Annotated in this window: 211 protein-coding genes, 2 tRNA genes and 1 pseudogene (1 of these 214 cut by a window edge); 105 read left to right on the top strand and 109 right to left on the bottom strand. The window is 39.0% G+C overall.

Going from position 1 to position 230,686, the window contains the following annotated elements; genetic code table 11:
* Positions 1 to 267, top strand: partial view of a tRNA dihydrouridine synthase DusB gene (gene dusB / locus HME9304_RS07190; RefSeq protein WP_112377938.1) — the 3' end only. The gene continues 726 nt to the left of window position 1, outside the view; the window shows 267 of its 993 coding nt (coding positions 727-993); its start codon lies beyond the left edge, outside the window; its stop codon occupies positions 265 to 267.
* On the opposite strand, the gene HME9304_RS07185 is transcribed toward dusB, so the two are convergent.
* Positions 264 to 1,475: an ABC transporter permease gene (locus tag HME9304_RS07185; RefSeq protein ID WP_112377937.1), complete on the bottom strand. Its 1,212-nt coding sequence runs from the start codon at positions 1,473 to 1,475 to the stop codon at positions 264 to 266. The genes dusB and HME9304_RS07185 overlap by 4 nt on opposite strands.
* 1 nt (position 1,476) lies before the next feature.
* Positions 1,477 to 1,869 carry a 30S ribosome-binding factor RbfA gene (rbfA, locus tag HME9304_RS07180; protein ID WP_112377936.1) on the bottom strand — a complete coding sequence of 131 codons (393 nt, stop codon included), beginning with the start codon at positions 1,867 to 1,869 and terminating at the stop codon, positions 1,477 to 1,479.
* A 117-nt stretch (positions 1,870 to 1,986) separates the two neighbouring features.
* Between rbfA and mce the strand changes: the two genes are divergently transcribed.
* The 3 genes from mce (at position 1,987) to HME9304_RS07165 (ending at position 3,829) form a co-directional block, all read left to right on the top strand.
* Positions 1,987 to 2,403, top strand: coding sequence for a methylmalonyl-CoA epimerase (gene mce / locus HME9304_RS07175; protein WP_112377935.1), 417 nt, complete (start codon positions 1,987 to 1,989; stop codon positions 2,401 to 2,403).
* An 86-nt stretch (positions 2,404 to 2,489) separates the two neighbouring features.
* Positions 2,490 to 2,563, top strand: a tRNA-Ile gene (locus tag HME9304_RS07170).
* Positions 2,564 to 2,731: 168 nt separating this feature from the next.
* Positions 2,732 to 3,829, top strand: coding sequence for an AbiH family protein (locus HME9304_RS07165; RefSeq protein WP_112377934.1), 1,098 nt, complete (start codon positions 2,732 to 2,734; stop codon positions 3,827 to 3,829).
* A 38-nt stretch (positions 3,830 to 3,867) separates the two neighbouring features.
* Here HME9304_RS07165 and HME9304_RS16940 read toward each other — a convergent pair whose 3' ends face one another.
* Positions 3,868 to 4,044 carry a hypothetical protein gene (locus tag HME9304_RS16940; protein ID WP_164674790.1) on the bottom strand — a complete coding sequence of 59 codons (177 nt, stop codon included), beginning with the start codon at positions 4,042 to 4,044 and terminating at the stop codon, positions 3,868 to 3,870.
* A 424-nt stretch (positions 4,045 to 4,468) separates the two neighbouring features.
* Here HME9304_RS16940 and HME9304_RS07160 point away from each other — a divergent pair, with 424 nt between their 5' ends.
* Together HME9304_RS07160 and HME9304_RS16935 are read left to right on the top strand one after the other, a co-directional pair.
* Positions 4,469 to 5,212: an SDR family oxidoreductase gene (locus HME9304_RS07160; protein WP_112377933.1), complete on the top strand. Its 744-nt coding sequence runs from the start codon at positions 4,469 to 4,471 to the stop codon at positions 5,210 to 5,212.
* Positions 5,213 to 5,244: 32 nt separating this feature from the next.
* A complete protein-coding gene (locus HME9304_RS16935; RefSeq protein WP_164674788.1) occupies positions 5,245 to 5,385 on the top strand; it encodes a hypothetical protein in 141 nt (46 codons plus the stop codon).
* A 97-nt stretch (positions 5,386 to 5,482) separates the two neighbouring features.
* Here the strand turns inward: HME9304_RS16935 and HME9304_RS07155 are convergent, their stop codons facing one another.
* A complete protein-coding gene (locus HME9304_RS07155; RefSeq protein WP_239023413.1) occupies positions 5,483 to 6,256 on the bottom strand; it encodes a sulfite exporter TauE/SafE family protein in 774 nt (257 codons plus the stop codon).
* A gap of 58 nt (positions 6,257 to 6,314) precedes the next feature.
* On the opposite strand from HME9304_RS07155, the gene HME9304_RS07150 reads away from it, so the two are divergent.
* Positions 6,315 to 8,099, top strand: a complete 1,785-nt coding sequence (locus HME9304_RS07150) for a sodium:solute symporter family protein (protein ID WP_112377932.1) — start codon at positions 6,315 to 6,317, stop codon at positions 8,097 to 8,099.
* On the opposite strand, the gene HME9304_RS07145 is transcribed toward HME9304_RS07150, so the two are convergent.
* Complete coding sequence (locus tag HME9304_RS07145) at positions 8,100 to 8,690, bottom strand: riboflavin synthase (RefSeq protein ID WP_112377931.1); 591 nt, start codon at positions 8,688 to 8,690, stop codon at positions 8,100 to 8,102.
* Between the two features lie 57 nt (positions 8,691 to 8,747).
* Between HME9304_RS07145 and pdxA the strand changes: the two genes are divergently transcribed.
* The 7 genes from pdxA to HME9304_RS07110 all read left to right on the top strand — a co-directional run bounded on the left by pdxA (position 8,748) and on the right by HME9304_RS07110 (position 15,056).
* Positions 8,748 to 9,800: a 4-hydroxythreonine-4-phosphate dehydrogenase PdxA gene (gene pdxA, locus HME9304_RS07140; RefSeq protein WP_112377930.1), complete on the top strand. Its 1,053-nt coding sequence runs from the start codon at positions 8,748 to 8,750 to the stop codon at positions 9,798 to 9,800.
* A 108-nt stretch (positions 9,801 to 9,908) separates the two neighbouring features.
* Positions 9,909 to 10,442, top strand: a complete 534-nt coding sequence (locus HME9304_RS07135) for a YceD family protein (protein WP_112377929.1) — start codon at positions 9,909 to 9,911, stop codon at positions 10,440 to 10,442.
* Positions 10,443 to 10,449: 7 nt separating this feature from the next.
* Positions 10,450 to 10,650, top strand: a complete 201-nt coding sequence (gene rpmF, locus HME9304_RS07130) for a 50S ribosomal protein L32 (protein ID WP_112377928.1) — start codon at positions 10,450 to 10,452, stop codon at positions 10,648 to 10,650.
* Positions 10,651 to 10,824: 174 nt separating this feature from the next.
* Positions 10,825 to 11,820 (top strand): beta-ketoacyl-ACP synthase III, encoded by a 996-nt coding sequence (locus HME9304_RS07125; RefSeq protein ID WP_112377927.1) that lies wholly within the window; start codon positions 10,825 to 10,827, stop codon positions 11,818 to 11,820.
* Positions 11,821 to 11,848: 28 nt separating this feature from the next.
* Complete coding sequence (gene accB, locus HME9304_RS07120) at positions 11,849 to 12,340, top strand: acetyl-CoA carboxylase biotin carboxyl carrier protein (RefSeq protein WP_112377926.1); 492 nt, start codon at positions 11,849 to 11,851, stop codon at positions 12,338 to 12,340.
* 90 nt (positions 12,341 to 12,430) lie between these two features.
* Positions 12,431 to 13,783: an acetyl-CoA carboxylase biotin carboxylase subunit gene (gene accC / locus HME9304_RS07115; RefSeq protein ID WP_112377925.1), complete on the top strand. Its 1,353-nt coding sequence runs from the start codon at positions 12,431 to 12,433 to the stop codon at positions 13,781 to 13,783.
* Positions 13,784 to 13,937: 154 nt separating this feature from the next.
* Positions 13,938 to 15,056: an NAD(P)/FAD-dependent oxidoreductase gene (locus HME9304_RS07110; protein WP_112377924.1), complete on the top strand. Its 1,119-nt coding sequence runs from the start codon at positions 13,938 to 13,940 to the stop codon at positions 15,054 to 15,056.
* Between the two features lie 115 nt (positions 15,057 to 15,171).
* On the opposite strand, the gene HME9304_RS07105 is transcribed toward HME9304_RS07110, so the two are convergent.
* From HME9304_RS07105 to HME9304_RS07065, 9 genes are all read right to left on the bottom strand, one after another.
* Entirely contained in the window at positions 15,172 to 15,834 is a 663-nt protein-coding gene (locus tag HME9304_RS07105; RefSeq protein WP_112377923.1) for an ABC transporter ATP-binding protein, read from the bottom strand.
* 10 nt (positions 15,835 to 15,844) lie between these two features.
* Positions 15,845 to 18,244, bottom strand: a complete 2,400-nt coding sequence (locus HME9304_RS07100; RefSeq protein WP_112377922.1) for an FtsX-like permease family protein — start codon at positions 18,242 to 18,244, stop codon at positions 15,845 to 15,847.
* 24 nt (positions 18,245 to 18,268) lie between these two features.
* The gene (locus HME9304_RS07095) at positions 18,269 to 20,683 is read right to left on the bottom strand and encodes an FtsX-like permease family protein (protein WP_112377921.1); all 2,415 of its coding nucleotides are present in this window, start codon (positions 20,681 to 20,683) and stop codon (positions 18,269 to 18,271) included.
* A 49-nt stretch (positions 20,684 to 20,732) separates the two neighbouring features.
* A complete protein-coding gene (locus HME9304_RS07090) occupies positions 20,733 to 23,162 on the bottom strand; it encodes an ABC transporter permease (RefSeq protein WP_112377920.1) in 2,430 nt (809 codons plus the stop codon).
* A gap of 23 nt (positions 23,163 to 23,185) precedes the next feature.
* On the bottom strand, positions 23,186 to 25,570 hold the full coding sequence (locus HME9304_RS07085) for an ABC transporter permease (RefSeq protein ID WP_112377919.1): 2,385 nt from the start codon (positions 25,568 to 25,570) through the stop codon (positions 23,186 to 23,188).
* Positions 25,571 to 25,647: 77 nt separating this feature from the next.
* Positions 25,648 to 26,343 carry an ABC transporter ATP-binding protein gene (locus HME9304_RS07080; protein WP_112377918.1) on the bottom strand — a complete coding sequence of 232 codons (696 nt, stop codon included), beginning with the start codon at positions 26,341 to 26,343 and terminating at the stop codon, positions 25,648 to 25,650.
* 76 nt (positions 26,344 to 26,419) lie between these two features.
* Positions 26,420 to 26,983, bottom strand: a complete 564-nt coding sequence (locus HME9304_RS07075; protein ID WP_112377917.1) for a hypothetical protein — start codon at positions 26,981 to 26,983, stop codon at positions 26,420 to 26,422.
* 27 nt (positions 26,984 to 27,010) lie between these two features.
* A complete protein-coding gene (locus HME9304_RS07070) occupies positions 27,011 to 28,261 on the bottom strand; it encodes an efflux RND transporter periplasmic adaptor subunit (protein WP_112377916.1) in 1,251 nt (416 codons plus the stop codon).
* Positions 28,262 to 28,269: 8 nt separating this feature from the next.
* On the bottom strand, positions 28,270 to 29,610 hold the full coding sequence (locus HME9304_RS07065; RefSeq protein WP_112377915.1) for a TolC family protein: 1,341 nt from the start codon (positions 29,608 to 29,610) through the stop codon (positions 28,270 to 28,272).
* A 200-nt stretch (positions 29,611 to 29,810) separates the two neighbouring features.
* Between HME9304_RS07065 and HME9304_RS07060 the strand changes: the two genes are divergently transcribed.
* From HME9304_RS07060 to HME9304_RS07050, 3 genes are read left to right on the top strand one after another with little or no spacing between them, the layout of a single operon-like run.
* A complete protein-coding gene (locus tag HME9304_RS07060) occupies positions 29,811 to 31,175 on the top strand; it encodes a sigma-54-dependent transcriptional regulator (protein WP_112377914.1) in 1,365 nt (454 codons plus the stop codon).
* Positions 31,175 to 32,527 (top strand): sensor histidine kinase, encoded by a 1,353-nt coding sequence (locus HME9304_RS07055; RefSeq protein ID WP_112377913.1) that lies wholly within the window; start codon positions 31,175 to 31,177, stop codon positions 32,525 to 32,527. The genes HME9304_RS07060 and HME9304_RS07055 overlap by 1 nt, the downstream gene beginning before the upstream one ends.
* A gap of 13 nt (positions 32,528 to 32,540) precedes the next feature.
* Positions 32,541 to 32,990, top strand: a complete 450-nt coding sequence (locus tag HME9304_RS07050) for a 3-oxoacyl-ACP synthase (protein WP_164674787.1) — start codon at positions 32,541 to 32,543, stop codon at positions 32,988 to 32,990.
* Between the two features lie 116 nt (positions 32,991 to 33,106).
* Here the strand turns inward: HME9304_RS07050 and arfB are convergent, their stop codons facing one another.
* The 7 genes from arfB to HME9304_RS07015 form a co-directional block, all read right to left on the bottom strand.
* Positions 33,107 to 33,511 (bottom strand): alternative ribosome rescue aminoacyl-tRNA hydrolase ArfB, encoded by a 405-nt coding sequence (gene arfB / locus HME9304_RS07045; protein WP_112377912.1) that lies wholly within the window; start codon positions 33,509 to 33,511, stop codon positions 33,107 to 33,109.
* Positions 33,508 to 34,485: an ABC transporter ATP-binding protein gene (locus tag HME9304_RS07040; RefSeq protein WP_112377911.1), complete on the bottom strand. Its 978-nt coding sequence runs from the start codon at positions 34,483 to 34,485 to the stop codon at positions 33,508 to 33,510. Before HME9304_RS07040 ends, arfB begins: the two co-directional genes overlap by 4 nt.
* A 143-nt stretch (positions 34,486 to 34,628) precedes the next feature.
* Complete coding sequence (locus tag HME9304_RS07035; protein WP_112377910.1) at positions 34,629 to 36,782, bottom strand: prolyl oligopeptidase family serine peptidase; 2,154 nt, start codon at positions 36,780 to 36,782, stop codon at positions 34,629 to 34,631.
* A gap of 76 nt (positions 36,783 to 36,858) precedes the next feature.
* The gene (locus tag HME9304_RS07030) at positions 36,859 to 37,872 is read right to left on the bottom strand and encodes an aspartate-semialdehyde dehydrogenase (RefSeq protein ID WP_112377909.1); all 1,014 of its coding nucleotides are present in this window, start codon (positions 37,870 to 37,872) and stop codon (positions 36,859 to 36,861) included.
* A 181-nt stretch (positions 37,873 to 38,053) separates the two neighbouring features.
* Complete coding sequence (mscL, locus tag HME9304_RS07025; RefSeq protein WP_112377908.1) at positions 38,054 to 38,461, bottom strand: large-conductance mechanosensitive channel protein MscL; 408 nt, start codon at positions 38,459 to 38,461, stop codon at positions 38,054 to 38,056.
* A gap of 74 nt (positions 38,462 to 38,535) precedes the next feature.
* Positions 38,536 to 39,645, bottom strand: a complete 1,110-nt coding sequence (gene alr, locus HME9304_RS07020) for an alanine racemase (RefSeq protein WP_112377907.1) — start codon at positions 39,643 to 39,645, stop codon at positions 38,536 to 38,538.
* Positions 39,638 to 40,282 (bottom strand): thymidine kinase, encoded by a 645-nt coding sequence (locus HME9304_RS07015; RefSeq protein WP_112377906.1) that lies wholly within the window; start codon positions 40,280 to 40,282, stop codon positions 39,638 to 39,640. Before HME9304_RS07015 ends, alr begins: the two co-directional genes overlap by 8 nt.
* A 158-nt stretch (positions 40,283 to 40,440) precedes the next feature.
* On the opposite strand from HME9304_RS07015, the gene HME9304_RS07010 reads away from it, so the two are divergent.
* From HME9304_RS07010 to HME9304_RS06990, 5 genes are all read left to right on the top strand, one after another.
* Positions 40,441 to 41,127, top strand: coding sequence for a hypothetical protein (locus tag HME9304_RS07010; RefSeq protein ID WP_112377905.1), 687 nt, complete (start codon positions 40,441 to 40,443; stop codon positions 41,125 to 41,127).
* 61 nt (positions 41,128 to 41,188) lie between these two features.
* On the top strand, positions 41,189 to 41,545 hold the full coding sequence (locus HME9304_RS07005) for a DoxX family protein (protein ID WP_112377904.1): 357 nt from the start codon (positions 41,189 to 41,191) through the stop codon (positions 41,543 to 41,545).
* A 9-nt stretch (positions 41,546 to 41,554) separates the two neighbouring features.
* A complete protein-coding gene (rsmI, locus tag HME9304_RS07000; RefSeq protein WP_112377903.1) occupies positions 41,555 to 42,226 on the top strand; it encodes a 16S rRNA (cytidine(1402)-2'-O)-methyltransferase in 672 nt (223 codons plus the stop codon).
* Between the two features lie 30 nt (positions 42,227 to 42,256).
* Positions 42,257 to 43,390: a DUF819 family protein gene (locus HME9304_RS06995; protein ID WP_239023412.1), complete on the top strand. Its 1,134-nt coding sequence runs from the start codon at positions 42,257 to 42,259 to the stop codon at positions 43,388 to 43,390.
* Between the two features lie 2 nt (positions 43,391 to 43,392).
* Positions 43,393 to 43,980: a uracil-DNA glycosylase family protein gene (locus tag HME9304_RS06990; RefSeq protein WP_112377902.1), complete on the top strand. Its 588-nt coding sequence runs from the start codon at positions 43,393 to 43,395 to the stop codon at positions 43,978 to 43,980.
* 21 nt (positions 43,981 to 44,001) lie between these two features.
* On the opposite strand, the gene HME9304_RS06985 is transcribed toward HME9304_RS06990, so the two are convergent.
* From HME9304_RS06985 to HME9304_RS06970, 4 genes are all read right to left on the bottom strand, one after another.
* Positions 44,002 to 45,294, bottom strand: coding sequence for a DUF2254 domain-containing protein (locus tag HME9304_RS06985; protein ID WP_112377901.1), 1,293 nt, complete (start codon positions 45,292 to 45,294; stop codon positions 44,002 to 44,004).
* A 116-nt stretch (positions 45,295 to 45,410) separates the two neighbouring features.
* A complete protein-coding gene (locus HME9304_RS06980) occupies positions 45,411 to 45,995 on the bottom strand; it encodes a Crp/Fnr family transcriptional regulator (protein ID WP_112377900.1) in 585 nt (194 codons plus the stop codon).
* Positions 45,996 to 46,076: 81 nt separating this feature from the next.
* On the bottom strand, positions 46,077 to 46,664 hold the full coding sequence (locus tag HME9304_RS06975) for a DinB family protein (protein ID WP_112377899.1): 588 nt from the start codon (positions 46,662 to 46,664) through the stop codon (positions 46,077 to 46,079).
* Positions 46,665 to 46,748: 84 nt separating this feature from the next.
* Positions 46,749 to 47,351 (bottom strand): carboxymuconolactone decarboxylase family protein, encoded by a 603-nt coding sequence (locus tag HME9304_RS06970; RefSeq protein ID WP_112377898.1) that lies wholly within the window; start codon positions 47,349 to 47,351, stop codon positions 46,749 to 46,751.
* A 55-nt stretch (positions 47,352 to 47,406) separates the two neighbouring features.
* Between HME9304_RS06970 and HME9304_RS06965 the strand changes: the two genes are divergently transcribed.
* The 4 genes from HME9304_RS06965 to HME9304_RS06950 all read left to right on the top strand — a co-directional run bounded on the left by HME9304_RS06965 (position 47,407) and on the right by HME9304_RS06950 (position 51,401).
* Positions 47,407 to 47,826, top strand: a complete 420-nt coding sequence (locus HME9304_RS06965) for an OsmC family protein (protein ID WP_112377897.1) — start codon at positions 47,407 to 47,409, stop codon at positions 47,824 to 47,826.
* Positions 47,827 to 48,042: 216 nt separating this feature from the next.
* The gene (locus HME9304_RS06960; RefSeq protein ID WP_112377896.1) at positions 48,043 to 48,399 is read left to right on the top strand and encodes a four helix bundle protein; all 357 of its coding nucleotides are present in this window, start codon (positions 48,043 to 48,045) and stop codon (positions 48,397 to 48,399) included.
* Between the two features lie 49 nt (positions 48,400 to 48,448).
* Entirely contained in the window at positions 48,449 to 50,137 is a 1,689-nt protein-coding gene (gene recJ / locus HME9304_RS06955) for a single-stranded-DNA-specific exonuclease RecJ (RefSeq protein ID WP_112377895.1), read from the top strand.
* A gap of 7 nt (positions 50,138 to 50,144) precedes the next feature.
* On the top strand, positions 50,145 to 51,401 hold the full coding sequence (locus HME9304_RS06950; protein ID WP_112377894.1) for an MFS transporter: 1,257 nt from the start codon (positions 50,145 to 50,147) through the stop codon (positions 51,399 to 51,401).
* Here HME9304_RS06950 and HME9304_RS06945 read toward each other — a convergent pair.
* The 5 genes from HME9304_RS06945 to HME9304_RS06925 all read right to left on the bottom strand — a co-directional run bounded on the left by HME9304_RS06945 (position 51,398) and on the right by HME9304_RS06925 (position 55,530).
* Positions 51,398 to 52,165, bottom strand: coding sequence for a UDP-2,3-diacylglucosamine diphosphatase (locus tag HME9304_RS06945; protein WP_112377893.1), 768 nt, complete (start codon positions 52,163 to 52,165; stop codon positions 51,398 to 51,400). The genes HME9304_RS06950 and HME9304_RS06945 overlap by 4 nt on opposite strands.
* 47 nt (positions 52,166 to 52,212) lie before the next feature.
* The gene (locus HME9304_RS06940; protein WP_112377892.1) at positions 52,213 to 52,641 is read right to left on the bottom strand and encodes a DUF3592 domain-containing protein; all 429 of its coding nucleotides are present in this window, start codon (positions 52,639 to 52,641) and stop codon (positions 52,213 to 52,215) included.
* Positions 52,642 to 52,762: 121 nt separating this feature from the next.
* Positions 52,763 to 53,530 carry an enoyl-CoA hydratase/isomerase family protein gene (locus HME9304_RS06935; protein WP_112377891.1) on the bottom strand — a complete coding sequence of 256 codons (768 nt, stop codon included), beginning with the start codon at positions 53,528 to 53,530 and terminating at the stop codon, positions 52,763 to 52,765.
* 152 nt (positions 53,531 to 53,682) lie between these two features.
* Positions 53,683 to 55,017, bottom strand: coding sequence for an MATE family efflux transporter (locus HME9304_RS06930; protein ID WP_112377890.1), 1,335 nt, complete (start codon positions 55,015 to 55,017; stop codon positions 53,683 to 53,685).
* A 12-nt stretch (positions 55,018 to 55,029) separates the two neighbouring features.
* On the bottom strand, positions 55,030 to 55,530 hold the full coding sequence (locus HME9304_RS06925; RefSeq protein WP_112377889.1) for a GNAT family N-acetyltransferase: 501 nt from the start codon (positions 55,528 to 55,530) through the stop codon (positions 55,030 to 55,032).
* Positions 55,531 to 55,583: 53 nt separating this feature from the next.
* Between HME9304_RS06925 and HME9304_RS06920 the strand changes: the two genes are divergently transcribed.
* Entirely contained in the window at positions 55,584 to 56,381 is a 798-nt protein-coding gene (locus HME9304_RS06920) for a universal stress protein (protein WP_112377888.1), read from the top strand.
* Here the strand turns inward: HME9304_RS06920 and tamL are convergent.
* On the bottom strand, positions 56,378 to 58,648 hold the full coding sequence (gene tamL, locus HME9304_RS06915; RefSeq protein WP_239023411.1) for a translocation and assembly module lipoprotein TamL: 2,271 nt from the start codon (positions 58,646 to 58,648) through the stop codon (positions 56,378 to 56,380). The two genes, HME9304_RS06920 and tamL, sit on opposite strands and share 4 nt — an antisense overlap.
* A gap of 49 nt (positions 58,649 to 58,697) precedes the next feature.
* On the bottom strand, positions 58,698 to 63,653 hold the full coding sequence (locus HME9304_RS06910) for a translocation/assembly module TamB domain-containing protein (RefSeq protein ID WP_123877383.1): 4,956 nt from the start codon (positions 63,651 to 63,653) through the stop codon (positions 58,698 to 58,700).
* 345 nt (positions 63,654 to 63,998) lie between these two features.
* Between HME9304_RS06910 and HME9304_RS06905 the strand changes: the two genes are divergently transcribed.
* Positions 63,999 to 64,072, top strand: a tRNA-Ala gene (locus HME9304_RS06905).
* A gap of 845 nt (positions 64,073 to 64,917) precedes the next feature.
* Here the strand turns inward: HME9304_RS06905 and HME9304_RS06900 are convergent.
* Together HME9304_RS06900 and HME9304_RS06895 are read right to left on the bottom strand one after the other, a co-directional pair.
* On the bottom strand, positions 64,918 to 65,631 hold the full coding sequence (locus HME9304_RS06900; RefSeq protein WP_239023410.1) for a LytR/AlgR family response regulator transcription factor: 714 nt from the start codon (positions 65,629 to 65,631) through the stop codon (positions 64,918 to 64,920).
* Positions 65,624 to 66,703: a sensor histidine kinase gene (locus HME9304_RS06895; RefSeq protein ID WP_112377885.1), complete on the bottom strand. Its 1,080-nt coding sequence runs from the start codon at positions 66,701 to 66,703 to the stop codon at positions 65,624 to 65,626. Before HME9304_RS06895 ends, HME9304_RS06900 begins: the two co-directional genes overlap by 8 nt.
* A gap of 198 nt (positions 66,704 to 66,901) precedes the next feature.
* On the opposite strand from HME9304_RS06895, the gene HME9304_RS06890 reads away from it, so the two are divergent.
* The 7 genes from HME9304_RS06890 (at position 66,902) to HME9304_RS06860 (ending at position 74,350) form a co-directional block, all read left to right on the top strand.
* Entirely contained in the window at positions 66,902 to 67,336 is a 435-nt protein-coding gene (locus HME9304_RS06890; protein ID WP_112377884.1) for a nuclear transport factor 2 family protein, read from the top strand.
* Entirely contained in the window at positions 67,333 to 69,492 is a 2,160-nt protein-coding gene (locus tag HME9304_RS06885; RefSeq protein WP_112377883.1) for a DUF5916 domain-containing protein, read from the top strand. Before HME9304_RS06890 ends, HME9304_RS06885 begins: the two co-directional genes overlap by 4 nt.
* Positions 69,493 to 70,000: 508 nt before the next feature.
* Complete coding sequence (locus HME9304_RS06880) at positions 70,001 to 70,888, top strand: helix-turn-helix domain-containing protein (protein ID WP_112377882.1); 888 nt, start codon at positions 70,001 to 70,003, stop codon at positions 70,886 to 70,888.
* A gap of 91 nt (positions 70,889 to 70,979) precedes the next feature.
* Complete coding sequence (locus tag HME9304_RS06875; RefSeq protein ID WP_112377881.1) at positions 70,980 to 71,774, top strand: TauD/TfdA dioxygenase family protein; 795 nt, start codon at positions 70,980 to 70,982, stop codon at positions 71,772 to 71,774.
* Positions 71,771 to 73,042, top strand: a complete 1,272-nt coding sequence (locus HME9304_RS06870; protein WP_112377880.1) for an NAD(P)/FAD-dependent oxidoreductase — start codon at positions 71,771 to 71,773, stop codon at positions 73,040 to 73,042. Before HME9304_RS06875 ends, HME9304_RS06870 begins: the two co-directional genes overlap by 4 nt.
* 3 nt (positions 73,043 to 73,045) lie before the next feature.
* Complete coding sequence (locus HME9304_RS06865) at positions 73,046 to 73,330, top strand: UBP-type zinc finger domain-containing protein (protein ID WP_112377879.1); 285 nt, start codon at positions 73,046 to 73,048, stop codon at positions 73,328 to 73,330.
* Positions 73,331 to 74,350 (top strand): bestrophin family protein, encoded by a 1,020-nt coding sequence (locus HME9304_RS06860; protein WP_112377878.1) that lies wholly within the window; start codon positions 73,331 to 73,333, stop codon positions 74,348 to 74,350. It begins immediately after the preceding gene.
* Between the two features lie 157 nt (positions 74,351 to 74,507).
* Here the strand turns inward: HME9304_RS06860 and HME9304_RS06855 are convergent, their stop codons facing one another.
* From HME9304_RS06855 to HME9304_RS06840, 5 genes are all read right to left on the bottom strand, one after another.
* Positions 74,508 to 75,419, bottom strand: coding sequence for an NmrA family NAD(P)-binding protein (locus HME9304_RS06855; protein WP_112377877.1), 912 nt, complete (start codon positions 75,417 to 75,419; stop codon positions 74,508 to 74,510).
* Positions 75,419 to 75,814, bottom strand: a complete 396-nt coding sequence (locus HME9304_RS06850) for a hypothetical protein (protein ID WP_112377876.1) — start codon at positions 75,812 to 75,814, stop codon at positions 75,419 to 75,421. The genes HME9304_RS06855 and HME9304_RS06850 overlap by 1 nt, the downstream gene beginning before the upstream one ends.
* A complete protein-coding gene (locus HME9304_RS06845) occupies positions 75,814 to 76,746 on the bottom strand; it encodes a DUF6268 family outer membrane beta-barrel protein (protein ID WP_112377875.1) in 933 nt (310 codons plus the stop codon). The genes HME9304_RS06850 and HME9304_RS06845 overlap by 1 nt, the downstream gene beginning before the upstream one ends.
* A 198-nt stretch (positions 76,747 to 76,944) precedes the next feature.
* Positions 76,945 to 77,178 (bottom strand): hypothetical protein, encoded by a 234-nt coding sequence (locus tag HME9304_RS16830; protein ID WP_123877380.1) that lies wholly within the window; start codon positions 77,176 to 77,178, stop codon positions 76,945 to 76,947.
* Between the two features lie 52 nt (positions 77,179 to 77,230).
* Positions 77,231 to 77,824 (bottom strand): Crp/Fnr family transcriptional regulator, encoded by a 594-nt coding sequence (locus tag HME9304_RS06840; protein WP_164674786.1) that lies wholly within the window; start codon positions 77,822 to 77,824, stop codon positions 77,231 to 77,233.
* 201 nt (positions 77,825 to 78,025) lie between these two features.
* Between HME9304_RS06840 and HME9304_RS06835 the strand changes: the two genes are divergently transcribed.
* From HME9304_RS06835 to HME9304_RS06785, 11 genes are all read left to right on the top strand, one after another.
* Positions 78,026 to 78,646 (top strand): TetR/AcrR family transcriptional regulator, encoded by a 621-nt coding sequence (locus tag HME9304_RS06835; RefSeq protein WP_112377873.1) that lies wholly within the window; start codon positions 78,026 to 78,028, stop codon positions 78,644 to 78,646.
* A gap of 76 nt (positions 78,647 to 78,722) precedes the next feature.
* Positions 78,723 to 80,000, top strand: coding sequence for a TolC family protein (locus HME9304_RS06830; protein WP_112377872.1), 1,278 nt, complete (start codon positions 78,723 to 78,725; stop codon positions 79,998 to 80,000).
* A 10-nt stretch (positions 80,001 to 80,010) separates the two neighbouring features.
* Positions 80,011 to 80,988 (top strand): HlyD family secretion protein, encoded by a 978-nt coding sequence (locus HME9304_RS06825; protein ID WP_206170503.1) that lies wholly within the window; start codon positions 80,011 to 80,013, stop codon positions 80,986 to 80,988.
* Positions 80,988 to 81,917: an ABC transporter ATP-binding protein gene (locus HME9304_RS06820; protein WP_112377871.1), complete on the top strand. Its 930-nt coding sequence runs from the start codon at positions 80,988 to 80,990 to the stop codon at positions 81,915 to 81,917. The genes HME9304_RS06825 and HME9304_RS06820 overlap by 1 nt, the downstream gene beginning before the upstream one ends.
* Positions 81,918 to 81,950: 33 nt before the next feature.
* Positions 81,951 to 82,679, top strand: coding sequence for an ABC transporter ATP-binding protein (locus HME9304_RS06815; RefSeq protein ID WP_112377870.1), 729 nt, complete (start codon positions 81,951 to 81,953; stop codon positions 82,677 to 82,679).
* 11 nt (positions 82,680 to 82,690) lie between these two features.
* Positions 82,691 to 83,680, top strand: a complete 990-nt coding sequence (locus HME9304_RS06810) for a 4Fe-4S dicluster domain-containing protein (RefSeq protein WP_112377869.1) — start codon at positions 82,691 to 82,693, stop codon at positions 83,678 to 83,680.
* On the top strand, positions 83,652 to 84,134 hold the full coding sequence (locus tag HME9304_RS06805) for a DUF2141 domain-containing protein (protein WP_123877377.1): 483 nt from the start codon (positions 83,652 to 83,654) through the stop codon (positions 84,132 to 84,134). The genes HME9304_RS06810 and HME9304_RS06805 overlap by 29 nt, the downstream gene beginning before the upstream one ends.
* A 7-nt stretch (positions 84,135 to 84,141) precedes the next feature.
* On the top strand, positions 84,142 to 85,251 hold the full coding sequence (locus HME9304_RS06800; protein ID WP_112377867.1) for an ABC transporter permease: 1,110 nt from the start codon (positions 84,142 to 84,144) through the stop codon (positions 85,249 to 85,251).
* A 176-nt stretch (positions 85,252 to 85,427) separates the two neighbouring features.
* Complete coding sequence (locus HME9304_RS06795; RefSeq protein WP_239023409.1) at positions 85,428 to 86,480, top strand: ABC transporter permease; 1,053 nt, start codon at positions 85,428 to 85,430, stop codon at positions 86,478 to 86,480.
* Positions 86,402 to 87,328 carry a phospholipase A gene (locus HME9304_RS06790; protein WP_112377865.1) on the top strand — a complete coding sequence of 309 codons (927 nt, stop codon included), beginning with the start codon at positions 86,402 to 86,404 and terminating at the stop codon, positions 87,326 to 87,328. The genes HME9304_RS06795 and HME9304_RS06790 overlap by 79 nt, the downstream gene beginning before the upstream one ends.
* A 59-nt stretch (positions 87,329 to 87,387) precedes the next feature.
* Positions 87,388 to 87,855 carry a hypothetical protein gene (locus tag HME9304_RS06785; RefSeq protein ID WP_112377864.1) on the top strand — a complete coding sequence of 156 codons (468 nt, stop codon included), beginning with the start codon at positions 87,388 to 87,390 and terminating at the stop codon, positions 87,853 to 87,855.
* A 630-nt stretch (positions 87,856 to 88,485) separates the two neighbouring features.
* Here HME9304_RS06785 and HME9304_RS06780 read toward each other — a convergent pair.
* Positions 88,486 to 89,790 carry a hypothetical protein gene (locus tag HME9304_RS06780; protein ID WP_112377863.1) on the bottom strand — a complete coding sequence of 435 codons (1,305 nt, stop codon included), beginning with the start codon at positions 89,788 to 89,790 and terminating at the stop codon, positions 88,486 to 88,488.
* A gap of 238 nt (positions 89,791 to 90,028) precedes the next feature.
* Between HME9304_RS06780 and HME9304_RS06775 the strand changes: the two genes are divergently transcribed.
* Positions 90,029 to 91,147 (top strand): serine hydrolase domain-containing protein, encoded by a 1,119-nt coding sequence (locus tag HME9304_RS06775; protein ID WP_112377862.1) that lies wholly within the window; start codon positions 90,029 to 90,031, stop codon positions 91,145 to 91,147.
* A 23-nt stretch (positions 91,148 to 91,170) separates the two neighbouring features.
* Positions 91,171 to 91,908, top strand: coding sequence for a hypothetical protein (locus tag HME9304_RS06770; RefSeq protein WP_123877374.1), 738 nt, complete (start codon positions 91,171 to 91,173; stop codon positions 91,906 to 91,908).
* A 126-nt stretch (positions 91,909 to 92,034) separates the two neighbouring features.
* Here HME9304_RS06770 and HME9304_RS06765 read toward each other — a convergent pair whose 3' ends face one another.
* The 7 genes from HME9304_RS06765 to HME9304_RS06735 form a co-directional block, all read right to left on the bottom strand.
* Positions 92,035 to 93,300, bottom strand: coding sequence for a TolC family protein (locus tag HME9304_RS06765; protein WP_206170502.1), 1,266 nt, complete (start codon positions 93,298 to 93,300; stop codon positions 92,035 to 92,037).
* A gap of 31 nt (positions 93,301 to 93,331) precedes the next feature.
* A complete protein-coding gene (locus HME9304_RS06760) occupies positions 93,332 to 96,478 on the bottom strand; it encodes an efflux RND transporter permease subunit (RefSeq protein ID WP_112377859.1) in 3,147 nt (1,048 codons plus the stop codon).
* Position 96,479: 1 nt separating this feature from the next.
* Positions 96,480 to 97,595: an efflux RND transporter periplasmic adaptor subunit gene (locus HME9304_RS06755; RefSeq protein WP_112377858.1), complete on the bottom strand. Its 1,116-nt coding sequence runs from the start codon at positions 97,593 to 97,595 to the stop codon at positions 96,480 to 96,482.
* 1 nt (position 97,596) lies between these two features.
* Positions 97,597 to 97,956 (bottom strand): hypothetical protein, encoded by a 360-nt coding sequence (locus tag HME9304_RS06750; protein ID WP_112377857.1) that lies wholly within the window; start codon positions 97,954 to 97,956, stop codon positions 97,597 to 97,599.
* The gene (locus tag HME9304_RS06745) at positions 97,946 to 98,881 is read right to left on the bottom strand and encodes a DUF6268 family outer membrane beta-barrel protein (protein ID WP_112377856.1); all 936 of its coding nucleotides are present in this window, start codon (positions 98,879 to 98,881) and stop codon (positions 97,946 to 97,948) included. The genes HME9304_RS06750 and HME9304_RS06745 overlap by 11 nt, the downstream gene beginning before the upstream one ends.
* Positions 98,882 to 99,042: 161 nt before the next feature.
* Positions 99,043 to 100,302 (bottom strand): BamG family beta-barrel-assembly machinery protein, encoded by a 1,260-nt coding sequence (locus HME9304_RS06740; RefSeq protein ID WP_123877371.1) that lies wholly within the window; start codon positions 100,300 to 100,302, stop codon positions 99,043 to 99,045.
* The gene (locus HME9304_RS06735) at positions 100,289 to 101,626 is read right to left on the bottom strand and encodes a DUF4270 family protein (protein ID WP_112377854.1); all 1,338 of its coding nucleotides are present in this window, start codon (positions 101,624 to 101,626) and stop codon (positions 100,289 to 100,291) included. Before HME9304_RS06735 ends, HME9304_RS06740 begins: the two co-directional genes overlap by 14 nt.
* Positions 101,627 to 101,851: 225 nt before the next feature.
* Between HME9304_RS06735 and HME9304_RS06730 the strand changes: the two genes are divergently transcribed.
* The 10 genes and pseudogenes from HME9304_RS06730 to HME9304_RS17160 all read left to right on the top strand — a co-directional run.
* Positions 101,852 to 102,736 (top strand): DUF6268 family outer membrane beta-barrel protein, encoded by an 885-nt coding sequence (locus HME9304_RS06730; protein ID WP_123877368.1) that lies wholly within the window; start codon positions 101,852 to 101,854, stop codon positions 102,734 to 102,736.
* A gap of 14 nt (positions 102,737 to 102,750) precedes the next feature.
* Positions 102,751 to 103,764 carry a Kelch repeat-containing protein gene (locus HME9304_RS06725; protein ID WP_112377852.1) on the top strand — a complete coding sequence of 338 codons (1,014 nt, stop codon included), beginning with the start codon at positions 102,751 to 102,753 and terminating at the stop codon, positions 103,762 to 103,764.
* A 119-nt stretch (positions 103,765 to 103,883) separates the two neighbouring features.
* On the top strand, positions 103,884 to 104,228 hold the full coding sequence (locus tag HME9304_RS06720) for a DUF4907 domain-containing protein (RefSeq protein WP_112377851.1): 345 nt from the start codon (positions 103,884 to 103,886) through the stop codon (positions 104,226 to 104,228).
* Positions 104,229 to 104,269: 41 nt separating this feature from the next.
* On the top strand, positions 104,270 to 105,298 hold the full coding sequence (locus tag HME9304_RS06715; protein ID WP_164674784.1) for a sensor histidine kinase: 1,029 nt from the start codon (positions 104,270 to 104,272) through the stop codon (positions 105,296 to 105,298).
* On the top strand, positions 105,295 to 106,023 hold the full coding sequence (locus HME9304_RS06710; RefSeq protein WP_112377849.1) for a LytR/AlgR family response regulator transcription factor: 729 nt from the start codon (positions 105,295 to 105,297) through the stop codon (positions 106,021 to 106,023). The genes HME9304_RS06715 and HME9304_RS06710 overlap by 4 nt, the downstream gene beginning before the upstream one ends.
* Before the next feature lie 666 nt (positions 106,024 to 106,689).
* Positions 106,690 to 109,662, top strand: a complete 2,973-nt coding sequence (locus tag HME9304_RS06705) for a response regulator (RefSeq protein WP_112377848.1) — start codon at positions 106,690 to 106,692, stop codon at positions 109,660 to 109,662.
* 172 nt (positions 109,663 to 109,834) lie between these two features.
* The gene (locus HME9304_RS16930) at positions 109,835 to 109,984 is read left to right on the top strand and encodes a hypothetical protein (protein WP_164674782.1); all 150 of its coding nucleotides are present in this window, start codon (positions 109,835 to 109,837) and stop codon (positions 109,982 to 109,984) included.
* 33 nt (positions 109,985 to 110,017) lie between these two features.
* Positions 110,018 to 110,542, top strand: coding sequence for a collagen-like protein (locus HME9304_RS16925; protein WP_112377847.1), 525 nt, complete (start codon positions 110,018 to 110,020; stop codon positions 110,540 to 110,542).
* A 101-nt stretch (positions 110,543 to 110,643) separates the two neighbouring features.
* Positions 110,644 to 111,930, top strand: coding sequence for a kelch repeat domain-containing protein (locus HME9304_RS06695; protein ID WP_112377846.1), 1,287 nt, complete (start codon positions 110,644 to 110,646; stop codon positions 111,928 to 111,930).
* 545 nt (positions 111,931 to 112,475) lie between these two features.
* Positions 112,476 to 112,670, top strand: a pseudogene (locus tag HME9304_RS17160) (DUF5694 domain-containing protein); the annotation flags it as partial.
* Positions 112,671 to 112,717: 47 nt separating this feature from the next.
* Here HME9304_RS17160 and HME9304_RS06685 read toward each other — a convergent pair.
* On the bottom strand, positions 112,718 to 113,161 hold the full coding sequence (locus HME9304_RS06685) for an Lrp/AsnC family transcriptional regulator (protein WP_112377845.1): 444 nt from the start codon (positions 113,159 to 113,161) through the stop codon (positions 112,718 to 112,720).
* A gap of 119 nt (positions 113,162 to 113,280) precedes the next feature.
* Between HME9304_RS06685 and HME9304_RS06680 the strand changes: the two genes are divergently transcribed.
* The 5 genes from HME9304_RS06680 to HME9304_RS06655 all read left to right on the top strand — a co-directional run bounded on the left by HME9304_RS06680 (position 113,281) and on the right by HME9304_RS06655 (position 116,414).
* On the top strand, positions 113,281 to 113,799 hold the full coding sequence (locus HME9304_RS06680; RefSeq protein WP_112377844.1) for a DinB family protein: 519 nt from the start codon (positions 113,281 to 113,283) through the stop codon (positions 113,797 to 113,799).
* Entirely contained in the window at positions 113,800 to 114,090 is a 291-nt protein-coding gene (locus HME9304_RS06675) for a DUF1272 domain-containing protein (RefSeq protein WP_112377843.1), read from the top strand.
* A complete protein-coding gene (locus HME9304_RS06670) occupies positions 114,087 to 114,545 on the top strand; it encodes a hypothetical protein (protein ID WP_112377842.1) in 459 nt (152 codons plus the stop codon). Before HME9304_RS06675 ends, HME9304_RS06670 begins: the two co-directional genes overlap by 4 nt.
* 221 nt (positions 114,546 to 114,766) lie before the next feature.
* On the top strand, positions 114,767 to 115,240 hold the full coding sequence (locus HME9304_RS06660) for a GNAT family N-acetyltransferase (protein ID WP_112377840.1): 474 nt from the start codon (positions 114,767 to 114,769) through the stop codon (positions 115,238 to 115,240).
* 463 nt (positions 115,241 to 115,703) lie between these two features.
* The gene (locus HME9304_RS06655; RefSeq protein WP_112377839.1) at positions 115,704 to 116,414 is read left to right on the top strand and encodes an SDR family oxidoreductase; all 711 of its coding nucleotides are present in this window, start codon (positions 115,704 to 115,706) and stop codon (positions 116,412 to 116,414) included.
* A 7-nt stretch (positions 116,415 to 116,421) separates the two neighbouring features.
* On the opposite strand, the gene HME9304_RS06650 is transcribed toward HME9304_RS06655, so the two are convergent.
* The 4 genes from HME9304_RS06650 to HME9304_RS06635 all read right to left on the bottom strand — a co-directional run bounded on the left by HME9304_RS06650 (position 116,422) and on the right by HME9304_RS06635 (position 125,027).
* Positions 116,422 to 119,148 carry a PD-(D/E)XK nuclease family protein gene (locus HME9304_RS06650; protein WP_112377838.1) on the bottom strand — a complete coding sequence of 909 codons (2,727 nt, stop codon included), beginning with the start codon at positions 119,146 to 119,148 and terminating at the stop codon, positions 116,422 to 116,424.
* 69 nt (positions 119,149 to 119,217) lie between these two features.
* Positions 119,218 to 120,576 (bottom strand): OmpA family protein, encoded by a 1,359-nt coding sequence (locus HME9304_RS06645; RefSeq protein WP_112377837.1) that lies wholly within the window; start codon positions 120,574 to 120,576, stop codon positions 119,218 to 119,220.
* Positions 120,577 to 120,689: 113 nt separating this feature from the next.
* On the bottom strand, positions 120,690 to 121,883 hold the full coding sequence (gene kbl / locus HME9304_RS06640) for a glycine C-acetyltransferase (protein WP_112377836.1): 1,194 nt from the start codon (positions 121,881 to 121,883) through the stop codon (positions 120,690 to 120,692).
* A 12-nt stretch (positions 121,884 to 121,895) separates the two neighbouring features.
* Positions 121,896 to 125,027 (bottom strand): UvrD-helicase domain-containing protein, encoded by a 3,132-nt coding sequence (locus HME9304_RS06635; RefSeq protein WP_239023408.1) that lies wholly within the window; start codon positions 125,025 to 125,027, stop codon positions 121,896 to 121,898.
* Between the two features lie 104 nt (positions 125,028 to 125,131).
* Between HME9304_RS06635 and HME9304_RS06630 the strand changes: the two genes are divergently transcribed.
* Positions 125,132 to 125,740 carry a superoxide dismutase gene (locus HME9304_RS06630; protein WP_112377835.1) on the top strand — a complete coding sequence of 203 codons (609 nt, stop codon included), beginning with the start codon at positions 125,132 to 125,134 and terminating at the stop codon, positions 125,738 to 125,740.
* 668 nt (positions 125,741 to 126,408) lie between these two features.
* Here the strand turns inward: HME9304_RS06630 and HME9304_RS06625 are convergent.
* The 4 genes from HME9304_RS06625 to purN all read right to left on the bottom strand — a co-directional run bounded on the left by HME9304_RS06625 (position 126,409) and on the right by purN (position 130,576).
* Complete coding sequence (locus HME9304_RS06625; RefSeq protein WP_112377834.1) at positions 126,409 to 128,307, bottom strand: amidophosphoribosyltransferase; 1,899 nt, start codon at positions 128,305 to 128,307, stop codon at positions 126,409 to 126,411.
* A gap of 46 nt (positions 128,308 to 128,353) precedes the next feature.
* Positions 128,354 to 129,280, bottom strand: coding sequence for a PfkB family carbohydrate kinase (locus tag HME9304_RS06620; RefSeq protein ID WP_112377833.1), 927 nt, complete (start codon positions 129,278 to 129,280; stop codon positions 128,354 to 128,356).
* A gap of 95 nt (positions 129,281 to 129,375) precedes the next feature.
* On the bottom strand, positions 129,376 to 130,011 hold the full coding sequence (locus HME9304_RS06615; RefSeq protein ID WP_112377832.1) for a ribonuclease H1 domain-containing protein: 636 nt from the start codon (positions 130,009 to 130,011) through the stop codon (positions 129,376 to 129,378).
* Between the two features lies 1 nt (position 130,012).
* On the bottom strand, positions 130,013 to 130,576 hold the full coding sequence (gene purN / locus HME9304_RS06610) for a phosphoribosylglycinamide formyltransferase (RefSeq protein WP_112377831.1): 564 nt from the start codon (positions 130,574 to 130,576) through the stop codon (positions 130,013 to 130,015).
* A gap of 157 nt (positions 130,577 to 130,733) precedes the next feature.
* Here purN and HME9304_RS06605 point away from each other — a divergent pair, with 157 nt between their 5' ends.
* From HME9304_RS06605 to pyk, 5 genes are all read left to right on the top strand, one after another.
* Entirely contained in the window at positions 130,734 to 130,967 is a 234-nt protein-coding gene (locus HME9304_RS06605) for an acyl carrier protein (RefSeq protein ID WP_112377830.1), read from the top strand.
* 100 nt (positions 130,968 to 131,067) lie between these two features.
* The gene (gene fabF, locus HME9304_RS06600) at positions 131,068 to 132,318 is read left to right on the top strand and encodes a beta-ketoacyl-ACP synthase II (RefSeq protein WP_112377829.1); all 1,251 of its coding nucleotides are present in this window, start codon (positions 131,068 to 131,070) and stop codon (positions 132,316 to 132,318) included.
* A 10-nt stretch (positions 132,319 to 132,328) separates the two neighbouring features.
* Positions 132,329 to 133,066 (top strand): ribonuclease III, encoded by a 738-nt coding sequence (gene rnc, locus HME9304_RS06595; protein WP_112379752.1) that lies wholly within the window; start codon positions 132,329 to 132,331, stop codon positions 133,064 to 133,066.
* A gap of 102 nt (positions 133,067 to 133,168) precedes the next feature.
* Positions 133,169 to 133,630 (top strand): IPExxxVDY family protein, encoded by a 462-nt coding sequence (locus HME9304_RS06590; RefSeq protein ID WP_112377828.1) that lies wholly within the window; start codon positions 133,169 to 133,171, stop codon positions 133,628 to 133,630.
* A 2-nt stretch (positions 133,631 to 133,632) separates the two neighbouring features.
* Positions 133,633 to 135,075, top strand: a complete 1,443-nt coding sequence (pyk, locus tag HME9304_RS06585; RefSeq protein WP_112377827.1) for a pyruvate kinase — start codon at positions 133,633 to 133,635, stop codon at positions 135,073 to 135,075.
* Positions 135,076 to 135,091: 16 nt separating this feature from the next.
* On the opposite strand, the gene HME9304_RS06580 is transcribed toward pyk, so the two are convergent.
* On the bottom strand, positions 135,092 to 135,613 hold the full coding sequence (locus HME9304_RS06580) for a PAS domain-containing protein (protein WP_112377826.1): 522 nt from the start codon (positions 135,611 to 135,613) through the stop codon (positions 135,092 to 135,094).
* A gap of 174 nt (positions 135,614 to 135,787) precedes the next feature.
* On the opposite strand from HME9304_RS06580, the gene HME9304_RS06575 reads away from it, so the two are divergent.
* The 4 genes from HME9304_RS06575 (at position 135,788) to HME9304_RS06565 (ending at position 137,898) form a co-directional block, all read left to right on the top strand.
* On the top strand, positions 135,788 to 136,636 hold the full coding sequence (locus tag HME9304_RS06575) for a helix-turn-helix domain-containing protein (protein ID WP_112377825.1): 849 nt from the start codon (positions 135,788 to 135,790) through the stop codon (positions 136,634 to 136,636).
* Positions 136,637 to 136,726: 90 nt separating this feature from the next.
* Positions 136,727 to 136,885: a hypothetical protein gene (locus HME9304_RS16915; RefSeq protein ID WP_164674780.1), complete on the top strand. Its 159-nt coding sequence runs from the start codon at positions 136,727 to 136,729 to the stop codon at positions 136,883 to 136,885.
* 36 nt (positions 136,886 to 136,921) lie between these two features.
* Positions 136,922 to 137,470, top strand: a complete 549-nt coding sequence (locus HME9304_RS06570) for a carboxymuconolactone decarboxylase family protein (protein ID WP_112377824.1) — start codon at positions 136,922 to 136,924, stop codon at positions 137,468 to 137,470.
* A 38-nt stretch (positions 137,471 to 137,508) separates the two neighbouring features.
* Complete coding sequence (locus tag HME9304_RS06565; protein ID WP_112377823.1) at positions 137,509 to 137,898, top strand: cupredoxin domain-containing protein; 390 nt, start codon at positions 137,509 to 137,511, stop codon at positions 137,896 to 137,898.
* 55 nt (positions 137,899 to 137,953) lie between these two features.
* Here the strand turns inward: HME9304_RS06565 and HME9304_RS06560 are convergent, their stop codons facing one another.
* Entirely contained in the window at positions 137,954 to 138,568 is a 615-nt protein-coding gene (locus HME9304_RS06560) for a TetR/AcrR family transcriptional regulator (protein WP_239023407.1), read from the bottom strand.
* A gap of 154 nt (positions 138,569 to 138,722) precedes the next feature.
* Between HME9304_RS06560 and HME9304_RS06555 the strand changes: the two genes are divergently transcribed.
* Entirely contained in the window at positions 138,723 to 139,178 is a 456-nt protein-coding gene (locus HME9304_RS06555; RefSeq protein ID WP_112377822.1) for a COG2426 family protein, read from the top strand.
* 11 nt (positions 139,179 to 139,189) lie between these two features.
* Here HME9304_RS06555 and dinB read toward each other — a convergent pair whose 3' ends face one another.
* Positions 139,190 to 140,296 carry a DNA polymerase IV gene (dinB, locus tag HME9304_RS06550; RefSeq protein ID WP_112377821.1) on the bottom strand — a complete coding sequence of 369 codons (1,107 nt, stop codon included), beginning with the start codon at positions 140,294 to 140,296 and terminating at the stop codon, positions 139,190 to 139,192.
* 27 nt (positions 140,297 to 140,323) lie between these two features.
* On the opposite strand from dinB, the gene HME9304_RS06545 reads away from it, so the two are divergent.
* Positions 140,324 to 140,797 carry a CYTH domain-containing protein gene (locus HME9304_RS06545; protein WP_112377820.1) on the top strand — a complete coding sequence of 158 codons (474 nt, stop codon included), beginning with the start codon at positions 140,324 to 140,326 and terminating at the stop codon, positions 140,795 to 140,797.
* A 133-nt stretch (positions 140,798 to 140,930) separates the two neighbouring features.
* Here the strand turns inward: HME9304_RS06545 and HME9304_RS06540 are convergent, their stop codons facing one another.
* From HME9304_RS06540 to HME9304_RS06470, 15 genes are all read right to left on the bottom strand, one after another.
* The gene (locus tag HME9304_RS06540) at positions 140,931 to 142,586 is read right to left on the bottom strand and encodes a SulP family inorganic anion transporter (RefSeq protein WP_112377819.1); all 1,656 of its coding nucleotides are present in this window, start codon (positions 142,584 to 142,586) and stop codon (positions 140,931 to 140,933) included.
* A gap of 189 nt (positions 142,587 to 142,775) precedes the next feature.
* Positions 142,776 to 143,795, bottom strand: a complete 1,020-nt coding sequence (gene pheS / locus HME9304_RS06535) for a phenylalanine--tRNA ligase subunit alpha (RefSeq protein ID WP_112377818.1) — start codon at positions 143,793 to 143,795, stop codon at positions 142,776 to 142,778.
* Positions 143,788 to 144,498 carry a ceramidase gene (locus tag HME9304_RS06530; RefSeq protein WP_239023406.1) on the bottom strand — a complete coding sequence of 237 codons (711 nt, stop codon included), beginning with the start codon at positions 144,496 to 144,498 and terminating at the stop codon, positions 143,788 to 143,790. Before HME9304_RS06530 ends, pheS begins: the two co-directional genes overlap by 8 nt.
* 20 nt (positions 144,499 to 144,518) lie before the next feature.
* A complete protein-coding gene (locus HME9304_RS06525; protein ID WP_112377817.1) occupies positions 144,519 to 146,372 on the bottom strand; it encodes a SulP family inorganic anion transporter in 1,854 nt (617 codons plus the stop codon).
* A 111-nt stretch (positions 146,373 to 146,483) separates the two neighbouring features.
* Entirely contained in the window at positions 146,484 to 147,110 is a 627-nt protein-coding gene (locus tag HME9304_RS06520; RefSeq protein ID WP_112377816.1) for a carbonic anhydrase family protein, read from the bottom strand.
* Positions 147,094 to 148,701: a SulP family inorganic anion transporter gene (locus tag HME9304_RS06515; protein ID WP_112377815.1), complete on the bottom strand. Its 1,608-nt coding sequence runs from the start codon at positions 148,699 to 148,701 to the stop codon at positions 147,094 to 147,096. Before HME9304_RS06515 ends, HME9304_RS06520 begins: the two co-directional genes overlap by 17 nt.
* Positions 148,702 to 148,748: 47 nt before the next feature.
* The gene (locus HME9304_RS06510) at positions 148,749 to 149,126 is read right to left on the bottom strand and encodes a hypothetical protein (protein WP_112377814.1); all 378 of its coding nucleotides are present in this window, start codon (positions 149,124 to 149,126) and stop codon (positions 148,749 to 148,751) included.
* Positions 149,127 to 149,143: 17 nt separating this feature from the next.
* On the bottom strand, positions 149,144 to 149,908 hold the full coding sequence (locus HME9304_RS06505) for an SH3 domain-containing protein (RefSeq protein ID WP_112377813.1): 765 nt from the start codon (positions 149,906 to 149,908) through the stop codon (positions 149,144 to 149,146).
* On the bottom strand, positions 149,905 to 151,689 hold the full coding sequence (locus tag HME9304_RS06500; protein WP_112377812.1) for a BatD family protein: 1,785 nt from the start codon (positions 151,687 to 151,689) through the stop codon (positions 149,905 to 149,907). The genes HME9304_RS06505 and HME9304_RS06500 overlap by 4 nt, the downstream gene beginning before the upstream one ends.
* A complete protein-coding gene (locus tag HME9304_RS06495; RefSeq protein WP_112377811.1) occupies positions 151,689 to 152,570 on the bottom strand; it encodes a tetratricopeptide repeat protein in 882 nt (293 codons plus the stop codon). The genes HME9304_RS06500 and HME9304_RS06495 overlap by 1 nt, the downstream gene beginning before the upstream one ends.
* Positions 152,563 to 153,609 (bottom strand): VWA domain-containing protein, encoded by a 1,047-nt coding sequence (locus tag HME9304_RS06490; protein ID WP_112377810.1) that lies wholly within the window; start codon positions 153,607 to 153,609, stop codon positions 152,563 to 152,565. The genes HME9304_RS06495 and HME9304_RS06490 overlap by 8 nt, the downstream gene beginning before the upstream one ends.
* 5 nt (positions 153,610 to 153,614) lie before the next feature.
* On the bottom strand, positions 153,615 to 154,613 hold the full coding sequence (locus HME9304_RS06485) for a vWA domain-containing protein (protein ID WP_112377809.1): 999 nt from the start codon (positions 154,611 to 154,613) through the stop codon (positions 153,615 to 153,617).
* Positions 154,614 to 156,287 (bottom strand): BatD family protein, encoded by a 1,674-nt coding sequence (locus HME9304_RS06480; RefSeq protein WP_239023405.1) that lies wholly within the window; start codon positions 156,285 to 156,287, stop codon positions 154,614 to 154,616.
* Complete coding sequence (locus HME9304_RS06475) at positions 156,288 to 157,154, bottom strand: DUF58 domain-containing protein (RefSeq protein ID WP_112377808.1); 867 nt, start codon at positions 157,152 to 157,154, stop codon at positions 156,288 to 156,290. It lies immediately after the preceding gene.
* Positions 157,155 to 157,243: 89 nt separating this feature from the next.
* Positions 157,244 to 158,245 (bottom strand): AAA family ATPase, encoded by a 1,002-nt coding sequence (locus HME9304_RS06470; RefSeq protein WP_112377807.1) that lies wholly within the window; start codon positions 158,243 to 158,245, stop codon positions 157,244 to 157,246.
* 158 nt (positions 158,246 to 158,403) lie between these two features.
* Here HME9304_RS06470 and HME9304_RS06465 point away from each other — a divergent pair, with 158 nt between their 5' ends.
* Together HME9304_RS06465 and HME9304_RS06460 are read left to right on the top strand one after the other, a co-directional pair.
* Complete coding sequence (locus tag HME9304_RS06465) at positions 158,404 to 159,165, top strand: SDR family NAD(P)-dependent oxidoreductase (protein WP_112377806.1); 762 nt, start codon at positions 158,404 to 158,406, stop codon at positions 159,163 to 159,165.
* Positions 159,162 to 160,298: an ATP-binding protein gene (locus HME9304_RS06460; RefSeq protein ID WP_112377805.1), complete on the top strand. Its 1,137-nt coding sequence runs from the start codon at positions 159,162 to 159,164 to the stop codon at positions 160,296 to 160,298. The genes HME9304_RS06465 and HME9304_RS06460 overlap by 4 nt, the downstream gene beginning before the upstream one ends.
* On the opposite strand, the gene HME9304_RS06455 is transcribed toward HME9304_RS06460, so the two are convergent.
* The 4 genes from HME9304_RS06455 to HME9304_RS06440 form a co-directional block, all read right to left on the bottom strand.
* Positions 160,295 to 162,223 carry an alpha-amylase family glycosyl hydrolase gene (locus HME9304_RS06455; RefSeq protein ID WP_112377804.1) on the bottom strand — a complete coding sequence of 643 codons (1,929 nt, stop codon included), beginning with the start codon at positions 162,221 to 162,223 and terminating at the stop codon, positions 160,295 to 160,297. The two genes, HME9304_RS06460 and HME9304_RS06455, sit on opposite strands and share 4 nt — an antisense overlap.
* The gene (locus HME9304_RS06450) at positions 162,224 to 163,168 is read right to left on the bottom strand and encodes a carbohydrate kinase family protein (RefSeq protein WP_112377803.1); all 945 of its coding nucleotides are present in this window, start codon (positions 163,166 to 163,168) and stop codon (positions 162,224 to 162,226) included. It abuts the gene before it with no gap.
* 48 nt (positions 163,169 to 163,216) lie between these two features.
* Positions 163,217 to 163,630 carry a hypothetical protein gene (locus HME9304_RS06445; protein WP_112377802.1) on the bottom strand — a complete coding sequence of 138 codons (414 nt, stop codon included), beginning with the start codon at positions 163,628 to 163,630 and terminating at the stop codon, positions 163,217 to 163,219.
* A 127-nt stretch (positions 163,631 to 163,757) separates the two neighbouring features.
* Positions 163,758 to 167,438, bottom strand: coding sequence for a T9SS type A sorting domain-containing protein (locus HME9304_RS06440; RefSeq protein ID WP_112377801.1), 3,681 nt, complete (start codon positions 167,436 to 167,438; stop codon positions 163,758 to 163,760).
* Between the two features lie 208 nt (positions 167,439 to 167,646).
* Between HME9304_RS06440 and HME9304_RS06435 the strand changes: the two genes are divergently transcribed.
* A complete protein-coding gene (locus tag HME9304_RS06435) occupies positions 167,647 to 168,372 on the top strand; it encodes a metallophosphoesterase family protein (protein ID WP_112377800.1) in 726 nt (241 codons plus the stop codon).
* Between the two features lie 55 nt (positions 168,373 to 168,427).
* On the top strand, positions 168,428 to 169,423 hold the full coding sequence (locus HME9304_RS06430) for an acyl-ACP desaturase (protein WP_112377799.1): 996 nt from the start codon (positions 168,428 to 168,430) through the stop codon (positions 169,421 to 169,423).
* A 20-nt stretch (positions 169,424 to 169,443) separates the two neighbouring features.
* Here the strand turns inward: HME9304_RS06430 and HME9304_RS06425 are convergent, their stop codons facing one another.
* From HME9304_RS06425 to HME9304_RS06400, 6 genes are all read right to left on the bottom strand, one after another.
* Positions 169,444 to 170,007 carry a hypothetical protein gene (locus tag HME9304_RS06425; RefSeq protein WP_112377798.1) on the bottom strand — a complete coding sequence of 188 codons (564 nt, stop codon included), beginning with the start codon at positions 170,005 to 170,007 and terminating at the stop codon, positions 169,444 to 169,446.
* A 461-nt stretch (positions 170,008 to 170,468) separates the two neighbouring features.
* Positions 170,469 to 172,022 carry an L-piperidine-6-carboxylate dehydrogenase gene (amaB, locus tag HME9304_RS06420; protein ID WP_112377797.1) on the bottom strand — a complete coding sequence of 518 codons (1,554 nt, stop codon included), beginning with the start codon at positions 172,020 to 172,022 and terminating at the stop codon, positions 170,469 to 170,471.
* Between the two features lie 74 nt (positions 172,023 to 172,096).
* A complete protein-coding gene (locus HME9304_RS06415) occupies positions 172,097 to 172,468 on the bottom strand; it encodes a DUF1304 domain-containing protein (RefSeq protein WP_112377796.1) in 372 nt (123 codons plus the stop codon).
* A 2-nt stretch (positions 172,469 to 172,470) separates the two neighbouring features.
* Positions 172,471 to 173,010: a 3-hydroxyanthranilate 3,4-dioxygenase gene (locus HME9304_RS06410; RefSeq protein WP_112379748.1), complete on the bottom strand. Its 540-nt coding sequence runs from the start codon at positions 173,008 to 173,010 to the stop codon at positions 172,471 to 172,473.
* Positions 173,011 to 173,127: 117 nt separating this feature from the next.
* Entirely contained in the window at positions 173,128 to 173,640 is a 513-nt protein-coding gene (locus HME9304_RS06405) for a CAP domain-containing protein (protein ID WP_112377795.1), read from the bottom strand.
* 189 nt (positions 173,641 to 173,829) lie between these two features.
* On the bottom strand, positions 173,830 to 174,363 hold the full coding sequence (locus tag HME9304_RS06400; protein ID WP_112377794.1) for a CvpA family protein: 534 nt from the start codon (positions 174,361 to 174,363) through the stop codon (positions 173,830 to 173,832).
* A 61-nt stretch (positions 174,364 to 174,424) separates the two neighbouring features.
* Between HME9304_RS06400 and HME9304_RS06395 the strand changes: the two genes are divergently transcribed.
* The 3 genes from HME9304_RS06395 to HME9304_RS06385 all read left to right on the top strand — a co-directional run bounded on the left by HME9304_RS06395 (position 174,425) and on the right by HME9304_RS06385 (position 176,843).
* Positions 174,425 to 174,781, top strand: a complete 357-nt coding sequence (locus tag HME9304_RS06395) for a hypothetical protein (RefSeq protein ID WP_112377793.1) — start codon at positions 174,425 to 174,427, stop codon at positions 174,779 to 174,781.
* Entirely contained in the window at positions 174,782 to 175,096 is a 315-nt protein-coding gene (locus tag HME9304_RS06390; protein ID WP_112377792.1) for an antibiotic biosynthesis monooxygenase family protein, read from the top strand.
* Positions 175,097 to 175,175: 79 nt separating this feature from the next.
* On the top strand, positions 175,176 to 176,843 hold the full coding sequence (locus HME9304_RS06385) for a glycerol-3-phosphate dehydrogenase/oxidase (RefSeq protein ID WP_112377791.1): 1,668 nt from the start codon (positions 175,176 to 175,178) through the stop codon (positions 176,841 to 176,843).
* Here HME9304_RS06385 and HME9304_RS06380 read toward each other — a convergent pair.
* Positions 176,840 to 178,168 carry a serine aminopeptidase domain-containing protein gene (locus HME9304_RS06380; RefSeq protein WP_112377790.1) on the bottom strand — a complete coding sequence of 443 codons (1,329 nt, stop codon included), beginning with the start codon at positions 178,166 to 178,168 and terminating at the stop codon, positions 176,840 to 176,842. The genes HME9304_RS06385 and HME9304_RS06380 overlap by 4 nt on opposite strands.
* A gap of 121 nt (positions 178,169 to 178,289) precedes the next feature.
* On the opposite strand from HME9304_RS06380, the gene HME9304_RS06375 reads away from it, so the two are divergent.
* Positions 178,290 to 179,042: a LytR/AlgR family response regulator transcription factor gene (locus HME9304_RS06375; protein ID WP_112377789.1), complete on the top strand. Its 753-nt coding sequence runs from the start codon at positions 178,290 to 178,292 to the stop codon at positions 179,040 to 179,042.
* A gap of 2 nt (positions 179,043 to 179,044) precedes the next feature.
* Here the strand turns inward: HME9304_RS06375 and HME9304_RS06370 are convergent, their stop codons facing one another.
* Positions 179,045 to 180,046: an NAD(P)H-dependent glycerol-3-phosphate dehydrogenase gene (locus HME9304_RS06370; RefSeq protein ID WP_112377788.1), complete on the bottom strand. Its 1,002-nt coding sequence runs from the start codon at positions 180,044 to 180,046 to the stop codon at positions 179,045 to 179,047.
* Positions 180,047 to 180,169: 123 nt separating this feature from the next.
* On the opposite strand from HME9304_RS06370, the gene HME9304_RS06365 reads away from it, so the two are divergent.
* Positions 180,170 to 181,090, top strand: coding sequence for a nicotinic acid mononucleotide adenyltransferase (locus HME9304_RS06365; protein WP_112379747.1), 921 nt, complete (start codon positions 180,170 to 180,172; stop codon positions 181,088 to 181,090).
* Between the two features lie 256 nt (positions 181,091 to 181,346).
* Complete coding sequence (locus tag HME9304_RS06360) at positions 181,347 to 182,924, top strand: SulP family inorganic anion transporter (protein ID WP_112377787.1); 1,578 nt, start codon at positions 181,347 to 181,349, stop codon at positions 182,922 to 182,924.
* Positions 182,925 to 182,933: 9 nt separating this feature from the next.
* Here HME9304_RS06360 and HME9304_RS06355 read toward each other — a convergent pair whose 3' ends face one another.
* The 6 genes from HME9304_RS06355 to HME9304_RS06330 all read right to left on the bottom strand — a co-directional run bounded on the left by HME9304_RS06355 (position 182,934) and on the right by HME9304_RS06330 (position 187,293).
* Positions 182,934 to 183,461 (bottom strand): DinB family protein, encoded by a 528-nt coding sequence (locus HME9304_RS06355; protein WP_239023403.1) that lies wholly within the window; start codon positions 183,459 to 183,461, stop codon positions 182,934 to 182,936.
* 69 nt (positions 183,462 to 183,530) lie between these two features.
* On the bottom strand, positions 183,531 to 183,890 hold the full coding sequence (locus HME9304_RS06350) for a YciI family protein (RefSeq protein ID WP_112377785.1): 360 nt from the start codon (positions 183,888 to 183,890) through the stop codon (positions 183,531 to 183,533).
* A gap of 34 nt (positions 183,891 to 183,924) precedes the next feature.
* On the bottom strand, positions 183,925 to 184,638 hold the full coding sequence (locus HME9304_RS06345) for a membrane or secreted protein (protein WP_112377784.1): 714 nt from the start codon (positions 184,636 to 184,638) through the stop codon (positions 183,925 to 183,927).
* A 68-nt stretch (positions 184,639 to 184,706) separates the two neighbouring features.
* On the bottom strand, positions 184,707 to 185,186 hold the full coding sequence (locus tag HME9304_RS06340) for a c-type cytochrome (RefSeq protein ID WP_112377783.1): 480 nt from the start codon (positions 185,184 to 185,186) through the stop codon (positions 184,707 to 184,709).
* A 131-nt stretch (positions 185,187 to 185,317) separates the two neighbouring features.
* Entirely contained in the window at positions 185,318 to 186,277 is a 960-nt protein-coding gene (locus HME9304_RS06335) for a YheT family hydrolase (RefSeq protein WP_112377782.1), read from the bottom strand.
* On the bottom strand, positions 186,277 to 187,293 hold the full coding sequence (locus HME9304_RS06330) for a bestrophin family protein (RefSeq protein ID WP_112377781.1): 1,017 nt from the start codon (positions 187,291 to 187,293) through the stop codon (positions 186,277 to 186,279). Before HME9304_RS06330 ends, HME9304_RS06335 begins: the two co-directional genes overlap by 1 nt.
* Before the next feature lie 138 nt (positions 187,294 to 187,431).
* On the opposite strand from HME9304_RS06330, the gene HME9304_RS06325 reads away from it, so the two are divergent.
* Both HME9304_RS06325 and HME9304_RS06320 read left to right on the top strand, forming a co-directional pair.
* The gene (locus tag HME9304_RS06325; RefSeq protein WP_239023401.1) at positions 187,432 to 187,659 is read left to right on the top strand and encodes a UBP-type zinc finger domain-containing protein; all 228 of its coding nucleotides are present in this window, start codon (positions 187,432 to 187,434) and stop codon (positions 187,657 to 187,659) included.
* A gap of 2 nt (positions 187,660 to 187,661) precedes the next feature.
* Positions 187,662 to 189,317: an FAD-dependent oxidoreductase gene (locus HME9304_RS06320; protein WP_112377779.1), complete on the top strand. Its 1,656-nt coding sequence runs from the start codon at positions 187,662 to 187,664 to the stop codon at positions 189,315 to 189,317.
* Between the two features lie 9 nt (positions 189,318 to 189,326).
* Here HME9304_RS06320 and HME9304_RS06315 read toward each other — a convergent pair whose 3' ends face one another.
* Complete coding sequence (locus HME9304_RS06315) at positions 189,327 to 190,301, bottom strand: NAD(P)H-dependent flavin oxidoreductase (protein WP_112377778.1); 975 nt, start codon at positions 190,299 to 190,301, stop codon at positions 189,327 to 189,329.
* A gap of 117 nt (positions 190,302 to 190,418) precedes the next feature.
* Here HME9304_RS06315 and HME9304_RS06310 point away from each other — a divergent pair, with 117 nt between their 5' ends.
* The gene (locus HME9304_RS06310) at positions 190,419 to 190,892 is read left to right on the top strand and encodes an acyl-CoA thioesterase (RefSeq protein WP_112377777.1); all 474 of its coding nucleotides are present in this window, start codon (positions 190,419 to 190,421) and stop codon (positions 190,890 to 190,892) included.
* Positions 190,893 to 191,058: 166 nt separating this feature from the next.
* Here HME9304_RS06310 and HME9304_RS06305 read toward each other — a convergent pair whose 3' ends face one another.
* From HME9304_RS06305 to HME9304_RS06245, 13 genes are all read right to left on the bottom strand, one after another.
* The gene (locus tag HME9304_RS06305) at positions 191,059 to 191,622 is read right to left on the bottom strand and encodes a hypothetical protein (protein ID WP_112377776.1); all 564 of its coding nucleotides are present in this window, start codon (positions 191,620 to 191,622) and stop codon (positions 191,059 to 191,061) included.
* An 84-nt stretch (positions 191,623 to 191,706) separates the two neighbouring features.
* Positions 191,707 to 191,937 (bottom strand): hypothetical protein, encoded by a 231-nt coding sequence (locus HME9304_RS06300; protein WP_112377775.1) that lies wholly within the window; start codon positions 191,935 to 191,937, stop codon positions 191,707 to 191,709.
* A 1-nt stretch (position 191,938) separates the two neighbouring features.
* Positions 191,939 to 193,609 (bottom strand): hypothetical protein, encoded by a 1,671-nt coding sequence (locus HME9304_RS06295; RefSeq protein WP_123877365.1) that lies wholly within the window; start codon positions 193,607 to 193,609, stop codon positions 191,939 to 191,941.
* Positions 193,610 to 193,792: 183 nt separating this feature from the next.
* Entirely contained in the window at positions 193,793 to 194,248 is a 456-nt protein-coding gene (locus HME9304_RS06290; RefSeq protein WP_112377773.1) for a hypothetical protein, read from the bottom strand.
* Positions 194,249 to 194,256: 8 nt separating this feature from the next.
* Positions 194,257 to 194,499 carry a hypothetical protein gene (locus HME9304_RS06285; RefSeq protein WP_112377772.1) on the bottom strand — a complete coding sequence of 81 codons (243 nt, stop codon included), beginning with the start codon at positions 194,497 to 194,499 and terminating at the stop codon, positions 194,257 to 194,259.
* 42 nt (positions 194,500 to 194,541) lie between these two features.
* On the bottom strand, positions 194,542 to 194,970 hold the full coding sequence (locus tag HME9304_RS06280; RefSeq protein ID WP_112377771.1) for a hypothetical protein: 429 nt from the start codon (positions 194,968 to 194,970) through the stop codon (positions 194,542 to 194,544).
* A gap of 65 nt (positions 194,971 to 195,035) precedes the next feature.
* Positions 195,036 to 195,287 carry a hypothetical protein gene (locus HME9304_RS06275; protein ID WP_112377770.1) on the bottom strand — a complete coding sequence of 84 codons (252 nt, stop codon included), beginning with the start codon at positions 195,285 to 195,287 and terminating at the stop codon, positions 195,036 to 195,038.
* On the bottom strand, positions 195,274 to 198,891 hold the full coding sequence (locus tag HME9304_RS06270) for a deaminase domain-containing protein (protein ID WP_112377769.1): 3,618 nt from the start codon (positions 198,889 to 198,891) through the stop codon (positions 195,274 to 195,276). Before HME9304_RS06270 ends, HME9304_RS06275 begins: the two co-directional genes overlap by 14 nt.
* 153 nt (positions 198,892 to 199,044) lie before the next feature.
* Positions 199,045 to 199,713: an SMI1/KNR4 family protein gene (locus HME9304_RS06265; RefSeq protein WP_112377768.1), complete on the bottom strand. Its 669-nt coding sequence runs from the start codon at positions 199,711 to 199,713 to the stop codon at positions 199,045 to 199,047.
* Between the two features lie 148 nt (positions 199,714 to 199,861).
* On the bottom strand, positions 199,862 to 200,755 hold the full coding sequence (locus HME9304_RS06260; RefSeq protein WP_112377767.1) for a DMT family transporter: 894 nt from the start codon (positions 200,753 to 200,755) through the stop codon (positions 199,862 to 199,864).
* Positions 200,752 to 201,105, bottom strand: coding sequence for an arsenate reductase family protein (locus tag HME9304_RS06255; protein WP_112377766.1), 354 nt, complete (start codon positions 201,103 to 201,105; stop codon positions 200,752 to 200,754). The genes HME9304_RS06260 and HME9304_RS06255 overlap by 4 nt, the downstream gene beginning before the upstream one ends.
* 45 nt (positions 201,106 to 201,150) lie before the next feature.
* Positions 201,151 to 201,843 carry an aspartate/glutamate racemase family protein gene (locus HME9304_RS06250; RefSeq protein ID WP_112379746.1) on the bottom strand — a complete coding sequence of 231 codons (693 nt, stop codon included), beginning with the start codon at positions 201,841 to 201,843 and terminating at the stop codon, positions 201,151 to 201,153.
* A 190-nt stretch (positions 201,844 to 202,033) separates the two neighbouring features.
* Entirely contained in the window at positions 202,034 to 202,336 is a 303-nt protein-coding gene (locus HME9304_RS06245) for an ArsR/SmtB family transcription factor (RefSeq protein WP_112377765.1), read from the bottom strand.
* Between the two features lie 162 nt (positions 202,337 to 202,498).
* Here HME9304_RS06245 and HME9304_RS06240 point away from each other — a divergent pair, with 162 nt between their 5' ends.
* Positions 202,499 to 203,050, top strand: a complete 552-nt coding sequence (locus HME9304_RS06240) for a conjugal transfer protein TraO (protein WP_112377764.1) — start codon at positions 202,499 to 202,501, stop codon at positions 203,048 to 203,050.
* Positions 203,051 to 203,097: 47 nt separating this feature from the next.
* On the opposite strand, the gene HME9304_RS06235 is transcribed toward HME9304_RS06240, so the two are convergent.
* On the bottom strand, positions 203,098 to 203,841 hold the full coding sequence (locus tag HME9304_RS06235) for a DUF3298 and DUF4163 domain-containing protein (protein ID WP_112377763.1): 744 nt from the start codon (positions 203,839 to 203,841) through the stop codon (positions 203,098 to 203,100).
* An 87-nt stretch (positions 203,842 to 203,928) separates the two neighbouring features.
* On the opposite strand from HME9304_RS06235, the gene HME9304_RS06230 reads away from it, so the two are divergent.
* From HME9304_RS06230 to HME9304_RS06195, 8 genes are all read left to right on the top strand, one after another.
* On the top strand, positions 203,929 to 205,083 hold the full coding sequence (locus HME9304_RS06230; protein WP_112379745.1) for a cystathionine gamma-synthase: 1,155 nt from the start codon (positions 203,929 to 203,931) through the stop codon (positions 205,081 to 205,083).
* 132 nt (positions 205,084 to 205,215) lie between these two features.
* The gene (gdhA, locus tag HME9304_RS06225; protein WP_112377762.1) at positions 205,216 to 206,559 is read left to right on the top strand and encodes an NADP-specific glutamate dehydrogenase; all 1,344 of its coding nucleotides are present in this window, start codon (positions 205,216 to 205,218) and stop codon (positions 206,557 to 206,559) included.
* Between the two features lie 232 nt (positions 206,560 to 206,791).
* Complete coding sequence (gene recO, locus HME9304_RS06220; RefSeq protein ID WP_112377761.1) at positions 206,792 to 207,511, top strand: DNA repair protein RecO; 720 nt, start codon at positions 206,792 to 206,794, stop codon at positions 207,509 to 207,511.
* A gap of 1 nt (position 207,512) precedes the next feature.
* Positions 207,513 to 209,927, top strand: a complete 2,415-nt coding sequence (locus HME9304_RS06215) for a TonB-dependent receptor (protein ID WP_112377760.1) — start codon at positions 207,513 to 207,515, stop codon at positions 209,925 to 209,927.
* 206 nt (positions 209,928 to 210,133) lie between these two features.
* Positions 210,134 to 213,592: an isoleucine--tRNA ligase gene (gene ileS / locus HME9304_RS06210; RefSeq protein ID WP_112377759.1), complete on the top strand. Its 3,459-nt coding sequence runs from the start codon at positions 210,134 to 210,136 to the stop codon at positions 213,590 to 213,592.
* Between the two features lie 3 nt (positions 213,593 to 213,595).
* Complete coding sequence (locus HME9304_RS06205) at positions 213,596 to 213,979, top strand: TraR/DksA family transcriptional regulator (RefSeq protein ID WP_112377758.1); 384 nt, start codon at positions 213,596 to 213,598, stop codon at positions 213,977 to 213,979.
* Between the two features lie 22 nt (positions 213,980 to 214,001).
* Complete coding sequence (locus tag HME9304_RS06200) at positions 214,002 to 214,622, top strand: hypothetical protein (protein WP_112377757.1); 621 nt, start codon at positions 214,002 to 214,004, stop codon at positions 214,620 to 214,622.
* A gap of 34 nt (positions 214,623 to 214,656) precedes the next feature.
* Complete coding sequence (locus HME9304_RS06195; protein WP_112377756.1) at positions 214,657 to 215,292, top strand: lipoprotein signal peptidase; 636 nt, start codon at positions 214,657 to 214,659, stop codon at positions 215,290 to 215,292.
* Here HME9304_RS06195 and HME9304_RS06190 read toward each other — a convergent pair.
* Complete coding sequence (locus HME9304_RS06190; RefSeq protein WP_112377755.1) at positions 215,289 to 215,849, bottom strand: 5-formyltetrahydrofolate cyclo-ligase; 561 nt, start codon at positions 215,847 to 215,849, stop codon at positions 215,289 to 215,291. The two genes, HME9304_RS06195 and HME9304_RS06190, sit on opposite strands and share 4 nt — an antisense overlap.
* Positions 215,850 to 216,404: 555 nt before the next feature.
* On the opposite strand from HME9304_RS06190, the gene uvrC reads away from it, so the two are divergent.
* From uvrC to HME9304_RS06150, 8 genes are all read left to right on the top strand, one after another.
* The gene (uvrC, locus tag HME9304_RS06185) at positions 216,405 to 218,195 is read left to right on the top strand and encodes an excinuclease ABC subunit UvrC (RefSeq protein WP_112377754.1); all 1,791 of its coding nucleotides are present in this window, start codon (positions 216,405 to 216,407) and stop codon (positions 218,193 to 218,195) included.
* Between the two features lie 9 nt (positions 218,196 to 218,204).
* A complete protein-coding gene (locus tag HME9304_RS06180; protein ID WP_112377753.1) occupies positions 218,205 to 220,472 on the top strand; it encodes a patatin-like phospholipase family protein in 2,268 nt (755 codons plus the stop codon).
* Positions 220,473 to 220,899: 427 nt separating this feature from the next.
* Positions 220,900 to 221,679 (top strand): DUF3108 domain-containing protein, encoded by a 780-nt coding sequence (locus HME9304_RS06175; protein ID WP_112377752.1) that lies wholly within the window; start codon positions 220,900 to 220,902, stop codon positions 221,677 to 221,679.
* Between the two features lie 6 nt (positions 221,680 to 221,685).
* The gene (locus tag HME9304_RS06170; RefSeq protein WP_112377751.1) at positions 221,686 to 222,654 is read left to right on the top strand and encodes a tryptophan 2,3-dioxygenase family protein; all 969 of its coding nucleotides are present in this window, start codon (positions 221,686 to 221,688) and stop codon (positions 222,652 to 222,654) included.
* Positions 222,655 to 222,656: 2 nt separating this feature from the next.
* Complete coding sequence (locus tag HME9304_RS06165) at positions 222,657 to 223,934, top strand: M23 family metallopeptidase (RefSeq protein WP_112377750.1); 1,278 nt, start codon at positions 222,657 to 222,659, stop codon at positions 223,932 to 223,934.
* A 1-nt stretch (position 223,935) separates the two neighbouring features.
* A complete protein-coding gene (pgi, locus tag HME9304_RS06160) occupies positions 223,936 to 225,573 on the top strand; it encodes a glucose-6-phosphate isomerase (protein WP_112377749.1) in 1,638 nt (545 codons plus the stop codon).
* 167 nt (positions 225,574 to 225,740) lie between these two features.
* Positions 225,741 to 229,010 carry a TonB-dependent receptor gene (locus tag HME9304_RS06155; RefSeq protein ID WP_112377748.1) on the top strand — a complete coding sequence of 1,090 codons (3,270 nt, stop codon included), beginning with the start codon at positions 225,741 to 225,743 and terminating at the stop codon, positions 229,008 to 229,010.
* 96 nt (positions 229,011 to 229,106) lie between these two features.
* Complete coding sequence (locus tag HME9304_RS06150; protein WP_112377747.1) at positions 229,107 to 229,544, top strand: hypothetical protein; 438 nt, start codon at positions 229,107 to 229,109, stop codon at positions 229,542 to 229,544.
* On the opposite strand, the gene HME9304_RS06145 is transcribed toward HME9304_RS06150, so the two are convergent.
* Positions 229,541 to 230,626, bottom strand: a complete 1,086-nt coding sequence (locus tag HME9304_RS06145; protein ID WP_112377746.1) for an endonuclease/exonuclease/phosphatase family protein — start codon at positions 230,624 to 230,626, stop codon at positions 229,541 to 229,543. The two genes, HME9304_RS06150 and HME9304_RS06145, sit on opposite strands and share 4 nt — an antisense overlap.
* Between the last annotated feature and the right edge of the window lie 60 nt (positions 230,627 to 230,686).

Here is a 230,686-nt window from a genome sequence, read left to right as displayed (position 1 = left end):
CATTTTTTTGAAACGGGAACGCACATAGAGCCGCCAACAATGGAGGAGCGTGTAGATGCGGCACGTAGACATTTGCAAATGGCAATTGACTGGAAAGGTGAAAAATTAGGAGTCTTTGAAACCCGAAGGCACTATACCAATTATTTTAAAGGAATTCCACATTTTAAGGAATATCGAATGAAAATGGTCACCAGTGATGAATCTGCAGACGTTTTTGCCGCTTTTGATGAGGTTTTGGAAAAGTTTGCTGATTTTCAGTTTGCCTAAACAGCGGAAATCAATCTTTTTGTAATTCTACTACTTGCAATTTTTGATGATATGAACCCCAACACCACAATGGTTACCAGTACTACAAGAACGTTCATTATATTGTATTCTACAGGGTAAGCCAAGGAAGGCGTAATTTTTAACCAGCCAAATATAAGTTGGCTTGCAATCAAAATAGAACCAATGATCACCCCTATTATACCTCCTAAAGAAGTAACCAAAAGACCTTGGGTAAAATAAATTTTTCGTAATTCCTTTATCGTTGCGCCAAGGCTGAACAAAGTCTTTGAGTTTTGTTGTTTGTCCAAAATCATCATGATAATAGCACCTACCACATTGAACAGTGCAATGATCAGAACCAAAGTAAATATGAGATAGGTCGCCAAGTTCTCCGTGTTGAGCATTTTATAGAGCGTCCTGTTTTGTTCTTGACGATCTAATAATAATATTTTTTCACCTAAAATCTTTTTAATATTTGTTTTGACTTCATCAATGGAAGCAAGATCGTTCAACTTGAAATTGATTCCTGATATTTGAGTACTGTCTTTTTCTAGCAATGCCTGTACCAAGGGAAGTTGTGCAAATACGTATTTCTTGTCCAAATTCTCTTCAACAGCATAAACTCCGCTCACTACAAGAGGAAGCTCATTATAAGGTTTTGGATTAAGACCGGATTGTGAAAGGGAACCCTTACCTGGTTTGGGCACTAATACCGTCATTGGGTTTTGATAATTATCGATAGGCACTCCGAGCAAATTATAAATGCCTATGCCCATAACGCCATTGTACTGTGTTATGCCCCAATTTCCAAAATAAAGGGTGCTGTCCACTCCTGTAACAGAGCGGTAATTACTATCAATTCCCTTTATATAGGCTATACAGCTACGCTCACGAAATGTTAGGTAGGCACGCTCTTCAAGCTCCTTGGAATAATTTACCAGCCCTTCAACACTTTGCAGTTCTTTTTCTTCCTCTGGAGAGATTGAAAAATGTTTGCCGATAACAGGAGATGCTTTTAAATCTGGATCAAAGGTGTTGGTAAAGGAAAGGCTGAACGTTTTTAATCCTGCAAAGGCGGAAAGCACAATGAACAAAGCGGCAGATCCGATAACAATAACCAAAAAAGTGATAAAGTTGATAATATTTACCGCGTTCTGACTGCTTTTGGAACGTAAATAACGCTTGGCAATATAAAAAGGGAAATCCATATCAGGATTTCTTTCGTTTGTCCAGCAAGTCCCTGTTCTCAATTGGATTTTCCTCGCCTTTGAGCGACTTTTCAATATTATCGATATATTCCAGGGAATCATCTAGGTAAAATCCAAGTTCTGGAACACGGCGCAATTGATTGCGCGTTCGTTGCGCGAGCTCATGTTTGATCATATTTTGGTTGGATTTCATTCCTTCCAGCAATTCGTTCGCACCCTTGTTCGGAAAAATACTTACATAAACCTTCGCGATGGATAGATCAGTTGTAACGTAAACCTTGGAAACCGAAATCAAGGTTCCCTGTAGTCCACCATCTGTTGCAGCACGTTGTAAAATATCGGCGATATCTTTTTGAATGATTCCTGCAATTTTCTTCTGCCTTTGTGTTTCCATAATGCAAAAATAAAGGAATTAATGACTATGCTCATGATATAGTACGGCTACAGTCCGTAATTTTGAAAAATTGAATGGATATAGTTAAAAGAAACACGGATTAATATTCTTACTATAATGGAAAAAATAGAACACATAGGTATAGCGGTTAAAAACCTAAATGAGTCCAATATGTTGTTCGCCAAACTTTTTGGAACACCACATTACAAAATGGAGGAGGTCTCTTCCGAGGGTGTACGGACTTCATTTTTCAAATCCGGTCCCAATAAGATAGAGCTATTGGAGGCTACGAACCCAGATAGCCCTATTGCCAAATTCTTGGAAAGAAAAGGAGAGGGCATTCATCACATTGCCTTTGCCGTTAAAGATATTGTCTCGGAAATTGCCAGACTAAAAGAAGAGGGATTTAAAGTGTTGAACGAAACTCCCAAGAAAGGGGCCGACAATAAATTGGTGGCATTTTTACATCCAAAGGGGACCAATGGCGTATTGGTGGAACTTTGCCAAGATGCTTCTTCCAATGCCGCTCTGTAGGGAGGGGAATAATTATAACTTTCTCGGACGCTTGTAACACTTGCATCACCGAAAAATAAATAGTAATATTGCATCCGCAAATTATAGGTCCTATAGCTCAGCTGGTTAGAGCACCTGACTCATAATCAGGGGGTCCATGGTTCGAGCCCATGTGGGACCACAAGAAAATCAAGACTTTACAGTTAAGGCTGTGGAGTCTTTTTTATTTGAAAATTTATTTTAAGCAACCACCAGAAGATTATTAGATTTAACATATAAAGTAAATAAACTAATATTTTTCAATAGAATTCTCTAAGGCAATATTTTTTGTATCATTTTAAACAAGATTATGAAGAGAATAATATTAATAGGCAATGGCTTCGATAGATCATTAGGGTTTCTTACATCCTATTCTAATTTTTTAGATTGGTTGTTTTGGAAAGCACTTTCGGAATTAGAAAAAGTAAAGCCAGACACAAATAAGGGTCTTGTTATATTTAAGAGAGAAAGTAAATTCTTTTGCTTAACCGCAAATTCTTCATTAATCACAAAATTTAGAGAATTTTCTAATACAAATTTTGGCTACATAGGCATTTATAGAAAATTTGTTAACCTTAGAACTACAGGAATAAAATTGGAAATAAGATATAGAGATAATCTAATAGAGCAACTCTATAATAATTATGAGCGTGAAAAATGGGTAGATATAGAACAACTTTATTTCGATTTATTGATTGATACAAAGGATTCTGATATAATCGAATTTAATAAGACATTTAGATTGATAAAAGAATGTTTAGCGGTGTATCTAAATAGTTTGAATACAAATTCTCAAAAATTAAAACATGCATATAATTCATATCGAAAACACTTTTTCACTCCTAGACTGGAATATAATACAAAATTGAGATACTGGGAAGAAACTAATATAAACCCAGGGGGAATATATTTTGTAAATTTTAATTACACGTTTATTCTTAGAGATTTATTAAATCAAGACCCTAGAATGTTTGATGACAAAGATGTTATTAATCATATACATGGTGATTTAAGTAAACCTCGAGACATAGTTTTTGGGTATGGGAATGAAAATTCTGACAAGTATTTCGAAGTTGAGAAAAAAAATAACTCTTTTTTAGAAAACATTAAGTCAAATAATTATTTCGATAACACGCATTATAAAGATTTACTAATAAATTTAGAAAATCAATTTGAGGTTTACATATATGGGCTTTCATGCGGTTTATCGGACCATATACTTCTTAAAACTATCATGGAACACAAAAATTGCTTTCAAATAAGAATCTTTTATAAGAAAGAGATAAATGGTGGTGATAATTTTAGAGAAACACTCATCAATTTGTCAAGAGCGTTTTCAAATAAAAGCTTGATGAGAAGTAGAATTATTTCAAAACAGGAAAATGATTTTATTCCGCAGAAACATTAAGACAATCCGATTAGAATTTACTATTCCAACTATAAAACTTACAACCTCGCCAAATCATTACTAACATCAGCTAAGTATCTTACCAGTGTTTCTTCAACAGTAATTGAAATTTCTTCGGAGTATTCTTGATAAGTGAAGTAGCTCAGCACTAACAAACTGAATAATATAGCACCTATTGTTATTCTGATTTCAAGCGAATTTTCTAAGTATTTCATTTTATTCAAGCTGATTGTCAGGGAGTAAGATATTTAAAAATTGAGATATTAACAAATCCTTAACAAAAATCCTTAAACATAGAAAGTATGGGTAGTGAGGCCAATGGTTTCTGCAAAAATAACCGACTAAAGTTTTTTTATTTATTCTTTTTATAATAGCCGTATCGGATAATAGTTCTTCAGACTTGATTACAGTAATTTTCTCGGGTAATCGACTAGAACGGATTGACTCCCAAAAAATAACAAGGAAAAAGGAATCAAAACTACTCTAATCAAATACTTGGTATAGTCTAGCAATATACTTTTCAAATTATCTTGATGAAGTCAAGAATTTTTTGGATTCTGTCAAGCATACTACTTAAAATTTAGAACCTTTGGTTTAGAAGAGTAGAGGGTTTTCCACTACATATAAAAAATTGTACATATGAAAATTAAAGATAAAGTAATCATTATTACGGGAGCGTCGAGCGGAATAGGAGAAGCGACGGCGGTGAAATTGGCAAAAGAAGGTGGTAAAGTGGTGCTTACTGCAAGACGTGAAGAACGCTTAAATGAATTAAAGGAAAAAATAGAAAATGAAGGTGGAACAGCCATGGTCGTTACAGGTGATGTAACCAATAAGGAAGATCTAGAAGGACTTGCCAAAAAAACACTTGATAAGTTTGGGACAATCGATGCCTTAATCAATAACGCTGGACTGATGCCACTTTCCTATATCAAAAAATTAAAGACCGATGAATGGGAAAAAATGATAGACGTGAACATAAAAGGTGTTTTAAATGGTGTTGCGGCTGTTTTGCCAACAATGATTGAAAATAAAAGCGGCCATATAATCAATATCGCATCCAGTGCAGCGCATAATTATTTTCCTGGCGGTGCGGTATACTGTGCCACAAAATCAGCGGTAAAAATGTTTTCGGAAGGTTTAAGACAAGAATTAGCGCCTAAATTTGGCATCAATGTCACTTCCATAGAACCTGGCGCAGTATCTACCGAACTAATGAACACAATTACTGATGAGGATATTAAAAAACAGTTTGAGGAGATGCAGAAGATGACTTTTTTAGAAGCAGAGGACATCGCAGAAGCTATTTACTATGCTTTGGCACAACCCTCACGGGCCAATATCAATGATGTATTTATTATGCCTACAGAACAACAAAGGTAGAAAAGGAAGTATCAAGAATAAATAATGGATATATGAAAAAGTCATCATTGATAGGGATTGCTTCCGCATTGGTAAAAAGCAGAAAGTTAAAATTGATTTTTGTAGGAGCACAATTTGCATATTTGGGCTATCAGCTGGTACGAAAAAGGAAACAAAAAAAGCTAGATGAATAATCCATATAAAATCCAAAAACTATTTCTGTAACAAAAACGATGGAATTGTTCGTATCCAAATAAGTTAAGCTTTTTGCAGAATAAGCCTAGCTTAAAATTATCTGAATAAAATGGCCACTGCCCCAATGGCCGTTACCAATAATATAAACCGTTTATAGTTTCTATCATTTATTCTTTTTACAATAACAACACCCAGAAAAAGCCCCATAAGTATTGGCGGTAATAGCTTTATGTTGATGAGTAACGTCTCTGGTGAAATTGTTTTCCAGACAAATAGATGAAAAGGAAGTTTAAATAGATTGGTAATTAAAAATAGCCACGCAGCCGTACCTACAAACTCATTTTTAGGTAAGCGCATTGCGAGAAAAAAGATATTGGTAAATGCTCCCGCCAAATTGCCGATCATAGTGCATATTCCTGCCGCAGTTCCAATTGAACCGGAAAAAAACCAATGTGTCGGTACGGAAAGAGATTTTCTCTTATCCCACCAAACCAGCAAACCCAAGCTTATAAAAATTACTACGACCATACCTAATTTAAACTCTCTATCAGGCAAATCTTTGCCAAGCAGCACACCCAATAAAATTCCAAAAAGCATCCACGGTAAAAATTTTAAAATATAGCTCCATTGTGTATGCCGGTTATAATAAAGAACGGCAAAAACATCACCTACTAAAAGCAACGGAATAATTAGGCCAGTGGACTCTTTGGCCCCAAATGCCAAAGCCATTAATGTAACATTGAAAACAGAAAGACCCTTAAGGCCTGCTTTGGATATTCCCACTAGAAATGCCGCAGTAGCGGCTATTGCCCATGTTACAATGGAGGAGTCAAACGTTGAGGCGAGATTCAAGAACAGGTGTTTGGTCAATAATGGGCAAAGGTATTTTAAAAAAAATTATACTTTAGCCGTCACCTAAACCAACTAAATGGATATTCAGACCTTAGATTACTGTATTATTTTTGGCTTCTTTGCACTGGTACTTTTTATTGGTATTTATGTTTCCAAAAAATCTGGTAAGAATACTACGGAATATTTTTTATCGGGACGAAATATGCCCTGGTGGCTATTGGGCTTTTCTATGGTGGCGACAACGTTTTCCACAGATACACCCAACTTGGTAACAGATTTTGTACGAACGGATGGAGTATCGGGAAACTGGGGCTGGTGGGTATTTTTGTTGACAGGTCTTTTAACGGTTTTTGTATATGCCAAACTTTGGCGGAAATCCAACGTGGCTACAGATATGGAATTTTATGATTTGCGCTATGGAGGAAGACCGGCACATTTCTTAAGGGGCTTCCGTTCTTTATATCTGGGCGTTCTATTTAATGTAATGGCAATGGCGGGAGTGACCTTGGCGGCCATTAAGATTGGGCAGGTCATGCTGGGGATTTCACCCTTACAGACCGTATTGATTGCAGGAAGCATAACCATGGCTTTTAGTGCCATTGGCGGTTTTAGGGGAGTTGTCTACACAGACTTCATCCTCTTTTTCGTGGCCATCGCAGGAGCGATAGGGGCGGCCGTTTATTTGGTCAATCTTCCAGAGGTAGGAGGGCTTTCCAATATTTTAAAGAATGATCTGGTGCAAAGTAAAATGTCCATCTTACCGGAATTTTCGGATACAGAGGCATTGATGACCATATTAGTAGTGCCTTTGGCCGTGCAGTGGTGGAGTGCTTGGTATCCTGGAGGAGAACCTGGCGGTGGCGGCTACATAGCCCAACGGATGCTGGCGGCTAAAAATGAAAATCATGCAGTTGGTGCTACGTTTTTCTTTAATATCCTTCATTATGCCTTGCGTCCATGGCCTTGGATTTTAGTTGCATTGGCATCGTTGGTGGTCTTTCCCGATTTGGAGAGTATACAAGTCGCATTTCCAAACATTGAAGAAAGCAAACTGGGCCATGATTTGGCATATTCCGCGATGTTGACCAAACTCCCCTCGGGTTTATTGGGTATAGTGCTGGCATCTTTGGGGGCAGCTTATATGTCAACTATTTCCACGCACTTAAATTGGGGCTCATCCTATGTAGTCAATGATTTTTATAAGCAACAGATCAATAAGAATGCTTCGGAAAAAGAGTTGGTCAATGTAGGGCGCATCACAACAATAATTTTAATGGTTTTAAGTGCCATTTTCGCCTTGGCCTTAACGAACGCCGTAGAATTGTTTGATATTATCATCATGTTTGGAGCAGGTACTGGACTGATTTTCATTTTACGCTGGTTTTGGTGGCGCATCAATGCTTGGAGCGAGATAGTGGCCATGTTTGCCTCTGGGTTTATTTCAATACTGTTCTGGCAGTTTGAGGCTGTTCTGTTTACTGGTGAAGCAGCCTTATTTCCAGATTGGGCAAAATTTCCGCTAGTGGTGCTGATTACTACTGTAATTTGGCTTGCGACTACCTTTTTGACAAAACCGGAAAGCGAAGAGGTGCTTCAAAAATTTTATGAAAAAACGAAACCAGGAGGCCCGGGATGGAGAAAAATTAGGGAATCCGCAAAAATCGACGACGGACAAAAATGGATGGTACCCTCGGGTATTTTGGCCATGCTTCTGGGCTGTGTTTTAGTCTACAGTTGCCTTTTTGCTACGGGCAATTGGATCTATGGCAATTATGAATTGGCGACAGGACTTACGGTCTTAGTTGTAGTATCAGCAATTGCGTTAAGAAAGGTATGGGGCAAGATGAAGGATATATTTTAATCAATTTCGCAACTCCAGCAAACGCGATACATATTTTCCGATTACATCAAATTCAAGGTTTACTATGGTTCCAGCTTTATAGGTATGAAATCCAGTATGTTTAAAGGTGTATGGAATTATAGCTACGCTAAAAGTATCTTTTTTTGAATCTACAACAGTTAAACTTACGCCATCTACCGTAATAGAGCCTTTCTCGATAGTAACATTGTTTAAACTAGAATCATATCGAAAAGTAAAAATCCAACTTCCGTCCATTTTCTCTGCAACAATACATCTTCCCGTTTGGTCGACATGGCCCTGGACAATATGCCCGTCCAATCTTGCACCAAGAATCATGGCACGCTCAAGGTTTACGGCATCCCCAACAACTAGATTCCCCAAACTCGTTTTATTTAACGTTTCTTCGATTGCAGTAACGGTATAGCAGTTTTCATTAACGGCTACAACGGTTAGGCAAACCCCATTATGCGCTACGCTTTGATCAATTTTTAGTTCCGAAGTAATATCAGAAGCTATACTGATATGTAGATTATCACCTTCCTTTTCCAGCTTTTCCACCTTGCCTAAAGTCTCGATAATACCTGTGAACATGAATCTTTTTAATTGAGTAGTTTTGTAGTGTAAAAGTAGTTATATCAGTATTGATTTATGAGCGAAAAGAGAAAAATAAAACTGGGTATATCAATAGGTGATTTTAATGGAATAGGGTGCGAAGTGGCACTAAAGACTTTTGAGGACCCAAGAATGATGGATTTTTGTACCCCTGTATTTTTTGCTTCGAATAAAATGATATCCCAGCAAAAATCAGATTTGGGCATAAATATCAGCTTTAATGGAATACGAAATGCATCACAGGCCATTGATGGTAAAATCAATGTGGTCAATGTCTGGAAAGAAACGCCAAAAGTGGAATTTGGAAAAGTTACGGAAGAATCAGGAAAATATGCAATAAAATCGTTACGTGCAGCTGTATCAGCTCTAAAGAACGATGAAATTAATGTTTTAGTGACTGCACCCATCAATAAAAACAATATTCAGGCAGATGATTTTAAATTCCCTGGGCATACTGATTATTTAGCTCAAGAACTTGACGGAGAAAGCCTAATGTTTATGGTAGCGGACACATTACGTGTTGGTTTACTTACGGACCATATAGCGGTTAAAAGTGTCGCCGAGGCCATAACCCCCAAATTGATAGAGAAAAAAGTGGAAATCATGGAAAAGTCCTTGAAAATGGACTTTAAGATACGTAGGCCCAAGATTGCACTATTGGGAATAAATCCTCATAGTGGAGATAATGGCACCATTGGGGAAGAGGATGAGAAAATCCTAAAACCCACCATACAAAAGTTGTTCGATAATGGTACTTTGGTATACGGACCTTATTCAGCGGACAGTTTTTTTGGTTCCGGCTCCCATAAAAGTTTTGATGCGGTTCTTGCTGCTTATCACGATCAGGGACTTATTCCCTTTAAAACGCTTTCCTTTGGAAAAGGGGTGAACTTTACCGCAGGATTGGTAAAAGTGCGGACATCACCAGACCATGGAACAGCTTATGAAATAGCAGGGGAAGGCAATGCAGATGAAAGTTCATTCAAGGAAGCTGTTTTTACTGCAATTCGGGTTTTCAAAAACAGAGAAGAGCATTTTGAACTAAACAAGAATCCATTGCAAAAACAAAAGGTAAAGCGAGCTGGTTAAACATTACAGGACTTTTTTTTATTTATCCGAATAGAATTGTAAATTATTAAATAAGTAGTATCTTTGCACCCGCCTTTACAGGCTGGTACACAAACCTTAAGTGTAAAAATGATGGAGCTAAAGGAGTTTTTTATTCCTTTTTCGGGATTAAAATTAGGAAAGCACGAGTTTAGGTACAATATTGACAATACGTTCTTTGAATCTTTTGATTACCAAGAATATAATGGTGTTTCCGTGCAGACCGTCGCCATATTGGACAAGATGAACAATATGATGGAACTGGATATTGAAGCAAATGGATCCGTAAATGTTGATTGTGATTTAACGGGAGAACCATTTGACCAACCAATTACATCGCAATTGCATCTAGTCATAAAATTTGGCGAAGAATACAACGATGAGAATGATGAAATTTTAATCATTCCCCACGGAGAATATCAAATTAACATTGCTCAGTACATTTATGAAATGTTGGCATTGGCGGTTCCGCAAAAGCGTATACATCCGGGAGTACTGGATGGTACGTTGAAATCGGATATCTTGGATAAGTTGCAAGAATTACAACCAAAAGAAATCAAAGAAGAATCAGAGGATACAGATCCCAGGTGGGACGATTTAAAAAAGTTACTAACGGACAAATAGGTTTATAATGGCACATCCTAAAAGAAAAATATCAAAGACCAGAAGGGACAAGAGAAGAACCCACTACAAAGCAACCATGCCGACTCTTGCGAAAGATTCTGTAACAGGAGAAATGCATCTGTACCACAGGGCTCACTGGCATGAAGGTAAATTATACTATCGCGGTCAGATTTTGATAGATAAAACAGAAGAGGAAACAGCGGCTTAACCGTAAACCCTTGAAAATATATGCACTCCCGTTTTTAAAAAGAGCGGGAGTTTTTTTATGTAGAAAGGTTAATTTCAAAAACAACTATGGTTTCACCAAAAAGTCATATAAAATGACTATTTTTCAACGTTTTTGGGTCAAATTTTAACTTTTTTGTCAAAAAAAGGCACTGATATGAAAAAACAAACAGCAGCAATTACAGCTGTGGGAGGCTATGTCCCGGATTTCGTTTTATCCAACAAAGTGTTGGAGACCATGGTAGACACCAATGACGAATGGATTACTTCAAGAACTGGAATTAAAGAGCGACGAATACTTAAAAAAGAAAATGCAGGCACCTCTTATTTGGCAATTAAAGCTGCCGAAGATTTGCTGAACAAAAGCGGAGTTGACCCAAAAGAAATAGAATTTGTGCTTGTGGCTACGGCAACCCCAGACATACCTGTTGCTGCTACCGCGGCATTTGTAGCTTCGGAAATTGGTGCGACCAATGCATTTTCCTATGATTTGCAAGCGGCCTGTTCCAGTTTTTTATATGGAATGTCTACAGCGGCCAGTTATATTGAATCGGGGAGATATAAAAAAGTATTGCTTATTGGGGCAGACAAAATGTCGTCAATTATTGACTATACCGATCGTACAACTTGTATCATCTTTGGAGATGGAGCAGGAGCGGTTCTGTTTGAACCAAATGATGAAGGCTTGGGACTACAAGATGAATATTTACGCTCAGACGGTGTTGGGCGGCAATTTTTAAAAATCGATGCAGGAGGGTCCATATTACCTGCATCAGAAGAAACCGTAAAAAACAAGCAGCACTATGTTTACCAAGACGGCAAATCGGTTTTTAAATTTGCAGTATCAAACATGGCCGACGTATCCGCACTGATAATGGATCGTAATGGTCTTAGTAACGAAGATGTACAGTGGTTGGTCCCACATCAAGCCAATAGACGAATCATAGATGCCACCTCTAAGCGAATGGGTCTGGAAGCTGATAAAGTGATGATGAATATTCATAGATATGGCAATACAACTTCAGCAACATTACCGTTATTGTTGTACGATTATGAAAAACAGTTAAAAAAAGGAGACAATCTTGTTTTTGCTGCTTTTGGAGGGGGCTTTACATGGGGATCCATTTATTTAAAATGGGCCTATAATTCTTAAAAAACTAAAACTAACTAAATTATATTCCATGGATATTAAAGAAATTCAAAGTTTAATCAAGTTCGTGGCCAAGTCGGGCGCCAGTGAGGTGAAGTTGGAAATGGAAGACATTAAGATAACCATCCGTACCGGAAGCGAACCTACTGCAACAGAAACTACTGTTTTACAACAAATCCCCGTAGCACAGGCACCATTAGCACCAGCAATGCCCAACACTGCCGCTAGTGAGCCAAATGCACCTACCGCAGAATCTTCTTCGAATGAAAATGAAGATTCAAAATATATTACCATCAAATCTCCCATCATAGGAACTTTTTACAGAAAACCGTCACCGGACAAACCTGTATTTGTTGAGGTGGGCAGCACAATCAATCCCGGGGATGTACTTTGCGTGATTGAGGCCATGAAATTGTTCAATGATATCGAATCGGAGGTTGCTGGTAAAATTGTCAAGGTATTGGTAGACGATTCCTCTCCTGTAGAGTTTGACCAACCACTCTTTTTGGTAGATCCTTCATAACCTTAAGTTTAGAAGTTTTGAGCTTTAAGTTTAGGGCGTATGCCACTGAACTGAAAAGTTACTAAACCATAAACTCTTAAACTAAAAAGTATGTTCAAAAAAATATTGATTGCAAATAGGGGAGAGATAGCACTTCGTATCATACGGACCTGTAAAGAGATGGGCATAAAAACAGTTGCCGTTTATTCTAAAGCTGATGAAGAAAGCCTACACGTTAGATTTGCGGACGAAGCTGTTTGTATAGGACCTGCACCAAGCCATGAGTCCTATTTAAAAATACCAAATATCATAGCCGCGGCAGAAATAACCAATGCCGATGCCATTCACCCAGGTTACGGATTTCTTTCGGAAAACTCCAAATTTTCGAAAATTTGCGCAGAACACGAAATTAAATTTATAGGGGCCTCTGGAGATCAAATCGATAAAATGGGTGACAAGGCAACGGCCAAGGAAACCATGAAAAAAGCAGGTGTACCAACCATTCCTGGATCAGAAGGATTGTTGAAGGATGTTGCCGACGCAAAAAAAATAGCCAAGAAAATGGGCTATCCCGTAATGATAAAAGCTACTGCTGGTGGAGGGGGAAAAGGAATGCGTGCCATATGGTCCGAAGATCAAATAGAAAGTAATTTTGAAAGTGCAGTTCAAGAAGCCACAGCAGCTTTTGGCAATGGTGGTATGTACATGGAAAAACTTATCGAAGAGCCCAGACATATTGAAATTCAAGTAGTTGGAGACCAATATGGAAAGGCCTGTCACCTTTCGGAAAGGGACTGCTCAGTGCAGCGTAGGCACCAGAAACTTACGGAAGAGACACCATCCCCGTTTATGACGGATAAACTCCGTGATGCTATGGGAAAAGCCGCGGTTAAAGCTGCCGAGTTTATACAATATGAAGGGGCCGGTACCGTGGAATTTTTAGTGGACAAACACAGGAATTTCTACTTCATGGAGATGAATACTAGAATTCAGGTAGAACATCCAATTACCGAACAGGTTGTGGATTATGATTTGATACGTGAGCAGATATTGGTCGCAGGAGGCGTACCCATTTCAGGAAAGAACTATTTCCCCAAGTTGCATTCCATCGAATGCCGAATCAATGCGGAAGATCCGTATAACCACTTTAGACCGTCTCCAGGAGTGATCACGACGTTGCATACTCCTGGCGGACATGGGATTCGCTTGGATACACACGTATACAGTGGCTACAGAATCCCTCCAAATTATGATTCCATGATTGCAAAACTGATAACTACGGCCCAAACAAGGGAAGAGGCGATAAATAAAATGCGTAGGGCACTTGATGAATTTGTGATAGAGGGAATTAAAACGACCATACCGTTCCATCGGCAATTAATGGACAATCCTGATTATCTGGCAGGAAATTACACAACTGCCTTTATGGATGATTTTGAGATAGACACCAAATATCAAGATTGATCACAGAATTTCTGGAGACGCTACCTTAGGTTCAGTATTCAGATAATTACTACATCTCAAGAGCTAAGAAACTAGATTATTATTTTTTTGGCTCTTGATCATTGATTTTGATACCTAGATGATTACCAACTTAGGGAAAAGTAATTTTTAAAACATGGATTTTAGCTATTGGGAGCAAAAAACATGGTTTTCCAACGTTGACTTTACAATCATTGGAAGCGGGATTGTTGGTCTCAATTGTGCATTGAACCTTAGAGATAAATATCCTACAAGTAAGATTTTAGTGCTGGAAAAGGGAATGTTGCCAAACGGTGCCAGCACCAAAAATGCTGGTTTCGCTTGCTTTGGAAGTATTTCCGAAATTTTATCGGACTTAAAAACCCATACAGAGCAAGAAGTTGTTGGTTTAGTTCAAAAACGGTGGGATGGCATTCTACTTTTAAGACAAACCTTGGGAGACAAGGCTATAGGGTTTGAAAAGAATGGAGGCCATGAACTTTTTCTGACCATGGATTTTGAACGATATGAGGAGTGCTTGGATAAAATCCAAGAGCTAAACACCTTGCTCAAGCCAATATTTGGACAAAGCCCCTTTGTGAAGAATAACAATCTTTTTCAGTTTGAAAAGATTAAAGAGCACTATATCACGCATCAATTTGAAGGGCAATTGGATACAGGAAAAATGATGTCGGCATTGATACGAAAATGTCAAGAAAAAGAAATAACTATATTGAACGGGATAGAAATTGAAAGCCTAGAAGATTCCGAAAATTTCACCACTTTAAAGACTAATTTTTTTGAATTTAAATCCAAAAAGACGTTTGTTGCAACCAATGGTTTTTCTTCAAAGCTTTTAAAAACCAAAAGAATTAAGCCCGCCAGAGCACAGGTTTTAATTACAAAACCTATTGAAAATCTCAAAATTAAAGGAACTTTTCACTTTGATGAAGGGTATTATTATTTCAGGAATATTGATAATAGAATTCTTTTAGGTGGTGGCCGCAATCTCGATTTTAAGACTGAGACAACCGCTTCTTTTGGAGAAACATCCATTGTTCAAAATAAACTTGAAACATTTCTTAAAGAAGTAATCATACCAAACCAGAATTTTGAAATAGACCAAAGATGGAGCGGAATAATGGGAGTTGGACCACAAAAGACCCCAATCGTTGAACAATTATCCAACAACGTTTATTGCGGCATCCGTCTGGGAGGAATGGGCATTGCTTTGGGTAGCCTTGTTGGCAAAGAACTCGCGGAGCTAGTGGAGTAATCATCCTTGGGACAAATTCACTAATATTAAAATTCGCTGAAAAATTCGTGCCAATATATGTGCAGCGATCCAAACACAATAGTCGACAAGCTATAGCAAATCAAGCCCAGAGAGACTAAATCATTCTTCCGTCCAACAAGTTGATGATACGCGAACCATATTTCGCATTAATTTCTGAATGTGTGACCTGGATAATGGTAACACCTTCATTATTGAGCTGTTTGAACAAATCCATGATCTCTTCTCCTTGTTTGGAATTCAGGTTACCTGTAGGCTCATCGGCCAGAATTAATTTCGGACTTGAAATCAATGCGCGTGCAACCCCTACCAACTGCTGCTGCCCTCCACTTAACTGGGCTGGGAAAAGGTCTTTTTTACCCACAATATTAAATCGGTCCAACATATCGGCAACCATGGCTTTACGCTCGGAGCCTTTAATTTTTTTGTATAATAAAGGCATCTCTAAATTTTCTTTGACCGTTAATTCATCCAATAGATGGTACGACTGAAAAACGAACCCTATATACTCCTTATAAAGTTTGGCACGGTCTTTTTCTTTTAATGTATGTACAGAATCTTCCAAAAAATGATATTCTCCTTCGTCAAAGCCATCCAACATTCCGATGACGTTCAATAATGTGGATTTTCCGGAACCGGAGGGCCCCATAATGGATATGAATTCTCCTTCTTCGATTTTGAGATTGATATCTTTCAATAAAAATATACGTTGGCCACCGGAGTTTACCCACTTAAAAACATTGTTCAATTGTAAAAGCATAGTGTTCAATTTATTCTGTCCGTAAACTTTTTATTGGATTGGATTTAGCGGCTTTTATAGCTTGAAAGCTTACCGTTAAAACTGTTACTGCCATAGCACCCAACATGGCCAATGCGAAAATCCACCATTTTAGGATGACCCTGTACGGGTATTCTTGTAACCAACCATTCATCACATAATACGCAATGGGCACAGCGATAAAGCAAGAAATTATGACCAACTTTAAAAAGTCTTTGGATAACATGTTCCATACATTGAATACCGAAGCTCCCAATACTTTTCTTACCCCAATTTCTTTGGTGCGCTGTTCTGCCACAAAAGAAGTAAGACCGAACAGTCCAAGACAACTAATTAAAATGGCTAGTGCCGTAAAAATTCCTGATAATGTTCCAATCCGCTGTTCCGCAGCGAATTTTTCACTGTATTCTTCATCGATAAAATCATATTGAAATGGAATTGCGGGAAAGTTATCCTTAAATACACGTTCAATTATGGCAATGTTTTGGTTTGCGCTTTGATCGGGATTTAGACGCATATTGTAATAGCTCGATTCATTTTCCCTATCAAATACATACATGCCCTGTTTTACAGGTTCATAGGGTGATTGGGCAATCATATCCTCGACCACTCCAATTATTTTGAGTGGCGGGTCGGGGTTTTCTTCATCACTATCCCGAATAAGTTGTCCAATAGGATTTTCAAAGCCCATATATTTAACGGCGGTCTCATTGATAAGGACGCCGAGGGAATCGGTTGCCATATCCCTATTAAAATCTCTTCCTTGTACAATTTTTAAATTCAAGGATTTAGCGTATTCGGGAGATACTTCGGTCCAAGCCAAATCTTCTTGAAAGCCTTCCGGTTTTCCTTCCCAGTCAAAACCACTTCTGTTAGACCATATTCTTGTTGTGGGACTGCTAGAAGATGACATTTCCACTACTGCACCGGAAGCTATAAACTGCTCGCGCATCAATTGATATTTACCCGTAAAATCCTCGCTGAATGTCGGTACTTGAATCAAGCCTTCTTTATCATAACCGATCGGTCTGTTTTTTGCATGATTGATTTGCTGCATTACGATAACTGTTCCAATAATAAATGCCACAGAAACCGTAAATTGAAGCACGACCAAGATTTTTCTTGGCAACCCGGAATATTTGCCTGCTTTAAAAGTTCCTTTCAAAACATCGACAGGCTTGAACGAAGAAAGATAAAGCGCAGGGTAACTACCGGCCAATAAGGCAGTAAGCAAAATAAATAAAATAGATATTATCCAAAACATAGGATTTCCCCATGGAAATTCAATTTCTTTTCTTGCCAGTTCATTAAATCCATTTAAGGAAAGTAATACAATCAAAACCGAGATAACAAATGCAAAAGCCACTACCAAAAATGATTCACTTAAAAACTGGTTGATCAATTGTCCTCTTTGCGACCCAATTGATTTTCTAATACCAACTTCCTTAGCACGTTTTTCGGACCTAGCGGTACTGAGGTTCATAAAATTGATACAGGCCAAGAGCAATACAAAAACTCCAATAATTCCAAAAAGCCAAACGTATTTTATTCGCCCGCCCACCTGTTTGCCATTCTCAAAATTGTTGCGGAGATGCCAGTCATCCATGGGCAATAAGAAAATCTGTGGATTAAATTCTGCAGTATCCTCATTTGAATTTTTCTTTACATCTATGATGGTATTAGTTACCCTTTCCATTGTAGTATTGTCCGCAATTTTTGCAAAAAGCTGAAAAGAGTTGTTGCCCCAATTATCCAACGAGTTTTCAATCCACTCGTTTGTTGCAACGTAGTGTTTCCATGGCATTATGAACTGTAATTCGTTAAAGGAGCTATTGTAGGGCATATCTTCATAGACAGCGGAAATCATCATATCATGCTCGCTGTTCACCTTAATAACTTTTCCAATGGGATTTTCTGAACCAAAAAGCGCACTTGCCGTAGATGCACTGAGCATAATGGCATTGACTTCTCTAAGCCCATCTTTTTCTCCCTTTATAATTTTGAGTTCCAACAATTCTGGCGCATCAACTTGCATGAAATTGCCAAAGCGTGCAATATTGGTTTCTTTGTATTCCAAATATTGCTGGTTGGTCCAAGAGGACATTACCAATAGCTCAAAGTTATCGTTGTATTTTTCTCTTAAGGTCGGTTCTAATGGGAGTGGAATAGCGGGCCCGGTACCTGTATTGTTATTGAAGGTCTGCGATTGGAAGACTTGAGCGATCTTATGCTTGTTTTTAAAATAGTTGTTATGGCTAAGTTCATCGTTAATCCAGAGACCAATTATGAGTGTAACTGCCATACCCAAGGCCAGACCACCAACATTGATAATAGTGTAACCTTTATTTTTTGTTAGATTTCTCCACGCTATTTTTAAATAGTTTTTAAACATGATTGTATCTTTTTGATGATGATTTTATTCTGTCCGTAAACACTTTACAGGGTTCTGCATAGCCGCCTTTATCGTTCTTGATCCCACTGTCAGAATTGCTATGGCCATTGCCAAAAACCCTGCCGCAACAAAGAACCATATACCTAAATCTATCTTGTATGCATAAATATCAAGGAATTGTCGCAAAAACCACCAAGCAATCGGTGAAGCAATTAAAAATGAAATCAACACTAATATCAAAAACTCTTTGGTTAACAGTACGGCGATTGAAGAGATGCTCGCCCCCAATACTTTGCGTACGCCGATTTCTTTAGTACGTTGGGATACTATTAAAAATGACATTGCAAAAAGTCCGATACAGCTTAGGGCTATTGCGATAATTGAACCACTGGTTATCATGTTTGCCATAGTTTTTTCCTTGTGGAAGGTATTATCGATATTTTCGTCTAAAAATGAGCCTAGAAACTCAGCATTCGGCTCTATTTTTTTCCATGCCTTCTCAACGGCTTCAAATGTATTTGCCATATTTACTGGTGCCACTTTCACAAAAGCATAAGACAGGCTTGAATCTTTATTCAAGAAAAAAGTCAAGGGTTTGATCGATTTTGAAATGTCCTGAAAATTATAATCTTTTACAACACCGATAACCGAATAGCGAAGGCTATCGCTCATGGGGAAATAACCTGTTAACGGGTCGGATTCCCCCATTTCTTTTGCCATACTTTCATTAATCACTACACTTTGTGTATCACCTGAATAGTTTTTATCAAAGCTGCGACCTTGTACGAATTCCAACCCTAAGGTTTCAAAATAATCATAATCAACCGCCAAAGCATGGGTGCTGACCCCCCTACCTTTATAATCAAAACCCCAAATGCTGGTGGACTGGCTTCCGTCTTTTCCCCTGCCCAAATTATTGTCAGAAGCGGTGACTTTCAAAATATCCGGATTGCCCGAAAGTTCGCCCCGTAACAACTGAACGGCTTCATATGGATTTTTTTTACCATCCAATGGAAAAGAAAGTACGTGTTCTTTATCAAATCCCAGATTTTTGTTCCGCATAAATTCTACTTGTCCCCATAATACGAACGTTCCGCTAATAAGTAGAATGGCAATACTGAACTGAAAGATCATCAATACGTTCCGAACACGATTACTGCCCGAAGTTTCCAATTTCCCTTTTAGGGATTGAATGGTACCCAATCTACTTAATAAGAGCGCAGGATACCCACCTACTAATAATGTTATAAAAAACACAAATGCCAAACTTCCTAAAATAACCAAAGGCGATGTCAACATATTTAATGAAATATTTGTTTGGAACATCGTCTTAAAAGTATCGACCAATAACATACTAATAAGAACACCAATAGCCACCGAGACTAAGAAAACGAATAGACTTTCGCTCCAAAACTGAAAGAACAAGTGTTTTTTCTTTGCTCCCAAAGTCTTTCGCATACCAATTTCCCTGAGGCGTTGCGAACTTTTTGCAATACTCATATTGATGAAGTTTACACAAGCAATGAACAAAATGAGAAAGGCCACCCCTAAGATAAGATAGGGAACAATTCTAATAACGTCAGCGTAGCCTTTTTTAAAACTTGTAAAGTGAACGTCCTTAAAAGGTAATAATTTTAATTGCCTGAATAATCCATCCTCATTGGCTACAGCACCATCGCGCTTTAGATTTTCTATGGACTCCTTATAATGTGAGTTCATGAAAGTGTGGGTACTTTGCTCAAACTGTTTTGGCGATACCCCGTTTTGAAGTAGTAGATAAACTTGATGGTAACGGGCGCTCCAAGCTTCTTTATTTTCGGCATAGCCCACATGGTTCTCAAACGGAATAGCAATTTCAAACTCCAAACTGTTCCGAGTGTCGTGATTTCCTACTACGGATGCTACGGTAAAAGGTTCTTCTTTTCCATCGATTAGAATATGAATTGTTCGACCTATTGCTTCGGAACTACCGAAAAGTTTATTCGCAGTACTCTCAGTAACGACCACTAAGGACTTCTCTTCCAATGGATTGTTCTTATTGCCCCTTAAAACAGGAAAGGTAAACATCTCGAAGAAATCGCTGTCGACCCATACCGCATCAAGATTTATTTCCTTTTCACCATAAGTGGTCAAAGCTTCTTGTTCAAGAAAACGTGTAATCTTTTCCACCCCTGGAACTTCTGTTCTTAAAGCATTGGTAAAGGGTGCTGGCTGACTCGTTCCCGCTTCAGTTCCTTTTGGGACTTGCTCCGTCCAATATGTTTGATAAAGTCGATTTCCATTCTCATGAAAGCTGTCGTATGAAAGTTCAAAGAAAGCGGCCATAGCCAGTAAAATTACCACAGCAAAAGCGATAGAAAGTCCGACAACGTTCAATAGTGTGAAGACCTTATCTTTCGCTAAGTTTCTCCAAGCGATTTTTAAATAGTTCTTATACATGATTCTCGTTTTACTTGTGCCAAGATTGTTTCAGCTCAGGTTGATGATTTTACTCGGTCCGTAAACTTTTTACGGGATTGGCTACGGCCGATTTCAATGATTGGAAACCGACCGTTAGAAATGTTATTATAACTGCAAATCCTCCAGCGAGTACAAATACCCACCATTTAATCTCGATACGGTAAGTAAAATCTTCCAGCCAATCTTGCATAAAATAATAAGCAATGGGAGAAGCAATTAAAAAGGCGATGCCTACCAATTTTATAAAGTCTTTGGTCAGTAATTGTACTACTGAATTGATGCTGGCCCCAAGTACTTTCCTAATACCGATTTCTTTTCTTTTTTGTTCGGCTACATAGGATACAAGGCCAAAAAGACCTAAGCAGCTGATCAATATGGCCAGTATGGTAAAGACTACAGAGATTTGGCCCAAGCGCTTTTCTTCGTTATAAAGCTTTTCTACTTCTTTGTCTACAAACACATAATCAAAAGGAACATTTTGTACGGTAGCTTTCCATTGCTTTTCCAAACCTGCCAACAAAACTTCATAATTGTCGCTTTGGGTTTTTAGAAACAACCAATTTGGCGACTCTTCCTTGTATAGAAAAAGTGGTGCGATTTTCTGCTTCAAAGATGCAAAATGATAGTCTTTGACCACACCGATAATCCGCATTTCAGAAGTTTCATCACCAAAACTTTGTACAAGTCTTGAGCTCAAGGCATTTTCTTCCTCAATATTAAAGGCCCTCAATGTGGCTTGGTTTACTATAATTTGATCTATAGTGTCAGCTGGTGTAAAATCCCTTCCTTTTACAAATGGTATGTTCATGGTTTCAAAATAGCCATCGCTGACCCCATTGCGTTTTACAATGGTATTGTTTTCACGATTTCCTCCTGGTAGATATAATCCATTATCGGACAAAACCACTTCTGAAGGGGCATAATTTCCGCTGGATACATGCAACACTCCAGGAATGTTCAGGAAAGCGGATTTTAAGGACTCAAACTTACTGGATGCCGCATCCGTACCAATCCGTAATGCAAGTAGGTTATCTTTCTTAAAACCCAAATCCTTGCTTTGGGCAAACCTAAACTGTTGGGTAATGATGATAACGGCCGCAACTAGACTTATGGAAACAATAAACTGGAACACGACCAGCGCTTTTCTAAATGTTCCGCTACCTGATTGTAATAGGGTCATATTTTTTAAAGCCCTTATAGGTTTAATAGAAGAAAGCACAATTGCAGGATATATTCCAGCAACCAATCCAGTTAATATTCCTATTCCTAATAATAGGGTAATAATTTTCCAGTTGAATACATCTTGATACCCCAAGCTTGCTTGTGTAAGCTCATTTAATAAGGGAAGCAATAAAATTGTGACCGGAATGCTTATCAGCACGGAAAAAAGGGATAGAAGTAATGATTCCCCCAAGAATTGTCGCATTAAACTATTTTTACCGGCACCCACAACTTTGCGAACCCCTATCTCCTTAGCTCTTTTTCCTGCTCTGGCAGTACTTAAATTAATAAAGTTGATGCATGCTACCAGTTGAATGAAAATTGCCAAGGTCAATAAAAAATAGAGGTATTTAATGTTGGAGACCTCATGAATCTGATTTTTTCGCCCCTTGGAATGCAAGTTGATGTCACGAACGTTCTTTAGCAATAATTGTTTATTGGTCATTCCTGCATTGGAGAGGTCTTTTGCTCCCCTTTCATGAATAAAATCTTGCAGTTTGTCCTGTAAATTTTGGCCACTACTATTTTTAGCGATTTTCACATAGCTATAAACAAAGTTATTTGTCGCAAAACTTTCAAAGTTTTGGACAAAGGTTCCCATTCCCGGGGTACTCATGCTTACGATATAATTTGGGTCTAAGTGGGATTTCGCATACGATTCATCAAAAACCCCTTTAACTGTTAACGTTTGAGCATCCTCACCACTTCCCCATAGAACAGCTTTGCCCAAAGCTTTCTGATTACCGAACAATTTATTCGCTAAGTATGAAGAGAGTACTAATGTGTTTGGTTCTTTTAGGGCGGTTTCTTTATTTCCTTCTATGAATTTATAAGTAAAAATTTTGAAAAAAGTAGAATCGGCCATATAAACCCTAGGTTCATAATAAGCATCTTCGCTATCCGCTGCACTTATTAAATTACTGTAGAAAACATCGGTTAATACAACACGTGTAGCTTCTTGAACTTCTGGAAAATCCTCTTTTAGGGCAAAAGCTATAGGTGGTGATGCAGCAGCAGTGTCAAAACTCTCCTTTCCGTCTCTTTCTATAATAGTCTCGACCCTATAGATGGATGCTGCATCCTCATGGTGCTCATCATATCCCAATTGTGAAAAGATATATAACAGGATGGAAAGACAACTGATTGTTCCAATGGTAAGTCCCAATAGATTTATGACCGTTTGCTGTTTATGTTTTGTAAGATTTCTCCAAGCGATTTTAATATAGTTTTTAAACATGGGATTTCGTTTTTTTGATGAATTTATTCTGTTCTTAAGCTTTTTACGGGACTTGAAACGGCTACTTTTAATGTTTGATAGCCTATGGTAATCAACGTGACAACCATTATGGCAACAATAGCGATGGCAAAAAACCACCAATGTATCTCTGTCCTGTACGTATATCCTTGAAGCCATTGTTCCATTAAATACCATGCTATGGGAGTGGCAAGAATACCTGCTACAAGAATAAGTTTGAAGAAATCCACGCTAAACAAGGCCAGGATATTAGTAATATTACTTCCCAATACTTTCCGTATCCCAATTTCCTTGGTTCGCTGCCCCACAAAAAACAGTATGAGCCCATAGAGGCCGAGACAACCAACTAAAATTGCCAATCCGGAAAACGCTTTGGAAAGTGAAAGATAACGTTGTTCCGTTTGGTATTGTTCGGCAACCCTTTCATCCAAAAAGTGATGTTCATAAATATACCCAGGGAAGGCTTGGGACCATTCATGGCCTATTTGTTCTAAAGTTAAATTTGTACTTTGATGATTTATTTTTAGTGCAATCTCTCCGTACCAATCTGTTCTTGGAGCTATAAAAACAGGTTCTATCTGTTCCGTAAAACTGGCATTGTGAAAATTGCGAACGACACCTACTATAGTTCCCTTAACATCGCCTCCATTTGCCTCAAAGGGTTTTCCCAACAATTCTTCAGGAGATGCCAATCCTAGTTTTTCTCCAAATTTTTCGTTGACCAGAACTTCCGTTATTGTATCGGCCCTAAAGAAATTCCTGCCAGCAACCAAAGGGATATCAAACGTATTCAAATAGTTTTCATCCCCAACTTTTACTTGTATTCCAAATTCTTCATTCTCCGATCTATTATTGTATTTTACATTGGTTCCCCAATTACTGTCTGCAGCACCTGGACTCCCCAAGCAGGCAGTAACGTTTTTAACCCCTGGGATTTCCGCCAAACGTTCTTTTAAACTGTTGAGTTTTATGTTTTCCAAATCTGCAGGGATTTCTACCATAACAATGGATTCCTTATCGAACCCCAAATCGGTATTTACGGCATAGTCGATTTGCCTGGAAATAATCAATGTAGCGGCAATAAGGGTAATGGATATGGCAAATTGAGCAACGACCAGAACTTTTCTTGTTTTTGTTCCGCCTGTATCGTTATGGTTCAGTTTTCCCTTTAGTGCAAGTACCGGAACAATACGGGACATTAGTATTCCTGGATAACTTCCTGAGAGAAAGGACACCGTAATCAACACGAGGAGTAAAAAACCTATGAATTTATAATCCAACAAGCTTCTCCATGACAATTCCAATTCAAAAAGTGAATTTAATGAAGGAAGAAAGAGTATCGCCAATCCAATTCCTAAAAGTATAGCAAACAAGCTGATCACGAATGTTTCGGATAAAAACTGCCAGAACAAATGTTGTTTAAAACTCCCGAGCACTTTACGTACCCCTATTTCTTTTGAACGATAAAAAGCTTGTGCTGTGGATATATTGATAAAATTGATACAGGCTATTGTTAATAGGAATAATCCAATAATGGCAAAGACCCATAAAAGTACCGGGTCAAGCCCGCCATAAAGAGGATTAAAATGCATATCTGAAAGCGGTTGTAGTTTGTACGTATGCTTATTTTTGCTTTTTGGCCGATGCATTTTAGGAAGTTCCAATAATACGTTTTCAATACTGGAGATATCCTGATTTGGTTTAAGGAGGGCATAACACTCCAAGTTGCTGGTGATACCGCCCCAACTTTCATTTGCAGCAAACTCAAAGAAATCCACTAGGTTCTCGAAGGAAATGAAAACCTCATTTTCGAGAAAAGTAGTTTCTGGGATATTTTTTAAAATACCTGTTATCTCTATAGTTTTGTCATTTTCCAAAACGAAGGTCTTGCCGATTACATCTACAGTGCCGTAAATTTTGTTTGCCCCGGATTCAGTAATAACAGCTGTATTTGGAGCGGATAGGGAGACGTTGTTATTATTGTTCAGTAAAGGAAAGTTGAAGATTTTAAAGAAGTCCTCTTCTACAAAATAAACATCCTCTTTAAACTTATTGGTTTTGCCATTTTTTTCAACGTCAAGCACCATACCGTATCGGGTCACAATTTTTGCGACTTTTTCGGCATAATCATAATCCTCCCTAAAGGTTTTTGCGAACGCTGGAGGAACGCTTGCGTCATACTCAATTTCATCTGACATCTCCTCGGTGACCATTCTATAAATTCGGTCAGAATTGTCGTGGAAATTGTCAAACGATAAATGATAGCTCAAGAACAGGTAAATTAAGATGCTACTGCCAAAACCAATGGCAAGGCCCAAAATATTTATGGCAGTAAAGACCTTTCTTTTTAAGAGATTTCTCCAAGCAATTCTTATATAGTTCCTAAGCATGATGATTGTTTTTTGATTGGCCCCTTACTCTGTTACCAGTTGGTGGCATATTTGATTGATGAATAAACTCCTCTTTTTTAGATCATAGCACCCATAGGTTTGTTCTGGCTTTCGGTTACTATTTGACCGTCGAATAAATTGATGACTCTATGGGCATAATGTGAATCCCTGTCCGAGTGCGTCACCATAACTATGGTAGTGCCCTCTTGGTTTAGCTCTGTAAGCAGGTTCATAACTTCGATACCGTTTTTGGAATCCAGATTACCCGTAGGCTCATCTGCCAAGATTAATTTTGGATTGGTAACAACTGCCCTTGCAATGGCAACCCTTTGTTGTTGACCCCCGGAAAGTTGTTGTGGAAAATGCTTTTTACGATGGGCAATTTTCATCCGTTCCAACACTTTTGTAACCTTCTCTTTACGTTCGGCTTTGTTCATTTTTAAATAAATAAGCGGTAATTCCACATTTTCAAAAACAGTAAGCTCATCAATGAGATTAAAACTCTGAAAAACAAAACCAAGGTTTCCTTTACGTAATTGGGTACGTTGGCTCTCTCTAAGGCCTCCAACTTCGTGTCCGGCAAACTGATAGCTTCCCTCAGTTGGATTGTCGAGCATTCCTATGATATTTAGGAGCGTGGATTTACCACATCCCGATGGGCCCATGATAGCAACGAATTCTCCTTCAGCGACCTTTAAAGTCACATTGTTCAATGCCAGTGTTTCTACCTCCTCCGTTCTAAAGCTCTTTTTCAGATTTTGTATTTGTATCATTATTTTAGTGTTAGTATTTAAAGTTTTTTGAAAGCCTTTGTATTAAAGACCTGCTATTTTGATTTTAGTTTCAGTTTTATTTACTCTTTGCAAGAGTTTGGCAAAGATTATATGGTCCCAGCTCTATTTCGTAATCTTCATCGTCCTCTATAAATTGAACAGTATTTAAATTGAAATAGACTTTATGAGGAGAGAAATTTTCCGGCAAATAGTCCTTGGTATCAAAACCGAGTTCCAAAGCTTCGTCCTCAACATAATTAATCGAGCGTATGCTCACGTCTTCTGAATAGGCATCAAATCCTTCAGGCAAGTTATACGCAGAATCAAAATCGAGTTGTAATGCATTTTCATCTTCTATATAAACCACTGAATTTAAATCGAAATAAATTTTATATGGGTTAAAATCTTCAGGAAGATAATCCTCGGGATTGAAACCCAAAATAACTACTGGTTCTTCCTCTATGAACTGAATTTCACTTATTTTTAATTCGTGCAAACCATCTCTTGTTTCAACATCTTTTGAATCTTTTGCCGTAATGTTGTGGCTTACTTCTATAAATCTGTCAACACTTTGTTGGTTTTCGGCTACGGCAGTACTGGCAATGAGTACACATCCATAAATCATTAATAACTGTTTCATTTTTGATTGAATTTTTTGATTGATATTTTATTTTAATATGATTCTTTCAGCAGTTCCAAAACTGTCGTAATTGCTGGTAATTACACGTTCTCCTTTTTCCAGCCCTTCAAGTACTTCGTAGTATCTGGAATTTTGTTTTCCAATTCTAATGTTGCGCTTTAAAGCTTCATCCCCATTTGTGCCTACAACAAAAACCCATTGTCCCCCCGTACTTTGGAAAAACCCTCCTTTTGGTAATAGCAATGCATCATTTGATGCACCCAGCTGCAATTTGATATTGTAACTCTGTCCTGCCCGTATCGTTGCTGGTTTCTCATCTGTAAAAACCAAATCAACCTTAAATCTTCCGTTTCTCACTTCCGGATATACTTTTCTTAACCTAAGGCCAAATTCCTTTTCGTTTCGTTCAAGTGTTGCGGACAGGTCTCTTTTAACGCGGTCTATATAATGTTCGTCTATTTCCGCTTCTATCTTAAAATCTGTCAATACATTCACCTGTCCAATTCGCTGTCCTTGAGCAATGCTTTGTCCTATCTCTGCATCAAGAAAACCCAGTTGTCCGTCTGCGGGGGCCCTTACGTTGAGATGATCTAAACGTTCATAGACCATGGATAAGGTTTTGCGCATACGCTGAAGGTCTGCATCCAGTCCTGTTAATGAAGTTTCTCGTAGCTCATCGTCCTGTACGGTTTGTAATTTTACAATATCATGTTGCTTTTTCGATAGTTCATAATTCTCTTTTGCAAGCAGATACACCTCTTTGGATACCAACTCATCATTATAGAGTGCTTCATTCTGCTCATAATTTCTCTTTAAGCGCTGAAGGTCGTACTCCGCAGTGGCCAGAGATCTTTTCCCTTCTACTTGTCTAGAATCAAAAGTCAGTTTTGTGGAGCGTAGGTCATTCTGTTTAAGAGCAAGATTACTTTCACTTGCCAATATCTGTTCGTACAATCCCATGTTCTCCAGCTTAAGGATGATGTCACCTTTTTTGACCATGGTTCCCTCTTCTATCAATTTTTCGGAAACTCTTCCGCCCTCATAAGCATCCATGTAAATAGTTGCGATTGGGGCAACAGATCCGTTTATTGTGATATAATCATCAAACTTACCTTCTGTAACTTGTGCTATGGACAGCCTTTCTTTTTCCGTTCTATAGGTGGATACTGAGTTTGCAAAAAGCAATTTCCACCCCGTAAATAAGACCAATACACCCAATGCTATGTATCCGTAATGTTTTGGTCTTAGTCCTCTCTTTTTTTCTAATTGTATATCCATTACTTTGGTTAATTAAGATTAAAAACGGGTAGGCCGTTATAAAAATCCAAGGTGCTTTTATTAACTTTTAATCGAAGCCCTACTTGTAAATTTTCGTTTTGTGCCACGCCATATAAATTTTTCGCCTGAAAAAGGTCAATGGCATTTATTAAGCCCTTTTCATACCTTTTTTGTGCAATACTGAACGCAAGTTCCTGTGCTTCCATTCTTTTGTTGCTTTGTTCATATTCCGCAATCAAGGCATTGTTGGTCTGAACAAGTTGTTGTAAAAGCTGAAATAATACCTGCTCCTGAATTTCAAGATTGTTCTGGGCTTGTTGGAAGGCAATTTTTTGTTGCTTTACATTTGATCGGTTAGCCCATCCCAAACTCAAGGGAATCCTAAGCTCCGCGCCAACAAACCGTGCAAGATTATCATTAAGTTGATCTCTAAAAGAAATGATTTCATCGTTGTCATCCACATTGGTCTCCGAAAATCTTGTGCCCATGCCCGCGATGAGGGAAATAGAAGGATACAAACCACCTCTTGTTGCCTGTAGCTGTTTTTTTGCTGCTTTTACACGCAAGTTTTGAGCTTTCACCAAAGGCACAAAGCTTCTGGCTACACCGTAGACCGAATCCACCGAAAATCCGTACGTGAGTTCCTCGGATATTGGGTCAAAAGTATCCTGAAGTTCGATACTTTCTTCTTCAGTTAGGTTCATTTCCTGTAGTAACGTGAGTTTAGACAAGGCCAGTAAATTCTGGTTCTGCGTTACCAAAAGCTCATCTCCCAGTAAATTTGATTCTGCTTCGTACAAATCGGCCTTGGCCATGAGCCCCAATTCCACTTGCCTTTTGACCAAATCAAAATTGGATTGCGAAATTCTTAGTTGTTCCTTTGAATTAGCTACCAGGCCTTCATTGAACTTGATATCATAAAAAGCACTCATTACCCTAAAAGCCAATAAGAATTTTTCTTGCAGAACATCCTCTTGTGTTGCTCGGTAAATATACTTGGAGGCTTTAATATTATTTAATTTCTGGAACCCTTGGAATAAATCTATATTGGCGTTTATACTATAGTTGGTGCTGTAAAACTCATTGTTTACAAGAACACCTGTTGTAGGATCTTCTGACAAACCAGTGCTAAACCTATAATCTGAAAAACCAGTTACATTGGGCAACAGGTTACGTATAGATTGTCTATAGCTTTCCTTGCTGGCGTCTTCGTTAAAGGTTGTGTTCTTTACTTGAAGGTTATGGTCAATGGCATAAGCGACACATTCATCCAAGGTCCATGTCTTTTGGCCAAGCCCTGTAAGCGAGACCAAAAGAACTAAAATTGTAATGTGTATTTTGAAAGTCATAATTTGTTACTGTGCCAAACTAGTTACTATTCTTGTGCCAAAGAATCAAGCATTTGATTTTCAAATACATACAGATTATTTATAATTAATCATTAAATGGAAGTGTAAAATTTTTATACAAAAAATGTCCAATATTTTTACACTTAAATTATATTGATGTTTTCAATCAGTAGTTTTGACCAGTTAAGAAACGTGGGTTTATGACAGATGCCAAGATTTTAGTTATTGATGATAATAAAAGTGTGTTGAGCGCACTGGAGATTTTGCTCCAGTTTGAATATAAGAGCGTTCAAACGCTTTTCAACCCAAACCAAATCTCTTCCTTTCAAAATATGGAGGGAATTGATATTGTTTTGTTGGATATGAATTTTTCTGCTGGGGTGAACACGGGCAATGAAGGTCTCTTTTGGTTGGGAGAGATAAAGAAGAAATCTCCGAACACCTCCATAATTATGATGACAGCTTACGGAGCGGTGGATTTAGCCGTAAAAGCCCTAAAATTAGGGGCATCAGACTTTATTTTAAAGCCATGGAACAATGAAAGGCTATTAACTACAGTAAAATCGGCGTTTGAACTAAGGCAGTCTAAACAAGAAATACATCAACTTAAAAAGAAAGAAACTAACTTAAAACAGTTGATAAATGACGACAAGAATTTAATCATTGGCAACTCAAAAGCACTTAACTCAGTCTTGAATTTGGTACGCAAAGTGGCAAAAACCGATGTCAATGTATTGATTACTGGCGAAAATGGAACAGGAAAAGAATTGATAGCCCGTGAAGTACATCGTTTATCTGCCAGAAAAGAAGAGGTTTTTATTGGTGTTGATATGGGTTCTATTGCCGAGAACTTATTCGAAAGTGAATTATTTGGCCATCTAAAGGGCTCCTTTACCGATGCCAAGGAAGATCGTGCCGGTAAGTTCGAGGCCGCCCACCAAGGATCCTTGTTTTTGGATGAAATGGGAAATCTCTCGTTACAAATGCAGGCTAAGTTGTTATCAGCCATCCAAAATAAATCGATAGTAAGGGTTGGATCAAATAAAACTGTCAATGTGGATATCCGATTGATTTGTGCCACAAACTGTAATTTGGAACAAATGGTAGCGGACGGACTTTTTAGGGAAGATTTACTTTATCGAATCAATACAATCCATATTCAAGTACCGCCACTACGGGAACGTGAAGGGGATATATTGATTTTATCCGATTTTTTCTTAAAGAGATTCGCAAATAAATATGATAAGCCAGGCTTACGGATGAATAATTTGGCACAAGAAAAGTTGATGGAATATGCGTGGCCCGGGAATATTAGAGAACTTCAGCATACCATGGAACGCGCCGTAATCCTTTCCGAAGGAAATGTATTGAAACCGACAGATTTTCTATTGCATTCCAAGCCTTCACAGTCTTTTGACAATGACCTTGAAACCTTGGATGAAATGGAGCAAAAAATGATTTCAAAGGCTTTAGAACAACATGAGGGAAATTACAGTGCAGCGGCCGACCAACTTGGGATTTCCCGACAAACACTATACAACAAATTGAAGAAAAGAAATAAATAATGGCCAGTAGAAATTTTTATGTGCAGCTTATCTTCAGGGTAGTCCTCATGGCATTGACAGCGTTGGCCTTTGCTTTTTCGGCGATTGAACTATGGTATTTTTCAATAGTGTTTTCGCTTATATTTCTTGTAGGACAAGTGTATTCGCTAATTACTTTTATTAACAGTACCAATCGAAAAATTGCCTACTTTTTTGATGCCATACGAAATGAGGATTTTACATTACGTTTTCCAGAAAAGGTTTCCATAAAATCGTTCAAGGAGCTCAATCAAAGCTTAAATAGGGTCAATAGCCTCATTCAAGAAATACACCTTGAAATGCAGGTAAGGGAAAAGTATTATCAAGAAATTCTAAAGCAGGCCAGTATAGGAATTATGACCATCAATGAGAAAGGCCATATTCTCTTCGCTAACCCAACCCTTGAAAAATTGCTAAACCATAGTCCGCTCAACCATATTAAGCAAATTGAACAAATAGATGAAAACTTGTATAGCATTTTCAAGAACCTTAAGCCTTTTGAAAGGAAGTTGTTCCAGTTGACCAACGAACGCGAGCAAACGCAGTTGTCCCTTAAATCCACACCATTGACCTTAGATGGTAAATCACTTACACTGGTGGTAGTGCAAGACATTAATGCAGAATTGGATGAAAAAGAGATAGAATCTTGGATACGCCTAATCAGGGTGCTCACGCACGAAATCATGAACTCCATTACTCCGATCACTTCAATTTCAGACTCTATTATAAAATACTATAGTAAAGATGGTGAAATAGCTTCCCTAAAGGATTTGGATGATCATAAAATAAAAAATACGCTAAAAGGATTGGAAGTAATCAAGGAGCAAGGTGGTAACCTCATGGAATTTGTACAATCTTACCGAAGTCTTTTAAGCGTTCCCGAGCCGAACCGAACAATTGTCAAGGGAAAAGAGTTTTTAGGTAAAATAGATGTTTTAATGTCGACAAGACTTGAGGAAGAACAAACAAATTTTACAGTAAGATGTTCTCCAGAAGATTTGGAATTCTTTATTGATGAAAAGCAATTGACCCAAGTATTGATAAATCTCTGCAAAAATGCACTGCAATCCGTAAAAGAAGTTGAAAGCGGGCAAGTACAAATGAAGGCCGGTATTGACAATGATGGAAGAAAATATATTGAAATTATGGACAATGGACCTGGCATTCCACCAGACTTATTGGACGAGATTTTTGTTCCATTTTTCACTACCAAAAATGAAGGAACAGGAATAGGGCTCAGTCTTTCCAAACAGGTCATGCAACTGCACGGGGGAAGCTTAAAGGTTCATTCTGTTCCTTATGGTGAAACCATTTTTAGATTAAATTTTGCATAACGGCCAATCTCCTATGACCATAAAAGACAAACTTTTGCAGTTTTGCTGGGACCATGTAAACGAAAAAATGGAAAACCTCCAAAAAAGAAGTTCAGCCTTGCAAGAATCACTCAACTCCGAAACAAAGAGCAGTGCTGGGGATAAGCATGAAACCGGTAGGGCCATGGTTCAATTGGAACAGGAAAAATTAGGGAGACAACTTTATGACCTTGAAGACATGAAAAGACTTCTTCAAAAAGTTGATATTACAAAAAACCCCCACAAAATTGCACTGGGCAGTTTAGTAAAAACGAGTTCTGCAAATTACTTTATTTCAATTTCGGCTGGAGAATTTAAAACTAACGATACATCTATTTTTTGCGTTTCTCCAAGTTCACCCATTTCCAAAGCTTTATTGGGAAAAGAAACGGATAATGTCTTTATGTTCAATAGTGTGCAAAAAAAAATACTGGATGTATCTTAAATTTGTTCATAATTAATCGATTTCGACTATTTATTAAAACAATAATGCGGTTGGGTCAGCTATTCTTAAGAACAGTAAACAAAAGTTTTGTACCACTATAAAGTTTGGTCAATGGGTTAATCCAAACTGGGTTTTTTTCGATTTACCTTTTTAGAGGCATCTATTTTTTTTGCTTTTAATCGCTTTTCAATGGAAGACTTGGAGGGTTTTGTTGTTTTTCTGTTTTTTGGAATCTCCAAGGCTTTTTTTAATAATTGAAAAAAACGCTTTATAACGATTTCTTTATTTTTATGCTGACTACGGGCCTCATCGCATTGTAGAATCAAAACCTGGTTCTTGGTCAATCGCGTCCCCAGTTTCTTAGAGATGCGTTGTTTCTCTTCCATTGATAATCCCAAAGAAGAATCCAAAGAAAAAGACAGTTCTACCTTTGAAGAGACCTTATTTACATGCTGCCCGCCAGCACCACTACTACGAACAGCCTTAAAATTTAATTCTCTAAGTATTTGTTCCTTTTTCAACCCTGTAGACGTTTATTGATTGTTTTCAAAGATACGTTGAGGAAAATAGCATCCCCAAGATCAAATTTTTTAGGGGTGTTAAAATAAAGAATAGGGCCATCCTCTGTTCTGCCCTCATTCAAATAATGACTTCCTTTAAAGAAAGAGTTTTGCACGGTAACCTTCAGTCCTGAAGTTTTTGAAACCATGAATTCATGGGGGTAAATAAGAATTGATTTTTCAATTTCCGAATAAGTTTTCAATAGTCTGATGGGAAGAATGTTAACCTCTCCGAAAAGTGAAGCTATATAATAATTTGGTGGAGTTTTGTAGAGGGCTTTTGTTTTCTTGTCAGCAACTATTCTGCCCTTTTCCAATATCAATGTTCGTTCGGCAAAGGGTAGAACATCATTGGGATCGTGACTGGCGGTAAGGACTGTAATGCCTTTTTTGCTCAAATAGGGGAACAATTTTTTCCGAAGCGAATTTCTTTTAAAATTATCAATATGTCCAAAAGGTTCGTCCAACAATAGGACTTCGGGTTCTTGTGCCAAAACTCTTGCTAAGGCTACTCGCTGTTGTTGTCCTCCACTTAAATTCTTCACTTTGGTATTGGCGTAGGCTTCTAGCTCGATGAGTTGTAACAATTCTTCAATTCTTTGCTGATGTGTATCTTGCTCAAAAACAGAAAGATACTGTCCAATATTTTCCGCTACGGATATAAAGGGCATCAGGTCAAAATCCTGTGAAAGATATTTCATATAAGGTTCCCCAGGAACCAAATTATAGTTTGGGCCCAGTGCCTGTTTGCCTTCCCAAAATATAGAACCATTTTCTACGTGAAGAAGTCCGTAAATAATCTTTAAAAGCGTGCTTTTGCCAGAACCGCTTTCTCCCATCAACGCCAAGTGAACCCCTTGCTTAACTTTAAAGGAGATATTTTCCAAAATAGTTTCGTCTCCGTAGCCGAAGGAATCGATTTGAACTTTTAGCATAGCATAAAAAGTAACAAAAAGTGCCGAACAACTGCCAGTTTGAGCGCAGTCGAATACTGGAAATCTTCACGATCAATCCATTTTGACTGCGCTTAATGTGACATTCTAGTAATAATACACTTTTCTATAGTTCATAAAGAACCTCAGCCCTTGATTTCTTTTAAAACAGCTTGATTTGGCAGTTTACCAAAACCCATATTAAAAAGGGTAAAACCAAAAATATCGGCATACTGTTCAATCGTTTTGCTTACGGGTGTTCCTGCGCCATGACCTGCATTGGTCTCAATTCGAATCAAAGTGGGATTGTCCCCTGTCTGTTTTTCTTGTAATTCCGCAGCAAATTTAAAACTGTGTGCGGGTACTACACGATCGTCATGATCCCCAGTAGTTACCAATGTAGCTGGATATTCAGTTCCTTCTTTTACATTGTGAACGGGGGAATAGCCCTTGATATAATTGAACATTTCTTCATCATCTTCAGAGGTTCCATAATCGTATGCCCAACCGGCCCCTGCGGTGAAGGTGTGGTAGCGAAGCATATCCAATACGCCTACGGCGGGCAGTGCAACTTGCATAAGATCGGGGCGTTGGGTCATGGTCGCCCCAACAAGAAGGCCGCCGTTAGATCCTCCTCGAATGGCTAGATATTCTTTGGAAGTGTAATTTTTATCAATAAGATATTCCGCGGCAGCGATAAAATCATCAAAGACATTTTGTTTTTGAAGCTTAGTTCCCGCAATATGCCATTTTTTACCATACTCGCCACCACCTCTTAAGTTAGGTACAGCATAAATTCCTCCTTGTTCCATCCAAACGGCATTCACAATACTGAATGATGGGGTAAGACTAATATTGAATCCTCCATAACCATAAAGAATGGTAGGATTCTTACCATTGAGTTCAACACCCTTTTTATGGGTTATGATCATAGGGATTTTTGTACCGTCCTTAGAATTATAAAATACTTGGTTTGATTCGTAATCTTCTGGATTAAAATCAATTTCAGGTTTCCAGTATTGTTTGTATTCACCTGTCTCTACATTATATTTATAAGAAGAGCCGGGAGTATTGTAGTTGGTAAATGAGAAATAAAATTCGTTTTCATCTTTTTTGCCCCCAAAACCGTTGGCACTTCCTACTCCGGGCAATTGTACTTCGCGCACCAATTTGCCATCATAATCGTATTGTAAAACTTTGGAAATGGCATCTACCATATACTCCGTAAAAAAGTAACCTCCGCCGGTTCCTGCCGTTAATACATTTTCAGTTTCCGGTATTAAATCCTTCCAGTTGTCAGATGTTGGGTTGGCAGCATCCGTTACAACGATTTTCTTGTTGGGCGCGTCCCTGTTGGTAACCAAAAACAGTTTGGAACCCTCATTGTCAATCACGTAAGTGTCCGAATCGGTATCGTCCAGAATAATGACCAAATCGCTATCTGGTCGCGTAAGGTCTTTTAAGAACAATTTGTTGCCCGAAGTTGAGGTAGAAGCAGAGATGAACAAATATCCTTCATCTTCTGAGACATAACCTTGAACATAACGGTGTTTTTCTTCTGGCGTTCCACCAAAAATTAATTTATCTTCTGATTGAGGTGTTCCCAGTTCATGATAGTATAGTTTATGCTGGTCTGTTTTGGCAGAAAGTTCGCTCCCTTCAGGTTTGTCATAACTGGAATAGAAGAAACCATCATTTCCTTTCCATGAAACCCCACTAAATTTAATATCCACCAAAGTGTCTTCTACAATCTCCATGTCCTCTGTGTTGATTACAATGCCTTTGCGCCAATCGCTCCCTCCTTCAGAAATCAAATAAGCCGCTTTTGAGCCATCTTTGGTGAATCGCAATCCCATCAAAGATGTGGTGCCATCATCAGAAAAAGTATTGGGGTCAAGAAAAATCGTTTCCTCTTCGCCTTCTTTTTTTCTATAGACTACATATTGGTTTTGTAATCCGTTGTTTTTATAAAAATAGGTGTAGTCCCCTTCTACAAATGGAGATCCTAATTTTTCGTAGTTCCAAAGTTTTTCCAGTCTATTTTTTAAATCCTCTCTGAAAGGGATTTTATCAAGGTAGCCGAACGTAGTGGCGTTTTGCTCTTTTACCCAAGCTTCGGTTTCTGTACTTCGGTCATCTTCCAACCAGCGATAGGAATCTTTGACCTCAGTCCCAAAATAGGTATCAATGGTATCAACTTTTTCGGTAACGGGATAGTTCACAACAATGGGTTCTCTTTTAGTGGTAGTTTCACAGGCGGCGATAACCAGTACGGCCGCGAAAAGACTTAATTTTTGCATTTTTTCCAGATTGATTTTGTTAAAAATAGTGCAAAAACCAGTGATTTCTAGGATATAACAAAAGCTTTAACGTATTTTAAGAAATTGCGGGTTTGTTGTTTTTAATAAGATTGTTTTCCACCAAATATTCTGCAATCTGAACGGCATTGGTAGCGGCTCCTTTTCTGAGATTATCTGAAACGACCCACATATTCAAGGTATTTGGTTGGGTCTCGTCTCTACGGATACGACCTACAAAAACATCATCTTTACCGTGTGCATACATAGGCATGGGATAGGTATTGGTATCTGGATTGTCCTGTACAGTGATACCGGGAGTTTCACTCAGCAACTTTCTTACTTCGCTCAAATCGAAATCATTATGAAATTCAACATTTACGGCTTCTGAATGACCACCAGCGGTTGGAATTCGAACTGCGGTCGCCGAGACTGAAAAAGTACGGTCATCCAATATTTTTTGTGGTTCTCGAGCCAATTTCATCTCTTCTTTGGTATAACCATTTTCCAAAAACACATCACAGTGCGGCAATGCATTTTTTCCAATAGGGTATGGATAGGCCATTTCACCCTGAATGCCAGCTATTTCGTTTTCCAACTGTTGAACTGCTTTTACACCTGTTCCTGAGACAGACTGGTAGGTAGAAACCACCACACGCTTCATTTGGTATTTTTTATGCAGTGGATGCAACGCCAACACCATTTGAATGGTAGAACAATTTGGGTTAGCAATAATTTTATCATCAGCTGTTAATTGATTGGCATTGATTTCTGGGACAACCAATTTTTTAGTTGAATCCATTCGCCAAGCGGATGAATTGTCGATTACTGTAGCACCAGCTTCTGCAAATTTGGGAGCCCACTCCAACGAAGTGTCACCTCCTGCAGAAAAAATAGCAATATCCGGTAGGGCAGCTACGGCATCAGCAAGGCTAATTACCGTATGCTCCTTGTCTTTAAAAATTAGTTTTTTACCAACGGAACGCTCAGAAGCAACCAACAACAAATCCGTAATTGGAAAATTACGCTCAGTCAAAATCTTTAACATTACCTCACCTACCATTCCTGTGGCCCCAACAACTGCTACTTTCATTTAATTTTGTTTGAAGCCTCAAAGGTAATTCTCAATTTTAAACTGACAAGCAAAAACAATCATCAAAATTAAAATACAACAAATTGTTGTAAATAAAACAACCGTCAATCCTTTAGCGAAACGGAATGACGGTCTTTAAAATTAAATTATGATGTAGCGGTAGCCCAATTTTATAGACCTACTATTTTTGTTGCCTCAATAGATCTCTTATATCGGCAAGTAATTCTTCTTGTGTTGGACCAGCTGGAGCTTCGGGAGCAGGCTCCTCTTTTTTCTTCATTCTGTTCACGCCCTTTACAATCATGAACATTACAAACGCTACAATGATGAAATCAATGACATTGGTCAAAAAATCGCCATATAGTACAGCAACTTCGCCCACTTTTTCACCAGCGTCGTTCATTGTTCCTTCTTTTATCACATATTTCAAATCTTTAAAGTCCGCATTGAAAAGAAGACCTATCAACGGAGAAACTATTCCTCCTGTAAATGATGCAACGACCTTGTTAAATGCGGCACCCATAACGAAACCTACGGCGATATCCACCAAGTTTCCTTTCATTGCGAATTCTTTGAATTCTTTCAACATAGTTTTATAGTTTAACTGGTTAATGTGCTACAATTTAATTAAAAAAGGGATTGACGCCAATAGAAACTGTAAAATTACAGGTTCGTAACAACTCTTTTGACTCTTGGTGAAATTGCGGTCAGGATTTCGTATGAAATAGTATTCGCAGAAGCAGCAAAATCTTCTGCCGATTTATTTGGTCCGAAAATCAAGACCTCGTCGCCCTCCTCACAATCAATGCCTGTAACATCTATCATAATCATATCCATGCAAACGTTGCCAATAATAGGAGCTGATTTTCCATTGATGTTAACATGGCCTCTTTTATTTCCATATTGTCGGCCGATACCATCGGCATGGCCAAGAGGCAAGGTTGCAGTTCTCCTATAGTTTTTGGATGTAAAGGCCCTGTTATAACCAACACTTTCGTTCGGCGCTATCTCATGGATTTGTGAAATAATGGTTTTTAAAGAGGCCACTGGCTTAAGTTGTTCTTCAAATATTTTGTCGTTACCATAACCGTATAGTCCAATACCGCTTCGAACCATTTCAAATTGAGCTTCAGGATAATTTAAGATTCCTGATGTATTTAAAATATGCCGGAATGGGGAATACCCTAACTTTTGCTTCAGTTTGTTACTGATGTTATTGAAACCGGCTATCTGCTTTTGACTAAATGCTTTTTCGGAAAGGTCTTCAGAAGCAGCCAGATGTGAGAAAATTGAAGCAACCTTCAACGCTTTTGTATTTTTCAATTTGTCCGCAATAAAATCAATATCGTTTTTCAAAAAACCCAAACGGTTCAACCCCGTATTGAATTTGATATGAACGGGATAATCGGTTTGATTTTTTTCTTCGGCAACTTTTAAAAAACTGTGAAGGATTTTTGGTGAATACAAACTGGGTTCCAAACAGTGCTCAATGGTTTCACTAAAATTTACAGGTTGTGGGTGTAATATTAGAATAGGTGCTGTAATGCCAGCTTCTCTTAACAAAATACCTTCTTTAACATATGCTACAGCAAAATAATCAGTTCCTAAAGCCTGCATTTTTTTTGCAATGACAACCATATCATTACCATAGGCAAAAGCTTTTACGACTGCCAAGAATTTGGTTTGGGCTGCTAATTTGGTTTTTAAAAAGCGGTAGTTATGTTCTAATGCCGCCAAATCGATCAGCAAGGTGGTTTCGCCAATCTTATCCATTGGTCGCTTTATTTTCGCCATCTACTTCCTCTGCATCCACATCCATTTGGCTTACTTTATCCTTGAGCATGGCTTTATAGAATGCCGCTCTGCTCAAAGGTTCGTATTCTTCAGTTTCGCCAAGTAAAACCAATTTATCATCGTCGGATTTTCTAAAACTGTAATTGGCCAGATTGCCTGTTCGAGTGCATACAGCATGCACTTTGGTAACATATTCTGCTGTAGCCATCAATGCTGGCATTGGTCCAAAGGGGTTTCCTTTAAAATCCATATCGAGCCCTGCGACCAGCACACGAATTCCGCGATTGGCCAAATCGTTGCAGACCGTAACGATTTCATCATCAAAAAACTGTGCCTCGTCAATCCCAATTACATCACAATCATCTGCAAGCAACCTAATGTTCGCCGCAGCGGGAACAGGTGTTGACCTGATTTCGTTGGCATCGTGGGAGACAACCATGTCTTCATGATAGCGAGTGTCGACAATAGGTTTAAAAATTTCTACTTTTTGCTTTGCAAACTGGGCGCGCTTTAACCTTCTGATAAGTTCTTCGGTCTTTCCAGAGAACATAGAGCCACAGATAACTTCTATCCAGCCAAATTGTTCTTTAGGATTTACCGTGTTTTCAAGAAACATACCGTATTTTTAAACGAAATTGTGTAGTTTTCTCGTTTGATTAAAAGAAAGCACAAAACTACTAAAAAAATATGCCTTGATTTACGATTAAAATTTAACCTTTTGTTCGTAGTGGCATACAAAAATTGATTTTATTTTTATTGTAAAGATTTATAGCGATGATAAGAAAATTAAGGGAGGAGTTGATAAAATTGTCCACGGACATCATTACAACAAGAGAAGACAAGGATCTGACAAAGCTTTATAACAATGCAAGGGAAATCTATGAAAAATTGGCGGTATTAAAATTCATAGACGAAAAATTGAGCGACGTTGAAGTTGATGTATCGAAAAATGTAATTGCATCACGATTTGAGAAAATGGCAAATGCGGTACTCAATGAAAATATTACCGTACCCGAAAGTAATCCGCACGAAGAGGATATTATCATACCTGGTATGGATACGATCAAGGATATGATTTCTGAAATGCCAGCCGATATTGCGGTGGAACATGTTTTTAAAGAATTTGTGGCACAACCTGAATTCGTAAAGAATGATAGGGAAATACTTTCTCCTTCCAGGGAAACAGATACGCAGACGAAAAATGGACCAAAATCCTTGAATGATAAATACGTCAAGGATCTTCAAATCGGTCTCAACGATAAACTTGCTTTTGTAAAACATCTGTTCAATGGCAATATGGAAGAATATGCCCGTGTTCTTTCACAATTAAATGGTATTGACACGGAAGAACGGTCCATTGCCTTTATTGAAAATATGGTAAAACCGGAATATAAAAATTGGGAAGGCAAGGAAGAATATGAAGCACGTTTTATGGCTTTGGTAGAACGCAGGTTTGCATGATTAATACACATCCCAATTACTTTTTATACTTTTAAGGTTACAACAACCTTAAAGAGCAAGTATGAAACTGAAAAAAATTCTTTTTTGGGTATCAACGGTTCTATTGACGGCCATCATGCTTTTCTCCGTTTATAATTACCTTTTCAACCATGAAATGATACGAGGATTTTTTGAAAATATGGGATATCCAACGTATCTGATTTATCCAATGGCGACAGCCAAAATTCTAGGATTGATTACTATTTGGGGAAATTTTTCCAAATGGCTGAAAGAGTGGGCCTACGCAGGATTTTTCTTTAACTCTTTGCTAGCATTTTTTGCGCATTACATGATAAGCGATGGGGAACACATGGGAGCTGTGCTAGCAATCCTTTTTGTGTTGACATCCTACTTCTCAGGTAAAGAAGTAAGACCGTAACTTTGGTTTATGGGAAAATTATTTTTGGTACCTACTCCAATAGGAAATCTTGATGATATCACCTTTAGGGCAATCAAAACCCTGAAAGAAGTTGATTTAATTCTTGCAGAAGACACGCGAAATAGTGGGAAGCTTTTAAAGCATTATGAAATAACAACACCACTACAAAGCCACCATATGCACAATGAGCACCAACAAATAGATTCGCTCGTAAGAAAATTACTGGGAGGCAGCATTTTTGCATTAATTTCGGATGCAGGAACACCTGCAATCTCAGATCCAGGGTTCTTGTTGACAAGAGCTTGTATTGAAAGCAATATTGAGGTGGAATGCCTTCCGGGCGCCACTGCCTTTGTTCCCGCGCTCGTCAATAGTGGACTTCCAAATGACCGTTTTGTATTTGAAGGATTTTTACCCTTAAAAAAAGGTAGGCAAACAAGATTACAATCATTGGCGGAAGAAACAAAGACGATGGTATTTTATGAATCCCCGCATAAATTAATTAAGACCCTTACGCACTTTGCAGAATATTTTGGACAGGACCGACCAATTTCAGTGTCTCGCGAATTGACCAAGTTATATGAAGAAAACATGAGGGGAACCGTTGCCGAAGTACTGCAATATTTTGAAGAAAAACCTCCAAAAGGGGAATTTGTAATTGTGGTAGGCGGAAATAAATAAAAGCTATATTTAGTTCGCCAATCCAATATTATGACCTTGATTCCGTGGTTGATTACGCTCTTTACAGTAACATTGGTTTACTTTCTCGACCGTTGGGAAAACAAATACATAAAGTCTGTTTTTGATTGGGTGCCGGCAATTCTTTTGGCATATTTGATTCCAGCGGTAACATCATTTTTATTGAACCATGACTTTTCTCAAGCTGGCATACATGAATACAGTAAGAGCTTCTTTATCCCATTGACCATTATTTCGGTCATGGCGAGTCTATCTTTGGGGCAATTGAAGGCCATAGGGTACAAGCCGATTCTTCTTTTTGTCTCTGGGTCAATTTTCATAGCTCTTTTTCCAGTGGTCTTTTTGTTTGGCTTTTCAGAAACGGTTTTGGTATCGGAGACGCTTACGGCCAATGGTTTTTGGAAGGGGATTCCGCCCATTGTTGGCAGTTGGATAGGAGGCAGCACTAGTCAATTGGTATTAAAGGAATTGGTGGAATGTCCTGAATCAATCTTTCTTTCCGTTTTGGTAATGGATAATATTCTTGTGAATATCTGGACAATTCTTATGTTTCAATTTATCAAAAAAAGCAATCGAATAAACACCTTTTTTAAGATCACTGATAAAGAACTGCCGGAGGAAATACGGACAGATACAAAAAAACCAATTTCAAAAGGGTTGACAATACTTATTTTATTGGCAGTTGTCTTTTTGGCAAATTGGATAATTGAAAGTTTTGTAGCGCAGGTTGTTTTGCTTTCTGTTTTTGGGTTGGCTTTGGGAAACTTTGTTCCAAAATGGAATTTTAAATTTTCACTAAAGGCAGGCGGAATCTTAATTTTAGGGGTAATGGCCATTTTGGGATTAAAACTCCGTTTTGAAACCTTGGGCTTCGATATGTCATTTTTTGGTTTTTTAATTATTTGGCTTTTGGGTCATTTTGTTTTTATGATGTTGGTAGCTAAACTTATGAATATACATATGGCCTGGGTTCCCATAGCCAGTATGGCAAATGTTGGCGGAATAGCAACAGCACCTGCGGTAACAGCAGCTTATCAAAAAAAATGGATGCCGCATGCCATTGTCTTGGCTATTTTGAGCATGGCTACGGGGACTTTTTGGGGAATGCTCACTATATACCTCTTAAAAACAATTGTAACCACCTAGCTATGCAGGAACTTTTAACCAATATTAGAAAATGTGAAGTCTGCAAAGAACACCTTCCCTTAGGACCTAGACCCATAGTTTCTTTTTCTGCAAAGTCTAAAATTGTTCTATTGAGCCAAGCTCCAGGTCGATTGGCGCACGTTCACCATAAACCTTGGGACGACCCAAGTGGAAGAGCCCTTCGGGATTGGCTTGGTGTCGATGAAAAGGAATTTTATGATGAAGATAATTTCGCCATTCTTCCTATGGGCTTCTGCTATCCAGGAAAGGGAAAAACAGGGGATTTGCCACCGCGAAAAGAATGTGCGCCGCTTTGGCATAATTTAGTTTGGTCACAGTTGAAAGAAGTGCAGATTATACTTTTAATTGGAAAGTATGCCCAAGATGCTTACTTAAAAAAAAGCTCAAAGAAGAATCTAACTGAAAACGTGGCAAACCATCAAGAATTTTTGCCCAATTATTTTCCTTTACCACATCCTTCACCAGTAAATCGGTTTTGGCGCTCAAAAAATCCTTGGTTCGAGATTGAGGTTTTACCCAAATTGAAAGAACAGATTTCAAAAATACTGGTTACTGGCCAAGATGTTTAGGAAACATTCAGCAATCGAGTTTTAGGCAAGCTCTTCATCCAAAAGAGAAAGCAATCTTTTTCTATCGAGTCTATTTTCAATGCTTTTTTTAACGTCCATTTTAAGAGCTTTCAATTCTGAGACTATCGCACCTGAATTTTCCGAAGAAACCCCAGTACCGTTTTTTGCAAATTTTAGGGCCCCGATCAGTTCAAGAACAACCGCATTATCGTGCTTGCTGTACAAACGTATCGGTTGGATCAAAATTCGCATAAGCTCCTTTGCGGGAATATTGTTTTGTAAAAGAGTACAATGCCCACTGGCAATGAGTTCAGAGGTGTGCGGGGGAAGTTGCATTAATTTAGCCAGTAAAATACCAAGTTTGTTTATGGCATCTATTGCTGTTCCGGGATCGTTTATTCCAGGAGACATAGCTTTGACCGCAATTTCCATCAATTCAATCAATCCACCAATTGCATTATTTCCTGCATGTCTATTGGAAGATATATGAATACAGAGCATCAGGTTTTCCAATTCTTCATCTGAGGTTGGGTTCTTTAACTTTAAAATGGTCATTCCCTCCCAAATATGTTGATTGACATAAGGAACAATAGTAATCTGATTGTTTTGTTTTTTGATTGATTCTTCCATCAAATCGATATCAAAACCACGAAAATAACCTGAACGTTCGCTTTTTATTTCCGAAGAACCCTCCACATTTATATATTTCAACCCAGTTTTATTTCCTTTAAATTCTGCGTGTTCCAACTGCAATATTGTTTCACTCCTTTTAAATATGCGATCTATGATATTGTGAATTTGTATGGCTTTTGAAATATGATGAATGAAATACACAAAAAGAACGATACAAACCACACCAAAAATGGCCGAGAACATAGTGGAAAGCCCAAGTGAATTGGAATCTACCCCATAAGCCCCTAAAGAAATAAGAATAATGATACAATACAAGAGCGTACCGATATATACGCCCAAAATCATCTGGTTTTTCTTATTGGAAACCAGTCCTGGTAGAAGCCTAGGCGAGAAATTTGATGAGGCTTGACCCAAAACCACCATGACCATTGAAAAGCTAAAAACGGTCAAGGAAATAATCCCCCCTATAAAAGTTGACAATATTAATCGTGCAGTCTCATAATCTTGAATAAATAGAAAAGGAACCTCTTCCTTTATGGAAATTACAACATCCCAGTTTTCAATGGATAGACAAAAAATGGCAAAAAAGAAAAAGCAGGCACTTATTAGAATAGGGTAGAAAGCAATGCTCTTAAGAGCATTTTTGTATATATTTTTTAAAAGCTTAAGAATGATTTTCATACTGGACAAAATACAAATATGACTACAAAGTAGGGGTTTTTTAACGCACTCACGTACTTTAATCTATGTCAATATTAACCTAGTTCAACAATAGCTGTCCAAGAAGTTCCATTAAATTAGTAATTTATTGAAGCGCGAAGTCTGCTAAATGTTTCTGGTTTCATATTTAAATAAGAGGCCAAATATTTTTGGGGAATTACTTTCAATTCTTCTGGACAACGTTGCATGAAAGCGACATAACGCTGCTCGGCGGATAGGGTCAAAAGTTCCACTTCCCGATGTAAACGCCCAAATAATATATTTTGAAAAAACAAACGCCCCCAGATGTTGAAGTCGGGAATCTTTTCAAATAACCCCTGATAATCGGTCAATGTGATACCAAGCAATTTTGAAGGTTTTAGCGCTTCCAAAAAAGTAGAGGACTGTTGCTTGGAAATAAAAGAATCAAAAACTCCGGAAGGGCTTCCAGAATAGGAAAATCCCAAAACAACTTTCTCTCCTTTTTCATTTAGAATATAGATGGCCTGCACCCCTTCGAGCACAAAATAAAAGTAGCGTTCGGTATTGCCCGCCTCGGTAATTAAATCATATTGGTCAAATGTCTTGCAAGACCAAAGTGACCTAAAATAATTTTCTTGTTCTTGCGTAAACGTAACAGCTGAAAAAAAACACTTTAAGCGAAGAAAAGTTTCATCATTCATGGACTCAGACTATAGGGTATCTAAAAATAGCTAATATCGACTATAGTCAATGAAAACTGAAAGTAGAAAAATGAAAACGTATTACGCCAGAATTTCATCGATCTGTACCATGTGCCGCTCCAAATGACAGAGCAAAAATTCAAAAGCTTCGGGAAGATAGAATTTTACAATGGGACCAATTGCCGATGTAATCTTGATTTTGGTCACATCTTTGTTCCTGCTTTTTAAGATAGATTGCTTAAAATGGTTGTGCAGGTCAAAAAATTCATCGAATACCTCATCTATTTTTTCTTCCGTCAATTCAGTCTTATCCAATAAAGGCTCAAAACGTTTCATCGTTTTCATTTTCATTTTTCTGACTCCATTTTTAGGTCGTTGTCCTTCAAAAACAAACTTTTGCCAACGCCTTGCCTTAAACCCTTCAGATTCTTTTTCAATATCTGCCGACTTCGCCAGGGCATCATTTATTTTCTCAACATACTTGCCATAGGCAATATTAAGGTGTGCAATAACTTCAACAATGTTCCAGGCTTGTGGGTTAGGGGGTGTTTTTAGCGTAGTTAAATCTAAGGTTTGATGCTTTTTTACAGTGTTTAGAATATGATTTAATCGCTGAATTTGATTTTCCGATGTGAGCACCAATGCTGCCATATGTTTGTTTTTTGGCAAAGTTCACGGTTAGCATTGCAACAAAACTTGATGTAGATCAAGAAATCGAAAAATCTAAAAGCGAAGCGGTCTAACGTCTATAATCTAATAGCTACTCCCATCATGTTTCCCTTCTTCCCAACCATGTTTTCCCAAATACTGTACTCCACTTTCTATGGCACCTTCCTCGATAGAGGTACCCATAGAATCGTTCCAGCGGTTTAAATAACCAAACAAGGAAATTACACCGAGCATCTCCACAATTTCACCTTCGTTCCAATATTCGTAGAGTCTTGCTTTGATTTCTGTATCCACAGCATTTGGAACTTGGGAGGCGGCGAGGGAAAAATCCAAAGCTGCACGTTCAGCTTCAGAGAAAGCAGGGTGGGTTCGGTACTCCCAAATGTTGTCCAACTGTTCCTGCTCTGCGCCATAGCGCTCTGCAGCCCTAATGGCATGTGCTTGGCAATAACGACATCCCGTGGCATTGCTGCTTACCCATGCAATCATGCGCTTTAACGCTGAGGTAACCCTACCTTCATTGGCCATGACTGCCTTATTGAGATTGATAAATCCCTTAGAAATAGCGGGCCTGTGTTGCATCGTTAAGATGGAGTTAGGACAAAAGCCCAACGTCTCATTAAAGAATTCGGCCAATTTTTTAGTCTCTAAATCATGTTTGGGATCAAGCGGGTTTACCAATGCCATAGATGTATGTATTAATTGTATTTTTGGAAGCTACAAGAAACAAAAATTTGACATCATGACAAATCATATCACTACCAAATGGCTGGGGGAAATGGCCTTCGAAAGTAATAATCCTTCGGGCCAAACATTGAGAATCGACGCAAGCCCAGAAGACGGGGGAAAGGGTGATGGCTATCGTCCAAAGGCACTGATGCTATCTTCTTTGGCCGGTTGCTCGGGTTTGGATGTTGCCTCGCTCATTAAAAAAATGAAATTGGAAGTGGACGGGTTTCATATTGAAACTATCGCCAACTTAACTGATGAGCACCCTAAGTATTATGATACCGTAACTATAGAATACCACTTTCACGGTGCAAATCTGAATCAAGAGAAATTACAAAAAGCTATTGACCTATCCGTAGAAAAATATTGTGGTGTTATGGAAATGTTCAGACAGTTCGCGGAGTTGGAGATTAAGACGGTTTTTCATGGATAAACACAAATACAAACTCAAAGTTCAAATACAAGTTTTAAGTTCAAGCTCAAATTTCAAGTACAATTTCAAAGCGCAAGTTTAGAAACTATGCAGATTCATAAATATTTATAAGCTTTGTAACTATTCAAATATATTTTTCAAGCTCAAACCCAAGCTGAAAACCTAAATACAAGTTCAAGTTCAAGCTCAAACCCAAGCTTGTTTTTCGTAGAACATATGAAAAATAGAAAGTTTGACCTAGAAGATAGATTAGTATCGTTTGCGGCAGATATAGCCCTTTTTTGTAAAGAATTACCCAATGATTTTATGGGTCAATACTATGGAAACCAATTGTTAAGGTCTGGTGGTAGCTCAGCACTTAATTTTGGTGAGGCGCAAGGAACAAACTCGGATAGAGACTATATTTATAAGCTTTCACTAGCACTAAAAGAACTAAAAGAGTCGAGGGTAAACCTAAGAATTATGAGTAAAATTCATTATGGCTCCGAGGAAGTACGGATAAAATTACTCGACGAGATAGAACAATTAATTAAGATTTTTGCAACCATCATTAAAAACAAAAGTAAATTTTGAACTTTAGCCTTGAGTTTGAACTTAAAACTTGCACTTGAACTTTAGAACCATGCGCTGGACCATAAAGCCCAAACCTGCTCAAAAAAACATTGACCAACTTTCCAAAGATTTGAAGGTTGATGGATTGGTGGCACAATTGTTACTACAAAGAGGAATAACTACCTACGATGAAGCGAAATCATTCTTTCGCCCACAACTTTCCCATCTGCACGACCCATTTTTGATGAAGGATATGGATAAAGCGGTAGCACGGATTGAATCGGCCATGGCTAACAATGAAAACATTTTGGTTTATGGAGATTATGATGTGGACGGGACAACATCAGTCGCATTGCTATCATCCTATCTTTTGGAACAATACCCCAATGTTGCTACCTATATACCTGACCGTTATACAGAAGGGTACGGGGTATCGATACAAGGAATCAATTTTGCCTCGGACAATGATTTTACGTTGATTATTGCTTTGGACTGTGGTGTAAAAGCTATTGAACAAGTTGCATATGCAAAAGAAAATGGAATCGATTTTATTATCTGTGACCACCATAGGCCAGGGAAAATGCTTCCTGATGCGGTCGCAATTCTCGACCCTAAACGAGAAGATTGCCAGTATCCCTATAAAGAAATCTGTGGCTGTGGCGTAGGGTTTAAATTGATACAAGCGCTCACTTTAAAACATGGGGGAGATATTGATGAACTTATTCCATATTTGGATTTAGTGGCAACCGCAATTGGAGCGGATATTGTGCCGATAACAGGGGAAAATCGGGTTCTGGCCTACTATGGACTGCACGTGATCAATTCTAATCCAAGGATTGGGTTTAAGGCAATCATTAATCAAATAAAGAAAAAATCGCTTACCATTACGGATGTTGTTTTTATTATAGCACCAAGAATAAATGCAGCAGGAAGAATGGAGCATGGCCAACATGCCGTGAACTTATTGGTGGAAACTGATTTTAACAGTGCTGAAAAATTTGCGGCTGCCATTGAGCAGTTCAATTTGGATAGAAGGAATCTTGATCAACAAATTACAGAGGAGGCCTTAGTGCAAATCCAAGAAAACGAAGAGGAAAACCGATTTACATCTGTAGTCTATGATGAAAATTGGCATAAAGGCGTTATAGGCATTGTAGCTTCCCGACTTACGGAAACGTACTATAGGCCCACTTTGGTCTTTACAAAAAGTGGAGAAAAGCTGGCTGCTTCGGCGCGTTCCGTAAAAGGTTTTGATGTATACAATGCCTTGGAGGGCTGTTCCAATTGTTTGGAACAATTTGGAGGGCACAAATACGCTGCGGGACTGACACTTCTCGAAAACCAATACGAAACATTTAAAGCACAATTTGAAAAAGTAGTTTCCGAAAGTATAGACCCCAGCTTATTGGAACCTGACCTGGCAATCGATGCCAAAATTGAATTGCATCAAATTGATGATAAATTATTGCGTATTATAAACCAATTTGCTCCTTTTGGCCCAGGAAATATGACTCCTGTTTTTATGGCGGAAAAGCTTCAGGATACGGGATATGGAAAAGGGGTAGGTGAAGACGAAAAGCATATAAAATTATCGGTTTTTCAAAAAGGGGCACCTGCTTTTGGAGCAATTGGCTTTAACTTAGGCGACAGGCTGGATAGGATCAAAAACAAAAACTCGTTCGATGCTGTTTTTTCCTTGGATGAAAATGAGTGGAACGGAAAGACCAGTATTCAGCTAAAACTTAGAGATATTCGGTAAAGTAAGTATGGACCCCTACGCAGCATTACGTTACAAGGAATTCAATATTTTTTTAGGTGTGCGTTTTGCCATGGTGTTTGCGTGGTCCATGCAATTTATTGTCATTGAGTGGCAGGTGTATTCCTTGACCAAAGATCCACTGTCCTTGGGTATCATAGGATTAATGGAAGTGATTCCTGCAGTAGGGATGGCACTCTTTGCGGGCCATATCGTAGATCAGAAAGAAAAACGAAACCTACTGATAAAGTGTATTCTTGGATTTTCGGTCATTAGCTTAGGGCTCTTTTTTTTGAGCGATCCATCTTTGGAAACAAGCTTCTCTCCAACAAATATTCTGTACGCTATTTATTTCTTGGTTTTTCTGGGAGGATTGGTAAGGGCGTTTTTAGGGCCTACCATTTTTTCGTTGATAGCACTTATTGTTCCAAAGAAAATTTATCCCAATGCTGCTACTTGGAGTAGTTCTACTTGGCAAATGGCATCTGTCTTGGGTCCAGCTTTGGCGGGATTTAGCATTAGCTGGATTGGTGTTCACTGGTCCATGTGTGTAATTTTTGCCTTTTCTTTAATGGCCTTGTTGCTGCTCTTCAAGATTTCCCGAAAACCGATTCTAAATCCAAAAATTGGAGAGCCTGTTTTTCAGAGTTTGAAGGACGGATTAAAATTCGTCTTTAATAGTAAAGCTATTTTTGGCGCTTTGACCTTGGATATGATTGCGGTTCTCTTTGGAGGTGCCGTGGCGCTTTTGCCCATTTATGCACAGGATATTCTCCATGTAGGTTCTGAAGGTTTCGGTATCTTGAGGGCCGCACCTGCAGTAGGCGCATCCATTACCATGTTGGGCTCAACCCGATTTCCATTACACAAATACGCAGGAAAGAAACTGCTTTTGGCCGTCTTCGCTTTCGGTGTTTGTATTATCGTCTTTGGGATATCCACATCCTTCTGGCTTTCCGTTGTGGCTTTATTTTTAAGTGGTGCCGTAGACGGGGTTTCCATGATTATTCGCCAAACCATTCTACAATTAAAAACGCCAGACCATATGCGCGGCAGGGTAGCCTCTGTAAACTCCATTTTTGTAGGTTCATCAAATGAACTGGGCGCTTTTGAAAGCGGATTGGCCGCAAAACTTCTGGGAACAGTATCGGCAGTAGTTTTTGGAGGTTGCATGACCCTTTTGACCGTGACCACCACAGCATTGGTTTCCCCAACATTTAGAAGGTTGGATTTATCCAAGGATGTTGAAGAACATGAGAAAGACTAGTCTTCCAATTTTTCAAGCGATAATTTTTCCCCATCAAAAACAGCGTAGGTAAAATAGGAAATCCAATCGCCAAGATTGGTATACTTTGATTTTTCATTGAGTTGAATTTCCAGGGGAAGGTGGCGGTGCCCGAAAATAAAGTGATCATAATGTTGGCTTTCCAGTTTTCGTTTGGAATATAGAATCAACCATTCTTTGTCTTCACCAAGAAAAGTAGCATCTGCCTCACCTGAGATGATTCGGTTGTTTACAGATAGATGTTGTGCCAAACGAACTCCCAAATCAGGATGCAACCATCTAAAAAACCACTTGGCAACAGGATTGGTAAACACTTTTTTCATACATTTAAAGCCCTTGTCGTAAGGTCCCAAACCATCACCATGACCAACAAAAAAAGAAGTATTATTAATTAGATACTGTTGTGGTTTATGGTAAACGGGTATATTCAGTTCCTCTTCAAAATAACCATCCATCCACAAATCATGATTCCCAACAAAATAATTGATTTCAATACCAGAATCCGTGAGTTCGGCCAGCTTCCCCAATGTTCGGGTAAATCCTTTGGGAACAACGGTTTTGTATTCAAACCAAAAATCGAACAAATCCCCCATTAAAAAGATTACGGCAGCATCGTGCTTAATGGAATCCAACCAAGCCACAAATTTCTTTTCACGAGGTAGGCTTTCTTTTGAAGTGGGCGCACCCAAATGATTGTCACTTGCAAAATAAATTTTTTTGTCTTTTGGTAAAATGATGTTTTTCATGAGTGTTTAAAGATAATCATTAACCGTTACGCATTTGTGTGATGAACCTACCTTAGGGTGTACAACAAATAGCAAGAACCAATGATCAATAGTGGCGCAGCTACCATTAACAAAATAACACTTGTTCTGTAAAGTCCCCAAAATGAGATGGTCTTAACAGTTGAACTATCAGTTTTGTCATAAATGATCTTTACCTTTTCACCGCGTTTGTACGCTGGTGGATTGGAGCTTATTGGACTTTTGTAGAACATTAACTTATTTTTTCTGTCCTTGAATTCAAAGATTGGGGTATACGTATTACCATCACTGCCATGTTTTGTCAACACATCTGAAACTATGGCGGTGGTCTTTATCCCATCCAATATTAAATTTTGGGTTTTTTGATATTGCTGTATCGAAAAATAGAGCAACACCAACCCTAAACCAAAAAACATACTGTATATTATTAACCACATGCTATATTTGTTTGTGGCCATATTCGGCTATCTTTTAAATTTTTTTCTATTTCGAAATCGAGTCACCAAATAAATAACGATTGCCGTGAACGCGACCAATGGCAATATAACATCACTATTTAAGAAAGAAAGAATATCCATACTATTTCTTAAACTTCGCCAATGCTTTTTTAGTATTTGGGGAGAGTGCCAATTTTCCCGAAGCTTCCGCTCTTTCAAGTAGCAAATCGTCCCAATGTTCTGTGCCTTCCCAGAGAATCTGCTTCATTTTCACCAAAGCTTCTGGATTATAGGAAGCCAGTTTTTGTGTATGGAAATCCAACTCTTTGTCCATTTCTGCAATAGAATCATAGACTTTGGAAAACAATCCTTTTTCTTTGGCCCAATATGCATTTTTCCATTCAGTTGGATATAATGAAAGTTCTGCCAAGCCAGATTTGCCCAGCTTTCGTTCTACTGCGGGAGCGATGACCAATGGCGCAATTCCTATGGAAATTTCAGAAAGCTTAATAGATGCCGCTTCTGTGGCGAATACATAATCGCAGGTAGCGGCCAGGCCCACGCCACCGCCTACTGTTTTCCCCTGTATACGACCAACAATAGGTTTGCGACACGCTCGCATGGCATTGATTACATTGGCGAAACCACTAAAGAATGCCTTTCCTTCTTCTAGATTTGAAATGGCTACCAATTCATCAAATGATGCTCCTGCACAAAATGCTCGGTCCCCCTCGGACTTCAAAACGATAACGGATACATCCTTGTGGTCCGAAAGTTTTCTGAATTCGTTCGACAGTCGCTCCAGTAGTTCAGAAACAAAGGAATTACTGGCAGGATGCCCAAACTCAACAGTGGCTATTCGATTTTCAATTTTTGTATAGAGGCTTCCGTTGGGTCGGGTCGTTGACATACTTATTTTTATTATTGGTTAATTGATGACAGATGACAGATGACAGATGACAGATGACAGATGACAGATGTTGGTTGTTCGTTGTTGGTTTTGTTAATTGGATTCGTACATTTCTGAACTCTGAACCCTGAACTCTGAACATTCATCCAAAATTACATATTTCCCAATAACGGCTTAAACTTCTTTCTAAACTTCCACACCAATGAAAATCCGCGAATGGCCATCCAAACTACAAAAGCTATCCAAATGGCGTAGAAGCCCCATCCCAAATATTTACCCAAGTAAAGGGCAGGAACAAATCCAAGAAATGTGGCAGAAAGCAATACGTTTCTGAGGTATTTCATTTCACCCAAGCCTTTAAAGAGTCCATCAAAAACAAAGGCCAGGGTATTCATGGGCAGTCCCAGAATCACTATAAAAAAGATACCATAAAATGTTTCGAGCACAATCGGTTCGTTTGAAAAAATATGCCCGATAGGTCTATAAAAAATAAATCCTGCCAACATTAAGAGCAGACTTATCAATAAACCATAGGTAATGATCTTTTTGGCAAGTTTCCAGAGACCTTTATAGTTTTTAGCACCTAACAATTTTCCGCCCATACTGTTACCTGCAGCACCATAACCATCTATAAAAAATGCTGCGAACAGCCAAAGGTTTATGGCAATGGTATGTGCGCCAATGTATTTGTCACCAAGTGCCGTTGCTTCACGAACAGCTAAAATAAGTGCCGTGTTCAGTGCCAAAGCCCTAACAAACAGATTCAAACTCATTATAATAAGGCGTTTTATCTCTTTATTGAACGGAAAAATCAACCGTAAGCTTATCTTGGTTTTTTTTATCAGTAGGATGAACACCAAAACGGCCATAACAGCTTGGGAAATTAAACTGGCCCACGCGGCTCCTTCCAAATACATTGCCGGAACAATATCTTCTATACCGTAAACAAAAATAAAATCCAAAATAATATTCAGCACCGCTCCGATCAGGGCAATTATCATTGGATAGTAAGTGTTCTGGAGACCTCTAAATATTCCGAAGACCGCAAAGGTGAACAATGTGAGTGGAAATCCCCAAACACGTATGGAGTAATATGAAACACAGTATTCCAATATTTTGCCCGTTGCCTCAAATAAACTAAAAATCTCTTCCACAACAAAAATTGTAGATAGAAGCAGTACAATGCTCAAAAGAATATTTAAAAATATGGCCTGGGCCGGCAAATCCCTGACTTGGTCCAGTTTTCCTGCACCAAGATATTGAGATATTATGGCTGAAATGGCGCTTCGTGTCTGTCCCAGTACCCAAATGAGCATGGACAAGAAAGAACCTACGATTCCTGCCGCAGCCAGTGATTCCAGTCCATCAACAGGGATATTCCCTACAATTGCGGTATCGGTAATGGAAAGTATGGGTTCGGCGATTCCAGAAATAGTTGCAGGAATTGCCAGTTGGTTTATGGTTCTAAAATTGACTGCTGTTTTCAAGATTGCCGCAAGTTACAGCACTAATTCATAACAGTGAAAAGGATGGGTACTTTGTTTTGGAAAGAAAATATCCCCCAATCTTACGTAGCCTCTCTTTTCATAAAATTGCTGGTTTCTTTTATTTTGTGAAAATGTATCCAAACGAACGGATTTAAAATTTTTACGATTGGAATATTCTTCTGCAAAGCTCATCATTTCTTGGGCAAATCCTTGACCTTGAAAACTTGGATGGACACTTAAACGGTGAATGTAAGTACTTTTACCATTTGGGGTCAACCATTGTACAGGGACATATTCTTTATCCATATATGTAGAAACAACAATGGTACCTATTATTCTCTTATCGTATTCTTTTACGTAGAGTTCGTTTCTTTCAATATCATTTAGAAATATGCTTTTGGTGGGATAATGTTCGTTCCATTGATAAATTCCATTGGCTATCATTTTTTCGGCACATACCTTTGCTAGATTCAATATATCCTTAATTTCAGATATCTTTGCATGTCTTATCATGGATTCGTTTTAATTAAATCGTAAATTTAAGCTATAATCATAACCACCATACAATGAATAATATACTGGTACCTATAGGAACCTCCCCCAATTCATCGGATACGCTTCAATATGCAATAAACTTTGCCTCAAACTTTGGAGCGAAGGTTTTTGTGATGGATGTATTTACTGTTACATCTGGAACGGGGAGTTTGGCGAACGTTAAAGAAAAGGTGGCCAAGAGCAGTAAAGAACAGTTAAGGGAGGTTATAGATAAAGTCAACACTAATAACGTAGAGTTGAAAATAGCCACCTATAATGGTGATATCATAGACGGCCTTAAAGAAATCAATAAGGCGGAGGGCATAGATCTGATTATTATAGCTCCAAGAAGCAATGCAATAGAGGAGGAGCTTTATTTGGGCAATACCACAGGTAGAATAGTAAAACAAACCAATATTCCTACCTTAATCGTTCCCAAGGGAACGGAATTTAAGCCTATAAAGAAAATAATGACTGCTTTTGGTTCTGGAATTGTCAAGAGGAGTAGAACCCTGAATCCACTAATAGCAATCAAGGATAAATTTAGAGCTAGTATAAATCTACTCTTGGTCAAACGACCTGGTTATTCTGAGGAAGACCTACAGGTCAATACCGCGCTTCTTGACCTAAGCCAAAATTTGACCATGACCTCACATGCCAATACATATTTAGGTGTACTGGAACATTTTCAGTCCCAAAACCCCGATTTACTTTGTGTATTCAGAAGAAAACGAGGTTTCTTTAAAAAGTTATGGGAGAAGAATACCGTACTTAAATCAGAGTTCTTTGTACCGATACCGGTACTGATCCTAAGTGTGAAAAAGGATTAAAAAGGGTATCCAATAGCAAAATTAAGAACAAGATTGTTGCTCCCCCCGTCAAAGAATGGAATTCTTGTGCGCTGCCCTTCGGGTAAAAAAGGTGTTTGAAGTGGTGATGCTAAATCCAGTCGGATAACAAAACTTTGAATATCCACTCTTAGTCCAAAACCTACACCGATTCCCAATTCTTTGGCCCAATCCTTTCCAAATTTACCTTCTGTACGCAACCTTTCATTGAATGCGATGCCCTCTTCGGATTCATCTTCGGATACTTCTGGATCATATGTCAACCAAACATTTCCCGCATCAGCAAAAAGAGCGCCTTTTAAATATGAAAAAATCGGGAATCGGTATTCCAAATTTCCTTCTAGACGAAGATTTCCTGATTGATCAAAAAATGATGTAGTACCATCATTTTCCGATGTGAACCTACCGGGTCCCAAAGAACGTATTCTAAAGGCTCGTACGCTATACGGCCCGCCAGCGAAAAATTGCTTCACAAAAGGCAAAGTGTTCGAGTTTCCGTAGGGAACACCTATTCCTGCATAAAGTCTTGTGACCAATGCCTGTTCCCTTCCAAATTTAAAATAGTACCGAAAATCAATATCTGCTTTAACGTACTGGGCATACTCCAATCCAAAAATTTCTTCCTGACCGCCGCTCAACAGGTTAAGCGCGTTGCCAGCTATGTCAAAACTTGTGGATAGAAAAATAGGCAAATCTTTATTCTCATCTACAAGTTCATTATATGTGAATGTGTAATTAAGACCTGCAATGAACTGTTGCTCAAAGCTATTCCGGAGTGCAGGATTTTCATCCAATATCTCTTCAAATTCTTCAGTGGTATCAAAAAGGTTGACATAGCTTATACTGATAGGATTCAATTCGTGGTAAACAAATCTGTTTGCGTTCCAAGTATAGCCAAAAGAGGTATTAAAGGATGTTAATGTATACAGTTGACTACGGTTCAGTATTTCTGCACCCAAACCTATATTTGTCTTTGGTACTGCATATTTAAATCTGCTTGGTGAAAAGGGGACCAATCTAGGTATGGTCAAACGGGTGCTAAGACCGCCCGCAATACTGCTCAAGCCTCTATTATCACCACCCGATATTTGTGTCTCATAAGCAAAACTTCCTGTAATACTCAATGTTTCTCCACCACGAAAAAGGTTTCTATTGCTATAGGTAACGGCTATTCCAGGTCCTGTAAAACCATTGGATTTGGTAACGGCCTGCAACTCGGTACGTATTGACCGTTTTGTTAGCGGTGATAAATAAATATCTGCGCTAAGTCTAGAAATGCTATCTGCTGTAATGGAATCACGCTCAGTAAATCTAATGTTCACATATTTATAGCTACCAATAGAAGACAATCGGTTACTGGTCAGTCGCGCGGTCTCAGGATTATATTTTTGGCCTTTCTCAAATAATATATAGGGTTCCAAACGTTCTGGTTTGAAAAATTCATCGTCTTGAACAAAATTGATTCCGTTGACCGACGTAGCTTTTGGGCGTATCGTATCGCTTTCTATGGAGTATTTAGGGAAGACGGTTATGGAATCTATCACATAGGGAACAATGGCTTTTTTGGGAGTATCCTTTTTTAGCCGTAGAAACAAATCAAATCTTTTATTGTCGTATTGATTCGTATCTGCCTCAAAAATTAAAAAGTCTGAATTGAAATTATAATATCCTTTACGTTTGAGCTGTTCATCTATGCGCTCACGTTCAAATTTCATCAATTCAAGATCAAATCTGTTGCCTTCTTTTATTTCTGTGTTTGATAGTGTAGTTTTAATGTCGTCATAGATGGGCAAAGAATCTGAATCTAGCTTAAATTTTTCGAGTAGATAGGGCCTTGCTAAAGATGCAGTGTAATCGATACTTGCATATTTGCTGGTACTATCAATTTCTGAAGTTACTTTGCTGTAAAAGAAACCACGATTGTCCAAACGGTTGCGCATTAACGTTTCTACCCGCAAAGGGTCCACGTCTGAAAGATATACTGGCTCTTCCCCAAATTTTTTATTCATCCATTTGTTGATAAAGCCTGGATTTTCCTTTTGGGCTTTATAATGATAGTATAGCCCCAATCGCATTCCCAAAAATTTTGTATTCGGTTTTGGCCTTAGTATCAAGCTTAATTCTTCGTTGACCTTTTTTATATTTCTGATGTTGGTATCCGAAACTGTTTTTAAATCGGCACCAGTATACAGAACTTCGGACTCGGGAATAAGTTTTTGTACACTACAAGAATAAATCCCGATTGACATAACTAAGGCAAATAGAAAGTATGTTTGACTTTTTTTCAACATAGCTACATTATTCCTTTTCTTTTTTATCATCCTTCTTATCCGCACTTTTTTCCCGGGAGTTCTTCAAAGGGTTGAAAAGTTCACTAAACCTATTGAATTCTTTATTAAATATGAGTGCAATTCCTGTTATAAAAAGTTGTCCGTCAATAATATTTTGGTATTCGTTCTTTCGGAATCCCCGCAAACGATAAATTCCGTTTTTAGTCAAAAGGTATTCCAAGCTCACATTCCCGATAATTGGTGTTTCCGATTGTCCGGCTTGGGCACTCCCTTCAACATCAACAGCGCTACCCGCGGTAACAATCAATCTATCATTGAACAATCTTTTTTTGGCATTTATGTTCAGTTGGGTTCTATCTTGTGGAGTTTCACCTTGATAGTCGGTAAAACTGTCAAGATCAAAGTCAAGTTCAAATCCGCTCTTGCCAAAAATCTTATCAGAGAAGGCATTAAGTTCTCCAGATAATACTTTGTTTACATTGTTTCTGGCAATTGCTGCGGTACCACCACTACTCCCATCACTGCCTGAATTTGGAAAAAAACGGTTTAAGGCCAATAGTGAGAAAACCTGTTTATTAAGTTCTGATTCTTGGGAATTCAATTGCTGTACCTTCCCATAAACAGCTCCTCCAATAGCTCCTTGGGAATCTTCTGGCATATCCAATCTAAAAGACAATTTAGGTTGTAAAAGTTCTCCCTCTACATTTAAATAGACGAAAAATGGCAATACTTGCCTAAACTTTCCTACTACGCTGGGATCTTGTCCAGAGGTAACGGATGTCATTAAAGGTGATGCAGAGGTTTCAACAGAGTAGATCGCAGTAACGTCAAGTTTTGCGTTTGTGGGTTCGCCTTGCCATGTAACGGTACTGCCTGGATTGATTTCAAACCTTCTATTTACAAGGTTGTAAAGGCTGGTTTCATAATGACCGTCCTTAAGTTCGTAACGTCCGGAAAGGTTGATTCTTCCATTGGGATCTATATTCAGGTTTAATTCTGCATCACCGGACACCTGTAAATTATCCCCTGTCTTTTCATCAATAATAATTTTAAAGACCGCATCATCGGCTATTTCTAAAATTGCCTCTAAATCGGTTCCTTCAAAGAGCTCAGGAACGTTTTCTTCTTGGTCATTGCGTGTTAGAATCGCATCTGGATTCTCTCGATTCACAAAAATCACAACACCATCCCTCTCTTCAACATCCAATTGTGATTCTGGAACAACATAAGTTATATCGGTAATTTTACGGATTCGCAATCTCCCTTCTACCTTTGGTAATTGTATATCTCCTTTTACAGTTACATCGGCATCAAAACTGGCTATTCCATAAAATAGTTCATTGTCCTCTTTGGTAGAATTCAATAACATGAATTGTTCGGCAACTAATTTAAGATCGAATGTTGGATTGATAATTTCCTCTGTGTTTATCTTTCCGTCCATGCTGAAGGTATTATTGTTGGCATCAGCAATTTCAAAAGATTTTAGATAAATGCCTTTATTGTCCAGTGAAATGGATTCATTGGATATTTTAAAAAGGGAATTGAATTTTGAGACTTTAAACCTAGATTGGTTAAATTTTAGTTCCCCTTCGTACTCAGGATTTTTGGTGGTTCCCGACACATCGAAATTCCCGGAAATATATCCGCTTGATTCTTTTATGGCTCCATTTGAAAATTCTTGAATAGTGGACATGCCAAGTTTGTCAAGATTCAAATCTAGATTTAGCTTGGCCCCCGTTTTGGCAGCGGTATAATCTCCTGTCAAGTCTAAATCCACATTTTCCCCATCAATCGCAAGGTTAAAATCATAAGAGTTGATATCCAATGATTTTGCATCTAAAGTGAGGTTGCCCAAAGGATTTTCCAAGACATTCAAATTATCAATTTCAAAGTCCGCCAGAATTCCCGTGGCCCCAAAAGGATTTTCTATAACAAAATCACCATTTACCTTGCCCGAAGCCAATGCTTCGTCTGGATTCAACAAACTCAAAAAGCCTTGTAGCCTAAAATTTGAAAAATCAATACCGATACGCTCTTTTCCAGATTCTTCAGCTAGATTGTTTATGGTGAGCTGTTGGGCGTTTCTACTTAAGTTGAAATTCTGAAATTCTAGAAATCCCTTAGCAATGGAAATCTGGTTGTTCAAAGGTATTGCCCAGTCTTTTTTGTTGAGAATTAGTTCCTCAGGATCGATTTTTAGATTTACGGTGTCCTTCGCCAGAACCATCTCCGCGGCAATATGGGCCAGTTTCTCTTGATCGTCAAAAGAGATAAAATCCAATAAAAGCTTTTTGTTTTTTAGGTTTCCTTCAAAATAGGTTTGCTTGATCTTAATAGGATTATATTCAAGTTTGGAAATACCTGCCGAAAAAGCTAAGTCCGTGGCGTTTCCTTTAATAAGTACGTTTAAACTGTCAATAGAACTACCAGCATAGGTTGCAGAAGGCATATGCAATTCTGCATACAACGTTTTGTTTTTACCATCAAAATCAGCATCTATGGAAATTGAATCCAAACGTTCGATATCCCTAAAAAATACATCCGTGAGAATCGGCTCCGGGCGGAGTAATGCTTTGACCTTAAGTTTGACCGTATCCGTTACAGCATTTTGGGAAGAAGTCTCTAAAAAATAGTTTTGCAACTGTTTTTTTAAGGCTTCATTAAGCCCTTTGGGCGATGTGTTTGATTCAAGACTACCTTCTAGGAATGTACTTTTTATATCAACTTCTGTTGTAATCTTATCAATATTCGCCCGTAAATCTATATCACCAACTTGATACTGGTTTCCTTCGTAAACGGCAATAGCTTCAGAAATTGATGAATTGATGGAAAAGTCCTCCGTATCCCCATTAAATTCTGCTCTCAGATTTAGGCCAGTTTTTATATTTTCACGTGTCAGCCCCAATTCGTATAGGTCGGCTCCGATGACATCTAGGTTTAAATTGATTTTGGTATCGACGGAATCCAATTCTACGAAGCTTTTTGCTTTAAAATTGAGATTTTCATCTTTAAAACTAAAGTTGATATCGCCATTGCCATCCACTATTTTTCCATTTAGACTAAGACCTGAAAAATCATAGCCCTTAAACTCAAGCTGCGAAAATTCTGATTGTAATTCTGCATCCAAAGTGTTGAGGCTGGTACCCTTGGCTGCTGCTTGCATATTAAACGAAATACCGCCCAGTTGTTCGTTTTTTAATAGTTTATCCAGCCTTATGTTATTGGTTGTTAGGTTTACATCAAATGCTATTTGATTCTTATTTACATAATTTCCTTCAATTTGTGCAGACCCATCCGGTGTTTTAAGCGAGGCATCGGCCAAAATATTTTCTAAGGAACCTCTAATATTTGCATTAATGTTTACGGTCTCTGGCAGCGAAATTCCAAGTTGATTTTCAGAAATGAACTTTGCAATATCTTTTTTTGTCGAAACAATCTGAATAGTATCCAAATCAAAGAGAAGGGAGTCTGGCTTTGTCACGTTTTTTAATTGACCACTGGCCACTAATGAGGTCGTATTGCCCCATTCCAGATTTAGAAGCGGCATTTCAATATCGGCCAATGTTCCATCCGCTTTTAAGTGTCCTGTAATTTTATCTTCAGAAGCCTTTTCTATATACATGTTATTGGCCAAGTCAGGCTGAAAGTAATAAGCATCTTGCAGTGCAAGACTTATGTTTGGAAAGCTTAATGAAACTTTTGTTGTTTGAGGATTCTCCAAAAATTCATCGACAGAGATATAATTCAAGCTCAGTTTTCCTGTGATTGAACTATTGTTTGTTTGAAGATTGAGATTTCTGAGATATGATGCTTTATTGTCTACTGATGCCTTAAAAGAGAGATTCCTTGTTCTAAAGCCACTTTTTTCTCTAAAGGAAAACGCATTTAATTGTAATTCGGCTTTTTTGGGTCGGTACACCAAATCACTCGCTTGTAAATCCAAATTGGAAACCAATATGGCGTTGGGATTGAACTCGCCGGTTTTGCGCTGTGAATTTCCCAAACGATAATCAAAAATGTTGTTTTCCATTGTTATTTCGTTGGCACCAATCTTAAAATCGGGCCATATAAACGATGTAGAATTGGGTTTTTGTAGGGAATCTGAAACAGAATTTTTTGACTCCGTAATTTTTAAAAATACATTGGAATCTATTAGTGCTAGCTCATCAACTTTAAAATCATTTTTAGCTAAATCGATTTTAGGGTCTTCCAATTGAAAATCACCGATTTTTACAGAGGTTTCAATGTCATCTGGTGCAGAACTGTATTGTGCCTTCACTTTCGATATTCTTAAATCCTCCAATTCAAAATAAGGCAGTGCCACTTCTGTAGTATCTTCGGGAACTGGAAGAACTTTATATTGGGTGTGGGATATCTGGGAATCTTCAAGTTGGAATTCAGTGGCCTTAAAACGCATATTCTCCAAGTTGAAAGAATCCATACTCAAATAAAACCCTCCTAATTTTAATTTGCTCTGGAGACCTAGAAATTGGTCATTGTATTTAATATTAAAATTTGAAAAGTCCAACGTACCAATATCAAAGGACATGGGTTTGCTTTGTGAGGTGGTAGTGGAGTCTGATGGTGCAAAAGCTTCCAACAGAAAGTTAAAATTGAACTTTTCCGTATTTTTGCCCCTTTCGATGTTGGCCCGCAAGCCATCCCACTCCAATGATTTTAGATTGATTTCATTTTTGAAAAGAATAGGGGATATAGGAAGATTTGCCTCCAATGCCTTTGAGTAAATCAGTGTGTCGCCCTGTAAATCCTCCAAGTACAGGCCCTCTAAAAATATGTTCCCTGAGAAGGTGATAAACAAACGGTCAATCTCTACCTTAGTATTGGTTTTATCAGAAACATAGTTTACCACCTTATCAACAATGATTTCTTGTCCCCACGGGCTCCTGATAAAAAGTACAAGACAAAAAAAGAATATAAGTACGACAAGAAAAATTCTGGCCATACGTCTTAACCATTTGTACTTTTTGTTTTTTTTTGCCACCGTGCTCTAAAAAGTCAAAATTGAGCTCAAAAATAACGTGTTTGAAACAGATGAAGTGCCAATACACTATTAATTATTAACCTTATAAAAAGTATTGTGCAGATCGATAGGTAGTTAGAAAACATAAATTTGAAGATTCTATATAGATTTCGTGGTTGATTTTTTATGTCTTGATTTTGATACCTCTACAAAAAGTATTTCCTTTGGGTTCTCTAAAATTCGGGGGATTAACTCAGCTGTCTAGAGCGTCCCGAAAGGGTTCGGGAAGGTCACCGGTCAGCCGAGAAAGGGATTAGAGTATAATAAGGGGGATTAGCTCAGTTGGCTAGAGCGCTTGCCTGGCAGGCAAGAGGTCACCGGTTCGACTCCGGTATTCTCCACCCAGTAAACAAGGGGCTTCAAGAGTTATTGACTTTTGAAGCTTTTTTCATTTGCAAGCAATTTGCACACAAATCTTGTTTTGAATTAAGCTTGGTATTATTTGATACAAATTGATCTATTTTAATACTTCTTCACCCTTTACAAAGTATATTTTCGAAAAAGTATCACATTTATTCGGTGCTTTAACTTCACTATTACATTAAGTAATCTAAGCCCCCTAAGAGGTCAATTAACGAAACTACTAAAAGAGACCTCGAATGGAACTTTTAAAGAAATGTTTTTCTGTCTTTTATCCTCTCCTAGAAAACGGCCGTTTTGTAGTACCGTAACATTTATAAATTAAACCACCTTTAGAGGTTTAAGCGTCATGGTTAAAGATGTAATGGAAATATAGTAGCTGGTAACTATATACAACTGTTGGGCCACATTTGAATGCAGCCAATCTGCCAAATTGAAAATATAATATTTACTACTTCTATTTGTAATCTTTAGCTCTTGTAAAGATGATGTTTCCGATGAAAAATACAGAAATGAAAACTGTGTGTTTTACCGAGAAGATGGTAAAGCTGGAAGATGGCAAAAAATAAATCCTGAATTAGAAATAAACTTTTTAAAGTCTCATTCAAAATAATTCTTTCTTTTATGGTTTTTGAAACGTGACCTGGTTCTAAGAATATTTAAAGAAAGTCTGCGAGCTACCTGATGAATTTGTTTTTGGTATCCGTCCAGTAAAAGGTTTGCTTGAACGAACGAGCTTTTATAGGACTTTTAGAGTGTGTAAACTAAACTCTCATTAAGAGGCGGATTGGGTAATCCCATTCAATTCAAATCCAGATTGCTATTTTTAATGATTACTCAAGTATTCCAAAAGAGTTGCTCTATAACTTTCTCCAATAGAGATTTCCTTATCATCAATTTCAATATAGTTTTTAGTGTATGCCGTAATCTTGGAAGTATTGACGACGTAAGAACGATGAATTTGATAAAAGCGCTCATCCAGATTTTCTAAGAAGCTACACAAACTATATTTTACGAGATATTTTGTATCGTGCAGATGAATATGCACATAGTCTTTCACGCTTTTCACATAAATGATTTCATCAAAGTTTAACTTTATCTTTTTCCTTTCTACGCTAATAAAAATGTGGTCTTTTTTGGTTTCTTTATATTTTACTTTTTCATCTTCTTCAGAATTACTTTTCCTACCTACGGTAACTTTAAATTTTTCAATACTTTTTAAAAAACGTGAAAAAGTAATTGGTTTAAGTAGATAGTCAATAGCGTTTAGCTCAAAACCATCCAGAGCAAAATCACGATAAGCAGTTGTAAAGATTACGTGTGGTTTTTGCACTAAGTTTTTAAAGAAATCGGTGCCTTTTAAAACAGGCATTTCTATATCCAAAAAGAGTAAGTCTACCTTGTGCTCTAGCAAAACATTGATTGCATCTATGGCACTTTCGCAAATAGCAACAATTTCAAAATCATTAAGTTGTTTTAGATGATTTTTGATAAGATTCCTTGCAAGCTCTTCGTCATCTACTATGATACACTTATACATTATTTGTGTTAAGCTTTAAGGTTACTGTATGGTCGTTTTCCTTATTCTCGATATGTAAATCGTAATGCTCGCCATAAACTAAATCCAACTGCTTTATGGCATTATCAAGGCCAAGTGGTTCTGTTTTTACTTTATCAATATCGGGATGTTCGGTAATAGGTTTTGTGTTTTTTACAATGTATATAATTTTCCCATTGTCAGTATTTAGTGAAATTTCAATTTTGGCATTCCCCAGTGCCTGTGCAACGCCGTGTTTAAAGGCGTTTTCCAGGAAAGTCAAAAGAATTAATGGCGCAATGCTTAAATGGTTGGTAACCTTATGTTCAAAATTAACAGTCACTCGTTTACCATATCTTAATTTTTCTAAGGCTATGTAATTTTCAATAAGTGCAATTTCTTTAGTTATCGGAACAAACTTGTCACGACATCTGTACAAGAGGTAGTCTAATATTTCAGACAACCGTTCTATTACTTCTGGTGCTCTATCAGATTTTTCTAAAGAAAGTGAATACAGATTATTCAATGTATTGAAAAGAAAATGAGGGTTTAATTGGTTCTTTAGGGCAGAAAGCTCTGCCTCCTTTTTTTGCTCCTTTAATTGTATAAATTCCTTTTGTTTTTGATAAAAACCAGCGATTATTAATAAGACAGTTGGCGTTAAAAATTTAATGACTTTGCTGAAAAAAACCTGAACGTTTGAGATACGATACCAAAAATCCTTTTGAGCATAGAACTTGGCAATTTCACTGAATGAGTCATAATATTTAGGGTCATAATAATACGTTTTAAACAAGGTGTAAATCGCGAACATCACAATCAGCAGTATTAAGAGCCAAATCATAAAAAGAGAAATCTTTTTCTTGTCTAAGAATCTTGGGATTAGAACATATATACAAGTGTATGCTGTGATGATTTGAGTAAATACAACCATTATATTAAACTCAATAACTTGAAGGTAACCAGTATATACCTCAATATTAGCGGTAAAAACAAAATAAGCCAATACACCTATCCAAAAGAGTAGATGTTTTAATGCTTTTGTATTCTTAAGTTGTTTTAATTTCTCCATCATAGATTCACAAAAATAAAAGTATTCTATTCACTTTAATTTAATAGTCTACCAAACATAATCTTACAGCAAACGAGTAGTGTGTTTTTGTAGACGAATGGGTACAATAGATTTGATAGACTCAAATAGTCTTCTGGTCTACTTATCAAAAAACGCACTTTCTGTTCCTATAGATTTGTGGGAAATCAAAACTTCAAAACAATGAAAAAAGGAATTTTAATTTTTAGCCTCTTATTGCTATGGTCAACAAAAAATACAGCACAGGAATCCGATTACAAGACTATTGAAAGCGTTATAAAAACCTATGTGGTAGGTGATAATACCAGAAACTACAAAATGTTGGAAGGTATCTTTCACGAAGGTACTACAATGAAAACATTTTCCTTAAAAGCTAACGAATACCGAGAGTATAACTGTCTTGATGTATTTAAATCCCAAGAAAATGCTGACCAACAAAAAGAACGAAACCACAGAATATCTTTTATAAATATTGCAGGTAACGCGGCCATGGCCAAACTGGAAACCGAATACCCTAAAGGATTCAATGCAGACTATTTTACATTATTGAAAATTGATGGAAACTGGAAGATTGTAAGTAAGGTTTACGCATTCGTTAAAAAAGAGGAAAACGAATGAGAAGAGTATTCTTTTCTTTTGTGCTATTAGCACCTTTTTTTTCACAAGGACAAACAGAAATAATTGGCTATTCAGAAAGCGAAATTAATGTTGATGGGAAACCAAATGAACCTATTTGGGAAACCTTACCAGAGATAACAGGTTTCTATAATTATTTGCCTACTGATGAAGGACTGGCCGAACAACAAACTCGGGTAAGGCTGTTTACTGATGATGAGTTTCTTTATGTTAGTGCTATTTATGAAGATACTGAGCCCAAAATACAAACAAGCTCCTTAAAGCGCGATGTAAGTATTGGTATTAGTGATTCTTTTATATTAGTTCTTGATACACAAAATCAAAAACAAAGTGCATTTTATTTTGCCGTCAACGGATATGGAACACAGGTAGATGGTCTTGTGGAACGTATAAACGAAGGCTATGGTTTTAGCTTAAGTTGGAATGCAGTATGGAAAGCTGCCGCAACAGCAGATGGCAATCTAAAAATGTATGAAATGGCAATTCCGTTAAAGGCACTAAACTATGATGTGGATAATCCAACCATAGGCATACAAATGTATGTGCGAGATATTAAAAAGAATGCTTGGTCAATACTTACCAATGTAAAACGTAACTACAGATTGTATGACCTTAGATTTACAAGACCATTTCGTTTTGAGCAGCTTCCAGACATATCCCCATCTCGTTTTGCGGTAACACCTTCGGTGACGGTTAATTCTTCTCAAGATGTTTTAAACGATTCAGAATCTACAATTTTTCAACCAAGCTTGGATGTGCAGTATAACTTAACATCATCGCTAAAACTTGATGCTACTATAAACCCAGATTTTTCTCAAATTGATGTGGACCAGCAGGTCACTAATCTCACGCGTTTTGACATATTTTTCCCTGAACAGCGTAACTTCTTTTTAGAAAATGCCGATTTATTTTCTAATCTTGGTGTCGGTGACGTAAATCCATTTTATTCTAGGCGTATTGGGGCCGATACGGATATTCAATTTGGTTTAAAACTGTCTGGAAACCTTACAAAAAAGACAAGAATAGGTTTTCTTGATGTACAAACCGACAGTGAGCAAGATATCCCATCTCAAAATTATGCCGCTTTGGTTGTAGAACAGCAATTAACCAATAATTTCTCTACAACCGGGTTTTTGATTAATAGACAAGAAACTGATGGATTTGAACTTAAGGAAGATTACAACAGGGTAACTGGCCTTAATATAAACTATAAATCTAATGATAACAAATGGATTGGATTGGCCAATTACGCCAAAAGCTTTTCAGACGGCATTACTGATAAGAACAGCTTTTATAATGCAGGAATCTGGTACAATCGAAGAGGTCTGGGCTGGAATGCGTCTGTGCGAAACATAGGGAAAAACTACATTGCTGATGTTGGCTTTACACCAAGGCTTTTCAACTTTGATGCAGTAAATGACGAGGTGGTTAGAGAAGGCTATACACAGGCTTCTGCTGGGTTTGAATATGAAAAGTTTTATGATTCATCACAGTCATTAAACTCATTTAGGATACTAAATTACAGCAATGATACTTACCTTGACGAACAAGGGAATTTTAACCAGTCTTCTCATTTTTTGAATTCTGCATTATTTTTTAAAGACTTATCGGCAATCTATTATGTTTTACGCTATGACGACATTGATTTAAAATACGGTTTTGACCCATTGGGCAACGGAAATCCATTACAACCCGACCGCTATGATTTTGGAAGCTTAAAGGTTGGATATAACTCAGCAAATAATCAAAATTTTATATATCAGGCCAGTCTTCAGCACGGTGAATATTATAGTGGTAAACGAACGACCGCGAGTCTATATACAAATTATCAGTTTTTGCCTTTTGCTAATTTTATACTCTCATACGACTTAAACAACATCGATTTAGATAATCTTGGTGAAGAAACGTTTCATTTGGCACGGTTTACGGGCGAAGTATTTTTTAATACACGCTTAAACTGGACCACTTATATCCAATACAATACCCAGGCAGATAATTTTAATATCAACAGTCGTCTGCAGTGGGAATATAAGCCGCTATCCTATATTTATCTGGTTGTTACTGATAATTATACTCAAGACATTGAGAGAACAAACTGGGGTGTGGCGTTTAAAATGAACTACAGGATGGATTTTTAAATTATTTAGTAAAAGTGAGATAAAATAAGAGTTTCTTAAGTAGTTTAAGAGGCGGATTAGGTAAGGTTTACAGATGTGGAGGCTTATAAGTAAACGAATCGCTTAATTTTAATAATTCGCAGATTTAAGTCAGCGTAGTATTGTGATTTTAATTTATACCAAGTCTTTCCTTTTTCTCATACTATGGGATGCGGCACAATAACCGTAAAAGAAGTTATCCTTAACCCAGAACTAGATACTACAGCATTTGAGATGAATAATTGATTTTAACAACGAATAATTCATTGTCTAAGTATATGAACAATTAATATCAAAGAAACGTCTCAAGTTAATTTATTTCTATGTGTAAGAGATTATTGAAATGCTAGGCACTAACTAATAAAGGTGTAGTTGCACAACTATACATCATTAATTCTTACGAAGGCTTAAGACCTACATTTCTAATTTAATTCATTTAATCTAAACGATAACAATTAATTAAAGCTACCTTTTAAGAGATAAATAATGAATGACTTCGAAAAGCCTAAATACAACACCATACCACGATATTGCTTCTATCTTAGAATTGGATGAGAAGGCGGTTGATTTCAAAATTCAAAAACCAAGGTTCGAAAACGAATTATTGCATCCTTACCGAGGTTCTTACTACTGCCTTCTGCTGCTCACCGAAGGTTCGGTACGTCATAGTTCCAATTTGGAGACGTTCGAAGCAAAAGAACATACCCTTATTTTTTCAAGCCCAGGAATTATCAATAACTGGGCAGCACCAACAGGCGATATTGATGGGTTTTCCTTATTCTTTACGGCAGCATTTTTCAAACGCAATGGTAGCAGTATGTTGAGGCTTAACGAACTTCCTTTTTTTGAATGGGATGCACAACATTTTCTTACCCTTACCCAATCCGAAAGTCGTTCACTTTCAGAATTGTTCAAGGCTATTGAAATCGAGGAGGAAGTTCAAAAAAAACACCGCAACCTGCTGATTCATTCATACATCACGGCATTGCTCATAAAACTGGAACGACTTTATGAAAAACAATCGAACAAAGCACGATCACGCTTTAATAAGGGGCAGCTGGCCTATGCCTATCAATGTTTGGTAAGCCATCATGTTCATCAAAATCTTTCGGTAAAGGACTATGCCGAAATTTTAAATGTTACGCCCAATCATTTGAACGACTCCGTAAAAAAAAGTATAGGCAAAACGGCAGGGGCATTGATTCAAGAAATGATGTTGCTGGAAGCAAAAGTGCTATTATATCAAACAAATCTAAACGTTTCGGAAGTAGCCTATCATCTAAATTTTGAAGACCCATCCTATTTTGGACGCTTTTTCAAAAAGCACACCCGCAAGACCCCTTTTGAATATCGAAAGGAAAGAAGTCGACACCTGTAAAAAGTACCGGATTTTCAAATAATCGTGCCAGCCCACACCTTGCTTTGAGAACTACCTTTGTTGAAGATAAAACAATAAGAGTAAGACGATTATGGCATACACGAAATTCAAAATTTCCGAACTCACACCACATCTCGGTGCAATAATAACAGACCTCAATCTTGAAACGGCAACCTACGATGCTATTTTGGTTTCTGAACTAAAGGAGGCACTCAAGGATTACCAACTACTCTTAGTCAAAGGCAAAACATTGAAACCAGAGCATCAGGTTCGGTTTACGCAAGTCTTTGGCGGTCTTGAAACCTTTCCGTTTAGGCCAACGCAGCTTCCCAAACATCCTGAGGTCTTTAGACTGTCCACAGATGTACAACAAGGCTACACGAACGTTGGGTTTTATTGGCATCAAGATGGGTCTTTTAGGGAAAGGCCGACCGCGCTTTCTGCGTTTCATCTGGTAAAAATTCCCAAAACCGGTGGCGACACGCTTTTTGCGAATGCCTACGAAGCATACAAAAAAATACCTAAACACTTAAAACCCATCGCCCATAAACTAAAAACGGTTCACGAGGGAAATATACTGCACGACCTTGTCATAGAGCATCCCGTTACGGGTAAAAAAGCCCTGTACCTAAATATGGGATTGGTACGTTCATTGACGGGCTTTGAAAAAGAAGAGGAAGCTCAGGTAACGGAACTGATAGGCAGCTTCCAGACAATTCTAGACCATCCCGAAGTGATGTACCGACATAAATATGCCGAAGGCGATTTAATGGTTTCAGACAATTATTCGGTATTTCATCAAGCCACAGAAACAGACCCAAACCAAGAAAGAACCTTACACAGAACGACTGTTGAAGGCACCTTGACCTTAAACAGAAAAATATGAATGAAAACTTAACCAATACAAAGATTGTACATCTATACGGCAAATCAAATTCCGCAAAAGCATATGAAATTCGGGACTTTCTTAATCGAAGTGTTGTCGCCTTTAAGTGGATAGAATTGAACACGCTAAAGGATTTAAAAAATGCACCGCATCTTAAAAAAGAGGACGCAGAACGCTTACCCATCGTAGAATTACCAGACGGTACCCTATTGTATAAAACAAACGTTGAAAAAGTGGCAACACATCTGGGATGGATTTCGAAACCTAAACACAAGGAGTATGACCTTTCTATTTATGGTGCTGGACCTGCAGGATTAAGCGCTGCCGTATATGCGGCTTCGGAAGGACTTCGCACGGTGTTAATAGAAAAAAGTGCCATAGGTGGCCAAGCGGGAACGAGTTCGCTTATCGAAAACTATATGGGATTTCCCAACGGCATTGCAGGAGCAGATTTGGCAGAACGTGCCAGACAGCAGGCGGTTAAATTTGGAGTCGAAATATTAATGTTAAGAGAAGGTGTCAAGGCACAGTTCAAGAATCAACAAATTCACGTCAATATGGCAGATGGCGAAATGATGATTGCAAATGCAAACATCTGTGCCACAGGCGTGGAATACCGCAAATTAAATTTAGAAAACGAAGCAAAATACCTGAACAAAGGTGTTTATTACGGTGCAGGTGCGAGCGAAGCATTTCTCTGTGAAGACAAACACATATTTATCGTGGGTGGCGGGAACTCGGCGGGACAGGCAGCGATGTATTTTTCAAAATTTGCAAAAAAAGTTTCCCTTATCGTGCGCAGCGGAAACTTGTCCGAATCCCTATCGCATTACCTGCTTACAAGAATAGAGGAAAAACCGAATATTGAAGTCTTATATAATTCCGAAGTATCAGAACTCATTGGGGAAAATGAGTTAAAACGCATACACATTAAAAGAACTCAAGAAAACACCATTGAAGAGTACGACACCGAACGCTTGTTCATCTGTATCGGTGGTATTCCGAATACCGAATGGGCAAAGGATACTGACATCATCCGCGATAAAAGCGGTTATTTAATGACTGGTGCAGACCTTTCAAACAACGGTAAATTTGTGGATTGTTGGAAATTGGAACGCGAACCATTTTTCTTGGAAACTAGCGTGCCAGGCTCATTCGCAGCAGGCGATGTTCGTCACGGTTCCGTAAAACGAGTAGCCTCATCGGCTGGTGAAGGTGCAATGGCTGTTACTTTCGTTCATAAATATTTAGAAAACTTACACAAATAGACGATGGAAGAAATATTATGTAAACATTTAGAATCCTTAGAGCCAAAGGGTTCTAAAAAAGACTATTGTGAGGAATGTGTGAAAACTAAAGATAAATGGACGCATTTAAGGGTCTGCCAGACCTGCGGAATCGTCTTATGCTGTGATGCTTCTAAAAATAAACACGCAAGTGCGCACTTCCGCGAAAGCGGTCATCCCGTAGTTATCTCGAATATGCCAAAGCCTTGGTCAAAATTTGCTTGGTGCTACGAACACCAACAAAAGAAGAACCTCAAACAACCGCGCTAAATGTATACAGGAAAAAGCTTTTCATTAAAAGAGGTATTGATATGGACACGAAGGGACATTTTAAAGTTTCTTGTCATAGCAACCATACCTACTGCTATTTATGCATTATTGGACTGGAAATGGATGGTCATCCCGTGGTTGCCTGTTGCTCTGATTGGTACAGCTGTGGCATTCTTAATCGGCTTTAAAAATAATGCCACCTATGACCGTATGTGGGAAGCCAGAAAAATTTGGGGTATGATTGTAAATACCAGCCGTTCTTGGGGCATTATGTCCAAAGACTTTATCTCTGACCTACATAGTGAGGAAAAAGTGGATGCCAAAACTTTAATTAAAATTCAGACCCAATTAATTTACAGGCACTTGGCGTGGGTTACCTGTTTGCGTTATCAATTAAGAGTGCCAAAGGAATGGGAAAATCTAGACAAGAATTACAATGCTGAGTATCGAAAAAAATATGTGATACACGAATTTGAAAACTCGCTTGAGGCCGAATTGAAACCCCTTTTGGAAGCGGCTGAACTGCGCTACATTCTTTCCAAAAAGAATAGGGCAACGCAACTTATCGCCAACCAATCTAAAGCACTTAAAGAATTACGAAAGCGTGGCCTAACGGACGACTTTCGTCATATGGAAATGGAAGCATTATTGTTAGATGTGTACAGTCATCAAGGCAAGTCGGAACGTATTAAAAACTTCCCGTATCCGCGACAGTTCGCAACGTTGAACCTTTTTTTCGTATGGCTCTTTATCCTGTTGGTGCCTTTTGGTTTGATGAAAGAATTTGATGTACTGGGCGCTAATTTCGTGTGGATGACCATCCCCTTTAGCCTACTGGTTTCTTGGGTATTCCATACAATGGAAAAAATAGGCGAAATTACAGAAAACCCTTTTGAGGGCAGTCCCAATGACATCCCGATGGCGGCATTGAGCCGAACCATAGAAATTGATTTGAGGGATATGCTAGACGAAGAAAATTTGCCAGAGCCTATAGCAGCAACAAACCACATCTTAATGTAGGTAGGAACGAGGGTAAAAATCTGTGCTTTTCAGTTTAGCTGTCAGCCATCCTATGACTATGATTTTAAACCGTACAGCTTTTAAAATGCATACGCTACCGACGTATCTTAAGAAGTATAGTGCTAGCTTTCTTGACAGTGGTATCTCTCATTTCATTTCACGACCACATCTTGAACAAGGCCTGCCTTGCAAAAAGCGCCTTGTTTTCCTGTAGATAGGCATCCATAATACGCGGTTTTCTATCCAGTAAAGGGGCGAGGGAATGTGTTTGAGGCTCTGGTATGTTCAGGGCCAGTTCATCGAGTTCTATGATGTGCGTTGCCAGCCATTGCGGTAATTTGGCTCTTTTAGTCAGCATTTTGAAATAGTCGCTTCGGCTTATATTTTTATAGGTGATGGTTCTTCCGGTAACCTTTGATAAACGCTGTGCCATCTCGTAGTGGCTCAAGGCCTCTGGGCCGTCCAGTGCAATGGTGCTACTCGGCAAAGGTGCCTCCTGAAGCAGTACGTTTACGGCAACATCGGCAACGTCCCGGGCATCGATATAGTTGCGCCGGGCATCTTCCATAACACCATAGAAGGTGCCGAATTTGCGTATGGTGTGGGTATTTCTCTCCCAGTTCTGCATAAAGGCACGGGGCCGAAGGCAGCAATATTCAAGGGCGGACTCGTCAAGGTGTTCTTCGATCTTGCGGTGCCAACGCGCCACTTCGACCTGAGCCAAAGGTTCTACAATAGGGGCAGAGAGCTTTACGATACGCTGTATGCCACATTTTTTTGAGGCATCTATAATCCTGATTTCCGTGGCGACCTGATCGGGGTGCGTGGCAGTAAGCAAAAAGACCACATCGGCGTGTGCGCAGGCGGCCTCGATCTCTTCGGCTACCGCCAAATTAGCACTTACATAAGTGAGTTTGCAGTTGTCGCGCGGAGATACGGGATAGGCTCTATCGGGACTCCGAAGTACACCGCGTACATAACAGTCCGCTTTCAACAGGCCTTCTAATACAGGCTTTCCCACCGTTCCGGTACAGCCAAAGACGACGATCGTTTTTTTATATACATCCATTAGGCGATGGTAGTTTTGGTCAAAGGTTTCATCATCGCAACGATGGCGGCACCCAAGAAGGAAGAAATGAGAATGTTCCAAATGCCCGTTTCCCATTTAAAAATATAGATGACACCTAACGCTAGCAGCACCATAGTAATGCCCAGAACAAGTGCCATTACAATACGATTTATTATAAAAATCTGCCGCTCTTGAAATTGCCATAACAGGATAAAGCAGATTACGGTGGCGAATAATGAAGGCATCGCAATGGTCGTATAACTGGCTTTCAATAAATCCGGTTTATCCAAGAAATAAGCTGGTATCGCAGAGGAGAGCAAGGGGAATAAATAGGAAGGGAGAGCCGCTTTTAAGAAAGCATTCCCACAGAAACTTTTTTTTGCCTGTGTCATCATTATAAAGGTTTTAGACTGTTTTGTAAAGACCTGATAGGGTTGAACTTGATGCCAACACTAAAGAAAGGCTGCGAAAAGGAGGTGTCAAATTCGAAGGATGTGTCGTTATCGCCATCCCTCAGTTCATAATCGCCCCAGACGGGATAGGTGCCCTTTGCCATTAATCCGAAGGATTTGGTGATCCAGAAATTGTATTCGAGTCCGCCGGAAATGGTCGTAAATACCGCATTTTCTGCCTCCGCGCCCGTCAGGACAGAGCCTGAACCGTTGAGACGAGCAGAAAAATCATTGAGGTCGCCCAGCAATTTGATAGAATGTGAGGGGTGAAAATCATATTTCACGTAAGTGTTAGGCAAGCCCAGTACAAAAGACCACTTCTCGTTCAATCGTGCCTTAATTTGGGAAATGGGTGTCAATTGGGTGGTGCCGTTCAGGGTCATATAGCCTACACCCAGACCGACCTGAAAATACCCGCCATTTCTCCGGTAAAAGGTACGTTCCAAGAACAGGTTTCCGTTGAACTCGACTTCGTCCAATGAAAAATCCCCTTTAAAATTAGAAATCGCAAAAGGCGTCAAAAGCGTGTTGAGCGACCACTTGTCCGAAAGTTTATAGGTGGCGAACAAGCTATAGTTGGCGTTATAGAAAGTCTCCAGATTTCGGGTATCGAGTGCCGCGGTTGTGGCATTGTATTCAAATTGATGCCTGTCAAGGCCCAGCGTATTGAACAAAGACAGTTTGCCTAACCGTAGCGGTGGCAGACCTACTTTGGTGGTCCATTTTTGATAATCGATGTCATCAGAAATCGCAGTTTCGGGCGTGTAGTGCAGATAGAACACATCCCTGTCCAGCACATTGACTTCGCCCGTAACTTGGGCAAATGCGCCGTAACTGAGCAGAGTCATAAAAAGTAATACCAAATATTTTTTCATCGGTTTATTATTTTAAAATTTTATAAAATGAGATGGTCGTTGAATCTTGTCGTGTATCGCGACTTTGCTTTTTGAGGAAATGAGGAGCCTCCCAAGCAGGGCAAAGTAAAATCGGAATCGCGGTATGCAATGTGTATGACCATCATCATTTAGCTAACTAAATTTCTATGGTACAAAGATGCCCCGATAAAGTGCCGGTCAAATTACCATATGGTAACTAATCTGTCTGGATGTATTTTTTGCCTTAAAAGCCATCCGGAAAGACCACAAAATGGAGTAGGATGGGATGTAGCGCATAGCTTTTCTCCTTGCTGCTGCAATGCTTAGATGGGTGTAGTACCTGTCATTGCGACGCTTTACCGCTTCGCTCTCCCTATGGTCGTGAATGTCGCAGGCTCCATTTCGCGAAAGCGTAAGTAGCATAACTTTCATCAGGAGATAGATGAAGTGTCTGTTTGAATCCTAAGGAAGAAGCGCCCGGTTTTTAGATATTCTTTCGGATGCGGCTAAGCGAATTTGGGGTAATGCCCAGATAGGATGCCAGTTGTTTGAGCGGAACCCGATTGATGGCGTTGGATTTTTTGAGCATTTCGAGGTAGCGGGTTTCCGCATCCATCACCTGAAAAGAAATCAGGCTGTTCACCACATCCAAAAAGGCATCCTCCATAATAATTCGGCCAAATTTTTGCCACTCTGGGAACTCGGTGTAAAATTCGTGCATCTTCCTCGCCTTGATGCTGAAGATTTCCGTCCTGTCGATGCTCAATACCTTTGCTTTGGACTGTTGCCCGGACCGCAGTGATTCCAAATCGGTAAAAAACTTATTTTCAAAAATAAGCCAGGCCGTAATCTCTTTTTCGGGGGTCTCAATCACGATTCTCGCACCGCCACTTGCAATGAAATAATATTTGGTGACATACTGCCCCATTTTGATAATGGGCGTATCCTTCTCAAAGGTTTTGTTTTCAAAAGCACCCAAAATAGTGTCTAGGGTCGCCTCGTCGATATTTATTTTTGAATTTATGTAGGTTTTAAGAAGTTCCATTGCCATAGCTGTATCACCCATGACGAGCAACATCAAGAGCTTTACATTTGATTTAAGTATTAGTGCGGTCTTATTTTTCCCGCTAAAATGCTGAGGTAAAAATACCATAAAATATAGAACGGAAAATTTGAACAATTGAATTAAGCACAAAATCGTTACGGGATTTGACTTGAATTCAACCATTCGGTTCAACCGCTAGTTAATAATTTTGCATCTTTGTGTAAATACATAAAGATGGACAAGCCAATAAAGAAAGATACCGAGGCCGAAATTCTGAAAGCTGCCAAAAGAGTTTTTATAGAAAAAGGTTATGATGGGGCACGCATGCAGGAAATTGCAGATGAGGCAAACATCAACAAGGCAATGCTGCACTATTATTTTAGGAGCAAGGAAGCGTTGTTCAGCAAGATTTTAGAGGAAGCCGTAGACTTGTCGGTGGCCAATATGTTTCCCGCCTTTCAGTATAACGGTACCATAATGGAAAAAATGGAGCGGTTGGTCAATAACTACATTGACACGATGAGCAAAAACCCCCATATTCCCTTATTTCTATTGAGCGAAATGTCACGCGGACAGCAATCGTTCCAGACCAAGCTCAAATCCAAAATGATGGAAAACGGGATTCTTCCCGCATTTATCCATCAATACCTTCAAGAACAGGAGCAGCGAATACTCAGACCCGTGCCCCCAAACCATTTTATTCTGACGGTGATGTCACTCATCAACTTTCCGTTTATCGCAAAATCCATCTTTATCACGATGCTCGATCTGCCGGAAAAAGACTTTCTCGCAATGATGCAAGAGCGTAAGACGATTGTAATCAATGTGCTAAAAGATTCCTTCACCCAATCTTAATATAAAATTAACCAATTGGTTAAACTTTTTTATATCTTTGTGTTAACCAATTAGTTTAACTTTTTAATTAAAGTAGATGAGAAACATTCGATTGACGGCCTGCGGGCTGGCTTTTTTCTTGTATACGATGGCCGTGGCACAAGATATGCAGGACAAAAAAATCACCTTGCAAGAGGCCTATCAATGGGCAAATACCAATTACCCGCTTATCGATGATACCGAAATCATCGACCGACTGGAGGCCGTAAACCTTGAGATTATCAAAAGGGACGGTCTTCCCTCGCTCAGTGCCAAGGGAAGGGCGCAGTACCAAACCGAAAATTTTGAGATTCCGCTGGGAAGCACCACACTGGAAGCACCCCTTGAAACCTGGAACGCCGCCCTTAATCTCAACTATGATGTGTACGACGGCGGTATGAAAAGCGCACAGCGCAGCCTTGAAAAGGCATCGGCTAACGTAGAGCGGCAATCGCTACAGGTGCAACTCCGTACCCTCAAAGACCGGGTCAACAATTTGGTATTTGCCACCACGCTTTCGCGAAAGCAAGATACCATCCTTCAAAATTCCCTCGAAGATATCAGGACCAACATCGAGACCCTGCAGGCCGGTTATGATAACGGTACCGTACTGGAGTCTGAGGTTTCCAAACTAAAGGTGCGCCGTCTTGAGCTGCTTAAAGACCAGCTGGAGGTACGCGGCAATACCGATACTTATATAAGCTTGTTGGAACAATTAACTGGCAAGACGCTTTCCGAGGATGTGCAATTCGTTACCCCCGAGGGATTGATAGTCACAGCAGGCAATGACATCAAAAGGCCCGAAAATGAGCTGTACGATAGTCAAAAATCCCTCATTGCCGCCCGGGAAGCGTCCATTGCCGCCAGTACGAAACCGAAAATATCGTTATATGCCGAAAGCGGCGTGGGAAATCCCAATCCGGTAAATTTTGCCGACTTTGAAACTTCGACCTATTCCTTGGGCGGGGTTCAGCTCAACTGGAGCCTTTTCAACTTTGGCAAAAGCAAGACGGAAAGGGAAAAGCTAAAAATACAACAGGAGCAAATCGAGGTGGATCGGGAAGTATTTCTCTTCGACCTGGAAAACCAGCGTAAGGAGTACCTCAAAGAGATGGAGACCATAGCCTCCCAAATCGAGAACAACGAGCAAATCGTGGCCTTGCGGACCGAAATTCTAAGACAGTCCAAAGTCCAGCTGGACAATGGGATTATCAATTCCAGCGAGTACATTACCCAGCTCAATGCAAAAATCAATGCAGAACAGCAACTGGAACTCAACCGTATCGAATTGCTTCAAACAAAAATCAACTACCTGACCCTTATCGGGCAGCTTTAACTTCATGAAAATGAAAGCATCCATAAAAAAATCAAAAACTCTTTTGCACCGACCGCAAGTGCCTTTTTTCACGGATATGAACTACCTCTACAATCTTCTTTTTCTCAGCCTCAGTTTAGTCATAGCATCCTGTGGGGACGATTCAAAATCTGATGCCTACGGAAATTTTGAGGCCACCACCGTGACCGTGAGCGCAAAGGGCAACGGGGAGCTTCTGAAATTCGGTATAGAAGAAGGTGACCGCGTTGAAGCCGGTCAGCAATTGGGTTTGATAGATACCACCCAGCGCTATCTGGAAAAAGTCAGGCTAAAGGCTCAGTTGAACGCCCTGAACCTGCGCACCCAGGAGGCCGGTCCGGAAATTGCCATCCTTCAGGAAGATTTAAAAAACCTGCAACGGGAGCGCGACCGTACCCAGCGACTTTTTGCGCAGAAAGCGGCGACCCAAAAACAATTGGACGATTACGAGGGCCGTATCGGGGTGGTACAACAGCAGATTGCATCCGCTAGACGCAGCGTAGGCGTGGCCAATCGGGGCGTCCTTTCCGAAGAAGAACCCTTAAAAGCGCAGATACAGCTTATCGAAAAGCAAATCAAAGACTGTAAGATTATCAATCCGCTCAGCGGTACAATACTGACCACTTTTGCAGAGCCCAGCGAACTTGTAAGCAACGGGTCGCCCCTGTACAAAGTCGCCAACCTCGATACGCTAAAACTAAAAGCTTACACCAGTGCCACTATCTTGCAGAACGTCAAACTTAACGACAGGGTAACCGTGCTGGTCGATGAGGGCGAGGACAGTTATAAGGAACTGAACGGTACCGTGACCTGGATTGCCAGTGAGGCGGAATTTACCCCAAAGACCATAGAGACCAAAGAAGAGCGTGTGAATCTGGTCTATGCCATTGAAGTAAGCGTACCGAACGACGGCTATCTCAAAATAGGAATGCCGGGCGAGGTCGTGTTCCAAAAACCCACTACGAACTAATGGCGGCAATATACATCGATAACATATCAAAATCCTATGGCGATATCAGGGCCCTTGAAAACATAAGTTTTGAGGTGGCCGATGGCGAACTTTTTGGACTCATCGGTCCCGATGGTGCCGGTAAATCCACATTGTTCAGGATTTTGACTACCCTGTTGCTGGCAGATGAAGGAAACGCCACGGTAGTGGGCCACGATGTGGTCAAAGCGTACAAAGAGATACGCAAACGAGTGGGCTATATGCCCGGGCGATTTTCACTGTATCAGGATTTGAGCGTCGAGGAAAACCTCTCGTTTTTCGCGACTATTTTCGGCACCACGATTGAGGAGAATTACGATTTGGTCAAGGATATCTACGTACAGATAGAACCCTTTAAAGACCGTTTGGCGGGCAATCTTTCCGGCGGGATGAAGCAAAAACTGGCCCTGTGCTGCGCCCTGATTCATAAGCCGGAAGTCCTTTTTTTGGATGAACCTACTACGGGTGTCGATGCCGTAAGCCGGAAGGAATTTTGGGATATGCTCAAGAGCCTTAAGGAAAAGAACATCGCCATTTTAGTGAGTACGCCCTATATGGACGAAGCTAGTCTGTGCGACAGGATTGCGCTGATACAAGAAGGAAAGATTCTATCCATCGACGCACCCGAAAAAATGATAGCTGATTTTAAAAAACCGCTGTACGCCATCAAAACAAACGACATTTATGAGACCCTGCTCTTTCTCAGAAAACAAGACTACACCGAGAGCGCCTTGCCCTTTGGCGAATACATCCACTTGATTACCAAAGAACCGATGGAAATAAAGAATATCGGGCAGCACATTAAATTGGAAAACATTCCCGTCGAAGAAGTAAAAAAAATTGAAGCCACCGTAGAGGATATCTTTTTGGATTTATCCAAAAAACCTGAGGTACCCACTAAAACCGACTGAATATGAAAGCTCAAAGCAAAAAAAACTAGGTAAATGACTAATGAAAAAGTCATAGAGGTTCAGGATTTGACCAAGAAATTTGGCGATTTCACGGCCGTGGATGCCATCACGTTCGACGTGTACAAGGGCGAGATATTCGGTTTTTTGGGGGCGAACGGTGCCGGCAAGACCACAGCAATGAAAATGCTCAACGGGCTGAGCAAACCCACCTCGGGCAACGGCACCGTAGCGGGACTGGACGTTATCAACGAGACGGACAAAATCAAGGAGCGCATCGGGTATATGTCACAAAAGTTTAGTCTGTACGAAGATTTATCCGTCAACCAGAACATTGAATTTTATGGGGGCATTTATGGGCTTTCGCGAAAGCGTATCCAAGAAAAAACGGCTGAAATTTTAGAAGAGCTGAACTTGAAGGATGTTGCTAAAAAAGTGGTGGGCGCCCTACCCTTGGGCTGGAAACAGCGCCTGGCCTTTGCCATCTCAATGGTGCACGACCCGGCCATCGTATTTATGGACGAACCCACGGGCGGTGTAGACCCACAAGTACGCAGGCAATTTTGGGAAGCCATTTATGAAGCCGCAAAAAAGGGCAGGACGATTTTTGTGACCACCCATTATATGGACGAGGCCGAGTATTGTGACCGTGTATCCATTATGGTCGATGGAAAAATCGAGGCGCTGGACACGCCCGATAAATTGAAGGAACAGTTCAACACCGAAACGATGGACGAGGTATTTTTAAAATTGGTCAGAAACTAAAAGCGATACGTATGATACAGTGGTTCAGTAAAAAATTGATGGGGCAACTTGAGGTTTTAGAAAAAAGACTTAAGGGCAAATCGGGCTTTGTACAACCAGGGCCGTATGCACGTAAAAGTTTTGACTTTTTAGCGGCCGGCGGTATGAACATTCCCGAAGAAAGCACCGAGAAAAAGACATTTTTCTTTAAAGTGTTGCCGATGATAGCACAATCAATGTTCGGTAATTTTCATATGACCAAATCTTTGGCAATGGACCCGAAAAAACCGAGAACCATAGCCAGCCCGACCCTGCTTGCCGATATTGAGACCTTTTGTAAAGCACATAAAGTGAGTATGATAGGCTATACAAAATTAAATCCCGATTATATTTTTGACCATACAGCGGTAAAGTACGACAATGTCGTTGTACTGGCGCAGGAGATGAACGAACAGCGCATTATGGAAGCCCCGAGTATGAACACCGAGGTGATGATACAAGAGACCTATAAAGATGTAGGTGGCACGGCCAATAAATTGGCGCGTTTTCTAAGGCTTAAAAAGTATGGCGCCCACGCTTCCCATTCCGTCAGGGGCAATATTATCTTGCCGCCTGTGGCACAGGATGCCGGTCTGGGCTACGTAGGGCGAAATGGGGTACTGCTTACCGAAAAATTGGGGCCCAGGGTACGCCTGGCGGCCGTGATGACCAGTATCGAAAATCTACCTTTCGCCGATAAGGAAAACAATCCACATCAATGGATACGCAATTTTTGTGATATGTGCGGGCGGTGCATCAAGAAGTGCCCGCCAAAGGCGTTATACGAAAAGGCCATACAGCGGGAAGGCGGCGCGCTTACGCACGTAGACAACAAATTATGCTACCCATATTTCCATAAAAATTACGGTTGCGGGGTATGTTTAAAGGTCTGTCCCTTTAGTCGTAGTGACTTCAGGGTCTACAAAAAGGCGTTTGAACGTAAAAAGCGAAAAGATGCCAAACGAGAAAAGAAGAATTCCTAAATACCTTATGATGAAAAAGACAATTGTACTATTCTTAATAGCAACAGGCTTATCAAGCTTTGCCTCAAAACCCGAGAAAAATCCAGTGGAAAACGGTTCCATAACCGTAACCGTCAATGGCATTGAGAAGCAAAAAGGCCAAATCGTCTTTATGCTTTTTGACCGAGAGGAAGGTTTCCCGAAAGAAGTCGATAAAGCCTTTAAAAAGGGCATCGTAAGCACTTTTGACACCTCGGCCACCTACACGTTTGAAAATATTCCTAACGGGAAATATGCTATTGCCGTTTTTCAGGATGAGAATAAGGATGGTGAAATCGAGACGAATTTTATCGGGATGCCCAAAGAACCCGTAGGCGCGTCGAATATGACCAAAATGGGGAAGCCCAGTTTTAGTAAATGTGCCGTGCAGTTGCAGGAGCCTTCCAAAAGTATCCGTTTGAAGTTCATTATATAACACCGCGATGTTCAAGGTCTTCAAGGCATTTGTAAAAAAAGAGTTCTACCACATTCTACGGGATAAGCGCACGTTGCTCATCCTTTTTGGAATGCCTATTGCACAGGTGCTGATTTTCGGCTTTGCGGTGACCAACGAGTTCAACGATACGAAAATCGATGTGCTCGACTATGCCAAAGACGTGACCAGTAATCAGCTCATCGACCACATTCAAAGTTCGGGCCATTTTATGGTCAACAATAGGCTTCTTTCCGAAAAGGAAATGGAGGACGGTTTTAAAGCGGGCGCTTCAAAAATCGTGGTGGCCATCCCCGAAAATTTTTCCGAAGATTTCTATGCCGGTGCCAATCCGCAAATACAGGTAATTACCGATGGTAGCGACCCGAACAATGCGAATACGCTGGTACAGTACGTCACCCAGATGGTGAATACCTTCAAGACCGAGAGGTCTGTCCAAGGCGGAACGCCCTATCAAATACAACTATCGACCCAGATGATGTATAATCCGCAATTGGTAAGTTCTTATAATTTTGTGCCCGGTACCATTGCCCTTATTTTATTGATAATCTGTGCAATGCTCACCTCGCTCACCATCGCCAAGGAAAATGAAAAAGGTACGATGGAAGTACTTCTGGTATCGCCTTTACCACCGGTTATTATCATTTTGGGCAAGGTTACGCCCTACGCGCTATTATCCTTCGGCATCGCTGTACTGGTCGTACTGATAGGGAACATCGTATTCGGGGTACCGGTTCTGGGCAGTTTTGGATTATTAATGCTAATGTGCTTGCTGTACGTGATTACGGCACTTTCGCTAGGAACCTTGATTTCCACCAAATCGGATACCCAACAAAAGGCGATGATGACCTCGCTGATGAGCCTGATGATGCCCTCGCTTATTTTGTCGGGCTTCATATTCCCGATGTCCAGTATGCCGCAGGTGTTACAGTGGATAGGGCATATCATCCCTGCAAAATATTTTATCGATATTTTGAAAGGGATAATGTTGCGCGGTGTGGGTATGGACTTCCTTCTTTTTGAAGTGGGCGTACTACTGTTGATGACCCTGGTCTTTCTGGTATTGACCTGGCGGAATTTTAAGATACGGCTAGAGTGAAATAAAAATTGTGCCGATTTGACCGCGCAGCAAATGTTTCGCGCCTGCTTTTCGGCAGACCGCAAAACGGAAAAATGTGAATATAAAGACCCATTAGAAATAGGTAAATGCATCGAATACGCTATCTCATACAAAAGGAGTTCAGGCAAATTGTCAGAGACAAGACCATCTTGTTGATGATGACGGTACTGCCTATCATACAGCTTATCGTGCTGGCCAGTGCCGCATCCAACGAAGTCAAGGATGTACAAGTGGTTATAGTCGATAAGGACCAGTCTGAAATCTCGCGCACGATTACGAACAAGGTAAATGCAAACGATTGGTTTACGCTGCTGGCCACGACCTTTGACCAAGATGCGGCCTTTGCCTATATGCAATCCGGCGATGCCGATGTCATTCTGGAAATTCCCAAAGATTTTGAACAACGATTTTACCGTGGCGAGGCGCCCCAGATGCAAATGCTGGTCAATGCCATCAATGGGCAGCAGGCTACGGTGGGCTCTGGCTATCTGTCCTCATTGATTGCCGATGTCAACCAGGATATTTTGATCGATGAGCCGCGACTGCTTTCCACGACCAATGGGCGGCAATCTGCGACCATCGTTTCCAACAATTGGTACAATCCGGAGCTCAAATACCCCCATTTTATGGCACCGGGCATCTTGGCGGAGCTTACCGCATTGCTCGTCATCATCCTTTCGGCAATGAACGTAGTGAAGGAAAGGGAGGTAGGCACCATTGAACAAATCAATGTCACCCCTATCAAAAAATGGGAGTTCATTCTGGGCAAGCTGGTGCCGTTTCTCTGCGTAGGGCTGGTATTGCTTACAATGGGACTGATAACCAGCAAGATTGTTTTTGGCATCCCGATTCGGGGCAGCATGTTCCTAGTCTTTGGCTACGGTATTATCAACATCATTTGTGTTCTGGGCCTGGGCCTTTTGATTTCCAACTTTGCCGAGACCCAGCAGCAGGCCATTTTTGTCGCTTTCTTTTTTGTGATGATTTTTATCTTGATGTGCGGCCTGTTTACTCCTATTGAGAGTATGCCCGTTTGGGCCCAGAAACTGACCATTCCCAATCCGTTGGCACACTTCATTTCGGTGACCCGAAAGGTACTGCTCAAGGGTAGCGGATTTATGGACGTAAAATGGGAGTTCATCTATACCATTTCACTGGCAATTATTTTCAACACTTTCGCTATATGGAGTTACAAAAAACAACAATGAGCAATATTGTTCTGCTCACTTTTTTAATGTCTTTCATCCCTTTGGCCTATGCCCAGAACGATACCATCGCCGTAGTTTCCGAAAATAAGATGGTACAGGGGATAGACAGCACCAATTTTAAAAAGTACATCCGCAGCCTGCCCGCTTTCACAATGTTCGGGGATAATTATTTCATCACCGGTACGACTACGGGCAGCGATGCGTTTACCTCGGACGGCAGCGATGCCAAATTTGAAATAGGCTTCAAACAGCGCCTCACCAATCTCGAACTGCCCTGGGAGACGTTCCCGTTTATTACCTATCGGCAAAAGGCCTTTTGGGATATTTATAAGGAATCCTTCCCCTTTCGGGAAACCAATTACAATCCCGCCCTAGGTCTGGCGAAGTTGTTTTTCAATGAAGAGGGTCTCGACTACGGACTTTATTTCGCCTTTGAGCACGAGAGCAACGGTCGCGATGGTGAGAATAACCGAAGCTGGAATTTTTTCTCGCTGAGCTATGCCAAACCGATGGGTGAGAAACTGCACATCCGTGCAAAGGCCTGGCTGCCCGTGGGCGATATGGAAGACAATGAAGACATTACCTCCTATCGCGGGTATTTCAATTTTGGAGCAACCTACAGAGTAGGCAGCGATGTCTATTTTGATTTAGATGTACAGCCCGCCTATGACGAAAAAATACAGGGCCACGTAAAGGCCTGCATAAGTTTTAAAATTTCAAAAAGCAGCAACCAGTTTGTGTATGTACAATATTTTGGCGGCTATTCGGAAGATTTGGTGGATTACAGCCAGTCGGTAAGCAATCTGCGTATAGGTATCGTCTTTAAGGACTTGTTTCTACACTTTTAACCATAACTAAACAACAGATAAAAAAACACAATCTATTTCTACTAATTGCCTTATCATACATGCAAGTCAGCACGGCACAGGATGTTAACACAAAAAGAGAATTTATGGGATTGGGCGTTCACGACGGTGTAACCCTGGGTGGCTTAGCGACAGCTATAGTAGCATTCTCGGTCTGGATATCTATTACATGCACTATTACAAGAAGGATTTTTGAAGGTGCGACAACGGGATTTTCAAATTTTCTCGGTAAGGCCGAAACCGTTGCAGGTATAGAAATCGACAATGACGACCTACAGTTTATCCCTCTGGCCGCAAGTATCAGATTCAGGCTTCTAAAAAATCTGTGCGTTGGGCCGGACATTGGTTATGCGATACCCTTGAACGATGGAGGAGACGGCGGTTTTTACCTTTCTCAGAGAGTATCTTATGTTTTTAACAACGGATTGATATTGTATGCAGGATACCGTTCCATCGCTTTGGAAGACAATCTGGCATCCGTTCAGTTTGGGTTGGGTTTTGCGTTTTAGTTCTATAGTATCGATAGGGTCGTAGAATTAATCTGATTTATTAAACCTATATTACTTGTTAACGCAAAGGAAAAAAATCTGAGCACTAATTTTATAGATACTTTAGGCCCTAAAAAGATAGTCCCATATTAGGATATTTATTGTTGGAAAAAGGAAAAGAGAAGATGCGCAATTTTCCCTTTGGATAAGTTGCAACATTGTCAATCAAACACACAGTTGCAAGGGACAATTACGACTATGTTAACCAGTATGGATTCCCAAAAATCTCAGTACGGAATGTTTCATATTTCATTGCAGTTATCCTCCAATAACAAAAGTAATCACTATAATACCTGAACTGAACTCCGTTATGGTTTATGTAATAGATAACTATAAAGCCAATGATCCACTTCGAGATTTTATAGTATCAGAATCAAAGCAAGCTGATGATAATCACAAATCACAAATTCATTCAATTGATTGTAAAGGAAGAAAAATTGCAATCCGTCATATACAATCTTATAGAATATTTTCATCTATTCTAATAGACCAGTTCTATACATACATTGAATAAAAAACTTTAGTGCCGTTAAAACTAACAATTAATAAGACTCCCCTGTATTTCCCAATCCGTCTTAAAAACTGGACAGTTTATGGAACGTGTTCATGGTATATTTGAAATTCATCGGAAAATTTGATTTCTCCTTGTCCATCCCTGAGTTCTACGTTATCTATCAGTCCCATTCCATTGAAGAAGTAGCTTATTTCCATGATTCCGTCAATGGAAGTCTTATACGAAGTAGAAAATACTTCAGAGCCGTTCAATAATATGTGAACGTTTTTGTTCGTGGTTCGGATTTCAAACTCATTCCATTGGTAGATGTTGGTGGTCAACTTGGTAAGGTCTTGGGTCCTCCCATCGTACGATTTGTCTCCTACTCTTTGGGAGAGTTCGCTGCCGCAGCCTTTGTTTCCTATCATGATCCAATAGTACCCATAGGCTCCTTGAAGGTGGATGTTTATTATAGGACAGTCTACATTCTCCAGTGGATCCATCTTAAATGAAGCCTTGTAAGTTAGATTATCCCCATCGACATCAAAATCCTTTACATGGTAATAGGCCAATTGAAAGTCCCTGTTCACATCAATACCCTTACTCCCTAAGGTTTCTGTATCAATACCCAAATAATTCTTTCTTAACCATAGGTATTTGTCGAAGGTCACGATGTTGGACATGGGTTGCCTTGCCGCAATAAACCAATTCTCGTAGGTCACATGCACGGGCATTTCCTTTATAACTTCTTCATCGGCGATAAGTTTTGCGGTGAAGTAACCGGGAATGTAGTAAATATCGGTCTGTTCCCTATTTCCCTTGAAAATTTCCACTCTCCTTGACCTATCCCAACTTTGTTGAAGGAAAAAACGATCGGCATCGATTGCTTCGATATCATATTGGAATACCACGGTATTCGGCAATTGGTTTTCGAGGGTCTTTGTATGGCCAAAGGAGACCTCGGTGACTTCAGTCCTCTTTGGCTGCCCTTTTTGAATTACCGTTGCGGCACCGATTAGAATCAAGACTATTGGAATCACCAACAACAACCCGATGGCTATTTTTCGATAACTCTTTTTTTGACCAACTGAGCGGACTTTGAATGAGCGGACTTTTTTTGCATTTCGATTTGTAATGGATGCGGATTTAAGGTTCTGCCAGTTTTTATCAAATGCCGCTGTCGAGAGGGCATTCAAAGTAGATATGTGGGGGAGACGTCGATAATCATTGGACCAAATTCTTTTTAAAGTGGAGACGCTCAATCTACAACCCGTTTTCTCCTCGATAAAAAAAGATAGAAATTCAAAGTCTTTCTGCGACCATTTCCTCATTTCCACAAGGTTGGCTTCTGCCGCAATCTTCCTTTTGACTTTTTCTAAAAGGGCACTATCGGATGGCTCCATTCAATTGATTTTTAATGTCTTGTCATTTCAAATATAAAATGAACAGAAAATGGTCGGAAATTGGTCATGGTAAAAAACATATATAAGCTAGCTTGCCTTTCATACTTAAAAGATAAATAAAAGTTGAACCTGTTACATCTATTTTCTATTTATTCTACCATTGAAAACATGGATTTTAAAGCCAAAAATCAAGAATCGGACCTTCTAAATTTCTTTTATACGCTAATTAAAAACTCATATGCATAAAATCACACCTTTAATCCTTTCACTGTTCACCATTCTGGGCTGTATTGACAAAAAGAAAAATAATGGAGCCAACCAAAATACGGGTGCTACAAATGAAAAGTTCGAAAAACTATCAAAGGACATCCCAAAATGGATGGACGAGCAAGACGTACCCAGTATTGCGGTTTCGGTCATCGAAGAAGGGGAAATCGTTTGGTCGAATGTTTATGGTCTTCAAAATGCGGACACCAAGGCTACGGACAGTACGTTGTACTTAAGTGCCTCAATTGCCAAACCACTGACAGCGGAAATTTTCCTTCGATTGGCCACAATGGGCAAGGTATTATTGGATGAACCTATGGCAGCATATTGGCTCGATCCCGATATTGAGGATGACCCCCGTGCCCAACTACTGACCCCCCGACATGTATTGACCCACCAGACAGGTTTTAAGAATTGGAGAAGGATGACCGGTGGCATACTTCGGTTTGAACGGGATCCCGGTCTTGAGATGGGGTACTCAGGAGAAGGGCTGCAATATTTGGTCAGGTTTTTGGAAAAAAAACTGGGGCGTTCTTTCAACACGCTTGCCAATGAAGTCCTGTTTCGCCCTGAAAACATGGAAAACTCCGCTATGGAAGACCAAGACTGGTATAAGGGAAGACTGGCGTGGCCTTATTTCCCAGAGGCCAAATGGATGCAACCCTTTCCCGTGGAAAAGGCATTTGGGGCCGGTGGCCTGCGCACAACGACCGTTGATTACGCAAAATTTATTTTGGGAATAATGAATGGGGATCAGGTGAGTAAGGATTTAAGAAAGGAACAATTTGAGATATCTCTAAACCAAAAAGAAAGGTGCTTGGAATCGGCCACCGTTCCAGAAGCATGTCCAAATCAACTTGGTTTTGGCCTTGGATGGTATGTGTATGCTTTCGAAGACGAAACGGTTATCGGCCATACGGGTGCCAATATGGGCGAACGGACGCTTGCCGTATTCAACCCAAAAAGAAAATCAGGTTTGGTCGCAATGTCAAATGGTTCCAACGGAAACCAGGTCATCTATAAAATCGCCGAGGCTGTTGGGGTACACCAAGGGTTCATCGACATCGAGAAGCCAAAGCAAAAACAATAATTGAACTTTTGAACAAAAAGAAAATGAAAACAATATCCATTATATGTCTAATAGCAATATTCTGCATAATGCCATTAAGGGGACAAAAAGAGGAAAAAATCGTACTTATGGATCTGGCCCATGGCCAGCGCATGTGGAACGACCCGAAACAACCTGTCCCGAATATAGGTTTTCCGGACAGTACCCGGATTCAGTACATAAATGAAGAACTTTCCAAAACACTGAAGCCAAATAATGCGAAGGTGGTATTTCTTAAAGATAGAATTACCTACAATGACCTAAAACGAGGAAACCTTCTCGTCTTACATGTTCCATCCCTGCCTTACTCCAAAAAAGAAGTGAAGAACATCAAAAAATATTTGAATAAAGGAGGTTCCATGCTTTTGGTGATGGAAGCCGATTATTGGACCGACCTTGGAAAGACCAATGTCAATGAAATCATAGAGAATCATGGTATGCAATATGGTGCCCAAAGCCGGGATACCCTAGTGGGGGGATATACGAAAAAAGGTGTCATCACTCCCCGGGAACTAAATATCACTTACGAGTTGGGACGTTCCATTGAGGGTGGCACACCCTTCGCTTTCAATAATCAGACCGATGAAGCCTTTGGGGTCCACAAAAATCTGCAGAACGAATCTAGGATTGTCGTACTGGGCGATGCCATGTGTTCCCTCTACATGACAGAATGGAAAGGAGTCGAAGGCTATAAGTGCCATGAGTTTATGGATGGCATCTACAAATGGCTTTTACAGAATTAAGTTATTAAATCGGATAGACATTTAGTCCAAGTGTTATAAAACCAACGATTTATAGGACTCTCCCAATTTTTCCCATCGGGTCTTTCAACCGGCCGATTTATTCAGCGGACAATAGCTGCAAAAAAATTACAACAGTAATAGCCCACCCAATTGTTTCAGGTTTAATTCGGCAATCTTGAGATCGTATTTGGCCCTTGCATAGTTGTTCAGGGCATTAAAGAGGTTTATTTGCGCCTGCCTAAATTCTACAGTGGTAATCTGTCCTAGACTATATTGTTTTTGGGTGCGTTGAAAATTCAACTCATTGGTACTTACGTTTTTGCTTTCAGCGGCCAAGGTATAGTGTGCGATAGAATAGGTCTCATACGCATTCAAGACCTCGGTGCGTACTTGTTCGCTTATCCTTTCCAGTTCGATTTCCCTATTCTGTCTGGTAATTTTTGCCGTTTTTATCCGAATGGTGTTCGCGCCTCCATCGAATAGGTTCCAGGACATGGTTAACCCCAAATTAATCCCGGAAGACTCATTGGCCAACGCAAAGGAGGTAGGGGGATTTTGACTCTCGTTCCATCGGTATGATCCGCTACCATTTATTTTGGGCAGAAATTTTGCTTTGTTTATCTTTATATCGAGTTCGCTCAATAAGATATTCTGATTGGCCAAAATCAATTGAATATTGTTTGTCTTGGCCGACTCGAGAATCGTTTCCTCTTGTATTGGTGGTGAAAAATTGACCGTCGTGTCGGCAACGAAACCTGAAGTCACTTCCCTTCCTACCACTAGGTTAAAGTTGCGTTTCAGGTTGTTGAGGTCCCTTACCGCATTGGTATAATTTATGCTATCGTTGTTCAGGTCCACTTGTGCGTTAAGTTCGTCGAGTGTTGTACCCTGACCGTATTTCAAGGCCTTTTGCGCACGTGTTAGTCTGTCCGTAGAATTCTGGATGTTGATTTTTAAATTCTCGACTACTTGTCTCTGAAACGCAACGTTAAAATAACTTTCATAGATGTCGATGATGGTGTTTTCTATTTGTTGTCTTTCCTGTAGTTCGCTCAACATTAGATTTTCCGCTCGCCTATCGTTGGTAAATTTTCGTTCAAGACCATCGAACAGCGTATATTCTGCGGTAATCGAGGCATTATATGATTCGGTAATGGCACCATCGATCGATGTGGCATTCCCATCGGCGAATACGACACTCTGGTTTTCATCCGAGTAGCTGACACCACCAGTGGCACTGACACGGGGCAAAAAGCCACTGTTCAGTAATTCAGTTTCTGTCTTGGCTAGTACCGTATTGTTTCTGGCGATTCGCAAATCATAATTTTTGTCCATGGCAAACGCTATGGATTCTTCCAAAGTAAATACCTCTTGCGCCAGTAGGGACGTCATAGGGCAAAAGAGGATAAAAAAAATAGCATGTTTAAAATGTTTCATGTTCCACTTCTTTTTCTTTAATGGCACGTTCTACGGACTCTCTTGGAGGTCTTTCACCTGTAAAAAGCTGTTTCACCCTTACCTTTACACTATTGGAAAAGGAAAGGAACATCGGTAGCATAAAAAGGGTGAGTACCGTGGCAATTGCTATACCGTAGGCAATAGAAATAGCCATTGGTATCAAGAATTGGGCTTGTAGGCTTTTTTCCAGAAGTAAGGGTGCCAGACCAGCTATGGTAGTCACCGATGTGAGGAAAATGGCCCTGAAGCGAGACCGACCGGTCTCGTAAAGCGCCTCCTCAAAAGGGAGTCCTTCTTTTAAATACCCGTTGAACTTGCCGGTGAAGACCAACCCGTCGTTGACCACGATTCCGACAAGACCAACAATTCCAAGAAAAGACAGTACATTAATGGGGAAACCATGCAGCCAATGGCCCCAAGCAACTCCAATAATGGTGAATGGTATCAGCGCCAGTAAGATAAAAGGTTGACTGTACGAACGGAACGCAAAGACAATGACCACATAAATCAGGAATATAGCGGCTGGAATTACCGCTACAGCGGAACCGACAATCTTGTTAGTTTCCCGATTTTGGCCTTCCGCACTGACCTGGATTTCAGGATACTTGTTTTGTACAGTCTCCGCAAAAGGACCGGTAAGGTTTGCCATAATGGCCGCGGCATTGACATCTTTTCCCGCAATATCGGCCTCGACGGTTATCTCACGTATCCCATCGGTATGATTGATCGCCACTTCGCCACGTTCAATGGTATAGGTAGCGATTTCCGATAAGGGTATTCGGCCCTCTGAAGTACTTATTTGTATGTCGTTGATGCTCTGTACCGTGGAACGATCGGTCCTGGCGTAGCGCACCCATATTTTTACTTCGTCCTGTCCGCGCTGCACACGTTGTACTTCCTTGCCGAAGAAGGCGTTCCTGACCTGTGCCATGACATCGTTCAGTGTAAGTCCGAGCAATTCGGCATTTGGTTTAAGGGATAGGCGCATTTCCTTGATTCCTTCGGGACTGGTATCCACAATGTCCTTGACACCGGGATTTTTTCGTAGCTCGTTGTAGACCATCTCCTTGGCATTGTCTAGATTTTCCCGTATATCGCCCCGCAAGGAAATCGAAATCGGGCTACCGCCAACGTTCGCTCCCGAATTAAAACTCAGTTTTTCCAGCTGTGGCAAACTACCTACCTTGGTGCGTATCTTGTCTGAAATCTCAGGAGAACCCATTTCCCTTGTTTCGCTCGGGGAAAGGTTTACCGTAATACTCCCGGTGGCACTGCCCGGGCCAATCTTTCGTACCGTATTGGAGATATGGGCACTGCCCTCCAGATTATCACCAAGTTCGTTGTTTACCTCCCAAACGGCATTTTCGATATAGCGTGCTAGGGAATCGGTTACTTGTTCGGCTGTTCCCTGAGGGGTGTTCAGGCTTATACGTATCTGGTCACTGGCATTGGTGGGGAAAAATGCGGTTTTGATGATACCACCGGCAAAACCGCCTATGGTGAGCAAGAAAAGAAAGAGTATGATTGCAAAGGATAAAAATTTATGTTTTAAACTGAACTGAAAGGCAGGGCTATAAATCTTGTCCCTCATATAGTTCATGGCCTTATCTCCATATTCATTGAGCTTATAGGTTTTGGAGGAGTCCGATAGGTCTTTGGAGTGCGCCAAATGCGCAGGAAGGATCAGGAGTGCCTCTATTAGGGAAACTGCAAGTGTCAGGCTGACCACTACTGCGATGTCACCAAAGAACGCCCCTATTTGTCCGTCTAAAAAGAAAAATATGGAAAATGCAAGGATGGTGGTCGCTATGGCAGAAAGTATCGGGGTCAATACATCCATCGTGCCCATTACAGCAGCTTTGACCGGGGAATCCCCTTTTTCAGAACGTGCATAGATATTCTCCGCAATGACGATACCGTCATCGACCAGGATCCCGATAACCAAGATCATACCGAACATCGACAACATATTCAGTGTAATCCCCATATAGGGTAAGATGATGAACATGCCAAAAAAGGAAATGGGCAGGCCAAAAGCCACCCAAAATGCTACACCTGGCCTTAGAAAAAATGATAGCAGAATGAGTACGAGAATCATGCCTACGATAGCATTTTCAAGCAATAATGAAATTCTACCCTGTATCGCCTCGGAAGAATCGGTCGTGATTTCCAAGCGCATGTTGTCGTGGCTATCATTGAATTCTTCAATATATTCCTTTACCGTGTCGGCACTTCCGATAAGGTCCTCGCTATTGGTGTTGGTAATGGAAATGTTTATGGCGCGCTCTCCGTTTAGGAACAATTGATTGGTAGTCTCACTAAAGGTGTTCCGTATGTTGGCTACGTCCCTTAAGTATACCTTTCCGCCAATGGTATTCGATTTTAAAACAATATCCTGCAAGCCACGGGCGTAATAATCCTTGTTATCGGCACGGATCAGGTACTCCTCTTTTGTCGTTTTTATGGATCCGCCGGTAATGAGGATATTGGAATTGGCGACCGCCCTTGAGACCTCCTCAAATGTTAGGTCATAATTGCGCAACATGTCCTCGGTGACCGCAATTTCGATTTCCTCCTCAGGAAAACCGGTTATCTCGATTTGGGAAATGCCATCAATACGCAGCAGCTCGTCCTCGATATCCTGAGCGGTTTCTTTAAGGATGTGAAGGGGAATGTCCTCCCCGGTAACCACGAAAACGATGGATTCCCTCGCTGGGTCCACTTTTTCCACTACCGGTGGTTCGATACCGACGGGAAATGAAGGAATCCTATCCACTGCATTCTTCACATCATCCAAAAGAACATCAATGTCGAAATCGGTAACCATCTCAACCGTAATCGTACCTGTATTTTCGTTGGATATGGACGTTACCCTATCAATACCTTGGATACCTTTCAGGTTTCGTTCTATCTTCTCAACTACGCCCTCTTCGACCTCTTCGGGAGAAGCACCTGGATAATTGACCGAGATATTGATCAAGGTTGGATCTGCCAGCGGAAAGAAAGAGGAATTCATTTGGCGGTACCCCAGATACCCAAAAATCAAAAACCCTATGATAAAGATGTTAACGGCAACCGGATATTTGACAAAATGGGCGATAAAGTTTTTCATTCTATCTCTCTTCTTGCGTAACCGGCATCCCAGGATAGGCGTTTGCCAGCGATTTGGTAATCAAAGACTGCCCATCTTTTAAACCCCTCACGACCACACTGTCCCCTACATAATTAACAGGGGTTACTTCTTGAAGCGACAATACGCCATCCTTTACGACATACACACTACCGTTTACGGTCAAAAGGTCGCTACTAATGGTAAAAACCTCCTCAATTTCCTTTCCTGCAATGAGGGCCTTTAAATATTGACCGTCCTTCAGATTGTTTCCGGTAACCTCGACGAAAATTTCAATGGTCTGGGTATTCTGGTCTATAATGGGGTTGATACGCTCTACCTTACCGGTCAATTCGGTTTCCGAACCCAGTGTTTTCAAAAGGACCTTTTGGCCCTTGTTTAAAAAATCGTTCTCCGAAGCGGGTACGGATAGGCGCAGCTCAAATACAGAGGGATCTACGAAGGAACCTAATTTTTGCCCACTTCGCACCAGCGCACCTGCATTGACATTGGCTTCCGATACAACACCTGTAAATGGTGCTCTTATATAGTATTTAAATAGACGTTCCTGTAAGTTCGAGGTATTGTAGTAGGTCTGTGTTATATTCTTGCCTATGACGAACAGTCGTTCCGCTTCGGACTGGAAAGCTGGTAACGCCTCCAAATTACCCTCTATATCGAAGCTGATGAGGTATTCTTCCCACTTTTCGGCAGCCTCGGGATATTCCATTTCCATATCGGGCAGCATGGCCGCAATTTGATTCACAAGAGAACTTTTGTTCGCCTTTAATTGGGCCTTGAACTCGTTCGCATCGATGTATAGGATTGTCTGTCCCTTTGTAAATGAATTCCCTTCCTTGAAAGGTGTATTCGTTCTATTCAGCACACCCTGAACTTCGCTAAAAAGTTCTATTTTTTCCTTGGCTTCCAGCGTTCCGGTTGCCTCTAGGCGATAGGGAAGTGACCTCAATTCAACTGCTTGGGTCTCTACAGATACGCTTTTCGGGTCGGTTTCGGCTTTTGCTTCTTGCTTTTTAGGTCCTTTTTTCATCAGGACAAAAAGAAGTACACCCAAGACAAGGATACCGATACCGATAGCGATTCCAATCGTTTTCTTCATCTTAACCCATCATGTGTTTACGCATGTGTTTACGCATTTTGGGGGCTAAGTCATCTTCATATTTTTCCATTTGTCGCTCATTAAGTACTTTCTCAAGTTCTGCGTTTTTTCTCTTGTTGATGGCCTTCATATCGCCCATTTTTCCAAACATGCTTCCATCGGCATTGATTAGATTGGCGGATTCTTCCGCATATTTAGTATTGATGGCGGCCACCTTTGGCTTTTGCTCTTCGCTAAGGTTCAGTTCTGCAGTCATGGTCTTTGTTTGATAGGCGGCCATTTCCTCGGCGTCAGTCTTTTGGGCGTTGACCGATTGTATTAGAATCAGAAATAGGGCCAATGCTACATAGTTAGTCTTCATTGTTTCTTTCTTTTATGGTTTCTATTCGTTGCTTCCTGTTCAATAAAAGTTTCAATCCTACCCTAAAATAGGCTCCGCTTTCGGGTTCCAAATCGTAAATATCCTCGTTTTCATTGTCAAGGACCTTCAAGGTGGCTGCAGGTATAAAACCTCCCTCTGCCGAAAAGGCAAGGAACTTCGCAAAGCGGAAGGTATAGGCTAACCTAGTGTTCAATCCATTGAACTGTAACTTGGTGTCGGTCAATATTCTATTGCCATCTACCGCAACGGCATCGGAGTTGTTCGCGAAAAGACCTTCTGGGGATGCCAGCAGTGCCAAACGATGACGGTCATTGATTTGATAGTTTAAGGACGTAATCGGAAGCCCGATGGAATAACTCCAGTGTTCATTCAACTTTTGACGGAGGGATAGGGCCGGTAAAAACCTGGGTTCACCAAACTGGGTTCCATACAGCAGACCTATCATTACCATCGTGTTTCTATCAAAATCCCCCCAGCGTTTCGAGGCTCCTGCCAGAATGTTGAATACAAAATCCTCGGAAGAAACACCATCCCCGAAATTGGACATCAAAGTTGGTCCAACCGATGCAATGAAAGTCCATGAGTTACCCAATGGACGTATAAAGGATAGGTTCGCCCTTATGGCATGCATGTTTTCATAGGAATCCAAATCTATCACGTTCGTTGCCTCGTTAAACGTAAAATCGAAGTTTTGGTAGCCCAGACCCAACCCTATAATACTTTTACCGATAGGCTTGGCCAGATTAACGTTAGCTCTTATATTTCGTATTTCAGTACCCCCTAAATCGGGCATATATCCGTATTCCAATCCTGCAATCTCTATCTCGTTGGGATTGTTCATAACACCCATTTGTGCAAAGGAAGCTGTGGTAGTAAAGAGGATGACAATAAAGTAGCGTATCATATATTTTGAATTCGTTAGAGGGCAAATCTCGTTTACACCCCTGTAGTGTTCAATTCCGATAGACCAAATCCGAAAAAGACTATACCAATCGAGGAATTTCCCAGATTAAGGAAAGAAACCGTATTAGTAGTTGCTTTTTCCATATTCATAGATAAAATGGCTTAATCTATTTTTCGCTTCAGGAACCAGAAATCCTTCAGGCTAAAATTGATGTTCAATGTATTTACCCGCTCTTCGACGAGGATTCCCTCGGTAGATCCCCTATTGGTCTGCGAAAATCCAATGTTCAGCATGGATTTGGTTCGGATGCCCAAGGGGAAACCGATTCCAGCGGTAATCCCATAAGAGTCGATACTGTTTTCGGAAACCTCCAAATAACCGGTATCATAATTGAAACCCGCCCTAAAGTTGATTCGTTGCCAATACTTGTAAGAAGACGGATCGGCGATATACTCCGCTCCGAACCCGAACGTATTTTGATTGATAAATTCGCCTACGTTATCCTCTTGTTCCGTGGCGTTCCATAGGCGAATGGAATAATCCAAGTTCACGCTCAACGTATTGCTAGGCTTGAATAGGATACCGGTACCGACTTCCATAGGCAGGCTAAAACTGGGAATATCCATATCCGTCTCATTTTCGACGGGAGCCCTGGAACCGTCCAATGTCTTTCCTACAATTCTATCCTGTTTACCGGAAAGATCCGTAGGTAGATTGAGCGTCCAGCCCAGGGCCAGTTTTGGATGTATCTCACATTGCAGTCCAAGACCAAAACGAAATCCGTGGTAATAGCTTTGCTCCTCCACATTTAGGGAACTTACATTGAAACCAGAACGAACGTTTACGAGCTCCCTTTCGGTAACCGACCCGAAAAGGTAGGATAGATTAGCTCCAAGTCGCAATTCATCGGTTATCGAGTGACCATAGGAAAAACGGAAATCATTGAGTGCTCCCGAGCCGAAAAGACTACTCGTAAAGCGGTCGAAAGAGCCTTCGATATTGGTTTCTATACCCAAGAGTGAATATCCCACATTGGTATAGGGGGTAATCGATAGACCGAAAGAGGACTTGGGACTGATTGTGGAAGCTAGTGCAATATTGGAAAAGTTACTGGCAAAACGGGCCTCGTCATTGATCCGGTCGGAAACAGAACTCAGTTCCCCTAAAAAACCGAAGTCAAAGAGAAAACCGTTCTCCCCCAACGTACCATAGGATGCCGGATTGGCATTATTAATCAAGAAATCGCTGCTCAAGGCGTATCCCAATTTACCCAGTGCGCTGTTCTTTCCGATATTCGAATTGGTCGTAACCCCTATACCAAAAAGGGAGTAGGGGGATCCAGTCAAGTTGTTCAACTGGGATACGACCATTATCGGGAATAAGGCTATACTTATGGTAGCCCAAAATTTATTCATCATCATAGATTGCATAGGTTAGTTCCAAACTCGCCTCAAAATCCCTGTTTTCCTCTCCTTGCAATACTACGCGGCTCACGCTACTATTGAATTCGTTTAAAAAAAGTACCAAGGCATCGTCGCCTTCCCTGACCTCGTTCAGCTTAAAATCGATATAGCGATCGACAGGTATCTCGTAGGTGACGTCCAAAAACTCCTCGTTCTCTCCGACCAGCCTGCCAAAAATACTCCCATTGCTGTTCTGCAATTGTGCCCCTGCAAGATTGTTCCGGTCCAAAAAACTCACCACTAGGGAATCCCTAAGAGTCGTGAATTCATTATAACTTGTACGTAGCGGCTTAATCCGAAGGGTCGCCTGTAGCAGCGTGCCACTACCTTGTATATCGAAAATGTTCTTAATGGAAGGAAACTCTACTTTGACCGCATAGCCAGTGCCAGACTGGATATACGCCAGGTCTCTGGAATCAGTGGAGGAAATCTCTATCTCCTGATCGGTGAGGCCTTGTAGGTCGGTGCCGTCCGGTTGGCTGCTTATACTGTTAAATGCGGTCGGGAGTACTTGAAAAGGGTCGATTACCAAATCAAAGCTAAGCTCGTCATCCTCGAACTCCTCGGGAACGGAATAAAAGAAACGCAGGTAGGTATTATCGCTTCCCCTTGAAAAACCGATAACGGCGGTATTGTCCTGAGGTCCTGGACGCAACGCGAATCCTTTGAACACGTCCCGAAGTTCGTCGGTATCGTTGATGTCGTTATTCTGCAATAAATCGAATATGTTCTCTCCGAACTCAAAGGGGACCGATATGTGCAACGAATCCTCGTCGAAGGGTTCCGGAAGATAATTTCTGGATACAAGTGGCACCGAATCGAATTTTAAGGTGCTCGTATTATAGAAGATATTATCTTCAGGCTCTACATCCTCCTGAATAACATGCACGTTTATCTGTGAGACTGCTGTAGTGTCGTTATAGAAATAGCCGTCATAGCCCAGTATCAAAGCGACACTGTCCAGTTCAGCATCCTCGGGGAGATCGTAGATGTTCGTTGTGCTCTCGGTATTGGCTCTGGTGAGTTCGAAAAATGCAGAGGACTCCACTTCCCCAAAAAAATCATCCTTGTACTTGCCTACCAATAGTCTTTCGCTGCTGGAGGTGTTGATACTATCGAATTTGAACGTTGACATCTTTACTGTAAACGAGTCCAGAACCAAGACCCTCACGTTCGAGTCGGTAAAACCCTGACCGACCTCCAAGGAGGGAAAGTCGGACCCATCCATTGAACATGCGGCGATAAAGGCGGTCATCGCTAGGGCAATAACTATTTTTTTCATAAGCAACGAAAAAGATTAAAGAGCAAAATAAGCTGCATACGGACGTATATGGAACTATTTTATACCGGCCATGGATATCCATCTACCAATCCAACAAAAACATCTATCAAAACTTTATCAAGGTTTCGTAGAGATAAATTGCCCATAGGTAGGGAAAAATCCAAACCCTGTATATTTCTTTTCCCCTTAAGAGGTCTTGAAATTAGTTTTGGGAAAAAATAAGAGTTGAAGAACTATTTTTTCCTATTGCCGATGATATCAATAATGAGCACCATGGTCAAGGGTCAAGAATCCAAACTTCAGTTGGTCGGGGATTTTGAATACAGCCTGGTCTCGGATATAAGCGATACGGATTTGCGTACTTATAGCATTGGTTTGAAGGGAACAAAAAAAAATAGGTCTAACAAGTTCGGAATAGGTCTGCAATATGACGATTACCAGTTCCAGTATTTTGGGCGGTCAACGGGTTTCGAAGAATCCAACTTTCAAAAATTCCATACGGTACAGACCATGTTTTTCTATAAGCGTTCATTCTTCGAAAGTTGGTCCGTAGCTGCACATATCTCACCTACCTTATCGTCGAATTTCGTGGATGTTATCGACGGAGAGGATTTTATACCCAATGCCGATATCACCATTTCAAAAACTTGGAAAGACGAGAATGCATTATTGTGTTTCGCTATCGGTGCGGAATATGGGACTCTGTTCGGAATCCCAAGATGGTACCCTACATTTTCCTTCAACTATAATAGAAACAATAATTGGACCTTAATGCTCGGGTTTCCCGAGACACGAATCAGGTACAGTTTCAACGAGAGACACAGTCTTGGGGCACGGGCCAGACCGTTCGGGCTATACGCCAATAATTCGGATACTGTAATCTATCCAGGGCTCGGAGCGCTTGCCAATACAAAGCTCCGTTTCAATGGAAACGATTTTGGTCTGGAGCATAATTACGACATGGGAACAGGTTTTACAACTGTGGTCCGCGCAGGGTTTCAACAAACGAGCGATCTTGAAGTTTTGGATAACGGGAACCGGTTAATCCATGACTTTGAGCCGGACGGAACAGCTTATATAACAATGGGATTGAAGTACAAACTAAATTAATAAATCAATTACAGATGCAACACAACAAAATAATAGGAAAATCTTTTTTCAAGGGCACGGTCGTGCTATTGGCCGCTTTATCAATAGGACTGTTTTCGTGTTCGAAAGATGACGATGACGATGATAATATCGGTAACTGGGTCGACCGTTCGATTTTCGACGGCACACCGAGAAGCGGTGCTTTTGCCTTTACGATAGGTAATAAGGGATATATGGGTACGGGGTTTGATGGTGACGATAGATTAACGGACGTTTGGAGCTATGATATGGAAGGAAATTTCTGGAGCCAATTGGCCAGTTTTTCCGGACCTGCCAGAAGCTCGGCAGTAGCCTTTACTATAAATGGGAACGGTTATGTAGGTCTTGGTTATGACGGGGATAACGAGTTGGGCGATTTTTATAGATATAATGTCGGGGCGAATACCTGGGATTCGATAACCCCTTTCGCGGGTTCTGCAAGAAGAGGAGCCGTCTCCTTCAGTTCGGAAACTTCCGGATATGTAGGAACCGGCTTCGATGGCGATAACGATAAAAAGGATTTTTGGAAGTTTAATCCTTCCATCAACACCTGGACAGAGCTGGTGGGCTTCGGCGGGAACAAGAGACGGGATGCGGCTACTTTCACTATAGGAGATAAGGTTTACCTAGGTACGGGAGTTTCGAACGGTCAAAATCAGGATGATTTTTGGGTATTCGATCTAGCCGCCGAAACCTGGACACCTTTATTGGATCTTGACGACGACGACGATTACTTTATAGTACGGAACAATGCCGTCGGTTTCAGTATTGGGGACAAGGGGTACTTTGCCACTGGTAGCGTAGGTGGGACCACAGATTCAGTATGGGAATACAATCCATCGACCGATCTTTGGGAAGAAAAAACCTCGTTCGAGGGTGCTAGTAGGGAAGGTGCCATAACTTTTTACAACGGTACGCGAGCGTTTTTGGGACTGGGCAGAACTGGTTCTTTGTACTTGGACGACATGGACGAATTTTTTCCTAACCAAGAGGAGGATGAGGATGATTGATCGGAGTTAATTGTTTCATGGTTTTGAATTGGTCTCGATGTTGATTTTGGCTAGCGATAATAGGTGGATAAAGGTCTTCATGGGGTATTATTTAAGGCCTTCCTCCAATTTTAGTTTAAATGGAAGACAGAAATAAATATATTATCGCTTTTTCTCTGATTGCGCTGGTTGTGCTCATGATGGGTCTCTTCTTGGATTTGAAGGAAGATGGCACATCATACGGTCAGAGCGCGTATCGTCTGATTCTGGTTGAAAAGGATACGGGCAGTTGGTATTATGAGATTTATGATACAAAGGGTTTAATGATTCGGCAGGAATTTGTACCCGGTATTCCCGGAAATATTGATTTTGGGACCCGAAAATCGGCCGAGACTACGGGAAGACTGGTGCTCACCAAACTTCTTAGTGGAGAACTTCCAAAGGTCAATCGGGAAGAACTCAAGGAAAATGGAGTGATCAATTAAAGATTATGTATCTTCTTTTCTCTGTTAAGAAGAAATACATTTTGAAAAAAACATTGCGCATCAAAGAAGTTTGGATACATATCATCGTATGGGTCTGTTTGGTTTCATTTCCGGTCAGCGTTTCGTTTATGGAATACGGTGAAGTACGTTTTGATTTTTTTTATAGACTACTCGTGACCCCAGTTTTGGTTTATATCAACTATTTGGTTCTGGTGCCCAGATTTCTTTTGAACAATAAAATCTGGCTATATATTTTGATTTCCATAACGGTATTGGTTTCGTTTAACTTGCTTATGACCTTTGCAAGTCCCGTAGCGCCTTTTGAGAGATTTACCGAACTCGTTCAAACATCGGACATACGTCCTCTTAAAAACCTACCTTATGTCATAACTGCGATTATTTCATTTTCTTTCTTTCTCTTGGGAGGCATCTTAGGGGTAACCAAGGACTTTTATAGAAGGGAAAAAAAGAACAAGGAAAAAGAGGTTCAAAGAAAGGAAACGGAGCTCCAGTTCTTGCGTGCTCAGCTTAATCCTCATTTTTTGTTCAATTCACTGAACAGTATCTACTCTCTTGTCCGCAATAAAGCACATGAGGCACCTGAAGCCGTTATTACCCTATCGGAATTGATGAGATACATGATATATGAAGCCAAACAGGAAGAAGTTCCCCTATGCAAGGAAATAGATTATATTAAAAATTTTGTAGCCCTACAATTGTTAAGGCTTTCCGATAGCGAGAATGTCAAACTCAAGATATCAGGTGATTATAGCGATAAGAAACTTCCTCCATTGTTATTGATTCCATTTGTCGAAAATGCTTTTAAATATGGGACGGATTTTAAGGGTACGACCCACGTGGATATTCGCCTACGGATTATAGGTGATAATCTATTCTTTATGGTAAAAAATAAAATCGGGGCCTATAAAAAAGATGATAAGAATTCAGGGATAGGCTTAGAGAATATAAAGAGTAGGCTTGAGTTATTGTATCCAGAGAACCATCATCTAAAAATTGAAAGCGAAGACAGTTTTTACAACATGCAATTAGAAATAAACTTATCGAGATGAAGTGCATCATAATAGATGACGAGCCGTTGGCGCTCGGCATAATCAAATCATACTGTGAAGAATTGGGCGGTCTGGAAGTGCTGGGGACCTTTACCAATCCCTTGGAAAGCATGGATATACTTCAAGAAAAAAAGATTGACCTTGTTTTTCTTGACATTGAAATGCCACAGATAAACGGTATCGAATTCGTGAAATCGTTGGAAACAAAACCAATTTTCATATTTACAACGGCCTATCCCCAATATGCGATTGAGGGATTTGAGCTCAACGCCATTGATTATATGGTAAAACCGATACCTTTTCCCCGGTTCGTTAAATCCATAAATAGGGCAAAGGAACTTTACGAGATGCGAAGAACAATGAACGATACTCCCGCAAACGTTGCCTCGGCAGGCAGTTCCCCCATTTTGGAAGATGAATTCATATTTGTAAAGTCCGATTATGAAAACCTAAAAATTAAACTGAACGACATACGATATATTCAGGGTCTTAAGGATTATCTTAAGATACATACTTTCGACAGTAAGCCCATTTTGACACTTATGAACTTTAAGGATATGGAAGCTAAATTACCTTCGGGGAATTTTCTGCGAGTCCACCGGTCGTTTATTGTAAACGTCCATAATGTCGATTCCATCCAACGGAGCCGTATCATCATCGAAGATATACGTATTCCAATTGGAGACAGCTACAAAGAGGATTTTATGAAGAGGATTGGGCTTTGATATGGTAAAATTTGTTTGATTTTCTTTCTTATACCAACCAGGGTAAGCTAGAAAAAAACTAGATTGTAATAATCTATATTATAACGTTTTTCAGAACTGTCGGCTAGCTCACAGTTAACTCCGTTAATTCCAAAAAAACCATTCATTAATTCACTCTAATTCATAGACTAATATTGAACACTAGGCATAATATACATGATGTCTAGAGTCACATTGGTAATATTTTCGGAAGAATCATAGTCCCGCAAAAGTACCTTTTCCGTAACCAAATAAAATTACTGTTCTTTTAGCAATATCTAGCTTGGCACTATTTGGTTTAATTTGTTGTATATCAGTTATTTGTGAATAACTATTTGTTACGGTCTATTTCTTTATTCGCCTATTTTCATGCATTTATTCAATATCGATATTGAAAGAAGACAAAAGCGCTTTTGTTCATTTAGTAACCCTAAAAAAGGAAGTCAAATGGTCGTATCACAGTAAAAAGACTATTTAAAGATTTCTTGCCGCTGTTTGCAAATGCTACGTAGTCTTTATAACGAATGTTTATTAAGATCAAGGTTAGAATATTTAGTAGGCTATGTACTAAATCAAATAAACCGAGGGTTTAATCCTCGGCTTTTTTATTTAACTTGACCTTGAAGGTTGCTGAAACGATGATTTGAAATGAAAGAATTCCTCACTGGTATAACCATACTTTTTCACGCTATTCTTGTGGGACAAAGTCTAAAAGAAATAGACTCAATCAAGAAAGAATTGGCAAACCCTCAGGGTTCCGATATAAAGCTGAAGCTACTGGACAATCTTTATTCATATTACTTGTTTCAAAATCTTGATTCTGCAGAAACTTATAAAAAACGGTTGCTTTCAGAAGCCACCAAAACAATTGACCCAAAGAAATTAAGCAACATATATAATTCAGTATCAAGATATTATTATTATAGCGGCCTTTTGGATAGCTCAATGTACTATGTTGAAAAAGCTGCCAATATTGCCATGGACACTAAAGATTATCGCCTTCTTTCAGATTTGTACAGGAAATTATCGATTCTGAGTGTCAGCAGTCATGATTTTAAGAAAGCCGAGAGGTACATCTTAAAGGCGATAAAGAATGCAGAATTGGCCAAAGATTGGAAATTGAAGGCATCATCGACCCTTGTTCTAGCGAATCAGTTTTTCCGACAAAATAAATATGACCTTGCCATACAGCGATATCTGGAAATCGATTCATTATATGGTCAATATAACAATCCCGACCGTAACTTAGGGTTGGTTTATCAGAACATAGCGTTGATTTATGTCAATCTTAATAATTCAAAATCTCTTACATACTCCAACAAAAGCAGAAAACTCTTTGAATTGCTCGGTGACCAGGAAGGCATTAACTACTCCTACATCATTAGGGCCAACTATTTTGAAAAAATCGGGGACACATTGAACCAAACAGAAAATCTTCAAAAGGCAGTAACCCTATATAGGAAATCAAATGATTTCGTTAATAAGGCTGATGCACTACTAAGACTTTTGGGTGTCTACATCAACCAAAATCAGATTGAAAAGGCTAAATCCTTGATGGAAGAACTTGAACATGCGATGTGGGAGATTCAACCGTACAATGAATTAAAATCAAGATTTTACTTTGTTCAAGGCATGATATATTTGAAAGAAAAAAAGTATCAAAATAGCCGGTCTTCATTTGAAACAGCTTTAAAAATGCTTGGCGGTGACGATTCGAGATATATGGATGAATGGAGCTTGGGCTCCATAAACGGACTTGCCAAATCTTATGCAGGAATGGCCAATTATAAAGAAGCATATTCCTATCAAAATAAATTTATTTCAATTCAAGACAGTATTCTAAAAAACAACAGGGAGAAAATTACGAGAGAACTTGAAACCAAGTATCGAACTGAACAGCAAGAACAAGAAATCGCCTTATTAAAATCGCAGAACGAACTTGCTGAACAACAAAAAAGAAACCAACGCAATATATTGATGGGAGGACTCATCCTTACATCCTTGGTCGGTATTTTTCTTTTTTCAATGTATAGAAGCCGTCAAAACACCAATAGGCGTTTAAAAGAGCTGGATAAGGCCAAATCAAACTTCTTCGCCAATATATCCCATGAGTTGCGTACACCGTTGTCATTGATATTAGGGCCGGTGGAACAACAACTTGAAAATACAGGCCTAAGTAAAGAGCATAGACAAAATCTGGCCATTGCCAAGAAGAACACGGATAGATTGGCCACTCTGGTCGACCAGTTGCTGGACCTTTCAAAACTGGAATCGGGATTTTACAAATTGAATGTTTCCAAAGGATTGTTGTCAATTTTTTTGAAGTTACAGGCAGAATCTTTTTTATTCAGTGCCAGCAAAAAATCACAAAAACTGAATATTGAGATTTCCATAGATGACAAATACTATTGGTACGATACCGATGTTCTTCAAAAAGTTATAGGTAATCTTTTGGGTAATGCACTAAAGTACAGTCCCCAAAAAACCGAAGTCTATTTTAGTGCCAAGATAGTACAGGGCATCCTTTTTTTAATAGTGAAAAATACCGGCGTATCTATCAAACATGAAGAGCTCAAAGAAGTATTCAACCGTTTTCACAGAAGTCATGAAGACGAAACAGGCACGGGCATAGGTCTAGCGTTGACGAAAGAACTGATCGGGTTGCACAAAGGCTCAATTAAAGCTGAAAGTGATACTGATAGCGTTACTTTTTACATACAGCTGCCAGTACAGGAAACTGCTTTTTCAAACGAAGAAAAAACAATACATACAAAACCGGCTCCTTCAAATGAGGCACATCAAGACAAAGTCATTGCAAATACTAGCCATGTCAACTCACCTACCATAGAGAGTAATGAAGACAATGATATTATACTAATTGTGGATGACAATAAGGATTTACGCACTTACGTTTCCTCAATATTTGATAAAACGCACACCGTTGTTACTGCTAAAAATGGGAGCATCGGTTTCCAAAAAGCGCTGAAGTTTATACCTGATCTTATTATTACCGATTTGATGATGCCCAAGGAAGACGGACTGAAATTAACCGAAAACTGTAAGACCGATGACGCTACATCGCACATACCCATTATCATGCTCACTGCAAAGGCGGGGGATGAAAATAAATTGGAAGGATTGGAAACAGGTGCCGATGCCTATCTCACCAAGCCATTCAACAATAAGATTTTAAAGCAGACTGTGGAAAACCTTTTGGAAAGCCGTAAAAAACTACAAAAACGATTTAGCCAAGAGGTGATTTTAACCCCGAAGGACATATCCATCGATTCTTATGACGAACGATTCTTGGAGTCGCTTCAAAATGTAATGGACACCCAATTGGTAGCATCAAATTTTAATACAGAAGCTTTTGCAAAAGCTTTGGGAATGAGCAGAATGCAATTGCATAGAAAATTAAAAGCGCTCACAGGACAGACCACTACGGAATTTATTCGTAGCCAACGGTTAAAATTAGCTGCATCACTTCTCAAAAAAAATGATGTCAACATCTCCGAAATCGGGTATCAGGTCGGCTTTAATGATCACTCCTATTTTACCAAATGCTTCAGGGAATCCTACGGGACATCTCCCACCGAATTCAGTAAGAAGAAAACTTCGTAATCAATTCACAATCAGGGCTCTGAACTTATGTTACATATCTCATAGGTTTTGATACATAATTCATAGTCCACTATCCCACCTTCCATTATGTTTGTTATGAGTTTGATGATCGGTATAAAATCCAATCACCAATCCTTACCGATAGAACAATACGAAACACCTCAAATCAATCATGAAGAAAAAGAGGTACGAAGGCATACTGGAAGGAGTTCCCCACTTTGAGATTTATTTAAATATCAACAAATTGGAAAAAGGAAAATACCAGCTGAAAATTATACATAAAAAGAAAGTTATAAAGAGCACCGATTTTTCTAAAGAGTAATCCAATAAAAATTAAACCCCAAAAACTTACATTATGAAAACAACCCAAATAACTATCAAAATTATAATAATGTTTTTATTGGGAGTTTTATTCATTGGCTGTTCTGCCGAGGATGGTACGGACGGCGCAACTGGACCACAAGGACCCCAAGGTGAGCAAGGTCCAGCCGGACCTCAAGGTGATCAAGGTGATCAAGGAGAACAAGGGGAAGATGGGAATGCCAATGTTATTGCCTCTGACTGGATTCCTGAGGAATTTTCGGATCGTTTCATTAGCATGACCAGCTTCGGGATTGATGATGAAGCATTCACTAGCGAAATTTTAAATTCCGGAACTGTGCTGGTCTATGGACGCGATGGAGTATTCGTAGTTCCAATTCCTGTCGTTTTCGACAATCAAACCTATTATTTTGTACTTCCTGAAACCTTGGGAGAAATTAGACTTATAGCCCGTACTGTTGATAGTACCCCTGATTTTTTTGGTTTATTTACCGATTTTAGATATATACATCCCTGCCAATACTACCAGCGCAAAAGAAGGACAAACAATAGATTTTAACAAAATGACCTACTATCAGGTAATGGATTACTTTGGCCTAACATACTAAAGTTAACCATGTAATTTGCAAAATTGAGTATAAACCATTAAGACCAATAGCAATGAAATCTTTTATAAAACCAACAACACTATTTTTTATTTTTTTTTTTATTTCCTGTAGCAGCGATGACGATGGTAGCGGCGGTGAAGAAATCATGGATACCGTGGATGTCTTGGTGACAGTCAGTCCATCTGACAACGAACGCCCCGTGTCAAAAACTCCTGAATTAAACTGGGAAACATATTCAGGTGGAGCATCTACAACATACTCCTTATTCCTGGGTACTTCCGAAAATACTTTAAATGAAATAGTATCAGGGCTTTCTATGGTCGAATTTAGAATTGATGATATGAATTCTCTTGAATTGGGAACTACGTATTATTGGAAAGTAGAGGCCTATGATAATGGAGAACTGGTAGCGGAGAGCGAAACCCAAACCTTTATTACAGAGCGAATATCCCCAACGCTTATTACGGAGACTGCGGCATACGGTTCCAGAAAAGCTACTGGGGTCGTAGTATTTGATGATAAGATTTGGGTAATTGGAGGAATAGATGAATTCGACAATTCTTTAGACGATATCTGGTCCAGTGCCGATGGGGAAAACTGGGTTTTAGAAGGAAACTTGCCCTTCGGCAATATTTTTGGGCACGAACTGATAGCTTTCAACGGAAAGCTTTGGATTTATGGAGGAATTTTCGATGGGTTTCAATCCCGAAAAATCTTTAGCTCCGTGGATGGCATAAATTGGGTTGAAGAAACAGAAACGACTCCGTTTATTCAGTATCAAAACTCCAAGTTTATCGTTTTGGAGAATGAGATATTTAGGATAGCGGGCTACTCGGGAGAAATCGATGACCTTTCTGTTGAGCGCAACGTATACAGTAGTATCGATGGTCTTAATTGGGATTTAGTATCAGAAAACCACGGATTTGAGACCAAGTACGGGTTTCAAGTGGAAACCTTGAATGGTAGGATCTTTGGCATGGAACCCAATCCTGATACGGATATTAATAGTATTAGTACGAGAACAACTACAGATGGTGCCAATTGGTCGGATGCTGTTGTTTCCAATATACGTGAGCGAGGCGCAAACTCTGTGAGAACCGTAGTAATTGATGATGCGATCGTACTAATGAGCATTCCTGTGGGTGGCCCTAGCAATAGCTCCACTTTTTATGAATCTTCAACGGGAGAAAACTGGGAGTTGACAACAACCATTGGTTCGGTGCCGATCAGAGCTATCGATTGTTCACTTGTCAATCTAAATGGAGAACTGTTTTCAATTGGAGGAACAATTAGAAATAACTTTTCACAAACTAACAATACCGTTTGGAAACTTAATTGATGGTTAGGCATATCATCTCAAACTGTATAAAACTGAATTCCCAGTTTTTTGTTTTATCAGTTTATAATTATGACAAACAAGACCATAGTAAGCAATCGTATTTTGATTTTATGTTGGCGTAAAACGTTGTGTTTCTTAAAGCTTATTGATTCTTAAAAGCCAAACACCAAAATCCGTTTTTTAAAAACACTAATTTTCAAATTCTTTAAATGAGTTCAATCTTAAATCGTAGATAATCCGCTTTCTTCCATTAAATCACCTATTCGCCCATTTTTATATCTATTAAAAATATTAGAAGAAAATAAAAGGTTTTTGTTCATTTCGTAACCCTAAAAAGAGACAGGGCAGAAATTTTTTTTAAACACTTGAACGGCCAGGTCTTTTGGAGAATATTCTTGGTCGCCAATCAAAAAACATAGTCTTGATTCCAGTATTATCCAGTAAATAAAAAAAGGGGCTATGAGAAATTAGAAGTTTTTCATACTTAAGATGAACTTATGTATTGTCATTGTTCCTAAATATTTCAACGGTGAATAAAAGATGGTTTTGAGGGGGCTGATGAAGCAGCAAAATACTATCAGAGAAATCTTAGAATGTATTCAAATTTAAATAGAATACCGCTCACAAAAGATGATAGGGTCTTTATTTTAATGGGCGCTAGCCATACTGCTTTTTATCGTGATTTTATAAGTAGAAGCCCAAAGTATGAAATGGTGGACACTTTCACTTATTTGAAATAATGGGAGAGGATGAAATGCCAAGCCTACCAACAGATTAAAAGGAAAATTTAAAAATGCCCACTGTAAATTTTATTATCCATAATCGTATTTAGAATTAGCGAAGTGGTCAACTCTCCGTAAACTGCAAGTCTTGCGTTTAAGTTTTCCAAATGTTTTGGGTCTCTAACATATCCCTTCATTAGCATACAATCATGCCCTGTCAATTTGTGGCATTCACAGATTTCGGGTACGGATGAGATGTATTCTTCAAAATGTTGCACCTGACCAAAACGGATTTTTATCGAAATATAAACACTAAGCAAATAGCCCAATCGCTCCATGTTTATTTTTGAACTATAGCTTTTAATAATACCTGCTTCTTCCATCTTTTGAATTCGTTCTGCTACCGTAGGGGAGGAAAGTCCCACTTCGGTAGCAATATCTTTTAGGGCACTTCTCGCATTCGTTTGTAAGATTTTTAATATTTTCCAATTTATCTCATCAACTTTCATAAATAATGTTTTAATTCAAAAAAACATTTAAATATAATACAATTCATTGTTTATTCGTTATTAAGAAATGTGATAAGAACAACTTTAATTCTACTTTTATGGTATAAAAAATACATGAAATGACCACAAATCAATTGAATGATAATGAGTTTGATTCATATTATAGCAGATACATTAATAAATTAAAAAGCACAGTAGAACTACGGAAAGGTTTTAAAACCCAATCTGAAGTTTTGATTGATTTTTTTAATAGCATTCCAGAAGAAAAACTGGATTTTAGATATGAAAAACATAAATGGACGGTCAAGGAAATTCTTCAGCACCTAATAGATACCGAACGTATCTTTATATACAGATGTTTCCGAATAGCTCGGAGAGACAAGTTGCACCTTGCAGGTTTTGACCAAAATATTTATGTTGCCCCTTCAGGTGCCAGTAATAAACCAATAAGCGCACTTATTGCAGAGTTTAGAATAAATCGCCAAGGTTCAATAAGCCTATTGGGCAGCTTAACGGATAACAATTTATCATATATTGGAAATGCTGACGGCAATGCAATATCGGCAAGGGCTGCCGCCTTTATCATTTTAGGCCATGAGATTTGGCATATGGATATTATAAAAGAAAAATATTTGTAAATGTTGGAATTAAGAACAAACTGCGAACACTGTAACAAGAACCTTCCAAATGAATCACCTGAAGCGATGATTTGCTCTTTTGAATGTACTTATTGCAAGGAGTGTGCTATTAAGTTATTTAAGAATGTATGCCCAAGCTGTGGAGGAAATTTTGAAAAAAGACCTATACGACCAAAAAAAATGCTTCAAAAGCACCCTGCTTCATTAAAACGTGTCTTCATGCCCAAAAATATAACGGAAGCCAATAAACTGATTAAAAAATATGGTAAAATAAAACCCGAAGAAAGATGACGCACAATTTTGAAATATACAAACCAAGATTGATCGACTTTTTGGGAGTACGCCAATTCAGTAATTGGAAAGTAAAACTTTACACAATAACAAATAACCAAAGTTTTCAATCAAAAAAAAATTTAAAAAAAACCTTGTCTGAACTCCCAAACTGGTTATTGGAAGTTGATTCTTTGAAACTCCAAAATTACAAAGTGGCTTTTTTAATAGTCCATGAGGCCAGAGAAGGCACTTGGATTTTATTGAGTTGGTGGACAGGCGGTGAAATGATACAGTCAAAAGTATACTTTTCAACTCAAGAGAACCCTTTGCAAATTACTTCTTCGCCTTATAAAACAAATGCTTTGCTCTGTGTTTGGGAATTAGAGGTTTTTGCTCATGAACGTAAAGCTTGGATTGAAAATGTTCTTGACAAAAATCCAAATTTTGACAATTATCTTTTGGATCACTTATAAATAGAATGCCATAACTATCATAAAAATTAAACTTGAACAAATGTTTACAGAAAATAAAATCCGTAGTGTTTTCGCTTTTTTATTTGTATTGGCAATCTGTTTTGTAGTTGTGAATTATTCTGAAGTTCAAAAGGGTGAAAGGATAGGTAAAAACGGCATTCAAAAAGATGCTTTAAAAGATAGAAAAATATCTATTCCAAAAAACAAAATCAGACCAAGAAATGAAGATAGTCCCGAAAATACGTTTTGCACGGCCCGCTGACATTGAAACAATAATCGACTTATGCGAAGCCCATGCCATCTATGAGCAAACCGGTTTTTCAAGAAACTCAAAAGATTTTAAATTAGGGAACGATTTATTCGGAAATAAACAGAGGCTTTACTGTCTGGTTGTTGAGAGCAAGAAGCAATTGATTGGTTATGCAACGTATATGAAGCAATACTCAACTTGGGAAGCCTGTGATTACATTTATATGGACTGTCTTTTTCTAAAGGATTTTGCGAGGGGTTTAGGGATTGGCAAAAAACTCATTGCCAGAATTAAGCTAGAAGCAGAAAAAATGAAGTGTAAAGAAATACAATGGCAAACCCCGGATTTTAATTATGGGGCCATAAAATTTTATAATCAATTGGGAGCGACTTCTAAAAAAAAAGAAAGGTTTTATATGACCGTTGCTTCGGTAAGTTCAAAATAAGTATTATAGGATTCTGCTTCTTTGTACCCTCCTAAAAAGTCTATTATGGCGCAACCTTTTTTGTAGGCAGACTCTTAGTCGTAGTAATTATTATATCTTCCATTTTCATTATTGTCAAATAAAATTAGATTAGCGAGCCTTCCATCCATCATGAATTCTAAATATAAAGACAGTTATTACGACCATTTTTCTCGCCAAGCTTTTGATCGGGCCCCTATTTTTTGTAGGGATAAAAACTATATGATGCGATTTATAGCACCTTTAAAAGTTACACTCGTGAACTTCAGGATAATGAATCTACAGATAGTTTTAATAATGTAGTGTTATTTTCGAGAATAAAGTTTAGATTTTTTAAGTATGTTGGTTAATGAAATGTGTTCTGGAAAGCCAATCAAATTTTGATTGGCTTTCGCTTTATTATTACTGAATTTTCCGATTTTTGTTACTTAAAATAAAGAATACTATGGATTTGAAAGGTAAAGTAGCATATATAACAGGGGGAAGCAAGGGAATAGGATATGGTGTAGCACAATCTTTACTAAATCAAGGCATGAAGGTAGCCATAAGTGGGAGAAGTGAAGAGCGTTTACAAAATGCAGTGAAAGACTTAAATCATAAAGAAAATGTTTTAGTAATCGTTTCAGATGTATCAAAGCTCACTGACGAGGTCAATGCTATTGAAAAGGTTCTTGAAAAATGGGGACAGGTAGATTTGGTATTGGCCAATGCGGGAGTAGGACATTTTGCTCCGATAGATGAAATGAACGAAAGCGATTGGCATCAGATGGTCAATACTAACCTCAACGGTGTTTTTCATACACTCAGAGCATCTGTTGAAGCTTTAAAAAAGTCCGAAGGTTACTATATAACTGTTGCTAGTTTGGCGGGGACCAACTTTTTTGCACAGGGTGCAGGCTATAACGCAACTAAATTTGGAGTGGTGGGCTTTACCCAAGCCGCAATGTTGGATTTAAGAAAGCATAATATTAAGGTAACTACCATTATGCCAGGTTCTGTAGCGACTCACTTTAATGGCAATGATCCCTCGGAAAAAGATTCTTGGAAAATACAGGCAGCGGATATTGGTAAATTGGTGGTCGACTTACTGTTGATGCACCCACGTACCTTGCCAAGTAAAATAGAAGTAAGACCGACCCGACCCGACTTAAAGTGAAAAGACATCAAACTTTTTTCTCCACAAAAGGGATTTTTAAGTCACAGATTTCCAATATCAATTTTTTGAGGTGTTTTTCAAAAGTATCCAAAATATCGGGTGTTATGGTAATATCATTATTGATGAAAGGTTGAAACCCTTGCCCTAAATTTTTGAAGGAATAGATGCCAGCTTGTAAAACTTGTGCATTATTTTCTTTAGAATATAAATACGCATAGCAAAGCAGTTGAAATGCTTTGCTCTTGTCATAATCAGTAATCAATTCCTCCCAATCAACTACTTTTACATTTTTTGGTTCAACCTTTCCTGTCTTATAATCTATTATTCGCAAGGTCCCATTAACTTCGTCTATCCTATCCAACGTTCCTTTGAGCTTAATAGGAAATTCCAGTTCGGGAAAATTAAGCATGACTGAATATTTTTCTTCTAGCCCCAAAATCTTTACATCTTGCTCTTGTATTTGCTCTATTTCCATATCAACAAAGCGCTCTATATATTTCACTATGACCCTATAGACCAAAAGGAACTTCCCCTTGGAAACATCTGCTCCTGACAAGTTTTGTTCAAATTTTTTTTTGACTGTTGCTGAAATCCCCAATTTCATAGAAACCATTGCTTCCGTAACAAGGATTTTTCCAATAAACGGCTTATATAGTTCCTCAAGACTGTCATGAACTATTGTACCAAAAGTATTGGCTGCAATCGTCTCTTCTACCTGGTCAATATCGTTTATTTTTAAAATGTTCTTTTTATAAAATTCAAGGGGGTTTCTAATGTAATTGGTTAGTGCTGTTGGAGAAAAGCCATTTTCCGCAAAAGTTTTGATTGCTTTAAAAAGTGAAGGGCTTTTTTTAATTTCAGGTGTAGTTGGTTGGGAAATATAAACCGTTGGAGAAGCAATGTTATGTGAGGTATATTGGTTGATGTTTTCATCCGTCAGCAGTTGATTTATCAATCTACTTCGTTCACCGCCCTCAAGAACATCTGGCTCTGTATTATAAGTGATATAAACATTTTTGGCACGTTGAATCAATCTATAAAAATGATACGTGTATATGGCATCTTTTTCTTTGTAAGTAGGGAGGCCATATTCTCGTTTTACATCAAAAGGAATGAATGAATTGTTTGATTTGCCAGATGGAAGAATACCTTCATTGACAGATGTGATTATAATTGTTTCAAAATCCAGATTTCTACTTTCCAACATCCCCATAATCTGTAGTCCGGAAAGTGGTTCACCAATAAAATCCAAAGTCTCTATAGCGGCTAATTGCTTAAAAAAGCTCTTTATGGATTTAAGGTCTTTTATAAACCCGGTATCTTTTACATGTTTGTCCAGTTGGTTAAATAGTTTGTAAAATCTATATAGATGTTCAAGCTCCAAAGTTTTGTTTTCTTTCTGATATATTTCTTTTAGAGCTTCTATTAAAGATAAACAGTTACTTATCCAAAACTGGGGAGAAACTTTTTTTAGAGGGAATATATAATTGAGAATCCTGTTCAGTTCTAAATTTGCAACACCGCTCTGGGGGCGAAAATAGAGTAGGTTGTTCCGTTTGATGTCCCTTGATATGATTTCGGCAAAATTCTTTTGTTCTGAAGTTAATAAGATTAATGTATGTGGGTTGGAAAGAAACTTGAGTACATCTTTGTAAAACCACCCTTTTTCTGTTCTGGCTTCGTTCAGTTCTAGAAAAGTCAAGAAAAACGAATACAAAATTGTTTGTGCAAGTGGAATTCCCATAGTAATATTGGTTTCCTTTATTTCTGAAGGAATTGCATTTAATATAGGATTTAAAAGAGTTTCGTCCGAAAGGACAAGTGCAGTGTCTTTTAGACCTATGGTTGATTTAGAATGGATTTTCCGTAATAACTCCCCTACATATTTAGCTTGGGAAACATTCTTTGGAACGCCTGTTATTGAAATATTCTTATTGGATATATATGTATTATGAATTCCTTTAAGGGAATTTGATTTGTAGTAAGGCCAATCTCTTTTGTAGTTTCTGATGAAAAGACTTGCATCATGAATTTTATCATCAAGAAAGTACGAATCGATATCCCAATAGATATAGCTATTATTCTCTAAAAGAAAATATTGGATAATATTGGATTCAGCAGTATTTAGTGCATTGAAGCCAACAAAAACAATAGTATGATGTTCGTTTTTATCATAATTATTAATCACATTTTTAGCCGCTTCCCTGTAAATAAGACCTTGATACCCTTTTTTTTGAGCCAATAGCGATTTTGTCAGTGAGTCGTATAGTGATTCAAGATTGTTCCATTGGTTCAGATAATTTTGTATCAATTCGGTCTTCTCTTTTTTCAAAGACCAATGGTTCAACTCTTTTATTGCAGATAAATAATTTAGTATATCCTTGGGTGGTATAAGAAACCTGTCTATTTCATTAAAATCTTGTAATAATGTTTGGCCCCATTTCAGAAATGTATAAAAATCATCGTGAGCTTTTATTTTTGACGATTTATAAACTTTATAAAACTCCAATAACAATTCAATATTGGAAATTTGCTTTAATTCGGCTATCTGTAGAACAAAATCTTCAATGGATAAAATCTTAGGACTGAAGATATTTTTAGATAGAATAGAAGAAATATATTGTTTTAAAAAAATTCCAGAACGTTTACTTGGCAGCACGAAAGTGCATGTATCCAATGCTACTTTTTTCCTTTGTAGATCCTCCAATACATATTCAAGAAATTTTTGCTGCATATGCTAAAATAAAAAAGGCTCTGCATTTGCAGAGCCTTTTTCTATATAGAAAATATTATTTTCTAATAATTATTTTACCAAGTTGATTTCAACTCTTCTGTTTTGAGCTCTACCAGCTCTAGTATTATTAGTAGCAATAGGTTTCTCTTCTCCATAACCTATAGCGGACAATCTGAATTCCTCAATTCCTTTTTCTACCAAGAATTCTTTTACAGAAAGAGCTCTTGACTCAGAAAGGTTTTGGTTCAATTTATCACTACCAACACTATCAGTGTGTCCTTCAACTGTAAACTTAGCAGTTGGATACTCGTTCAAGATTTGGATGATATCCACCATTACAGACGTAGACTCAGCTTTTATGGTAGATTTACCAGTATCGAACAAGATAGTTCTTGCGTAGTCGTTCAATTGTTTCTGAACTTCGGCAGTTACTTCTGGACAACCATTGTTAGCAACAGTACCAGGTACATCTGGACATTGATCGTCTTTATCCAATACGCTATCTCCATCTTTATCAGGCCATGGACATCCTTTGTTTTCAGCAGGACCAGCTTCGTTAGGACAATCATCATCCTTATCGGCAACACCGTCACCGTCAGCATCTGGACAACCAGCTAAAGCTTCTAGACCAGCTTCATTAGGACAAGCATCATCCTTATCGGCAACACCGTCACCGTCAGCATCTGGACAACCGTTCATTTCTTTAGAACCAGCTTCGTTAGGACAGCTATCTTTACTATCTTCAATGCCATCGCCATCAGAATCTGGACAACCGTTGAATGCTTCTAGACCAGCAACTTCTGGACAAGCATCGTCTTTATCATATATTCCATCACCGTCAGTATCAGTTCCACCAAATTTGATGCTAAGACCTGCCATGTGTTGGAAATGCTTAACTAAGTAATCTTCAAAAGCATGCTTATATTGTGTTTGTAAGGTCAGACCAATATTTTCTGAAAACCAAAAATTAACACCAATACCACCATTTGCAGTTCCAGCACCAATTTCATCAACCCAAGTATAACCACCACCGATTTCAACGAATGGGTCAATTGTGGTATTCTTAAGGAAATTGTATTTAATGGTACCATCTATAGCATAGTGAGAAAGATCGTCAACTGGCTGATCTCCCAATTTCTCGATTCTGTTCAAAGAACCTCTTGCACCAACTGAAAAACCATTCCCAACGTACTTGGAAACAGATACAAAAGAAACAGAAGGCAAGATGTTCCAGTGATCAGATGCGTTGAAATACTCATCAAACAATGTTGTGCTTGAAAAAGGATTGTTCTCGTCATTAGTTGGGTAAACGTCAATCGCGTTAACTCCAAAACTAATCTGCCATGGATTATTCTCGTCTTGCGCTTGTATGTTGTTGGCTCCTATAAATACTAGGGCAACAACTAATAATTTGCTAAGATGTTTCATGCTCAAAATTTTAAGTTTAAGTGTTTATCAGCTGCAAATGTAAGTTGTTAAGAACTATTAACAAAATCAAATTTTCTTTTTTTTTAACGCATTTCATAGAAGGATTATCGCACTTAAACGATTTTCAATGTCTTTCCAACCTTAATAAATGCTTTTATTGCAAGGTCTAAATGGTGCTTTTCATGGGCTGCGGACAACTGAACGCGTATCCTTGCTTTGTCTTTTGGAACTACCGGATAGAAGAACCCGATAACATAAATACCTTCATCCAGAAGCATATCTGCCATCTTCTGTGAAAGCTTTGCATCATAAAGCATTACGGGAACTATTGCAGAATCTCCATCAATAATATCGAAACCAGCTTCTTTCATCCCTTTTTTAAAATATTCGGTGTTGTTTTGAAGTTTGTCCCTGAGCGAAGTATCCTTATCCAGCATCTCAAATACTTTATTGGATGCTCCAACAATTGCTGGTGCCAATGAATTGGAGAACAAATAAGGTCGAGATCTTTGGCGCAGCATTTCAATTATTTCTTTTTTACCCGTGGTGTAACCCCCCATGGCGCCGCCAAGTGCTTTCCCCAACGTGCCCGTAATAATGTCGATACGATTCATAACCCCTTTTTCCTCTAAAGTGCCCCTTCCTGTTTTTCCTATAAAACCGGCAGAGTGACATTCGTCTATCATTACCATTGCATCATACTTGTCCGCCAAATCACAGATATGATCCAAAGGTGCCAAAAGACCATCCATGGAAAAAACACCATCTGTGACGATAATTTTAAATCTGGCATTATCTTTTTGGCTTTGCTTCAGTTGATTTTCCAAATCTTCCATATCATTGTTGGCATACCTATATCGCTTCGCTTTGCACAAGCGAACACCGTCAATAATGGATGCATGATTTAATGAGTCTGATATTATGGCATCTTCAGCGGTTAAAAGTGGTTCAAAAACCCCTCCATTGGCATCAAAGGCGGCGGCATACAATATGGTATCCTCCGTTCCGTAAAAATCTGCGATTCTTTGTTCCAATTCTTTATGGATGTCTTGTGTGCCACAAATGAACCTGACAGATGACATTCCAAAACCATGGGAATCCAAAGCATCTTTTGCTGCTTGTACAACTTCTGGATGGGAAGAAAGCCCCAAATAATTATTTGCACAAAAGTTGATAACTTCTTGCCCTGTGGATATTTTAATGACCGCATCTTGCGGTGAAGTGATAATACGTTCTTTTTTAAAAAGCCCTGATTCTCTTATGTTATCCAATTCATTGCTAAGGTGCTCTTTTATTTTTCCGTACATAGTTATTTATTTTTAGGGGAAAATAGGGTTAATCTTTTGATCAATGTATACAATAATAGTATATTTAATTTCAAAATCCATCTCTTTTAATATTTGGGCATAACGGGCTATTTGATGTTTGTGCGACGGCGATGGTCTTCCGGTTTTATAATCGATAACGGTCACTTGGGTTCCCTTAATTGCAATCCGGTCTGGACGTAAGGATTCACCACCTGTAGTAAGTATTTCCTGCTCATTGCGTATCTCATAATCACTGGAAAAATATTCGCACAACTCGGGATGGTTTATTACATCAAAAATTTTTTGTTCTATATGGGTTGCAAAATCTACAGGAATATCCCCTGAAAGCTTCAGGTCTTCCATTACATTGCGAACGTCATCCACCGTTTTGATATGACTAAGGGCCAAATGTATCAAGTTGCCCATTTCAATAGCATCACCTTTTTCATCATCCCATAATTGACTGGATTTTGTAGAAATGGCAAAGCCGACATCTTCTTTTCCTCTAGTTATATAGTTGATATGGTTTTGAATTTCCGCTGACTGAACGTCATCATCCGTATTTGAGGATAGCGCTCCGAAAGCGAATGCCCCTTCATTATTTGGTCTTTGTCCAGATTCATGCAGATAGTAACGGAATAGATCTGAATAGGACAACGCATTATTGATGGAAGGAATGTCCGTACCTTCTTCAGATATAATGAAAAGCCATTTTTCAGCTCTTGTCAATGCCACATACAGAACATTGATGCTATCCAACTCGGTTTTTTTTGATTCATCGATATAAGCTTGTGCAGTAAGCTCATTATAATCCAATAGCTCTCGGTTTACATTTAAAAGAAACTCATCCAGGCCTAAATTTTTCTCTGCTTCAGTTGCAGCGACCCAAGATTTCTTTTTTTTCCTTTTATCATCTATTATGGAATTTGCAAAGGGGAAAATCACGATTGGAAATTCTAGCCCTTTTGCTTTGTGAACCGTCATGATTTTAACGGCATTGATACCGTCCGGAGCAGCTATGGAAAGTGATTCTTTTTTTTGCTCCCAATATTTTAGGAAAGAATGAATGTCCGGGCCGTCCCTTCTTTCAACGACCAAGACCTCGTCCATTAAAAAAGCAAGGTATGCCGATGTATCTTCAGAAAGATCAAATTGAATTATGGCGCTCTCTAAAATATTGAAAACAGATACACTTCTTAGATTTTGGATGTTGAATCCGTAGTTTTCGGAAAAAAGCTTTTCGAGTCTAGCTATGTTGGTCGAAATAAATTCGTGCGTTTCATGGTCAATTGCCGCCAAATAATTTAGAACTTGATATGCCGCCTCTTTGTCATTTTCGTTTTCAATTACCTTCAATAAGGAAATCAAAAAAATAATTTTTTCATTGTTTGCCAATAACAAGGCATCCGAAGAAATAATAGGAATATTGTTGCCCGAAAGAAAATCGGCGAGCAACATGCCTTTTTTGTTGTCCCTTACCAAAACACAAATGTCGGCATAGGGATGGTTTTTGGAAGTAACCTTGCCAATTGCTTTTAAAACCTCATTACAATAAACTTCTTCCTTATTTTCCAGATTCTTTTCTAGAAAAGATAATTGTACATAACCTCCCGGTTTGTTGTTTGTTTTTTGATTACAATCTTCCAAGAAAAGCTTTGTGTACGCATCTCTTTTTAAAATAGGAGCTATCAGGGTAAAAAACTCATTGTTGAAATTGACGATTTCATCATGACTTCTCCAATTTTTGTCCAATGTCCTGATTTCCGGTTTCACAACAAAAGGGTATGATTTATTGGTAAGAAGATTTAGAAATTGCTCGGCCCTGCCACCGCGCCACCGGTATATGGCCTGTTTTACATCCCCTACCAAAAATAACGACCCTTGCTCTTTTTTGTCGTTTTCACTTTCCAGGGCATTTGATATTAAGGGAACAAGATTGTCCCATTGCATCTTGGAGGTGTCTTGGAACTCATCTATAAAGAAATGGCGGTATTTCTCCCCCATCCTCTCATAAATAAATGGAACGGGTTGGTTTCTTATCTCGTTGGACAATAAATTATTCATTGACGAAATGGGAATGATATCCCTTTCATCTTGTATATTTTTAAGTTCTTTTGCTATTTCGTTCAGTACCGTCAAAGGAACTATATTGCCATATATATTTTTTAAGTAACCACGCCTGTAAAGGCTTTGTTTGATGGAGAGAAAACCCTCTAAAACCAAAGCTGCCAAATGAATGGTTTCCCTTTTATCGGTAGCTTTTAGGACTTTATTATCAATAAGGTTTTGTTCCAGCTTGTTATTGTACAAATTTTTGGTATTGAACTCTCCGCCAACTATCTTTTTAAAATGGTTGGGAAGTGTCTGTCTTGGAAAATCTGACGGAGCAAATCCTAAACGATCTATTTCTTGAAGCAATTTTTTTGCACCTTCAACAACTCCTTTCTCAATTGATTTTATTTGGGATGCAATATTTTTCTTAATAGTATTAAAATCTTTTAATGATTTTGACCTTAGTTTTTCCAAATGTGTGGAATGGTTTTCCTGAAAGAGCAGTTTTCCAATTTCCATAAGGTCATAAGCAATGTCCCAACTTTTGTCATCGTTTATTTTTTCCAAGGAAAAAGCAATCAAAACTTCCGTAAGTTCTTTATCGTTCCCAGCTCTTTCCAACAATTGGCCAACAGCTTCTTCCAAAAGCGATTCCGTATCCAGCTCTACTTCAAAATTTTGTGAAAGCTGAAGATCGCGAGCAAACGTCTTTATAATTTTATGGTTGAATTTATCAATTGTAGAAATTTCGAAAAAAGAATAATTATGTAGAATCCTTTTTAAAACCAGCTTTGATTTTTTTTGCAATTGCTCGGCACTCAAAGAAAGTTCTTTACAAATCTCAACAAATAAAGGAATTGGTTTTAGACCATTGTCTGCAATACTGAAACTATACAAACTTTCCAAAATACGTGTCTTCATTTCCGCTACGGCCTTGTTGGTGAAAGTGATGGCCAGAATCTGTCTGAACTTAGTTGGCGAATCATTGCCGAGCAACAACTTTAAATATGCTTTGGTCAATGTGTATGTCTTACCTGAACCGGCTGAAGCACTATATATTTTAAAATTGGAAAAAGCCAAAAGAATTTTCATGCAAAATACGGATTACCGACCTGAACTTAACACAGATTTACAAGAATATATTTCTTAAAACCTTATTTTTACAAGAAACATTAATAACTTAAAAACATACAATTATGGCTTTTGAACTACCAAAATTACCCTATGCATATGATGCTTTGGAACCTCATATAGATGCAAGGACAATGGAAATACATCATACCAAGCATCATAATGGATATACTACCAAATTAAATGGGGCAATTGAGGGAACTGACATGGAAGGAAAGGAAATCCATGATATCTTATCAGGACTGGACATGTCCAATAGTGCAGTGAGAAACAATGGTGGTGGATTTTATAACCATTCACTTTTTTGGGAAGTGATGTCCCCAGATGGAGGAGGCAAACCAAGTGGTGACCTTGCCACTGCAATTGATGACGCTTTTGGTTCTTTTGATGAATTCAAGGAAAAGTTCAGTACTGCAGCAGGTTCTAGATTTGGTTCTGGTTGGGCCTGGCTATGTGTTCACAAGGGAGGAAAGTTGGAAGTTTGCTCTACACCGAACCAAGACAATCCCATTATGCCAAACACTGAATGTGGGGGTCACCCAATTTTGGGATTGGATGTATGGGAACATGCTTATTATCTAAATTATCAGAACAAAAGGCCCGATTATGTTTCTGCATTTTTTAATGTAATCAATTGGGATAAAGTTTCTGAGAATTATAATTCAGGTAAATAAGCAGAAGAATTTTTATCTGTAAAAAGGGGCCGGGACACCAAAATGGTGTCCCGGCCCCTTTTTGTTTTCAAATATTTAAAATAGAAAAGGGTGAGGAAGCCCTCACCCTTTTCGTCCCAAATCTTACCATAAACTTAACCTACTTATGCTATGGCGGCACTAAATTACTGGTATTGTGAGAAATAACAAAAGTTTTTGGAAATTTTTTTGAAGTTAACGAAGAAAAGCAAAAGACAATGGAGAGAATATTTCGGTAACCCATTGGGGTTCAAATACAAAGAAGGCGGAGCTAGCTCCGCCTTCTTTTCCCCAAATCTTACCATGAACTTAACCTACTTATGCTATGGTTCTCCAAATGTAGTTCAAGTGGGTGCGTATATGTAAACCTTTTAGATGAAACTCTTTTAATTGGGTTGAATTGCCAATCTTGTAGTTAGGAAGTACCATTCCCGAAGAAAAGTATTACGTTGGGACTTTAAACCTATGTAAAATAAAAAAGGTGGAATAGCTTCCACCTTTTTTGCCCCAAATCTTACCATGAACTTAACCTACTTATGCTATGGCGACACTAAAATAGGTTTGACTTTTGGCCAGTGTATAAAAAGACGCCAATCTACTCGTTTCATCGACGAAATGCACACTTGGATTTCTATCTTAAAATAAGTCTGCTAATAAGCCCTTTGGTTCTTCCCTTCATAAAAATTGATAAAGGCCCTATTGACTACCTTATTTCCACCAGGTGTTGGATAATTTCCCGTAAAATACCAATCGCCTAAATTTTTTGGACAAGCACTGTGCAGGTTCTCTATGTTCTGGTAAATGATATCCACTTCCGCATTTATATCTTCTGGACTCAATATCTCAGCTATTTTTTTTGAAATTTGCTCAGATGAGAAAGGTGCGTAGAATTCTTTTACGTAGTTCACTACATTTTCATCATTTGAGTCCAATTGTTTTAAGCACTTTTCATAAATCTCCTTTATTTGATACGTGGTTCCATGGTCTTCATGAAGCGCTTGAGTCGCTTTAAAAGCTACAAAATCCTCTAACTTGGCCATATCGATACCATAACAGTCGGGATATCTAATTTGTGGAGCAGAAGAGACCACAACTATCTTTTTTGGAGATAATCTATCAAGAATTTTTAAAATACTTTTTTTAAGTGTTGTCCCTCTTACTATACTATCATCTATTATGACCAAATTGTCGTTTTCATTAACAGAGCCATAGGAAATATCATAAACATGGGTCACTAGGTCGTCCCTATTGCTGTCCTGCGTAATGAATGTTCTTAATTTAGCATCTTTTATGGCGACTTTTTCAATACGAGGTCTTACGTCTAAGATTTCATGAAGCTCTTCGCCTGTAATATTTGAGCCCAGAGCTAAAATTTGTTCTTCCTTTCTTTTGTTGAGGTAATTCTGTGCCTCCTTTACCATTCCAAAAAAAGAGGTTTCCGCAGTATTGGGTATATAGGAAAACACGGTATTAACCAAATCTTCATTAATTGATTTTAAGATTTGGGGAAATACCAGTTTACCCAACATTTTTCGTTCTTGATAAATCTCTTTGTCACTGCCCCTTGAGAAATAGATACGCTCAAAAGAACACGCTTTCCTTTCAGTAGGCTCCAAAATTTCTTTTAGCTGAACACTTCCGCTCTTCTTAATGATTATGGCATGTCCCGGGTCTAATTCCTTAATTTCATCATACTTTACATTGAACACGGTCTGAATCACAGGTCTTTCAGAAGCAACAGCAACAATCTCATCATCTTTATAATAATAGCTAGGGCGTATTCCTGCAGGGTCTCTTACCACAAAGGCATCGCCGTGACCCAATAAGCCTGCCATGGCATAACCACCGTCCCAGTTCTTTGAAGCTTTGGTCAATATTTTGGCAACGTTCAATCGTTCCGCAATCAATGGGGATGCCTCTCTTTTGTTATGTCCTTCCTTTTTGATTTGTTTATACAGTTTGGCTACCGCATCGTCCAAAAAATGACCTATCTTTTCCATCACGGTTACCGTATCTGCCATTTCTTTGGGGTGCTGTCCAAGAGTAACAAGATTCCCAAAAAGTTCATCAACATTGGTCATGTTAAAGTTTCCCGCAACAATAAGGTTACGGTGCATCCAATTGTTCTGTCTTAAAAATGGATGAACGCTCTCTATACTGTTTTTTCCAAAAGTTCCATAGCGAACGTGGCCCATCAAAAGTTCTCCTACATAAGGGATATTCTTTTTTTGGAGCGCCACATCATTATGATATTCGGGATTTTGGGCAAGGGCATTATTGATTCGCTGATTGATTTGGTCAAAAATATCCTGAATGGGCTGTTGTTGTGCGGAACGTATTCTGCTCATATAGCGCTCTCCTGGTTCCATATCTAATTTGATACTCGCAAAACCGGCACCATCCTGCCCTCGGTTGTGCTGTTTCTCCATCATCAGGTACATCTTGTTTACACCATAAAAAGCTGTGCCGTACTTTTCTTTGTAGTATTCCAATGGTTTAAGTAAACGGATCAATGATATTCCGCACTCGTGCTTAATGGGATCACTCATAACAAACCAAAATAAAAAAAGCCCCGAATATTTTCAGGGCGTGCATTTATGTTAACTCAATGTTGAATTGCGTTAAGTCCTTAAACTGTAACAAACGGTCATCAACCTCATCCTTTTGAAGTTTTATCAATCTCTCGGTTCCAAATTTTTCCACACAGAACGATGCTAGATTGGAACCGTGTATAATTGCATTCTTCAAACTTTCAAAAGAAATGTTTTTTGTTTCTGCCAGATAACCTGAAAATCCACCGGCAAACGTATCTCCTGCTCCTGTTGGGTCAAAAACCTCCTCTAAGGGCAGTGCCGGGGCAAAGAAAATATGTTCCTTGTTAAATAAAAGGGCTCCGTGCTCTCCTTTTTTTACAACAACATATTTAGGGCCCATATCCTGTATTTTAGCAGCTGCTTTAACCAATGAATATTCACCTGTTAACTGTCGTGCCTCTTCGTCATTTATAGTTATGACATCAATTTTTTCGATTACCTGCATCAATTCAGGTAATGTATTGTCCATCCAAAAATTCATCGTATCCAGAATGATGAGTTTTGGTCGTAATTTCATCTGATTTATTACACCTATCTGAATATTTGGATGGAGGTTGCCGAGCATGAGCACATCGGCATCTTTAAAAGCTTCCGGAACGATCGGGTTGAAATCGGCCATGGTATTCAGCTCGGTAATCAAGGTATCCCTTGAATTTAAATCGTTATGGTACTTTCCTTTCCAATAAAAAGTTTTGCCTCCCTTTACAATCTCTATTCCAGAAATATCAATATTATGATCAGTAAAAACATCCAGATATTCTTGCGGAAAATCCTCGCCCACCACCGAAACCACTGAACAATCCACATTAAATTGAGATGCTGCCAAACCTATAAAAGTTCCTGCGCCACCCAATATTTTATCGCTTTTGCCAAAAGGTGTTTCGATATCATCAAAAGCAACGCTTCCAACAACCAATAATTTGCCCATTTCTAAAATTTGGTGCAAATATACGCTTTAGCAATACTATTTATGACAGCTATTAGGTATTTAAGTAAAAGAAGTCCAGTTAAATATTATATAAATTATTTTCTACCAAAATCAGCGGGGATTTCACCCCACGCTTTGGTTTCCCATTTGACAATGGGCGTATTGTATGAATTTTGCTCTAACCATTTCTCGGCACGATCAATGAGTTCAAAAAGAGATTTGTTCTTGGAATTCTTTTTTAATTTGGTCCTACATTTTTTCTTTCTTACCCAACTCATGGCGATTCTGGAATCTGAATAAAGTATGCGGGAACTTTTATTGTTTTTTAGAAATGCCAAACCATGGACCAATGCTAGAAACTCACCAATATTATTTGTTCCTTGTGGGAATGGGCCTTGCTTAAAAAGTAGTTTTTTTGTTTTCGTATCTACACCTTGGTATTCCATTCTGCCCGGATTTCCGCTAGATGCCGCGTCAACTGAAATAGAATTGTAGTCGGGTTCTCCAATTTTTAATAGTTCTTCTGGGGATAATTCTTTTTTCCCTTTGGATTTCCCCTTATAATCCAAATAGTTGCCGTTGAAGGCTTTTTTAGCTGCCGCAAAATCTTGAAATGATTTGTACTGCGCTCCTTTAAAACCTTCTATCTGTGCTTTGCAATCAGCCCAAGTTTCATAAATACCTTCTCGTTTACCTTTCCAGACTACATAAAACTTCTTTTTATTTGCCATTCTACTTTAGCAATTTTTCAATGATCAGGGGAAAGTGTTCGTATTCTAGACGATGTACTTTTTCAGCTATTGCATTGGCATCATCTGATTCGCAAATAGTGGTGCTCGCTTGAAAAATAATACCTCCTTCATCATAATTCTCATTTACGTAGTGTATGGTGATACCTGTTTCAGAATCTGAATTGCGCTTTACGGCTTCATGAACATTAGCCCCGTACATACCTTTTCCACCATATTTTGGCAATAACGCAGGATGGATATTGATGATTTGATCCGGGAATTCCTTAATCAGAAAAGCGGGTATTTTCCATAAGAACCCTGCCAATATTATCAAATTAGGGTTAAGGCCTTTCAGCAGGCCAATAAAAATTTCAGGATTGGAAAATGCCGCTTTATTGAAGAAAAAGGCTGGAACTTTGAGGCGTTCACAGCGCTCCAAAACTTTGGCACTTTTTTTATTGGTCAAAACGGCAGCTACTTTTACAGTATCATTTTTTTCAAAAAAAGAAATGATATTTTCTGCATTGGAGCCACTTCCAGAGGCCAAGATGACAATCTTCTTCATTACGGATTTCACTAAATAGAGCGAGTCTTATAGTAGGCTAAAGTAGTCCACAAGAATATAAGATGCATATTTTAAGGCACAATTTATCGACAAATGGTGTATTTAATCCAAAGTTTTATATTTTTGCCACGATTAAATTTTAAAAACCGATATAATTATGTCAGACATTGCATCAAGAGTAAAGGCTATCATCGTTGATAAACTAGGTGTAGATGAGAATGAAGTTGTTCCAGAAGCTAGCTTTACCAATGATTTAGGAGCGGATTCCTTGGACACTGTTGAACTTATCATGGAATTTGAGAAGGAATTTGATATTCAAATCCCGGACGATCAGGCAGAAAACATCGCAACTGTTGGTCAAGCAATAACCTATATAGAAGAAGCGAAGTAATTTTATGATATCTTACTAAAGATTCTAAATTATCCATGCGATGGTGATCGCATGGATAATTTTTTTTTAATTTAGGTCCTAAAGCATAAAAAATAGTTCAATGCAGTTAAAGCGAGTAGTAGTTACCGGAATGGGTGCTCTTACACCCATAGGCAACAATTTGGAGGCTTATTGGGAAGGACTGAAGAACGGCAAGAGCGGCTGCGCGCCGATTACGTATTTTGATACGGAAAAGTTCAAGACTAAATTCGCCTGTGAACTTAAAGGATATGACCCCCAAGATTTTTTCGATAGAAAAGAAGCAAGAAAACTGGATAGGTTTGCACAGTATGCCCTGGTCTCATCGGACGAGGCTATTGCAGATTCTGGAATAGACCTTGACAAAATCGATAAATTTAGGGTAGGGGTTATCTGGGGCGCTGGAATAGGCGGACTTGAAACTTTTCAGAATGAAGTGATAGGCTATGCCAATGGGGATGGTACACCACGTTTCAATCCATTTTTCATCCCAAAAATGATTGCTGATATCGCTCCTGGAAATATTTCCATCAAGCATGGATTTATGGGACCGAACTATACCACGGTATCTGCATGTGCATCATCAGCCAATGCAATGATAGACGCCCTTAATTATATTAGATTGGGCCATTGTGACGTAATTGTTTCGGGAGGTAGCGAGGCAGCTGTGACCATTGCGGGAATGGGCGGTTTTAATGCTATGCATGCACTTTCAACCCGTAATGATAGTCCTGAATCTGCATCAAGACCTTTTGACGCAACTAGGGATGGCTTTGTACTCGGAGAAGGTGCTGGAGCACTTATTCTTGAAGAATACGAACATGCCAAAGCAAGGGGAGCAAAAATATATGCAGAGGTAATAGGCGGCGGAATGTCCAGTGATGCTTACCATATGACGGCACCGCACCCAGATGGAATTGGAGTAGTACGGGTAATGGAAAACTGTCTAAGAGATGCGGGTATCAGCATTGAAGAAGTGGACACCATAAATACGCATGGAACATCTACACCCCTCGGTGATGTTGCCGAGCTAAAAGCGATATCCAAAGTATTTGGGTCGCATGCACCCAACATCAACATCAATTCAACCAAATCAATGACAGGGCATTTATTGGGGGCCGCAGGAGCAATTGAAGCTATTGCGTCCATTTTGGCCATGGAAAATAATATGGTTCCGCCTACAATAAATCATAGTACTGTGGATGAAAATATTGATTCTTCCTTGAATCTTACCTTAAACAAGGCACAAAAAAGGGATGTTAAAGTTGCCATGAGCAATACTTTTGGTTTTGGCGGGCATAACGCATGTGTTCTCTTCAAAAAGATTGGGTAGTTCTTCAATAATGAAATTAACCTCAAAAATATTCAATTCCCCTCCTTATAAGGCTGGGGATTTTTTTTTGGGGATGAAAAAAATATTGGGTTTTAAGCCAAAAAATCTGAAAATTTATAAAAAAGCTTTTTTACACCGTTCCGTCAATAAAAGAGACTCAGATGGGAATCCTATGAACTACGAGCGTTTAGAGTTTTTGGGGGACTCCATGTTGGGAACTATTATATCTAAACATCTGTACAAGGAAGTTCCCGAGGGAGATGAGGGCTACCTTACAAAAATGCGCTCAAAAATTGTAAGCAGAAAACACTTGAACGAGTTGGGGAAAGACTTGAAACTTCTACACTATGTGGAGAGTAGAATTCCCAAATCGCATTTTGGGGAAAATATACATGGAAACGTATTTGAAGCTCTAGTGGGGGCGATATATTTGGATAGAGGTTACCGTTATTGCGAAAAATTTATTAACGAAAAGGTAATAGACCCCTATGTGGATATTGAGCAGCTTGAGGGTAAAGTCATAAGCTATAAGAGTTTGGTAATAGAATGGTGCCAGAAGCAGAAAAAAACATTTAACTATGATGTTTACGAGGATACGGGCAAGGATGAATTAAAACATTTTGCCGTCAAGCTCAGTATTGGAGGGCGAACAATGGCCAAGGCCAGGGCTACCTCTAAAAAGAAAGCAGAAGAGAAAGCTTCCAAAAGGGCATATTTTGCACTTCAGAGCAAAATTGAAAATCAATAACTTTAAATAAATGTAAACTCTAACGTTTTCGTAACGCTTTGTACTGTTTTCAACTAGGCTGGCACACCTATTAAGACTATATTTACGTTTCGTGTCAACGCCATGTCAACAACGCATAGAATATCAGCGGATTTTTACGATGACAATTTTCAGCTCATCGCCATACATAGTGGACTGGAAGATTTCGCTTTGGCATACGCCATAAACTTTAATTGCTGTTTACATCTAAAGAGGGTTGAAAAGGATTTACAATTCGCCCAAGATCTTTCGTTTTCTGTTTTTGATTGGGAAGACAAAATCAATGATAGGTATTGGACCTTAATATCCAACAATTGTGCTGTTGAAGTGGCGGTCTCATCCATAGGTCTTTTTGGTAACGACACTTCTTTTAGGAAAAATTATTTGATTAAAGAAAAGAAAGAGGTTGATTATTTTTTGAAAATTGATGGAGAAAAGAAATCTTTGGTAGAAGATGTCAAATCAATCAATAAAATTCCCAAAGTAGTAACAGCCTATCCTATGGCGGCACAAGACTTAAAATCAAAAAGAAACTTAATCTTTTAACCATGCCAACTAGAAAGAAAACTAAAATTGTAGCAACCCTTGGCCCAGCGACCAGTAAGAAAGAGGTTCTCAAAAAAATGATGAAAGCCGGTGTTGATGTTTTCAGGATAAATTTTTCCCATGCCTCATATGACGATGTTTCCGAGCGTATTCAAATGATACGAGACCTAAACGAAGAGTTGGGAATAAACACATCTATTCTTGCAGATTTACAAGGGCCAAAACTCAGGGTGGGCGTTATGGGCGGAGAAGCAGTTGTGGCCCCGGGCGATGAAATTACTTTTGTTACTGGAGAACCTTTTGAAGGCAGTGCCAAAAGGGTTTATATGAATTACCAGAGCTTCCCGCAAGATGTTAAAGCTGGGGAGCGTATATTACTGGATGACGGAAAGTTGATATTTGAAGTGAAGTCCACCAATGGCAAGGATGAAGTCAAAGCAGTTGTTGTTCAAGGAGGACCATTAAAATCAAAAAAAGGGGTAAACCTTCCCAACACTGCAATTTCATTACCCGCCCTAACAGAAAAAGATATAAAGGATGCCATATTCGCTATCAGTTTAGATGTGGATTGGATGGCACTTTCCTTTGTACGCCATAGTCAAGACCTTCTAGATTTACAGAACCTTATTAATAAACATTCTGAGCATAAGATTCCCATTATTGCAAAAATTGAAAAGCCAGAAGCCGTAGATAATATAGATAAAATTGTAGCCTATTGTGATGGCCTTATGGTCGCCAGGGGAGATTTGGGAGTGGAAGTTCCTGCACATGAGGTGCCGCTTATTCAGAAAAAGCTGGTGCTTCGTGCCAAGAAAGCTAGGATTCCCGTAATCATTGCTACCCAAATGATGGAGACTATGATTACGAGTCTTACTCCTACCAGAGCAGAAGTGAACGATGTTGCAAACTCGGTTATGGACGGTGCTGATGCGGTAATGCTTTCTGGCGAAACCTCTGTTGGAAATTACCCTGTGCAGGTAATCGAAAAAATGTCGAGTATTTTGGTCAGTGTGGAAGGTTCCAGTTTGATCAATGTACCGCAAACACCACCACATATTCGCACTAAACGTTACATTACCAAGTCCGTTTGTTACCATGCCGCTACCATGGCCAACGAAATACAAGCAAAAGCTATCTCAACATTGACAAATAGTGGGTATACTGCGTTTCAAATATCTGCATGGAGACCTAGCGCGCACATTCTCGTATTTACTTCAAACAAAAGAATTTTAACACAATTAAATCTTTTATGGGGAGTGAAGGCCTTTTATTACGACAAGTATGTCTCTACCGATGAAACTATTGAGGATGTGAACCAAATAGCATGTAAAAAAGGATTTTTGGAAGTTGGGGATATGCTGGTCAGTCTTGCTGCAATGCCTATAAAAGAAAAGGGTATGGTAAATACTTTGCGTGTTACCGAAATAGAAACATGCAATTTTTAAATAGATTCAGTAAGTACTAGGCAACCTCTTTTTCGTAAGCGATGAAATTTACCATTTTTCCAGAAATATCAAATACTGGAGAACCTTTTATCCAACATTTGTAGAGCGTACCATCCTTTCTGTAATTGGTCAATGTTACTTCAAATGGTTTTCTGCCCTTAATTGCTTTTGAAATTTCTTTTGAAGTCTCTTTGCAGGTTGCTTCGCCTTGAAAGATTTTAGGCTTTTTTCCTAATATTTCACTTGGCGTGTAGCCATTCATTTTAAATATGTTCTGTGTGGCATATACAATGTTCAAATTGGTGTCCGTGACCACTACCACACGTTCCTTGTCCAATATCTCGTTGCGGAAAGTAATATTGTTCTGCCATTTTTCTTTCTTGGCCAAATCGCTCAATTTTTTGGCATCTTGTAAGTTGGAGCACACATTGCTAAAATGTTGTGCATATATATCCAATGAGGTTATTGGATAACTGTTTATTTCTTTATCGCGATAAAAGTTGTTTACCGCTTCATCATAGAATTTTGTCTTTTCCATACCCCAATACTATAAAAACTTTAAAGGGCAATAAAATCTAGGGATAACATTAACATTATTGTTTAATAAATAGTACAAAAGGTGTTTTAAAACAGCTGTAAGAATAAACAAAAAGTTTGGACTAATAATGGAGAAAGCTGAACTTTAGCACAAGAAATCAAAGGATTACGATTTATGAAGTACGAATACAAGAACCCAAAAACGGGTGCGATTCTAGGAGTGACAGATGATATTAAAAACGATAGCGAACGTTTTACTTCAACCTTAAATACCATTAAATTTTTATGGAACAGGAATTCCGAACCACTTAAAATAGTTGTGGACAATATGGAATTTGAATTGTTGCCGAACCAAATAGTAACCGTTACCTATCTTCAAAACATATCTTTTGCCAAAACCAAATTACCGTTGTCTTCCATTCTCTTTAATAGGGAATTTTATTGTATTGCCGATCATGATAAAGAGGTTTCATGCAACGGAATCCTTTTTTTTGGAACTCAGGATCTGCCAATAATTTCTATTGCAGAAAATCAGTTGAAAAAATTTAATATGTGGTACGACGTTTTGGTCGATGAGTTTACCACGCCAGACAATATTCAAGGTGACATGCTACAGATGCTTTTAAAACGTTTGATAATCATGAGTACCCGTTTGGCAAAAGAACAGCTTATTGTAAAAACTTTGGGTAATGATCAAATAGATACCATCCGGAAATTTAATTTTTTGGTAGACATTCACTATAAAACCAAACGCAAGGTTAGTGATTACGCCGAAATGCTTTTCAAATCTCCCAAAACACTGTCCAACCTCTTTTCAATTTACAACCAGAAGTCACCACAGCAAATAATTTTGGAGCGCTTGACTTTGGAGGCCAAACGATTGATTCACTTTACTGATAAACAAAATCAGGAAATCGCTTTTGACCTAGGATTCAATGACCCTGCCCATTTTAGTCGTTTTTTCAAGAAAATGACACAAATGACCCCTTCGGAATATCGAGAAAACCTATCGATTAAGGCCTAAGGGAAATATAGACAAGTCGTCGGGAAATTGCTGCTAACCCTCCTCTTCCTTTTAACTACATCTTTGCCATGTAATTAAAAAGAAAGAAAAATGAAAGCATTAGAAAAATCCGTATTCAATCTTATTGAGATTTTTGCAAGTACCAAAAAACAGTTGGCACAACCTGCAATACCTGCAGATCATTGTGAGCAGAAACATCATCATGATTTCTATTGTGATGCTGAAAAACCATTCATAAATAATTCTTAATACATATAATAATCCATAATAATACTATTTAAAATTATGAGCACATTCAACGTACCCAAAAGAGAAGAAGTCAGTAGTAACAATCAAGCTTTTTTTGATAATCTGGAAAAAGCTGTAGGCTTTGTACCCAATCTTTTTGCAACTTATGCACATTCAGAAAATGCACTGGGCAATTATTTAAGCCTTTCCAATGCAAAGACATCTTTGAAAGCAAAGGAGAAGGAGGTGGTAAACCTTGCCGTAAGTGAAGTCAACAACTGTATTTACTGTCTGTCTGCGCATACTGCCATAGGTAAAATGAACGGTTTTACCGATGACCAAATCTTGGAATTGAGAGCGGGAAGAGCATCTTTTGATGATAAATTGGATGCATTGGCACGCTTATCAAGAAATATTACCGAAAAAAGGGGAGCAACCGACCAAAACATATTGGATAATTTTTTTGAAGCAGGTTGGACCAAAGAGAACTTGATAGATACCATTGTTCTGGTAGGGGACAAAACCATCTCAAACTATCTTCACAGAACAACCCAAGTGCCTGTAGACTTTCCTATAGCAAAATCTTTAGAGGCTGTAGAAGCATAATTATAACCAATAAACAATAACAGTTAAAAATAAAAAGAATGAAAAAAGCAATAACAATTTTAATGTTGGTCGTAGGAACTGTATTTTCTGTAAATGCACAGCATAAAATGATGAAGGGTGATATCAAAACAATTTCTTTGGAACAGACCCCGGGAGAATTCACACAAAAGCAACTTACCGTACCACAAGGGACCTATATTTTTGATATAGCGAACAATGGGGTGGGACACGATGTAGGGTTTGTATTGGTAAAAAAGGGAGGGGATATCAGTAAACCTGAAAATCATATTCAAACCGCTTATGTAACCCAAGCAGTTAAAACAGGAACTTCGCAGACATCAAAACCCACAAAATTGGAAAAAGGGGAATATGTATATTTTTGCCCCTTAAATCCCACAGCAACGGATAATACGTTAATTGTTAAATAATCTTAGATAAAAAAGATATAGGCACCCTTTCGAAAAACGAAAGGGTGCTTTTGTCTCAAACCAACTCCATTCGTTCAAAAATTGAAGGCGCAATATTTTTGGAAAGAAAAATTGGCCAATCGTTTTTAAAAAGATGACTCTCTGTAATGGCACTTTCGTACAAAAGATAAAGTCCGCCAGAAATCTTTTCTTTCTCCGCTTTAGAAACATTCACAACATTATTAACAACTATTTCACCTAGGTATGACAAAAACTCTTTTTTTTGTTTTTGGATGGCCGCAAAAATCCTTTCTTGGTTTGGTGATAGCTCACCTAGAGTTTTAAGTGCCCAACAGCCATTGAAATCACCATCTCGGTACATGTCAGTTAAAAAATCAAAAATTGCCAGTAATTGTTCTTTACCATTCTTTCGTTCAGGCACGTAGATTTTGAACGATGTCAAGAAGGCATCGTGTCGTTGTTGTAAATAGGCTAAACAAATATCTTCTTTAGAATTGAAATGACTATAAAGTGTTGCTTTTGCTATACCACATTTGGCAATTATTTCGTTGACACCTGTCGCATTATAACCATTACTATAAAATAATTTACTGGCCGTTTTGATGATTTTTTCTCCAATGGCAGAATTTTTCATGGAATAAAAATAAGAAAAGACCGGTCTGTCTGCCATATTTATGATTAAATATTCTTCTCCACTCTAATAAAATCCCCTTGCTACCTACTTTTAGGTATAATTATGGATATAAAAAATTTAAAATTATTTAGCGTTTTTTGGGAGTTTCATATTCCATTTCATGAGTAATTTTGCAAATTAAAAATATGCCGTGTTAATGGACTTGTTGACTGCTATGCTTTGGAGTTTATCACCTTTTGGGGAATCCAAGGTGGGCATACCTTATGGAATCATGAAAGGGCTCAACAGCTATGTTGTTCTTATCACTTGTTTTTTGGCAAATCTTTTGGTATTTCCTTTAATGATGTTCTTTCTTGAGAACATCAACAGGTATTTGATAAAATGGCGCTTTTATAAAAAATCGGCTGTTTATGTTGCAAAAAGAGCAAAGACAGGTTCTGCCGGAAAAATTCAAAAGTTTGGATTTTTTGGTCTTGTCCTTTTTGTTATGATTCCTTTGCCAGGTACGGGGGTATATGCAGGAAGTATTGCGTCTTATCTTCTTAAAATTGAAAAAAGAAAAGCATTCTTGGCCAATGCGATTGGTATCTTGATTTCTTCTTTGCTCATTTGGGCGATTACCGTATTTTCAATAGAGGTAGTATAAAATTTCCACAACTAAAAATCAAACTTGAGTTGAACGGATAAGGATTCCTTGACAGGCAACTCCTTTTTCTTCTTTTTTTCTGTATTGAGGTTCGCCAGCGAAATACCCAATAAACGAACAGAGTTTTCTAACGTGGACTGATACAATAATTCTTTGGCCGTTTCAAGAATCAGGGCTTTATTGGCTACATAGTAAGGGAGTGTTTTACTTCGGGTTTGAAGGGTAAAGTCGCTATATTTAATTTTTAAGGTAACTGTTTTGCCGGCAATCTTCGATTTTTGGAGTCTTCTTTCAAGTTCAGCGGCAATATTTTCCAAACGTTCCAACATAAATATTTCGCTGCTCAAATTTTCGCTAAAAGTTCTTTCCGCACCAACCGATTTTGGAATACGATGGGGTTTCACTTCGCTGTTATGTATTCCCCTGACGACGTGGTAGTAGTATTTTCCACTTTTTCCGAAATTTTTATCCAAAAATTCCAAGGATCTTTGTTTTAAATCCATTCCCGTAAATATTCCCAGCTTGTACATTTTTTCTGCGGTTACTTTTCCAACACCATAAAATTTTCTGATATCCAAATCCTCTAAAAATTGGATTACCTCTTCAGGATTTACCGTTTTTTGTCCGTTGGGCTTGTTATAGTCACTGGCAACTTTTGCAATGAATTTATTTATGGAGATTCCAGCGGAGGCGGTCAGGCCTGTTTTTTCTAAAATTTTATTACGAATTTCACTTGCGATAAGTGTTGCAGAAGGGTTACCTTTTTTATTTTGTGTTACATCAAGATAGGCTTCATCCAAAGAAAGGGGCTCTACCAAATCAGTATATTCAAAAAATACGCTCCGTACTTGTTGTGAAATCTCTTTGTATCGTTCAAAGCGAGGCTTTACAAAAATCAAATCAGGACAGTTGCGCTTGGCTATATAGCCGCTCATAGCACTTCGTATACCAAACTTTCTTGCTTCGTAGCTTGCCGCGGACACAACACCCCGCTTGGAACCTCCGCCCACGGCAACAGGTTTTCCTCTTAAATCGGGATTGTCATGTTGTTCTACAGATGCATAAAAGGCATCCATATCCACATGAATGATTTTTCGTAAAGGAAAATCAAAGTCCATACTCAAATTTAGGCTATATTTAGTTTGATGGAACACTTGGAAATTGAACGTAAATTTTTAGTGAAATCGACAGCATTCAAGAATGGGGCAATATCAGAGACCAGAATTGTCCAAGGATTTTTAAATACCGATCCAAAACGTACCGTTCGTGTTAGAATTAAGGGAGACAAAGGCTACTTGACCGTTAAGGGCGAGAGCAATCAATCGGGCACGACCAGATTTGAATGGGAGACAGCGATAAGACATGCTGAAGCTACAAATTTAATAGACCTCTGCGAGGATACTATCTTAGAAAAAATTAGGTTCGAAGTACCTTTCGAAGGACACATTTTTGAAGTAGATCAATTTTTGGGAGATAACAAAGGTTTGGTAATCGCTGAGGTAGAATTGCAACACGAAGATGAAATATTCTCCAAGCCGGAGTGGTTGGGGACTGAAGTAACAGGAGATATTAAATATTACAATTCCCAACTCAGTAAAAATCCTTACAAAAGCTGGTAAGCTTTGCCCAAAGAATTTGCTTTTTAGTTCTTACTTTGAAAATTTTATATAGCAATTATATTATCAAAAAAAATTACGTCGCATGATTTTTATTGGTAAGAATTTCAAAAAAATCTATTCTAAATAAATTGCATTATTGCTTCAATTCATTGGCGATCCAATCAAAACTTTCTTCAATATTTGTAAAAACTTGCTCTTCGGGAATCAGATCGGGAATGATTCCGACCGAGGTCAGAATATCCTTTGGTTGATCTTGCAGCCCTGTAATAACCACCTTCATTCCTTTCAGGGTCAAATCTAAAACAGCATTTTCCAAAGCGTAGACACCTGATTGATCTACATGTGGAACCCTGTCCATTCTTAGGACCAAAATTTTTATATCATCGCCAACGGTTTTGACCTGTTCTTGAAAGTGTGAGGTAAATCCAAAGAACAAGGGACCATACAAATGCTTAATAAAGATTTTGTCCCTGAATTTTTCATAGAAATCAGTCTCGTCTTCCCAAGGTTTTTCTCCATCAAAACCGGCTAGTGTCCCAATTTGCATACCTTTTTCACCAATATCACTAGCTCTTTTCATAAATAATAAAGCTGCTAGGGTCACTCCAATGCCAACAGCCTGAATTAAACTGCCAAAAGTGGTCCATAGTAATACGATAATGAGGACAGCGGCATCTGCCTTTGGTATTACCCTCAAATGTTTTAAACCTTTTTTGTCTATTATTTTAAACCCAATAGGAATTAAAATACCGGCCAATACAGCTAATGGAATATATGCGGCTAGAGAACTCAAACCCAATAGAACTGTTAGTAGAAACGCCCCGTGCAAAGCCCCGGATAATCTGGTACGGCCACCATTGTTAATATTGACAACAGTACCCTTCGTTGCACCTGCACCAGGTATTCCACCAATGAGAGCCGCGACCATATTTCCTATACCTTGACCGATCAATTCACGGTTACTATTATGTTTGGTTTTGGTCATGTTATCCGCAATTACCGATGTCAATAAAGAGTCTATAGACCCCAACACGGCCAATACCATCCCATATTCCAATACCATAAAATAGGCACTACTGTCCACACTGAACATACCTTCCAACTGTAACGAAGGCAGACCGGACGGAATTTCTCCGATTACCGGAATATCCCACTTAGTGAAATATGCGAAAATAGAAACTGATATCAATGCAACCAATGCGCTGGGGATAGCCTTTGTTATTTTAGGAAAGATATAATAGATTAAAACCGTTAAACCTCCCAGAACCAAAGCCTGCCAATTGAACTCAGCAAATAGCCTTGGTAGGTCCATAACTACTTTTAATGTAGATTTTGGTGAGCCAAGTCCCACAAAAGGAAAAATTTGAAGAATAATTATGATTAAACCGACCCCGCTCATGAATCCAGAAATCACAGGATAGGGAAAATATTTGATGTATCCTGCAATATTTATCAACCCAAAAACGATTTGTAGAGCTCCTCCAATCAAAAAACTCAGTAGAATTATGCCCATCGCATCTTGTAGGCTTCCCGCTACTTCAATAGCATTGGCCACCAAGGCTGCAGATACGACTGTCATTGGCCCTGTAGGCCCACTTGCTTGGGTGGCCGTACCGCCAAAAAGTGCTGCCAATATACCAACAGCTATTGCACCATAGAGTCCTGCGATGGCCCCAAGTCCTGATTGTACCCCAAATGCGAGAGCTAACGGTAGTGCAACAACTCCTGCCACAAGACCGCCGGTAATATCTCCCTTTAAAAATTTAGTATTATAAATTGATTTTATCATAATGGTAAAGTTGGTTCTTTAAAAATAATAAGTAAAAAGGGTTCTATTAGAGAAATTATTTTCTTTAAACATATACTTTAAAAATACATGTGACATTTATAATTTACTTTCTCAATATAATAAAGATAGTATTACCAACCTTATATAGTCATTGGTAATTAAGAATAGCAAGAAAAGAAGAGGTTAGATTTACAATGAACTCTTAAACTGTTCCAAAAAACGAATATCATTTTCACTCAATAATCGTATATCTGAAATTTGATGAAGTAAAAGGGCAATACGGTCAATGCCCATACCAAAGGCAAAGCCTGAATACGCTTCTGGATCGATACCGCAATTCTGCAAAACATTGGGGTCGACCATACCACAACCCATAATTTCAAGCCACCCCGTACCCTTTGTCATACGGTAATCTGTTTCTGTTTCCAGGCCCCAATACACATCAACTTCTGCACTCGGTTCTGTAAAAGGAAAATAAGAAGGACGTAGTCGAATTTTTGATTTCCCAAACATTTCCGAAGTAAAATACTGAAGTGTCTGTTTTAAGTCGGCAAAAGAAACGTCTTTATCTACATATAAACCCTCTACCTGATGAAAAAAACAGTGCGAACGCGCAGAAATGGCCTCATTACGATAAACCCTCCCGGGAGAAATTGTTCTAATGGGAGGCTTGTTGTTTTCCATGTATCTTACCTGTACGGAAGATGTATGGGTGCGCAAAAGAATATCTGGGTCGGTCTGAATAAAAAAAGTGTCCTGCATATCTCGTGCAGGATGATATTCGGGCAAATTGAGCGCTGTAAAATTATGCCAATCATCTTCGATTTCGGGACCTTCGGAAACATTGAAACCGATTCTGGAGAAAATATCAATGATTTGGTTTCTAACTATAGATATGGGGTGCCTTGCCCCAATTTCGATTGGTTCCCCGGGCCTGGTCAAATCTCCAAACTTGCCCCTTGTTTCGGCGGTGTTTTCAAGAGCCGTCTTTAGCGCGCTCACTTTTTCCGTAGTTGTACTCTTAAGTTGATTGATAACCTGTCCGAATTCTTTTTTCTGTTCGTTCGGAACATTTTTGAACTCTGCAAAGAACATATTCAACAAGCCTTTTTTTCCAAGGTACTTAATTCGGAAAGCTTCTATTTCGTCTTTTGAGTTGGAAGTAAAATTTTCAACTTCGTTCAAATGTTCTTTTATGGTATCAATCATGGTCGATTTTACTATTGGCGGACAAATTTAGCAAATTGTCCTTGAATATATAGGCAATCAGGCAATGAACTGCTACGCCACCAAAAAAGTGCCATAACCAATGTGTTCCCATTTGAAAAACAGATTGTTTTAGATCGATGCTCCTAAAGAAAACGGCTAAACTAAATATCAAAACCGCAAAAATTACCCATTGCACATTTATGAACTTGGTCTTGAAGAGATACCATATTATGGGAACCACAACCGTTAGTGCGGTTATTACATATCCTGTGGAAATTCTTAACGCTTTTGGTATGGGAAGTATTCGTAAACCAAAAGATGCCCCAAAGAAAATAATCAGTAAAAGAATTCGATGCCAAGGTTTGGAAACTATTTTGAGGATGAAATAAATAATCATGGCCATGCACAGCAACATGATCGGTACCCAATCCAATAATAGCCAAAATTCATGGCTTCTGGTGGCGTGATAGATAGTACCTCCTATATAACTAACTGCAATAACGGGGAGAACCAGAGCCAGAAATAAGTGCTGTCTCGGATTTTTGTATACCCTATAGCCCCAATACCACAAAATAATGACAAAAATGGTATTGCTAAACGTATTGTACGGTTCAATAATCAGTCTTCCTTCAAGGGTTTCCCTGTAAATTGGTCCTGAGTCATTGGGGAAATTCTGTAATAGCAATAGTAATGTAGGAGACATTGATTAACGCTATTGTTCGGTTATCTCTTCTTTGTATTGAGCTCTATCCAATTTATACAGCTTTTGAAATTATTGAAAATATGTTCCTTAGGAATTAAATCCGGAATAATATCAATACGTTCCATCATATATTTGGGCTGCTCAAGAATATCCACCAACAATACATCAATATTTTTGTTCTTTAAATCCTGAAGAACATCTTCCATGGCATAGAGGCCCGTCTGGTCCATATATTGCATTCGCCCCAACCGTATTATTACGGTTGACGCAGTATACGGTATTTGTTGTGCAAGTTGCTGGAACTCGCTCGTTGAACCAAAGAAAAGAGGCCCTTTAACATGTTTGATAAATACCTCATTGGTCAATTCTTTTGGAAAATCTTTTTCATCCGCCCATTTTTTTTCGTCGGTCAATGACTTTACGTCCGATCTTTTCGCAGTTAGATCGCCCATTTTCTTCATAAACATCAAAGAAGCGAAAACCAAACCAATACCAACAGCGTATACGAGGTTCCAAATAGAAGAGAGCACCATCACCACGAGCATAATTATTACTTCTGAGCTAAGCTTTATAGGACCTAATTTTATGTCCTTAGGTAGGTAGGGAATTGCTCGGAGTCCTTTGTAATCCATTACACCGATACCAACGGTAACTAAAATACCCGCTAGTACCGCAGCAGGAATCTGTGATGCCACCGGGCCCAATGCCAGAAGTATGACCAATAAGAGAATACCTGCAACCATTCCTGAAAGTTTTGTTTTTCCGCCGGAATTAATATTCACTACCGTTCTTATTGTTGCACCTGCACCGGGGAGACCTCCGAACAATGCTGCGATACTATTTCCAATTCCTTGCCCTACCAATTCTTTATTTGGTTTATGTTTGGTCTGGGTCATATTGTCCGCCACTACCGAAGTCAATAGTGAATCAATGGCACCAAGCAGTGCCAAGGTCAATGCCGTAAAAATGTAAGGAGCAATAGAATCAATTCTGAACGCTGTAAAGATTTCCAAATTTGGTAATGGCAACCCACTGGGAATTTCTTCAATCGGTCTATAATTTAATTCAAACCCATAAGCTATACCGGACACTACTATTAAGGCAACCAAAGTACTGGGGACTGCGGTAGTGATACGTTTAAAGCCATATATAATGAGGATAGTTGCCAAAGCTAAAGCTAACTCCAACCAATTGATATTCTTCAGTGCTTTGGGTAATACTCTAAAGGTGCCCATGACTCCGGAAGCATCTTTTGCCGCTAAGGTCTTGGCTTCTTTCTGCATATCAGCTGGGGTTATTTCATCAGCTCTTCTAATGGTCTCCTCAAAATCTTCCAATACCAATATGCCTTCCCCAGCTTCTTCCCTTAGAATATTTTCGAGAATTTCTTCTTCTGCATCTGCCATGAAGCGATTTACATATTCCGTATCTTCTTTTGGATAGTAACCAACAGCGGGAAGGATTTGTGTCACCAGAATAATAACTCCTATGGCTGTCATAAAACCGGAGACTACTGGATAGGGGATGTACTTTATATATTTTCCCAAACCCATAAGACCAAGCCCGATTTGCATAAATCCCGCCAATAAAAAAATAGTCAATATTGCTGGGAGTGCCCTGCCAATATCACCATCATTAATCGCAACTATACCTGCAATCACCACCATACTTACTGCAGTCATTGGAGCAGTGGGGCCAGAAATCTGTGTGTTGGTACCTCCAAAAAGAGCGGCGAAAAAACTTATAAAAATTGCACCGTACAGACCTGCACTTGGACCTAATCCAGAACTGACCCCAAATGCTAGGGCGAGGGGAAGGGCCACAATCCCAGCGGTTATGCCTCCAAATAAATCTCCTCTAAAATGCTTGAACATGTAGTGCGTTTAGATTATATCCGTGTGGTATCCAAGATAGAGTTTTTGATAAATTATAAAAGGCCAATGAAGTGTTAAACAATGGCCTTTTGGGTTAAAGTAGTTTTCTGTCTACATGTAATTGACCTCTCCCGTTGAGATATCATACATTCCGCCAACAATAATAATTTCCCCATTCTCTTCCATTTCATTGAGAACCGGGCTTTGTCTCCTAATATTATCGATGGTCAGTTTCACATTTTTCTCGGCCACGTTATTTACAAAATCAATGTTTTTGGAATTTCGTTGCGATTCGTCCGACGGTTCTGAAATTGCATCGACCGCAGGTTTTATTTTACTGAGCAACACGGTTAGATTACCCATTTTGGCATCATCACATGCTCCTTTAACCGCACCACAGCTCGTATGCCCCAAAACCACTATTATTTTGGTGCCTGCAAGTTTACAGGCAAATTCCATACTTCCCAAAATATCATCATTAACGATATTACCTGCCACGCGTGCGCTAAAAATATCACCAATGCCTTGATCAAATATTAATTCCGATGAAACACGCGAATCTATACAACTTAAAATAGTTGCAAAAGGATATTGCCCTGTACTAGTTTCTGCTACTTGCTTCAATAAATCTCTATTCGCTTCTCTATTTTCTAAAAAGCGCTTGTTTCCTTCTTTTAAAAGTTCCCATGCAGTAGTTGGGCTCAGGGCTGCTTGTGTTTCTTTAGTTTGTGTAATCATGCTCTATATGTTTATTTTGTTCAATATCCAATTTAAAAAACTCAATGTAGCTTTCTGGGTTTTCCGCTACGCCCCTTTCGGATATAAGTTTTATCTCTATATTCTTATTCTTTGCTTTTTCAGAAAAGTCATCAAGAATTTCAATAATATCGTTGTCTAAATAGCGAGTTTTTCTAACGTCCAATTCAAGATATGAATTTTCAGGTAGACTGTCCAATTCTTTGAGGATGGCACCTTTGTTAAAAAAGGTCACTTCCTCTGCCAAGGTCATTTTTATTTTGTGCGCGCCGTTACTTTTATCTTCAATGTGCAAAAAGTGGGAGTTCTGATAACTCTTAATCAAGATGACAACGATGCCTACCGCCAAACCAAGACCAATACCTATCAATAAATCCGTAAATACGATTCCCAATACTGTAACCACAAAGGGGACAAATTGTTTCCACCCCAGATGGTACATTTTAACGAACAGACCGGGCTTTGCCAATTTGTATCCAACTATGAACAATATTGCCGCCAAAACGGAAAGTGGAATCATATTGAGCAATCTTGGTATCAGCATTACGGATATCAAGAGAAAAAAACCGTGGATAATTGCCGAGGCCTTTGTTCTACCACCAGATTGAATGTTGGCAGAACTACGCACTATGACCTGTGTCACAGGTAATCCGCCAAGTAGACCGGAAACACTGTTTCCAATACCCTGCGCAAATAGTTCTTTGTTTGTTGGTGTTGTTCTTTTATAAGGGTCGAGCTTGTCCGTTGCTTCAACACATAATAATGTCTCCAGACTGGCAACCAAGGCTATAGTAAATGCCGTAATCCATATTTCTGGATTTCCAATGACCCCAAAATTTGGAAACCTCAAAAGCCCTTTCAGAGACTCTATACTCTCTGGAACGGGAACACTGACCAAATGTTCGCTGGATATTGCCAAATAGGAATTGTCACTTGTGAGGACAAAATAAAGAATCCCGCAGACCACAGCAACAAGAGGCCCCTGTATGAGTTTAAAAACCTTGGATTTTTTGCTTAATACTTTATCCCATAATATTAAGATGGCCAATGCTATTATTGCGATTATTGTAGCACCGGGACTAATAGAATTAATAGCGTTCAAAATTTCACTGAACGTATTTTCACCATCGACCTGAAAAAATGAAAAATCTCCTTCTGGATCTTCATCGTAACCAAAAAAATGGGGAATTTGTTTTAGGATGATTATGATACCTATACCGGTAAGCATTCCTTTTATGACCGATGATGGAAAATAATATGCAATAACCCCAGCTTTTAATATACTGAAGATTATCTGGATTATTCCACCAAGAACAACCGCTACCAAAAAGTTTTCGAATCCTCCCAAAGTTCCAATTGCTGTCAATACAATGGCAGCAAGACCTGCTGCAGGGCCACTTACGCCAATTTGCGAACCACTTAGGCTCCCGACCAGTATTCCCCCAACAATTCCTGCAATCAGGCCTGAAAATAATGGAGCTCCACTGGCAAGTGCAATGCCCAAACAGAGTGGCAGTGCCACAAAGAACACTACAATACTAGCGGGCAGGTCATTTTTTATATACTTGAACATAATATTATTCTGGTTTAGTCTTTAAAATAGTATTTTACTGAAGACGATTAGCAAATGAAAGTAAAAAAATTGGATGATTGCACAAATTTCCTTGGTGGGGGGAAAGGTATTTCAGCATCGAAAATGGAAACAGTGAACAAATAGCTGCTGTGGCACAAAATTTTCTTTGTATAAACACGTGTCTTTGCTGCAATAGAATTGATTAGAACTGAATTTTTGTAATCGAAATTTTTTTCGGGTTCGTTTTCTTGTTTTTTTTCCTCTTCATTTAAATCTTGTGGAACTGCAATTTCATATTTATTATCCAATAAAAGCATAATTGATGGAGCCAATATGGAAAACATTAACAGTAATGCCAGAAATGGATAGATTATGGCTTTGAGCACGTGAACGCTTTTGGCCAAAAATAATAGTAAAGCTATCATTCTTTGTTAAATATAAATTAAAAGTCCTTAAGAAGCTTTAGATTGTCACTCTTCAACCATCCGGTTTTGCCATCGGCAAGTCTAATTTTTTTCCAATCGTTGAGCTGCTCCAGTATATTGACCTTGGTTCCTTCATGCAATGTAAATACTACTTCACTATTATTATTGGGCTCTGAAGTAATCTTCACCTCTGAGCTGTAGACAATGGCAGGATTGTCTTTTTTAAAATTTTGATATTGTAAATAAGCAATCAAAACACAGAATGCACCCAAAATCAAGGAAAAGATACTAACTATGAACGCTATACGCTTTTGAGTGGCATATCGCAAAAAGAAATAGGCAAGGTATAAGAGTACAAAAAGAATAATAAGAAAAATTGCAGAGTAGGCCCATTGATCAAAGGATAGCATATTCACAAAATTTGTATATACACGCCCTAGGTCGGTTTTGGGCATTTCTTCAATGGCATCAAGCCTCATATTCTGGGCATAGCGAAGATTATTTAAAATTTCGCTGTCATTTGGTTTTAAAAGTAGGGCCTTTTCATAAAAGTAGATACTTGGACCTATTTCGTCCAATTTATAATAACAATTGCCCAAATTGAAATACAATGCGGCTGAGTGTTCTCCATTTTCTAGGATTTGCTCATAATTTTGGATTGCTTGTGCATATTCACCTTTATTGTAGTGTTCTGTAGCTTGATTGAAAAGTGCAGTATTCTGGGCCAGTCCTACATAAAATGAAAATAGAAAAGCAAATAAGGCCAATTTCTTTACGCTCATAATTGTTTGTCCAATTTAGAGATTATATCACTTGCTTTTTCGTAGTCATTTTGCATTTGCACATCCGAGAATGGACTATAACGTGCCATTTCACAATTTTTGAGCAGACTTATGAATCCATCTATATCGTCTGAGCTTACATTTTTATCTGTGAGGATAATGGTTATTTTTTCTTTACTGAACTCAGAGGTCTCTATTTTTAACTTTGCTTTTAAATAGTTATGTAGTCCTTTTTCAAGAGCCACATAGAAAGCTTCTTTATTGCCCAGCTCTTTTTTGGCAGTGGATAGGTATTTTCTCGCAAGTTTGTTCGCCTTTTTAATTTTATTCCCCGCTACGTCACTAGCGATCGCCTCTCTTTTCTTAAAGGAGAACACCGCTATGGGAATCAATAACAATGGGGCTAAAAGTAAAAGATAGAAGTTCCCTGACCCGAAGAAATACTTTGTTTCAAGCTTGCTCAAATTTGGATTTAGTTTAATAAAGTGGAACTGTTTTCCAGTTGCCACTACCAATTGCTTATTGGTGCCCAGAGTGACGGGGTTATCGGAAGAGGCGCTTGTAGGCCCTTCCATGACTTCAATATTTATTTCTTCGGAACTCAAAGTGACATACTTTGATGTCCTTGGATTAAAATAGCTGAAGGATATACTAGGGATAGGATATTTTCCCCTGAACGATGGAACTATGGTGTAATTATTCGCTACTTTGCCTTCCATGCCAGAACTTACGGTACGTACATTTTCGTCATATTCTGGGTCGTATACTTCCAATGCACTTGGAAGTTCCGGTTCTGGTAATTGAAAGAGTTTTAGGTTTCCTTTTCCTGAGACTTCGACCTTTGCCTGTAACGATTCTGAGGCATTCAACTTATTTTTGCTCGTAGTAACATTAAAATCGAACTCACCTACCGCTCCACCAAAATTTGCAGGCTTGCCTGCAGTAGGCAAAGGTTTTACATTAAGTGTGCGTCTGCCTGCGGAAACCGTTTTACTGGTTTGGGTATAGATACGACCACCAAAGAAATCCCTCCTGTTTGTTGGAACGTCTACAAAGATTTCCAAAGAAAGTGGTTCAATCTCCAAGTTTCCTGATTTTTGTGGGTATAGCACTACCCGTTTTAAGATTACGTAGCGATATGGTTTGCCTTTGTACGTTCCGTTTTGGGCCGTGTGTTTTGTTACGGGGATGTCTTGACTCCAAAAACTGTTGTATTTAGGATTGTCCAGCGGGCGGTAATTGGTAACACTTATATTTGGACTTACATAAAGTTTGTAAACTACATTTACAGCCTCGTTTAGATAGGGATTCCCCTTGGATACTTCTGCAACTAGATGAAGGCTTTCATCTGCAACATCGTCAACCGTTTTTTGGTCACTGGGCTTATCAACAGCTGCTGTGACCTCTACAGCTTTTGAAAGGGTTTTATAAGTTTCCCCGCCAATTTCTATGGTGGCCTGCTCAATGGTGAATCTTCCCCTGGCTGTCGGCACCAACACATAGGAATAAGACTTCGAGTAACTTCGTTTGCCATTGATCCAAGAAGAACTTATGGATTGTGAGGGACCCATTACTACCTTAAAACCTTGAAAAGAGGGAGGCTTGAAATTGTCCCCGTCCTTATTCATGGCAAATTCGACCCTAAGGCGTTCGTTTATACCCAACTTTTCTTTGCTTAATCTTACTTCAAAGGTCACCTCGTTTTCTTGGCCGTACAAAGACAGCCCTGCGAACAAGGAAGTGCTTAAAAAGATTAAGAAATTAAACCACGCTTTGTACATCACCAATCCTTCTCATTTTTTATTTTTTTGCCTTTCACCTTTTTTGCCTCCATTTTTTCTTGGACTTTCTTTTCCTCATTTTGCATGGCTTCTAGCAAATTTTGAATTTGTTGCTTGGAAAGTTGATTGGGTCTTGGTTGTTGTTTTTGTTCCTCGGGGCGGTCACCTTCATTGGGCTTTTTTTTCTGTTCTTCTTTTTTGTCCCCTTCTCCTTCTTTGTTCTCTTCAGGCTTGTTTTCTCCATTATCTCCATCATCGCCTTTATCTTTATTTTCATCTTCGTTTTGTTCTCCTTCATTTTCCTTGTCATTCTCTCCCCTATCGTCCTGGTCTTTATTTTTGTCTTTTTGGTCTTCTTCGTTCTTTTTATCCTTATCGTCTTGGTTTTGGTCGTTTTTTTGTTCGTCCTGTTGCTTTTTTAGCATTTCTTTGGCTAAAGCCAGATTGTAACGGGTTTCCTCATCTGTTGGATTGTTTCTAAGGGCCTCTTTATAAGCTTCCACAGCTTTTTGATATTCTTTGTTCTTCATGAACACATTCCCCATATTATGATAGGATTTATGTTTTTCAGGTTTGGATTCTGCTGTCTCGCCCGCCTGTTTAAATCTACCAAAAGCTTCTTGGTAGTTTTCCCTATTGTAATAAGCATTGCCAAGATTAAAAGGCGCAACGGCATTTTCACCGCTTTTGGAAATGGCTTTCCTGTAGTCTGCTTCGGCAGTAATAAAATTATTCTCGGTCAGCTCTTTATTTGCTTCCCATGTAAGATTTTTTGATTCTCTAAGTGCATTTTCTGCCACTTCATCGACCATTTCTTCCTGTGCTTGCGAAGTGATAGCTAGGAAAAGCAACAGGGGCAACATCAATCTTATCTTATTCATCATCATGCTCGTTAAAAAGATTTAGTTTTTTCAACCACTTTGTTTTTCTGTCCAAAAGGAAGATATCCAAAAATAAAAATAAAAGACCTATGCCCAAGAACCATTGAAATTGATCTTTGTACTCTGCAAATTGTTTGGCCTCAAATTCTTTCTTATCCATTTGATTTAGCTGTTCCTTGATATATTCCACGGCATTTTCGGTATTGGAGCCGTTGATATATTCACCGTTGCCCCGATCAGCTATCTCGGAAAGTACGTCTTCATTAAGTTTTGTAATGACCACCTCTCCTTGATTGTCTTTTTTCAAAGTTTCAACAATACCTTTTCTTTTAATGGGGATGGGAGCACCTTTTGGTTTTCCAACACCAATGGTGAATATGCGAATACCATTTTGAGTGGCATATTCCACCGCATCCAAAGTAGTTCTTTCTGAATGGTCTTCTCCATCAGAAACGATAAAAAGAACCCTATTGGTTTGTTCTGAATCATCATAATATGTGCTTGCCAAGTCTATGGCTGCATTGATGGCGGTTCCTTGCGAAGAGAGCATGTCAGTGTTCATGCTTTGAAGGAACATTTTTGCAGCTCCGTAATCAGTTGTTATGGGCAGTTGTGGGTAGGCCTGCCCGGCATATGCAATTATTCCAATACGATCACTCGCCAATTGATTGATGATTTCTGAAATCAATCTTTTTGCTTTTTCCAGTCGATTTGGAGCAATATCTTCGGCCAACATACTTTTTGAAACATCCAAGGCAAAAACAATATCCACGCCTTCACGTTTTACGGTTTCCAGTTTAGTCCCAATTTTTGGATTTACCAGTCCAATAATCAAAAAAGTAATACCCAACGAAAGAAAGATCAGTTTTAATCCTGACTTTAGATTTGATTTATTTGGAGCCAAACGTTTTAAAAGTTTCGACTCTGCAAACTGGCGCTGTGTTCTTTTTTTCCAAATTTGAAGAAAGAAAAATGCAAGTACCATTACTGGCACAATTGCCAATAGGTAGAGGTATATTTTTTCATCGAGTTGAATCATGCTTTTTAAATAAAACTTTTAAAAATTGAGTTGCGCAATGCCCATTCAATCAATAGCAAAGCTCCTGCCAAAAGAATCAATGGCCTAAACTTTTCTTCGTACTTATAGTATTTGAATTCCTCTATTTCAGTTTTTTCAAGTTTGTTGATTTCATCATAAATTTCCTCTAACTTCTCATTGTTGGTCGCCCTAAAATATTTTCCACCGGTTAGCGTAGCGATTTCTTTTAATAGTTTTTCATCTATCTCCACTTGGCGCATCCCGTATCTAAAAGTACCGTCTGGATTGTATGCGATGGGGGATAGCGCATTGCCATTGGTTCCCAGACCAATGGTATAAGTTTTTATGCCAAACTCAATGGCAAGATTTGCGGCAGTGTTCGGTTCTATAAATCCCGAATTATTTACGCCGTCCGTTAAAAGTATAATGACCTTGCTTATGGCCTTACTTTCTTTTAATCGATTGACGGAAGTTGCCAATCCCATTCCAATGGCGGTGCCATCTTCCAACTCTCCATAAGTGATTTCACGTAGAGCACGCAACACTATGGATTTATCACTCGTAATAGGTGTTTTGGTATAGCTTTCGCCTGCATACCCTACCAAACCAATACGGTCATTAGGGCGTTTTTCTATAAATTCTCCCGCAACTTTTTTAAGTGCCGAAAGTCTATTTGGCTTTAAGTCTCTTGCGAGCATACTTGAAGAAACGTCTATAGCCATAACAATATCTATTCCTTTGGTCGTCTTGGTCCTGGTAGAAATATCCTCTGTCTGTGGTCTTGCCAAAGCCATAATAATTGCTGCAAGTGCCAGAAGGCGAAGTGCAAAGAGCACTGGCCTCATTTTTGAAATTAGGCTATTGACATTAAATCCTTTTATACTGGATATTTTTAAGGATGCAACCTGATCTTTATGTTTAAAATAATACCATAGCAAAGCCACTGGAAGCAAAAGTAGCAACCAAAAAAATTCTGGATTTGCAAATTCTATGTTCTTAAACATCTAGGTCTGTGTTTTTACGTCAACGGTACTCAAAATTCTATCCACTATTTGTTCTGCATACTCATCGCCATCTTCCCACGTGATAATGATTTGCTGCATAAACCCTTTTCCTCCAAAAGAGAGAATGGTGTATTTAGCCTTTTTGGATTCATCATTGACAGGATTTTTGAAATTTCCTGTCCCAAAGGTCTTGATACCCTGTACTCCTGATTTTGTGATAAACTCTTCTTGTTTCGTAATAATATTTTTAATCCCAAGACTTTCAAAAGTTCCCAAAGTTGATCCTATGGCAGCCTCAAAATTTGGTTCGTTCTGTTCTTTATAGGTAACGGAACTGGTTGCAACAGAAAAAATGCCTACATAGCTTCCGTATGCAAAAGTCTGTAGTTGTTGAATAAGCTCTTGCGTTTCTGGAGGCAGTTCTATTTCCTGGCGAATGAGAACATCAGGTGTTTCAATTTCAATAGGGGGAAAACCATAAGAACTTGAAATCCATTCTCCCTCCAATAATTCTTTTGTTGGATACCCAAAAATGTTGTCTTTTACTTGTTTGACACCAAAAAACACCAAGGAAAAGACTATTCCAAAAAATACAATCCCTGCAAAAATGGCAGCAGTCCAATAGATTTTCTTTCGCTGTTTCTTTTTTGCCACTTCTTCTAGATATTCCTTTGTCTGAAGCAAATCTTCTTCCGTGGGCTCTGGCAGTGCTTCGTGTGTTTTGACTACTATTTGCTCTACGGTCTTTCTATTCTGTTCCGCAATGGAAGTAGATGGTTTTGATTTGGCAAATTTTACCAAATCTGCTGTTTGTAATATATTCTGGAATTGTATTAGGGTTTCGTCATCCAATTTAAGCTCGCCAGCATCCTTGAGCATTTCTAGTTTTGCTATTAATTGTCCCGTTGTACTTTCCAATGCAGAAACATTTACGTCTTCTTCCAAATATGAACGTACAATTGTGGTGAGTTCGGAATAATACTTTTTATACTCGTCTTGGATAAGGTATTTGGAATTTTCCAACTTTTTAAGCTCCAGCAGAGCACGATCGTAAGGAGGCAGCAGGGCCTCTTCCTCTTCTTGGGTCAACGGTTTTTTTCTTAAGAAAAACCAATAGACCAATCCGCCAATAATTGCAAGACCCAATAATATCCAAAGTACTATCTTCCATATTTCTGCATAACTCTTTTCAACTTCTATAAGAGGTTTGATGTCGAACATTTTCTGTTTGGTGGTATCCACAGCGACATCGGCTACTTTTATTCGGAAGGAATCCGTGAAAAAAGGTTGTTCGTTTATGGCTATCCGTTGTGATGGAATTGTATATGCGCCGCTGTCAAATTGCGTTAGTGCATATACGCGTTGAAGGATTACTTTCTTATCATTTTTGACGGTATCCATCATTATGGCCTCTACGGTTTCCAAGGGGGAGAATGTCTGCCCTTCGGGAAAATGGACAATATTTGTCGAATCGGTTTCTACGGTGATTTTATACTGTATTTGCTCCCCGATTTTAATATTAGTGGTATCTATTTCCGCTGTAACATTAGAACTCTCTTGAGAAATGAGTTCATGGGGAGTAAAAAATATGAAGAAAAAAGCCCCAAGAATCAAGAACCTATACTTTAGGGTGCCATTCAAATAATAATTTATATTTCGTCCTCCAAACTTCATTTATCCTCTTCGTTTAAAATAGCCCAATAATTTTTTTACATAGCTTTCATCCACCCTGCAATGAATAACACCGCAACCCGATTTTGTAAAAGAATCCGAGAAGTATGTAACTTTCTCTTTATGGAATTCACCGTACGCCGAACGTACTCTTTTAGAGCGGGTATTTACCAATTGCAACATTCCCGTTTCTGCATCTTGCATTTGTACCATACCCAGATTAGGGATGGATTCTTCACGTTCGTCAAACACCCTAATACCCGTTACATCATGTTTATTTCCAATAATTCGAAGCGTGTTTTCATAATCGTCTGCAATAAAATCAGACAACATAAACACAATAGCTTTCTTCTTCATTACGTTGGTAAGAAACTTTAGAGCTTGCGCTATATTGGTTCGGTTGCTTTTGGGTGTAAATTCCAGTAGTTCTCGAATTATTCGTAAAACGTGGCTCTTCCCTTTTTTGGGAGGGATATACAATTCTACTTGATCAGAAAACAAGATTAGACCCACCTTATCATTATTCTGTAGGGCTGAAAAGGCTAGAGTAGCGGATATTTCAGTAATGACTCCTTTTTTAAACTGGTTAGAAGTTCCAAATAATTCAGAACCGCTAACATCTACCATTAACATCATGGTCAGTTCCCGCTCTTCTTCAAAAACCTTTACGTATGGCTCATTATAACGCGCAGTAACGTTCCAATCGATACTTCTTACATCATCCCCAAATTGATATTGACGTACCTCGCTAAAGGTCATCCCCCTACCTTTAAAAGTAGAATGATACTCCCCACCAAAAATATGGTCAGAAAGACGCCTTGTCTTTATTTCAATTTTACGGACTTTTTTAAGTAGCTCTTTTGTATCCATTTATAAGTAAACAGTGTTTAGCCGTCAGTATTTAGTGGTGGAATGCCATTAAAAAAAACCACCAACTACAACTGCCAACTGTAGACTTTTTAGGGTACTTCTACCTCGTTAACAATCTTGTTTATGATTTCTTCAGAGGTAACATTCTCAGCTTCGGCCTCATAGGTTATCCCGATGCGGTGTCGAAGTACATCATGTACAACGGCCCTAACATCTTCAGGAACAACGTATCCTCTTCTTTTTATAAAGGCATAGCATTTGGAAGCATTTGCCAAATTTATGCTTCCTCTTGGTGAAGCACCAAAACTGATCAGGGGTTTAAGATTTTCAAGATTGTATTTTTCAGGATAGCGGGTAGCGAATACCAAATCCAAGATATATTTTTCTATTTTTTCGTCCATATAGACCTCACGTACCGCTTGTTGGGCACTTAAAATCTGTTTTAAAGTAACTACGGGTTTAATGGCTTCATTGGCACCACTTAGATTTTGCCGCATAATGAGTTGTTCTTCATTAAGTTTTGGATAATCTATAACAGTTTTTAGCATAAAACGGTCCACTTGGGCTTCTGGCAAAGGATACGTTCCTTCTTGTTCTACGGGGTTTTGAGTGGCCATTACTAAGAATGGAGCTTCTAATTTAAATGTCTCGTCCCCAATAGTAACTTGTCTTTCCTGCATGGCCTCCAATAATGCCGACTGAACTTTTGCGGGAGCCCTGTTTATTTCATCTGCAAGAACAAAGTTTGCGAAAATTGGCCCCTTCTTAATGGAAAAATCATTTTCCTTCATATTATAGATCAAAGTTCCCACAACATCTGCGGGCAAAAGATCAGGCGTAAATTGAATTCTACTAAAATCCCCTTTCACCGCTTTTGCCAAAGTATTGATAGCCAAAGTTTTTGCTAATCCCGGAACGCCTTCCAATAGGATATGACCTTGACCCAGTAAGCCAATGAGCAACCTTTCCACCATGTGTCTTTGACCAACAATAGCTTTGTTCATTTCAAGGGTAAGCAAATCGATGAATGCGCTTTCTTGGGCAATTTTCTCATTCACAGCACTAATATCAATAGTAGTGTTTTCTTCCATAAGAACTTTTGTAGTAACGTGTTATTTTAAGTGTTTGTACTAAGAAGTGCAAAATGAAAATTTATTTAAAATCCATCTGTTAATTAATGGTTAAAAAAAACCCCGAACCCCCAGTTTTGTGAAGTATTTAAGGGTTTAATTTTATACTTTCATGAAATATGGATGGTACAGAAACAGTATTAATTACCGGGGCGACCAGTGGAATAGGGAAGGCAACGGCAACACTATTGGCCAAAGAAGGATTTAACTTAATAATTTGTGGCCGTAGGAAGAAACGATTGAAAGCGCTGAAAGAGGAACTGGAAAAGTTCACGAAAGTTTATGTATCAAGTTTTGATATTAGGGATAAACTCGCGGTTACCGAAGCAGTTGAAAGCATACCAAAAGAGTTTTCCCCCATAGATATTTTAATTAACAATGCAGGGAACGCACATGGTATGGATACCATTGATAACGGAGATATTGACGATTGGGATGCAATGCTGGACATTAATGTAAAGGGGCTGTTGTATATTTCCAAAGCGATTTTGCCACAAATGGTGGAACGAAAATCAGGACATATCATAAACATTGGATCTACTGCAGGCAAAGAAGTTTATCCAAAAGGAAATGTTTACTGTGCCAGTAAACATGCCGTAGACGCTATAAACAAAGGGATGCGCATAGATTTGAATGCTTATGGGATTCGAGTAGGAGCTATAAATCCTGGATTGGTGGAAACTGAGTTCAGCGATGTACGATTTAAAGGGGATACTGAAAAAGCTGAGAAAGTGTATCAAGGCTACCAACCCTTACAGCCAGAGGATATTGCAGATATTATACACTTTACGATTACAAGGCCCTATCATGTAAACATTGCAGATTTAGTGGTAATGCCAACCGCTCAGGCCAGCAGTACAGTTGTTAGGAAAGAAATATGATCAATAAACGCCTTCTTGTAAAAAACCTACTGGCGCATAATGATGAGAATAGCTTCTATGATAAAAAAAGGTTTATTTCCATAGGAGAAAAAGAAGGCAAGGCCAAATTTCTAAAACATGTTTGTGCTCTGGCAAACAGCAACCCCATAAATAATTCTTTTATTGTTATAGGTGTTGAGGATGAAGACAACAAGATTGTAGGGGTTGATTTCTTTGATGATAGTAAAATTCAAAATCTGGTAAATGCCTATTTGGATAACCCTCCCCTTATTTCTTATGAAAATATTCCTTTTCCACATTTGCCGGAAGGTAAAGTAGTGGGTTTGGTAACTATAAAATCCAATGGAAAAGTATGTGCACTCAGAAAAAATATATGGAAATACTATGGAGGAGCCGTCTTTTTTAGAGAGGGGAGCATAAGTTTGCCAAAAGCTTTTGATATTGAACTTAAGGATATTAATTCTGATGCAGTCGCAACCATAGAGCTACATGCCCGTAATAATATTGAACTTACACTTGACGCAGTAATTAATTTTATGAATAGCAGGCATGCGGACCTGACCAGTAATTATAAAGTTTTTAAAGAACAATTTGTGGTCTGCTGGGCGGGAAACAAGAAAAAGGTTCAAAATAAAACGTATTATTCTAGAGTTGACATTGAATTGATCAACGAGCAAGTTAAACTGTTCTATTCTGCTTTGGACGAGATAACTATTGCTTATGATGAGAATTCATTCAGTACTTTGGAATTTGTACAATTGGGGCTGGGTTCCCAACAACATTACTTTCCACTGGAAGAAATGGTGATAACTTTTTCCGACAACGGAAAATACAGCATCAACAGTGAATTGGTATTTGAACCACCACAATATGATAAGAAAACATTGTACCACGTATTAAATACCAACAATACCTTGCTACAAAAACTTGAAAAGAAAATTAAACTGAACCAAGCCGAGGAAAAGGACCTTACACACCTTCCCGCCACGTACCTTCTTTGTTATTTAAACGGCTTTGAAGAAGCAAAAGAACAAATGGAACAGGCCCGTCCGTTATTAAAGCAAACAAATAAGCGAGTATATGACTCGCTCAAAGAATCCTTGCGCATTATTAGAAAAGTGAGATACAATTAAGATTTTTTTAGCCAGAGAATCTGATACGGTTTCAATTCCAACAACCCGCTCTTAAGCGATATTTTCTGTTCTGAAATCAAATCTTTTGGATTGCCCATCGTAAAATACCCTAGCTTCAGTATCCAGCCTGCTTCGATTACTTGGGGATTTTCGTCAAAATTACTAATGACCAGTAATCCATTTTCGCTTGTTGAGGTTCTTTCAAATACAAGAACGTGGTCATTGCCAGTATGGCACAAGGATAGATTGTCGTTATCCGCAAAGACAATATTTTCTTTTCTAATAGCAATCAATCGTTGCAACGTATGGAATATTTTGGATTGGGGCAAATCTTTATTTTCCAATTTTGAAATGAGTTCCCAGTCTTGTTTTGGTCTGTTTGCCCAACGGCTGTCCCCTTTTGTTGCATCATCCTCTAAAAAAGAATAGTCGTTTAATATACCGATCTCATCACCTGCGTAAATCATGGGAATACCTCCAAAGGCCAAAATAATACCGTGAAGCATGTTGATTTTTGCAACTGCTTCGTTCACTAGAGATTTATTTTTCTCAATCAATCCCTTTTCCAGTCCTAAGAGTGATGCCGCACTACCGGTGATCCGTCCATCCCCAGTTTTGGGATTGTACATAAAGAGCAATCCTTTTGAAGGAGACCAATTCAACCGCTGGCAATAATAGTCCAACAAAAATTTACGGTGCTGTTGTGGGTTCCATCCAATCTCTTCAATAAAACTATTTTCATATCCCAGTCCAATATCATCATGGCAACGGATATAGTTGATCCATGTACAGTCTTTGGGTTTGGCAGGCACGTTGCTCAGGCTTTTGTAAAGCAGTACTGTTTTCTTTGTCGCTATTGAATTCCAAAGTAAAGCCATTAAAGATGCGTTGTAGGCAACTTCACATTCATTCGCCCTTTTTTGGCCTTCTCCAAAATATTTTACGATTTCAGTTGGTGCTACAATAGCTTCGGCCAAAAATATAGTTCCTGGTGCCACAACTTGCAAACACATTCGGAACAATGCAATAAGGTCATGCGCTTCAGGAAGGTTTTGGGAATCTGTACCAATTTTTTTCCAGAGAAATGCGAGTGCATCAAAGCGTACCATGTCAACCCCCATATTGGCTAATTTTACCAGATTGGTCAACATCTCCAAAAATACCTCAGGATTGGTATAGTTCAGATCCCATTGATAATCATTGAAAACCGTCATCACCCATCTATCCATTTCAGGAATATGGGTAAAATTACCTGGCGAGGTTTCCGGGAAAACCTCGGGCAGTGATTTTTCAAACTCTTTTGGAATGGAATCGTCTTCAAAAATGTAATAGTATCCTTGATATTTTTTTTCGCCTTTTTTCGCCTTTTTCGCCCATGGAAATTCGTTGGAAGTATGATTGACAACGAAATCCAGCATCAAGAACATTTGCTGTTTTCTAAACTCTGAAGCTAGCTCGAGAAATTCCTTGTCAGTTCCATATTTTGGGTCTATTTTGTGGTAACTGTTTACGGCATACCCTCCATCGTTCTCACCATTTGGACGGGTAGTAATGGGCATAAGGTGCAAAAAATTTATTCCCAATCTTTTTAGGTAGGGAATTTTTTCTTTAAGACCTTTTAAATCTTTATGAAAATGCTCAACATACAATTGCATGCCCACCATTTTTTCTGATTGGTACCAATTGCCTTCTTCCAATCTTTGCAAATCCTGATTTTTCAATTCATCAGAACGTAAAGCGAATAACTTTGGAAATAGGTTCATCAATTCCTGAAACGCACCATGATGTTTTTCTTCTGGATAAATTGAGAAAAACAATTGTTGGATCAAGCCTAAATTTGTTGCCAATCGCAAATTGAAAAGTACTTTGGTATTCTTTTCCTTAAATCTTGAAGAAATCAATTGATGTAAGGCAGCCTGATTCATCTAGTCCTGTAACTGTGATTTATTGGGCAATGCAACTATTGCCCCATAATTGGTAGTAGTGATAGCTCCGGCCATATTGGCTTTTGCAACCATTTTCAGTAACAATTTATCGTTATTGAAGATGTTATCAAAATTGTCCAGACCTGAAATTTGTTGTAGAAGACAGCCAATAAAAGCATCACCAGCCCCAGTTGTATCGATTGGTTTTACCTTGATACTGGGAACAATCTCTCTAATGTTATTCGTGCTAAGTAGTGTTCCTTTCTTACCAAGCGTTACAGTTATAATCTTGGCGCCAACATCATGTAAAAAATCACATGCTTCATGCATATCTTCTTTGCCCGATAGCAATTGCGCCTCTTCCAAACTGAATTTACACAAATGGGATTTCTCAATAAATGGCATGCACTTTTTAACGAATTGCAGTTCGTTTTCTTTCCAAAGATCTTTCCTGAAATTTGGATCAAAACTTATAAACATCTCTTTTGTAAGGGCATCAAACAAGTATTTGCCATAGGCTTTTTCCAGAGGGCCTCCCAAAAGGGCAGTAGCAGCTCCCAAATGAAGTAAATTGCCATTAAAATCCTTTCTCAGCGCGACTTGATATTCAAGTTCCCTATCGGCTCCCCTGCTAAAAACAAAATCACGTTCCCCATCTTCGGCCAATGACACAAAAGCAAGGGTTGTAAACGTTTTGGAACGCTGCGCCAAGGAAATATCAACGCTTTCATTCTTTAAGGTATTGAGCAGAAAATCTCCAAACGGATCATCTCCAACACAACCAACAAAAATACCTCTTCCACCAAGCTTTGCTATTGCACAAGCAACATTTGCAGGTGCACCACCTGCTTTTTTAGTAAATGTGTTTGCTTTAGAAAGATTACTGCCCTGTTTTTCGGCAACAAAATCTATTAAGAGCTCACCGATACAGAATACTTTTTTCATACCTAGTATTAAAAATTAGGTATAACCAATGTAAGGAGAAAAAAACTGCTATTCCAAAATTTTATGCTCAATCACTGTAAAATAGGTCATCGATGTATTTTGACAAAGTGTTTCCTTGGCTTTCGCCTCAAGAATTTTGCCATTGGATAAAAGATTGGGCTCAAAAAGAAAAGTAACATCCATTTGATGATTTTTTGGAAGCTTTTTACTTAAACTGCTTCCAGATACAACTACCTCTACAACTTCCACTGCAAAAACATTATCTTTTTGTGTTCCGCATATTTGTTTGTCAGAACCTAGAGTGTCTACAATTTTAATTTTAAAAAGGATTTCATCGGGACCAATCATTTGTTGTTGCGTTATTGCTTCTTCTTTTTCAGAATTTTCTACTGAGGCAAACTCTCCAGATGTATCGCAAGCATTGCTCACTATAAACAATAATAATATAAATAGTGTTTTCATAAATACTTTAGCTTTAGATATGTACGAAAAATTTTAGCAGTATGGATGTTAAAAAGAGATGTCCAAAAAACTAACCAGAAAGGCTAAAATGTTTTTTGGACATCTTTAATGTATTTAGTAAAGCTATCTACTTTTTTATAATCTTAAAATTCTCATTCGTGTTTGCACCGGTTATTTTCACAAAGTAAATGCCAGCTGGACTATTGGATGCATTCCATACAAATGGTTTTGAGCTATCTTGATTGGTTTTCTCATAGACCATTTGACCGACCATGTTAAAAATTTGAGTACTTACTTTAGAATCGTCATTATTCTTTAACGCAAAATAAAACTCCTCAGTTGACGGATTTGGCCAAACAGCTGTAACTACATTGGTTTCAACATTAGCCAAATTTTGGGAAGTTTGTTCTCCGGCAACGCCTGAGGGAGCTATCTCCATTGCAGTATCCCCTTCGGAACCATTGTCAGCAGTACCAAATATTTGAAATATTTGATCTTCCTGCAATCCACCAAAAACTTGTGACTTATTGGTCCAATCAATAGCACCGGTTCCAAATAAGTCTGCAGTATCCCTAAAAAGAGATTCGTTTCCGATCAGTCCCGCTTGTGTCAACCAGAACCATTGTGTTGCGTTCGGCGAAAAATCCAAGTTAGCATACACGGAGAGCCAGTATGTACCTGATTCCAGTTGAACAGGTTCTGGAAGATCTATGCTAAGATTGGTATTGGTGGGTGCCGAGGAAAGCGCTAAAGCACCACTATCGTAAACAGTTGCGCCTGGTAGCCCGTTGTTGTTCTCATAAATAACAACGGTTGCAGTTGTTAGTAATGGATTGTTGTTTGCTCCTCCAGAAGCAACAATATTGTTTATAGTCCATTGACTTCCGTTAGGCACTATAAAATCGTCTGCAGATTGTAACAGCGCACCTCCAAAATCAGGAATCAATTGTGAAGGGCTACTACTTGTAAAGGCTTCGTTTTGTTCGTAGATCGGGAATTCGGTAAGTGTAACCGTAAATCCTTCTGCAACTTGTTCTTTTCCTGATGTTGCAATAAGTCCTATTGCTGCAGAGCCTTCTGAATCTGGAGCAAATGATAGTGAAATTACATCTCCGTTCAATTCTGCGGTAACCAAATCCGGATTTGAATTTGTCAGTTCAATGGAAATAGATCTTCCTCTTGAACTTACGAACAGGTCTTTTACATCTATTTCTTTATCTGGGCTATTTAAGGGCAACACCAAATCTGGCAATAGATAAGCGGTGCTCAACGTGGCTTCAGGTGATGGGAACGCAAAGAACTGAGCATTATAAATTCCGTTGCCGTGTGCCGCCACAGCCACAAAACCATCTTCTCTTGTTCTTACTTGTGGTACTACAACATTGCCTACTACAAAAGGTTCTTTAAACCATCGGGTACGTTCTCCGTTCAGCCAAAAGGAAACATAAAGCCCAGTACTCGTACCTGCATAGTAAAGACTGTTGTTGCCCCCTATGGCAAACCATCTTACCGAAGGCCCATTTCCTGTTCCATCACTATTCTCTTCTAGGTTACCGCTGATGCTTTCCCAAGTTTCACCAGCATTTTTGCTCATAAAAATACTTTGAATATTATAGTTGGAAAATACTGCGAATACTTTATCGGAATTGGTGGGATCTACATACATTTGATTGATATTCCCGGCGGGAAGCCCTTTTCCACTTGAGATATCAACAACAGCTTGATCATCAAGATTTGCGTTTTCAACCTTAAAAATCATTCCGCTCGATGTTCCATAGTAAAGTCGATTTGCCACAGGAAATTTGGATACGTCCAATCCTGTAATCAAAGAACCGTCGGGCGTTGCTGTTTGTGTTTGTTCTACCCAATTTACTGTCGCCTGTGCATTGGAGAACAATGGAATCTCATCCAAATTGTTGTTGCGCCACATACGATCTCCTGCAGGCATATACATAATGTTATCATTGATTGGGTCCAATAAAAACGGAGCTACAAAATCAAATCCGCTGGCACCTGCGGGTTGTACTCTTGTAAAGGATATGAATTCTTCGGCTTCGTTGAAATTGAAGCGATAGACATTTCCAAATTGGGATGAGACATATCGCGTAAGTCCTCCATCAGCAATTGCATTATATGATCCATCGCCACCAAAATCACTTTCCCATGGATCATTTCCATTGGTAGAGTTGGTAAACCAAGTACCATTATCTTGAAAACCAGCTACAACGTCTTGACTGTTACCTTCTGGGTCTATTGAAATTGCATAAGGCTGTGTGGTTATATAGCCATTGTTCAAGGATGTCCAGCTTACGGGCTCCGTATCAATGGTAATATCTTCGGTAACCTGTACACCACCATCATTTGCTGTAATAGCTTTATCTGGGTTAGAGGGTAAAAAGACTAAATTATGCTGATCAGGATGATGGTTGGGGTATAGTGCAAAACTATCTGCAAAAATAGTGTACCCTCCGATCCAACTTTCAAATCCAGTAGGTGTTGTAAAACCTGTTGTAGACCTATATAAATTGGTACCGCCCAAGAAAACTAAATCTGGATTGGTAGGATGCACTTTTATAATCATATTATAGGCTCCCTGAAGGTTTAAATTTCCAGCCACACCACCAATGCTAATAGGAAGGTTCGCTGTCAAATCTACCCATTGCTCTTCAGGAGTTTCGGCATCTGCTTGATATTTCCAAAGAAATGCTTCCCCCGCATTGCTCAAATCATATGAGAAAAAGAAAATCCTGTTTTCATCCGAAGGGTCATAGGCCATTACAGTCCTTCCAAAGGATGGAAATAATCCTTCCGGGGTTATGTTTGTCCAAGTATCACCATCTTGGGAAGTATAGAACCCGGCATTCTCACCTCCAAAAATATCCACCGTTGCATAAAGGGTTCCCTTAGGCGTTATAATTATTTCGGTTTGACTATCAAATCCACTGGGCAATACTTCTTCAAATGATCTTGCTCCGTTTTTGGAGCGGAACAGTCCATCAAATGTTGCTGCATAAAGATCCCCATTTGAAGGGTGTATGGCCAAGCTGTTTATGATATCAAATGAAGAGAGCGTGGTCACATCGTTGTCAGATATATTGTCCCGCATACGTATCCAACTTCTCCCGTTGTTGAAGGACTTAAAGATTCCTACTCCTTGGTAGAATGCCCCAGGCGCACTAGCAGAATTCCCAAAACGCTCACCAGATGCGTAGTACCATACATTTCCACGAAATTTTCTTGGATCTTGCACGATTGAGGTAATACTGGGGGACTGCCATTTACGGGTAACGCGTCTCCAACTGTCGCCAGCGTTTGTGGATCGCCAAAGTCCACCTGAAACGCCTCCAGCTAAAATGGTATTTTCATTTCTTCTGTCTAAAGCAAGTGCCCTTGTTCTTCCGCCAACGTTGGCAGGCCCTCGGTTGCGCCAATAGAAATATCTCTTTTTAGAAGCTTCTGCCCCATACGATTTTGACATCTGTGATTGTACGTCCGTGGAGTCAATTTTACCTGAAAACTCAACCTCTTTTAAACGAATGTTGTCTGGTATTGTTTTTGTAAAAGGATCCTGTACTTGTCTAAATTCATAGGATAAACGATCCATGGCACGGTCTCCCACTGCTTTTGGTTTTACCCCTGTTGGTCCTTTTTTACTATCATAAAGTTTAGACTGTTTATAAAGGTTATGCCCCTTTTGTGGTGCATCATCATGAGTTTTTTTTAAATTTTGAGCATTTAAGTTTGAAACACTTAAAAATAAAAAGCTGCATAGAAGGAATGCAACTCTGTTGAGTAGTACTTTTTTCATATAGTCGAGGTTTAAAAAAATTTAGCTTTCCAATATAGTGAAAAACTTAAAATATTGTTAAAGCCTCTTACAAAAATCGATGAAATACGCTGTTAATAAAAATATACTTGTTATATAAATTGTTTTGGAGAAGAGTTTCATATTAAACTTTTTAAAAGTTTAGGGATTGTCTTTGATTAGTTGTGTATAATTGCGGAAAAATTGATATATGCGAACATTGGTCATAGGAGATATTCATTCAGGAATAAGAGCTCTGGAACAGCTTATCATCAAGGCGAAGGTAAATTCAAATGACCATCTTATATTTTTGGGGGATTATGTGGATGGGTGGAGCACTGCAGTTGAGACCATTGATTTTCTCATTGCTTTAAAAAGAAAGTTCAATTGTACGTTTATTCGTGGAAACCATGATGAACTTTGTAGAGATTGGTTAACCACCAGTGAAGAAAACCCACAATGGTTGGCACATGGAGGTAAAGCGACCAAAGATTCTTATTTGGGAGCGGAAAAAGAAGTATGGGAACTGCATCTTCAGTTTTATTCAGATTTAAAAAATTATCATTTAGATTCTGAAAACAGACTCTATCTCCATGCCGGTTACACTAATTTAAAAGGAGTGGAGTTTGAATATTTTCAACAATCGTTCTATTGGGACCGTACGTTATGGGAATTGGTGAAAGCATTGGATCCAAATTTAAAAATAGGTGATAGGAATTTTCCAAAAAGATTGACCCATTATAAAGAAATCTTCATTGGACACACCCCAATCTCTAAATATAGAGTTGTATCGCCCCAAAATGCTGCCAATGTCTGGAACCTTGATACAGGTGCTGCTTTTATGGGGGCTTTAACCATCATGGATGTTGAAACCAAAGAATTTTGGCAAAGCGACCCCGTTCATATACTTTACCCAAAAGAAAAAGGCAGAAACTAGGACAATACCAAGTTTTATTGGATTTTAATAAAGACCTTTACTAAAAAGAGATGTTATGTCGTTAAAAAATATCCGTTTGGAAGTAATGCAGGCCATTGAACCAAAAGTAAAAGGTTTTATGGATTCATATCTTGTACCTATAGAAGAAATATGGCAGCCAAGTGATTTTCTGCCAGATTCTCAAAGTGATAATTTCTTCAATGAAACAGAACAAATACGAGAAGAAGCCAAGGAATTGGGCTATGATTTCTGGGTCACCCTTGTAGCTGACACCATAACCGAGGAGGCTTTGCCAACATACGAATCTTGGTTGATGGATGTTGAGGGAATAGATCAACATAGCGGAAAAGAGAATGGATGGAGCAAATGGGTGAGGGCATGGACGGCAGAGGAAAACAGGCATGGCGATGTGCTCAATAAATACTTATATCTATCCGGTAGGGTAAATATGAGGGAAGTTGAAATTACCACGCAACATTTAATTTCCGATGGCTTCGATATAGGAACCGACAGAGACCCCTATAAAAATTTTGTATATACCACTTTTCAAGAATTGGCAACCAATATCTCGCACAAGCGAGTAGGTAAAATGGCCAAACAAAAAGGAAATGTCCTGCTTGGTAAAATGTGTACAATTATAGCCGGAGATGAAATGCGCCACCATTTGGCATATCGCGAATTTGTAAAAACCATATTGGGACAGGATCCAAATGGAATGGTTCAGGCTTTTGCCGACATGATGAAGAAAAAAATTGTGATGCCCGCACATTTTCTTCGTGAATCCGGAGATAGTATCGGTACTGCTTTTGAACTTTTTTCGAACTGTGCACAACGTTTAGGAGTCTATACAGCACAGGACTACATTGAGATTTTGAAGAAATTGAATGATTATTGGGAAATAGGCAATGTTCGGGGACTTTCAGAACAGGCAGAAAAAGCTAGGGACTACCTAATGAAGCTTCCAGAAAGGCTACAACGAATTTCGGAACGGATGCAATTTGGGCAAGACCAATATAAATTTAAATGGGTAGAGGCGAACGGAATGATTTAGTAGTTATTCCATTTCAGTCGTTAAAACTTACCGGATTTGTGCTTGTCTTGCCATTCGGCCAGCTCTTTCCAAAGTCCTTCGAAAGCCATTTTCGCTTGCATGGGCCATGAGGCTGGGTCATGGATTCGATAACGATCCCCACCGGAATTTAAAACTTCTTGGCATTTATCGGTGGTAGTTTCGGATAGCGCTTCCCATGTTTTAATATTGAATTTATGAAACAGACCTTCAATTTTTGGGCCTATACCCTCAACTATTTTCAGGTCGTCCATTTTGATTTTTTTTCCTAATGCGATTTTAGCAGATTCCGAATCAAACTGTCTTTTGGCAAGGGAAGTATTGATTGTTGATGAAGTGACCGAAACTTGATCTTGAAATTTACTAGAGGAGGACAGTCTTTTGGTACATATTTCCAAATCTGCCCTGAGTTTGGCATTTTCAATTTCCAAAATATTTAAATAAGCAGAATTGTCTACAATTGGTATTTCCTTACTTTTTCCAATAAGATATCCTAAAACACCAGAAATAATACTTGCCAATCCTGCAATGACCAAATAGGAAATATTTATATTTTCAAAATCCATCTATTTAGGTTTATTGGCTGATTATTAATTTATTACAACTTGCTCCTGCTTTTGGAAAAAGGATTGAGCAAGTACCGAATCGAGAATGGTCAAATTATCTTGATCGTTACACAAAATCATAACAAAATAAATATTCATAATTCTATTAATGCTAAAATTAATGAATTTAATAACATGAATATGAGATTCTTAAGAAGATGAAAATTGAATTGAAACAATTTTTTGAAATCCAAAATTGTATGAAAAAAGACCAATCATACACTTTTTAAGGCAAATCATAATATAGCTTAAAAATCCTAGTGGAAATATGTTGAAATTTGCTTCAAACATTAAATATAAAACCCTATTTCTCCCGACAAAGATCCGGCATTGAAATAGGGTTCAATTTAAGTTTGAGTTAGTTAGTTAGGTTCAAAGGCTGCTTATTCTGGGTTCATCGAGGATAGCGGTCTTTTCTTTTTTTATAAATCAAATTTTATGCCTTGTGCCAAAGGTAACTCTGTGGTATAATTAATCGTATTTGTCTGCCGTCTCATGTAGATTTTCCATGCGTCCGAGCCACTCTCACGTCCCCCACCTGTTTCTTTTTCACCACCAAATGCTCCTCCTATTTCAGCGCCAGAGGTACCAATGTTTACATTCGCAATACCGCAATCACTTCCTTTGGCCGATAAAAAATGTTCGGCTTCACGTAAACTATTCGTCATAATTGCCGAGGAAAGCCCTTGAACAACACCATTTTGCTGTGCAATGGCATTTTCTACGCCACCTGAATATTTTAACAGATATAAAATTGGTGCAAAGGTTTCCTCTTGAACTATTTTAAATGAATTGTCAGCTTCAACAATAGCAGGTTTTACATAGCATCCACTTTTATAACCATTACCATCTAAGACACCCCCTTCAATTAAAATACTTCCGCCCTCAGCTTTTGCATTTTCCAAAGCTGTCTTATACATTTTAACTGCATCAACATCGATTAAAGGCCCTACATGATTGTTTTCGTCCAAAGGATTACCAATTCTTAGTTGCTTATAAGCATCTGTTATGGAATCTTTTACTTGGTCATAGATTGATTCGTGTATAATTAATCGCCGAGTTGAGGTGCAACGTTGTCCTGCAGTTCCGACAGCACCAAAGACAGCACCTATTACTGTCATTTTGATATCGGCATCGGGCGTAACTATGATAGCATTGTTACCGCCCAGTTCTAACAAGGATTTTCCCAATCTTGCTGCAACTGCCTGTGCCACGATTTTTCCCATACGAATGGAACCCGTTGCCGATACTAATGGAATTCTGTTGTCATTGGTCATTAGCTCACCAACTTTATAATCCCCATTGATCAAACAAGAGATGCCTTCAGGAAGATTATTTTCTTTTAGGACTTGTGCTATTATATTTTGGCAGGCAACACCGCACAAAGGAGTTTTTTCTGAAGGTTTCCAAACACAAACATCACCACAAACCCAAGCCAGTGCCGTGTTCCAGGCCCACACGGCCACGGGAAAATTGAAAGCGGAAATAATTCCTACTACACCCAAAGGATGGTACTGCTCGTACATTCGATGTCCAGGTCTTTCAGAATGCATGGTCAATCCGTGCAACTGTCTGGAAAGTCCGACAGCGAAATCACAGATATCTATCATTTCCTGAACTTCTCCCAGACCTTCTTGATAGGATTTCCCCATTTCATAGGAAACCAATTTTCCAAGAGGTTCCTTGAGTTCCCGAAGTTTTTCACCAAACTGTCTCACTATTTCACCACGTTGGGGAGCAGGTTTCAAGCGCCACTCCTTGAAAGCAGAAGTCGCTGCAGTCATTACCTTTTCATAATCTTCTTTGGTAGTGGTTTTCACTTTTCCGATAAGTACTCCATCAACAGGAGAATAAGAGGATATGGAATCTCCTGCACCAAAATTCTTTGTGCCTGTGGATGTACCTTCATTTATTTTGGTTAAACCTAGTTTTTCTAGGGCTTCATCTATTCCAAAAGTTGTTGCAATTTTTGACATTTATAACTTTTTAAGTGTCTATTGTTATATTTTTCAAAACTACGAATAATCCTGAGTTAGATAACGATGATTTTTTAAAGGAAATGATGAAGCAAAAGAAATATGATTCCTAAAATTGCAGGAGTTGCCTGTACCGTAAAGATTTTTTTTGAAACAGAATATCCGCCATAAATTCCTGCAACCGTTACACAACCCAGAAAAAATAAAGCTACATATACTTGCCAAAGTGGATTATCTATTAGTAGGGACCATAACAGACCAGCTGCCAAGAATCCATTATATAAACCTTGGTTTGCAGCCATGGACTTTGTTGGTTCAAACAAATCAGGAGGAAATTTTCGAAAAACTTTTTTCGCCTTAGTTGTCCAAGCGAACATTTCCAACCACAAAAAGTAAAGGTGGAGTAGTGCCACCAATGCAATAAAAAATTTGGCTATCAAGAGCATAATCAATCTTTTGCTATATATCGTTCATCAACAGGCATAACGGTTCCACAATTATTGCAGGTCCGCAACTCCTCAGAGCTATAAAAATGTTCAAAATGGCTTAGAAAATCCTTTTCAATGTCATGTAATGTAAAATAAGCTTCGTAAAGTTTATTGTTGCAACTATCGCAGAACCATAAAAGCCCATCATCTACATTCATATCAGCTCTTTTTCTTTCTACCACAAGTCCGATAGAGTCTTTATGACGTACAGGGGAGTGTGGGACTTTAGCGGGATGCAGGTACATATCACCGGGACCAAGTTTCATAGTCTTTTTTTGCCCATTTTCTTGAATGTGCACCTCTATGTTCCCTTCCAATTGATAAAAGAGTTCCTCGGTTTCGTTATAGTGATAATCCTTTCGTGCGTTTGGACCCGCTACGATCATTACAATATAGTCCCCTGCCTCTTGATAAATATTCTTATTGCCTACGGGAGGTTTAAGCGAATCACGATTTTCCTCTACCCATTTATTAAGGTTGAAAGGGGGTCTTATAGCCATCTTTAAAGATTTCAGGAAAGGTATAAAAAACCTTGGTGGCATCATAGAATTTACCAAAAAAGCCCGTACAGTATACGGGCTTCAATCATTTGGTTTGGTGTTTGTAATGCTAAATCATCAGTTTACCTTCATAAAAATCTGGGTGAAATAAGGCCTCCCATCTTTGTCCAACTGAACGCTCAAAGCAGTATGCGAATAGTTACCTTCAATAGACTTTTTGTGTGAAGAACTTTTCAACCAACCATCAAGGGCAGCTTCTGCTGTAGCATAGTGTCTTGCCACATTTTCACTTACGTCGACTGCATTTATTTCTGCTGCAATTTTTGAAGCTCTCAATTCAAAATTATCATGGCTTAGTTCATTTTGACTAATCATGTATTGGTTATGATCTTTTGCATATTTATAAGAGGATGGACTGGACTGTAATTTGGTGGTTCCAATTGATGCTCTATGTTGGTTTACCAGATCTAGAAGTTCTGCTTCAATTTCAGTTGCGTCAACAACGGTTTTTTCGCTCTCGCCCAATCCGTCAACTAAAAGTGTTCCTTCTTCAACTGTTTCGGTTTTGCTACACATGGTCAAAACCATGGCCGACATCATTACGATTAAGCCGTAATATCTCTTTTTCATTTTCAAATGTAAAGGCAGAAATCTGTTCTAGGGATTTCTTGTGTTCTGGAAACTAAACTAGGTATGGCAGGTAGCTATTCCATAAAATGTCCACAGGATTCAGAATAATCCGATAAGTGGCAAAATTGAATCGTCATTATTGGATTATTTCCCCATGGTAATTTCCTTTTACCGATAAAAACAATCCGTTTATAGGTACAATGTAGCATCTTGCTTTTCGGACTCTTTAGAAGGCTCTTTTTCATCCTGGAGTACAAGTCCAAAAACAATGGCGCCAATTTCTTTTACAGGTTCGTAAAAGATGGATTCCTTCTTTGTTTCTTCATTTACAAAGTTGAACGATGAATTTAATCTTTCAAAGAAAACCAACAGAGCACCTATAATGATAGCCACCTTTAAAGTTCCAAAAATACCTCCAGCTATTTTGTTCAAAAGCCCCAACATGGCAAAATCGGCTATTTTGGTCAAGAATTTACCTGCAAAATGGACCAATAGGACAATGGCAAAGAAAGTAATGAGAAAAGCAGCAATTTTTAAGTAGCGTTCGCTCCAGTTTAGGTTTTCCGCAAGATAATCCCCAGCAATGTAAGAAAAATGTATTGCTCCATAAATACCCGCTATAAGGGCTACCAAAGAAGCTAGCTCTACAAAAAGCCCATTTTTAAGACCTTTGTAAAGGCCCCAGACCAAAAGTATACCGATAACTATATCCAAAAAGCTCATGCGGTAGTTTTCAACAAATATAGAATATTGATTTGTACATTTACAGCTTCTAAAAAAGCAGATGTCCAGAGACGATAAACTTAAAGAAAGGTGGGATTTGTTAGTGAATAAATTATCAGATCAGTTTTCGGACGGCGACCCTCTAGAAATTGACGGAATTATTTACTTAGTGGGGGTACAGGAATTGGGCAAACTTCATAGGAGTTTCAAAAAGGACGAGAAAGTCAACCTGATGCATATTGCTATTTGCAGATTATTGGAACCCTATGGATATTATGATTTTGATTTTTTTGATGAAGATGGATGGCCACATTATAAAGTAAAGGAACAATTGCCCCCTTTGAAGGCAGGCGAACAATCGGTTCTAATGAAGGAAGCACTGGTTCAATATTTTCTCGAAAAAGAATATATAAATTAAATGAAATCCCAAAGACCATACTACGCGGTAATTTTCACTAGTAAACATACGGAAAGCGATGATGGATATGCGGAAATGGCATCAAGGATGGAAGTACTTGCACGCCAACAGCCAGGCTTTTTGGATTTTGAAAGTGCCAGGGAAAGATTGGGCATAACGGTAAGTTATTGGGAGAATTTGGAAGCAATCGCCAATTGGAAAGCAAATGTGGAGCATCAATTTGCGCAGCAAAAAGGAATAGATAATTGGTATTCCTGGTACAAGGTCAGGATTTGTTTGGTGGAGCGGGAATATCATTTTTCCAAACAGATTTAATCCTATCTTAAATTCAATCTTATCTTAAAAGCTTGGTTTTTATGTACTTTTGAAGTTTACCTTATACGAATTGCTATATATGAAAAAGAATATGAGATTTTCCAATCTGGATAGAACAGCGACCATTCAAAAAATGTCCAAAGAGCATTTTGACCTTGTTGTAATCGGTGGCGGAATAACCGGTGGCGGAATTGCCTTGGATGCAGCTTCTAGAGGAATGAAGGTGGCCTTATTGGAAAAGGATGATTTTGCTTCGGGAACGAGCAGCAAATCCACTAAATTGATTCATGGAGGTCTTAGATATCTTAAGCAGTTCGATTTTTGGTTGGTAAAGGAAGTGGGTTCCGAAAGGGCGATCGTACATAAATTGGCCCCACATTTAGTGCTTCCTGAGAAAATGCTTTTACCCCTTATTGAAGGAGGTTCCTATGGAAAATGGCTGACATCCATCGGGCTAAAGGTTTATGATATTCTTGCACAGGTAACAGGGGATGACAAAAGACAGATGCTGGAAAAAAAGGAGGCTATGAAATTGGAACCCCTTTTGCCCAAAAAGATTTTGAACGGAGCAGGGTATTACGCAGAATACCGAACGGATGACGCAAGATTGACCATTGAAAATATAAAGACAAGCCTTCAGCACGGTGCCCAAGCGTTGAACTATGCGAAAGTGACGGACTTTCTCTATGAAAATGATAAAGTAGCCGGGGTCACCGTAACCGATGAAACCACGAAAAAAAAGTTTTCCATAAAATCCAAATATGTAATCAGTGCAGCAGGGCCTTGGGTAGATGAGCTTAGAAGCGTAAACAACTCAAAAAAAGGCAAACGCCTGCATTTGACCAAAGGTGTCCATCTGGTTTTTCCAAGAAAGAAACTCCCCGTAAAACAATCGGTGTATTTTGATATCCCTGACGGACGTATGATGTTCGCTATTCCAAGGGGCAAGATTACCTATGTTGGTACAACGGATACCAACTTCAATTTGGATAAGGACAATATCAAAACTGATTTGGCGGATGCCATCTATTTGATTTCCGCCGTGAACAATATGTTCCCCGACATTAATTTGGAAATGGAGGATATCATCTCCTCATGGGCAGGTCTGCGACCCTTGATTCATGAAGAAGGAAAATCCGCATCAGAACTTTCCAGAAAAGACGAAATTTTCACTTCTGATACAGGACTGGTGAGCATTGCTGGGGGTAAGCTAACAGGCTATCGTAAAATGGCGGAAAGGGTTGTGAACCGTATCGCCAAGAAAATGGAGGAGGACTATGAGATTGAAACTCCAGAATGTACAACGGACAAAATTCCACTTTGCGGCAGCGACTTTAAGAAGTTTAAGCACGTCAAAAAATATATTGAAGAAATTTACACGAGAATCAAGGAAGACGGTTTTTCCGAATACGATGCTTGGTATTTGGTCACCAATTATGGAAAACAGACAGAAACTATTTTGGACAACTATTCAAAAATTAAAAGTGAAGACATTTCGTTAAGAATGATTTTGGCCGAGGTGCAATTTTCTATTGACCATGAGATGACGTTAAACCCGATGGATTTCTTTATCCGAAGAACGGGAAGACTCTATTTTGACATTGAAAGTGTTCGTGATTATATGCAACCTGTACTGGAGGAGTTCAAAAAAGCATATAACTATGATGATGCACAAACTCTTGCTTTTAAGGAAAAACTGGAAGAGGAGTTGGACTCCCATTCCAATTTTTCGTTGGAACGGGCCTAGGATTTTAATCCTACGATTTCCTGTGCCCATTTTATAATAAGATTGACGGTGCCTTCGTCCCATATTCCAGGTTTGCCCTCAAAAGAATCCTTTGGATCTACATGAATAGTGTTCCAATGGTCCAAACCTGGGTACTCGTAGAGAATATGATTCTTATGTCCGTTGCGTTTTAATACTTCAACAATCATTTTGTTATCGAACTCGGACATGATCCAGTCGTTGGTACCCCTTAAAATTCTAACGGGAACCGTTATTTTCTCCCACTCGCCCGCTAGGTCGAAATCCTGTAGTTGCTGATAGTATTCCATGGGTCGCCCATACATGTGTTCTGGAGAATGATAGTTGTATGCCTCAAGAGCGGGATAGGCATCCAAGACCTCTTGATAGCTTTTCTTTTCAATGAGCATTCCGTGGTACAGTGGAATATAGTAATCGTTCATTTGTTTCACGATTTCGGATTCACTGTTTCCCTTAAAATTGAGAATACGTCGCTCAATTTCGAGCATGTGCTCGTACCAAGTTTTAAAGAAGGTCCCATCGGAAATAACGCCTGCCAATTCAAACTCATTGGCCAAAAGCGGAGCCAGGGCACTTCCCATACTGGATCCGTAGACCACAATTTTTGAGGTATCGACATACGGTTTCGTTTTTAGGTTTTTAATGGCCGCTCGGTATCCTTCCAAATCCATCAAAAAATCCGATTCGCTACAATTACCCTCACTATCGCCCACACCTGGCTTTTCTATGCGCATGACGACCATGCCGGATTTTTCCACCAAATCTTTGATGGTCTGTCCCCAATTATTGCCCCTGCGCCCACTATATGTTTCAATACTGGAACAACTTAAACCCCCTATCAAGACTACGGCAGGTTGTTTTCCTGATTTTTTGGGTTTGGTGATGATTGTTCTTTGTGTAATTCCGTAAGTACTGGTAACCTCTTCGTAAAAAGTGTCGATTCCTTCATGCTTTTCCTTGCCCAATGGATTGAACCTTACCTTGGTTTCAAAAATTTGAGTACCCCGTAGAGCTTTGATTTTTGTATCGATATTTGCCCGTAGACCATAAGAAACATCACTCCAAACTTCTGCATCACTGAGCAGAACATCATTGATCTCTATAAGTAAATCATCTGGCAGAAAGCCAGCTTTGAGAAGTGGACTATTTTCATTGATGTTCACAATTTTGGCTCCGGGCACACCATTTACAGGGCTATTGATTTTGGCGTCCCAAGAGGCCCTTCTTCCCAATTGTTGGGCATTTGTGGAAATGGATAAAAAGATGGTGAGAACAAAAAAAGAGCACAAGCTTCTACTAAGTTTCATACAATAGATTTAAATTTTCTTTAAAATTAGATTGCCTATTTTTAGCTATCGGACAATTTATACGTATGAACCCGTTTTTTATACGAACACAATTTATAGAATGATTTGAATATTGGTCATAATGAAATCCGCCAACAGCTTTTATCTCTTTAATTCAAGAATTGCCACTCATGGTATTTTTTGGACGCTCTATTATATTCTTTTTGGACTGATTTGGGTAAATGATAAAGGGTATTTGGCATCATTTTATTTGGAATTTATTTTACTGCCTGTTCGAATCCTGGCCGTTTATACAACCATCTATTTTTTGTTGCCCCGATATTTATTAAAGCGAAATTTTTTGGGCTTTTTTACAGGCTACACTTTAACCTTGGTGTTGGCAGGCATATTACAACGGGTTTTCATTCATTTGTTTTATGAAGAGCTGCTTTTAAATGACTCAAGTACGGGGTTATTTCATGCCATGTCATTGGTAAGGGCGATTATCTTGATCAATACAACTGTCCTTTTTGTTCTGAGCATCAAATTGTTTCAATTGTGGGCAATTGAAAATGACAAGAACAAAGGATTGGAAAGCGAGATATTAGAAATACGGTCCAACCGCAGAACACATCGTATACCAACTAAAACTATTCTTTTCGTGGAAGGCCTTGGCAATTATGTGACCTATCATCTAGAGGATAAATCGAAAATAACAAGTTATGGTAGCATAAAGGGGGCATTGCAGCTTTTGCCAAATAATTTTAGACGGGTGCACAAGTCCTATATTGTTAATAAAGCCCATATAAAATCTTACGATGGAATGAGTATAGATATTCAGGACAATTCCATTCCCAGGGGCAAAAGCATACCCGATGAGGTACTTCTCAACTGATCTTAATCCAGCTTTTCGGTTAATTTGGTAAAGACTTTCTTCGGATTTTTTTCTTGGTAGAGGATATTGTAAACGGCCTTGATTATCGGTGCCTTGGATTTTTTTTCTCGCTTTTCGTTGGATAAATAGGCGCTTTTGGTAGCGTAGTAGCCCTCGGCCACCATGTTCATTTCCATCATGGCACTCTTCACGGTATACCCTTTACCGATCATATTCCCGAACATCCGGTTTCGGCTAAAGATAGAATATCCCGTAACCAACAAATCGCCCAAATATGCCGAATCGTTGATATTGCGCTTCATTTTATAGACACCATCAATAAAACCTTTCATTTCCCTAATGGCATTGCTCATCAGCACACTTTGAAAATTGTCGCCATACCCTAAACCGTGGGCAATCCCAGCGGCAATGGCATAAATGTTCTTTAACATGGCAGCATACTCCGTGCCGATGATATCATCAGAAATTTTTGTGCGTATGTAATGGCTTTTCAATGTGTCTGCCAATAATTCAGCTTTATCAGCATCGGCACAAGCTATGGTAAGGTAGGACAAACGTTCCATGGCTACTTCCTCGGCATGGCATGGACCCGTGATCACGCCTATATTTTTAAAGGGTATTTGGTACACATTATGAAAATGCTCACCTACGATTAAACCACTCTCGGGTACAATTCCCTTTATGGCAGAAAAAACGATTTTACCGTCCAAGGAAACCTTGATATTTTTGAGTTCGTTCTCCAAAAAAGCTGACGGAATAACAAATATCAGGACATCGGAAGCGTCAATAATCGTATTAATGTTGTCACTGAGTTGAAGTTTGGAAACATCGAACTCGGCCGAACTAATGTAATTGGGGTTGTGTCCTTCCTTTTTCAAATGCCTGATTGCCGATGCACTACGCATGTACCATCCAACGTTTTCCAAGTTCTCGGAAAGCATTTTTACGATAGCAGTTCCCCAGCTTCCGCCTCCCAATACACCAAACCGAAGTTTTCTTTCCATTTATCAAAATTAGCAGGCAAAACTAAACAATATCAATTTAAATGTTAAGTGCTGATTATCATAAAGATAACATTTGTGGCATAGTGCTTGAAATTAATCAAGAAAATAGAAAAACCCAAGCGTATGAAAAATGTAAAACTACTATTCGGAATTTTATTAATCGGACTTTTAGCAAGTTCTTGTTATACAGAGGTCATAGTTGAAGATGATTTTATTGAAGCGTCGCCTTTAAATACTGCATTGGTACTGGAATCTTACGATTTATGGTATGTGGATATCAATGCAACAAGAGGAAATGGAGAAGTGCCTTTTTTACAACGAGCTTTTACGGTCTCCTTTAACAGCGGTATTTTATATGCCAATAACAACATTGCTGGTATTGGAAAAACAGGAAATGGATTGGGATTGGATGTTGGTTCCTACGGTACATTGAACGGTGTTGTCGAGATTGACCATGATATTGACCAACTTTGTCTATTGGATGTTTTTGCGGTGAACAACAACACATTGGAGTTGTACGATTCCCGTTCGGACACCTCATATACTCTAAGAGGATTTCAACGTAACAATTTTGATTATGACATGGTATTCTATGACAACATCAATTATTTTTTACAGGAATATACTGCTTGGGAAAAAACATTTACCAGTGAATTGGGAGCGTTGAACGAGTTTGATGATGAAAACTTCCTCCAGTTTTTATCTAGTGCTGATGGAGGCTTTTTTAGGTCATCTGTGGACGGTATTGAAACACCTTTAGTGAATTTACAATGGGATTTTGAAGGGGATTATCAGGTCTTCGATGTGGCCAACGATGCTACCCTCAAAACTTTAACACTGGATTATGACTTTTTGGGCAATGATTATTTTGAGCTTTACGTTATTGATGATAGTACAATTGAGTTGTATCATGTTGCAAGTGGAACGACATATGAGTTTGCCGGAAGAGGATACACACAGTATTTAAAATCGAGTTCTGCTGTTGGAAAGAAACGTTCAAAGGTTAAAAATTCTATAATGAATGTCACCCGACAGAAAAAATAGTAAGGAATAAGAATAGTGTTCGACTATTTAAACAAGTTTTTTGGTTGGTTATTTAGTTAAGAATCGCCTCGAGTAGTTTACTTGGGGCGGTTCTTTTTTTGATACCATGTTCAGATTCATTAAGTTGACAAGCCGTTCAAGTAAATGTTTATTGGATTGCCAGTGTCGCTCCCTTAAATTGCCAAATTCTCAATTCTCTTCGCATTTCAGGCTAAACCAATGATTAATAGTATTTTTGCGCCCTTAAAATTAGAGGATGAAGAAATACCTTAATCTTTTTGACTTTTCCCAAAAGGTAAATTATCGCACAGAAATATTATCCGGTCTTACCGTAGCGTTGGCTTTGGTTCCAGAAGCTATTGCGTTTGCACTGATTCCCGGGTTTTCACCACTGACGGGGCTATATGCAGCTTTTGTACTGGCACTGGTGACCTCAATTTTGGGAGGTCGGCCAGGAATGATTTCCGGGGCTACGGGTGCAGTCGCAGTAATTTTCGTGGGATTGATCTTGGAATTGAAAAACACCTTTCCCGGAATAGCGCCAACAACAATATTGAACTATGTTTTTGCTACGGTAATTATTGCCGGGATACTGCAGATTCTGGCAGGAGTGCTGCGATTGGGAAAATTTATCCGTCTTGTACCGCACCCTGTAATGTTCGGTTTTGTAAACGGACTCGCAATAATAATTTTCATGGCACAGTTCCCCAATTTTTATAAAAAGGGAACAGAAGAATTGCTATCAGGTAGTCCATTTTATATGATGTTAGGTTTGACCCTATTGACAATGCTCATCATTTGGGGATTTCCAAAACTGACCAAGGCGATACCTTCATCCTTACTGGCCATTGTAGTCGTATCGGCCATTGTACTTGGGTTTGATATCGATACGCTTACCGTTGCGGACACCATGCGCGAAGGAGAAACCATAAAAGGAGGTTTCCCCCCTTTGTCCATTCCCAACATTCCGTTTACATGGGAGACATTTATGATCATTATCCCTTATGCTGGAATTGTGGCTGGGGTAGGACTTATTGAAAGTCTTTTGACCCTAAATATAATTGATGAAATAACAGAAACACGCGGAAGTGGAAATAAGGAATGTGTTGCACAGGGAACCGCCAATATTTTATCTGGATTTTTATCGGGAATGGGAGGATGCGCCATGATCGGACAAAGTTTGATCAATACATCTTCTGGAGCAAGAGCGCGACTGTCCGGAATTACGGCAGCCGTCATGTTATTGGTTTTTATCATGTTCGGTAGTAGCTTGATAGAGCAATTGCCCATGGCTGCATTGGTAGGTCTGATGTTTATGGTAGCCATCGGTACTTTTGAATGGGCGAGCTTCAAGACCTTCCGAAAAATGCCAAATTCAGATGTAATCGTTATGGTATTGGTCACTTTGATCACGGCGGTAACACACAATTTAGCTATCGCCGTTTTATTTGGAGTTGTTATTTCTGCTTTGGCCTATTCATGGGAAAACGCAAAACGAATTCGGGCCAGAAAATATGTAGATGACAAAGGCGTAAAACATTATGAAATTTACGGCCCCTTATTTTTTGGTTCGACTACCTTGTTTGCGGAGAAGTTCGATATTCAAAATGACCCCAACGAAATTATCATCGATTTTCAGGAAAGCCGCGTTGCGGACATGTCTGGGATAGAGGCGCTGAACAAACTAACAGAGCGTTATGCCAAAATAGGCAAAAAGGTACACCTGAAGCATTTGAGCCGAGATTGCCAGAGACTGCTTAAAAATGCGGATGATATTATAGAGGTGAACGTTCTTGAAGACCCTACGTACAAAGTTGTAGTGGATAAGGTCTAAGCCGTTTGCTTATTTTCTCACCGTTCCCGTAAAAATACTGATATTGGGATTAATGGGATTACCGGATATTCTTCGCATCAATGTTATCTGACCTGTATGATAAATACAATCGGAAAGCATTCCGTTGATCAAGTTCCAATAGGGAAACGGCGTTTTTTTGTCTCCCCGCTGAAAAATGACTTCAAAGTCTTCGAAGTCTTCAGATTGTTTCCCTGAGACCAAAGTACTTGCACCTTTAAGATTTTCCAAGGTCATTTTACGCAATTCCCCATAAGAATAAATGGTAAAATCCTTTGGGCGGATATTTGGTTTGGATTCAGGGGCGTTCAATATCATTTCGGACATGCCGTAAATATGCTGTATGGTCTCCATAATACTTCTTCCTTCTTTTGAAGGCCTGTAGTCCAAGTCCTTTTCCGTTAATCCTTCAGTTGCCCAATAGTAGCGAAAACCAAGACCATCTATCATTCGGGTCATTATATTTCCAGGGCCGTAATCCTCAGGATATTCTGGAATTTCATCATAAGGGAGTTTCATGTCTTGGGCTTGGATACAAAATGTTATTAGAAGTAAAGGATAAAGAAAGAGTTTTGTCATAGTTGCGTATTATTCAATGCATCCCTTATAGAATGGATTAAAGGGATGTATTATAACGTTAAAAAGTTTATGTTGAATAGCAATATCTTGATGCAACAGTTCTTTTACGGTTTCCAAGTCTTTTGCTTTTAAAACCAACATGCCCGTATCGCTATAACGGGCGCCGATTACAATGTTTTTTTCTTTTCGCAATTGAGATAGAAACGCTGAATGTTCTTTAAAGTAAGATTGCTCATTAGGCTGTTTTTCCACATCCCAACTTTCCCCAACGGTATATAAAGCAACAAAATGTTTTTCTGCGGAAGTATCCTGTGCACAAATCCAAGTCGAAAGACTACAGAAAGCAACGGAGATTAAAAAGTTTTTCATGGCATTAGGTTTTGATTACCAATAAAGATAACCATTATTGTTTCCGAATGCTCCAAACCTCATAGAGCGGGTCACCTTTGCTACTAAAACCAGAATGATGCCAATCTTCGTCCTTTACTTCATAATTAAATTGAAGACTTGCGCCCACTCTTGAATCATCTCGGGAAAAAAACTCGATGTTTTCCGTGTACTTTCCATCTATAGTAGTGTAAGTTCCCCCACCAGAACCCATAAATTCTTTAGTGTCAGTATTGTATGCAATCCATTGAAAACGAGTATCCGAAAGTATTTTCATTGTTTTGCGGGGTCGGTCGGTATCTCTGGTGCGGAACTCCCCGTTGCGTTTACGACCGGACATTAACCAAGCTCCGGCCAAAGCACCTGAAATGCCGTCATCGATTCGAGTCCATATGCTATCATCACCCTTAATTTTTAGTTTTTCTTCGGATAATTCTATCCTAAATGAAACCATGGCACCGACCTGATCTGGATTCTTAGAATCGAATTCAACAGTTTCCGTTATTTCATCACCTTTTAAAACCCATTTCCCTCCATTCGTACTTACGAAAGCTCCTGTTTTGGTATTGAACCAAGTCGAGACCTGGTGTCCCTCGGAAAAGATGATAATATTTGTCAGTGGTTGACCCTTGGACAATAAGTTAGTATTTTCCCATGCACCAATTAAGGTTTGAGCCCATGTATTGGATAAGCAAAGAAGAAATAGGAAAATAAATAGGGTTCTGTTCATTATTGACTTTCACAATTTAGCATAACCAGTCTTCTGGAAATTCGATATAAGATAAAAAATCCGAGGTACTACAAAGTCCTTAGATATTCCAAAAGCTCTCTGGATTCCTCTTCAGTGAGATTTTGGTTTAGCATAATAGCGTTATTGTATTCTTTTAACAATGCTTTTGCAATAGGGTCTTCGCGCAGCATTCCATCTGGGTTCAAGATCATGTTCATCACCCATTCTGGGCTACGGCGTTCCAAAACCCCTTCCATTGCAGGGCCTATCATGCGTTGGTCTACCATATGGCAGGCCACACAAATGGCATTGAACTTGGCTTCGCCGCGTGATGCCATTTCAGTGTCGATTTCATTGGGCAGGTCCATATTTTTAATCGGCCCTACGCCTTTATTGTCCAAATCTATGGGAACCTCTTCGCTGGTTTGTGCTTTTTTTTCTTCAGATTTGGTACGACTTACTTCAAAACCGTCTTTTTTTTCTTCTTTTTTTTCGCCACAGCCGGCAACAAAAGCTCCTAGTGCAAGGAGTAGGATTATTTTTTTCATTGTATAGGATTGAAATGAAGTTTTATAAATTGTAACTACTAAAATACTTAATAAAGATTAACCATGTTTCTGATTCTTTGAAAGGGTTATAATTTGTATTCAATTTATTTAGGTCCAAACCTTACCAACACCTAGTTTGCATTAAAAAAATCAAGTGCTCTTTTTTCCGTGTACGTAATATTGTTTTGCCCCCAAAAACCTACATGCCCTCCATATTTGGGAACTTCCAAGTATAAATTTTGACATTTCTCGGCTTCTTTAAAAGGATAACAAGCTTCTCCCAAAAAAGAATCATCCCGTGCATTGATAATCAAACTCGGAACAGTAATGCTTTGTAGAAATTGAAGGCTGCTACACTTGGTGTAATAGTCCAATCCATTCTTAAAGCCATGTGCCCTGCTTGTGTAAAAATCATCAAAATCCAGCAACGTTTTAACGGCGGCAATATCTGATTTTTTGACTAAATCGGGAAATCGCAGCTGCTTTTGTCGGAGTTTTGCCAACAGGTTCTTCTTAAAACGTGCCGCATATAAGATATTTTTTGGTTTCATGATTTCGTTGGCGGATTCCTCCAAATTACAGGGGACAGAAATCGCAACTGCAGCTTTAATCTCTTTTGGCACCCTATCTCTTTCACCCAAATATTTAAGAAGTAGATTTCCCCCAAGGCTAAATCCTTTTAAATAAATTTTAGAATAGTTTTTTGAATTAAGAACATGTTGAATGACCTCGATTAAATCCTCAGTAGCTCCAGAGTGATAAGAACGGTATAGTTTATTGGGTTCACCGCTGCATCCACGAAAATTTACAGCACAAACATCAAACCCTTTTTTATTGAATAAATTGACACTGCCCATAATATAGGGTCGTTGCGCATTACCTTCCAAACCGTGCAGCAGGATTACCAATTGTTCTCTTTCAGCAGAGCCATAGCTCCAGTCCAAATCCAAAAAATCCCCATCGGAAAGTTGAATCCGTTCCCGTTTTTGGAGCACATCCGGGACCTTTCTAACGAGACCCGCATAAATTGTGGCCAAATGTCCATTACGTAGAAGCAATGATGGACGATAAAGACTGGAAACAATTGGCATTAGTATAAAATATTGTCCTTGGCCTTTACAGGTTCGGGAAGCTCCTCTTCATCCAGCATATCCCTAAGGTCGATTTCAATGGTACGGCACAGTGCTGTCATAGGAACATCGTTTATTCTACCTTCAAAAGGGTCTTCGCTATTGTCACCAACCACTTCCATAGTCGTGAAAATCCAAGAAATCAATATCGAAAAGAAGATTTGTAAAAAAATTAGCCAGTCCATTCCATTCAAACTGAACGTTTCATTGTGACCTTTGAAAACATTTAGTAGACCAAAGGGGATCAAAAGCACGAATATCCAAGTGAAGACTTTAGAAAAAAAAGCGTATTGTCTAGGAAAAGGAGTGTTTTTAATGCGTTCGCACTTGCCTTGCAAATTATAAAATTCCTCTAAAACACTTTGCATTTGATCTTCTTGGAACCCATCCAAGATATCATCTTTCCGAAGCTGGGTTACGTCCAAAGCTTGGTTTTTGACTAAATGTGTCGCGGGATTCACCCTTTTTCTCAAGTCGCTGAATTCGCGCATACTTACATAATTATAGGCTTCATTGCACGAAATATTGCGTTCACCATGTTTATCGAAGATTTTTTCAACCTTTCTATTTTCCTTTATACTCCATGATTTGGGTTGGCGCAATTGCACCCGTAGAGCGTTAAGCCAAGCAATATGACGATGAATCATTGATTTTTGCATTTCCCTATCTTTTTTTGGATCATCTGAATGCACAAAGGAAAGTACTTGTATGGCCCACGTTCTGCTATAGTTGACGATACCGCCCCAAATCTTTCGACCTTCCCAGAACCGATCATAACTTTGACTGTTCTTAAAACCAATATAAAAAGATACGGCAATACCGATTACAGTAATCGGCTGAAATGGAAGGTCGATAAAGGTCCACCCCAAAATAAAATATACGCCATATACGACAGCTGCATAGAGTGTGAAAAAAATGAGATTTTTCCAAGCATACCTCAGAACAAGTCCCCACCCAATATTTCTTTTTACATACATAACGGTCGATTAGAAACTAAAAATACTTAAATCTTTCATATTTGCCCCAAAGCCAAAACTTGAAAGTAAAGTTTGTTGTATTTTTAAGAGATGGAGCTACGCGGAAAAACATGTGAGCATCTTAAGACCATTTCTGAGGTGAAAAAAGCAAGAGCATATGAATGTGAGGAATGTATTGAGACTGGTGGTACATGGGTTCACCTACGTACTTGCCAAGATTGTGGCATAACGCTCTGTTGCGACAGTTCACCCAACAAACATGCTAGTAAACATGCTGGTTCCCATGGGCATGCTGTAATCAGTTCCGCAGAACCGAATGAAAATTGGATGTGGTGCTACACCCATAAAACCATTGTAAAGTATTAAAAATGAAAGACCCACGTTTTCCAGAACTTACCCAAAGACAAATCAGTATTTTAAAAGGCTACGGAACTGTAGAAAAGCACCCATCAGAAACAAAGATTTTTTCATTGGGCGATTTGCAGTATGATTTTTTTGTTGTGCTCAATGGGGAAGTTTCCATTGAAGATCCCTATAATGAAAATGAAGTGATTGTTGCGCATCAGAAAAACGAATTTACTGGCGACAGTGGAATGCTTTCCAATAGGGGCGCACAATTTCATGCCGTTACAAAAGGTGACACCACCGTTCTACGAATTGCGCCCAGAAAACTGAAAGAAGCTATTGCAAGACACAGTGATATAAGCGATGTGCTGTTGAACGCATTCTTATTGCGCCAAGAAACGGTACTCAGCGAGTTTACAGGTGGAATAAAACTGGTGGGCTCGGCCAACTCAAAAGAAACGTATGCTATTCGGGATTTTATGGATAAAAACCATATTTGGTATAACTTTTTAGATGTGGACACCTCCGATAATGCCCTTGAACTTTTGGAAAATTTCAACCTATCTAAAGAGGACCTGCCCTTCTTGATCAATAGCGAAGCAAAGGTATGTCCAAACCCTTCTTTGGAACAATTGGCACGCTATTCAGGAGTTCTCATGGATTTTGAGGACAAAGTGTTCGACCTTTTGGTCATTGGTGCGGGACCAGCGGGATTGGCAGGTAGCGTTTATGCCGCTTCTGAAGGGCTTAGCGTAGTTACCATCGATAGTAAGGCACCAGGGGGACAAGCTGGAAAGAGTTCCAAGATAGAGAACTATCTCGGGTTCCCCACGGGAATTTCCGGGAGCGATTTGGCGAACAGGGCCTACGTGCAGGCACAAAAGTTTGGTTGTAATATATCTATCCCGCACAAGGCCGAAAAAATAGAACATACGGGGAATCATTTTGTACTCTACGCCACCAATGACAAAAAAATAAAGACCAAAGCTATAATGGCTGCGACCGGAGCAAATTACCGTAGCCTTCCCATTGACAATATCGAAAAGTTTGAAGGTAGCGGGGTTTATTATTCCGCAACGGGAATGAACGCTGCTTCTTGCACCAACGAATTGGTCGGGGTGGTTGGAGGGGGAAATTCTGCAGGTCAAGCAGCCTTGTTTTTGGCGAACCATGCCAAAGAGGTACATGTCATTTTAAGAGGTGGGGATTTAGGGGCAAAAATGAGCGATTATCTGGTTCAGCGCATTGAAGCGGCCGAGAATATTCTTGTTCATCTTGATACTGAGGTCACTGAGTTGCACGGGGAATATTATTTGGAGTCGCTAATTCTGGAAAATAAATCTGGAGAAAGAACAGAAAAGAAGATTACCAACCTTTTTACGTTCATCGGGGCCAAACCTTGTACGGAATGGTTACAGGATTTAGTGGTAACCGATGAGAAAGGGTTCATTTGTACGGGACCTGGTATTGACCATAAGCATCTTCACAAATGTGCTATCTATTCCGAGAGAGAACCACAGTCCTTGGAAACGAGTATTCCAGGTTTTTTCGCCGTGGGCGATGTTAGAAAGGGTTCGGTAAAACGGGTAGCTTCCGCGGTGGGCGAAGGCTCTATGTGCGTGAGCCAAGTCCATCGATTTCTGGCGGATTTAAAAGATGTGGAAATTGTGGAAGCTTAGCAGCAATTTTTATTTTGGATAAGTTTCCAATAATCTTGCTTGCTCTTCGATAGCGGATTTAAATTCAGATTTTAAGGTGTCCACTAGCTCAGAAACGGGCATCGTGTTTTCTATTGTGGTAACGCCTTGGCCCGCGGACCAAATGGTTTTCCATGCTTTTGCTTCTGTATCCAATTCTTTTCCAAAATCTATTTTGTGGTTTTTTTTCAAATCTTCTTCGCTTATTCCTGCTGCTTGTAGACTTGCCGCTAGAAAGTTGGCATGCACTCCCGAAATAGCAGCAGTGTAGACCACGTCACTGGCCCCAGCTTCAATAATCATTTTTCGATATTCTTCGGGGGCTTTGCTTTCTTCGGAATTAATGAATCGAGTTCCCATATAGGCCAAATCTGCACCCATTTGCATAGCGGAAGCAATGTCCCTACCTGTACTGATGCATCCTGAAAGCAATATAGTTTTATCAAAGAATTTCTTTATCTCGGCTACCAAACTCATGGGGTTTATGTTTCCCGCATGTCCCCCTGCACCTGCTGCAACAAGAATCAATCCATCCACGCCTGCACCTGACGCTTTTTCCGCATGTCTCTTCTTTATAATATCGTGAAAGACGAGTCCACCGTAGCTATGGATTGCATCTACGACCTGGCTTACGGCCCCGAGTGAAGTGATGACCAAGGGAACTTGGTGTTTTACACAAAGTTTGACATCTGCTTCCAGTCTTGGATTGGTAGGGTGCACAATAAGATTGACCCCAAAAGGAGCTGGCTTTTTTCCAGTCTCATCTTCAAACTTTTGTAATTCAGTTTTTATTTGGATGAGCCATTCTTCAAATCCTTCACTGGTTCGCTGGTTAAGAGCGGGAAAAGTACCAACAATACCATTCTTACAACATTCAATGACCAGTTTTGGACCCGAGATGAGAAACATAGGTGCAGCAACGACAGGTAATGAAAGATGTTTGATGAATTCAGCTTTTTGACTCATGTGTTTCGCATTAAGTTATCTTTAAAAATAAGGTTAAATCCACGATTAGATTGGTATGGATTTTCAAAACTATGGTAATTTTACAATTATTATGCACGCATAACAAACTAATCAACTATGTTTTTTAAGGAATTTGAAATTAGGTGGAGCGATTTGGATGCCAATCGTCATTTGGCCAACTCGGCATTTATCAACTTTATGAGCCATACGCGCATGGCCTACTTGGGACAGTTGGGCTTCGACCAAAAATCCATGGCAAAATACAACGTAGGTCCCGTGGTCTTTTATGAGCATATGTACTATTTTAAAGAAGTTTTTGCCGGAAAGCCTATAAAAGTTTCTCTAGGTTTTAAAGGAATGAGCGAGGACGGAATGTTTTTTGAATTCCAGCATGATTTTTATGATGCGAACGGCAAAAACTTTGCCCGTTGCGAGATGATGGGGGCTTGGATGGATCTAAAAGAGCGGAGTTTAACAGCATTGCCACAGGTATTTTTGGATGCTTTTGCCACAATGGAAAAATTGGATGATTTTAAGACGCTGACCAAGGCGGATACCCGAAAATTCTTTAGGGTTCCAAAAGATTTGTAGAACTTTTATTGTTCCCTTTTGAAACTGTTCTTTGCCGTTTCCGCGTGATTGTATCGCGTAAGATATATCAGAAATCAGGTATTATATCAACTAAGATTCCGATTTCTCTTGAAAAACATATAATACCGCCGTATATGTAGTCTTCTGGTCTAAAAGTAATTCAACCTCAAGAGAACCATAGAACTTTTAATTTTGCCATAGATTCAAAATAAGAAATTATTTGAAGTTTGACGTGTATTCCTAATGACGATAACCACGCGATACAATCGCGCGTCAGCAGGGCATTTGCACTCTTGATTTGTTCGATTTCCTGTGGCGACAATTCTTCCGTCGTTGCAATATTCCCATCTTTTTTCAGGTCTTCCAGTTCTTGCTGTAGCTCCGCGGAGAGGTTTTCTCTACCGGGAATTGCATCTATCTGTTGCGCTATGGTAACCTCGACCGCATTGATTTGGGAAATAATATTCTGCTGTTCCCCAAAACTCACGGCCTGTGCCAATTCGTCCAGTAGTTTTTCTTTTTCCTTAAATATCTCGTCCCAAATATCCCCCAAGGCCTCGCCCAATTCCCCAACCGCCTCCACCACATCCCCCGTATCCAGAATATTATTCATCGTAGGGTCGTACTCGATCACCACGGTGCCCTGCAAGAGCTGGCGATCGGTGTTCAGGAGGATATTGTCAAAATACACAGCCAGCTTTACATTGCCCAGATAGGGAATGCGAACCAAACCTTTGCCGCTAAAGTATGGCTAGGTTATGTCAAAGAACTTTTATTTGTTATAAGCCGATATGTCAATACAAGAATAAAGACTTTATGATTTCTCCTCTATCTTATCAATAATTTCACCCAAAATTATTTCTTCTTCTTGCGTGAAATTTGAATACTGTGTAATCGAATAACAATTTGCTAATCTTTTAATTGCATCATCACGATGTTCCGGTTCCATTAAATCAATTAGGATATTCTCAAAAAATAAATAAGCATTGTTATTCCTTTTTCTTAAAATAAATATTATTTCAATTATTTTTCTTACATCTACCATATTAAAATGCTTTATCCGTTCTAATTATCCATGCTTTTGGCAAATTAAGAATTACAGCTTGATAATCTTGTCCAGAATATTCTATCCCTTGAGAGGCTGCTTTCCCTTCGCTAACCCAAGTTCCTTTTGGCACCTTAAATTCCGATATTTTTTCAAGTTTGACACCCCAGTCTTTTCTTATTGCCAACCCTTCTCTAAGGCTTTCCTCAGTCATGTATTTCCTATTTGTTAACCAAGTATATTTCTTTCCAGTACGATTATCGACACCATGATACTTATAAAAAACCTCATCATTAACAATTTTTCGATTTATATAAAATTTATTTGCAAAAGTGGCGGCAATTTTTTGAGGTAATTTTGGTCCTGGTAAATACTTAATCGTTTTTGATATTTCTTGTAATTCCAAATCATCTACTACCTCATCAATTTTCTTAACTCTTATTTTGGAAATGTTTTTAATTCCATCGTCCAATTTGTTAAAAAACTCATCCCACTGACCTTTGGTAAAATTACGCATGGCCTGCAATATCTTCTTTACCTTGACAGATTTGGAAACCCAGCCCGCTACCGGAACTAAACTGCTGGCAACCACAATAAATATTTTCCCATGATGATACCTAGCCTCATTATCGTTGTCATTCACCGTATCCCAATAACCTGCCAATTTTTCCTCTACATCGGCTATCAGTTGCTTTAGGTTTTCCCGCTCCTGTACAAAGTCCACAAACTCATCCACCTCATTGCGCAGTCTTTCGGCATCCTCGCAACGTTTGCCCTCATATTCGGTCAGTTCCTTTTGTTCTGTATACCACTGTTCCTTTACCCAGCTCCATATACTGGTTTCCGCTTGTTCCTTTTCCAGTTTTTCCAACAGCAGTCCCATCCGCTTTTGGTTCATGGCCACCTTGTTCGGCGTGCATTTTAGTTTGGCCCATGTATAGGCATAAATAAATTCCTGCATGCCTGCAGAAAGATCATAGAACATCTTGGGCAGCAGCACCAAGCCTTCCACCTCTCCATAAAGTCCGTCCGTAAGACCTGCCACAAAGGGAATATCTACTTTGCTATAATAAAAGGCATCCGCAATCGGGGCTTCCTTCCATAAACAATAAGGGAACACACCTTGACCCTTGTAGCTTCCCCATCCTTGCTCTCTGCACAGTTCCGTAGATTCTTTCAGATACTCAGCAATAGTTTTTACTTTTTCTAGCACCTCTTTATACACCACATCTGTTGACAACACAGTGTAGGCATCCCCCACAAAAACCTCATCCTCTGCCTTTTCAATACTCTTTTCAAGATTGTTATATGCCTGTATTTGATTGGCGGTATCATAACCGTCTGGATTGGGGCCACCCTGTACGGCTTCTTCTATCAAGTTTTGACTGGAAGCGTTGTAGGCATTATAATTTGCTTCAAGTTCGTCCTTTACATTTTGGGGTATGGATTCATCTGCAAGAAGTTCGTCCACATAGCTTTCCTGCTGCTGGTTTTGCTCTTGTAATTGTTCAATCTCTTCGGGAGTGCCGTTAAAACTTTCCAATAGTTCACGAATTGAGCCGACTATCTCCCCAACCGTCTCCACCACATCCCCCGTATCCAGGATATTATTCATCGTAGGGTCGTAGGCCGTAACTACAGTGCCCTGTAACAGCTGCCGGTCGGTATTCAATAGGATGTTATCATAGGTTACCGCCAGCTTTACATTGCCAAGATAGGGAATGCGAACAAAGCTCTTTCCTATAAAGGATGGATAGGTTATGTCAAAGAACTTTTTAAGTACTATATCACGAGCGGGACGCTCGAGCTAGTAGGGGTTCAGAACTTTAAAACTAAACAGGCATTTGCTAAATGATTAACGACTTTCTATCTTATCATATATCTCTCCTGTATTTGCATCTACAACATATCGAAAATCATATGGCCAGTTAGATGAGTAAACTTCTATCAATTCTTTATCTCTGTACTTCTCCATATACTTTTTGTAATGTTCAGGAGTTATAAAATCGGATTCTGTTAATTTTTCCAAATCGATTTTCCCAAAACCCACAACATTACCCTCTGCAAACTTCCACTTCAAATTACCATTAATGGTATAGCAAAATAACTCACTTGGATTATTTTTACACCTTTCTTTCCATATCTGGTGTGTTTTTGAATTATTCCAATCTAAATCAGATTCTAAAGGAGATGTATTAAAACAAACTACTTCACTTAAAGATTGAATTTTAGTTATTACCGTCTCATTAGGAAAAACAACTTCTTTATCTGCAATTTTTATTTTATTTGGAAAAACTAATTCGTATCTCATTGTTACAACTAATTTAAGTAATCCGACACATTTCCCATTGGTTTAAACCAACTCTTTGGAATTGCTTGATTTTCTCTAATTTCAAATTGAATTGAACCTTCAGGTTGATGTTTTTGTCCTGGCCAATCCTGTGGTCTTGCAACACTTTTTCTAACTTTTGTACCCGCAGGGACTTTCACAATAGAAATCTCTACTGGTTTAACCACTTTTCCTCCATCACCAATAATAGGTAAAGCAAGCTTCTTTATCATATCATCTTGCGATGTGAATTTTTGAAAATCTTCTATCGCAACTCACCAAGGTCGATTGGGATTCCAAGAATTGTGAACCCTTACAAATAAAGCTTCTTGTGATAAAACGATATCGTCAATAGAATGAGCAAAATTATACGGATTAACTAAACTGCTACTTGCGTTAATTTCTGCTAATATTTCAGATTGTGAAACTACTGTTTTACTACCTAATAGGTCTGTCTTAGAAAGCTTCGAGTAAAGACTTTTAGCTTCTGTTACCGTTAAATTATCCCATTTAGCAATTAAGCTTGGAATATCATCCACCGCATCAGCTACATTCCTCCCCAACCTTGCATTGGCCTGTTCAAAGAATTCGTCCCACTGCACTTTCGTAAAATTACGCAGGCCTTTTAGAATATCCTTTATCTTCTTGATCTTGGTAACGACTCCTATGCCCGTGGCAACGGAGAGTAATTGTACATCCAGCACAGCCCGCTGATAACGCTCCTCGTTGACAAAGGAAAAGGAAACATAGATACTAAGGCATGCTTAGATTACCAATCTATGTTTTTGTCATCTCTTAACTCTCTTATTTTACTGCCAAACATTGAACCAAATAAGAATATTTTATCGATTGATAACATCGAAACATCGATATAACTAAACATCACTCCATCTATATCTTTAGAATCTTTGTAAACAATGCTTTCTTTGTAAACCTCGTTAAAGAGACTCACTAAATCTTTGACTATTTCATAATCTCCTGTTGCTATATGCAATATTCCTTTGGTACTATCTAACTCCATCTATTAAAATTAACTTTAAATTTGGGAACATTTCGCTAAATTGCTGTAAAACCCCTTGGCAAGAGGCACAATAATCCCGTTCAGACACAATCTTTATTTCCCCTGTAACATTTGGATAAGAACTTCCCTTAACACCTCCTAAGTCATCTGCCAACTTGTTAAGCATTTTATACTCCGAATCGGTATTTCTAATCCAACCTCCGACCTCAATAGCATCGAAAATTTGAGGTTCTGTAATTGGATCAGCTGACCCACTACTCCAAAGTTTGTTGTCTACAGCTTTACCGTTAATATTTCCTTCAACATATCCAAAATTACCACTCGATGGTTTATTTATCGCTATTCGGTGATTTGAAATTCTATTTGCAGCTTCAACCAACTCATTTCCATTTCCTCTCCTTACAACGCCGACAAAACCCTTTAAAAATTCACTACTTGCATTAGCCACTCCCTCTAACCGCAGAACTTCATCTTGTAATTTAGGGGACTTCTTCAACGTTTGGTACAACAGATCCGCACCAGAGGCCGAAACAACACCAAATTGTACCCACGCCCCTACTTTTTGCCAATCTTCACAAAGGGTGCTATCCTGTCCCGCTCCTTGACAAATTACATTTGCAGCGGTCGCCGATATATCTGCCGAGGCCAGAGCAATCCTAAAAGCCCTAGCCAGTTTGGTGCTTGCAGAAAAGGCCAGCTTTAACTCCCCAACACCAAAGGCCAAAGAGGTCATATCCAGAGCAACGGTCAACTGTTGCAAAGAACGTTCGTCCTCTTGCGTGAGGACCCCTTTTAAAAGAAGGATATAGGGAATCTCTAAATTCTCTCCCGTTATCGTAAAAGTACTGAATATGTCCGTGTCGGTAAAAATGCTCTCAGAGGAACTAAAAGAGGCCCCCTGCCCTCCTCCTCCACTTGTATTCAATTGCAAACTGTACTTACCGTTACCTTTTTTTAGTATGACATATCTGCTTCCAAAATCCCATGCGCTTAACTGAAACAGGTCTGCGGTGCCTCCATATTTTTTTTTATTCAAGCTGTGGTACTTGCCAACATAGTCACTAATGGCATAGGTGAGCAGGTCTGATTCTTCATCGTCGACCCTTTTGAAGAGTCTCCTAAGATCAATGGAACGGTACACCTCGGCCATTGCACTTGTTTGTGCATCGCCATATTCCTCCAAAAAACGGATAATCAACTGCTCCTGTAGGCCATCAGTTCCTGTAGAATCATCAAGCATGCTGTTGATCAAGGAAATCCGTTGTGCCGTACTGAAATTTTCAATCTCGCACCTTGGGAGCATGGTCAATAATAGATGGGTATCGTCATAGTTGCCAGAGGAAATGTCTTGATCAATCTTCTGTCTAAGGTTTGTATAATAGAAGTCTTCCTCTGTAGGAGCGGAATCCAAAAATTCTTGTTCGAACTTGCCCAAGTCTTCTTCGGCCTGAAAGCAAATCCTAAATTCGTTTGTATTCCCCGATAAGATATCCAAGGAACTGAAAACAATACAGTGTCCGTCGTACGATGCTTCGGGCACATTTTCTAAAACTTTTCCTGACTTGATGCTATGTTGTATGGAAATCTCTTTTTTTCCGTGGTTTTCACCCGTGGTTTTAAATTCAATATCAACTCTTCCTAGGCCTAATTCACTGAGTTTTCCCCGAAAGTCGAAGAAGGACAGTCCGCGACCGTAGAAATATTCAAAGTTCTCTTCTCCATTGTTTTTTGCACACCAATACCCATTTATTATTGCCATTACATGGTGTTCCAAATTATCTCCAAAAATTCCCATATCCTCCGCAACTTCTGCAATCTCCCTGATCCGTTCCCTTCGTTCGGCATCCGCGGTAGAAATGTCCGCTATTTCTTGTGGGGTCAAGGTATTATTTGCTACTATGCTGCCTTCCTGTTTTAGCCCCTCTAATTCATCTTGTAACTCCTGCGGTAGACTTTCCCTACTCGGTATTTGGTCTATCTGTTGCGCAATGGTCACCTCTAAATCATTAATTTGGGAGATAAAATTTTGTTGTTCTTCAAAGCTTTCTGCTTCTGCCAGTTGGTTCAACAATTCTTCTTTCTGACCAAATAGCTCGTCCCAAAGGTCCCCGATAGCCCCACCCAATTCCCCAACCGTCTCCACCACATCCCCCGTATCCAAAATGTTCCGCATCGTAGGGTCGTATTCGGTCACCACGGTGCCCTGTAAGAGCTGGCGGTCGGTGTTCAGGAGTATATTGTCAAAATGCACCGCCAGCTTTACATTGCCCAGATAGGGAATGCGCACATGGCCCCTGCCGCTGTAGTAGCCCTCGCCCCCGTTCACCTGGGTCGTTGTTACGGTAAAGTCGCCCGCAACGAACTGCTCTCCCGGGGAAAGGTTGGACAAGGGCTCTTGGTTCTGTATGTCGATTTTCGGCGATATGCCGCATCGGTACAGGTCCCCCGTTTCGGTCTCCATGGCGGTGGTGAACTCCCGCACCGTGCTCCAGCCGCTCTCCCCCAGCCCGCAGTCCTTCTTCAGCTGGTACTCGTAGGGCGTTCCCGCCCTCAGGTCCCAGAGCGTGGTCCAGTTGGCGGTGGTGCGGTTGATGAACCAAGCGTTCCCCGCGCCCTTTTGCCGGTAGCGAACGGTGAACTCGGGCACCGTGGTAGTGGGGTCGTCCCAAAGGATGTTGGCCTGTGCGCTGCCGCGCACCTCGTGCCTCAGGTTGGGCGGCACCTCGCAGGGCGATATGTGCACAAAGGAGAAGATCTCGCTATGGCCCTGGTTCTCGAACGGCCCCACACCCTCGGCCCCGTCCACGGCCTTGGCCCGTACCCGCCAGGCATAGGCACGGTCGGGAAGCAATATGGGGTCGGCGGGGCCGTAGAGATAGCTGGTGGCCGTGGTGGTCGCCTGAAAAAGTGGCGGAGCGGACAAAAAGGCGGCCTGCGGGTCTATGGTACCGTCCCAGATCTCCACCAGGCTGAGCTCGTACTCCACGTTGGTGATGTTGAGTTGTCTGGGCGTCCACTGGAACACGATGTTCTGCGGGTTCGTCTCGTCCACCTGCGACCCGTTGGCGGGCAGCACCAAAAAGGGCGGCCGGTTCTGGAACAGGAACACATTGGTGCAGGAACGCGCCGAGAGGCGCTTGCCCGTCAGCACATCGAAGGCCTCCAAACAGATCTGGTAGGAGCCCTCGGGCAGCGGGCGGCCGTAGACCGTTGGGGAAATGCCCGTAACGTTCGCTATTTCAAAATATGGGGCGAGCTCCGGGGCGCCTAGCGCCAGGGGGATACCGCCGTCCAGAAAGAAGGGGCCCGCACCTATGGGGTTCGGCACACTCTGAAAATCGATTCCGCCACCCTCAAAGGACATCCGCAGTTGTACTTCCCGCCCGGTGATGTTGAGGTCGTTGAGCGCCAGTATTGCCAGCAGGGGGCCGTTGGCCTGGGCGGCATCGGCATAGGACGACAGTTGCGTGGGCGATGCGCCCACATTCCGAACCGCTATGCTGACAGGGAACGATTGGGCATTGCAAAGTGTACTATTGAACAGTAATACAAAAAATATGCAAACTCTATTTTTTTGAAAAAAACTAATAATTCTATTGGCCATAGGAAATATAAAAACCAGAAGGTAAAGGACCTATCTGATTTTAAATGTGGTGAATTGACGAATGGCCTAAATGGGTTTATGAATATGATTACGAAGTATATAATTTTTTAAGACAGCGAAGAATATGTAGAAAGCCCTGAAACTGTTATTTAATCATTCTTCATCTTTCCTTCCATAGCCAAACCAACTTGTAGGAGCTTTAATGAGGTGCCCTGAGATGATTTCATCCAACCATCGTTCATACCAATCCAAAAAATTGTTTTCAAAAGTAAAATTTGGTTTGCTACCGTCCTTATCCACATTGATGACCTTTCCTTTATGGGTACCATTTAGCACAATAGCGTGCAATGCACTGCACCCTTGAAATCCGATGGGCAATATTCCACTATAAATTTTGGCAACTTCTTTGTAATAATCTTCATCAGAAATGTTTTCGTCATCCATAAATTTGTTCAAATCGTCCCAATCCTCTTCCGTAAGCTTAGGATGTAAAATACATTTCTCTTTCAAAAAAACCTCAGGATTTGAATGAATCAGTTCATTTATATTTCTTCCTAACGGATAAATTCCATAAAAGGGGCCAGCACCTGAATCCTGGTAGGAGTTTCCACCATTTCCAATGTTCAACAAAAAAGCTTGGTAGCACCGTGGAAGCAAAACGGAGTATTTCTCTTCAAAAGCCCTGATATCTTTGATCTGTAAAGGCTGGTTAATTTGATAGTTATGACTACTTGCACCGAATACCCTAAAATCCGTATCGGTATTTCTTGCCTGGGCGAGTTTTTGTTCGATTCTTATAATCTGTTTGGAAAAATCTAGCATTCGTTTTAATAGTTCAACCTGATTTTCGTTTCAGAATGATTTTATGGAAGTAAAGTACAAACGATAACTATATTTTTTGGCAGTAAATTGATGTATGGCCCTTATAAATTAACAAATACTTATACTGATACAATAAACGTGAAAATGACTAAGGCTGATTTTTAGATTTCTTACTTGCTAAATAGACCCCTAGCAAAACCAACGTAGTGGCCAAAACCTTTATCAATGTAAGTTGGTCCTTACCGGAAAACAAAGCGAACAATATTCCGAACAAGGGCTGCACATAGACAAAAGCCCCAACCGTTGAAGCTTTTAGTTCGGTCAATGCAAAAACATTGAATAGATAGGTCATAAATGTAGTGCCGATGACTACAAAAGCAATGGAACCATAAGCCCACAAGGGCATGGAAGACCATTGTATTTCCAGAAACTCTGGCAGGGTAATCGGAAAATTAATAATAACAGCAATGGTAAACAACCATTTCATTAGAGTAAAGGGATGGTACTTTTCAATCAATTTTTTAACAACAATCAAATAAGCTCCGTAAGAAGTGGCATTGACCACGAAAAGAAAATTGCCCAAGGGGATATTGGGTGCGTCTTGGCGTATTTCCGCACCAAAAAGTATGAGCGCCACAGCACCAATAAAGCCCAATACAATTCCAAGTCCTTTGTTCAGGGTTATCTTTTCGCTCAGGAAAAAAGCGGATAGAATAACTACGATAATAGGAGTAATTGTGACCAAAACAGCACTATTGATAGGGGTAGAAAGCTCTAGCCCTTTAAAAAACGCCAACATATTTATGACCATTCCCAAGATGGCACAAACCAGGATTCTGCCCCAATCCCTTCGCTCAATTTTTTCTTTTGGCCCAAATATGGAAATACCCCAAAATAAAATAGCCGCACCGACTACCCTGAGCATAATGAATCCAAAAGGTTTTACGTGGGCTGGCATAACCCCTTTGGCAATAGTGTGGTTGATACCGTAAATTGTGGTAGCGCCAAGAGCGGCTAAAAGTGCGAGGGTTCTTTTGCTCATGAGTGCAATATGCCCTTGGCCGCGTTAACTACTTTTTTGGAATTCCCGATAAAGATTTTGTCTTCTAAAAGTATAACAGGTCTTTTTAGGAAAGTATAGTGCTCAAGGATAAGATTTTTATAATCATTCTCTGTAAGTTTCTTTTTATGCAGTTCTTTTTGGCGGAACAACATCGCTCTTCTACTGAACAAATTCTCATAACTACCTGCCCTATTTTTCATGGCTTCCAGTTGGTCTGCAGTGATAGGTTCAGTTTTTATTTCTTGAAGAGCAACTCCATCCAACGGCTCCAATTCTTTCAAAATGCGCTTACAGGTAGAACAACTGCCCAAATGGTAAATTTTTTTCATTCTAAGATTGTCTTTTTTAAGAAATCAAAATTAATTCATGCCTTGCTAAGAAAGAGCAAAATCTATAGCTTTTTGTGCATGGATTCGTGTAGTATCAAAAGTGGCAATGGCAACTTCGTCGTCAGATATGAGTAAAGGTAGTTCGGTACATCCCAAAATTACACCTTCAGCACCTTGATCTTCCATTTTTTTAATGATTTCCAAGCATTTTTCTTTAGATTCAGTCTTAAAAATCCCTTTAACCAATTCATTATATATAATGGATTGAAGGATGTCCATGTCTTTTGCATTCGGGACCAGAACTTTTAAATTGTATTGCTCTCTAAGAATCTTGGTATAAAAATCCTTTTCCATAGTAAACTTTGTTCCCAAGAGCGCAACTTTTTTCACTCCTGATTTTACAATTGCTTCACCTGTTGCATCTGCAATGTGTAAAAATGGAATTTTGATTGCTTGGGTAATGGCATCACTCACTAAATGTATGGTATTGGTGCAGAGCACTATCACATCTGCTCCAGCCTTTTCAAGTTTTTCTGCGTGGATACCCATCAACTTTCCAATTTTTTCCCAGTCACCTGAGAAAGAAAAGCGCTCAATTTCATCAAAGTCCAGAGAAGTAAGTATACATTTTGCAGAATGCGAGCCTCCCAGCTTTTCTTTTATTATTTCATTTACATATTGATAGTACACTTTAGAGGATTCCCAGCTCATCCCTCCGATTAAACCAATAGTTTTCATATTATTTTGTTTTAGATAAATATTCAGCTTCATTTATTTTGAAAGAACAAAGAAAATTTATGATTCTTCTTTTTATGGTCCTGTCTGTATTTTCCTGTTTTGGAATATTTTTCGTGGCACTAAAATATATATTGTCCTCCATGATTAATATATTTATGTTTCGCTAATTATAGATATGTAGAACTAAAAATTACAAAGCTGTCTCTAAGGCTTCAATATAGTTTTTGATAACATCTTCATTTCTTCTATAATACGTCCATTTGCCATGTCTTGTGGGTATGACCAGATTGGCATTTTGCATCGTATTTAAATAAGTTGAAACAGTAGACTGCGATAATCCAGTTTTATCTTGAATGAACCCAACACAAACGCCATCATTAAAATGGTCAATATCTTGGTGTGGCGGAAAGTTAGCTTCAGGGTCCTTTAGCCATTTTAGAATATTGACCCTGGTTTTATTGGATAATACTTTACTGATTTCGACAATATTCATGGCACAAATATAACTTAAATATTTATATATCTAAATTAATAGATATGTTGTTTTCAATTCCATTAAAATATGTTTGGGAAAAGTGTATCGGGTAGAAAATTGACTTTTTATATAATCCGATTATATTTGCATTAGCAGCTGGCCCCCCAAATCTTTATTAATATGAAAAAAACTTGCCTACGCTGCTTCGCATTTTTGGCCATACTTACATTTTCTTTAGAAAAGGCCTATTCACAAAGAAGCGATTTTTTCTTTGATTTTGTTCCAAGCTATAAGACAAACGGATACGGTATAAATGGTAATATCAACTATTTCCACAGTACCACGGATTTTTTTAGGGCCTCGTTCGTGTTCGCCTCTTCCAAAGAACAGCCCGTTGCAGGCCTTGAGTTTCCATATGATGATTACATGTTGGGCCTTGGATACTTTACAACCTTGGTTACATCGCCAAAAAAAGGATTTTTCATGTATTTAGGTGGTGGTCCCTCCTTGGGCTATAAATACATTAATCGTGGTGAAACTAATTTCCCATTTGATGCCGTGGATGCCGAGAGTTCTTTTATCTATGGGGGCTTTGCCACTTTTGAACTGGATTTTTTCCTTTCGGATACTTTCTCAATAGTTCTGCCCATTACCGGATTCTATCATTTTAACAGTTACCTTAACGACACTACATTATTGCTGGGTGGCGGAATTCGCTATTATTTGGATTAGGTGTTTTGGTGCTTATACTATTTAGAGAAATGAAAAAAATATGAGAATCAGGATTTTATTTTATTCTTCAAATATTTATTCACTTCATTGAAGGATAAAGTCAGTACGATAGGTCCATCTGCAAATGAAGCAACTTCGTATTGATTGTATATAAATTGAATCCCATCTTCCGTGTATCCAATATTTTCTGCCAAGTGAAAAATGTCTTTTTCAAACATGAAACCAGTTGCGTTTATATTTTTATCCTCGGGAATATTCTCTTGGACTCTAAATCTGGATTCGGCAAACTTTTGAAAACTCTCTAAATCGTCGAAAAGCTCCCAATTGTCCAATTCTACCGCATTTGTTTTATCAAAATTTAAAAATGTGGTTGACGCATATCCATGTGCACCTCCCGTAAAAATATATGTATTCATTGCAAGCGTTAAAATGTTCTTGTTTTCGTAAACAACTTTGCCATCAACTTTTGCCTCCCATCCAATATTATCTTCGGGAAATCTGGTTGCCAGTTCTTTAAAGCTATCGGTAAAAGATGCTATCGCATCGTTCAAATTTTCAATATCCTCTTCCGCATCAAATGAAAGGTATGAGATAATTTCTTCTTCTGTACTGCGATTTATGGTTTTTGCAATTGCAGTATCATCAATGGCCTTTGGAATGTTTATATCGATTTTAGGGCAAACTGGGCAATCCTCGCCGACCATTTGTAGCGGTTCAAAAGTAAGTTTATCACTATTTTCGCAACCAATGGCTATCAATAAAAGAAGGAGTATGCCTACGGATTTTTTCATGTTGGAGGTTTTAGGGTCTTCAAAAATAATACATCATTGATTACTCCAAAAGATAACGATACATTTGTACGCAGATTTAGAAAAAAAATGAGTAAAAAAGATTTAAAATTCAACAGTAGGACCATTCACGGAGGACAACATCCAGATAAAGCCTATGGAGCGGTCATGCCCCCAATTTACCAAACATCTACCTATGCACAGACCACTCCGGGCGGGCACCAAGGGTTTGAATATTCCCGTAGTGCAAACCCAACAAGAACTGCGTTGGAAAACTCTTTGGCAAGTATTGAAAATGGCACGTATGGACTGGCATTTGCGAGCGGACTTGCTGCAATCGATGCGGTTATAAAACTTTTAAACCCTGGAGATGAGGTGGTTTCGACCAATGATTTATATGGTGGGAGTTATCGTCTCTTCAAACAGATATTTGAAAAATATGGCATTGTATTTCATTTTATAGGGATGCAAAGTATTGCCGCAATTGAAGAGAAGGTTAACGATAGAACAAAACTCATTTGGGTAGAGACACCAACCAACCCCATGATGAACGTAATAGACATTAAAGCTGCATCAGCTTTGGCAAAAAAACATGATTTACTATTAGCTTTGGACAACACATTTGCTACACCATATTTACAGCGTCCACTTGATTTGGGAGCTGATATTGTCATGCATTCGGCAACTAAATACTTGGGAGGGCATAGTGATTTAGTTGTCGGCGCCTTGGTGGTCAAGGATAAGGATTTGGCGGACAAACTGTATTTTATTCAAAATGCCAGTGGCGCCGTTTGCGGTCCTATGGATAGCTTTTTAACGCTTAGAGGAATAAAAACACTTCATGTGCGCATGCAACGGCATTGTGAAAACGGAAAAGCCATAGCGGAATATTTGGCCAAACATCCAAAAATCGAAAAAGTATACTGGCCAGGCTTTGAGACACATCCAAATCACAATGTTGCTAAAGCCCAGATGGATGATTTTGGCGGAATGATTTCTTTTGTTCCCAACGGAAGCAGCTATGATGATGCGATTAAAATAGTTGAAAAATTGGAAGTTTTTACACTTGCGGAGTCCTTGGGCGGGGTCGAGAGTTTAGCGGGCCATCCAGCAAGTATGACACACGCCAGTATTCCAAAAGAAGAACGTGAAAAAAGCGGGGTGGTAGATGCATTGATCAGGTTAAGCGTAGGAATAGAGGATGTGGATGACTTAATAGCTGACTTAGAACAAGCGATAGGCTAGTAAAATTTTGCAAAATTTTCAAAAAAAGCATATTCAAATTATGCAAATAGTATAATTTAGCCGTCTAATTCCTAATCTATTAAAATAAGTCCAAAGAACCACTTTGGAATCAAAAAATCAGTAATCCGTTTTATGGAAGCAAAAATCAAAGCATTTATGGATGAGGTCAAGACCAGAAACGGTCATGAGCCAGAATTCATCCAAGCGGTACAAGAGGTTGCAGAAACCGTTATACCCTATATTGTAAAGCATGATATCTATCATGGAAAAAATATCCTTTTACGGATGGTAGAACCAGAGCGTTTGATCTCGTTTCGAGTAGCATGGGTAGATGACGATGGTGAGATTCATGTAAATCGCGGCTATCGTGTCCAAATGAATTCAGCAATCGGCCCTTATAAAGGAGGTTTACGATTTCATCCTACCGTTAATGCAAGCGTTTTAAAATTCCTGGCTTTTGAGCAAGTTTTCAAAAATAGCTTAACAACGCTGCCCATGGGCGGTGGTAAAGGAGGCTCGGATTTTGATCCTAAAGGAAAATCCGATGATGAGGTAATGCGTTTTTGTCATTCGTTCATGACCGAGCTATGCCGTCACATTGGTCCAAATACCGATGTGCCCGCCGGTGACATTGGTGTTGGCGCACGAGAAATAGGGTTTTTATTTGGAAAATATAAAAAGATAAGAAACGAATTTACCGGGGTACTTACAGGTAAAGGCCTTTCTTGGGGAGGTTCAAAAATTAGACCGGAAGCAACAGGATACGGTACCGTATATTTTGCACAAAATATGCTGCAAACTAAAGGAGATGATTTTGAAGGGAAAAAAGTTGTAATCTCCGGTTCAGGAAATGTAGCGCAATATGCTGCTGAAAAAGTTATCCAATTGGGAGCACAAGTTATAACCTTATCCGATTCAGGTGGTTACATTTATGACAAAGACGGAATTAATCAAGAAAAGCTAGAGTGGGTCATGGACCTAAAAAATAACCGTAGGGGCCGGATTTCTGAGTATGTAGAAGAATATTCCAATGCGGAATATCATGAAGGGAAAACACCATGGAATGTAAAATGTGATATTGCCTTGCCATGTGCCACCCAAAACGAGCTGGACGAAGATGATGCTAAAATGTTAATAGACAATGGTTGTATATGTGTTGCCGAAGGTGCAAACATGCCTTCAACCGCAGATGCAGTTCATGCTTTTTATAATGCAAAGATATTGTTCGCTCCAGGCAAAGCTTCAAATGCAGGTGGTGTTGCCACTTCTGGATTGGAAATGTCGCAAAACTCACTTCGTATCAGTTGGACAAGGGAAGAGGTAGATGAACGTCTTAAAGGAATTATGGAAGATATTCATGATTCTTGTATCGAGTATGGCAAAGAAGAAGAGGGGTATTGTAATTATGTAAAAGGGGCAAACATCGCAGGCTTTGTTAAAGTTGCCGATGCCATGCTGGCCCAAGGAGTAATTTAAGGTACAACGTTAGAAATACAAAATGCAAATAAAGACCTCCCGGGCTTTCAAAAGCTCGAGAGGTCTTTTCGCTTGGTGGAGAAAGTTTTTCAAACACCATTATACGATTGGCTATATATAAAGGATTGTCGTAGCTACTTTATATTGATGGTCTTTTTTGCAGATTTGGGAACCTTCAATTTCGTATCTCAAACTTTTTCAGATTATCTTTATATAGATTCAACTTCAGTAAATGCAAGTAACCACAAAGGCAATAGTGCTTTCTTCATTAAAATATGGAGATACCAGCTTGATCGTAAAAACCTTTACAGAATCTGATGGTTTAAAGGCTTATTTGCTAAAAGGTATCCTGTCCGCTAAAAGGGGAAAAGTAAAAGCCGCATATTTTCTACCCTTGATGCAGTTGGAAATTGTAGCGAACCATAAGAATAAGGGGACCTTGGAAAGTATAAAAGAGGTAAGGGTAGTTGAGCCGTACAAGACCCTACATACGGATATTGTCAAGAATAGTATGGTTCTTTTTCTTTCGGAAATGTTGGGGAACAGTATTCAAGAGCAGGAAAAAGACAGCGCTCTTTTTAATTATTTGGAATATGCCCTGTATTGGTTGGACGGGCATCCATCAAATTCAAATTTTCATATTCTGTTCTTGCTGAACATTACCAAGTATCTGGGATTTTATCCAGACATTTCCTTTAAAGACGAACAATATTTTGATTTGGTGGAAGGAAGTTTTTACAGAACACCTACACTCAATCCTTTAATTGAAGATGAAAGCTTGGTTTATTTTAAAAAATTTTTAGGCATAAATTTTGATGCATTAAATGCAATACAAATGAGCAAATCGCTTAGACAGGAACTCTTAAAAAAAGTTATTCTGTATTTTGAATTACATTTGCACAGCTTTAGAAAACCGAAGTCTTTGGCGGTTTTAAACGCAGTTTTTGAATAATATGCACTGGAAGGGTTTTGTCCTATTTTTTTTATTGGTTCCCTATACCGTATTGGCACAAGAAATTACCATTTTGGATGCGGTTACGGGCAATCCCATCTCCAATATTGCGGTCTACAATAAAGACAAATCCAAGACTGTGGTTTCTGACTTTGATGGAAAATGTAAGCTGGATATTTTCTCCAAAAGCGAGAAAATAATTTTTAAGCACATCAGTTATCAAACTTACGAGGCAACCAAAATGCGAATAGCAAGGCAGGGCAACCGAGTTTATTTGGACTTAAAATTGGAAGAACTGCAAGAGGTGGTAATGTCCGTTTCCAAATGGGAACAACAAAAAAAGGATATCCCACAAAAAATAGAATCCATAGACGCTCGGACCATTTCATTTACTACGCCCCAAACATCGGCCGATCTTCTTCAGAATAGCGGAAAAGTTTTTGTGCAAAAAAGCCAATTGGGGGGGGGAAGCCCAATGATAAGGGGTTTTGCCACAAATAGGTTACTGCTGTCCGTGGATGGTGTGCGCATGAACAATGCAATCTTTAGAGGGGGTAATATCCAAAATGTGATTTCTATAGACCCATTTACCATTAAAAACACGGAAGTGATCTTCGGTCCTGGCTCTGTCATTTATGGGAGTGACGCTATTGGTGGGGTAATGAATTTTTTTACGATAGAACCAAGACTGTCATTTACGGACAGCCTCACTTTTTCAGGAAATGCAAACTATAGATTTGCATCGGCGAACAATGAGAACACCGCACATGTGGATTTTAATCTTGGGAAACAGAAATGGGCATCATACACCAGTTTTACTTATAACGATTTTGATGATTTAGTAATGGGGGAATATGGGCGGGACTCTTACCTTCGCAATAACTTTGTTATTAGGGAAAACGGCACAGATGTTTTAGTGGAAAATAACGATCCCAGAAAACAGATAACTTCAGAGTACGACCAAATAAATTTTCTTCAAAAGTTTACCTATAAACCCAACACCACTTGGAATTATGACTTAGGCCTTTATTATTCAGAAACTTCGGACTTCTCAAGATACGACAGACTTATTCGTCCAAATAGCGATGGAGATGGACTGCGTTCCGCAGAATGGTTCTATGGACCGCAAAAATGGTTCATGGGAAATTTTCAGTTAACAAAAAAAGGAAAGAACAAGTTTTATGATGGTGTTAGGCTCACAACAGCTTATCAGTATTTTGAAGAGAGCAGGAACGACAGAAACTTTCAAGATGTGGAACGGTTTACCACACGTGAAAAAGTGGATGCACTTTCAATAAACCTTGATTTTGAAAATAAAAAAATTGGGGACCTTCGGTTGTATTATGGAGCCGAATATATCTTCAACAAAGTCAATTCAGAAGGAAGCAAGGAAGATATAGAGACCAATGAAGTTACTGAAACAGCGTCCAGATATCCAGATGGGTCCACCTGGCAGACATTCGCAGGATATATCAATGCAGAATACCGTCTTAAGCCCAATTTCACTTTTCTTTCTGGGGCTCGTTACAGTCAGGTGTGGGTAGATGCACAATTTGATACAACGTTTTATCCTTTTCCTTTTGAAGAAGCAGATTTGATTACAGGTGCTTTTACGGGAAGCCTTGGGTTCAGTTGGTTTCCTAAGGCGAATCTTCAGGTAACATTGAACGGTTCCACAGGTTTTAGGGCGCCCAACATAGATGATATTGGTAAAATTTTTGATTCGGAACCAGGATCAGTGGTGGTTCCCAATCCAGACTTGGAACCGGAATATGCTTACAATATTGAAACGGGGATACGACGTAACTTCAATGACAAACTTGTTTTAAAGGGCACTGCCTTTTATACATATTTGGTAGATGCGCTAGTAAGAAGGGATTATCAGTTTGATGGAGAATCGGAAATTGTTTATAACGGAGAATTGAGCAACGTTCAGGCGATTCAAAATGCTGCAAAAGCATATGTTTATGGTTTTGAATTTGGATTGGAAGCTTTTTTGAGCGACAATTGGTCCATTTTTTCAAATTTGACCCTTACCGAAGGCATAGAAGAGGACGATAACGGAACTGACTCTGCGGCAAGACATGTAGCCCCTACCTTCGGAGATTTCCATTTAGTTTGGCAAAACCAAAAATTAAAAACAGATTTATTCTTAAATTTTAATGGCGAAATTGATTTCAACGATTTGGCATTATCGGAACGCAGCAAGGATTTTATCTATGCAATGGATGACAACGGAAACCCCTTTTCACCCTCATGGTATACCTTAAATTTTAGGTCACAATATCAACTATCAAATACTTTGAGGACAACAATCAGTTTGGAAAACATGACCAATCAACGTTACAGGACCTATTCTTCTGGGATTGTGGCCCCTGGCACAAATTTTATTTTGGGACTGGGATATAGTTTTTGAATACAAAAAAGAACTTATAAGAATTATTTAAATCAAAGATGTCAAATTGGGCGAGAGACATCTCCGCATCGATACGCTATGGATCAAGCACTTTAATAAGACTGCCGGGTGACAAGCAAATCCAAATACCTGATTTGGAACGCCATAATTCAAGTTAAATTTTTAATTTTGCAAACTTGGAATTCTTGAAGAAGTAGCGATTAACTATGAAGTTTGCGGAATATAAGGGATTGGATTTACCAAAGGTATCAGAAGAAGTTCTGGACTTCTGGAAAAAGAGCGGAATTTTCGAAAAAAGTATTTCCACAAGAGAGGGGAAAGAAAGCTATGTGTTTTATGAGGGACCGCCTTCGGCAAACGGTATGCCTGGAATTCACCATGTAATGGCACGAACCATAAAGGATATCTTTCCACGGTACAAGACCATGAAAGGATACCAGGTAAAACGAAAAGCGGGGTGGGACACCCACGGATTGCCTATTGAGATCGGTGTTGAGAAAGAACTTGGAATTACAAAGGAAGATATTGGCAAAAAGATTTCTGTAGAGGAATACAATGCAGCCTGTAAAAAAGCGGTCATGCGCTATACGGATGTCTGGAACGAGATGACCGAAAAAATAGGATATTGGGTAGATATGGACAATCCCTATATTACCTACAAGCCCAAGTACATGGAATCTGTTTGGTGGTTGCTAAAGCAGATTTATGATAAAGGTCTTTTGTACAAAGGATATACCGTTCAGCCCTATTCCCCAAAAGCAGGTACAGGATTAAGTTCCCATGAGTTGAACCAACCGGGAACCTATCAAGATGTTACGGATACCACGGTTACGGCCCAGTTCAAAATCCCTATAGCTTCCAAAGGAAAGAAATCAGTTTGGGAAGTGTTTAGACTTTCCTCCCCTCTAGAGGGGTCTGGGGAAGCCTATTTTTTGGCATGGACGACCACACCGTGGACACTGCCATCAAATACCGCGTTGACCGTGGGACCAAAGATTGATTATGTTCTGGTTCAAAGTTTCAATCAATATACTTTTGAACCAAGTTATGTGGTTTTGGCAAAAAACTTGGTCGGTAAGCAATTTAGCGGCAAGTTCTTTGAAGCCGAAAGTGAGGAAGATTTTGCTAACTATACATCCAAGGATAAAAAAATCCCTTACCAAATTATTGCCGAAGCAAAAGGTATAGATTTAGTGGGCATCGAATACGAACAGCTTATCGACTATGTTCAGCCATATCAAAACCCTGAAAATGCATTTAGGGTCATTGCAGGGGATTTTGTAACTACTGAGGATGGTACCGGCATTGTACACACAGCTCCTACCTTTGGGGCGGATGATGCCCTTGTGGCAAAACAGGCAAAGCCAGAAATCCCACCCATGCTTGTTCTGGATGAAAATAACAACCCAGTTCCTTTGGTTGATCTGCAGGGAAAGTTTAGACCTGAACTCAAGGAATTTGGGGGCAAATATGTAAAAAACGAATATTACAATGATGGCGAGGCACCTGAGCGTTCCGTAGATGTTGAAATTGCCATCAAACTAAAAGAAGAGAACAAAGCCTTTAAGGTTGAAAAGTATGTACACAGTTACCCAAACTGTTGGCGTACCGATAAACCCATTTTATACTATCCTTTGGATTCGTGGTTCATTAAGGTCACAGATGTTAAAAACCGTATGTTTGAGCTGAACCAAACGATTAACTGGAAACCTAAAGCTACAGGTGAGGGACGTTTTGGCAATTGGCTGGCAAACGCAAACGATTGGAACCTTTCCCGTTCCCGCTATTGGGGAATTCCATTGCCTATCTGGCGTACAGAGGACGGAAGCGAGCAAATGCTAATCGGTTCTGTAGAAGAACTAAAAACTGAGATGGCAAAAGCTGTTGAAGCTGGGGTACTTGAAAAGGATGTATTTGAAGATTTTGTAGTAGGCGATATGAGCGAATCCAACTATGATAAAATTGATTTGCACAAGAATATCGTAGATCAAATCACTTTGGTTTCTGCATCTGGAAAACCCATGAAAAGGGAGTCAGACTTAATTGATGTTTGGTTTGACAGCGGCTCTATGCCCTATGCACAATGGCATTATCCTTTTGAAAATAAAGAATTGATAGATGGTGGGGTCGCATTTCCCGCAAACTTTATAGCCGAAGGTGTAGACCAGACCAGAGGTTGGTTTTATACGTTGCACGCTATTGCCACAATGGTTTTTGATACTGTATCCTACAAAAATGTAGTCTCCAATGGTCTGGTATTGGATAAAGAGGGTAAAAAAATGTCCAAACGATTGGGCAACGCCGTTGATCCATTTAAAGTATTACCGGAACACGGTGCAGATGCCACACGATGGTATATGATTTCAAATGCCAATCCATGGGACAATCTCAAGTTTGATATTGACGGCATCGTAGAAGTGAAGCGAAAGTTTTTTGGAACACTCTACAACACCTATTCCTTTATGGCCCTGTATGCCAACATTGATAAATTCAATTATTCAGGAGCGGACGTTCCTTTGAAGAACAGGCCGGAGATAGACCAATGGATTCTTTCGGAACTACATTCCTTGATTCAAAATGTGGATGAAGCATACGCAGATTACGAAGCGACCAAAGCAGCAAGAATGATTTCGGACTACGTTCAGGAGAATTTGAGCAACTGGTACGTGCGATTGAGCAGAAGACGTTTTTGGAAGCCAGCTCTTAATAATCACTCTGGAGGCGATGATCATCAAGAGGACAAAACCTCGGCATACCAGACATTGTACACCTGTTTGGTGACAGTAGCCAAATTGTCAGCTCCTGTTGCACCCTTTTTTATGGATAGATTATATCAAGATTTGAACACAACAACCAAAAAAGAGGGTTTTGAAAGTGTACATTTGGCGGACTTTCCAACTTTTGATGTGGCAATGGTCAACAAGGAATTGGAACGGAAAATGCAATTGGCACAAAAAATCTCATCATTGGTGCTATCCATACGTCAGAAGGAAAAAATCAAAGTACGCCAACCACTGCAAAGAATCATGATTCCTATTTTGGACAATGAGCAGAAAAAAGACATCGAAGCGGTTTCGGAATTGATAAAATCGGAAGTCAATGTAAAGGAAATAGAATTACTGGATGATGCTTCGGGAATTTTAGTAAAACAGATAAAACCCAATTTCAAGGTTTTAGGGCCCAAATTTGGAAAAGACATGAAGGCCATCGCCGTCGCTGTGAATGAATTGGGTCAAGAGGACATCCAAAAAATTGAACAAGAAGGCGAATTAATGCTTGCATTGAAAAATAAAAACATTAAATTACAGTTAACGGATGTAGAGATCAGCTCACAGGATATCGAGGGCTGGCTGGTGGCAAGTTCCGGTTCTTTAACGGTTGCTTTGGATGTGACCATAGACGAAAACTTGAGAAGAGAGGGAATTGCAAGGGAATTGGTCAATAGAATTCAAAATTTGAGAAAGGAATCAGGATTTGAAGTGACCGATAAAATCGATATTAAAATATTGAAGGACGGCTTTGTGGAAAATGCGGTTTCAAGTAACGAAGCCTACATAAAGACCGAAACCTTGACAGCAGAACTTAATTTTGAAGAAAAATTAGACGAAGGCATGGCAATTGCCTTTGATGAAGTGAATACAAAATTGTTTATCCAAAAACATTAGAACATGGCAGAAGATTTAAAAATAAGATATTCGGATAAGGACTTAGAAGAATTTAAAGCACTGATCGAAGAAAAAATAGATAAGGCCAAAAAACATTTGGACCTTCTCAAAAGTTCATATATGAACGACGGAAACAATGGCACCGATGATACCTCACCAACTTTTAAGGCTTTTGAGGAAGGTTCCGAGACCATGAGCAAAGAAGCGAACACCCAACTGGCAATACGCCAAGAAAAATTTATTAGGGACCTAAAGAACGCTTTGTTGCGAATAGAGAACAAAACCTATGGTATTTGCCGTGTTACGGGAAAACTTATAAATAGGGAGCGATTAAAGCTGGTACCACATGCTACATTGAGTATTGAGGCCAAGAATATGCAGAAATAGTAAAGTGCATTGGGCATTTTTTATGAAATCCCTGTTCTTGCTCACTGTTTTTTTTACTATCAGTTCCCTACAGGGGCAAAAATTGGTAAAGAAGGCTTTTATAGATGCTAGGACCGAATCTATACAGATAGATTCCAAGTATTGTTATAAAGTAAATCTTGGCACTGCAAGTACAAGCGAAGTTCGTGTCGTGGCAAGTATTGAAGGTGAATACTCAAAGGATTTATTGATCAATATAGAAAACCAAGGAACGACGGCATTGATAAGTGCTGGATTTCAGCCCAATTTTACGAACCCAAATGATAAGCTCAGTGCACATAAAGTTATATCCATTGAGCTGGATATTACATTGCCTGAATACAAAGATGTTTCCATTTATGGAACCAATAGTACTGTCTTGGCCGAAGGAAAGTACAAGAGTTTAAAAATTAAGCTATCAGATGGAACTTGCAGATTGAAAAATATTACGGAGACCGTTGAGGTCGATACTCAAAAAGGCGATATTTTTCTCGCAGCGAACAACGGGGAAATTATGGCGAAAAGTATATATGGAACAGTTGATAATGGAACTATACCGCTTGGAGAAAACCAATATATTTTGAACACTGTGGAAGGCAATATCTACTTAAAGAAAACAAAATAATATCCATACTTTTGCCCAATCTGTTTTAAAAGGAATGAATTTAAAGAAGTCCCTGTTAATCATTATACTAATTTTGGTAATTGACCAGATTAGCAAAATTTACGTAAAAACTAACTTTATTCTCGGCGAATCTACTATAGTTTTCGATTGGTTCAAAATACTTTTTATAGAGAATGAAGGCGCTGCATGGGGAACAAAGCTTAGTGATCTGCTCCCTATATCTGAATCGACCGGAAAACTGGTACTCACCATATTTAGACTTTTTGCAATTTTTGGAATTGGTTATTGGCTTTGGGACATTATTAAAAAGCAATCACCCAAAACCTTGATTTTGGCAGTCTCGCTCATTTTTGCAGGAGCATTGGGCAACATTATCGATTCTGTTTTCTATGGAATGATTTTCAATGATAGCAGTGGTCAAGTTGCTACACTGTTTTCAGATGACCCTTATGGAAAAATCTTTTATGGTAAAGTTGTTGATATGCTTTATTTTCCATTGATAGATACTACTTGGCCAGAATGGGTTCCCTCTATTGGAGGCAATAATTTTCGTTTTTTTGAACCTGTGTTCAATGTTGCGGATACAGCTATAAGTACAGGGGTGGGTATATTAATTGTATTCAATAAAAAAGCTTTCCCAAAAACAGACAAGGAGAACGCAGAAAGTTAGAATCTGTAAATTTTATCCGGTGTTATGCAATAATCCAACTTAACATCATTTTTATGAATGTCATCTATGCGGTCTTCGGCATTAAAAATTGATAAGCCTATTTTAATAGTCTCCTTTCTACATTTCCCAAGAAAAGTATCATAATACCCTTTGCCGTAACCAACACGATTACCTTTTACATCAAAGGCCAATAATGGTATAAAAACTACATCTATCTTACTTTCGGGAACTACTATTCCGTCTACTGGTTCTGGAATATGCCATTTATTTTTTTTGAATTTGGTACTATCCGTAAGAAGATAGTTCTCTATAGAACTCTCCCCTGTTATTCTAGGGACCACAATATTTTTATCCTTTCCCTGCAACATTGTAATTAAGGGCAATGTATCAACTTCTTTACTTTGCTCAATACTTAAGAAAATATGGAAATAAAAAAAATCCCAGATAGGGATTTGAAGTACATGATTGGTTAGAGTAATACTCAAATCTGAAAGGAGCGAGAAAGATTTTTCTTGCCTGAGATTTTTATATTTTTTTCTTAGTTCATGTTTCAACATCAAGTGCTGAAATTTTTTTAGGGGTCGTTACGGGGAACACTTTTACTACTCTCTGGTAGAAACCGAGAAAAAGATTTTGAAGAAAAGCATCAAAATCAAATACATTCCCAAAACGATAACATAGTTTTCCATTAAATCGTATTTATAAAGTTAAATGTAGGTAAAAGAATTGAAAATTTAACCACAAAAGGCAGATTTTATCGATGAAATGCATCTTTTTTAATAATTGGTTAACACATAAGGAATTTTTCTTACGTCTATCTAAAGTTTAAGTATTTGAAATATAGGGCATTAAATTATATTTAAACAGATAGATTATATTTCAAGAATAAGACGGATTTAAAAGAATTTTTTTTTGACTTAATCAAAAATTCGCAAAAAATCGATTTTCATCCTACTTTTCACTTTTTTATAGTATTAAAAAGGTAAAGCTTACATGCCGTTCATGAATTAAAACATGGGAATGGTTAATGCTAATAAGCAATCGGTCAATTTTAACTATAAATCACTGGTATAAAAGCCTAATTTTGTTTTTTAGGTAGATTTTAAGAGTTTATGTCCGATCCATCATCCATAGATGTTCAAATAAGTGCATTACCAGATAGCCCTGGGGTGTATCAGTTTTATGATGCTGATGGAAAAATCCTGTATGTGGGCAAGGCTAAAAACCTAAAAAAAAGGGTTTCTTCCTATTTTAATAAAAAACAGGAATATGGCAAGACCAGGGTATTGGTCAAAAAAATACATTCGGTCAAACACATTGTGGTCGCTACGGAATCTGATGCATTACTTTTGGAAAACAATCTTATAAAAAAACTTCTTCCCCGATATAATGTAATGCTCAAAGACGACAAATCTTATCCATGGATTTGTATCAAAAACGAGCGATTTCCAAGGGTTTTCCCCACCAGAAAGTTGATTAAGGACGGCTCTGAATATTATGGCCCATATACTAGCATGAAAACTGTGAGAACGCTTTTAGACCTTGTTAAAAGTGTTTATCCCTTAAGAACTTGCAATTATGATCTTTCCAAGGAAAAGATTTCTTCCGGGAAATATAAGGTATGTCTGGAATACCACTTGGGCAATTGCATGGGGCCATGTGAGGGACTTCAAGAAGTGGAAGAATATCATAGGCAGATAGCTGATATTCGGGAAATTATAAAAGGTAATTTTAAAAGCTCGCTACAATTCTTCAAATCACAGATGAAGGAACTGGCAGGTAAAATGGAATTTGAAAAGGCACAGCGCATCAAGGATAAAATTGACATACTTGAAAATTATCAGGTCAAATCCACGGTGGTGAATCCCAAAATCAACAATGTTGATGTATTCACCATAATTTCTGACGAGACCCATGGTTATGTTAATTTTCTTCAACTTTCCCATGGATCTATAGTTAGATCGCATACTATGGAAATCAAAAAGAAATTGGAGGAAACCAATGAAGAACTTTTGCAATTGGCCATCATAGAATTGAGACAGCGATTTAATTCTAAATCCAAAGAAATTTATTTGCCCTTTCCCATTGCGGTAGAGGATGATGTTAAGGTCACACTTCCAAAATTGGGAGATAAACGTAGAATTCTTGAGTTATCTGAACGAAATGCACGTTTTTTTAGACAGGATAGGTTCAAACAAATCAAAATTGTGGACCCGGATAGGCATACAAAAAGAATAATGGCACAGATGAAGGCTGATTTGAGGCTTTCTAAAGAACCAACACACATAGAATGCTTTGACAACTCCAATATTCAAGGCAGCAATCCAGTGGCCGCTTGTGTTGTTTTCAAAAATGGAAAGCCTTCCAAGAAAGACTATAGACATTTCAATATAAAAACAGTGGAAGGCCCGGACGATTTTGCAAGTATGGAAGAAGTGGTTTTTAGAAGATATAAAAGACTCCTAAACGAAGAGGAGCCTTTGCCACAGTTAATTGTTATTGATGGCGGTAAAGGACAGTTGTCATCATCATTGAGGAGTTTGGACATTTTGGGCCTACGCGGAAAAATTGCGATAATAGGAATAGCCAAACGTTTGGAGGAGATTTATTTCCCAGAAGATCCCATACCACTTTATCTGGATAAAAAATCCGAGACCTTAAAGATTATCCAGCAATTAAGAAATGAAGCCCATAGATTTGGGATAACCCACCATAGAAACAGAAGAAGCAAGGCTGCCATTAATTCTGAGCTAGAAAGTATCGAGGGGATAGGTAAAAAAACTGCAGAACAGTTGTTGAAGCGTTTTAAATCGGTCAAGCGGATTAAGGAGGCAACCATTGATAGTCTTGCCGAATCCGTGGGCATGGCCAGGGCAAAAAAAATTTATAAGTCCTTTCATTAGCAAATACGAATGAAAAACAAAATAGTCATATTGCTACTTGCTTTTTTTGGTACTTGGGGTATTGCTCAAACCACTGAAAAAGAAGAGGTGCCCATACAAGTGGGTCTTGTACTTAGCGGTGGTGGAGCAAAGGGGCTGGCCCATATTGGCACATTAAAGGTTTTGGAACAAGCCGGTGTAAAGGTAGACTATATTGGCGGCACAAGCATGGGTGCCATAATCGGTGCGCTCTATGCATCTGGATATTCAGCAACGGAGCTGGATTCGATTTTTAGGGTAACGGATTTTTCAAAATTGATTCAGGATGATGTCCCAAGAAGCGCTAAAACATTTTACGATAAGGACGACTCTGAACGGTATGCGCTCGGGCTTCCTTTTACAAACTTTCATGTTTCTTTCCCACAGGCCATCTCCGGAGGTCAGAATATCTATAATGAACTGGTCAGGCTTTTGTTTCATGTAAAAGATATTAAGGACTTCAAAAAATTGCCCATCCCTTTTTTATGTATCGCTACAAATGTGGAAACAGGTGAAGAAGTGTTGCTGGAAAGTGGATACCTGCCCGAAGCTATTATGGCCAGTGGTACGTTCCCATCATTGTTCGAGCCCTCTGAAATTGATGGTAAACTTTTGATAGATGGAGGTGTGGTAAACAACTACCCTATAGATGAAGTAAAGAAAATGGGCGCCAACCTAATCATTGGTGTAGATGTTCAACATGGCTTATCAGATAGGGAAGCATTATCATCGGCTACAGAAATCCTTCTTCAAATAAATAATTATAGAACGGTCAGTGATATGAAAAAGAAAATCGATAAGACCGAAATTTATATAAAACCTAAAATCGAGGATTTTTCCGTTATCGATTTTGGTCGTGGTAAAGAGATTGTTCTCACCGGTGAAGAAGCTGCGCTGGAGAAGTTTGCTGAACTGCAAAAAGTAGCCCAAGTACAAAATGAATCTCCACTTTCAAAAAGGATAGTCGAACCCTCTGACAGTCTTACTATCAATAGATTGATAATCAAAGGAAATGATAAGTACACCAGGGGCTACATAAAAGGAAAACTTAGATTTGACTTGGCCGAGAGGATTTCATTTGACGATTTAAAACAGGGCGTAAGCAACCTGTCCGCAACAGGTAACTTCAAGACTATAAGATATCAATTGGTATCCAATGGCTTGGGCACTGATTTGATATTAAAGCTAGTAGAAACAGAGACTAAAATGTTCTTAAAGCTTTCAGCTCATTATGATGATCTTTATAAAAGCGCTGCACTGATCAATCTCACCAAAAAGAATTTTTTGCTCAAGGACGACGTAGCATCTTTTGATTTTATTCTGGGAGATAATTTAAGGTACAATTTGGAATATTATCTTGATAAGGGTTTTTACTGGAGTTTTGGTGTTAAATCGGAGTTTACCAATTTTGATACAGATGTGGATTTTGGTTTGATAAGCTCAAACTTTGAAGTTCCCGCAGATCCAAACATTCGTGAAATAAACTTGGATGTAACGGATTTGACCAATCAAGCTTATTTACAGACCGTCTTGCAAGAAGAATTTGCCGTAACCTTAGGTTTAGAGCACAAACTGTTGCGTTACAGTACCCGAACCATAAATCAATTTGTGGATAATGGCGAAGATACTTTTGTGCCAACAGATTCAGAACGAACTTTTTTTGATGACTCAAACTATTTTAGCGCCTATGGAAAAATAACATTGGATACCTATAACGATAAATACTTTCCAACCAAAGGCATATTTTTTGACAGTGATTTTCATTTTTATCTCCTTTCCTCAGACTTTAATGAAAATTTTAAGGAATTCTCCGTTGGAAAAGCAAGACTTGGAACAGCTTTCAATCTTTTCAATAACGTAAGCCTTAATATAGAGGCCGAAGGAGGTTTTAAATTGGGAACTTCCAGTGTTACATCCTTTGATTTCGTTCTTGGAGGATATGGAAATGATTTTGTGAATAATTTTATTCCATTCTTTGGATATGATTTTTTAAGCCTTCCCGGAAACAGTTTTGTAAAATCCTATGGAAGGTTGGATTATAATTTTGCGCCCAAGAACCACGCATTGTTTTCAGCGAATTTTGCAAACGTTGACGATGATTTATTTCGTACAGGGGAATGGTTTACGGAGCCTACATTTTCTGGCTATGGAATAGGTTATGGGTATGAATCCTTTCTGGGCCCTGTTCAGATATATTATTCCTGGTCTCCGGAAATAAACGAGAACACCTTTTTCTTTAGCATAGGATATTGGTTCTAGAAAATATAATGCACTAATTATCTTATAATGATGCTATCTGCTTGGATTTTTAAAACCCATACACAAAGAAAGGTTTTCATCCATCAAAGATTAGGGAAAAACACTAAAAAACCGGGATTTTTCTTAATGGCATATTAAATATTTGTTTGGCTTTCGCCAAAAAAAGAAAAGGATAGTTAAAGTCCGTTAAAAACTTATTTTCCTACAAAAGCTTGATGTATATTTACAAGTACATAAGGGGTGGTTCCCTTATAACTTTAAGTATTGGTTTTTCATAATTTAAAGTTTGGTTGGTTATTTAGGAAAAGCCCAGTTTTAAGACTGGGCTTTTTTTTGTATAATATTTTGGAACAAGTTTTGTTTATGTAATTGTAAACTAATTTACTAAAAACACGTTTTTAGTAATTTTATCACAACATTACAGTTTATGAAATATTTTTTCATCATTTTTTCTTTAATGTTTGCAATTCATGCAACGTCTCAAAATGTACAGCCCGCCTACAAAGCTGGCGAATGGCTTAAATTTCGAATCCATTATGGATTCCTTAATGCCAGTTACGCTACCCTGAATTTGAGGAATGATACCATAGATAATACTCCCGTATACCATGTTGTCGGTAGAGGTAAAACAACTGGTTTTGCCAGTATATTTTTTAAAGTAGATGATACCTATGAGAGCTATTTTGGAAAAAAAAGCGGCAAACCCTATCGTTTTATTCGTAAAATAAATGAAGGCGGCTACACAAAAGATATTGAAATCGATTTTTATCATGACCAGGATAAAGCTGTTCTAAAAGACAACAAAAATGGAAAACAATTGGACATTCCCGTGCACGACGAAATTCAGGATTTATTGTCGGCCTCATATTATCTAAGGAACAGATATGCACTTGAGGAATTTGAGGTAGGTAAATCCATTAACATGGATATGCTTTTTGATGATGATGGAGTCTATAAATTTAAGTTGAAATTTTTGGGAAAAGAAGTCATTCGTACCAAGTTTGGCAAAGTAGAATGTCTTAAATTTAGGCCCATAGTACAATCTGGTCGAGTTTTTAAGGAAAACGAAAGCCTTACTCTATGGGTTTCGAATGATCTGAACAAAATTCCGATCAGGATCAAGGCAGATTTGGCCGTAGGGTCCCTTAAGGCAGATTTAGATGGTTATAACGGCCTCAAGAACCAATTTAAAATAATAATGAGATAGTATTTAATGAAGAATGATGAGCGAATTGAGTCCCAAATCAATAAGCTTGAAGAAAAGTTCAAAAATTCTGGACAAGATTTAAGTTCTTATCTCGATGGGCTTCTTTATCAAAGATACCTTACCTACTGGGATTATATCCATTTAGATACATTGCTCAGTCTTCAAGTGCCACGTACACACTTTCCTGATGAAGAGATATTTATTATGTACCATCAGATTACCGAACTTTATTTTAAGCTTATTCTGCATGAGCAGAAACAAATAGTTGATGATAAATCCCAAAGCCTTGATTTTTTCATAGAAAAGGCAAATCGCATCAACAGTTATTTCAAAGCGTTGATATCTTCTTTCAGGATTATGATAAATGGAATGCAGCGTGAACAATTTTTACGTTATCGCATGGCACTTTTACCTGCAAGCGGGTTTCAATCCGCACAATACAGGATGATAGAGCTTTATGCTACTCCTTTGGAAAATTTGGTACATCATTCTGAGCGGGATTCTTTTTCTGCAAATGATGAAATAGAAGAACTTTTTGAAAATATTTATTGGAAAAAAGGTGCTACGGATATTAATACTGGGGAGAAAACACTTACGCTCAAACAATTTGAGTTTAGATATACCCCAAGACTTTTGAGAATATCCAATCAGGTAAAAAGCAGTACTATTTATCACAAATACCTACAATTGCCTGAGTCATCTAGAAAAGATGAGCGTTTAATAACATCATTAAAGGATTTGGATGTAAATGCCAATGTAAACTGGCCATTGATGCACATGGGTTCAGCGTACCGGTATTTAGCTAAAGAAAATAAAGAAGTTGGTTCCACGGGAGGGACCAATTGGAAGGACTATCTGCCACCCAGTTTTCAGAAAATAATTTTTTTCCCAACTTTGTACTCAGAAGACGAGAAGCTATCATGGGGAAAACAATGGGTAGATCATATTTTTAATCCAGCAAATAAGGAATTTTAAGAATGTATAAATTTTTTGGGGCACTGTTGGCACTGATGATGTTGGTGTCATGTAAAGAAGAAAAGGTATTGGTACAGGAATTGGGACCGGAAGAACCGGTTGAACAGCCAATAATAAAACATTTTGGATTTAATCTCGATGAATTCAAAGTAGTTCACGATACCGTAAGAAACGGAGACAGTTTTGGAGAACTTATGTTGAAGAATAAAGTGGACTACCCTAAAATATACACAATATCAGAGAACTTTAAAGATACTTTTGATGTTAGAAAAATAATGGTCGGTAAGCCATACGTGATTTTAAAATCAAAAGATACCTCAGAAGTTGCAGAAGTTTTCATTTACCAGAACGATCGTATAAACTATACTGTTGTTGATCTTCGTGATAGTGTAATGGCCTATAAGAGTAAAAAGAAAGTTAAATATGTAGAACGTGAAGCTTCTGGAATAATAGAAACATCACTATCCGAAGCAATTTTAGATCAGGGCATAGATTATAACGTTACGTTGAACCTTTCAGAAATCTATGCATGGACGATTGATTTCTTTAGATTGGAAAAAGGGGACAAGTTCAAGGTTATTTATAAAGAGAGATATATCAATGATACCATATACGCTGGAGCAGAACCAATAGAAGCTGCATTTTTTGAGCATAAGGGGAAACCAATATATGCATTTTCCTACGAAGCGGATTCTCTAAAACAGATGACCGATTATTTTGATGAAGAAGCCAATAATTTAAGAAGTACATTTTTAAGGGCACCGATCAAGTTTGGATACAGACTATCATCTAGATATAATTTAAAAAGAAGAATTGCATATTACGGCTATAAGGTAAGACCGCATAAAGGAACGGATTACGCTGCACCAATTGGGACACCTATCATCGCCACCGCGGATGGCACTGTCACCGAATCCAGAAGAAAAGGTGGCAATGGAAAGTATGTAAAAATCAGGCACAACGGAACCTATAGTACCCAATATTTGCATATGCGAAAGCAAAAGGTAAAAAGAGGAGAGTATGTAAGACAAGGAGATGTAATAGGATGGGTCGGTATGACAGGAAATACCGGAGGCCCCCATGTGTGTTACAGATTCTGGAAAAATGGTAGGCAAGTAGACCCACTTAGAGAGAAATTGCCTGCCGCGGAACCTATAGCAGATTCCCTGAGATTGGATTACCTAGAATATATAGATCCTTTAAAAACTCAATTGGATTGTATAGAATACACATTGCCCGCTCCAGAACCGCAAGAAAATCTTATAACACTCAATAAGTAAAATGGCACTCCCCAAAATTGACCCCACAACCACAAAAGCCTGGGAAAAACTTTCAAGACACTATCAAGACACTAAAAATCAACATTTAAGGAAACTGTTTACTGCAGATAAAGAACGTGGAAAATTATTTGTAATTCACTGGAACGATTTTCTAGTAGATTATTCAAAAAATAGAATTACACAACAAACAATGAGTTTGTTACTGGAATTGGCTGAAGAAGTTGGCTTAAAAAACGCAATAAAGGCCTATTTTAAAGGGGACGAAATTAATCAAACGGAAAGAAGGGCGGTTTTGCACACAGCGCTACGTGCTAAAAAAAGTGATGAGGTTCATGTAGATGGAAAAAATATTGTTCCTGAGGTTTATGAAGTCAGAGAAAAAATAAAGGTTTTTTCAGAAGGTGTGATTTCTGGTGATAGAAGAGGATATTCTAATAAAAAGTTCACAGATGTAGTAAATATTGGTATTGGAGGGTCTGACTTGGGACCTGCAATGGTAGTTGAAGCGCTCAAATTTTATAAGAATCATTTAAGAATGCATTTTGTGAGCAATGTAGATGGAGACCATGTTCATGAAATACTAAAAGAACTAAATCCAGAAACAACATTGTTTGTGGTTGTCTCTAAGACGTTCACAACTCAAGAAACGTTGAGCAATGCCATTACCATTAAAAAATGGTTTTTAGAAAACGGCTCACAAGAAGATATTGCCAAACACTTTGTGGCAGTTTCAACAAACACCCAAAAAATCAAGGATTTTGGAATATCGGCAGACAATGTTTTTCCTATGTGGGACTGGGTAGGAGGTCGCTTTTCACTCTGGAGTGCGGTAGGGATTTCGATTTCGCTATCCATAGGATACGATAATTATGCAGAATTATTATCAGGAGCCAATGAAATGGATGTTCATTTTAAAGAGACAGCGTTTTCAAAAAATATCCCGATTGTTTTGGCACTTGTAGGTATTTGGTACAATAACTTTTATAATGCAGAGACAGAGGCGATTATCCCATATACACAATATTTGAATCGTTTTTCCGCCTATTTGCAACAGGGCATTATGGAAAGTAACGGTAAAAGCACGGACAGATCTGGTAATAGTATAAATTATGAGACAGGAACTATTATTTGGGGAGAACCGGGCACTAACTCACAGCACGCTTTCTTTCAGCTCATCCATCAAGGCACAAAATTGATTCCTGTGGATTTTATTGGGTTTAAAGAATCTTTACATGGAGATAAAGACCACCATAACAAGCTTTTGGCCAATTTTTTTGCACAAACAGAAGCTCTAATGAACGGCAAGACCAAAGATGAGGTCAAGGAAGAACTTCAAGAACAAGAATTTACCGCCAAAGAAATAGAAGCACTTTTGCCTTTCAAAATCTTTCAGGGCAACAAACCGACCAATACTATTCTTATCAGTAAGCTCACTCCAAAAAGTTTAGGATCACTTATTGCACTTTACGAGCATAAAATATTTGTTCAGGGAATTATTTGGAATATTTTCAGTTATGATCAATGGGGCGTGGAATTGGGCAAGCAATTGGCAAAATCTACTCTTTCTGATATTGAAGGTTCCGAAATTGGCAATCATGATAGTTCTACACTAAATCTTTTGCATTTTTTTAAGAATTGATTTAGAATTTCATAAAATTACTCTTTTATATAATTTGCTGATTCAAAGATGCTTAGCTTTATACGGCATACTTTTTAATACCTAATTTCTTAACGTTATCTTAATATTTGTCAAAATTAAAAGCGAGACTTTTGCTACGCTAATTAAACTATTTAAACATAATTGAAATGAAAAAAATTTATTTGGTCATTTTTGCCATGTTTATGGCTACCATGGCTTTTTCACAGGGGGTTACCACATCTGCAATTGGCGGAAAGATAACCGACAATACAGGAGAGCCTCTTCCAGGAGCAAGTGTAGTAGCAGTACATACTCCTTCGGGAACCACATACGGTGCAGCTGCCGATTTTGATGGTTTTTACCGTATTTCAGGTATGCGTACAGGAGGTCCGTACACGGTAACAATATCATATGTGGGTTTTAATGATTATGTAAAAGAAGGTGTTTTTTTAAATCTGGGGTCTACCAGTACCATTAATTCACAGCTTTCAGAATCAGCTACAGCACTTGATGAGGTTGTTATTACCGCAGTTTCAAATGGAGTTTTCGGATCAAATAAAACAGGCACGGAAACCAATATTTCACAACGCCAAGTGGAAATTACCCCAGCAGCTTCACGTTCGCTTGCAGATTTCGTACGTTTGACTCCTCAAGCACAATTAACTGAAGGTGATGATGGTTTCTCTATTTCCTTGGCAGGACAAAACAATCGTTACAATGCCATTTACATTGATGGTGCGGTCAATAATGACGTTTTTGGCTTGGCAGGTTCGGGGACCAATGGAGGACAGACCGGGGTAAATCCATTATCTGTAGATGCCATTGAAACATTTCAAATCAATATTGCACCTTTTGACGTTAGACAATCAGGATTTTCAGGTGGATCGGTAAATGCTGTTACACGTTCAGGTTCCAATGAGTTTGAAGGATCCGCTTATTTCTTCACCAGAAACCAAGATTTGGTAGCCAAAACACCTACTGCTTTAATCAACGAGGGAGACGAGCGAGTGAAAGTTGCTGATTTTTCGGCAAATACTTATGGTATGCGCTTAGGTGGCCCCCTAATTAAGGACAAACTGTTCTTTTTTGTCAACTACGAACGTAATGAAACTGAAATTCCACAACCTTTTATTTTTAGTAATTACACAGGGCGTTCATCAGAAGCTGATTTGGATAACTTAAGTAATTTTTTACAAGGCACTTATAATTTCAATCCAGGAATTTTTGATAATAATACAAGAACGTTGGAAAGCAATACTTTGGTGGCAAAACTTGATTGGAATATCAATGAAAACCATAATCTTTCCTTACGCCATAGTTACGTAGGCGCAGAAAACCTTGAAGCAAGAAGTTCTGACAACAATGAGATAGGTTTTATTAATGGCTCTGAATTTTTTGTATCCAATACCAATTCAACCGCATTGGAATTGAATTCGAGATTTGGTAATAAGTTCAGTAACAACTTAGTTGTTGGTTTTACTGCTGTTCGTGACGATCGTGACCCCTCGGGAGATCCGTTTCCAACAGTTGAGATTCAAGATGGCAATGGTACTATTTTCTTTGGCTCAGAGCCATTTTCGACCGCTAACTTACTCAATACAGATTATTTGACGATTACCGATAACTTTGAAATATATGCAGGTCGCCATACTGTGACCTTGGGTGCCAATTTAGAATTTGCGACTGTAAAGAACCTGTTTTTTGCTTTTAACTATGGCTGGTATGAATTTACAGATGATTTTGATGATGATGGAAATTTATTGTCCAGTGGACTCAATGAGTTTTTGACAGGACAAAATGCCAATCTTTATCAACACGGGTATTCATTGTTAGGTGATGGTACCGTTGGTGACGAATCTGCTGGATCAGCTGATTTCAAGACATTTCAGGCTGGCTTTTATGTACAGGATGATGTACAGTTGACCGATGATTTCAAAGTTAGTTTTGGTGCACGTATTGATATTCCAAGTTGGGAAGATGGTACTGTTAACGAAGATTTCAACACCAATACTGTTCCAATGTTGGAAGCAGCTGGTAAAGATTTGCAGGGTGCCCGTGTGGGGCAGGGTGTAGGTACGGCAATGTTTGCTCCAAGATTAGGATTTAATTGGGATGTGAACGGCGAAAGATCTACTCAAATTCGTGGTGGTATCGGGGTATTTACTTCTAGACTTCCTTTGGTATGGCCTGGTGGAACCTACAATAATAATGGTGTTACTGGTGGCTTTATGTTTCAGTTTGGACAAGAATTTGAATCCGATTTTCAAAATCAATTTGAAGACCCACTGCCAGGTTCTGGTGGTTTGGGTGGTAACGTAGATTTAATTGCAGAAAATTTTAAACTACCACAGGTAATCAAATACAATATTGCCATAGACCAGAAATTGCCTTTTTGGGGTTTGATTGCATCAGCTGACTTCCTCTATACTGATGTTATCACAGACGTTTATTATGAAAATTTGAATATTCGTGATCCTGAAGGTTTTTATCAAGGAGCCGACATTAGACCTTTTTATAATAGGAGCAACCGTGTTGACGGTACCTATCAAGGGATTTACTTGGCTTCGAATACAGGTGGAGGTAGTGCTACAAATGCTACTTTTACGCTTAGAAAACCTTTTGAAAGTGGCTTTGCGGGATCAGTATCCTATACCTATGGGGAATCCAACAAGATTTTCGATGGTACTTCATCGCAGAACAGTTCTCAATGGCGTAATATTCAAACGGTTAATGGTAAAAACTCTAATCTACCTGTGACCCGTTCTGATTTTGCCTTGGGTAGTCGTATAGTAGCGGATGCTTCCTATCAAATTCAATGGAATGACAACATAAAAACCACTTTTGCTTTGTTGTATCAAGGTTTTCAAGGCTCTCCTTATAGCTTCATTTATAATGAATCAAGTAGGGATTTATTAAATGATGATTCTAGGGACAATGCTTTAATTTACGTCCCTGCAAATGCAGATGAAATCGTATTGGTGAATTTGACAAACTCTGGCGGAGACATTATTGCCACGCCTGAACAACAATGGAGTGCATTAAATACTTTTATTGAAAATGATGAGTATTTGAGCTCAAGAAGGGGCCAGTATGTTGAACGTAATGCCTCTCGTGGTCCATGGAGCCATATTGTAGATTTGAAGTTCTTACAAGATTTTAGCTTTAATATTGGCAGTAAGAAGCATACACTACAACTGTCGGCAGATATTTTCAACTTCACCAATTTATTGAACAAAGATTGGGGCCGGTTAAAATTTATTGATAGCGAAGTAAGTCCATTGACCACTATATCCAATGGTGATACACCTACCTTCAACCTAAATACTGGGGCGGTGAACTTAGATGGCACGCCTAATAATGTTGTTGAATTTGATGATGAGGGAATTCAATCCTCTAGATGGCAAGCTCAGTTAGGAATTCGCTATATTTTTAACTGATAATTATATAATTTTTATTTTGACCCCTACATCACTAAAGATATAGGGGTTTTTTTATGCTCAAAAATCATTACTTTTAAACCTCAAACTATACCTATGGAAATTCTACAAAACGTACACTCATATCTTGCCTATGTAGTATTGGCAGTGTTGATTTTCGCAGTTTTTAATGCCTTGATAGGTTGGCTTGGAAAAAAGGAATTTACCATGGAAAAGGACTTAAGAATCAGTCTTTTTGCCTTGATTTTAAGTCATATTCAGTTATTGATAGGTCTAATCGTTTATTTTGTTTCTCCCAATGGATTAAAAGCGATTCAAGTATTGGGTATGGGCGGTTTAAACTCGGCAGCTCGCCTTTTGGCCTTAGAACATCCTTTAATTAATATTATCGCAATTGTGTTGATAACTATAGGATGGTCTAGCCATAAAAAGAAATTGGAAAGCAAGGCAAAGTTTAAAACGATAACTATTTTTTATGGATTGGGACTTCTCCTCATCCTAAGCCAAATTCCCTGGGCACAGTGGTTCAATTAATTCATGTCATTCCCCCGTGTGTGGGAATCATCTTCTGGAGAAAAATCTGAAAAGGCTTTGATCAAGTGTAGATAAACAGGAAAATGATCGCTGTATCCTCCTGTGTAATTGGTTCCCGAAAAACTCCTAAAGGGATATCCTTTAAATCTTCCCTTTTTTGTTTTGAGGTATGCAGGGGAATAAATACCGGCTTTCCAGTATGAATATGTTTCTTTGTTTTGGCTGACGAGATTGGCAGTCATGAAAAATTGATCAAAAAGATTCCATTTATCTCTATAGGCCAAGGACCCCAATCCTTTTTTATATAGTTTTTCCATAGGGTTATAAAGTTCTAGGGTGTCTTGTGATGTTACATGGTCAGACGTCTTCAAAATTCTTTTTAGACTATCATCGCGCGGGTCGTCATTAAAGTCGCCCATCGCAATGATTTTAGCATTAAAGTCCAGTTGCTGTATGGAATCTATAATCCTTTTGTTCAATAAGGCGGCTTTAATCCTATTGGGCTTGCTTTTGACTGCTCCGCCCCGTCTTGATGGCCAATGATTTACAATAAAATAGAATGCTTCATCATCCATAATTCCACCAACGACCAATTGGTCTCTCGTGTAAATTCTATCGCCCATTGCATCAAACAATAAAAGTCTGTGGCTCTTAAAAGATGTAGGTAAATAGGCTGATTTTTTGAACAATAATGCTACATCAATTCCGCGCATATCAGGAGAATCAAAATGAACGATTCCATAATCCTTGTTGGTAAGATTGGCATGATGTATCAAATCTTCCAAAACACCTCTATTTTCAACTTCGCATAGGCCAATGATATCAGGAGAAGTGCCAGTAGTTTCCGAACCTATTTTAGAGATAACACTGGAGATATGTTTAATTTTTCGCTCGTATTTCTCTTGTGTCCATTGATATCTCCCTTCAGGAGTACGCCCGTTGTCAAAGACCAAGCTGTCGTTCACGATATCAAAAAGATTTTCAACATTGTAGAAAGCAACGGTTCTTACCTTATATGTTTTTTGGGAATTAGAAAAAAGCGGTACGAATAAGATTACTAGTAGGTATCGTAAAAAGTGCATTTGGGCTTTGATTTTAATTCAAAAATAAGTAAGATTGTCCGTTTTTCAGATATCAAAGAA

The sequence above is a fragment of the Flagellimonas maritima genome, assembly GCF_003269425.1.
GTDB lineage: Bacteria > Bacteroidota > Bacteroidia > Flavobacteriales > Flavobacteriaceae > Flagellimonas > Flagellimonas maritima.
Note: the sequence above shows the minus strand (reverse complement) of the source record. Positions and strands in the feature narration are given on the sequence as shown.

Bases quoted from the DNA above. Each gene is read 5' to 3' on its own strand.
- HME9304_RS07185 (WP_112377937.1), bottom strand. From the start codon at position 1,475: ATGGATTTCCCTTTTTATATTGCCAAGCGTTATTTACGTTCCAAAAGC.
- rbfA (WP_112377936.1), bottom strand. From the start codon at position 1,869: ATGGAAACACAAAGGCAGAAGAAAATTGCAGGAATCATTCAAAAAGAT.
- mce (WP_112377935.1), top strand. From the start codon at position 1,987: ATGGAAAAAATAGAACACATAGGTATAGCGGTTAAAAACCTAAATGAG.
- HME9304_RS07165 (WP_112377934.1), top strand. From the start codon at position 2,732: ATGAAGAGAATAATATTAATAGGCAATGGCTTCGATAGATCATTAGGG.
- HME9304_RS16940 (WP_164674790.1), bottom strand. From the start codon at position 4,044: ATGAAATACTTAGAAAATTCGCTTGAAATCAGAATAACAATAGGTGCT.
- HME9304_RS07160 (WP_112377933.1), top strand. From the start codon at position 4,469: ATGAAAATTAAAGATAAAGTAATCATTATTACGGGAGCGTCGAGCGGA.
- HME9304_RS16935 (WP_164674788.1), top strand. From the start codon at position 5,245: ATGAAAAAGTCATCATTGATAGGGATTGCTTCCGCATTGGTAAAAAGC.
- HME9304_RS07150 (WP_112377932.1), top strand. From the start codon at position 6,315: ATGGATATTCAGACCTTAGATTACTGTATTATTTTTGGCTTCTTTGCA.
- HME9304_RS07145 (WP_112377931.1), bottom strand. From the start codon at position 8,690: ATGTTCACAGGTATTATCGAGACTTTAGGCAAGGTGGAAAAGCTGGAA.
- pdxA (WP_112377930.1), top strand. From the start codon at position 8,748: ATGAGCGAAAAGAGAAAAATAAAACTGGGTATATCAATAGGTGATTTT.
- HME9304_RS07135 (WP_112377929.1), top strand. From the start codon at position 9,909: ATGATGGAGCTAAAGGAGTTTTTTATTCCTTTTTCGGGATTAAAATTA.
- rpmF (WP_112377928.1), top strand. From the start codon at position 10,450: ATGGCACATCCTAAAAGAAAAATATCAAAGACCAGAAGGGACAAGAGA.
- HME9304_RS07125 (WP_112377927.1), top strand. From the start codon at position 10,825: ATGAAAAAACAAACAGCAGCAATTACAGCTGTGGGAGGCTATGTCCCG.
- accB (WP_112377926.1), top strand. From the start codon at position 11,849: ATGGATATTAAAGAAATTCAAAGTTTAATCAAGTTCGTGGCCAAGTCG.
- accC (WP_112377925.1), top strand. From the start codon at position 12,431: ATGTTCAAAAAAATATTGATTGCAAATAGGGGAGAGATAGCACTTCGT.
- HME9304_RS07110 (WP_112377924.1), top strand. From the start codon at position 13,938: ATGGATTTTAGCTATTGGGAGCAAAAAACATGGTTTTCCAACGTTGAC.
- HME9304_RS07105 (WP_112377923.1), bottom strand. From the start codon at position 15,834: ATGCTTTTACAATTGAACAATGTTTTTAAGTGGGTAAACTCCGGTGGC.
- HME9304_RS07100 (WP_112377922.1), bottom strand. From the start codon at position 18,244: ATGTTTAAAAACTATTTAAAAATAGCGTGGAGAAATCTAACAAAAAAT.
- HME9304_RS07095 (WP_112377921.1), bottom strand. From the start codon at position 20,683: ATGTATAAGAACTATTTAAAAATCGCTTGGAGAAACTTAGCGAAAGAT.
- HME9304_RS07090 (WP_112377920.1), bottom strand. From the start codon at position 23,162: ATGTTTAAAAACTATATTAAAATCGCTTGGAGAAATCTTACAAAACAT.
- HME9304_RS07085 (WP_112377919.1), bottom strand. From the start codon at position 25,570: ATGCTTAGGAACTATATAAGAATTGCTTGGAGAAATCTCTTAAAAAGA.
- HME9304_RS07080 (WP_112377918.1), bottom strand. From the start codon at position 26,343: ATGATACAAATACAAAATCTGAAAAAGAGCTTTAGAACGGAGGAGGTA.
- HME9304_RS07075 (WP_112377917.1), bottom strand. From the start codon at position 26,983: ATGAAACAGTTATTAATGATTTATGGATGTGTACTCATTGCCAGTACT.
- HME9304_RS07070 (WP_112377916.1), bottom strand. From the start codon at position 28,261: ATGGATATACAATTAGAAAAAAAGAGAGGACTAAGACCAAAACATTAC.
- HME9304_RS07065 (WP_112377915.1), bottom strand. From the start codon at position 29,610: ATGACTTTCAAAATACACATTACAATTTTAGTTCTTTTGGTCTCGCTT.
- HME9304_RS07060 (WP_112377914.1), top strand. From the start codon at position 29,811: ATGACAGATGCCAAGATTTTAGTTATTGATGATAATAAAAGTGTGTTG.
- HME9304_RS07055 (WP_112377913.1), top strand. From the start codon at position 31,175: ATGGCCAGTAGAAATTTTTATGTGCAGCTTATCTTCAGGGTAGTCCTC.
- HME9304_RS07050 (WP_164674787.1), top strand. From the start codon at position 32,541: ATGACCATAAAAGACAAACTTTTGCAGTTTTGCTGGGACCATGTAAAC.
- HME9304_RS07040 (WP_112377911.1), bottom strand. From the start codon at position 34,485: ATGCTAAAAGTTCAAATCGATTCCTTCGGCTACGGAGACGAAACTATT.
- HME9304_RS07035 (WP_112377910.1), bottom strand. From the start codon at position 36,782: ATGCAAAAATTAAGTCTTTTCGCGGCCGTACTGGTTATCGCCGCCTGT.
- HME9304_RS07030 (WP_112377909.1), bottom strand. From the start codon at position 37,872: ATGAAAGTAGCAGTTGTTGGGGCCACAGGAATGGTAGGTGAGGTAATG.
- mscL (WP_112377908.1), bottom strand. From the start codon at position 38,461: ATGTTGAAAGAATTCAAAGAATTCGCAATGAAAGGAAACTTGGTGGAT.
- alr (WP_112377907.1), bottom strand. From the start codon at position 39,645: ATGGATAAGATTGGCGAAACCACCTTGCTGATCGATTTGGCGGCATTA.
- HME9304_RS07015 (WP_112377906.1), bottom strand. From the start codon at position 40,282: ATGTTTCTTGAAAACACGGTAAATCCTAAAGAACAATTTGGCTGGATA.
- HME9304_RS07010 (WP_112377905.1), top strand. From the start codon at position 40,441: ATGATAAGAAAATTAAGGGAGGAGTTGATAAAATTGTCCACGGACATC.
- HME9304_RS07005 (WP_112377904.1), top strand. From the start codon at position 41,189: ATGAAACTGAAAAAAATTCTTTTTTGGGTATCAACGGTTCTATTGACG.
- rsmI (WP_112377903.1), top strand. From the start codon at position 41,555: ATGGGAAAATTATTTTTGGTACCTACTCCAATAGGAAATCTTGATGAT.
- HME9304_RS06995 (WP_239023412.1), top strand. From the start codon at position 42,257: ATGACCTTGATTCCGTGGTTGATTACGCTCTTTACAGTAACATTGGTT.
- HME9304_RS06990 (WP_112377902.1), top strand. From the start codon at position 43,393: ATGCAGGAACTTTTAACCAATATTAGAAAATGTGAAGTCTGCAAAGAA.
- HME9304_RS06985 (WP_112377901.1), bottom strand. From the start codon at position 45,294: ATGAAAATCATTCTTAAGCTTTTAAAAAATATATACAAAAATGCTCTT.
- HME9304_RS06980 (WP_112377900.1), bottom strand. From the start codon at position 45,995: ATGAATGATGAAACTTTTCTTCGCTTAAAGTGTTTTTTTTCAGCTGTT.
- HME9304_RS06970 (WP_112377898.1), bottom strand. From the start codon at position 47,351: ATGGCATTGGTAAACCCGCTTGATCCCAAACATGATTTAGAGACTAAA.
- HME9304_RS06965 (WP_112377897.1), top strand. From the start codon at position 47,407: ATGACAAATCATATCACTACCAAATGGCTGGGGGAAATGGCCTTCGAA.
- HME9304_RS06960 (WP_112377896.1), top strand. From the start codon at position 48,043: ATGAAAAATAGAAAGTTTGACCTAGAAGATAGATTAGTATCGTTTGCG.
- recJ (WP_112377895.1), top strand. From the start codon at position 48,449: ATGCGCTGGACCATAAAGCCCAAACCTGCTCAAAAAAACATTGACCAA.
- HME9304_RS06950 (WP_112377894.1), top strand. From the start codon at position 50,145: ATGGACCCCTACGCAGCATTACGTTACAAGGAATTCAATATTTTTTTA.
- HME9304_RS06945 (WP_112377893.1), bottom strand. From the start codon at position 52,165: ATGAAAAACATCATTTTACCAAAAGACAAAAAAATTTATTTTGCAAGT.
- HME9304_RS06940 (WP_112377892.1), bottom strand. From the start codon at position 52,641: ATGGCCACAAACAAATATAGCATGTGGTTAATAATATACAGTATGTTT.
- HME9304_RS06935 (WP_112377891.1), bottom strand. From the start codon at position 53,530: ATGTCAACGACCCGACCCAACGGAAGCCTCTATACAAAAATTGAAAAT.
- HME9304_RS06925 (WP_112377889.1), bottom strand. From the start codon at position 55,530: ATGATAAGACATGCAAAGATATCTGAAATTAAGGATATATTGAATCTA.
- HME9304_RS06920 (WP_112377888.1), top strand. From the start codon at position 55,584: ATGAATAATATACTGGTACCTATAGGAACCTCCCCCAATTCATCGGAT.
- tamL (WP_239023411.1), bottom strand. From the start codon at position 58,648: ATGTCAATCGGGATTTATTCTTGTAGTGTACAAAAACTTATTCCCGAG.
- HME9304_RS06910 (WP_123877383.1), bottom strand. From the start codon at position 63,653: ATGGCCAGAATTTTTCTTGTCGTACTTATATTCTTTTTTTGTCTTGTA.
- HME9304_RS06900 (WP_239023410.1), bottom strand. From the start codon at position 65,631: ATGTATAAGTGTATCATAGTAGATGACGAAGAGCTTGCAAGGAATCTT.
- HME9304_RS06895 (WP_112377885.1), bottom strand. From the start codon at position 66,703: ATGATGGAGAAATTAAAACAACTTAAGAATACAAAAGCATTAAAACAT.
- HME9304_RS06890 (WP_112377884.1), top strand. From the start codon at position 66,902: ATGAAAAAAGGAATTTTAATTTTTAGCCTCTTATTGCTATGGTCAACA.
- HME9304_RS06885 (WP_112377883.1), top strand. From the start codon at position 67,333: ATGAGAAGAGTATTCTTTTCTTTTGTGCTATTAGCACCTTTTTTTTCA.
- HME9304_RS06880 (WP_112377882.1), top strand. From the start codon at position 70,001: ATGACTTCGAAAAGCCTAAATACAACACCATACCACGATATTGCTTCT.
- HME9304_RS06875 (WP_112377881.1), top strand. From the start codon at position 70,980: ATGGCATACACGAAATTCAAAATTTCCGAACTCACACCACATCTCGGT.
- HME9304_RS06870 (WP_112377880.1), top strand. From the start codon at position 71,771: ATGAATGAAAACTTAACCAATACAAAGATTGTACATCTATACGGCAAA.
- HME9304_RS06865 (WP_112377879.1), top strand. From the start codon at position 73,046: ATGGAAGAAATATTATGTAAACATTTAGAATCCTTAGAGCCAAAGGGT.
- HME9304_RS06860 (WP_112377878.1), top strand. From the start codon at position 73,331: ATGTATACAGGAAAAAGCTTTTCATTAAAAGAGGTATTGATATGGACA.
- HME9304_RS06855 (WP_112377877.1), bottom strand. From the start codon at position 75,419: ATGGATGTATATAAAAAAACGATCGTCGTCTTTGGCTGTACCGGAACG.
- HME9304_RS06850 (WP_112377876.1), bottom strand. From the start codon at position 75,814: ATGATGACACAGGCAAAAAAAAGTTTCTGTGGGAATGCTTTCTTAAAA.
- HME9304_RS06845 (WP_112377875.1), bottom strand. From the start codon at position 76,746: ATGAAAAAATATTTGGTATTACTTTTTATGACTCTGCTCAGTTACGGC.
- HME9304_RS16830 (WP_123877380.1), bottom strand. From the start codon at position 77,178: ATGAAAGTTATGCTACTTACGCTTTCGCGAAATGGAGCCTGCGACATT.
- HME9304_RS06840 (WP_164674786.1), bottom strand. From the start codon at position 77,824: ATGTTGCTCGTCATGGGTGATACAGCTATGGCAATGGAACTTCTTAAA.
- HME9304_RS06835 (WP_112377873.1), top strand. From the start codon at position 78,026: ATGGACAAGCCAATAAAGAAAGATACCGAGGCCGAAATTCTGAAAGCT.
- HME9304_RS06830 (WP_112377872.1), top strand. From the start codon at position 78,723: ATGAGAAACATTCGATTGACGGCCTGCGGGCTGGCTTTTTTCTTGTAT.
- HME9304_RS06825 (WP_206170503.1), top strand. From the start codon at position 80,011: ATGAAAGCATCCATAAAAAAATCAAAAACTCTTTTGCACCGACCGCAA.
- HME9304_RS06820 (WP_112377871.1), top strand. From the start codon at position 80,988: ATGGCGGCAATATACATCGATAACATATCAAAATCCTATGGCGATATC.
- HME9304_RS06815 (WP_112377870.1), top strand. From the start codon at position 81,951: ATGACTAATGAAAAAGTCATAGAGGTTCAGGATTTGACCAAGAAATTT.
- HME9304_RS06810 (WP_112377869.1), top strand. From the start codon at position 82,691: ATGATACAGTGGTTCAGTAAAAAATTGATGGGGCAACTTGAGGTTTTA.
- HME9304_RS06805 (WP_123877377.1), top strand. From the start codon at position 83,652: ATGCCAAACGAGAAAAGAAGAATTCCTAAATACCTTATGATGAAAAAG.
- HME9304_RS06800 (WP_112377867.1), top strand. From the start codon at position 84,142: ATGTTCAAGGTCTTCAAGGCATTTGTAAAAAAAGAGTTCTACCACATT.
- HME9304_RS06795 (WP_239023409.1), top strand. From the start codon at position 85,428: ATGATGACGGTACTGCCTATCATACAGCTTATCGTGCTGGCCAGTGCC.
- HME9304_RS06790 (WP_112377865.1), top strand. From the start codon at position 86,402: ATGGGAGTTCATCTATACCATTTCACTGGCAATTATTTTCAACACTTT.
- HME9304_RS06785 (WP_112377864.1), top strand. From the start codon at position 87,388: ATGCAAGTCAGCACGGCACAGGATGTTAACACAAAAAGAGAATTTATG.
- HME9304_RS06780 (WP_112377863.1), bottom strand. From the start codon at position 89,790: ATGGAGCCATCCGATAGTGCCCTTTTAGAAAAAGTCAAAAGGAAGATT.
- HME9304_RS06775 (WP_112377862.1), top strand. From the start codon at position 90,029: ATGCATAAAATCACACCTTTAATCCTTTCACTGTTCACCATTCTGGGC.
- HME9304_RS06770 (WP_123877374.1), top strand. From the start codon at position 91,171: ATGAAAACAATATCCATTATATGTCTAATAGCAATATTCTGCATAATG.
- HME9304_RS06765 (WP_206170502.1), bottom strand. From the start codon at position 93,300: ATGACGTCCCTACTGGCGCAAGAGGTATTTACTTTGGAAGAATCCATA.
- HME9304_RS06760 (WP_112377859.1), bottom strand. From the start codon at position 96,478: ATGAAAAACTTTATCGCCCATTTTGTCAAATATCCGGTTGCCGTTAAC.
- HME9304_RS06755 (WP_112377858.1), bottom strand. From the start codon at position 97,595: ATGAAGAAAACGATTGGAATCGCTATCGGTATCGGTATCCTTGTCTTG.
- HME9304_RS06750 (WP_112377857.1), bottom strand. From the start codon at position 97,956: ATGAAGACTAACTATGTAGCATTGGCCCTATTTCTGATTCTAATACAA.
- HME9304_RS06745 (WP_112377856.1), bottom strand. From the start codon at position 98,881: ATGATACGCTACTTTATTGTCATCCTCTTTACTACCACAGCTTCCTTT.
- HME9304_RS06740 (WP_123877371.1), bottom strand. From the start codon at position 100,302: ATGATGATGAATAAATTTTGGGCTACCATAAGTATAGCCTTATTCCCG.
- HME9304_RS06735 (WP_112377854.1), bottom strand. From the start codon at position 101,626: ATGAAAAAAATAGTTATTGCCCTAGCGATGACCGCCTTTATCGCCGCA.
- HME9304_RS06725 (WP_112377852.1), top strand. From the start codon at position 102,751: ATGCAACACAACAAAATAATAGGAAAATCTTTTTTCAAGGGCACGGTC.
- HME9304_RS06720 (WP_112377851.1), top strand. From the start codon at position 103,884: ATGGAAGACAGAAATAAATATATTATCGCTTTTTCTCTGATTGCGCTG.
- HME9304_RS06710 (WP_112377849.1), top strand. From the start codon at position 105,295: ATGAAGTGCATCATAATAGATGACGAGCCGTTGGCGCTCGGCATAATC.
- HME9304_RS06705 (WP_112377848.1), top strand. From the start codon at position 106,690: ATGAAAGAATTCCTCACTGGTATAACCATACTTTTTCACGCTATTCTT.
- HME9304_RS16930 (WP_164674782.1), top strand. From the start codon at position 109,835: ATGAAGAAAAAGAGGTACGAAGGCATACTGGAAGGAGTTCCCCACTTT.
- HME9304_RS16925 (WP_112377847.1), top strand. From the start codon at position 110,018: ATGAAAACAACCCAAATAACTATCAAAATTATAATAATGTTTTTATTG.
- HME9304_RS06695 (WP_112377846.1), top strand. From the start codon at position 110,644: ATGAAATCTTTTATAAAACCAACAACACTATTTTTTATTTTTTTTTTT.
- HME9304_RS06685 (WP_112377845.1), bottom strand. From the start codon at position 113,161: ATGAAAGTTGATGAGATAAATTGGAAAATATTAAAAATCTTACAAACG.
- HME9304_RS06680 (WP_112377844.1), top strand. From the start codon at position 113,281: ATGACCACAAATCAATTGAATGATAATGAGTTTGATTCATATTATAGC.
- HME9304_RS06675 (WP_112377843.1), top strand. From the start codon at position 113,800: ATGTTGGAATTAAGAACAAACTGCGAACACTGTAACAAGAACCTTCCA.
- HME9304_RS06670 (WP_112377842.1), top strand. From the start codon at position 114,087: ATGACGCACAATTTTGAAATATACAAACCAAGATTGATCGACTTTTTG.
- HME9304_RS06660 (WP_112377840.1), top strand. From the start codon at position 114,767: ATGAAGATAGTCCCGAAAATACGTTTTGCACGGCCCGCTGACATTGAA.
- HME9304_RS06655 (WP_112377839.1), top strand. From the start codon at position 115,704: ATGGATTTGAAAGGTAAAGTAGCATATATAACAGGGGGAAGCAAGGGA.
- HME9304_RS06650 (WP_112377838.1), bottom strand. From the start codon at position 119,148: ATGCAGCAAAAATTTCTTGAATATGTATTGGAGGATCTACAAAGGAAA.
- HME9304_RS06645 (WP_112377837.1), bottom strand. From the start codon at position 120,576: ATGAAACATCTTAGCAAATTATTAGTTGTTGCCCTAGTATTTATAGGA.
- kbl (WP_112377836.1), bottom strand. From the start codon at position 121,883: ATGTACGGAAAAATAAAAGAGCACCTTAGCAATGAATTGGATAACATA.
- HME9304_RS06635 (WP_239023408.1), bottom strand. From the start codon at position 125,027: ATGAAAATTCTTTTGGCTTTTTCCAATTTTAAAATATATAGTGCTTCA.
- HME9304_RS06630 (WP_112377835.1), top strand. From the start codon at position 125,132: ATGGCTTTTGAACTACCAAAATTACCCTATGCATATGATGCTTTGGAA.
- HME9304_RS06625 (WP_112377834.1), bottom strand. From the start codon at position 128,307: ATGAGTGATCCCATTAAGCACGAGTGCGGAATATCATTGATCCGTTTA.
- HME9304_RS06620 (WP_112377833.1), bottom strand. From the start codon at position 129,280: ATGGGCAAATTATTGGTTGTTGGAAGCGTTGCTTTTGATGATATCGAA.
- HME9304_RS06615 (WP_112377832.1), bottom strand. From the start codon at position 130,011: ATGGCAAATAAAAAGAAGTTTTATGTAGTCTGGAAAGGTAAACGAGAA.
- purN (WP_112377831.1), bottom strand. From the start codon at position 130,576: ATGAAGAAGATTGTCATCTTGGCCTCTGGAAGTGGCTCCAATGCAGAA.
- HME9304_RS06605 (WP_112377830.1), top strand. From the start codon at position 130,734: ATGTCAGACATTGCATCAAGAGTAAAGGCTATCATCGTTGATAAACTA.
- fabF (WP_112377829.1), top strand. From the start codon at position 131,068: ATGCAGTTAAAGCGAGTAGTAGTTACCGGAATGGGTGCTCTTACACCC.
- rnc (WP_112379752.1), top strand. From the start codon at position 132,329: ATGAAATTAACCTCAAAAATATTCAATTCCCCTCCTTATAAGGCTGGG.
- HME9304_RS06590 (WP_112377828.1), top strand. From the start codon at position 133,169: ATGTCAACAACGCATAGAATATCAGCGGATTTTTACGATGACAATTTT.
- pyk (WP_112377827.1), top strand. From the start codon at position 133,633: ATGCCAACTAGAAAGAAAACTAAAATTGTAGCAACCCTTGGCCCAGCG.
- HME9304_RS06580 (WP_112377826.1), bottom strand. From the start codon at position 135,613: ATGGAAAAGACAAAATTCTATGATGAAGCGGTAAACAACTTTTATCGC.
- HME9304_RS06575 (WP_112377825.1), top strand. From the start codon at position 135,788: ATGAAGTACGAATACAAGAACCCAAAAACGGGTGCGATTCTAGGAGTG.
- HME9304_RS16915 (WP_164674780.1), top strand. From the start codon at position 136,727: ATGAAAGCATTAGAAAAATCCGTATTCAATCTTATTGAGATTTTTGCA.
- HME9304_RS06570 (WP_112377824.1), top strand. From the start codon at position 136,922: ATGAGCACATTCAACGTACCCAAAAGAGAAGAAGTCAGTAGTAACAAT.
- HME9304_RS06565 (WP_112377823.1), top strand. From the start codon at position 137,509: ATGAAAAAAGCAATAACAATTTTAATGTTGGTCGTAGGAACTGTATTT.
- HME9304_RS06560 (WP_239023407.1), bottom strand. From the start codon at position 138,568: ATGGCAGACAGACCGGTCTTTTCTTATTTTTATTCCATGAAAAATTCT.
- dinB (WP_112377821.1), bottom strand. From the start codon at position 140,296: ATGGACTTTGATTTTCCTTTACGAAAAATCATTCATGTGGATATGGAT.
- HME9304_RS06545 (WP_112377820.1), top strand. From the start codon at position 140,324: ATGGAACACTTGGAAATTGAACGTAAATTTTTAGTGAAATCGACAGCA.
- HME9304_RS06540 (WP_112377819.1), bottom strand. From the start codon at position 142,586: ATGATAAAATCAATTTATAATACTAAATTTTTAAAGGGAGATATTACC.
- pheS (WP_112377818.1), bottom strand. From the start codon at position 143,795: ATGATTGATACCATAAAAGAACATTTGAACGAAGTTGAAAATTTTACT.
- HME9304_RS06530 (WP_239023406.1), bottom strand. From the start codon at position 144,498: ATGTCTCCTACATTACTATTGCTATTACAGAATTTCCCCAATGACTCA.
- HME9304_RS06525 (WP_112377817.1), bottom strand. From the start codon at position 146,372: ATGTTCAAGCATTTTAGAGGAGATTTATTTGGAGGCATAACCGCTGGG.
- HME9304_RS06520 (WP_112377816.1), bottom strand. From the start codon at position 147,110: ATGATTACACAAACTAAAGAAACACAAGCAGCCCTGAGCCCAACTACT.
- HME9304_RS06515 (WP_112377815.1), bottom strand. From the start codon at position 148,701: ATGTTCAAGTATATAAAAAATGACCTGCCCGCTAGTATTGTAGTGTTC.
- HME9304_RS06510 (WP_112377814.1), bottom strand. From the start codon at position 149,126: ATGATAGCTTTACTATTATTTTTGGCCAAAAGCGTTCACGTGCTCAAA.
- HME9304_RS06505 (WP_112377813.1), bottom strand. From the start codon at position 149,908: ATGAGCGTAAAGAAATTGGCCTTATTTGCTTTTCTATTTTCATTTTAT.
- HME9304_RS06500 (WP_112377812.1), bottom strand. From the start codon at position 151,689: ATGTACAAAGCGTGGTTTAATTTCTTAATCTTTTTAAGCACTTCCTTG.
- HME9304_RS06495 (WP_112377811.1), bottom strand. From the start codon at position 152,570: ATGAATAAGATAAGATTGATGTTGCCCCTGTTGCTTTTCCTAGCTATC.
- HME9304_RS06490 (WP_112377810.1), bottom strand. From the start codon at position 153,609: ATGATTCAACTCGATGAAAAAATATACCTCTACCTATTGGCAATTGTG.
- HME9304_RS06485 (WP_112377809.1), bottom strand. From the start codon at position 154,613: ATGTTTAAGAACATAGAATTTGCAAATCCAGAATTTTTTTGGTTGCTA.
- HME9304_RS06480 (WP_239023405.1), bottom strand. From the start codon at position 156,287: ATGAAGTTTGGAGGACGAAATATAAATTATTATTTGAATGGCACCCTA.
- HME9304_RS06475 (WP_112377808.1), bottom strand. From the start codon at position 157,154: ATGGATACAAAAGAGCTACTTAAAAAAGTCCGTAAAATTGAAATAAAG.
- HME9304_RS06470 (WP_112377807.1), bottom strand. From the start codon at position 158,245: ATGGAAGAAAACACTACTATTGATATTAGTGCTGTGAATGAGAAAATT.
- HME9304_RS06465 (WP_112377806.1), top strand. From the start codon at position 158,404: ATGGATGGTACAGAAACAGTATTAATTACCGGGGCGACCAGTGGAATA.
- HME9304_RS06460 (WP_112377805.1), top strand. From the start codon at position 159,162: ATGATCAATAAACGCCTTCTTGTAAAAAACCTACTGGCGCATAATGAT.
- HME9304_RS06455 (WP_112377804.1), bottom strand. From the start codon at position 162,223: ATGAATCAGGCTGCCTTACATCAATTGATTTCTTCAAGATTTAAGGAA.
- HME9304_RS06450 (WP_112377803.1), bottom strand. From the start codon at position 163,168: ATGAAAAAAGTATTCTGTATCGGTGAGCTCTTAATAGATTTTGTTGCC.
- HME9304_RS06445 (WP_112377802.1), bottom strand. From the start codon at position 163,630: ATGAAAACACTATTTATATTATTATTGTTTATAGTGAGCAATGCTTGC.
- HME9304_RS06440 (WP_112377801.1), bottom strand. From the start codon at position 167,438: ATGAAAAAAGTACTACTCAACAGAGTTGCATTCCTTCTATGCAGCTTT.
- HME9304_RS06435 (WP_112377800.1), top strand. From the start codon at position 167,647: ATGCGAACATTGGTCATAGGAGATATTCATTCAGGAATAAGAGCTCTG.
- HME9304_RS06430 (WP_112377799.1), top strand. From the start codon at position 168,428: ATGTCGTTAAAAAATATCCGTTTGGAAGTAATGCAGGCCATTGAACCA.
- HME9304_RS06425 (WP_112377798.1), bottom strand. From the start codon at position 170,007: ATGGATTTTGAAAATATAAATATTTCCTATTTGGTCATTGCAGGATTG.
- amaB (WP_112377797.1), bottom strand. From the start codon at position 172,022: ATGTCAAAAATTGCAACAACTTTTGGAATAGATGAAGCCCTAGAAAAA.
- HME9304_RS06415 (WP_112377796.1), bottom strand. From the start codon at position 172,468: ATGCTCTTGATAGCCAAATTTTTTATTGCATTGGTGGCACTACTCCAC.
- HME9304_RS06410 (WP_112379748.1), bottom strand. From the start codon at position 173,010: ATGGCTATAAGACCCCCTTTCAACCTTAATAAATGGGTAGAGGAAAAT.
- HME9304_RS06405 (WP_112377795.1), bottom strand. From the start codon at position 173,640: ATGAAAAAGAGATATTACGGCTTAATCGTAATGATGTCGGCCATGGTT.
- HME9304_RS06400 (WP_112377794.1), bottom strand. From the start codon at position 174,363: ATGAGCTTTTTGGATATAGTTATCGGTATACTTTTGGTCTGGGGCCTT.
- HME9304_RS06395 (WP_112377793.1), top strand. From the start codon at position 174,425: ATGTCCAGAGACGATAAACTTAAAGAAAGGTGGGATTTGTTAGTGAAT.
- HME9304_RS06390 (WP_112377792.1), top strand. From the start codon at position 174,782: ATGAAATCCCAAAGACCATACTACGCGGTAATTTTCACTAGTAAACAT.
- HME9304_RS06385 (WP_112377791.1), top strand. From the start codon at position 175,176: ATGAAAAAGAATATGAGATTTTCCAATCTGGATAGAACAGCGACCATT.
- HME9304_RS06380 (WP_112377790.1), bottom strand. From the start codon at position 178,168: ATGAAACTTAGTAGAAGCTTGTGCTCTTTTTTTGTTCTCACCATCTTT.
- HME9304_RS06375 (WP_112377789.1), top strand. From the start codon at position 178,290: ATGAAATCCGCCAACAGCTTTTATCTCTTTAATTCAAGAATTGCCACT.
- HME9304_RS06370 (WP_112377788.1), bottom strand. From the start codon at position 180,046: ATGGAAAGAAAACTTCGGTTTGGTGTATTGGGAGGCGGAAGCTGGGGA.
- HME9304_RS06365 (WP_112379747.1), top strand. From the start codon at position 180,170: ATGAAAAATGTAAAACTACTATTCGGAATTTTATTAATCGGACTTTTA.
- HME9304_RS06360 (WP_112377787.1), top strand. From the start codon at position 181,347: ATGAAGAAATACCTTAATCTTTTTGACTTTTCCCAAAAGGTAAATTAT.
- HME9304_RS06355 (WP_239023403.1), bottom strand. From the start codon at position 183,461: ATGAAACTCCCTTATGATGAAATTCCAGAATATCCTGAGGATTACGGC.
- HME9304_RS06350 (WP_112377785.1), bottom strand. From the start codon at position 183,890: ATGAAAAACTTTTTAATCTCCGTTGCTTTCTGTAGTCTTTCGACTTGG.
- HME9304_RS06345 (WP_112377784.1), bottom strand. From the start codon at position 184,638: ATGAACAGAACCCTATTTATTTTCCTATTTCTTCTTTGCTTATCCAAT.
- HME9304_RS06340 (WP_112377783.1), bottom strand. From the start codon at position 185,186: ATGAAAAAAATAATCCTACTCCTTGCACTAGGAGCTTTTGTTGCCGGC.
- HME9304_RS06335 (WP_112377782.1), bottom strand. From the start codon at position 186,277: ATGCCAATTGTTTCCAGTCTTTATCGTCCATCATTGCTTCTACGTAAT.
- HME9304_RS06330 (WP_112377781.1), bottom strand. From the start codon at position 187,293: ATGTATGTAAAAAGAAATATTGGGTGGGGACTTGTTCTGAGGTATGCT.
- HME9304_RS06320 (WP_112377779.1), top strand. From the start codon at position 187,662: ATGAAAGACCCACGTTTTCCAGAACTTACCCAAAGACAAATCAGTATT.
- HME9304_RS06315 (WP_112377778.1), bottom strand. From the start codon at position 190,301: ATGAGTCAAAAAGCTGAATTCATCAAACATCTTTCATTACCTGTCGTT.
- HME9304_RS06310 (WP_112377777.1), top strand. From the start codon at position 190,419: ATGTTTTTTAAGGAATTTGAAATTAGGTGGAGCGATTTGGATGCCAAT.
- HME9304_RS06300 (WP_112377775.1), bottom strand. From the start codon at position 191,937: ATGGTAGATGTAAGAAAAATAATTGAAATAATATTTATTTTAAGAAAA.
- HME9304_RS06290 (WP_112377773.1), bottom strand. From the start codon at position 194,248: ATGAGATACGAATTAGTTTTTCCAAATAAAATAAAAATTGCAGATAAA.
- HME9304_RS06285 (WP_112377772.1), bottom strand. From the start codon at position 194,499: ATGATAAAGAAGCTTGCTTTACCTATTATTGGTGATGGAGGAAAAGTG.
- HME9304_RS06275 (WP_112377770.1), bottom strand. From the start codon at position 195,287: ATGGAGTTAGATAGTACCAAAGGAATATTGCATATAGCAACAGGAGAT.
- HME9304_RS06270 (WP_112377769.1), bottom strand. From the start codon at position 198,891: ATGGCCAATAGAATTATTAGTTTTTTTCAAAAAAATAGAGTTTGCATA.
- HME9304_RS06265 (WP_112377768.1), bottom strand. From the start codon at position 199,713: ATGCTAGATTTTTCCAAACAGATTATAAGAATCGAACAAAAACTCGCC.
- HME9304_RS06260 (WP_112377767.1), bottom strand. From the start codon at position 200,755: ATGAGCAAAAGAACCCTCGCACTTTTAGCCGCTCTTGGCGCTACCACA.
- HME9304_RS06255 (WP_112377766.1), bottom strand. From the start codon at position 201,105: ATGAAAAAAATTTACCATTTGGGCAGTTGTTCTACCTGTAAGCGCATT.
- HME9304_RS06250 (WP_112379746.1), bottom strand. From the start codon at position 201,843: ATGAAAACTATTGGTTTAATCGGAGGGATGAGCTGGGAATCCTCTAAA.
- HME9304_RS06245 (WP_112377765.1), bottom strand. From the start codon at position 202,336: ATGAATATTGTCGAAATCAGTAAAGTATTATCCAATAAAACCAGGGTC.
- HME9304_RS06240 (WP_112377764.1), top strand. From the start codon at position 202,499: ATGAAAAAAACTTGCCTACGCTGCTTCGCATTTTTGGCCATACTTACA.
- HME9304_RS06235 (WP_112377763.1), bottom strand. From the start codon at position 203,841: ATGAAAAAATCCGTAGGCATACTCCTTCTTTTATTGATAGCCATTGGT.
- HME9304_RS06230 (WP_112379745.1), top strand. From the start codon at position 203,929: ATGAGTAAAAAAGATTTAAAATTCAACAGTAGGACCATTCACGGAGGA.
- gdhA (WP_112377762.1), top strand. From the start codon at position 205,216: ATGGAAGCAAAAATCAAAGCATTTATGGATGAGGTCAAGACCAGAAAC.
- recO (WP_112377761.1), top strand. From the start codon at position 206,792: ATGCAAGTAACCACAAAGGCAATAGTGCTTTCTTCATTAAAATATGGA.
- HME9304_RS06215 (WP_112377760.1), top strand. From the start codon at position 207,513: ATGCACTGGAAGGGTTTTGTCCTATTTTTTTTATTGGTTCCCTATACC.
- ileS (WP_112377759.1), top strand. From the start codon at position 210,134: ATGAAGTTTGCGGAATATAAGGGATTGGATTTACCAAAGGTATCAGAA.
- HME9304_RS06205 (WP_112377758.1), top strand. From the start codon at position 213,596: ATGGCAGAAGATTTAAAAATAAGATATTCGGATAAGGACTTAGAAGAA.
- HME9304_RS06200 (WP_112377757.1), top strand. From the start codon at position 214,002: ATGAAATCCCTGTTCTTGCTCACTGTTTTTTTTACTATCAGTTCCCTA.
- HME9304_RS06195 (WP_112377756.1), top strand. From the start codon at position 214,657: ATGAATTTAAAGAAGTCCCTGTTAATCATTATACTAATTTTGGTAATT.
- HME9304_RS06190 (WP_112377755.1), bottom strand. From the start codon at position 215,849: ATGTTGAAACATGAACTAAGAAAAAAATATAAAAATCTCAGGCAAGAA.
- uvrC (WP_112377754.1), top strand. From the start codon at position 216,405: ATGTCCGATCCATCATCCATAGATGTTCAAATAAGTGCATTACCAGAT.
- HME9304_RS06180 (WP_112377753.1), top strand. From the start codon at position 218,205: ATGAAAAACAAAATAGTCATATTGCTACTTGCTTTTTTTGGTACTTGG.
- HME9304_RS06175 (WP_112377752.1), top strand. From the start codon at position 220,900: ATGAAATATTTTTTCATCATTTTTTCTTTAATGTTTGCAATTCATGCA.
- HME9304_RS06170 (WP_112377751.1), top strand. From the start codon at position 221,686: ATGAAGAATGATGAGCGAATTGAGTCCCAAATCAATAAGCTTGAAGAA.
- HME9304_RS06165 (WP_112377750.1), top strand. From the start codon at position 222,657: ATGTATAAATTTTTTGGGGCACTGTTGGCACTGATGATGTTGGTGTCA.
- pgi (WP_112377749.1), top strand. From the start codon at position 223,936: ATGGCACTCCCCAAAATTGACCCCACAACCACAAAAGCCTGGGAAAAA.
- HME9304_RS06155 (WP_112377748.1), top strand. From the start codon at position 225,741: ATGAAAAAAATTTATTTGGTCATTTTTGCCATGTTTATGGCTACCATG.
- HME9304_RS06150 (WP_112377747.1), top strand. From the start codon at position 229,107: ATGGAAATTCTACAAAACGTACACTCATATCTTGCCTATGTAGTATTG.
- HME9304_RS06145 (WP_112377746.1), bottom strand. From the start codon at position 230,626: ATGCACTTTTTACGATACCTACTAGTAATCTTATTCGTACCGCTTTTT.